The sequence below is a fragment of the Mycolicibacterium sediminis genome (assembly GCF_010731735.1).
GTDB classification, from domain to species: Bacteria; Actinomycetota; Actinomycetes; order Mycobacteriales; family Mycobacteriaceae; genus Mycobacterium; species Mycobacterium sediminis.
In genome coordinates this window covers 2,733,259-2,963,944 of the sequence record NZ_AP022588.1, presented here as the reverse complement: position 1 = coordinate 2,963,944, position 230,686 = coordinate 2,733,259, and the positions used below count along the sequence as shown (strand labels likewise).

Sequence of the window (230,686 nt, the reverse complement as noted above, 5' to 3'; positions counted from 1 at the left end):
AGAGGCTCGCCCGTTCATCTCGTAGGCCAGAAGCGTCAGGGGGTGCTGCATGCGACCGATGTCGTGCGCGTCGTAGTACGGACCGCCCTCGGCGCCCTCGGCGAAGGAGTAGAAGATGACCCATTTCGCCTGCGACAGTGGTCGAACCAACTCAACGATCTGCCGCATGGGCACACCGTCACCGTCGCGCGGCCTCCGCCGGGACGACCGACACGATCTGGTGTTTCATCAACGGCTGATCACTCTGGCTACTTATATCGCCGATCCCGCACAACACGTTCAACTCGGGCATGTAGCCGCTCACGTTGCCGACCGGAATGTCGTACTCGACGACCCGATAGCCCCAGACCGTGCGGGTGCTGCCGTCCCGGGCGAAGCTGGTGATGTCGATGAGGTCGAATGGCTCGAGCCCCCGCTCCGCCATGTCGTCCACGTTCATGAACAGCAGGGTGCGGAGGTTCTTCACCCCGCGGTAGCGGTCGTCGTCGGAATATATGGTCGTGTTCCACTGATCGTGCGATCGCACCGTCGACAGCATCAGCTTCCCCGCCGGCGGCACCACGTCGGGCAGCGGCGACGCCCAGAACTCCGCCCGCCCCGATTCGGTGAGAAAGACCCGCTCCCTGGCGGGTTGACGGATGCGGAACCCCAACGGCATCCGAACCCGTCTGTTGAAGTCCTCGAACCCGTCCAGGACCGCCGACATTGTGTCGCGGATCCTGTCGTAGTCCTCGATGTAGGACTCCCACGGTGTTGCCGACTCCGGCAGCGTCGCGCGACCCATGCCCGCGAGGATGGCGCACTCCGACAACAGTTGCGGCGACGCGGGTTTACGCATCCCGTAGGACAGATGAACCATGCTCATCGAGTCCTCGACACTCACACCCTGCTCTCCCCCGCCACGGACGTCCTTCTCGGTCCGGCCCAGACACGGCAGTATCAACGCTGCCCGACCGTGCACGAGATGGCTCCGGTTGAGCTTCGTGCTCACCTGCACCGTCAGGTCCGTGTTGCGCAACGCCTCGAAGGTGGCCTCGGTGTCCGGCGCCGCCATGGCGAAGTTGCCGCCCAGGCTGACGAACACCTTCACCTCACCGGCGCGCATGGCCGCGATGGTCGCCACCGTGTCGAGGCCGTGCTCACGCGGAGAATCGATGCCGCACACCTCGTCGAGTCGATCGAGGAAGGCCGGCGTGGGATGGTTGTCGATACCGCAGGTGCGGTTTCCCTGAACGTTGCTGTGACCCCGGATCGGTGACGGCCCAGCGCCCTCGCGGCCGATGTTGCCGCGCAGCAGAAGCAGATTGACGATCTCACGCACGGTGTCGACACCGTGCTCCTGCTGAGTCAAACCCAGACACCAGCTGATCACCGTCCGGCTCGCCGCCAGATACCGGTCGGCCAAATCACGTATCTCGTGCTCGGGCACCGCGGACTGCTCGACGAGCTGATCCCACGGTGTCGCCGCCACGTGCTCGCGGTATGAATCGAAGTCTGCCGTGTGGTTCCTGATGAACTGGTGATCGATCGCATCGGGGTCGGTCGCCGCGCGCTCCAGCACCGCCTTGGCGACCCCACGTAGCAACGCCAGATCCCCGCCGATACGGGGTTGCACGTTCATCGTTCCGGTCTTGGTCGCGTGAAACGTTGCCATGGTGCCGATTTCGTGCGGAACGATGGTGCGTCGCGACGCTGCCTCGATCAGCGGGTTGACGTGCACGATCTGCGCGCCGCGCCGGTTGGCCTCCGCCAGCGCCGTCAGCATCCGCGGCGCGTTCGAGGCGGCGTTGACCGCCATCACGATGAGCAGGTCGGCCCGCTCCCAATCGTCGATGTCGCAGGTGCCCTTGCCGGTGCCGATCGCCGCCTGCAACGCTCGGCCAGACGCCTCGTGACACATGTTCGAGCAGTCGGGCAGGTTGTTCGTGCCGAACTCACGCACCCACAGCTGATACAGGAACGTCGCCTCGTTGGACAGTCGTCCCGACGTATAGAACGACGCCCGGTGCGGGCTGTCCAGCCCGCGCAGCGTCGACCCGACGAGAGCGAACGCGTCACTCCACGTGATGGGTACGTAGGTGTCGGTGGCGGGGTCGTAACTCATCGGCTCGGTCAGTCGGCCCTGATCCTCCAGTGCGAAGTCGCTCCACCCGGAGAGTTCGGTGACGGTGTGGGAGGCGAAGAACGCACGATCCACTCGTTTGCGCGTCATCTCCCAGGTGACGTGTTTGATGCCGTTCTCGCAGATGTCGAGGTGGAGGCCGTTGCGGTCATCGGGCCAGGCACAGCCCGGACAATCGAAACCACCGTTCTCGTGGTTCATCTTGAGGACGGCGTGCGGGCCCTTGATGGGGGCCCGCCCCGCCGCGAGCACGCGACCGACACTGCGCGCTGCACCCCATCCTGCGGAGGGGGCGTGATCATCGCTCTGTGAGAACGGACCACCGCGATTGGGTCCCCGTCCCACCGCGGGACTTCCCGGCGCTCCGCGCCCCACATCGTCACCGGGCGAAAGCGGTTGTCGTGACATCGTTCGTCTCCAGACTTCGTTGAGATGTGAGTGCTTGACGTTCTCGCGGGCGCGGCGAGTCAGCTCGCAGATTGGTCCCGCATCAGAAGCCGACGGAGGACTGCCGCCTCACTGAGATCCGGATCCTTGGTGGCAGTGAGCAAGGTCAGTGGGCGTCGGGTGGTGAGTTCGCTCAGGTGCGCCAGCGCGGCAGCGGGCATGGGAGTGCGGGCCTTGCTCACACCACGGGGCCACGACCGTCCACCAACACGCGCGTGCCGTCGTCGGGCATGGGAGCGTCGTTGATCCGGCGGCACCTCTACTCGACCCTCAATGGTCACGACTCCTCGCTGACTCACGTCCGATCCGCCTCGCAACTCCACCCCGCGTCACGAGCTGCCTGCCATCATCGCGGCGCGGCATCGAGGGATCCGCCATCGGACAGTGCATTCGGCCAGTCATCCGTTCCTGGGTCAGCTCAACGGTCCCGTCAGCATCACACGATCGAGCTGGCTGCGCGAGGTGACACCGAGTTCGTGAACACCTTGCTCAGGTGGTGTCGCACGGTACGGGCGCTGATGAACCGGCGCGCACCGACCTCGAATTTCGACGATCGACGCCCAGTCGGTGCCGCACCGATCGGCGCCCACACATTGAAGATCGAGATCACGACGTCTGGTTCCCACGACCCTGGCGATCACGATGATGATCACGTCCGTGACCGGCAGACATGAGAAACGGCCCCCGGAGATTCTCCGAGGGCCGTTCCACCTAGTAGCGGGGACAGGATTCGAACCTGCGACCTCTGGGTTATGAGCCAGCCGGTGAGGATTCGGGGGTTCCAACGACGTCGCGAACGTGCAGGTCGCGAGCGATCTAATGTCTCGCATGTCACGCCTTATCGAAGCAGTCGCCCCTGTCGCGCACGGTTTCGTTCACAATTCCGTTCACATCCACCTCGCTGCCCCAGACGCTGCGACCGCTTGACCCCCAGGGAGGCCGTTGGGGTGAACGGGTGTCTTACTACTTCTCATTCATGCACGTCGAGCAGCTTTTGGTGTCTCGCCTATCCACGTCCGTCCCGCCTGTTCAGAAGCATCTTGGGACACTGGGTGGAGAGCAACCCCGCATCGAACTGGCTCAGCCCATCGGCATTATTCGACCATCAAAGGGTTCCAGTGGCTCACGTCCAAAAAGCGATCGCTGCCCCGAGGTGTTTCCGGCGGTTTTCATCAGTAGGTTTCGGCTGCCGGGAATCGGTTTTACGTCCCGCTTGATCTCGTCCCGGTACTTGGGGATGTGAGCCGAAATGTGTTGCGCAGCAGGTGAATGATGCAGGCCTGCACGATCGCTTGGAGCCAGACGTTGCCGACCACCTCGGGCAGTCCCTTGAGTCCGTCTCAGACGACGAAGAACGTGTCCTTCACGCCGCGGTTGCGCAGATCGGTGAGCACGCTCATCCAGAACTTGGTGCCCTCTCCACCGGCGCCGGCCCACAGGCCGAGGATGTCGCGTTCCCCGCCCAGCGTCACTTCGATGGCGGCGTAGAAGGGGCGGTTGGCGACCTGGCCGTCGCGGACCATCACCGGAGATCGCATCGATGAAGATCGCGGCGTAGGTTTGATCGAGTGGCCGTACCGTCCACTCGTTCCTCTCCTCGATCACCTTGTCGGCGATCCGGCTGATCGTCTCCTTGGACACGAAGCACCGTAGATCTCGGCGAAGTGTGCTTAAATCTCGACTTTCATAAAACCTTTGGCGTACAACGACAGCACGACCTCATCAACCCCGGAGAGCCTACGCTGGCTTTTCCTGACGATCTGCGGCTCGAACGTCGTGCCCCGATCCCGTGGCCGTCGATCTCCACCGGGACGGTGGTGTCGGTCAACACGGTCTTGGATCGGGTGCCGTTGCGGACGTTGCCGGTGCCCGCTTTCTGGCGGATCGTGTTTCTCATAGCCGAGGTGTTCGTGCGGCTTCTTGAGCAGCCCATCGGGCCCCGTCATGGACAGGCCCCGTTCCTGGGCCAGCCGGACCAGCTCGACGGCAGCCTTCTGCTCCGCGGACCGTTCCACCTGCTTCTTCTCGGCCACATCATCCAGTGTCGTCATCACGGCACCTTTCTCGCCGAGCATCGCTCAGCGTGTCAGGCCGATAACACCGTTATTTCCACAGTCCCTCTCCATCACCAATTCTGATCGCCGGCATGGTGGCTCCTACGCCGACGCCCCTCGGAGGAATGTTCGCAGGATCGTTGTCACGGCGGTGTGAGCGGGGAGCTCCCCGGTGCTCACGTCTTCGCACCCTTGCAATACGAGTGCAAGGAGCGCGTGCTGAATCCACACTGCACTCAGGTCGGACGTCAGGTTGCCCTCGACCTGACCTCGCCGGATGAGGTCCATGACGAAGTCGTCGTCGGGTTGCTCATCTGGAGGAACGTTTTGCAACACCGCCGGGTCCTTGAAGAGAAATACGATCCGGTCACTTTCGGAGAAGTAGGCCGCGAGCAGGCGATGCAATGCGTCGACCGCGGTGCCGTGGGTGGTGTCGGCCCGCACGCCAAGCTGACGAACCACTGCAATGGAATCGACGGCTACTTCTCGGATGAGGTGATCGCGGTCGGGGAAGTACCGGTGCACGGTCGTCCGGCCCACACCGGCGGCCTCGGCGATCACCGGCAACGACGCGGTCCGATTGGCAGCGAGCACTGAGACTGTCGCTTCGATGATTGCCGAGCGCGTGCGCGCCTGAGCGTGGGACAGGGCTTGCGGCGCGGACTTCATCACATACAGCCTAGATGTACGCCGCACTTCCCCAAAGGAACGTTGACGTTCCATTTTGGAACTGTTACGTTCTCTCGACTCGCGCGGAACCCCATCGCACCGTGGCGGTCGGGATGCGCCGGGTAGGCGAGTCACCCCAAGGGGCCTTCAACATCGGGGCAAACGAGAGTAGTTGCAGGTGAGTCGCGCAATCCGCATGCTTGGTCGTTCCTGGATGTCGGTAGTACTGGCGGTCGTCGTGGCGTTGTCGGCAGTCGCCGTCTACCGGTTGCACGGCATCTTCGGCTCAGACACCGAGATCACGCGAACCGGTTCTGCCGCGCTGGAGAACACCGATTACAACCCCAAGACAGTTCTGTTCGAGGTGTTCGGCTCGCCCGGGTCCGTCGCGACCATCAACTACTTGGACGTCCATGCCCAGCCCCAGCGCGTAGCCGACGCTCCGCTGCCCTGGTCGCAGACGCTGACCACTGACGACCCGACGCTCTACGCCGACCTGCGGGCCCAAGGCGACGGCGACACCATCAGGTGCCGCATCACCGTCAACGGGACCGTCAAAGACGAAAGGTCTTCCGACAACGTGAACGGATACATCGCATGCTTGGACAAGACGGCATGAGTCGGCACCAGGTCGACACCAACGTCAAGGCCCCACTGCCGGCCCGGCTCATCCGCACCTTGTCGGTGCCGATCATGCTCCTGTGGATTGCCATCGCAGCGTTGTCCAACACCCTCGTGCCCCAACTCGAGGTCGTCGGCGCCGAGCGCTCGATCGGTCTGAACGCCGCGGACGCGCCCAGCATTCTCGCCATGCGGCATATCGGCCAGGTTTTCGGTGAATTCGACTCCGACAGCGCAGCAATGGTCGTGATCGAGGGCGACCAGCCCCTGGGCCAGCAGGCGCACGAGTTCTACGACAGCCTGGTGGCGAAGCTCAAGAAAGACCCCGAACACATCGAGCACGTCCAGGATTTTTGGGGCGACCCACTCACCGCGGGCGGCTCGCAAAGCAAGGACGGCAAGGCCGCCCTGACCCAGATCTATCTACGCGGGAACCAGGGCGAAGCCCAGTCAAACGAATCCGTAGACGCCGTGCGCAAGATCGTCGCCGACACGCCTCCCCCTCCCGGCATCAAGGCCTACGTGACCGGCGCGGCACCGCTTCAGACCGACAACTTCGAGGTGGGCAGCGCGGGTACCAACGAGGTCACCGCGATCACCTTCTTGGTCATCGCGATCATGCTGCTGTTCGTCTACCGCTCCCTGATCACCATGCTCATCGTCTTGGTCACGGTCGCCATCGAACTCGCCGCCGCCCGTGGCGTCGTCGCAATGCTCGCCCACTCCGGGCTCATCGGCCTGTCCACCTATGCGACCAACATTCTGACGTTGCTTGCCATCGCCGCGGGGACCGACTACGCCATCTTCGTCGTCGGCCGGTACCAGGAGGCTCGCAGCAACGGGCTGGAAAGGATCCCGGCCTACTACGACATGTGGCGCGGCACCGTCCACGTCATGGTCGGTTCAGGGCTGACCATCGCCGGCGCGGTCGCGTGCATGGCGTTCACCCGGCTGCCCTACTTCCAGACCCTAGGCATCCCCGCCGCCATCGGTGTCGTCGTCACTTTAGCGGCCGCGCTGACGCTGAGCCCAGCAGTGTTGTTGACCGCCAGCCGCTTTGGGCTGATGGAACCCAAGGGCAAGCTGCGCGCCAGGGGCTGGCGCCGGATCGGCACCGCCATCGTGCGCTGGCCCGGACCGATCCTGGTGCTGACGTGTGGGATCGCATTAATCGGTGCGCTCGCCCTGCCCGGCTACCAGACCAGCTTCGACAACCGGCCGTACATGCCGGGGGACGCACCCGGTGTCGTCGGGATGCAGGCCGCCGAAAGGCATTTCAGCCAGGCTCGAATCAACCCCGAACTGCTGATGATCGAAACCGATCACGACATGCGCAATCCGGCAGACATGCTGATTCTGGAGCGCGCCGCCAAAGCGGTGCTGCACACACCAGGTGTTGCTCTGGTGCAGTCGATTACGCGACCACTCGGCACACCGATCACGCACACTTCCATTCCGTTCCAAATCAGTGCGACAAGCGCGAGCCAAATCATGAATCTCGGCTACCAGAAGGACCGCGCCGACGACATGCTCACACAGGCCCAGGAGATCGACAACACGATCAACGTGCTCAACCAGCAACTAGCGCTGCAGCAGCAGAGCGCCCAGGCCACCCACGAGCAGACCGAGGCCTTCCACGACACCGTCGCCACGGTGAACAGTCTGCGCGACAAGCTGGCCGACTTCGACGACGCCTTCCGCCCGCTGCGCAACTACTTCTACTGGGAGCCGCACTGTTTCGACATCCCAATGTGCCAGGCTTTTCGGTCGGTGTTCGACTCAGTGGACGGAATCTCCGAGCTGTCCGACAAGTTCACCAACATCACCGCAAGCCTTGACAAGCTCGACGCATTGCAACCGCAACTGGTTGCCCTGTTGCCACCACAGATCGCCATTCAGGAACGCAACCGCGATCTCACCCTGACGAACCATGCGACCACCGGCGGCATCAATGCCCAGAGCGAAGAGGCGCTCAAGAACGCCACCGCCATGGGTCAGGCATTTGACGAGGCCAAGAACGACGACTCGTTCTACCTCCCCCCGGAAGCCTTCGACAACGCCGACTTCAAGCGCGGACTCAAGTTGTTCCTTTCCCCCGATGGCAAGGCCGCCAGGTTCATCGTGACCCACCAGGGCAATCCGGCAGACCCCCAGGCGATCCCGCATATCGACGCCATGAAGGACGCGGTCTTCGATGCACTCAAGGCCACCCCGATGTCCGACGCCAAGATCTACGTCGCCGGACTCGGCTCCACCAACAAGGACCTCCAGGAGGGGATGAAGTACGACCTGCTGATCTCCGCGCTGGCCGCAATAGCTCTGATCCTGCTGATCATGATGTTTGCGACCCGCAGCATCGTCGCCGCCCTCGTCATCGTCGGCACCGTCGCACTGTCCCTGGGGGCGTCGGTCGGACTGGCTGTCCTGGTGTGGCAATACGTCTTCGGGATCCGCCTGTTCTGGGTCGTGATACCGCTGGCCGTCGTCCTACTGCTGGCCGTGGGTGCGGACTACAACCTGCTACTGGTCTCACGGTTCAAGGAGGAGATCCACGCAGGCCTCAACACCGGCATCATCCGGTCGATGGCGGGTACCGGCCGCATTGTCACCGCCGCCGGACTGGTGTTCGCGGCCACGATGGGGGCGTTCATCTTCAGCGACCTGGTGATCCTCGGGCAAATCGGCACGACCATCGCTCTTGGTCTGTTGTTCGACACACTGATCGTGCGGTCGTTCATCACGCCGTCGATCGCCGCACTGCTGGGCAAGTGGTTCTGGTGGCCGGTACCGGTGCGTCAACGTCCGGTGCCCTCTCCCTAGCCGGCCCCAAACCACGAGAAGCCTGAGGAGTCGCTGTCATGAAGTACACCGTCGCCGCCCTGATCATCGGTGCCGCAGTCGGTTTGGCCGCGCCCGCGGCTGCCGACCCCGACACCGACTTCTCCCAGGAATTGCACACCTACGGCATCTACGGGCAAAAGGACTACAACGCCTGGATTGGCAAACTGGTCTGCAAACGGCTGAACGACAACGTCGACCACGACGCGTTCGACTCGGCCAAGTTCCTCGGCAACACCCTCGACAGCAACAACGCCACCGAACAGAACTGGCAATTCCTCAGCGCCGCCCTGAACCACTACTGCCCAGACAACAGCCCGATCCTCGCCCACGCCGCCATGGCGGGGTCCTGAGCCGAACAGGATGACGACAAAGTCATGACCCACAAGGCAATCCGATTCGGTGTCGCCGCGGCGACCTTGACCAGCGCCCTGTCCACGTCCGGGATCGCCTCAGCCGATGCCAGCGACGACTTTCCCATCCCACACCGGATGATCATCACCACGTGCGACACCGAGCAGTACATGGCGGCCGCGCGCGACACCAGCCCGGTGTACTTCGAGTGGTATGTGATCGACCGGAGCAACCGCCCCGCCGACGTCCAGCAGCAGGACTTCGACCGCATCCACTGGTTCTTCTCCCTCGATCCCGTCGCCCGCCGCCAGTACACCGAGGACACCGCCACCAACGTCTACTACGAGAACGTGGCGACGCACTGGGGCAACTGGGCCAAGCTGTTCTTCAACAACAAGGGCGTCGTCGCCAAGGCCACCGACGTCTGCATGAACTACCCCAAGGGCGACATGTCCATCTGGAACTGGCACGTGTGATGGCAGCAACCAGTTCGGCGCGGTCACTTCACCGTGTCGAAACCTGGTCCAGGCCAGGCGCCAGCGCAAGCCGATGCGTGGCCGGCCCCTGGTCAGAACTCATTCGATGCACTTGATCACTCGGCACGAGAATCGCTCTTAGGACCACGACAGAGCAAGATCAACAGCATTTTTCCGAAGACACGGCACTTCTCCGACTTAACTGCCGCTGGCCCAAGACCCCCTCCCGCCCTCCGCATTGCAACGGCAAGCGTCTCTAAAACGCTGTTCACGACATCCTGCTTTCATCTGCGAGGATCACGACGTGTTCCCTGCGCGACGGCGAGTTCCATCGCGGGCCGTTCGGCATCATCGCGGCCCGTAGCGACCGCCGGACGGACATGAACGGCGGGAGGGCTTAGCCCACCGACGAGCCTGGTAGCGGGTCGCGGGTGAGCCGGTGGTGTCCCATGCGATTCTGCTTCGTGCGCAACTAGTGAATGTTCTCTGCAGTCGGCCGCATTAACAAAGGGACGTATTCGTCGATGACGAGTCCGTGAGCTTCGATCGCTTGACGCTTGGCGGGATTGTTGGTCAGTAGTCTCATCGCGCCCACCCCGATGTCCGACAATATTTGCACGCCAACGCGATAGTCGCGCGCGTCAGCGGGATGGCCGAGCTGAAGATTGGCGTCCACCGTATCCAGACCGCCGTCCTGTAGGCGATAGGCCCGTATCTTCTCCACCAGGCCGATGCCCCGTCCCTCGTGGCCGCGCAGGTAGACCACCACCCCTCGTCCTTCGGCGGCGATCATCTCTAGCGCCAGATCCAGCTGGGCACCGCAGTCGCAGCGCTTGGAGGCAAAGACGTCGCCGGTCAAGCATTCGGAGTGGACTCTCACATTTTTGGCACCGAACCGCCTTGAAGCCTCACGATGTCACTATCGCCTGCGACCGACCCCACACGGAAGCGAGCCAGATGGCCCGCACTGCAGACATCGATCGCTCGGTCTGTTCCGGCGGGCACTTCGCGAGCCGGTCTTGGTACAGCATGTGCATCGTCATCTCGAGCAGGGCAGCCACGAGTCCTGGTACGTCGGGTGAGGCGGGGGCCGCCAGGCCTTGCTCCCGGTCCTTGAGAACCTGGGCCGTCAGGACGTCGGCCAGGTGCTGATTGCGAGCGCGCATCATGGTGGCCAGCTGCTCGTCTTCGGGGATGGCCTGGACTGAGGCGATCAGGACCGCCGAGTGGGTGCGCCATTCTTCGGCTGTCGCCGCCTGCACGCGGTCGAGGTACTGTTCGACGGTCTCAGTGTCAAAACGGACGAAGGACCTAGCGCGTTCCTCGAACTCCGACCAGATGTCGGCCGCCAATACCGCGAGCGGGGCGAACTTGGAATCGAAGTAGAAGTAATAGCCCGACCGGAGAACAGCTGCTGCCGAGGCTATTTCGTTGACGGTGAGTTCGCCGATGGGGCGTGTCTCGAGTAACTCGGCCAACGTGGTCAAAATGACCTGACGTTGCCGCTCGCCCTTGCTTGGGGCGCGGCGGTCACCGGCGACCGCCGCGGCCCCTTTAGCGGCCCGGCTCGGCTTACTCGACATGGCGCAAATTCTAGCCGGTGGGCGATCCCCTCTACGGGACCTGGCTGATCTGACGGTCGGTGAGTACCAAACCCTCGAATGTCTTCTCTTGCCACCAGTTTTCGATCATGTCCCAGAAGTCGATCTCGCTGCCCGTGTAGACGTCGTTGAAGAAGGCCTTTCCGATGTCACCCTGGCCGTTGTAGTAGCCCGGCGTGCAGCCCGCGAGGTAGAACTGCCGCGCCAAGCCGGAGTTGCGAGTGGCTTCGACCCACTCGTCCTGAGCGGCTTGGGTGGGCTCTACGACGCCCACGTCGTGCCGGGCGGCGTGGGCGATCATCCGTGCGGCGTGGCGGGCCTTTCGATCGAGCATGTAGGTGAAGTTCACGACGTAGGCGTTCTGGCTGAGTCCCACTTCAACGAAGTTGGGGAATCCGCGGGTGAAGAAGCCGTGGAGGGTCTTGGCCCCGTCGGCGAAGTGCTCGCGCAGCGACAGTCCGTCGCGTCCCACGATGTCGTAACCGTATCGATCCGAGGACACGCTTCCGGTTTCGAATCCAGTGGCGAAGACGATGCAGTCGAGCTCGTAGTGCGTGCCGTTGGCGATCAGCCCGGTCGGGGTAATGGCATCGACGCCGCCGGGTGCCGACACCAGCGTCACCGACGGATTGTTGAACGCTTCGAGGTAGCCGTCGTTGCAACATGGCCTCTTGCAGACGAATCCGTACCAGGGTTTGAGGGCCTCGGCGGTGGCTGGGTCGGACACGACCGAGTCGATGCGTCGGTGGATCTCCTGCATCATCGTCATGTCGGCGGCCTCGGTGAGCACGATCTGGTCGTGAAGTTCCAGCGTGTCCACCGGTGCCTCGACGAGGTGTTGACCGGGCATGTCGACGAACACCCGGGTCCAAACATCGTCGACGAGATTCTGCTCGGCGCGTTCTCCGTTGCAGTGCGCCAAGAAGTTGCGGTGGCGTTCCCCTTGCCAGCCGGGCTTCAGACTCGACGCCCACTCGGGGTCGGTCGGCCTGTTACCGCGCACGCCGACGTTGCTGGGAGTCCGCTGAATCACGAAGAGCTGCTCGGCATCTGCAGCGACGAACGGGACGGCCTGGACCGCGGTGGCGCCTGTACCCACGATGGCAACCCGCTTGTCCCGGAGCCCTTCGAGGTTTCCGTCCGGACCACCACCGGTGTAGTCGTAGTCCCACCGGCTAGTGTGGAAGATGGTTCCCTGAAAGTCCTTGATTCCGTTGACCTTTGGCAGCTGCGGCTTGTTCAACGGCCCATTGGCGCGGACGACGAAGCGGGCGCTCAGGGTGTCGCCGCGGTCGGTTCGCACCTCCCACCGCTCGAGATCCTGCCGCCAGTTGACGGCGGTGACCGCAGTGTGGAACAGCGCTGCGCGGTACAGGTCGAAGTGCCTGCCGATGCGTTGGGCGTGCTCGAAGATCTCGGCCCCGTCTGCATAACGCTTGGTGGGGATGTATCCCGTCTCCTCCAGAAGCGGCATGTAGATGTACGACTCGACGTCGCACTGCACCCCGGGATAGCGATTCCAGTACCAGGTTCCGCCGAAGTCACCGCCCTGTTCGACGATGCGGAAGTCGGTGACGCCCTCCCGAGTCAGGTACGCCCCGGCCAGCAGACCGCCGAAACCGCCGCCGAGGACCGCCACCTCGACGTCCACGGCCAGCGGCTCACGAGCCGTGACGTCGGTGTACGGGTCGGCGGAACCGTCGAGTTCACGGACGTCGGACAATCCTTGGAATTGGGCCGGGGACTCCTCGCGCATCCGCTTGGCACGTTCCTCCGCGTAGCGCTCACGAATCTGCGCGGGGTCGAAGTCGACGTCAACGGGTATTCCGGACACGGGCAAGGTAAAGGTCATGGGTGTTCTTTCATCCAGGGACAGTGTGTGATTGAGGCGGGTAGTGGTCAGCGGTGCGGGTTGGCAACCAACCGGCCGGCGACTTCCCCGCGGTGCAGCCGGTCCAGCGCGTCGGGGACGTCGTCGAAGGCGACCTCCTCGATCGCAGGATCCAGGTCTCCGGAGGAGATGAGGTCGTAGACCTCGACGAGGTCTTGCTTGCTGGCCCCCAGGGAGCCATGCAGTTGGACCGACATCAACACCATGTGCGTGAGTTTGATCTCGGCGGTCCCTGCCTCTAGGCCGATCACGACCACGCGTCCACCGGCCCGGACCGCCTCGACGGCAGCTGCGGTGGTGGAGCCGGCGCCTGCGAAGTCGATGATGACGTCGGGCTGAAGAGCCTGCAGATCGGCGATCGAGGAAAAGCATTCCTTCGCCCCCATCTGTCTTGCGGTGGGGAATGTCGAGGGGTTGACGTCTACTCCGTATACCGTGGCACCTTGAAGATGGGCGACTCGAACACCGTTCAGGCCAAGTCCGCCCAACCCGATGATGCCCACCGTCTGGCCCCTCTGCACGCCCGCACTGGTGCGGACGGCGTGATAGGAGGTCGCGACGGAGTCGGTGGCGATGGCGGCTTGGGCGAAGGACACGTTGTCGGGAATTGGGACGAGTGTCGAGGCGTGGGCGAGCGTCTGCTCGGCGTACCCGCCGTCGACGGCGAGGCCCGGCGCGTAGGCCAGTCCCGCTTCGAGCGGATGGGCGATGCAGGCGATTCCGACGCGATCGCCGATCTCGAAACCGGTGACGTCCTCGCCGATTTCGGTGACCGTGCCGGCGACTTCGTGCCCGAGTACGATCGGCTTCTTCGCTACCCAATCCGCCCCGGGGCCATGCAGGATGTGCAGGTCCGAATGACACAAACCGGCGGCGTGCACGTCGACGACGACCCAGCCCGGGCCTGGGGTTGGCTCCGGGAGGTCGACCGGAGTCAGTGGTGTGCCGGATCCAATGAACTGCAGTGCCTTCATGTCGTGGTGTTTCCCTTCGTGGCAGCCGAGGCGGCGGGCGGACGGATCAGTGGGTTTGTATTCATTCAGACGTACTCTTGGACAATATGATTCGTGACTGTTCGCGTATGTCCACCTTGCGAATCTTCCCGGTGACGGTCATGGGAAACTCCTCGACGATTCGGACGTAGCGCGGGATCTTGTAGTGGGCGAGCGCTCCGGTGCAGTACGTGCGTATGTCGTGCTCCGACAGCGCTGCGACTCCGGCACGGAGCCAAATCCAGGCCATGAGTTCCTCGCCGTAGCGCTCGTCGGGAACTCCGATCACCTGGGCATCGAGGATGTCGGGGTGGGTGTAGAGGAATTCCTCGATCTCACGCGGGTACACGTTCTCCCCACCTCGAATCACCATGTCCTTGATGCGGCCGGTGATCGCCACGTACCCGTCGGCGTCCATCACACCGATGTCTCCGGTGTGTATCCAGCCGTCGGGGTCGATGACCTCGGCGGTCTCATCGGGCTGGTTCCAGTAGCCGAGCATCACGGAATAGCCACGCGTGCACAGCTCCCCGTTGACACCGCGGGGCACCATCGCCCCCGTATCGGGATCGACGACCTTGATCTCGAGGTGGGGGCCGACCGGTCCGACGGTGGTTGTGCGCTGGCTCAGCGAATCGTCGGCGCGGGTTTGGGTGGACACCGGCGAGGTCTCGGTCATGCCGTAGCAGATCGCGATCTCGCCCATGTGCATCCGATCGATCACCTGGCGCATGACCTCTGCGGGACAGGGAGATCCGGCCATGATGCCGGTGCGAAGGCTGCTCAGATCGACCTCGTCGAAGGTGGCTGCGGCGAGTTCGGCGATGAACATCGTGGGCACTCCGTAAAGCGAAGTGCAACGTTGCTCAGCAACGGCATTGAGTACTGCGGCCGGTTCGAATCCGGGGCTGGGAATGACCATCGTCGCGCCATGACTCGTTGCCGCGAGATTGCCCATCACCATGCCGAAGCAGTGATAGAACGGCACCGGTATGCAGATTCGATCTGCATTGGTGTAGCCGAGAAGTTCACCGACCAGGTAACCGTTGTTGAGTATGTTTCGGTGAGTCAGCGTGGCGCCCTTGGGCGCTCCCGTCGTTCCCGAGGTGTACTGGATGTTGATCGGGTCGGTGTTCGACAGCCCTGCTGCGGCAGCGTCCAGGTCCACGTCGTCGATCGTGCTGGCGGCGAGAACGTTCCATCGTGCTCCACCGATCACGACGACCTCTTCGAGGTGTTCACATCGAGGTCGCACCTCGTCGAGCATGGCGGCGTAATCCGAGGTCTTGAAGGATGCCGCGCTGATCACCATGCGCACACTGGCCTGATTGAGAACGTGTTCGAGTTCATGGACCCGGTAGGCCGGGTTGATGGTGACCAGGATGGCGCCGATCTCGGCGGTCGCGTACTGCGTCATCGTCCATTCGGGAACGTTGGGCGCCCAGATGCCGACTCGATCGCCAGTGCGGATCCCCGCCGCTAGCAGACCGGCGGCAAGCCTCCGAACCGACGTGCGGAACTCGGTGTAGGTCCAACGCCGACCGGAGGCGACGTCGACCAACGCGTAGTTTCCACCGCACGCAGACGTAGTGGCAGCGAGATCGGCTCCGATCGTCGATTCCAACAGGGGCGGTGACTGTGCGCCGCGCTCGTATGACGGCAACGGCTCGGCGGTTGCCGAGCGCGGCGGAGGCTGGTCGGTCACTAGTGATTCGCTTCCTGACGAGTTAGACCTGTGGACGATCCGTTCGGGCGGGCCGCAATGGTCAGCGCGTCCGTAATCAAGCTCATATTTTACGAAGTGTGCTCAGTTTTTGACATGTTGTCAACAATGAATTTGGAACTGCCGAGATTTCAGGCAATGAACGACTGACAAACTTCCGCACGGGACCATGGGCCACCAGCGCGCCTTGGTGTCTGACGAATTCCGGCCAGACTGCAGTCACCTAGACTGCTCGACGGCTCGGCGATCGATGACAGCAACTTAGACCTGGATTGCACTGTGGCGAAGGGGGATTCGGTCCCGGTCAACGGATCGGACTCGTTCCCTCGTGGGTGTCCGTGCCACTCCGATGCAGACAGTTCCTCGACGCCGCTTCGCCAATCGGCATGGACGGTCGTAGGTGTCGATGACGGCGGTTGCGAGTGGCCCGCCTGCTGACCAGTGCTGCGTTGGAGGACACAAGGGTCGTCGGGTGCGGTCCGCCCCTGTTCCCATTCGATTCGCGGTCGACGCACTCACGGCGCGGCGGGGCTGCCGTTCCTCGACTAGCAACAGATCTGCCGGACGGCTGCGAAATCGGAATCTGCGACGGCGACGGCGACGGCGGCGACACAAGGATGGTTGCCACACTGCTCCAGCGGCAATCGCAGCCCGGCTGTACCAGAACTGCGCCGCCGCGCATCAGGATGGCCGCTGGGACATTCCAGAAGGCGACGCAGACTACTGGTCCGCCGGCGACCGCGACGGCGACGGGATTGCGCACCTCCGACAGCAACTGCGGCAATCGCGGCGCCGGCCACCGATAAACAAACGAACACTTGCCCTTTGAGATTTGAGGTGCGGATTCCCCGAACCCAGGCGGCAGCGTAAAGCCGATCCAGCCGAGGTTGCATATAGCGACAGCAAACTTATCGCCGCCGTAGTTCGCGCTGACCGCGATGCTCACTACTACTCGTCGCGGTAGCGACGCGGTTGTGCCACTAAGGCGACCGCGACGCCAACGGGACGAAGCAATAGAAAGGTGCCTTGGCTCTGCTTACCTGGACAGCGTAGGTCGTCGAATCCCGCCGCGGACGGCGTTCACGAGACGTGACGTTCACAAATCCGTTCACAAGTGCCATGAAAACGGCTCCCGGAGAGATCTCCGGGAGCCGTTTTATCTAGTAGCGGGGACAGGATTCGAACCTGCGACCTCTGGGTTATGAGCCGGCCGGTTGCGGTCGCGCGGTTCCCGTTACGTCGCGAACATGCAGGTCGAGGGCAATTTGGTGTCTCGCGTGTTACGCCGTGTCGATGCGGTCGCCCGCGTTGCGCACGGTTTCGTTCACAAATCCGTTCACATCCACTGGCCCTTAACCTCATCAACCTCGACGGCGAGTCCTACCGCCTCCGCGACCACCACGCAGCCACAACCATAAGGCGAACCACCACCTAACACTGTCACCGACCTGCGCACAGGTAAGGAATTTCAGCGATGACAACTGTGGATTTCCAATGAGCGCGATCACGCTGCCTCCAGTGCGGTCGCTGTGCAGGTCGCCCGCAAGGACGCGGGTCGGGGGCGACCCTGGCCCATCTGGGTTCGGCGCATACCGATGCTAGCTGGGCAATCTGCTCGAGCAGGCCGCGACCATGATCATCTGTGGGACGCCGCTAGGGGCGGGCTGCTCAGCCGCCACCAGAGGGGAGTTCGAGACCTAGCTTCATCTGTGCCGTCCCAAGGAGGAGTCGGCCAAGGCCGTTGTTGATGAGTTCAATTGGGTTCCGCCAGCGAGTGATCCGTGGACTTGCGCTGTCGACATCCGTCACGCGGTAGATGTAGTAACGGCTGCCGTGAAAACCTGCCGCTACCAGTTCAGCGTCGGAAATGTAGAAAGGTTCGGTTGGGTCGGAGACGACCGTTGACTTAACCTCGATATAAATGATCTCGCCCTGTTCGTCGACACTCAGAATGTCGACGGGGGCGAGTTCGTCCTCTCGCGATTGCCACACGACGATATCGGGGTTCGACCCGCGCGCCTCCACCCGGTCGCGCTCCATGCGGAAGACGATGCCCTCCCCCCGCCGTCCCACACGGCGTTTCTCGGATTCAGTCGCAACCGATGGCGCAGACGACGTGGCTCCGAGAACTATGGACGGCATCCGGTTGTTGTGCCCGTCGTGGGGAGCCGCAACAATCGATGGAATCGCGTCGGAGACCGTGACGGAGGCGAAATCGACGTCGGGAGGTTGACCGGCGCCCTCGGCCGCTGGCGAAGGGGAATCCGCCGATGCGTCACGGGGCGCCGCATCGCCTGCGACGGGCAACGCGTCGGACTGCATCGCCGGTGACGGCACCGTTGCGTATGACTCCCGGGTCAAGTCGTGCTGTGGTCGTGCCAGGTACCCATCGAGGATGCTGGCCGAGGGCCGTTCGTCATCGGCCGGCATATCTAGACGTTTACGCGCTCGTTCCAAAGCCTCGACCGTAATGTTCCGGTTCGCCATCATCCGGTCTCGATCATCAGCATCTAGCTTCAACAACATCGTCACCGCGTCAGCATGGCCACCCACGCCGAGATGCTGAGCGAGCTGACTGCCCAGTGCGAACCAATCGGGTTGTGCGGCATCGCGATCGACTTCAATGTACGCAGTGCCGGTCGACTGGCGATGCTCTGATTCTGATGTCGCAATGAAGCAGGTGGCATCGGTTCGCTCCACGACCTTGCCGCTGTGTCGGTACTGGAGTACGAGGTGCTCACACACGATCACTTGGAGGTGGCGTAGCGCCTGCGCCGCGCTCGGCTGCATTCGTGAGTTCTCGGAGCCGATGACCGCCACGATGTACGGCTTAGCGTCGTCGATGCGTCGAACGACCCCAGCTAGGAGTTGGTCGCGCCGGATGTTGAGCGGCGACGGGAAAACTTCGACCTCACTGTCAAGCCTAGTCAGGCCGAGGAATCTTTTCAGGCGTCCACTGTCGTTGTCGGCAAGCAGAATTGGCTCGATCCGCTGCCAGGTGTCTCGCAAGAGCGTGTCGTCGGCGTACGGCGGCTGGCTTGCGAAAACCGTAATATTGTTGTAGATCGCCAACACTCGCACGTCATTCGGGCACGGGTGTGGATCGGTGTCTGCTCCGAGCATGTCATCGATCCCGCGTTGTATCCACCTCGCCGCAGCCTCGACCGCCTGATTCGTCGCACCGATGTCATCGGCTTCTGCGGCGACGCCCTCCAGAAGGTGCAGGAGATCATCGACGGTGGGTCGGCTCGTGTCGATAAGGCCCAGTTCATTCACTAGCGCGGGGCCGCCCCGCATATCGTGCATCTGCCGACTGATGAGCGGTATTCGCGAACGGATCCTCGCTGGCGGTGGTGAGGTCTCGTACCATGCTTCGTGCGGAAGCGCCACGTGCGCGCTGTTGTCGATGGCCACGGGCACCCATGGGCGAGACTGCAAGGTGTAGGCGAAAAGCGACTCGGTGGACCGAACGCGATCGCCGCTGTGGAATCGGTGATCGCATCGAAGCTGAGCGACCATCGCGTCCTCGTATATCTTGCTCCAGTTGCGCGCCAATTGGTTCCAGAGCACGAGGTTGATGTGGGGGTCTTGGGCAGCGACGATCGCTTCCAACCTGTCCACGTGAAAGTTGAGAGTGAGTCGCTGGTGTGTACTGTCGTGGTCCTGCTGACAGCCTCTGGCACCGACTGCCTGCAGCCATTCGTTGTAGAGGGCGACGCTCGTCCTGCGGTGTGGGTTGTTTCCCGCATCGAGACGTAGCGAAGCGCTACCGGACGAAATGAGTCGCGGATGGTCGACGACCCCAAGCATTCGGTAGAAGTCTCGTTCTTTATCTCGCGTGGTCGGATCGGCCGGCGCGGCAACCGCAAGAAACTCCGACTGGCCGAAACTTCCATAGATGCGCTCGAGGTCGTCCGTGCGCGTCCAGTCTCGGCCGAAGTACACCCGGTCCGCCCGCCGAAGCGCAGTGCGGGCACCGTCGACGCTCGTCGCTAGGATTAGCACACGCCCCAGGTTGGCGGGGCCCACCTCCTCGGGGTCGCGGCGGGCCGCCTGGTAGGCGCGTAACCCTCCCATTGCCCTTGCTCGCTCGTTCTCGGGCGCGTCGGGGTCAGCGAGGATCTTAATTAGGTAATCGCGAATGAGGTCGCGCCACTCGAAGCTCCGTACGTCGAGGTCCCTCAGCAGACGGTCCACGCCAGTCAAATCTGTCAGCGCGGCAATCGGCACCGGAATGTCGTCTGGCACCGACTCATCGTGGCGCGGAAAAAAGATCGAATGCTCTGCAGGAGCGAGGAATTGACCGCCCGTGGTGAGGACGCATGGCACGGCCTTGAGCTTGTCGACCAAGAAGTAGTTCGCGCTTCGCCAGTTGATCAGGAACGAGTAGAAGTCGGGCGCTGCGGCAGCGTTCAACTCTCCGAGGTGAGAGAGAAGATCCTCGTCCGTCATCGTGTCGACATCGGCTGACGTCAACAGGAAATGCCTGATTTGTTGGTCGCTTTCGACGTCTGCCCGCAGCGTATGCTCGGCAGGCAACGCGAAGTATCGCTGGGCCTCCTCGTAATCGGGAATGGAGTCGGGCAGCAAGACGACCTCGGCCGGCGTGCACAGCGACTCGTCGTCGGCGAGCGGGAGGAACGCCACCGAGGCTAGATACCTGCGCCAATGCTCACCAAGGGTTTTGGCTGCACCGTCTACGTCGGTGACCTGCCCCGGCACCAACGGCCGAATACTTTCGAGCGAGCGATCGCAGCGATTCACCAGGTCGACGGATACCGTCGAGGCGGCGAACTCAGCGACCGCCTCCATGAGTTGCTCGTTGAACAGGGTGGCCTCCGGCGTCGACGAGATGCGCCGCCGGTCCATGGTCAGCACCCATTCGGCATGCACGGCGACGTGCAGGCCAGGCAGTTCCTCTGTTGGGAAGTAGACGTGCAGAGGAAACGTCTCGTCTGTGCGCGGAAGTGCACGCGCCTCGTTAGGGTCGAGGGGCACGGCGACCGCGAACCTAGCCTCAGTGAGTTCGGCCCATTCGTCACCCAACGCCTTTAGCGCTGACGGGTCGGGCGTGGTTGACCCTCGATAGACGAGCCACTCCTCCGAACCGTCGCCGGTCATCATGAGCACGCGATCGACATCGTCGCCGGGCTCGCGAGCGACGTCCGCCCAGAAGTCACGGTCGGTGCCACGCACCTCCAAGTGGTCGATGAACGGCAGGAACAGCAAGAGTCGAGGATTCAGGTTGGCGAGTAGATTATCGGCGACGTCCTCGCGAGTGACGCTGTCCTGGAAGGGAAGTCGGATGATGGTGGTGTATCCGTCTTCCTGCAACGCGGACACCGCAGCAGCATCATCGCCAAGGTCGTCGGGCTCAATCGGATAGGGAAACGCGTAAACCGGAAGCCGCTGCTTAGGAGAAAGGGCTCCAAATTCTGCTTCCAAGTCATTTCGAAGTCGGTCGGCATCGAACTGGAACTTGGTGTGTGGCGACACGATCTGTGGGCGTGTGGTGACTTCGCCGACGGACTTGAAGCCAAGTCCCTTGTGACCGATCGACTTGCCCGGCCCCTTGGACGAGCGCCCGAGCGAGCAGATCGCGGCCACCTGCTCGTCGCCGAAGCCGGTTCCGTTGTCGGCGACGAGCAGGGCAGTCTGGGTAAGGACGAACCGGGCCCTTCCGCGCTTGCCACTATCACGCGCTGCGTCATCTGCGTTCTGGAGGAGCTCGAACGGGTAGCGGTGGGTGTACTGCTGGCGCACGAGCTCTTGCGCTGCGCCCCGTTCGTCAAGCTGCTTTAGGGCCTGCTTGTGCAAGCCGTCGCGGATGTGCAGCCGAATCGACCGCAGTTCGCCAGCACGCTGGCTTTCGGCGAAGTCCGTGTCACCACCCCCGACCTCACTTTGATCGCGGGTCTTCCCGTCACTTTCACAGAGCATTTAGCGTGCGCCGTCCTGTCTACGGCGTGATGGCGCCACGGCCCTCCGAAACTGCGGTCGGCCGTTCTCGGGCAGGGGTACGCGGATGATGCTGCCGTCCTCGGGCCCCACCAAACGGTCGAAGAACTGCCCAGCCTCCTGCAGTTGATACCAGGGTGGCGAGAACGGGCCCAGGCGTTGCAGAGCGCACAGACGGACGTTCTCGTCGCGGGCGAGTTTGGCGGCTTCCCATCCCGTGAGATAGCCAGTGTCCTCTGCGACTTCGAGCCGGTCGTCGGTGAAGGGGGCGCTCAGAATGGCGACGTCACTGTTCTGGAGTGCTGCGCGCAGCTCTTGGGTCGGACGGCCCCGTCCCGCGATGACCACACGGCGTCCGGGGCGGGGCGGTCCAATGACGTCCTTCGGCCGCACACCGCGCACCGACTCGCCCCTTACCAGGGCCGAGAAGTCCGCCCCCTTGATGCCGAGCCGGGCAGCCTTCTCCGCATCTACCCGTCCCACCTTCGGCGTCTCGAAGAGCATGTAGGCATATGCGATCTCGTTGGTGTTGACCGCGACGGGGACCGCTTCGAGGTATTGCTGGTGGTGTTCGTGTAGGACTGTGTTGGGCTCTGCCTCGGTGACGTCGAACATCTCGGCCGTCGAGAAGTGAGAGAGAACCGCCAAGCTTTCCAGCGCTGCCAATAGTCCCGGTGGTCCAACGATGGGCAGCGGTCGGCGCGTGGATCGCCGACTCGTCTCGCCGAGGGTGAGCACGCCGCCCATCTCGGAACTGCCGATCTCGGTGATGACGACGAGATCGATGTTGACTTTGTCGATTTGCCGAAGTCGTGACACAGTCCCGTCCCCACAGTCGACCAGGTACGCGAAGTTGGACGTAGTGATCAGCGTCGAGGGAAAGGCCCGGTGCGGCGCACCGAAGAGTGATCCCGTCCCGACGAACGTGATCGTCCAGTCAAGGGTTGCCATCGCTGGCCGCCTTCTCGATCTCTGAGGCCCGGTCCTCCTGCGCGGAGGCGTGTTTGGCGCCCATCGCCAACACGTCGGTCTCCTCGAGGTCGGTGACGAAGTGCAGCGTGGTCCGGCCGCGAGAGGTGGCGATGTAGATCTCTCGCGGTAGCCAGCGCATCAATTCGTCCACATCCGCGTCCTGGCGGTGCCGGTACGCAACCACCGCGACGTCGGCCTCCAATCCTTGCACGTCATCGGCGTTACCCCACGCAACCCGAAGATCTTTGGGAGTCAGCGGAAAGCGATGGACTTGATCAATTGCGACCACGGAGATGCCAGCCTTCTTGGCAGCCTGCTCGACGTCGCGACGCTCCGCGTCGATCGGCACGACCAGTAACTGGTTGGCCTGGAATCCGTCGCGCTCCAGCAGGCGCTTCACTAGCTGGAATGTCTCCGCGAGCACCCGTGTCCCCTCCACTGTGTGGAAGGTGGGAGCTGGGCCATCGACGATCGGCGTGGGGGTGGTGTCGGGATAAAACCGCGCTGCTACCTCGGCTATCTGGCTGCTGTTTCGGCAATTCGTCGTTAGCATCACCGGCGATGCCCCGATAGGTGGCATCCACTGATACGTGACGTTCTTGTTCCGCCGGTCCGTGGTACTGGTGGTGAAGATTCCGCTGTGCTGGAAGGGATCTGCGAAGATGTAGAGCGGACTGCGGTCGGGATCCTTGAGCAGCCACGACAGTGCCTCGATCTGGTCGTGCGTAAACTCTTGGCCTTCGTCGATGACCAACGCGTCGAAGGGCTCCGCAAGGCTGTCTCGGTACTCCAGAAGCCAGTCGGCGAGATTGGATGATGCTGCGCTGATCGACGACCCGCCAAGTCGGGCCGCAACGCCGTTCACCAGCCGGGACCATGCGCTGACGTGCAGGGCCTGGTCGGAGTCGCCATCGAAGGCGCGTTGCGGAGACCGCTGACCAAGAAGGTTCGAAAGAAAGGCGTGCACGCCTGCGCGGTGGCACAGCAGCAAAGTTCGGCTGCCGGTGGAGCTCAGTTGGCGTGCAAGCTTCGCCGCGATGACCGTCTTGCCCGTTCCCGCGCCGCCGAGCACAACAACACGATCCGAGGAAAGCAGCGCCTTGTAAGCGCGGACTTGGCTTTCCACCATCTCGGTCTGGCGCCGCGTCTCGCGCTCGATGCCCTCGGCCGCTTCCGCGGCAGACGCTGCCGCGACGACGGTCATGGTGAAGGACGGCCTCAACTTCGCAACGATCGCCTCGACGGCGCCGGCCGACAACGCCGGACATTCTCCCCAGTGCTCGCGTACGCGGCGGAGTGCCGCAGCTGGATGACGAAGATCGGTGACGTCGAGGATCAGTTCCCGTGGCGCATCTGGGCCCAGCGAGCCGTCGACCTTGGTGGCGGGAAGAGCGACTGCATGGGCGAAGGAGCGCCTGTCGATGTGCAGGTGGTTGGTAAGGTATCGCTGGAGCGTGTAGCGCTGGTCGGCCGCCTGCTTGAACGGAGACTGTTGGAGCTTCTTCCATTTCGTCGAACCGCGAGGCTGGGTGAACCACTCCCCCTCCTCTGCCTTGACGGCGCCACCCTTTACCTCCACGATCAGCACTCCGAGGTGGTCGTTGAGGAGAAGGAAATCGATTTGTCTGAGGCCGGCCTTCGGTCGTCCGAACTGTCCGACGGGCACATCCCACATGACGGTCCAAGTCTCCCCCAGCTGGCTGAAAGCCTCGAAGACGAGCCGTTCGGACATGTCGGCGGTTGTCGGGAGCGCCTCAGGGATTAGGTGAGCCACAGCTGTCATCCCTTTCTAAGCATGGTTCCGAGGCGCGCGTCAGCGCGAGGCCCTGCGCCTCAGATCTCCTTGATTGTCGCCGTGATGCCCAGTTCGGCCAGTATCGGCTTGATCTGGTCGACGACCGAGGAGTCGGCGACGAGTTGCAGCGTGCCCTGTAGATAGCTGATCTGGCGCTCGTCGAGCGCCATGTAGAACGCTCGGAAGAGGGCGGCGAATCCGTCGGACGTTTCGGCGCCCGCCAGCAGGTTACTGGTGAACGAGAACGCCACCTGTCGATCGGCGGAAGCCGCCGGAGTGGCCTGACCACCGCCGCCTACGGCCGCACCGGCACTCGACCCGGTGCCGGCTGCCGTAGCCGCCGCACCACCGCGAGTCGTGCCGGTCGCTGCTGTTGTCGTTCCTAAGCCTCTAGTGTCGGCCTCCCCCTGGCCGCCATGGGCAGGGACGCCGTCGCCTTCGGAGGCGGGTGTAGGACTGGGTGCGGCGATTCTTAGCGCTGTACTCGTCAGGTTCACCTGACCAGGTGTGGTCACTTCGACCGCGGTGCTGGCCGCATCAACGATCCGCAACAGCCCCTGGCTCACCGCGTCGTATATGGCCTGCTGGAGGTCACGGTCGCTCTCGTAGAGCAGCGGCAGACGCGGAGCGCTGTAAAACGCGGCGCGGATGTCGGACAGCGTCTTGCCGTAGTCCTGCTCGCGCAGGTTGTGCATCAGGGCGTGGGAGCCGAACTGGCCGGCGTCGAACACCTTGTCCCGATCTGCGAGTCCCTTCCACACGATGGTGCCGTTGAGAGCGGTGAGGGTGTCGTCATCGAAAGTGAGTTGGTCAAGGTACCGCTCGCCGTCGGGGTCTGGTTGGGCGACGTATGCGACGTGCTGATAAGCCCGTTTCAATGCCTTCTCAAGTTGTTCCTTCGCCGCGGCAAGTTCCTTGGTGCCAGTCGCTTTCAACTCGTCGTCGGCCTGTACCTCGGGGGCTGCTAGCGCCTTGCTTCGAGCCAGGTACTCGGCGGCCACACTGCGCGCGAGGCCGCGTCGCTGAGTGTTTACCACGGCGAACACCGCGCTGCTAGCCCACTGCACCGGCAACTGCTCTGGCCCCTGGCCTAACCCGGTGGCCGCGTGCAACGCCCCCAAGGTGGCGGCCTCGGCGCCATTGCGGAGACTAAACTGGGCTGGATCCAGCACAACCAGGCGCGTGGTGAAGGCGGTGTCCAGGCCAGCAGTGGACAGCACTTCGGCTGGGGTGCGTGTGGCGTCGGCGGCGACGAATCTGAGTTCACGGAACGGGCCGGTACTGGCGAGCCGCTGTGCGAAATCGACGAGTACGGCGTCACGCTCAGACTCGGTGATGGTGCGGCGAATGTTGTTGACCAGCATCCGATGCGTGAGCCGGGTCGAGAGGAAGTAGCGCGCCGGCTTGTTGTTGCCTTGGCCGGGGATGATGTCGAGTGCGCTGAGTCCGCGGTCGACGTCGACGAGTTCTGCGACCACCGCGTCGGCGTCGGTGATCGTGTAGGCAACGTTCGGAATGTTGGTGGCCGCTTTGACTTCCGGTGCGCTGGCGCCTCGGCCCCTGCCTGGTCGAAGGGTTCCGACGATGCTGGCCATGAAGATGAAGGTGGCGGCGCGCTCAGCGGCGCGCGGGTTCGCTTCACTCCACAACAGCTCCTCGCGATTGAGGTCCTGGCGCCGGGCGGTGCCGCTGTCGCCGGCATGGTTGACGACCTCGATTTCGGCGAGGCTGCGATAGTTGGCGATCGTGCGTTCATCCTCGACAAGCCCGCTCCCCAGGATCGCCTCGCGCACTGCGGAATCGGCCAGTGGGAAGTCACCGGGACCAATGAGGGTGGGCACCCATTCGCCGGCCTTGCCGCGCTCCTGCTGCGCGTAGACGGTCGCGGCGAAGATCCGGATCGTCGATCGCACGCGCTGGAAGCCGGTGACCTTGCTCCACTCGTCTTTGGCTAGCGACATCAGCATCGGATGAAATGGGTAGCAGGCGGCGACTTCCTCGGTCCAGCGGTCGCGCCAGGTGGCCCCGATGGTGTCCCAGACGTTCTTGCTCCACCCCTTGTCGGCGAACACAGCTTCGTACTGCGCTGCGGTGGCTGCCACCACCTCAGCGGCTGGCTCCGAGTCGAACAGGCGCCGCCTCAGGATGTCGGCGAAGTCGCCCACCTCGGTGACCGTTGCGGGGAAGCCGTTGCGTTCCAATAGACGGTTGAGGTCGTCGCGACGTTCCTGGGCGGCCTTCGACAGGGCGGTCTGGTCGGCGTCGGAGGCGATCATCACCATCAGCATCGCCACGTTGGGAACGTCGTTGACGACATCGAGGAGCGCCCGCAGGAACGCGATGTCCTGCGCAGCGAGGTCAGGTTTGTTGGCGCCGTCCAGCCCGTTGCCGATGTAGTCGAGCACCTCGTCCACGATGATCAGAACCGGCCGGTTCACCGCCCGGATCGCTTCGGCGATCTTGTGTTTGTCACTCCAAAACGGTTGATACCGCTCGAAAAGCGAGTAATCCTTCGAGAACAGCCGCCACAGAAACCGTTCGTAGAGGTTGACCGCCGGCCCGTCGTACTCCTGGACCGAGGCCCCCGGCGTCATGTTGTCGCACGGCAGCACCACGACGTGCGGACCGCGCAGATCCTGGGCCAGCGGTCGACCGGTCTTGGCCTTCGCCCGCGCGGCCACTTGCTTGCCCAACTCCGTGCCCAGTAGGGCGTCAGGGTGCGCGGCCAGATGGAACGCCCCGATGCACGCGTGGGACTTGCCACCGCCCATGCCCTGATCGAGACGGGTGACCGCGCGGGCCTTCAAGTAGTCGTCGCCGCCGCCGATGCGGATGGCGATCTCGGTGAGGAGATCCACCAAACGCTCAGTGGGGTGGGTGATGTCGCCGTAATAGCCGGCGTCTGCGTAAGGCGGCCGCGTGGCGCCTGCACCGTGGACTGCGGCGAACAATGACATCTGAACGTCGTCGATTTGTCCCGATGTCGACAGGATCTCCTGACGGATCTTGAGCGCCTTCCACCATGGAGTCACCGGGGTCGTCATCGTGGGTCCTCCTGGCTTGGCGTTGACAGTTCGGCGGGGCATCTAGCCGCTGGCGTGGGCATCACATCAACTTCAGCTGAGCGTCTTGAAGGCTTTGCGTCACAGAGGCTTCGGTCTTTGTTGCTGCGGCCGCGCTCGCAGCGTCCCCGATGGCGTTGCGGGTGCGGAGCACGCGATGGAACGCGATCGAATCGACGTCGTTGTCGGGTAGGCGATCGGCCAGGAATTGCACCGCCGCCCAGAGCTGAACATCGTCGGCGCCACGTCCGGCATCCAACAGCACCTGGCCCATCGCATCGAGCCCATCCTCCGAGACGTACGCCAAAGTCAGTGCAACGTCGATCGAGGCGGCCTCATGGTCGATCCGCGCGGAGTGATCCTTGGCGAAGACGAACCGAACTCCCCCACTCTCTTCCCCCACGAGGTCGCGAACCTGTGTGATGTCCATGCCGGAGGCAAGAGTCTGCCATCGAAGCTCGGACTTAGCCTGAATTTGGCGGCCGTAGAGGCGGATCCACCACAACGCGAATCGGGTGCGCGCGTCAAACGCGTCGAGCGGTTGATGGTTAATTTCCACTGCCATTGCGTCCTGCACCGCCGCGCGGGCCAGCGGTAGGAACGTGTAGATGTCGACCGCGTTTCCACGGGCGTCGAGTACCTGGCTGAACCGTCCGACGACCTCCATCGCAGGCCCTGCTGCGGCCATGAGCATGTCGGCGGGCGCCAGGCCCCAGCGCTCCCAGTCGACGTAGCGCCGTTTGATTTCAGCCTTGATCTCTGCTTCGACGGTGCCCTTACGGCCGTTCGGTCGCTGAGGTGGAGCAGGCCGGCAGGCCATTGTGAGGGTGGTTTCAATGTTGGCTTTGCCCTGTTGGCCGCCGGACTCGGTGTTCGCCGGCCAGGAACCCGTCATGACGAGACCAGCCCGCTCGATTGAGCCCAGGAGTCGCTGCCAGACCTCGGGTTCTCCGTGACCGAAGACAATCGTCACCACACCGTCGTCGCGCACGACGCGGCGCATCTCCGCGAATGCTTGGCTGATTAGAGCGTCGTAGTGCTCGCGCGTCCGGTGTTCGTCGGGAGCCTCGCCGCGTACCCGCTTAACGATGATCTCGTTGCTCTTCTCCTGGCAACCGTAATCATCGGTGGTGACCGCTAATTCGGGCCACGTCGCGTGCAGGCAGCGTTTGAGCCAGGTGTAGAACAGGTCCGACGCGTCGGCGTAGGCGATCATCTGGTCGTACGGAGGGTCGGTCACAACAGCGCTGAACTCTTTCGGTCCGTCCGGTAGCGCGGTTGCGCTGCCGCGCTGCACCGTCGTCGGGACCCCGCGCATGTCAGCAAACAGGTTGCGGCAGGCGGCCAGCACGTTGTCCGAGATCGACGCCCAGGTCCCGGGGCCGTCGCCGATGCCAGCCTCGAAGAAGTCGTGCGAGAACGTGATTGAGCCCTCGTTGACGAACAGGTCCCCGACGCGGGCTCCCCCGCTGGTCTGAAATCGCGCGCCGCGGGTCGATCGCCGGAGTTTCTTGACCACAACCGCGGTGGCGTAGCCGGTGATGGTCTTGACGTACTGGTGGGACAGGCCTGTCGCGTGCAGCTCGGCGCCGAGGTCGTTGATCAGACGGGCGAGCTTCACGTACGAGAGGGTTTGGCGGTCCACCATGAAGTCGCCGTAGGTCTTGGCGCCGTAGATGCTCGGCCCGATGATGTTGTTGTTCCCCGGCGCTATTCCCTCGTTGGGCACGGCCGGTAGGAACGGGCTGAAGGCCGGTTCGCTGGCTAGCGCCTCGGATGCGTGGCGTGCTGCTTCGATCTCCTCAGTGGTGGGTCGGCGGAAGGTCTTCTGCCCGCGATGGTCGATGTCGGCGGCCAGAACAAGAGCATCAACACCTTGCTTCTCCTGAAGCAGCCGGCGGTGCACCGCGAGAGGGTGCGGGTGTCCGCAGAAGACACAGATGGCGCTCTTGCCAGCGACCTTGCGGCCGTTGACGATGGCGTTGGACAGCGTTGGTGTTCGAGTGGGCTTGCCTTCGGAGACGACGGCCTCCCAGTGGCCCGATGAACGCTCGGCGGCGATGTGGAACGACGCGGCCGGTCGGTCCCCTCGGGCGGCTATCAGCTCGTAGGACCCAATCAACGGGAAACGGCGCCCGCATTCCTGACACGGGATGGTGACCGCCCACAGATAGCCCCACGGCAACGCGTCCTCATAGCGCGGGTACCACGGGCTCATCGCTTCGGCATGGCGCAAACCAAGCTCATTGAAAACTGTTTGCAGATCGCTCAACAGTCGGTCCGCCGGTGAGGTGGGCAACTCGCCGCTTTCCTCACCGAACGGTAGCGGCGGTTCGGCGGTCCAGTCGGTGAACGGTGCACACGTGAGGAGGTAGCTGGCTAAAACCGCGACGGGGCTGTAGTCGATGGCGTGCGCCGTTACTCCGAGGCGGGCGGATTCCAGTGGAATCATGCCGCGCCCGGAGAAGGGGTCGAGGGTGCTCGCGCCGTTTGGATTGGATGCCGCGATCTCCTGCCGCAGCTCGCTCCACTCGGCGTACCGGCCCTTCATCGCTCTGCACACCAGGTCTTGCAGGCGTTTTTGCTCGTCGGGGTCGTCTGGCCATTTCAACAGTGAGCAGATGGTGGCGGCCTTGGCCTGTGCCGTTGGGCGCTTGGCGAACCACATGAACAGCGATATTTCGCTGTTGCCTGATCCCCAGCCGCGATCGCTGTTGGCCGAGACCTCGGCGCTCGGAAACCAGCGCTCAATCATGCGGGTCATAGATTGCTTCCCGGTGCGTTCTTCAGGCTGCTGCCCGGTACGCGGAAGATCGCGTCCCCAGTCATGTCGGTGGAGAACAAGGTGGCGGGGTCCTCGTAGGCGCCGAAGAACCGGCCTACCCCGTCGGCGCACTGATCGACGACGTAGAGCCAGTAGTTGCGGCGATGCTGGGTGGCGATGAGCACTTCGTTGCCCGTCATCCGAATTCCATTGCTGGCCGCGCTGTCCAGCACTCCCTTGACCTCGACGTGCCGGATCTGGCTGTTGCGACGAGCTTCCAGGTCGTAGCCGCGTCCTTCGGTGTGCACGTCCTCGACTACCCAGCCGTCATCGACGAGCAGTTGACGCACGTGACTCATCGACACCATCTCCGCGTCGATTTCCGCCTGCGTACTGGCGTCGGCGGCCGCCACCACCCGGATCCGGCCCACCAACTTCGGGTCGGTCAACTGCACGTCGGTGAGGCGCTCCAAGTCCGCGATCCGCGCCGATGTCTGCACCTGGAACTGCCGACGAAGAGCCACCCGAGTGTCACGGTCCTCAATGCCCTCGGTCAGATTCAACGGGAGATTGTTCAGGTCCCGCCGTGCCTGCCCGAACCAGTCGGTCCGCACCTTCCGGTGTTCGGTCACCGTAGTGTCGGCCACCGCCCTCGCCACCTCCTGAGCGCGCCCCTCGCGCGCGGGATGGGCTGCCGTGCCGGCAGTCTCGGTCGGTACCAGATTGGCCAAAGTTTCCCACCGCACCGCGCGGGCGTTGCCGCTGTCATCGACCTTGACCAGCGTCGCCCACACACTGGCTCGCTTGCCGTCGCTCTCGGTCATGGTCGCCTCGTAGGCGTAGAGGTCATACGGTGTCAGGCTGCTTGGGTCGGCGGCCGCACCCGACTGGTAGAGGTCTTCGGCCAGGGCGTGGTCGGCCAGAGCGATCAGATCCGTGAACGCCGGCTCTCCCGGTCCCAGGGTGACGGTGTCCCCCACGTCGATGCTGCCTTCAGCGGCGCGCACAGCGTCCCCGCTGGTGGCGATGTGTGCGTCGGTGCCACCCCCCAGCGATGGCGGCAGAGATTGTCCGGCCAACGACAGTCGACGAAATCCCGGACCCGCCGCGGTGGGCGCGGCCTGCAGCACCCCGGCCGCCGACAGCCGATCCAGGTATGCCTCCACGATCGCGGGGTTGATGCGCGCGAACAGATCTCGTTGCAACAGTGTCAGCGCCGCCACGGCATCGACCTGGCTGGCCAGCCGGCGCTCGTTGTCGCGCACCTGGCGGGCCACACGGGTCAGCTCCTGCGCCTGTACCGCCCGAGCGGCGTCGATCGCGGTCTGCTTCTTTGCCTCGTCGTTGCCGTACAGGTCAGTCAGCCAGCGGTCGTAATCCACGCCGGTGATCTCGGCGACCGCTGAGAGGCTGTCGAACATCTGCCCGTGCAACTCATTGGCCGCGGTGACGAAGTTGTCGAGTAGACGCAGCAGCGTCTCCCCTTCGCGGGTGTCGGTGGCCACCAGGTTGTACAGGTAGACCTCGCGGAGCTGTCCCACCCGGTGGATGCGACCCATCCGCTGCTCCAACCGCACGAGCGACCAAGGGATGTCGTAGTTCACCAGGACGTGCGCAGCCTGTAGGTCGATACCCTCATTGCCGGCATCGGTGGTGACGATCACCTGAAAGTCTCCACGCATGAACGCTTTTCGGACCTCATCGCGGTCGGGCTTGCTCTGCCGACCCGAATACATCTTCGCCGTGTAACCGTCGGCGTTAAGCCGGTCGGAGATCCACTGCGCCGAATCGGCGTACTCGGTGAACACCACGGCCTGCTCACCGTTGCCCGGAAGGATCGAGTGCTTGGACAAGCAGTCCTCCGTCAGGCGCCGCCACTTCGATGGCAGCCATGCGGAATCAGAGAGGGTGGCGTCGATCCGGTCGGCCAAGGCCTTGATCGCCGTGCGCTCCGCACGCGTAGACGTTGAGGCAGTGTGTACCACCTTGGCCTCGTCGATTGCAGACTCATCGCTATCGGTGCTGAGCTCGGCCATCAAGGCAGCCTCGACCTCGCTCATTTCGCCCATGTGAGCCGAACGTCGCCGTAACGTCTCGGCCAATGCATACAGGCTCGACGCGGCCCGCTTTCCGTACACCATCCGAGCCAGCGGTTGCGCGGTCTGCGGGAAGAACTGCTCCACCATGTCCAGCGCGGCTTGGTAGTAGGCGTACTCGACCTGGCTGAGGGCGACGCTGTGATTTGCGGCGGACCGCCCCTTGAACAGCCGCGTCTTACCGTCGTAGTCGACCAGATCTTCCTTCATCCGGCGAAGGAAGTGGATGGGGCCGGGCCGAAGCGCCGACAGGGCGACGTTCGGATCGCTGCCGGGGTCGGGGTAGATACCTGGGTCGACCAAGTGCAGGAGGTGCCGGAACAGCCATTCCTTGCCGCGGTGCGGGGTGGCGGTCATCAGCAGCGCTCGCGGGGTGTTCTTCGCCAGCAGCCGACCCACTTGATGGAATCCAGCCGCGGTGGGAGTCAACCGGTGCGCCTCGTCGAACACCACCAGATCCCAGCCGGCCTTGTCGGGGCGCAGTGCGTCCTGAACGGCCGGATTGACCGCCGCCAGTTCCAGCGAGACAACCCACAAATCGTTGGAGTTCAGTGCGTCCTCACGCACCGTCGCGGACGTGATCTGGCGCAGGCCACCGCCGAGCAGACGGGAGAAGTCGTCGACCCACTTTGAGGCCAAGTTGGCGGGGCAGACGATCAACGCGCGCTTCACCAAGCCGAGGCGCTGCATCTCGCGCAGATACAGCCCGGCCATGATCGTCTTACCCGTGCCGGGTTCGTCGGCGAGCAGAAACCTCAGCTGCGGCTGCGGCAGCATCGCCCCATACACCGCGGTGGTCTGATGAGCGTAGGGCTTGAGGGGCATCGACGCCATCGCGCTCGACTCCGCGTTAGTCGCCGCGGCGTCCATCCACTGCGTCCACATGGCTGCCAGCACTCGCGCCGAATCCCCGTGTCCATCGCTGACGAGTGTGCGCACGGTGGTGGTGTCGTTGGCGGCGAGGTTGATCTCATGCCGGCGGTCCTCGTCGTCGACCAGGATCAAATCCCACGAACCATCAGGCTCGCCTGGAATGGCGAAACGGATCGTCGCGAACTCGGGAACACCGGCCGCCTGAACACGGACCCGTTGACCGCGGTCAAACGTCACAGCCAACCCCCTCGGATGCCGCCTCCCTCGCTGGAGAACCCTCTTGAACCATAGTTGCTGACCACCTCGGCCATGGAGTGCACGCGCCAACCAACTCACCGGAAGGGTTGGCAATGCCGATCTGCACCTCGCCGCCGGCAGCGCATGAGCCGCCGTGCTGCGACGGTCAATGCCACCGACGACATGTCGGCCACCGGCGACCTCGCTGCCATCGACGGTGGAACTATGAACGCATGTCCGAGCCCGTCGACCTGAGCGGTTTCACCGGCTTCGTGCCGTTCGCCGCCCTGCCCACCGCGGACGTGCCCGCTAGTCCCGGCGTCTACGTGGTGGTACGGCCAACCGACGATCCCCCGGTTTTCCTCGATGCTTCCCCTGCTGGCCACTTCAAGGGCAAGGACCCCACGGTGCCCCTCGCCGAGCTGCAGACGTTGTGGGTGCCTGGGACCCGCATCGTGTACATCGGCAAGGCCAACGCTGGCGTCAGCGGCCGCCGGGGCCTGCGCAAGCGACTCGACGAATTCCGCCGCCACGGTGCCGGCGAACCGGTCGGACACACCGGCGGACGTCGCATCTGGCAGCTTGTCGACCACGCCGACCTGCTGGTGGGCTGGCGCACCACCGACGAGGCCGCCTCCGCCGCGATCGAAACTGAGATGATCGCGCAGTTCCGCGCGCACCACGGGCGGCTTCCGTTTGCCAACATGCGCAACTAGTTCAGCAGGTTGGCCGCCGCGCCAACGCGTCCGCACGCGGGCGTCTTGAACCGCGAGCACCACCGGCACTATCGGTCGCCGGTTGTGGTCGACTGCCCATCGTCGGCGCGCCCCGAACCCTGTCGAGTGGCCACGATGGGTTCGACGGGCCAACGCTTGATCAGCGCGACGATTGCGCCGATGAAGCTGTGCACGGCCGCAGCAACGGCGACCAGACCATCAGTACTTCCCGTGCGCAGAACAACCACTGCCAGCAGCAGCAGGTACGCGCCGAAGCAGCAGGCCAACACGACTGCGATCTGGGTGAAAGCGTTCACGGCTCGCATTCCTTTCCAACGGACATGCGACCTAGTCAAGAAGCAGGCAGGTCGTTCTATCGAGACCTAGAACGATCGGCGCGCAGGCGGGCCAGTTTGCGCTCACCGGCCTCGACGGCTCCCGGCACCGCCATGTCCGGTGGCGGTGATCCTTCGACGACGACGACGATCATCCCGATGCCGTAGTTGAGATCAGGAAAAGAGTGAACGCCGTTGCTGTCGGCTATCTTCCAGCGCGGCTCGCAGTGCGAGGTTTCCACGGTGGGTGCTCGGACTGTGACCGAGATGTCGACGGTGTGATCGGGCTCAGTGTCGGCTATCGACACCCACGGTCGCGACCGCACCAGACCGTAGCTCGTCGCCGGTCCGAGGCGCACCAGTCGTCGCCCGATCCAGGGCACCGACCCCGCGTTGTAGAGGCGCCACGACTTGGTGAACTCGAGGTTGGGTGGAACCTCCACGCCGTCGGGCACGGTCAGATCGGCGAGCCAAGCGACGTCGTCGCCCGGTGTCCGGTCCGGTCGCGGCGGACGCGAAGGCTGCGACCTAGGCGGATCAGCCAACCGGACCTGCTCCCACAGCTCCGTCAAAAAGAGTTGGCCGCTATTGAACATCTCGTCGTAGAACCGCACCAATTCACGACCCTGCGACGGGGACCGGCCCTCGGCGAGGTCTTCGGCTTGATACATAGCCTGCAACGACCAGTAAGTCCGCTGCGCACCGCTGTCGATCAAGCGCTGCAGCGCGCCAGCAACTACTGGATCACAGTCCTTGTGGCCGTTCTCGCGGAATTGACGCACCTCGACCCAGAGACCTTTCACGGTCCAAGTTTCCTTGCGATTGTGGTCGCGCAGCTGCCGTCGCGTTGAGCGCATGTGCGCAGCCAAATCCCACCTCGACGGAATCGCCACGTGTGCCCCCTTACCGGCCGCCGGCACCGCTTACGACGCGCCAGCTACACCCTTGGCCCAGAAGTTACTGGTCGACGCGCCACCGTGTGGGCTTAGCCGCTCCACGTGTCTGGCCCCCTGCGGTGGGCCGCGCTATCGGCGGGATTTTCCACTATGACCGCATTTACCACTACGACCGCATTGCCGAACCCGGCGACCTGTCCCCGCACCAGGTCATGAAGTACGTCAACGGCCACGGTCACCGCGAACCGGTCGGCCAGCATCGCATCTGCTGGCGCCCGCACCGCCAGCGTCAGCGTCCTGCCCGTGCGGTTCGACTTAACTACTCTGTCGCCGCCTCGCTAAGCCGCGCTCCTGCAGCGCGGCTGAGCGCACCGGTGGCGCGCTCACCGGGTCCGGTCAGAGCGGCCGTGCGACAGCACCCGCCACGGTCGGTACGACTCTGCACACCGCGCCTTCACCGGCACCTCAATCAGGCATGGCCAGCGTGACGCTGCGCTCACCACAGCATGGGCTGGTCGCCAAGCATCGCCGCCTGCACCGCCGCGGCGCCCCACCATGGCGCACCGCCTCACGTGCGCCACCGACCGATCGCGCCGCACACCATGGCTGTCGCGGCGCCGTACGGCATGGCATCCACTACCGCGACTCATCCGCGCCATTCGCTCCCATGGTGTCGCCGTGGGAACCCACCACGACATGCTGCTGCGGGTGAGTCGGCTGCGATCTTCACGCACACCGGGTCGTCGCATTCATGCAGACTCAGTCCCCCGGCAGCCACGCTGCCGCCGGCAATTGGCTAGCGCGTAGCGGTGCGGCCGAACGCAGAACCCCACCCCGTCGCGCGTGAGGTAGAACCGGCCGTAGACATCGGCGCCGATCGCGCCTGTCCAAATGTTGCAGTCCGAAGCCGTTGGCCCGCACACGACGTGGCCGTCGAACCGAGCGATCTCAGCGGCGTGCAACCGCCGGTCAACGGTCAGCTGGCCCTCGCTTCGCATGAACTTCGACCCTACGGCCGAGCACTGACACACTGCGCGGCCTCCGCGGCCAGCAACACCGCGGTGGCCAATCGTGCACCCGCGGCATCGAGCTGACCGCGGTCACCCGTCGCCGCGGCTCGGACACCGGCACGCTCGGCACGCCACCGCGCAACAGCGGGCTGGCGCCCCCACCCCGCCCAGGTGGCCACGTCCCCTGTGCACCCGGTCCCGCGCCCCGTCACGGCCTGGCTCACCGTCCTGACGCCGAGGCCGCCTCGGGAAAGTCGGGATCTCCGCCGCCCTGGCCCGCCGGCGGAGAGGTCGCCTCACCGCCGCCACCTAATGCAAACGAACCACTGCGGGCGAGAGCTGTTCGGTCTTTGGGGCGTGTCGCAACATGGTCCGCACGATCCCGATCCCCATGTCGGTGCGCGCGGCGATGGTCGTCAACGTCTCACCGCGGTCATGCATCCGTGCGACTGCCGCGCCGGCCTCGGCTCGATGAGTGGCCACCTTCGTGGCTGCTTCGGCGTCGACCTGCTCGCGCAGCTGGGCCAGTCGCTCCTTCTTCCACGCCTCGACTTCGGCGATCTTGGCGACCTCGTGAATGAAGGTGGTGGCGTCTTTGATGTTCGCCTTGTCTCGCGCAGCGCGCGCTGCGTTGGCGCGCCGGTTCGCTTCCACGGCCCGTCGCCGGGCTTCCAACTTGGACGCTCCTGCTGCTGTCATGACCGGGACACTAAAGCCGTCCGGGCCGGGCGTGCCACCACCACAGCCACATTCGGCCACCACCAGTTTGTTTCGTCGCCACTTCTTCCGCAGCACCGCACTCCGCTCACCCTCCGTCCAGCCCGTTCCCTCACCACCACCGCTGCGCCCCTTCAGCTCACCGCCTCCCACCCCCGTGCCACGGCCCACCGACCGACCACACACCTCTTGCATGAAGGTCACGGTTTGGTAACGGCGGTTGGAATGTTGCTTCTGGTGGTGGTTTATTCTGCGGCTGGCTCCGTACTTTCGGGCTCATGCGGGCCAGGGGGTGCATGCGGCGTTGATGTCGATGCACAAGCTGACCGCCGGGGACGGCTACCTGTACCTGGTGCGGCAGGTCGCTGCCGCCGACAGCACCGAGCGGGGCCGCTCCAGCCTGGCTGACTATTACTCGGCCAAGGGCGAATCGCCGGGCCGCTGGATGGGCCGCGGCCTGGCCGCGTTGGCCGACACAGGAGCCCGTGAGGTTAGCGGCGAAGTGCGCCAACAGGTGTGGGCCGTCGAAGGCGGGTCGGTGGTCACCGAGGAGCAAATGAAGGCCTTGTTTGGGCTGGGTTGGCACCCCAACGCCGACAAGATTTTTGCCCATCTGTCCCCGCGATTGCGCGTTCAACCCGCGACGGCGGCCGCGCAGTTAGGCCGTAAATACCCTGTGCGGGAGGAGCCCTCGTCGGAGTTCACCCGTCGTGTCGGGAAAGCGTTCCGCGCTCACAACATCGGGGCCGGTCTGGCGGGCAACGCCACTATCGACGATGACGTGCGGGCAGGCATCCGTACACAGGTGGCTCGGGAGATGTTCGCTGAGCAGTTTGGCCGTGACCCGGCCGATGAACGGGAGCTGTCAGGGTTCGTCGCGCGGGCCACCAGGGCACGCACTACAGCGGTGGCCGGCTATGACTTGACGTTCTCTCCGGTAAAGTCGATTTCCGCGCTGTGGGCGATTGCCCCGCGAGAGATTGCCGAGCAGATCGAGGCCGCTCACGAAGCCGCGGTGGCCGACGTGTTGGAGTGGCTGCAAGACAACGCCGCCTTCACCCGTACCGGCACCAACGGTGTCGCACAAGTCGACACCGAAGGGCTCATCGCCGCGGTGTTCACCCATCGCGATTCACGTGCCGGGGACCCCGATCTACACACCCATGTCGCGATCGCCAACAAGGTGTCTTACCTCGACCAAAATGGGGTGCGCCGTTGGCTCGCTCTGGATGGTCAACCGCTGCACCGGCTCATCGTGGCGGCTTCGGAGATGTACAACACCCGCATGGAAGTTCACACCATCGACCGGCTCGGTGTGGACTTCGCCGAGGCGTCCCGTGGACGGGGTAAACGACCCGTGCGCGAGATCGTTGGAATGTCAGCGGAATTGATGATGCGTTGGTCGAGTCGTGGCATCGCGATCAAGGCCCGCACCGCCGAGCTGGCCAAGCAGTTCCAGCACAATCACGGCCGCGAACCCACCACCATCGAATCCCTCGCATTGGCTCAACAAGCGACGCTGGAATCGCGCGAAGCCAAGCACGAACCGCGCTCTTTCGCAGAGCAGCGCGCCACCTGGCGCAACCAAGCTATCGAGGTCCTCGGCCACGATGGATTGGAACGCATGCTGGCCACAGTTTTGGGCCCCCGGCGCGTCCAGAAGGCACCGGAAATCACCGCGGATTGGGTGGCGTCGCGTGCTGTCGCAATCATCGCCACCGTGTCCGAATCGCGCGCGACCTGGCAGGCCCACCACGTGCGCGCCGAAGCCCTTCGGGTCGTGCGGAACGAGGGTGTCGCACACGTGTCGCAGCTTGTCGAACGGCTCACCGACACCGCACTTTCTGAGGCGTTCTCGGTGCCTCACGCCCGTGTCGAGGACGGCGAGTTGGGTGAGCCTGTCGCATTGCGTCGCCGCGACGGTTCAAGCGTCTACAGCCGCCACGGCGTGGCGATCTACACCAGCCGCGAAGTTCTCGCCGCAGAGCAGCGCATCCTGGCCGCTGTCGCACGCTGCGACGGCCGCGTCGCCACTACCTCCGAGGTCGATATCGCGCTGGCCGATTCGGCCGCCCGCGGCAAGCCACTTAACCCCGGTCAGGCCGCGCTCGTCGAGCAGATGGCCACCAGCGGAGGCCGCGTCGCATTGGCGCTGGCGCCCGCCGGGGCGGGCAAGACCACGGCCATGGCCGCGCTGGCGCATGCGTGGCGCAGCTCGGGTGGACATGTCCTCGGATTGGCCCCGACCGCGGCAGCGGCGATCGTGCTCGGGGAGGATTTGGGCGCGACCACCGACACCCTCGACAAGTACGTCCACTGCGCTGATCCGGACAACGCTGCGACGTTCGGAACACCGCAGTGGTTCAACGACATCGGACCGGAGACGTTGATCATCGTTGATGAGGCCGGCATGGCGTCGACCGCGGGTCTGGACGCGATGATCGCTGACGCGCAGCGCAAGGGCGCGAGTGTGCGGTTGGTTGCTGATGACTGCCAGTTGGCGTCGATCTCGGCTGGCGGGGTGTTGCGCGACATCGCCACCGAGACCGGGGCGCTGACGCTGTCGGAAGTCGTGCGGTTTCACTCCCGCGCCGAGGCCGCGGCGTCTCTGGCGCTGCGCGGCGGCGATCCGGCCGGGATCGGCTTCTACATCGACTTTGGGCGCATTCACGTCGGCACCGAACAATCCGCGGCGGATACCGCGTTTTCGGCGTGGCTGGCCGACCGCAACGCCGGGCGCGACAGCCTGCTGTTGGGACCCACCAACGCGATCGTCGACGACCTCAACGCCCGCGCCCGCACTGCACGTCTGGCCGCCCTCATCGAGGCTGACCCGACCTGGCGGCCAGGTCGTGAGATTCTGCTCGCCGATCAACTCCGTGCCAGCGTCGGCGACGTCATCCGCACTCGCCGAAACGCCCGCTGGCTGCCCCTGTCGGTCACCGATTACGTTCGCAACGGCTACACCTTCGAGATCCTCGATGTCGCCCGCGACGGGGCGCTACGGGTTCGCCATCGAGGCACCGGGCGTGAGATCACCCTGCCGGCGGACTACGTCACCGAACACGTCACCCTCGGCTATGCCGCCACCATCAACGGCGCCCAGGGCTCCACCTCCGGGCACAGCTGCCACGTGGTGGGTGCTGAGCACCTGACCCGCCAACAGCTCTACGTCGCTCTCACGCGCGGCCGCGGCGAAAACCACCTGTACCTCTCGACCGCCGAAACTGACCCGCACCGCATCCTGGCCCCCAAGGCCACCCACCCTGACACCGCCGTGGACGTCCTGTCCCGGATCGTGGCCCGCGACGGCGGCCAGGTCTCGGCCACCACGGCCGCCCGCCAGGCCGCCGACCCGACCCGCAGACTGGCCGCGGCCGCCGACATGTTCACCGACGCCCTCGGCGCTGCGGCCGAGCACCAGCTCGGCGCGGGTGCCCGCGCCCGTCTTGACGCCCTCGCTGAATCAGTGCATACCGATCTCAGTACCTGCGCAGCGTGGCCGGTGCTGCGTCGTCGCCTCGCCATCCGGGCGCTCTCCGGTGCCGATCCCGGCGAACTGTTGGCTGCCGCCCACGCTCGAGGCGGCCTCGACGATGCCGCTGACGCGGCCGCGGTGCTGGATTACCGCATCGACCCCACCGGTTCTGCCGGCCGCGACTGCGGGCCGCTGCGCTGGCTGCCCGCCATCCCCGACCCTCTGGCCGGCGACCAGCAATGGAGCGACTACCTGCGCCGCCGCGAGAGCCTTGTCGAGGAGCTGGCGGCGCAGATCCGCGAACGAGCCCGCGCCTGGACCCCCGACACCGCGCCGAGCTGGGCGCAGCCCCTGGTTACGGCCAGCCCTGCTCTGGCCGCAGAAGTCGCCGTGTTCCGGGCCGCCACCGGGGTCGACGACGCCGACACCCGCCTCACCGGCCCGCCCCAATACCCGGTGGCCACCCGCGCAATCCAAGACCTGCTGCAACGCCACGGCACCGACGCGATCGAGCGCGACAGCGCCGACCCCACCCGCTTCAACGACCTTCTCGACGAGATTGACCCCCGCATCCGCGCCGACGCCTACTGGCCCACACTGGCCGCCCACCTCACCAATGCCGCCCGCGGCAACGACATTCGCGCTGCGATCACCGCGGCGGCCCAGCGAGGACCGCTGCCCGATGAGATGCCCGCCGCGGCGCTGTGGTGGCGGCTGGCCGACGCACTGTCCCCCAACACGGCTCTCCCCGATCGGCACGTCGTCGACCACGCCACCACCCAGGACAAAGGCGTGCACGCAAGCATGCATGCCGCCGAGCGTGCGCTCGTCGAAGTCCTGGCCGCCGCCTGGCGCAACGCCGACCCGCTCACCCTCCCGCGGCCACGCACCGACCCCGCCGCGGTCGCGCTGTCGGTGCCCTACGTCGTGGCCACCGTGGCGGCCGAGCGCTACACCCCCGACCTCGCCGAAGCGATCCACACAGCGGCCAACGACTCCAACCGCCACCACGTCCGCGTCACCGCGACCCCACAGCCCGACCGGCTCAGCCTCAACCACCTCGCCGAGCAGATCACCATCCACGAACCAACTCGGCGCGGACCGGTCATCGTCGTTGAGGACGCCGCGGCCGCCGACCCCGACGCCCTTGCGGCGGTGGCCACCGCCCTGGTCCCCGCACACGGCCGCCTCCTGCTGATCGACAACGGACAGCCCGGCAGCGCCCGCCGACTCCTCGACGGACTCACCCTCCCCTGGGCGGAAAACACCCGTCCCGCAGCGGGCATCGACAATCCCAGGCTCGCCGCCGCCGCCGATGAACACCTCGCCATCGCTGCCCGCAGCTGGCGAACCCTCACCACCGGACCCACACGCGATCGGGGCAGGAATCGCGACCGCGGACACGGCCTCGACATCGACTGACGGACACGCCATCACCGCCGCATAACCCCAGCGGTCAGGCTGTTTCCGGGTACCACCATTCGTGGGCCGCGCGGCAGTGCGCCACGGCCTGTGGGTCGAACACCTCGATACCGCGGAGCACGGCCTCGCACTCCTCGGCTGAACAGCCGAACTGCGTAAGCTCTGTCATCCACATCATCAGCGGACGGGCACTGTCCCCCGTAGTGGGCCACGTGGCCCATATCCGGCCGAAGGTGGCGGCCACGCTGTCACGGAAAGCCGCACGCACCGTGTCATGGGCTATGTCGAACAGCCCTTGAGCCTGCTCCGCGTAGGTAGCGAGCTGCGGTATCCCGAACTCGCGTTCCAGCACCGACGGAGCGGCGAACCCTAATGCAGTGCGCCAAGACTGTTGTGCAGTAACGATATCGGGATTAGGGCCGCTGGGCCGGATGTAGAGGAGATATTGGCCGCCCTCGGTGTAGCCGGCCTCTCGCCAATCGGGGTCGCGCCCAGGTATCCGGATCCTCGGCGGCGCTTTCAGCGTGGTGCGATCCCAACTCAAGACTGGCGGGTCGAGAGAGGCGTTCGCGCACAACATCTTCAGCGTCGCACCGATCTGTTCCAGCCGGTGGGCGTACCCGAGCAGTGGATAGCTCGGCGGTGCCGAGGTATCGCCCCAGCGGCCGTCCCCGGTGGACACATGAAACTCCCGTGCCCACAGAGATGCTCGGTCGATGGTATTGGCCAGCTCGGCATGCCAGCGCTCCAGCTCGACTCTCCAGCCCGCGCCGTCCGCACCCTCTGGAGTCGTCATCGAGGAGCCTCGTATTGGAGGTCCTCTTCAACGCTGACAAGGGCCTTGACGATCATGTCGCGCAGGTCAGGATCGCCGGTAGCGGCTGCGGCGTAGCACATGTCGGGTAGCGGCAGCGGGCGCCTGGACCACCCGCCGATGTGCTCGGCGGTACGCGCAACCATCCAGTGCGCCCGGTAGCCGGCCAGCTCTTCGGTGGTGTCGCTGGGATCGGCGACCGCGCCGGTACTGGTGGCGAAAGCCGGTCGGCGCATCGCGGTCATGACGTTGAGGGCCTTGGCCGCCTTATCGTAGTCCGCCCACTGCTGCAGGGATGGCTCGCGGTCACCGCCGCGGATCGCCCAGACCAGGCGTAACGCTTCGTCAATACCGCCATCGATGACTTGGGCCTGGGTTGTTGCTGCGTTGATCATCGCCGCGGTCACCGCCGAGACGATCCGGTCTTGAAAAATTGGGTCGGCGTCCATGATGCGTAGCAGCCGCGGATACACCTCGGGCCACAGCACCGCCAGCCGGTGCACATGCATGTCGTCGAGCACGGGGGCGGGCATCTCGACGCCTTGTTGTAGCAGCGGGTTGGTGTCTCCCGAGCACGACGGCGGATGCTCCACCCCGGCATCACGCAAGACGCTGACCCCCGCCGTGGTGGCTGCGGCGACCAGCTTCCAGCCCCACTGGGCGCGCATCTGGGCGTACTCGACGAGGACCCGTGCGGGATCGCCCCAGCCGAACCAACGCTGCCGAAATTCATAGTCCAGCAACGGATCTGTGGAAAGTACCCGTACCGAGCGCGGAACGAACACGCCAGCCGGGATGTAGCTGGACCCGTCATTGGAGGTGATGACCGTCTCGGTGCCGCTCGGGGAGCGGAACACCCCGACAGCCCACCCTGCCGCGGGATTGCGCGCCATGTAGGCGGCATGCTGCAGTTTCCAGACCAGCTCTTTTGCCGCCGCTGCGTCTGCGGACTCGCGGCGCTCCCGTGCGGCTGCAGTCTGGCCCGCAGCGACCACGCCGGCCGGAATCAGAGTCGGGCCCGCAGCCGCACTCGCTGCGGACGGGGCGGGCGCTGGCGGGGCATTGGTTGAGCTAAGGGAGCCCGCCGGCCCGGTCGGTGCCGGAGGCGGCGCACCTGCTGGGGGTCCCATCGAACCCGGCGGCAGCATCATTGGCGCACCACCGCCGCCGGTCCCCGCGCCGGTAAGTGCGGCAGCCGGGGCGGCGGGCGACACCATGCCTGGCTGCACCGCGGCCGGCGAGACGCCCCCGCCGGGGGCCGCCGACACCGGGGCTGCCGCCTGCCCACCACCGGCCGATAGGGCCGGTGACGGACTCGCTGGGGCTGAAGGTGGTGCAGACGGTATTTCGCCGCCCATCCCCGCCGTTGTCGTCGCCATTCCGTGGATGAATGCCGACGACAACGGCGACGCGCTGCCCGCACCTGACACGGCTCCTGAGTTCGGCACACCACTTGCTGCGCCGGGCATCTGACCGACACCGCCACTCAGCGGGTTAGACCCCATCCCCGGCATGCCGCCACTTCCCAGACCGCCGGGCATCTTCGGAACCCCACCGGAACCCATCCCGCCGCCACCCATGCCGCCCATCGACGGCATACCGCCACCGCCGAGCGCTAAGGCCGCCGGTGAAGAAGTCACGCCAGGCGTCGGCTGCGTCGCCGGTCCGGTCGCGGCCTTGATCCCCTCGTCACCTGCGGCCGACTTGCTGCCGGGACCAACTCCAGGCTGAGTGGTTGACGTACCTGCCGGATCTGTCGGCGCGTCGGCCACAGGCTCGGGTGCGTCGGCCCCGGCTTCCCGCTTTTCGGTGTCGCTGTAGGGGCTTTCGTCCTGTTCAATGCCGGGCGACGTATGGTCGACGGGCTGGACTGGTGGAGCGGTGGAAACATCGCCCCACTTCGTTAAAAGATCTAGTGCCCTTGTGTTTTCGGTGCTTGCCTTGAAGGCGGTGTGGGAGGCCACTGCGGCGGTTACTCCCGCCTCGGTTTGGTATCGGGCTATGCCCTGGTAATGGGTCACCAGGGCCTGGGCTTCGCCTGGAAGCTTCGCGCTCGCGATTTTGGCGTCCGCTTCGCGGACGAGCTGCTCCTGTCCTGAGCGCGTATCGCGTAGCACCGTGGCGATATCGGCGCACTTGTTGGCGCACTTCTCGTGCCATTCGGCGATCGTCTTGGCTTCCTCGGCCAACACCGCGCCCGCCCGGTGCGCCTCGTCGAAGCCCTGCGAATCCGCGGCATCGCGAAACTCCGCGTTGTCAGTCACGATTTTCTGGTGGATTCCGTCCCACGCCGCGGCACCAGCCCGGTAGGTCTGCTCCTGGGTGTCCCAGTGCGTCGCGTCCGGTGGCTCCATATCTGGCGTAACGATCAGCCGTCCATACGATCCCGCAGACCCTCCGACAGCCGGCATCAGCGCAACCCGCACTCGGACGTGATGACATCGATCAGTTCATTACTGCGTTCTTGTTCGTGATCGGCCTCGTCCCAGTGCCGCAAATTTAGCGCGTGAAGCATGTCGATTCTCGTTGTCATCCAGGCACGCAGAGGCTTCGCCGTTGAAGCTGGTGTGGCGTCAGACAGTTGCGTACGCAGGTACGAAACCGCGGCCATACCGGTACGTTTCTCCGTGGCCAGCGCGGCGAGGCTCTCCGGGCTTGTCCAGCTCTGCTCCAGCGCCTCGGCGCTGGACCTGCTCGCCAACGCCGTCGACCGTGCCGCCCGATCCCACTCCGAGCAGGCCGCCGCCTTCGCGGCCGCGGTGTCGCTGCTGCTGTAGGTGGGTGGCGGCGAGGGAACCACGTTCACCGTGTGCTGGCTCGGTTCGACCGGATGAGTGAGGGCCAGGCCGCTGGTCACCACTGCACCTATTGCGACCACGAACGCCGCCCTCGCGGCGGTGATCCCGGTGCGGTGACGCCACCGGCCCCTCATGGTCATGACACGACGGTATCGCGAGCGAGTGACACCGGGCCACCGCCGAGGGCACATTCGAAAGAGCAAATTTCCGCAGTTCTGTTGCCTATAGGTAACACTCGACAAATCAGCGCTGGTGGAGGGTGTGCCTGAAGTGGTCGAGATTCGAGCAGAGAAACCTCGCGAGTGGAATCGAAGTTCGACGACAACGAGGCGAAAGCCAGAAGCGAGCGCCTGAGTGCGTCGCCCACCACGATGAGCCCGTCCGTTCCCGCGCCGGATGTCCCAACTTCCCTATCCTGGAGGGATGACAAGCGAGGACGGTGACGCTGGATCAGAGCTTCCTCTGCCCCCAACTCCCCCGCGCCGCTTCGGTCAACTGCCCGACCTCGCTATCCCAGATGACTTCGACGAGCCGCTACCCCCTACCGAAGCCGCGGTGTGGGAAGAGCCTGACCCGGCCGACGAGGACATAAGCGCTGCACTCGACGTCGATGACTGGCCCATCAATGAGGCAGACCTGTGAGGATCGCTGCAGGAGTCAGAAGCAGACAGCACGCTCAGCGAGGAGGAGATCCGCGCTCGCTACGGCCCACCGCGGTCAGACACTAACGGACGAAATTCCCACTGCCTACGACTCGCAGGGGACAAACGACGGACTGACCCGCCGAGGTCGTCGACTGCGGCGAGCTCGCCGCGCACCTACGAGGGAGCCAGGCCGCCGAGTCTGCGAGGAATGCCTTCACTCGTCGAGAACTACGGGTGGTTCAAATGTTCTGCTGCCGTTGTAATCACGTTCGAGCTGGTCACATAGATCAGCCATTGCCTTGCGGATGAACTGTTGTTGAGTACTGATGCCGGTATGGGGCCGCGTCCACGCGATGGTGTTGACCATGCGCTCTTTCAATTCTTCAGGCACCGAGAGCAAAATATCGACAGACTTTCGACCAGGGACGCTCCGACCAACTCCGATGTCCTTACCTGCAGCGCACACAACACCATCCTTGATATCTGAAATCAAAAAACGGAACTCGGACATCGAACTCCGTATTAGGAATGCCCGCCAGAATCAGGACGCTCATTCTTCTTGCAGCCAAGCACTCTTGCTATTGAGGCAACAGGACACCGCCTCCGGCGATGCAACTTTTAGGTCGCGCAGTTCCACGACGCACTCCTCGTAGCTGAACCCTCCGTCAGCCAGTGCCTTCATCCATGCCATGAGTACCCGTCCCTCATTGGCCTGGGAAGCACGAGCCCAAATCCGCCCATAGGTGACCGCCACCGAGTGTGCGTAGGCTTCACGAACCACTGTCGAAGCGTCGTCGAAGAGCGCTTGTGAGATCGAGGCATACCGCTCCAGCCCGTCAGTGCGAATACCGCAAACACTGAGATACATTGCTGCGTTTGTCACTTCATTTCGCCAAAGATCCTGCAAAGTCGAGCGATGCGCGCTTCTTGATTGAAGGACGTGTACGAAGTCTGCGCCGATCACGTATGTCGGTGACTGGATCGCAGCCCCGTAACTGGGTGGCGTTACTGACACATCCTGGGCGCTCATGCGGCCTTCGAAAGAGGAGGCCAGGTTGACGCACGCGCCCCCAAGAAGCCTCCAAAGCTCCATGAGGTAGTCAGCATGCTGCGTGAGCGGGTATGTCATAAACACCGACCCATCAGGTAGGACCTCGGCGGTTGAAACCCCGAAAGATCTTGCCCAGAGTGCTGCTTGTCCAATGACATCCGCAAGTGCGGCATGTCTCCTGCCGAGCTCGAATCCGCGGTTATTTGCCTGACTCAGTTCATCGTTCACAACATGCCTCCGTGACTTCGGAGAAGCCAATCGGACCCATTGTCACCGTGGCCACAACGACGAGGCGCGCGCGTTCGACGGGGCTCAACTGCCATCGCCCAAAGCCTGCAGCCGACGTGGTGCGGTACACACCCCCAGGCTACCGGTACAGCGCGGTGATTGACCACCAATCCAAAGGTATTACCTAACAACAGCACTGGTCGCCCCCGGCCGACTGTCAGAGACGCATACGTTCATGGACTAATGAATGCTTCACCAGTGCACAACGAGTCGCCAACTAGGGGTCAACTAGCACTCAACTAGTGATCAACCATGCTGCTGCAAAACTAGTTTCGGGTTGCCAGGCTCGCACGGATAGACCACAGAGGACGCATACCCGCGGTCCCTGCGTGGATGTTTCTGATGCCCCCTTGCGCAGACGACATGGCCGGTCGCGGCGTAGCGCCCCGCACCGTTCCAGATCGCCTTTTGTCCGGGCGGGATGACGACAGGCATTGAAATCTGACTAAGTTGCCCAACGTAGTGGACGCCGTTTCATCCGTTCAACTACGTTCCGGTTAACCGAGATTGCTACAGCTCGTGACAGCCGGAGCGAGCGTGCACGACGTCCGTCCGAGCGTTCGCCTTTAGCCGTTCGAGAGAGTGTGGAAACCGAATGATCGACGCAATGATGTTGGTAAGTAGGGGCGATAGATGAGTTGGAAAGCACTCAACTGGTCAATAAGTATCGAGGTCGAGACTCCTATCGAGCGTCTTATCCTCATGCTGCTAGCGAACCGCGCAGACCAGAGCCTCTCCTGCTACCCGTCCCTAGGTACGCTCGTGTCGGAATCTTGTGCTGCGCGAAGCACGGTCCTAAAGGCGCTCAGCAAGCTGGAAGAGGCCGGGCTCGTTGTGCGAGTTGCTCAGTACCACAAATCCGGAGCCAGACGCCCAAGTCACTACCTCCTCAAAGTTCCCGATGCGACGCACTCGCGCCCCAGTCTTGATGTCGGACTCCCTCAGTCCGCCAACGCGACCGGGACCGTCCAATCTCCAGACCGAGACGGTTCACCTCCCGGACCGCCGGAGGTCCAATTCGCGGACCCCTTGAACCCTTCAATAGAACCACCACCCGAACCATCATCGGCCTCCGTGCTGGAGTCTCTTCCCACGCCGTGGCGAATTAGCAGGAGAGACGCGAGAAGACTGTCACCGGCAATCGAGGAGGCTTTCGCGGCGGGCTGGACATCGCAAACGTTGTTGGCCCACCTTTCATCCCGGCCTGAGGGAGTCCGTAATCCCGCTGCCGTTCTCGCGTCGCGGCTATCAGAGCTGCCAACCCCACCGACCTTCTCCGTCCGGCGAAAGAGGCCGTGGTGCGGCGAGTGCGAAGACCCCTTGTCGCGCACGATCACAGTCACACAGGCGGACGGCACAGAAGCAGCGGAGTTCTGCCCGCGGTGCAGCCCTCAGAAGCTGTCAGTGTCTAGAGACAATTCAACGACGGCTGAGGGGAGGTGAAATCAAATGGAGTCAAACGTATTTGATCATCTTCCGCTGCTCCTCGCGGTCCCCCGCGCGGCCAGCATTCTGGGAATTAGCCGCGCTGCTGCTTACCGACTCGCTGCATCTGGCGAGCTTCCTGTGCGCAGGCTGGGAGGACGCGTCTACATCGTCACTGCAGAACTGCGTGAGTTGATCGCCTCGTGAAGGGAGCCGTCTATCAGCGTGGGCGGACATGGACATACCGTTTCCGAGCGCCTGAAAGAGATGCTTCCACCGGCGAATATCCCACGATCTCGAAGGGCGGATTTCCGACTGAGAAGGAGGCATGGAAAGCGTGTCGCGATGCAATGCGGGAAGCGGATCAGGGTCGCGTGGTGCGACCCTCTACCCGCACGGTTGCTCAATTCTTCGCGGAATGGTTCGTCGCCGTTGAGGCATCAATGGATGCCACAACGTGGCAGAACTGGAAGGACTACGCGAGGAGCTACGTTGTGCCGCACATCGGGGCAGAGAAGCTCCAGCAGCTCGATGAGCCACAACTGCTGAAGCTGTACGCCAAACTCCTTACCGAAGGCCGGATCAAGCAAGACCGAAACTACGAGATGTATCGCTATTGGCTGAGCCATGTGGTCGACGGAGAGTCGCCGGCACCCCGTGAAGTCGCCGAGGCCTGTGGCACAACGATTCACGCCGCCCGTGCCGCTGTCCGTCGGTACAAAGCAGGAATCGTACCGAGAAGGGTGGATCCCGGGCTAGCACCAAAGACTGTTCGAAACATTCACGCCATGATCCACCGAGCGTTGGTCGATGCCGTCGCCTGGAAGTACAAGGCTCACAACCCAGCAGCGAACGTGAGGCCGCCTAAGCGTTCCCGGGCTCGGCGCACTGTGTGGAACCCGGAGCAGATACAGAAGTTTCTTCGGGCGGTCAGCCACGATCGATTCGCCGCGCTCTTTCTTCTAGAACTCACCACCGGAATCCGTCGCGGGCAGATCTGTGGCCTCAGATGGCATGACGTCGACCTGGACGCTCGCGAGATCACAGTGCACGACAACCGAGTGGTCGTTGGCGGGCACGCGCGAGATAAGGCCGGCGGAAAGACGCGCAACGCAGATCAAACTATCGCGATTGACCGAACTACCGCTGCGGCACTGGAGCAGTGGCGTGAGCTCCAAGATGAAGAGCGGGCATTCTTCGGGACGGACTATCACCCCGGGAACTACGTCTTCACGTTCCAAGACGGCCGACCGCCGCACCCCGATTCCATCCGTCAGAGGTTCGACCGCTTGGCGGCTGCCGCCGGGCTCGAACGAATCACCTTCCACGATCTTCGGCACTCGTACGCGACCGCCGCTCTGAAGGCTGGCGTCAGTCCCAAGATCGTGAGCGAACGCATCGGGCACGCAGACGTCGGATTCTTCCTGCAGACCTATGCGCATGTGCTCAAGAACGATGATCGAGACGCTGCGGAGCAGGTCGCGGCGTTTTTGATTGAAGGGTGACTAGGGCAATAACCGCGATCTGAATGACGACGGGATCGCCGAGCGCGGACGTAGACGCCAGTCGGTACCGAACTACATGCGCACCCCGGGTTCATGGGCGAAAGCTTTCTGCGGTGGCAGATCAGCGTTCTATGAGCTTGTCGGCTTGGCGGAGATCACGTGTGGCGGCCGAGCTTAGGAGCCGGCCCCATGAGTCACACTGGTCCTGAGTTCGGAGCTGTTGCGCGATGTGTTGAACCGATCGGGCGCACGCAGGGCCGGTGCCCCTCACCCCAGCCCACACACCATGGCCTCGATGCCCGCCCGCCGACGTCGTGATGTAACAGTTCAAGGCCCAGCGGTAGAGCAGCAAGATAACGTACTCGCAAGACCGCACTAACCGGGGGGCAAGCGAACGTGTTGCAACGGGGAAAATAGCGATGGCCACTGCGAGTCATGGCGTCGCCGGCCAGGCGCTGGGCTATGTGCATCAATGCTTATGGGCGCTGGTCGAACTGGCAGTGCGCGCCGCCGAAGATCCGGCATTCGAACTGCGACTCGAAGGCCTTGACGACATTCAGTTCGACTTGGAAGGGTCCCCGGTCGACCTTCTTCAGCTCAAGCATCACGTCGGCACACCTGCAGTCCTGTCTATCAATAGCGTGGATCTGTGGCGATCGCTAAATGTATGGATGGACGTGCCGAGCGATTTGAACGTGGTACTCCGACTTGTAACAACGGCGCAGGTCGGTGACAACTCGGACCTCGCCGGTCTTCGCCCAGGCACTGGACGAGACGTCGACAACACAATCGCCGCTCTGCTCGCCGCTGCGAAGGCGTCGGACAATAAGACAACGGCATCTTGGCGGCAACGGTTTATTGATCTCGACGAATCAGAGCGTGAGAATCTCGTCGACCGCATCGTTATTGAGGACGCGTCGCCGCGCGCGCCTCAATTGAACGATGCATTAACTAAGGCTTTCCGCTATTCCGCGCCGCGAAACACTGAGGTGTTCATTGAGCTGCTCAAAGGGTGGTGGACCGGCGTAGCTATCGATTTGTTGGCGGGATCGCTCGAAGCCGTCACCGGCCACGATTTGCTGAACGCAGTGGCTGATTGCGTCGATCAACTGAAATCAGATACGTTGCCGGTCGACCCTGCAATTCTGCTTATCGGCCGACCAGACACCGAAGGCTACGAAACTCGTTGCTTCGTTAGACAGCTGCTATGGATTGCGCTTGATGAGACGCGACTTTGGAAAGCTATCCGTGACTACCATCGCTCATACACGCAGCGATCATTTTGGTTGCGCTATCAGCTGGTTTCTGAATTAGAGATTGATAGATTTGCGTTCCGGTTACACGACGAGTGGGAGCAAGTCTTTGATCGCCGAAAGGCGGCCATGATCAGAGAGGGCAGGCTTGATAAAGACGTCGTGGGCCAGGAAATACTCGATGATTTGGCACGAGAGTCGAGAGCGCGACTCCGTGAGCGTTTTGAAGAGTCATGGTTCAATCGTGGGATGTTCCATGCGTTAGCGGACGGCGAACTCAGCGTGCAGATTGGTTGGCACCCGGAGTTCCAGCAGAAATTAGAGGAAATGCTAGTCGATGCCACAAGCTGAATACAGTTCCACGGCTTCGCCGCGGCGCCTCCCAGAAGCCATCGCCCTTTTCAACTCAGCGTTTGCGACCGAATTGCTTGTAAATGCTTGCTGGTTCAAGAGTCAGCATGGCAGCGAAGGCCTTCCTTGGCCCGCCGCCTTCTTGATCCTGCCCCTCACGTTGCATCCCCCGACTCGCCAGGAGTTGCCGCGAGATTCCCGCTTGACTCTAGCTGCGTGGGCAGTGGCCCATCCGCAACTGACTGCTGACATGGATCACCGGGTCGCCGTCATGGCTGAGCCGACGAAACGCGCTATTCGGCGGGGCCTCCGCGTAGGTCGCCTCGGCCTCGTCGGCACCAACCTCGTCGCTCTCGCCAAACCACGCAATCCGACTGCGGCCTGGCCGGAAGAGTTGGCTACTTCAACAAGAGCCGCACGGATATGCGGGCGCTGGTTCAACGGAATCCAGACAGCCTTCGCTCTCGAATTACTCGGAATAGGCAAATAACGTGCAAATAATTTCACTCGGCGTGTTCAGTCATGACGGCGAGAGGCGAGACGTATTTTTCAAGCCTGGAAAGCTGAACATTTTAACGGGGAAGTCGAAGACTGGAAAGTCAGCCCTACTAGACATAGTGGAGTTCTGCTTAGGCCGAAACTCAAATACAATACCTGTCGGCATTAGCACCTACGTTTCTTGGTACTATCTTCTCGTTGAAAGAAGTGACGAAAGAATATTACTCTGCCGTCCGAATCCAGAATCCGCGAGCACAAATCGCGCAATGATCACGGTGGGTGACGCATCCCTCGGCCCGCCCAATTTTAACGATCTGATGGTCAATGCGGACACTGACGTTCTGCGTGATAGTTTGTCCGAAAGACTTGGCATAGAACATTTTACAATCGAACATGGCGATGGTTCCTTGCGATCATCTTTCGATGTTTCCATTCGCCAGGCTTTGTTTTATTGTTTTCAGAAACAAAGTGAGATAGCCAGTCAGGATATTCTGTTTCATCGGCAGGTCGATGATGACCTACGTGTGACGATCCGCGAGACGTTGCCCTACTTCGTGGGATCGTCCAGCCCAGAGCAAGCTGCGCTTTATAGGCAACTCGTTGCAGCTAGAAGAAATTTGCAACGACTACAAGGAGCGCTGCGGCGAGCCAACGAGGACGTGCACGAGCGCGATAGAAGAGTGTCTGCCCTCGTGCGTTCCGCAGTAAGTCTGCGCGTCCTCCGCGACGATCAAGTAATCACGCCTGATCAGACGGCCGACGTCTTGAACCAGATCCTCCAGTTCAGGCCTGACGACACCGACGCCGAAGGCGAGCCACTCTCGGATCGCCAGATCGAAATCCATGAGGAGAATCGCCTCACTCGCGTCCGTCTGCGCGAGTTAGACGATCAGATCGAGGTGCTGACGAGGCTTCAGACTGAGCAGTCAAGCTCAGGAGTCGAAGCGGGAATTCAGCTAGACCGACTCCGCGCGCTCGATTTGATGCTGCCGAAGGGCTCCGGCAAGGACGAGCAGGCTGTGTCATGTCCCCTATGCGATCAGACACTCGTTGAGCCGGATGAGACGATCACCGACCTCCGGCTCCTATTCGAAGAGCTGCAGCGTCGTTTGAATGACTCGCGGGGATCGCAGACTCGGCGAGGCTCTGTAATTGAGCAATTACGCGCAGCAAGAAACCCGATGCTCACGGCTTTGCGTGAAAATGCGGTCGAGTTAGAGGCGATAGCTCAGCAAGAAGCTGCAGTTGCAGCCGGCAGAGAGCTACGAGAACGGGTCGCTTTCCTGCAAGGACGGGTTACCCAGGAACTTGATCGCGGAGTCGAAATCGACCAAAGCATAGGCGAATTACGAAGTTCTGAAAGGAGAGCCCGAGGGCAATTAGCTCGGTTGGAAGAACTCTACGACCAAGACAACCCTGAGGCTGCATTGCGGTCAACTATGGATGCCATCTCGGCGGTAATGACCGAATATGCAAGATTCCTGGAGCTGGAGGGGTCTCGGTATTTCGTACGCCTCGATCCAGTTCAACTGACAGTGGCCGTGCAGGAACCAAACAGGCGAGTGCCGTTGCAGCGCATGGGAAGCGCCGAGAACTGGGTTGGCTATCATTTGGTGGCACACTTGGCGTTACATCGCTGGTTCGTTACTCAGAGTCGACCCGTACCGCGTTTCTTGATGTTTGATCAACCCACGCAAGCCTTTTTCCCCGAAGAAGTCGTAGACGCCGCCAACGACGAGAACGCGGATTGGGAGGCCGTGCGGCGTCAGTTCACCCTGATGCGAGACGTGGTGGGTGAGCTTGGCGGTGAGTTGCAAATTATAGTCTGCGACCATGCCAACCTGGCAGATGATTGGTTCCAGGATGCCGTCATTGACAACTGGCGGAATGGCGAAGCACTGATACCCGAAGCGTGGATAGACGACTAGTTCTCTCACCTCCCGGCGACATCGTCGACCCACCGTTGTCCTCCGGCGGGCGCGGTTCCCGGCGACCTCACGAACGAGGCGCCAGCGCCTACTAGAGGTCTTATGGCGATACGGCGGAACCGCTCTACTCCGAGAGAAAAGCGTCGCAGCTTGATCATGAGCCGCAGCTGTGTGGTGCCGCGCTACACCGACGACAGCTAGGGCGACCTCCGGCTGCGCAATTAGCCAAGCTAACGTTCACAAATGCGTTCACAAACCTAATGAAAACGGCCCCCGGAGTGATCTCCGGGGGCCGTTCTACCTGGTAGCGGGGACAGGATTCGAACCTGCGACCTCTGGGTTATGAGCCCAGCGAGCTACCGAGCTGCTCCACCCCGCGTCGGGTGAACGCAAGGTTACCTAAGCCGTTGGGCTAAAACCAAATCGGCTGCTCAGGCCAGTACACCGGCGGGATCGTGCCGAGCCGCGAGCGCCAGCAGCCGGTGCAGGGTGTCCTGGTCGTAGCTCCGGGAGAGCCGCTCCGGGGCGCGCGATTGCGCGAAATTGGGCATCTGACCACCCGTGCACCAGGAACCGAGCGCTGACACGAGAGCCGCGGCGTGCGGGGACACCGCCTCGGCGACCGGAGGGGCCAGCACGCCGATCGTCGACAGCGAATAGGCCGCATTCCGGTGGCAGAATGCGCTGCGGTGACGAGGATCACGTGCCAGCGCCCCACCGATCAGGCGCAGCTCCACGATCGTCTGTGGCGACCCGGACCCCGGACCCGCGGCGGCCAGGATCGCGTCGACGGCCTCGGCCGGTAGATCGGCCAGCAGCGCGTGGTCCTCACCGACCGGCATCGGGTCCACCGGATCGGCGTGCACCATGCCGATGGCCGCATGCGGATGCACGCCGACGGAGTCGAGGATCGGCGTGGCCGCCGCACGGATCGGTGCCAGCAGCCGCTCGGCGGCCTCGGCGTCTACGCGAGCGCCGCGGTTCGCAGCCTGGCCGACCGCGACGTAACGCACCGCCACCGTCATGCGGCCCGCGAGCGGCGCTGGCACGCCGGGCAGTGGCGGCAACTGCTGGATCGCGATCGACGTGTTGACGGTCTCGGGCAGGGCCGCACTCCAGGACCGCCAGGCGTGCAGCACGGCCGCGGCATCGACACCATCGAAGTACATTGCGCCACCGTAGAATTCGTCGATCAGCAGCAGGTCGAACTCGATCGAGGTGACGACACCGAGCAGTGACTTCCCACCCCTCACGCCCCAGAACAACTCGGGGTGCTCGTCGGGCGTCACCCGCAGCACCTCGCCGCCGCCGGTGACCAGTTCGACGGCCCGGACGTGGTCCGACGAGAGCCCCACCGTGCGCACCAGCGGGCCGATGCCACCCCCGGTGAGGTAGCCGACCACCCCCACCCCGGGAGCGGACCCGCACGGCGGCGCCAGACCCTGCGACGCGGCGGCGTCGATCACCTGCTGCCACGTGGCGCCCGCGCCCACCCGCGCGGTGCGTTCCACGACGTCGATCACGCATCCCGACAGCCCCTTCGTCAGGATCAGGACGGTGTCGTCGCCGACGGCCGTCGCACCGTGTCCGGTGGCCTGCACGGCCACCCGGAGGCCGCGGGCGGCGGCGAACCGCATCACGGTCGCCACGTCCGCCGCCGACGTCGCGAACACCACGGCTGCCGGACGCACCGGCACCGCGACGTTCCACGGCGTCGCGCGGTCGTAGACCCGTTCGCCCGGCAGTGCGACCGGTGCGGGAACGGCGTCCCGCAGCTCGTCCAGGGTGTCGACGTCGCGGGTCATGGTCATCGGTGGTCCTTTCAGCAGTGCCGTCGGGCGAAAGGATCATCGACGTCACTTGGCGTCCGCTTGGCACGGCGGGCCCCGACAGCACGATGTCCCCCGATCCAGGGATCGGGGGACATCGCGTCAGTCAGGCGTCAGCCCGCGTCGCGGTACCTCGCCATCGCATCGTCGAGGCGCTGGAGCGCCTCGCCGTACTGCGCGAAGTTGCCGCTCTGCTGAGCCGTCTGGATGGAGTCCAGCGCGCTGTTGACCTCCTGCAGCGCCGCGGCCTTCGCCTGTGACAGCTGCACCGGTCCACCTGGCGGCACCGCGGCAGGCGTCGGAACCTCCGGCGCCCTGCCCTGACCCGGCGGCGGCGAGGCAGGCGGCGTGACACTGCCCTGCTGCGGCTGCGCAGCCGGCGGCGTCCCGTTGCCCGGCTGACCGACGGTCGGCGCAGGCCCGGTGGCGGTGGCGCCCGCACCCGGCCCGAACAGCTCGTCGAGGGCGTCACGCACCGTCGGCCCGTAGCCGACCCGGTCGTTGTAGAGCATCGCGACACGGATCAGACGCGGGTAGGACGACGCCGCGTCACTCGCGCCCGGCGAGGCGTACACCGGCGCGACGTAGAGCAGACCGCCGTTGCTCACCGGCAGGGTCAGCAGATTGCCCCACCTGATCCGGTTCTGGTTGTCCCTGCCGATCACACCGAGGTCCTGGCTGACCGCGGTGTCGGTACTGATCGCGTTGAACGCCAGTTTCGGCCCGTTGACCTGACCCGGGATCGTGAGCACGGTGATCTTGCCGTACGTGGCGGGATCCGAACTCGCGCTGATGTACGCGGCGAGGAAGTCACGCCGGAATCTGTTCATCGCGCTCGTCAGCTGGAACGACGCAGAGTTGTCGTTCTGCGCGATGTCCTTGGCCACGATGTAGTACGGCGGCTGGTAGCTGCTGGCCGTCGGGTTCGGGTCCAGCGGAACGTCCCAGAAGTCCGACGTCGAGAAGAACGTCACCGGGTCGTTCACGTGGTACTTGGCCAGCAGCGCGCGCTGCACCTTGAACAGGTCCTCCGGGTAGCGCAGGTGCTCCTGCAGCTCCGGGGTGATCTCGGACTTGGGCTTGACGGTGTCCGGGAAGACGGCCATCCAGGCCTTCAGCACCGGATCGTTCTCGTCCTGCTGGTACAGCGAGACCGTGCCGTCGTACGCGTCGACGGTGGCCTTCACCGAGTTGCGGATGTAGGACACCTGCTTGTCGGGTGCGAGCCGGTTCAGCGCCACCTCGTTGGAGTCGGCGGTGGCCGACGACAGCGAGGTCAGCTCGGAGTACGGGTAGTTGTCGAGCGTGGTGTAGCCGTCGACGATCCACACGATGCGCTTGTTGACGATCGCCGGGTAGGCCCCGTTGTCGGTCGTCAGCCAGGGCGCGACCGCGTTCACGCGCTGGGCGGGGTCGCGGTTGAACAGGATCTTGCTGTTCTCGCCGATCACGTTCGAGAACAGGAAGTTCCGCTCGGCGTACTTCGCGGCGAAGACGCTACGGGACAGCCAGTCGCCCACCGGGACGCCGCCGGTGCCGCCGTAGGTGTAGTTCTTCGTCTCGGTGTTGGTCTCGACGTCGTACTCGCGGTCGTCGCCGTTGCGGCCGACGATCGCGTAGTCCTCGGCCGTGTTGGCGATGACCGGGCCGTAGTAGATCCGCGGCTGGTCCAGCGGCGCGGGCCCGGGCGAGACGACCTCGCCGTTGGCACCGACCACGCTGGCCAGGAACTCGGGGTAGCCACCGTTCTGGTTCGGGTCGTTGGCCACGCCGCGCACCGTGTTGGCCGGCGAGGCGATGAAGCCGTTGCCGTGGGTGTAGACGGTGTGACGGTTGATCCAGTCCCGCTGGTTGTCGATCAGGCGGTCCGGGTTCAGCTCGCGCGCCGCGACGACGTAGTCGCGCAGGTTTCCGTCGGGGCCCTGGTAGCGGTCGATGGACAGCTGATCGGGGAAGAAGTAGAAGTTCTTGCCCTGCTGGAACTGCGTGAAGGCGGGGCCGACGATCGTCGGGTCCAGCAGCCGGATGTTCGACGTGGTGGCCCGGTCGGCCGCCACCTGCTGGGCCGTCGCCTGGGAGTTGCCGCTGTAGTCGCGGTAGGTCACCGTCTGGTCGGTCAAGCCGTACGCCTGGCGGGTGGCGGTGATGCTCCGGCTGATGTACTCCGATTCCTTCTGCGCGGCATTGGGTTTGACGCTGAACTGCTCGACGATCAGCGGCCAGCCGGCGCCGATGATGAGCGACGACAGCAGGAGCAGGACGACGCCGATCGCGGGAATGCGGAGATCCCGCAGGAAGATCGCGGAGAACACCGCGGCAGCGCAGATGACGGCGATCGCCAGCAAGATGAGCTTGGCGGGCAGCACCGCGTTGATGTCGGTGTACCCGGCGCCGGTGAACGGCTTGCCACCGCGGGTGTTGCTCAGCAGCTCGTAGCGGTCGAGCCAGTAGGCGAACGCCTTGAGCAGGATCAGCGTGCCGCCCAGCGAGATGAGCTGGATGCGCGCCGCCTTGCTCAGCGCACCCGTCCGGCCGGCCAGCCGGATACCGCCGAAGAGGTAGTGGCCCAGCAGGTTCGCGATGAACGCGAGGAACACCGCGACGAAGAGGTAGCTCAGCACCAGCCGGTAGAACGGGAGGTCGAACGCGTAGAAGCCGAGGTCCATGCCGAACTGCGGGTCGGCCACGCCGAATTCACCGCCGTGCAGGAACATCTGGACGCGCACCCAGTACGTCTGCGCGACGATGCCCGACAGCAGGCCGATGAAGGCCGGGACGCCGATGGTGAACAGCTTCATCCGCGTCATCACCGCGGTGCGGTAGCGGGCCACCGGATCGTTCGGGCCCACCGACGGCACGAACACCGGGCGGGTCCGGTACGCGAGCGTCAACGCCCCGAACACGATGGCGCCGATCGCGAGGGCGGCGACCAGGAAGACCACTATGCGGGTCACCAGGACGGTGGTGAACACCGAGCGGTAACCGAGCTCGCCGAACCACAGCCAGTCGACGTACGTGTCGACGAATCGGGGGCCGATCAACAACAGCAGCACGATGGCGAGCGCAAGGCCCACCAGGATCCGGTTACGTCGCGTCAGCTTCGGCATTCTTGCCGCGGGCCGCATCCCCACTCGTCTACTCCACTCTCGGGTGCCAGTCACTGGCAGATCGGTCGCGGGCCCCCCGACAGCGAGGGACCACGCGGCGTGGCCCCAACCTTACGCAAAGGTCGCGAAGGGAGTTCTCAGCAAGTGGGAGCTTCGCCGTCGGCGGAATACGACTTCAACGACTCGACGGCGTCGGTCAGAGTGTTCACCTTGATCATGGTGAGCCCGTCCTCGTGCGCGGTCTTCGCCTCGGCGCAGTTCTCGGCCGGGACCATGAAGACCGTCGCTCCGGCCTCGTGCGCCGCCAACATCTTGTGGGTGATGCCGCCGATCGGGCCGACCTTGCCGTCGGCGGTGATCGTGCCGGTGCCCGCCACGAACTTCCCGCCGTTGAGGTCTCCGGTGGTCAGCTTGTCGATCACGGCGAGGCTGAACATCAGGCCGGCCGACGGCCCGCCGATGTTGGCCAGGTTGAAGTCGATCGTGAAGTCGGCCCACGGCGCATCACGCACGCCGGTGCCCAGGAACCCGTAGTCGCGGTCGGGGTTGTCGCCCAGGGTGACCGTCGTGGTGCCCAGGTCACCGCCCTTGCGGCGGTAGTCGATGACGATCTGGTCGCCCGGCTTCGTCGCCTTCAGCAGCGCGGTGAACTCCTCGAGGTTGGCGACGGGCTTGTCGTTCACCATGTCGATGGCGTCACCGGTCTTCAGCTTCCCCGCCGACGGACCGGGGTCGGTCACCGACTCCACGGTGACCGCCGCCGGGTACTTGAGGAACGACAGCGCGGCGTACTCGGCGTTGTCCTCCGAACTCTGGAAGTCCTTCGTGTTGCCCTCGTCGATCTCGTCCTTGGACTTGTCGGGCGGGTAGACCAGCGCGCGCGGCACCAGCTGGTCGCGTCCGGACAGCCACAGCACCATCGCCTGACCCAGCGAGATCCCGTCGCTCTGCGAGACGGTCGTCATGTTCAGGTGCCCCGACGTCTTCTGCACCTCGGTGCCCTCGATGTCGACGACCTGCTTGCCCTCCACCTCGCCGAGGGTGTCGAACGTCGGGCCGGGGCCGAGCGCGACGAACGGCACGGGGACCGCCGACAGCAGCAACCCGAACGCCACGATGGGCACCAACGCCACCAGCACGGTCAGAAGCCGCCTGTTCAACCCGCCAATCACGCTGCCCACACTAGGGCTCGCCGGGCCCGAACCTCCCCCAGCGCCTCGCCGGCCGAGGTCGACGGTGCACGAGTTCACTCGTGGCGTGACCCGCAGCCCCACGCGGGCCGGCCCCGGTGGGTACCGTTGAGCTATGTCTGACCTGCCCTTCGGCTTCTCCTCCCATGACCGCGGAGACGACGACAACGACCCCGACAAGCGCAAGAAGGATCGCGACCCGAACAGCCCGCAGGATCCGTTCGGCTTCGGTGGCGCGGGATTCGACATGGGCGACCTCGGCCAGATCTTCTCCAAGCTGGGCGAGATGTTCAGCGGCGCAGGCAACGTCATGGGTGGCGGCGCGCAGTCCGGCCCGGTGAACTACGACCTGGCCCGCCAGCTGGCGTCGAACTCGATCGGGTTCGTCAAGCCCATCCCGGAGCAGACCAGCACCGCGATCTCCGACGCCGTCCGGCTCGCCGAGACGTGGCTCGACGGAGTCACCCCGCTGCCCGCGGGCACCACGCAGTCGGTCGCGTGGACGCCGAGCGACTGGATCGACAACACCCTCGGCACGTGGAAGCGGCTGTGCGACCCCGTGGCCGAACAGATCTCCGCGGTCTGGACCCAGACGCTGCCCGAGGAGGCACGGGCCATGGCCGGGCCACTGCTGGCGATGATGTCGCAGATGGGCGGGATGGCGTTCGGCTCCCAACTCGGTCAGGCCCTCGGCACGCTGTCCAAGGAGGTGCTGACCTCCACCGACATCGGGTTGCCGCTGGGACCCAAGGGCGTCGCCGCCCTGATGCCCGACGCGATCGAGGCGCTCGCGGAGGGACTCGAACAGCCGCGCAGCGAGATCATGACGTTCCTGGCCGCGCGCGAAGCCGCCCACCACCGGCTGTTCAGCCACGTGCCGTGGCTGTCGAGCCAATTGCTCAGCGCCGTCGAGGCGTTCGCCAAGGGCATGAAGGTCGACACCAGCGGCATCGAGGACCTCGCGCGCGGCATCGACCCGTCCGCCCTCACCGACCCCTCGAAGATGGAGGAACTGCTCAGTCAGGGCATGTTCGAGCCGAAGGCCTCCCCCGAACAGGTCGTAGCCCTCGAGCGCCTCGAGACACTGCTGGCGCTGGTCGAGGGGTGGGTTCAGACGGTGGTGACCGCGGCGCTGGGCGACCGGATCCCCGGCACCTCCGCGCTCAGCGAGACCCTGCGTCGGCGACGCGCCACCGGCGGTCCCGCCGAGCAGACCTTCGCCACGCTGGTCGGACTCGAACTGCGGCCCCGCAAACTTCGCGAGGCCGCCGCCCTGTGGGAGAAGCTCACCGAGGCCGTGGGCGCCGACGCCCGTGACGGCGTGTGGCAGCACCCCGACCTGCTCCCCGGTGCCGACGACCTCGACGAGCCCGCCGGGTTCATCGACCGCGTCCTCGGCGGCGACACCAGCGGGATCGATCAGGCGATCGCCGACCTCGAGAAGGAGCTGGGCGGTCCAGAGGACCCCCCTGTGGATAAGTAGAGCGCGCCTCGCGCCGACCGTGATTGAGTCGGCGGGTGCTGCGCTACACGCTCGACCCGGCGATGCCCGTCCTGATGCGGCCCGACCACACCGTGCAGGTGGGGTGGGACCCGCGCCGGGCCATCCTGGTCCGCCCGCCCGCCGGACTGTCCGCGTCCGCACTGGCCGACGTCCTCCGCCGGATGCAGTCCGGCATCACGTCGTCCGACCTCGTGGCACTGGCCCTGAACCGGGGCGCCGAGGACGCCGGCGACGTCGACGATCTCCTCGCGTCGCTCACCCGGCACGAGCTGGTGCGCACCACCGCCCCGCACGTCCGGTCCGCGTCGGTCCGCATCCACGGCCGCGGCCCGCTGTCCGACCTGCTCGCCGGAGCGCTGCGCTGCTCGGGAACCCGGGTGCGGCACAGCAGCTTCAGCCACGCCGGGGTCAAGTCCGAGAACACCGACCTCGTCGTCCTGACCGACTTCCTGGTCACCGACCCCCAGGTGGTCCGCGACCTCCACGACGCCAGGGTCCCGCACCTCGCCGTGCGGGTGCGGGACGGCACCGGGCTGATCGGCCCCCTCGTCCTGCCCGGTAGGACGAGTTGTCTGCAGTGCGCCGATCTGCACCGCAGCGACCGCGACGAGGCGTGGCCGGCGGTGGCCGCCCAACTGCGCCACGCCGTCGGCACCGCCGACCGGGCGACGGTGCTGGCAACCGCCGCGCTCGCCCTGCACCAGGTGGACCGCGTGATCACCGCGGTGCGCGCGACGGGCGAGGTGGGCGCTCAGGCGGCGCCACCGCCGACGCTGGACACCACGTGGGAGTTCGACGTGGCAACCGGATCGACGACCAGTCGGCGGTGGTCGCGGCATCCGCGCTGCGACTGCTGAGAGCCGGTGTTCCAGACGTCACAGAGGCGTTGACAGGCTCGTCGTGGACAATGGGGACGTGGCAGACATCAAGCGTGGCCGTGCCGCGCGCAACGTCAAGCTCGCGTCACTTCCCGCAGGCATCGCGGGACGTGCCGCGCTGGGTCTCGGCAAACGACTCACCGGCTCGTCGAGGGACGAGGTGAACGCCGAACTGATGGAGAAGGCTGCCCAGCAGCTGTTCACCGTCCTCGGTGAACTCAAGGGCGGCGCGATGAAGGTCGGCCAGGCGCTGTCGGTCATGGAGGCCGCCGTCCCCGAACAGTTCGGCGAGCCCTACCGCGAGGCCCTGACCAAGCTGCAGAAGGACGCGCCGCCGCTGCCCGCCGACAAGGTGCACCGCGTACTCGCCGCACAGCTGGGCACCAAGTGGCGCAGCCGGTTCTCGTCGTTCGACGACGAGCCCGTGGCGTCGGCGAGCATCGGCCAGGTGCACAAGGCCGTGTGGTCCGACGGCCGCGAGGTCGCGGTCAAGATCCAGTACCCCGGCGCCGACGAAGCGCTGCGCGCCGACCTCAAGACGATGAAGCGCATGGTGTCGGTGTTCCGGCAGCTCTCCCCCGGCGCCGACGTCCAGGGCGTGGTCGACGAACTCATCGAGCGCACCGAGATGGAACTCGACTATCGCCTCGAAGCCGACAACCAGCGTGCCTTCGCCAAGGCCTACCGCGACCACCCGCACTTCGTGGTGCCCGCAATCGTCGCGAGCGCTCCCAAGGTCGTGATCGCCGAGTGGATGGAGGGCATCCCGCTGGCGAAGATCATCCGCGAAGGCACCGTCGAGCAGCGCGACCTGATGGGCACCCGCCTCTTCGAACTGACCTACGACGCACCGCGCCGGCTCGAGATGATGCACGGCGACGCGCACCCCGGGAACTTCATGCTGCTGCCCGAGGGGAAGATGGGCGTCCTCGACTTCGGCGCCGTGGCACCGCTTCCCGGCGGCATCCCCGTCGAACTGGGCCACGTCGTCCGGTACGCGATGGAGAAGGACTACGACAAGCTCCTCCCCGCGATGGAGCAGGTCGGGTTCATCCAGCGCGGCGAGAAGGTCTCCGGACGGGAAGTCGACGACATGCTGCGCCAGTACGTCGAGCCCCTCGAGGTCGACGTCTTCCACTACTCACGCAAGTGGTTGCAGAAGATGGCCGCCCGCAACATGGACCTCTCGGTCGATCAGATCAAGGCCGCGCGGCAGATGGACATCCCGGCGCGGCTCGCCATCCCGATGCGCGTCATCGCCTCCAACGTGGCGATCTCGTGTCAGCTCGACGCGCACATCCCCACCAAAGCGCTTGCCACCGAACTGATTCCAGGTTTCGCACCCGGAACCTGACGCACGACGTGCCGCCTGACGTCTCGTCAGGCGGCACGTTGCGTCATGCTGCCGCAGGGCTTGCCTGCGGGTTCTTCCTCGGGCGGCCACGGGGACGCTTGCGCGCGACCACGGTGCCACGATCGAGGATCTCGCCGCCCCACACTCCCCAGGGCTCTTGACGTTCCAGCGCCGACGACAGGCACTCCCGCCTGATCGGGCAGTCCGTGCACAGCGCCTTTGCCTGCTCCAGTTCACTGGGGTTCTCGGCGAACCACAGGTCCGGCTCTCCGTCGTGACAGGGCACCGTCAGCCTCTCGCGGCATGTCCGGTCCGACATGACTCTCCTGCTTCCTGGTCGTAGTTCTCGGGTCATCTGTCGTAGATGGATCCTTCGACCAGTCGTCTTCGGTCTCGTCCGAAAACTATGGCCACGGATCCGGTCTCGGGTCCGTGGCCATCAGGCATGTCGTGGGCTTCCTAGCTGGAGCCCCGATTCACGGACGCGAGAGTCGCCGTAGCGGCCCGGCGCTTGCGCATGGATGCGGGCGCGGCGACGGCGAAGGCCGCGGCGGCGGCATGGGCGTGAACGTGGGGTGCCCACGACACGCCGAGGACGCCGGCGGGGATGACTACGCCGTTGAACGGATTGCTGATCATCTCGCGACCTCCTCTCGTGTGTGCCGGATACAGTGTGCCCCTGCGGACGTGTACGAGGCTAGACGCTAACACGAAATCGCCACAAGCTATTTTCTGACCTGCGGGTTTGGCGCGATCTCGACCAGAGTTGGCAGCTTTGGCCCGGTGCCTACGAGCGGCCTCGGACGAGTTCGAGGACGTCGGGCCCGAACTGCTCCAGCTTGCGGGCACCGATGCCGGGGATCGCGACGAGCGCGGCGTCGTCGGTCGGCAGCGTCTCGGCGATGGCGATCAGGGTGTTGTCGGTGAAGACGACGTAGGCGGGCACGCTCATCTCCTTCGCGATGCGCAGGCGCCACTCCTTGAGACCCGCGAGCAAGTCCTCGTCGAGGTCCGACGGACAAGTTTCGCAGCGGCGCAACATGATCGACGCCGGCGTGGTCAGTGGGCCGTTGCAGACGCGGCACCGCGGCGCCGGCCCGCGCTGCTTGCGCGCCCTACCCGGGCCGGCGTCGGCGGGCGACTGCGGGGCGACGCCGTTCAGGAACCGCGACGGTCGACGCCCCTGCCTGCCTCCCGGCGCCCGTGCCAGCGCCCAGCTCAGGCTCAAATGCATTCGCGCACGGGTGATCCCGACGTAGAACAGTCGGCGCTCCTCCTCGACGGCCTCACTCTCGGCACCCTTGGACAGGGCGTGCGAGATCGGCAGCGTGCCGTCGGCGAGACCGACCAGGAAGACCGCGTCCCACTCCAGGCCCTTCGCCGCGTGCAGCGAGGCGAGGGTGACGCCCTGCACCACCGGTGGGTGCCGGGAGTCGGCCCGCTGACGCAGTTCGGCCACCAGCGTGCGCAGGTCGAGGTCAGGACGCTGCGCGACGTCCTCGTCGACGAGTTCCGCGAGCGCGGTCAGCGCCTCCCAGCGCTCCCGCGCCTTGGTGCCCGTCGGCGCCTCTACCGTCAGGCCCAGCGGTTCGAGGAGGTCGCGGACCCCGGACGCCAGCTCGGCACCGGTGACCTCGGCGCCGCGTTCGGCGGCACGCTGCAGTGCCAGCAGCGCCTGCCTGACCTCCTGCCTGCTGAAGAACCCCTCGCCGCCGCGCACCTGGAAGGCCACGCCGGCCTCGGTGAGCGCCTCCTCGTAGACCTCGGACTGCGCGTTGATGCGGTAGAGCACGGCGATCTCCGACGGCGCGGTGCCGCCCTGGATCAGCTTCTTGATGCTCTTGGCCACCGCGGTGGCCTCGGCCACCTCGTCGGTGTGCTCGGCGAACGACGGCTCGGGACCCGGCGGACGCTGACCGACCAGGTGCAGCCGGCTGCCCGCCATGCGCCCCCGCGCAGCACCGATGACCCGGTTCGCGAGCGACACCACCTGCGGGGTCGACCGGTAGTCGCGCTCGAGCCGCACCACGGTCGCGTCGGGGAACCGCCGCGAGAAGTCCAGCAGGTGATTGGGCGTGGCCCCGGTGAACGAGTAGATGGTCTGGTTCGCGTCACCCACCACCGTCAGGTCGTCGCGCTCCCCCAGCCACGCGTCGAGCACGCGCTGCTGCAGCGGCGTGACGTCCTGGTACTCGTCGACGACGAAGCAGCGGTAGCGGTCGCGGAATTCCTGGGCGACGGCCGCGTCGTTCTCGATGGCCGCGGCGGTGTGCAGCAGCAGGTCGTCGAAGTCGAGCAGCGTGGTGCCCTCGCGACGCGCCTTGAGCGTCTCGTATCCCGCATAGACCGCGGCGACCTTCGCCGCGTCGAGCGGGATGTCCCGTCCCACCCGAGCGACCTCGGCGGGGTACGCCTCCGGGCTGATGAGCGAGGCCTTCGCCCACTCGATCTCACCGGCGAGATCGCGGACGTCGTCGGTGCTGGCCTTGACCGACTGTCGGTTGGCGGCCTGCGCGACCACGGCGAACTTGCTGTCGAGCAGTTCCCACCCCGTGTCACCCACCAGACGCGGCCAGAAGTACTGCAGCTGGCGCCGTGCGGCGGCGTGGAACGTCATGGCCTGGACGATGCCCGTCCCCACCCCGCCGGCCTGCTGGTCGAGCGAGCGCAGCCGGACGCGCATCTCTCCCGCCGCGCGCGAGGTGAACGTGACCGCGAGGACCTGGCTCGGCGCGACGTGCCCGGCCGCCACGAGGTGGGCGATGCGGCGCGTGATCGTGCGGGTCTTGCCGGTGCCGGCGCCCGCGAGGACGCAGACCGGGCCGCGCGGAGCCTGGACGGCCTCCCGCTGTTCGGAGTCGAGGTCCTCGAGGAGCGCACCCGCGGGCGCCCCGGAACCCTGGCTTGCCATGGCGTCCATCTTGTCAGTGCCTCGTGACAATCGCACCGGAGCCTGGCGGCAGTGCGACCGGAGCCTGGCGGCAGTCGGCGACCGCGCGGCATCATTCGGGCGTCCGCTACGTTGAACTCCTCATGAGCGCTTCCACTGGTCTGACCATGTACACGACGTCCTGGTGCGGGTTCTGCTCGCGCCTGAAGATGGCACTGAAGTCCGAGGGCATCACCTGGACCGAGGTGGACATCGAAGCCGACCCGGCCGCCGCCGAATTCGTCGGATCGGTCAACAACGGCAACCACGTGGTGCCGACGGTCAAGTTCGCCGACGGGTCGACACTGACCAACCCCAGCGCGAAGCAGGTCAAGGCGAAGCTCGGCGCCTAGGCCGGCCCGCCGCTCCCCCGGATCAGTCCAGGGCCGCCCAGGACTCGATGATCTCCCGGGCGATCGAGATGGATCCCGGCAGCAGCAGCCGCGACGGTGAGTCGCTGCTCCAGTCACCATGCTCGAGCGCCTCGCGGACCTCGGCCCGGGTGAACCACGCCGCCTCGGCGATCTCGCCGTCGTTGAACGAGAACGGCTGCTCCGGATCGGCGACCGCGTGGAACCCGACCATCAGCGACCGAGGGAACGGCCACGGCTGGCTGCCCAGGTAGCGCACGTCGCTGACCGCGAGCCCCACCTCCTCGGCGATCTCACGCACCACGCAGGCCTCGAACGACTCGCCCGCCTCGACGAAGCCGGCGAGGAGCGAGAACAGCCGCTCCGGCCACACCGTCTGGCGGGCCAGCACCGCGCGGTCGTGGCCGTCGTGCACCAGGCAGATGACGGCCGGGTCGATGCGCGGGTACTCCTCCTGGCCGTTGCCCGGGTTGATGCGCGCCCACCCGCTCTTGATCGCCTTGGTGGGCGATCCGTCGCCGGGGCTGAAGCGCGCGTGGTCGTGCCAGTTCAACAGCGCGGTCGCGGTGGACACCAGCTGCGCGCTGACGTCGTCGAACACCTCGCCGGCGCGACGCAGGTCGAGCACCTCGGTCTCGGCGGTCGGGTCCTCCGGCGCCTCGAGTGCGGCACGGACCCCCCAGACGTGTCTGCCGTCCTCGAGGCGACCCAGGAACACCGAGTTCTCGTCGGGCCCGTCGGCGTACTTCGCCGCCGAGGACAGCACGACGCGGCCACCGGAGATCAGGACCTGGTTGCGTCGGTCCACCCGGAGCAGCAGCGCCTCGGGCCAGGCGGCGACGGCCGCGTCGACGTCGGTGCGGAGGAGGTCGGCGCGGTCGGCGCCCACGCGGGACAGCAGCGGGACGTTGCGCAGGGCGAAGTCGGTCATCGCGGGGTCAGTCCTCCGAGTCCGCTGCGGTCTTGACGATCAGGAGTTTGTCGCCGAGTTCGACGGCGTCGGCGGCCGGCTTGTCGATGCGCAGCAGTTCGCCGTTGCGGACCACGCCCAGCACGATGTCCTTCATGTGCCGCGGCGACGAGCCGACCTCCTTGGCCGTGACGGACCGCTCGGCGATGGCGTAGCCCGCATCCGGCGTCAGCAGGTCCTCCATGACCTCGACGACGCTCGGGGTCCGCTTCGCGACGCCCAGCAGTCGGCCCGCCGTCTCCGACGTCACGACCGTGGTGTTCGCGCCGGACTGCGTCAGCAGGTGCTTGTTCTCGGACTCCCGGACGGCGGCGATGATCTTGGCGTTCGGCGCGAGTTCGCGGGCGGTCAGCGTCACCAGCACGGCGTCGGAGTCCTTATTGGCCGCGACGATGATGGTCTCCGCGTGCTGCACGCTCGCCAGGCGCAGCGCGTCGCCCTTGGTCCCGTCGCCTCGCACCGTCACCAGACCCGCGGACTTCGCGCGCTCCAGTGCCAGGTCGTCCTGTTCGACGACGACGATGCTGCCGGGTGCCACCCCGTCGCTGACCATCGCGGTGACCGCGGTCCTGCCCTTCGTGCCGTAGCCGACCACGATGGTGTGATTGCGCACGCTCTTCCTCCAACGCTGAATCTTCAACGCCTGCCGTGACTGCGTGGTCAGCGTCTCGACCGTCGTGCCGATGAGCACGATCAGGAACGCGACCCGCAGTGGTGTGATGACCAGGACGTTGACGAGCCGGGCCGATTCCGTGACCGGGGTGATGTCGCCGTAGCCGGTAGTCGACAGTGACACCGTGGCGTAGTAGAGGCAGTCCAGGAACGACAAGGGGTTGTTCTGGTCGGGGGTGGCCTCGATGTCGCGATAACCGTGCCGGTCGAAGTAGACGATCATGACCGCGGCGAACAGCGCCCCCAGCGCCCAGACCACGCGCATCGCGATCCGGCGCGCGGGACTGATGAAGTCCTCGGGGATCGTGATGACCTCGCCGAGCGCAGCGTCGTGGCGCGCGGTCAGATTCTCCTGCTCGAGCCTCTGCAGGCGGCGACGCAATTTACCCCTGGCCACGAGGGCCAATCATTCGCGGAAGGGGCGGCACAGCACAATGTAACCATGACCTCCTTCTCGCCATCCGTCGGCGACTCCTCCAGCCAGGCCACCGCGCAGCGCATGGGCGCGATGTTGATCGGCATGGGTGCGCTGCACTTCGTGGCGCCCAAGCCTTTCGACACCATCGTTCCGGCCGAACTGCCCGGCGACGCGCGGTTCTACACGCACGCCTCCGGTGTCGCGGAGGTCGCGACCGGCGCCCTGCTGCTCGTCCCGCGCACCCGTCGCCTCGGCGCGCTGGCCGCGATCGCGCTGTACGTGGCCGTCTTCCCGGCGAACATCAACTCCGTGCGGGTGCTGTGGAACAAGGGGTGGCCCGCACGCATCGGCGCGATCGCGCGCCTGCCGTTGCAGGTGCCGATGATCACGCGTGCGCTGAAGGTCTACCGCACCGCGCCGCGCTGACGCTCAGCGGTCGACGACGTCCATCTCCGCGGGGGTGGCGCCGCCGATCGGCTGTGAGATCAGGCTCAGTGTGGTCAGCGGGCCGCCGAACTGCTGGAGCAGACCGCCCGCGTCGCTACGGCCCAGATCGATGGCCGCGAACCCGAGCGCTTCGATGAGCGAAGCCACCTCCGCGTTGGCGTCCTGGTGGTCACCGGAGACGAACAGCACCCGCCGTCCGCCGCCGACCTCGGGGTCGCGGGCGAGGACCCTGGCCCAGGTGGACCCGAACGACTTGACCACCCGTGCGTTGACGGCCCAGTCCGCGACGAGATCGGACGACGGGCGGCCGCCCAGGTCCGCCGGCGAGAAGGTCTGATAGTCAATCGCATTGGTGGCGTCGACGACGATGCGCCCACCCCAGTCCGGCACCTGATCGACGACGCCGCGGACGGCCTCGAACGGCACCGCCAGGATGACGATGTCGGCGGCGAGGGCGTCGTGCACCTCCGCCGCCGTGACGAGCGGACCCAGTTCCTCGGCCAGCGGCGCGACCGCCGCCGGGCCGCGACCCGCCGCGACGGCGACCGGAAGGCCTGCGGCGACGAACCTGCGGGCGACGGCGGATCCGATGTTGCCGGCACCGATGATGGCGTGTGTCACGGTTCCTCCTCCTCGCCGACGCGGCGGCGGTTGGTTTTGTTACGGTCGTTATGAAACTCTTCGCGCAGCGTAACAGGACGTTTGGCGACCTGCACCGACCGTAGGATGGGGCATGGCCAGACCCCGGGAGTTCGACCGAGCGACCGCGCTGCACGACGCGATGAACCTCTTCTGGCAGCGCGGCGGATACGACCGCACATCGGTCAGCCAGCTCACGGCGGCCATGGGCATCTCCTCCCCCAGCCTCTACGGAACCTTCGGCGGGAAGCGCGAACTCTTCGACGAGGCCGTCACGCAGTACGCGCAGCGGCCGAATGCACCCGTGGCCCAGGCGATCTCGGCTCCGACCGCGCGCGAGGTCGTCGCGCGGATGCTCGAGGGCGCGGTAGCCGAGTACACCGACCCCGACCATCCGCTCGGCTGCCTCATCAACGCCGACCCCTCGCTGGGCGATCGGAGGGACGAGGGGCGTGCCCTGATCGCGGACCGGCTCGACCGGGCCGCCCGGGACGGCGACCTGCCGGCCGACGTCGATCCCGACGCCCTCGCCGAGTTCCTCGTCGTCCTGCTCAACGGATTGGCCGGCCGAGCGCGCGACGGCGTTCCACGCGAGCGCCTGCTCGCCGTCACCGACATCGCTCGGCGCGCGGTGACCGGCGCCGCGCCGGCGTAGCGCCGCCCGGCGCCCCGCTCACGGCACGTACAGCAGCGACGCGAGGTCGTCGGCGCCCGGCAGGTCGGAGGGCGTGACGGTCTCACCACTGCGCACGAAGTGGAACGCCGCCCGGACCGACGACGGCTCCACCCCCTGCGTCGCCGCCCACGCCAATCGGTACACCGCGAGCTGAACGGCGTTGTGCCGCAGATCTTCCTCAGCGCCCGGGGGGTCACCGGTCTTCCAGTCGACCACGGTGAACCCACCGTCGTCGTCGGCGAACACCGCATCGATGCGGCCACGCACCACGGTCCCGCCGAGCACCATGTCGAACGGCACCTCGACGTCGACGGGGGTGCGCGATGCCCACGTCGACACCGCGAACGCGGCCTGCAGTTCCGCCAGTTTCTCCGCCTCGGCCAGGCCCAGTTCGCCGTCGACTGCGCCCGGCAGGTCCTCGAGGTCGAACAGCCGCTCCGCGTGGAAGAACCGCTGCACCCAGTCGTGGAACGCGGTACCCAGCAGCGCGTGCGGATCCGGGCGGGACGGCAACCGGCGCTGCAGCCGCCGGGCCGCGCCAGCGGGGTCGCGCCCGACGTCGACCAGCGCGCTGACCGACAGGTGCGAGGGCAGCGCGAGTGGCGGGCGGTGCGCCGACTTCTCCCGTTCCGCGAGCAGCGCGTCGACCTCCACCTCCCACCCCGCGACGTCCTCGGCGAATTCCCCGTCGGGAACGGGCTCGCCGGCCGGGGCCACGTCGCCCGCGAGCGCGCGGGCCACCAGCTCGGCTCCCAGGTCGATCGCGGCGGCGCCGACCCGTGCCACCGGCCACTGTCGTGCGACGACCTCGTCGCGCAACGGGTTCGGATCCCCGTCCGCGGGCTCGGGGGCCCACGGTCCGACGGCGCCGCACGGCCGGCCGTCGGCCTCCGCCCGGTCGATCACGTCCTTGATCTCGAGCAGGAATTCCGAGGGCCCGCGCGACTTGGACTCCGTGGCACCCCAGTGGTGGCCGGACAGCAGCAGGGTGTCCTCGGCACGGGTGAGCGCCACGTAGAGCAGCCGCCGCTCCTCGTCCCTGCGGCGCTGATCCAGCGTCCGCTTGTGCTGATCGATCTTGTCCGACAGCGCCTTTCGGTCGTTGACGTCGGAGGTGTCCAGTACCGGCACGCCGTGCTCGGACAGCGTTGCCCGGTCACCGCGCAGCAGCGGTGGCAGGTCACCCGCGTCGCTCAGCCACGTGCGCGCCATCGCGGTCGACGGGAACACGCGACCGGACAGGTGCGGCACCGCGACGACCTGCCACTCGAGACCCTTGGCGGCGTGCACGGTGAGGATCTGCACGCGGTCGCGGGACACCACGACGTCGGCGGGCGCGAGACCGTTCTCCCGGTCCTCGGCCGCGTCCAGGTAGGCCAGCAGGGCGCCGACGGTACCGGCGGGGCGCACCGCGAAGTCGGCGACCACGTCGGCGAACGCGTCGAGGTGCTCCGCTCCGGTCCATCCCGCCGAGACGGGTTGCGCCGCACGAACCTCCGCGTCGACGCCCATCGTCCGGCGGACCTCGGCGATCAGCTCGGGCAGGGGATGGTGCAACTGTGCGCGCAGCGCGGTCAGCTCGCGGCTGAGCGCGGCGATGCGACGCGCGCCCTCGGCGGAGTACCGAGCGGGAGGGCCGGGGTCGGAGATGGCGTCGGCGAGGCAGGCGGCATCCGCGTCGGGAGCCGCCGATGCCGCGATCGCCCGCAGGGAGCCGCGGTCGCCGCCGCGGTCCTGCCCGTCGAGATCGCGGGCCCGCCGCCACAGCGCGGTGAGGTCGGCCGCCCCCAGTCGCCAGCGCGGGCCGGTCAGCACGCGCACCGCCGCCGCACCCGAGGCCGGATCGGCGGCCAACCGCAGCATCGCGACCACGTCGGCCACCTCGGGAATGGCCAGCAGACCGGCCAGTCCGACGACCTCCACCGGCACGCCGCGACCGGTCAGCGCGTCGGCCATCGGCACCGCGTCGGCGTTGCGCCGCACCAGCACCGCCGCCGTGGGGATCTCGTCGCCCGCCGCTCGCGCGGCGTGATACCGCTGCGCCACCTGGTCGGCCACCCACTCGCGTTCGACGGTGACGTCCGGGTGCAGCGCGCAACGGATGGTCCCGGGCGCGGCGTCGGGCCTGGGCAGCAGTTCGCGCACCTCGACCGACCGTCGGCGCGCCTCCGCCGAGACCGCGTTGGCGAGGTGCAGGGCGCTCGGTGGATTGCGCCAACTGGTCCGCAACTCGAGGGTGGGTGCGGGTGTGCCGTCGGCGTACGGGAAGTCCGTGGTGAACCGCGGCAGGTTCGTGGCCGACGCACCGCGCCAGCCGTAGATCGACTGGATGGGATCGCCGACGGCGGTCAGTGCCAGCCCGTCGTCGACGCCACCGCCGAACAGCGCGGACAGCGCGACGCGCTGGGCGTGGCCGGTGTCCTGGTACTCGTCGAGCAGCACGACGCGGTAGCGAGACCTCAACTCCGCGCCCACCTTCGGGAAGGCCGCGGCGAGCCGGGCCGCCGCCGACATCTGCATCCCGAAGTCCATGACGTTCTCCGCACGCATCCGAGCGTGCAGCGCGTCGATCAGCGGGATGAGGTCGGCACGTTCGGCCTGCGACGCGATCATCTTGCGCAGCGACTGGTTGGGCCCGGTGTCGCGCTGCCGTGGGCCGGGCGGCAGCGTCAGCACCAGCCGCTCCAGCTCGAGGTGGGTGTCGCGGAGCTGATCGGTGTCGACGAGGTGCTCGGCGAGCTGACCCGACAGCCGCAGGACCATGTCCGTGATCGCTGCAGGCGTCCTCTCCGTCTCGAGCGGACCCGGATGGTCGCACACCACCTGGAAGGCCAGCTGCCACAGCTCGGTCTCGCTGATCAGCCGGGTGGTGGGCTCGACCGGCAGGAGCAGGCCGTGCTCGCGCAGCAGCGTTCCCGCGAAGGCGTGATAGGTGCCGATGGTGGCGTTCTCGTCGCCCCCGGGGCCCAGGCCGACCCCGGCCAGCCGGGCCAACCTGGTCCGGACGCGGCGCAGCAGCTGACCGGCGGCCTTGCGCGTGAACGTCAGGCCCAGCACCTGCCCGGGCGTCGCATAACCGTTGGCGACCAGCCACACCACCCGCGCGGCCATGGTCTCGGTCTTGCCCGCACCCGCACCCGCGATGACGACGAGTGGACCCGGTGGCGCCGCGATGACCGCGGCCTGCTCGTCGGTGGGGGCGAATACGCCCAGCGCCTCGGCCAGCTCGGCGGGGCTGAAGCGCGGCGGCGTCGTCACCGGCGTCCCTCCACGGCGGCCCGGGCGGGGCACATCGCACTCACCGGGCAGTGCGCACAGCCGTCGTTGACCCGGGCGACGAACTCCGGACCCCGGGTCGCCGCGGCCGCGTCCCGGACCGACTCCTGCCACGTCACCCGGCCATCCTCGGTCATCGGCCCCTGCTCGCGTTCCGTCGGGCCTGCCGTGCCGATCTTGCCGAGGTAGACCAGCCGGCCACCACCGGCCTGATCACCCTGTGGCAGAACGCCTTCGGAGACGGCCAGCTGATACGCCGCGAGCTGGGCGTGGCGCTGCGCGTCGTCCTTGGTCACCGGGCTCTTGCCGGTCTTGACGTCGACCACGACCAGCCGGTCCTCCGCGTCGCGCTCCAGCCGGTCGACGCGACCACGGATCCGCACGCCGGGGCCGGCCTCGTCGGCGGCGGCCACCACGCCGTCGACGTCGATCTCGGTGCTGACCTCGGTGAGTTCGCCGCGCGTCCGGTCGCGCCACTGGGCGAACGCCGACAGCATCGACTGGTGCCGGACCAGCTCGTTCGCCGAGTACCACTCGGCGTCGAACGGCAGCGAGGACCAGAGCGTGTCGAGTTCGCGCAGCATCTGCTCCTCGGACGTGTTCGAGTCCGACACCAGGGCGTGCACGACCGTCCCGAGCGCCGACCGTACGTCGCGGCCGTCCTGACCGCCGTGCCGTTCCAGCAGCCAGCGCAGCGGGCAGTCCGTCAGTGTCTGCAGGGTCGACGGTGACAGCGTGACGACGTGTCCGTCGGCGTCCCACAGCGGCGCCGCCGTCGACGTCTCAGTGGTCGCGTGCCACTGGGCCGGGTCCGCACCGGGCACCCCCGCCGCAGCCAGTCTGGCCAGCTGCGTGGCGGCCCGGGCGCGAGAGTCCGGATCGACGGCCTCGGCCGGCGCACACACCACGGCACGCAGGCGACCGACGAGAGCGGACGGCGCCAGGACGCGCGGCGCCCGCACCGGCTCGGCGTCGGCGTCCGGGTGCGCGGTGGCCAGCGCCGCGAGTTCCTCGCAGAACGTCGACGGCAGCATCGCCTCGTCGCCCTCGTCGCTGTCGACCGCGGTGACCAGGACGTGGCTGCGCGCCCTCCCCAGCGCGGCGACCAGCAGCCGGCGTTCCTCGGCGAGCAGGGGCGCCGCGGTCGAGACCGGAGCGTCCGGCCCGTCGATCACGCCGTCGAGGACGTCGACGAGCCGCTGCGTGCCCAGGACGCCACCACGTGGAACGGTGTTGGGCCACAACCCTTCCTGCAGTCCGGCGATCACCACGAACTCCCACTCCCGGCCGAGCGCGGCGTGTGCACTGAGCACGCTGACCGTCTCGGTCCGGCCGACGTCGCCGCGCGTCGGGGCGGGCAGCGTGATGGCGCGTACGTGGTCGACCAGGCCGCCGACCGAGGCGCCAGTGGTCCGCGTGACGTACTGCTCGGCGACGTCGAACAGGGCGGTGACGGCGTCCAGGTCGCGACCCGCCTGCGTGCCACCCGCACCGCCGCGCTCGACGGCGGCCGTCCAGCGTCGCTGCAGCCCGCACTTGTGCCAGGCCTGCCACAGCACGAACCGCGGATCCTGACCGCCACGGTGGCTGCGCCGCGCCGCGGCGAGCACGTTGCGGACCCGACGCACGGGGCGCCCCAGGGTGTCCGGCAGGTCGGGGCCCCGGCCGTCGAGGGCGTCGAGCAGCAGGTCCGTGAACTCGCGTGGCGGGGTGCTGCCGTCGGCGCGTCGCAGCGCGCGACGCAGCTGCCGCAGCGTCACCGGGTCCACCCCGCCGATCGGTCCGGTGAGGAGGGCGACGGCCGTGTCGCCGTCGAGGGCGTCGGCGACCGCACCGAGCACCCCGAGCAGGCCCGCCACCGTCGGATGCTCCGCAGGCGGTGCCGAGAACGGTGGTTGATCCACCGGGACGCCTGCCGCCGTCAGGGTCCGTGCCAGTGCCGTGCCGGCGCGGGGCACCGATCGCACGATGACCGCCATCTGCGACCACGGGACCCCGTCGACGAGGTGCGCGCGGCGCAGGGCGTCGGCGATGACGTTCGACTCGGCGTGCGACGTCGCGGCGATGCGCACGGTGACGGAACCGTCCCGTTCGTCGGCGGCCGTCAGGGCCCTGCCGACGTCGGCGCCCGGCAACCGACCGGCGATGCCCGCGACCGCACGGGCGACCGCCGGTGCGCAGCGATGGGACTCGGTGAGCACGACGGCCGGGTCCGAGCCGATCTCGAGCAGTGCCGGGTCCGCCCCGCGGTATCCGAACACCGACTGATTGGGGTCACCGGCGATGACGGTGAGGTCGGCGCCCGCGGCGAGGACGCGGACGAGCAGGGCCGCCTGCGGATCGAGGTGCTGCGCGTCGTCGACCAGCAGCAGCCGGATGCGACTGCGCTCGGCGGCGAGCAGGTCGGGATCGGCGGCGAAGGCGTCGAGCGCGGCGCCGACCAGCTCTGCGGCACCGAGCGCGGGAACGGTCGCCTGCGGCGCCGCCATGCCGACCGCGGAACGGAGCAGCATGATCTGCTCGTAGGACTGGGCGAACTGCCCGGCCGCGAGCCACTCCGGACGACCCACGCGGCGACCGAGTCGTTGTAGTGCCGCGGGATCGATCCCGCGCTCGGTGCAGCGGGCCAGCAGGTCGCGCAGTTCGGTGGCGAACCCGACGGTACCGAGGGCGGGCCGCAGCGACGGTGGCCAGTCGACCGACGCCGCCGCCCCGTCCTCGACGTCGCCGGCGAGCATCTCGCGGATGATGCCGTCCTGCTCGGCGCTCGTCACCAGTCGGGGCGGCGGGTCGCCGTTGCGCTGCGCGGCGAGGCGCAGCACGGCGAACGCGTAGGAGTGGACCGTGCGGACCAGCGGTTCGCGCACCGCGGTCGGCCCGGCGCCGCCGAGCAGGGCCGCCGTCACCGCGGCACGGGCGCGGCCGCCGAGCGTGGCGGAACCCGTCAGCAGCAGAACGGATTCCGGCTCGGTGCCCGCCGTGACGTGCGCGACCGCGGTCTCCACCAGGAGCGAACTCTTGCCGACCCCGGGACCCCCCAGGACGCGCACGGTGCCACGCAGACCGGGATCGGTCAGCGACTCGGGCGACATCGCGGTGTGGGAGCTGGGCACCACACGATGACACCACGGGGGTCCGACAGGTTCGTCGGACGAGGGGCTGGCAGCATCGAGGGGTGACCTCGCCGCTGCACGTCCACCGGTACGGCCCGGACGGACCCGCCCGCATCCTGCTCGTCCACGGCCTCACCGGGCACGGCCGCCGGTGGGCGTCGCTCGCCGACGACCACCTCGCCGAGTTCCCGATCGTCGCGCCCGACCTGCTGGGGCACGGACGATCCTCGTGGGACGCGCCGTGGACGATCGAGGCGAACGTCGCCGCACTCGCCGGACTCCTCGACGCCGAGGGCGGAGCCCCGGTCGTGGTGGTCGGGCACTCGTTCGGCGGTGCGGTGGCGCTCAATCTCGCTGCGGCGCGGCCGGATCTGATCGACGGCCTGGTGCTGCTCGACCCTGCGGTGGGCCTGGACGGCGGCTGGATGCGCGAGATCGCCGACGACATGTACGGCTCGCCCGACTACACCGACCGCGAGGAGGCCCGCCAGGAGAAGGTCAACGGATCCTGGGCAGAGGTGGACGCGGGCGAGGTGGAACGCGAACTCGACGAACACCTGGTCGAGCTACCGAACGGCAGAGTCGGCTGGCGCCTGGAGATCCCGGCCATGCTGTCCTACTGGAGTGAACTCACCCGGCCGGTCCCGGTGCCGCGCGACGGCACCCGCACCACGCTGGTGCGCGCGACCCGCACGTCACCGCCGTACGCGTCCGACGAACTGATCGAGTCGCTGCGCGCCGGCCTGGGATCGGACTTCGCCCTGCTGGAATGGGATTGCGACCACATGGTGCCGCTGGCCAAGCCCGCCGAGACCGCCGCGCTGATCCGCGACCACGCGTCCTGACCGTGGCGCCCATCACCGACGAGCAGGTCGAGGCGGTGCGCGCCCTGGTCGCCACGATCCCCGCGGGACGGGTCGCGACGTACGGCGACATCGCCGCCGCCGCAGGCCTATCGAGCCCGCGCATCGTCGGATGGATCATGCGCACCGACTCCTCGGACCTGCCGTGGCACCGGGTCATCACCGCGTCGGGCAAGCCCGCACCGCACCTGGCCACCCGACAGCTCGAGCGGTTGCGCGCCGAAGGAGTGCTGGCGACGGACGGTCGGGTGCCGCTGGCCGACGTGCGGCACGCGTTCTGACCTAGAGGACGAGACGCACCAGCGCCGCGGTGCGGGCCAGTCCGGGGAAGACCGCCGCCGTCGACCGCGGGTGGAGCGCATGCACGGCGAGGCGGAACATCAACGCGCGCAACAGCATTTGCGGCCACTCCGGGAGCGACGACCAGCGCTCGACCAGACCGTCGTCGGCGTCACCCCATGCCAGCGCGTCGACCACCACCACCCCCGCCGCCCACGTCGCGGGCCGCCAGTAGGGCGTGATGTCGGTGATGCCGGGTGCGGCCGTGCCCGCGAACAGCACCGTGCCGTAGAGGTCGCCGTTGACGAGTTGGCTGGGTGCACGGGTCGGCTTGCGTAGCCCCGCAAGCTGGTTGACGAGGTCGATGGACCGCTGACCGTCGGCCGAACCGGGCGCCACGCGCGCTTCGGGCGGCAGCGAGTGCAGCGGCCGGTCCTCCCACGCCGCCCGGTCGGCGGCGACGAAGACGTCGACCTCGGTCCACGGCACGGCGGGCGGCTGGGTCAGGAAGCGCGGCCGTTCTAGTTTCGCGGTCGCCTCGTGCAGGCGCACCGCCGCCGAGACCACCTCGTCGTGGCGCGGTTCCGGCGATCCGGCGACGAACGTGTCGGCCCGCCATCCCGCGACGACGTACCGTCCGTCGGTGGAGCGCACCGGGCGGGCCAGGCGCACGCCGTCGACGAACAGCGTCTCGCGCACCTTGGCCGACCAGGCCGCGCGGGCGGGGTCGGCGACGACGGACAGCACGACCTCACCGCAGCGCCAGCCACCGTCGGCGCCCCAACCGAGTTCCACCGGTCGAAGCCCCGTGAGGCCGAACGCCGCCAGGACGTGATCAGGCGGGCCGTCGACAGTCACGGCCACAGCCTAAGCCGTGGACCGGCCATCGAGCGGTCAGTACATCACCATGTCGGGTTCGAGTTGTCGAGCCCATGCCACGATTCCGCCCTGCAGGTGCATCGCATCGGAGAAGCCGGCCTTCTTCACCGCGGCCAGCGCTTCGGCGGATCGAACACCCGTCTTGCAGTAGAGCACTGGGACGCGATCCTGCGGCAGCCGTGCCAGGCCGTCGCCGGCCTCCAACGTCGACTTCGGAATCAGCTCCGCGCCGTCGATGTGGTTGATCTCCCACTCGACGGGTTCGCGGACGTCGATCAGGGCGACCTTCCGGCCCGAGTCGATCATGTCGCGCAGCTCGCGCGGCGTCACCGTCGCGTCGACGGCGGCCTCCGCGGCGGCCTCGGAGACCACCCCGCAGAACGCCTCGTAGTCGATCAGTTCGGTGATCTTCGGCGTCTCCGGATCCTTGCGGATCTTGATGGTCCGGTAGGTCATGTCCAGCGCGTCGTACACCATGAGACGGCCCAGCAGCGGATCGCCGATGCCCGTCAGCAGCTTGATCGCCTCGGTGCCCATCACCGAAGCGATGGACGCGCACAGGATGCCGAGCACGCCGCCCTCGGCGCACGACGGCACCATCCCCGGCGGCGGGGGCTCCGGGTAGAGGTCGCGGTAGTTGAGGCCAAGACCGTCGGGGGCGTCCTCCCAGAACACCGACACTTGGCCCTCGAAGCGGTAGATCGAGCCCCAGACGTAGGGCTTGCCCGCCAGCACGGCGGCGTCGTTCACCAGGTAGCGGGTCGCGAAGTTGTCGGTGCCGTCCAGGATCAGGTCGTACTGCTCGAAGATCTCGACGGCGTTCTCCGGCTCCAGGCGCACCTCGTGCAGGATCACCTCGACGAGCGGGTTGACCTCCTTGACCGAGTCCCGCGCGCTCTGCGCCTTGGACCGGCCGATGTCGGACTGACCGTGGATGATCTGGCGCTGCAGGTTGGACTCGTCGACGACGTCGAACTCGACGATGCCGATGGTCCCCACGCCTGCGGCGGCGAGGTACAGCAGGGTGGGCGACCCGAGGCCGCCGGCGCCGATGACCAGCACCCGCGCGTTCTTGAGCCGCTTCTGCCCGTCCACCCCGAGGTCCGGGATGATCAGGTGGCGGCTGTAGCGCGCGACCTCGTCACGCGTCAGGCTCGTGGCTGGTTCCACCAGCGGGGGTAACGGCGACACCGGCACGCTCCTCGACTCGACGGCTGGGCGACTGAATCGGGCTGCTCAGTCACACCGGGCACTCATTCAACGGTAATCCCGGCGGGAAGCTTCCCGCGGGCAGGTGTGAGGTGCCCGTGGCTGGCGCGACAGTGCGCGAACTCCGGATCGGGCTCGGCGTGTCGCCCGCAGACTCGCACGCTCGCCGGAGAAGGGAACCCCGGGATTAGGCGATCGGGTAGGGCCAGGGGTTGAAGCGGCAGGTCTTGCCGTCGGCCTGCACGGACTCCGGGTCGAACCTCGCGTCGTCGTCGTTGTTGGTCGAGAACGTCTGCTGCATCATGATCGGCGCGAGCGCGCCGTTCTCGGCGCACGGCTCGTGGCGCTGGTAGCCGATGGCATGGCCGACCTCGTGGTTGACGAGGTACTGCCGGTACGAGCCGATGTCACCCTGGAACGGCACCGCCCCGCGCACCCAGCGGGCCTCGTTGACGAAGACGCGGGCCTGGTCGGTCGAGTAGGCCGGGTTGTAACAGGACGCCTCGAGGGGGATGTCGTAGCCACACCCCTCCCGCACGGTGAGCGGCGACGTCAGCGACACCCGGAAGTCCGGCGTGACGGCCGGGTCGTCGGTTCGCTGAAACGCGAACTGCGGATTATGGGTCCAACTCTTGGGGTTGGCGAGGGTCTCGCTCACCATGCGGGCGAACGCCTCGTCACCCCCGATCGACGCGGTGTCGACGCCGTCCTCCACCTCGACGGTGTATGTGAACGTCTTGGTGGTGCCCGCGCCCACCTTCGGCGACGTGCCGGGGACGACGTGCCAGGTCTTGGCGCCCGCCTCGGTGAACGGACCACCGTCGGGCAGGATCCCGGTCGGCAGGTTCGCGTCGAACTGGGTCAGGCCCTTGGGCGGCGCGCCGATGATCGCGGTGCTCGCCGCGTTGAAGGTCGGCGGCCCCTGGACGGGACCCGCGTCGGCGTCGTCGGCCGGGATCGGTGCGGTGACGGTCTGGACCACGACGACCACGGTCAGCACGGCGAGGATCGGGATGGCGTAGGCGCGCCAGCCATAGGTCGAGACGAACCGGCCCAGCCACGTCTGCTTGCGGAGGCGCTGGTGCTCGTCGCGGTTGGAGCGCGGCCGTCCCGAATCGCCTGCCACGGGGTCGCGTTGGGCGCGCAGCGGCTCACGCCACTCGTTGCGCAGCACGGGGACGCGACCGCCACCGCGGTGACCGCCGTCGCCGGGGTCGCCTCCGTGCCATTCCCCGTCGCTGCGCTCGCCTCGGTTCCATCCCCCGTCGCTGCGCTCGCCCGCGCGCCGCCCCGGGTCGTAGGTCACCGAACCAGGATGGCACAGTGCGGCGCCGGGGCGATCCCGGCGCGCCACCCGCGCGGCACCCGGTCGCAGATCGCGCCCCCTCTCCGGAGGGGGTAGTAGTGTCGTTTCGATGACCAACTGGGCGAAAGTCCAGCCCTACTGCGATCACCAGGCACGTCTCCGGCGAGCCAGATTGAGGACTTGATGAGCGATCTCGCCGCCGGGAGGAGAGGCGCACAACCGGGCAGCGGTGGCGGCGCCTCCGCGCGGCCGGCGGGCGGAAATCGGCGCGGCAACCGTCTGCCCCGCGACGAACGTCGTGGCCAGCTGCTCATCGCGGCCAGTGAGATCTTCGTCGACCGCGGCTACCACGCCGCTGGCATGGACGAGATCGCCGAGCGCGCAGGCGTCAGCAAACCGGTTCTCTATCAACACTTCTCGTCGAAGCTCGAGCTGTACCTGGCTGTGCTGCAACGGCACGTCGACAACCTGGTGTCCGGTGTCCGTCAAGCGCTGCGCACCACGACCGACAACCGCCTACGCCTGCACGCCGCCGTCGGCGCATTCTTCGACTTCATCGAGCACGACGGCCAGGGCTACCGGCTCATCTTCGAGAACGACTACGTCAGCGAACCGCAGGTCGCCTCGCAGGTGCGCCTGGCCACCGAGTCGTGCACCGACGCGGTGTTCGAGCTGATCAGCAGCGACTCCGGACTGGAGGCGCACCGCGCCCGGATGATCGCCGTCGGCCTGGTCGCCGTCAGCGTGGACAGCGCCCGCTACTGGCTCAACGCCGAGCGGCCGATCTCCAAGGAAGCGGCGGTCGCAGGCACCGTGCAGTTCGCCTGGGGCGGCTTGTCACACGTGCCGCTTACGCGTTCTTGACCGCCTCGGCGCCGACGGTGCCGACTCCGAAACCGACCCGGCGCGAGTCCGAGGCACCGATCTCGACGTAGGTGATCCGCGAGGACTGGACGAGGAAGCGCCGGCCCTTCTCATCGGTCAGGGCCAGCACCTTCGACTCCTGGCTCAGCGCGTCGGACACTGCCTGCTCCACCTCACTGGGCACCTGCGCGCTACTGAACACCAACTCGCGCGGGCTGTCGGCAACACCGATCTTGACCTCCACCGCTGAACCCCTTCGTCGAAACGCCTGTTGTCTTCTGAAGGCTAGTGGACGCGTAGTCCTCCCGACGCGCCGGTCGCTACGCGCAGCGCGAACACCAGGCGGCCGAGGGCGGCCCGGAACCCCGTCGACGGGCCGCAGCCGCGGTGACACCCGACCGAGTCCCGACCGTGACCTCGGGCCCTGCGCGTCAGCCTCAGGCGTCACATCCGTCTCGATAGCATCAGGCGAACACAGAGTTCACCGACCACGGGAAGCGACATGAGCAGGGATTACCGTCCGTATTCGTCCACGTCGTCACGTCCGCAGCGCGCGGAGTCGTGGCAGCCCGACCGGCCCTACGGCGGGGGTCGCGGCGACCGTGGCGGCGACTACGGCGACCTGGGCGACTACGGCGATCACCGCGGCGGGAGTGAGCACGACACGTCACGGGCGCGGCGGTACGCGGGGTCCTACGCCGCGGGCAGGTCCGGCCACCAGGTGCTCGACGACGAACCGCGCTACCCCTATCGCCACGCCACCGCCGACCGGGACCGCTACGACGCGCGCGACGCCACACGCGACGACGCCGTGGACTACCCGATGGCCGACGACGAGGGCGACGACGAGATCTACGAGTACTACGAGCCGATCGACCGCCGGTGGGTGTGGGTCGCCGGCGTGGCAGCCGCCATCCTGCTCGTCGCGGTGCTGTGCACCGTGGTCATCCTCGGCGGTGGCGACAGCGGATCGGTGTCCGCCACCGTGAACCCGCCGCTGACGAGCGAGCCCTCCGCGACCAGGACCGCGCCGCCGACCGTCAGGTCCACACCCGCGCCGCCCGTCGCCTCGCTACCCCCGGAGACGGTCACGACCGTCGCGCCGACCCCGTCGGCGTCGGTCGCCCCGCCACCGGTCGCCGCCGTGCCCGTGCCACCGGCGGCCGCCGCCAACACGGTGACCTACACGGTCTCGGGCACCCGCGCACTGATCGACCTGGTGACCGTGATCTACACCGACGCCCAGGGCGCCCTGCAGACCGACCTCAACGTCGCGCTGCCGTGGCGCAAGACGGTGGTCCTCGACCCGGGCGTCACGCTCAGCTCCGTGACCGCGACCAGCGTCACGGGTCAGCTGAACTGCTCGATCACCGACGCCGCGGGGGTCGCGCTGGCCGCCCAGAACGGCAACTCGATCATCACGACCTGCACCCGCTAGGGCTCGGCTCGGCCTCAGCCGAGGCCGAGTTCGGCGACCCGCCGCGCGTGCGTGCGCTGCAGACGGTCGAAGAACTCGGTGAGCTGGCCGATGCCCTCGCCGCTCGACATCACCAGGTCGACCAGTTCGTCGTGATCGGCGAGTACGAACTGCGCTTGGGTGATGGCCTCGCCGAGGAGACGTCGCGACCAGAGGGCCAGCCGGTGGCGTTGCTTGTCGCTGGCCGTGACGGCGGCCTTGACCTCGGCGACCACGAACTGCGAATGGCCGGTCTCCGACAGCACGGCGCGCACCACGTCGGCGGCGTCGGCCGGTAGCGCACCGGCGATCTCGAGGTAGAAGTCCGCGGCGAGGGCATCGCCGATGTAGGTCTTGACCAGCGCCTCGAGCCAGGTGCTCGGCGTGGTGAGCCGGTGATAGTTCTCCAGCGCCGGGGCGTAGCGGCTCATCGCGCGCACCACGTCGACGCCGCGGCGTTCGAGCGCCTCGCGCAGGACGTCGTAGTGGTTCATCTCGGCCGCGGCCATGCTCGCCATGTTGATCCGGCCCGCGAGGTTGGGCGCCATCCGTGCCTCGTCGGTCAGCCGGTAGAAGGCCGCCACCTCGCCGTAGGCGAGCAGTGCGAATAGTTCGTGAACCCCGGGGTGGACCGTCGACACCCCCTGGGCTGCCGGGTCTGCGGCCTGCTGCGGGGTGGCCGCCGGCTGGGTCGGAGTCATGGGTCGACTCTAGTCTTCGCGCCACGGCTTGACCGGTGGCGAACCGGACCGGGGTACCATGGGTGCTGGTCGGCCTGTCTCATCGTTCACGAGGCAGCCGCGACCAGAGACAATGTGCGTGCACGTAGTCGGCCTGCCTTACCTATGAGGCCTGGGCCCCGGTGCTTCTTCGTCGAAACTCGTGCGCGCGTGAACATCCGCGATGACCACGAGGATCGACCCCGAAAGGCACCCGACCGCGCATGACCGAATCCCACGAGAACACCGACACCACCACCGATCCGACCACCGAGATCACCGAGATCACCGAGATCACGGCGATCGTCGAGCCGGAACCCGCGAAGATCTCCTTCGCCGACCTGGGCGTCCGCGACGAGATCGTCCGGGCCCTCGCCGAGGACGGCAAGGAACACCCCTTCGCCATCCAGGAACTCACCATGCCGATGGCACTGGCGGGCGACGACCTCATCGGTCAGGCCCGTACCGGCATGGGCAAGACGCTCGCCTTCGGCGTGCCGATGCTGCAGCGCATCACCACCGACGCCGACCGCGAACTGAGCGGCATCCCGCGCGCGCTGGTCGTCGTCCCCACCCGCGAACTGTGCCTGCAGGTCTACGAGGACATCGCCGGCGCCGCGAAGTACCTGCGCGCGGGCGACCGCAAGCTCTCCGTCACCTCCATCTACGGCGGCCGCCCCTACGAGGCGCAGATCGAGGCCCTGCAGAAGGGCGTCGACGTCGTCATCGGCACCCCCGGCCGGCTGCTCGACCTCGCCCAGCAGGGCCACCTGCAGCTCGGCGGCCTGTCCATGCTGGTGCTCGACGAGGCCGACGAGATGCTCGACCTGGGCTTCCTGCCCGACATCGAGCGCATCCTGCGCCAGATCCCCGACGTCCGTCAGGCGATGCTGTTCTCGGCCACCATGCCGGACCCGATCATCACCCTGGCCCGCACGTTCATGACGCAGCCGACGCACATCCGCGCGGAGTCCGCGGCGTCGTCGCAGACCCACGACACCACCGAGCAGTTCGCCTACCGCGCCCACGCGCTGGACAAGGTCGAGATGGTCAGCCGGATCCTGCAGGCCGAGGGCCGCGGCGCCACGATGATCTTCACCCGCACCAAGCGCACCGCCCAGAAGGTCGCCGACGAACTCGCCGAGCGCGGCTTCAAGGTCGGCGCCGTGCACGGCGACCTCGGCCAGGGCGCACGCGAGAAGGCACTCAAGTCCTTCCGCAACGGTGACGTCGACGTGCTGGTCGCCACCGACGTCGCCGCCCGCGGCATCGACATCGACGACATCACCCACGTGATCAACTACCAGATCCCCGAGGACGAGCAGGCCTACGTGCACCGCATCGGCCGCACCGGTCGCGCGGGCAAGACCGGCATCGCCGTCACGCTGGTCGACTGGGACGAGCTGCCCCGCTGGACGATGATCGACAAGGCGCTCGGGCTCGACAACCCCGACCCCGTCGAGACGTACTCCAGCTCAGCGCACCTCTACGAGGAGATGAAGATCCCCGCCGAGGCCACCGGCTCCGTGGGCAAGGCGACCCGCACCACCGACAAGCCGAAGCGCGAGCCCCGCGACCGTGCCCCGCGTCGCGCCGACGCCAACGGAGAGCGTCCGGCCCGAAACCGCGACCGCACCCGGCAGCGCACCCGCGGCGGCGGCCAGGGCGGCGGCGGCCACGTCGAGTCGACCGACGCACCGACGCAGGACGCGGCCACCACGGAGACCTCCCCGGACGGCGAGTCGGCCGGCCGGTCGGGTGCCCGCCGGCGCCGTCGCCGTCGCAGCAACGCCACGGCACCGACCACCTCCGGCTAGACCGGCCGACGCGGCTCGATGATCCAGCCCGAGCGCCGCACCCGCGGCGACGTGATGGTCGCCGTCGCGATCGCGGTCACCATCGCCGTGACCGCGGCGTTGATCTGGTGGACCAGTGACGCCCGCGCGACGATCAGCCGCCCCGCCGCCACTCCGGTTCCGACCCTCAAGGCGGCGACCGCGGTGCCCGACACGCTGCGCCAGCTCTGGGCGGCGGGCAGCCCCGCGACCCGACGCCCGGTTCTCGCCGGCGGCAGCGTGGTCACCGGCGACGGCACCGTCGTCGACGGGCGCGATCCGGTGACGGGCAACGTGCTGTGGAGCTACTCACGCGACGTCGAGCTGTGTGGCGTCACGTCGGTGTACCAGAACGCCGTCGCGGTCTACCCGGACGCGCGCGGATGCGGGCAGGTCACGACGATCGACGGCAAGACCGGCCGGCGTGATGCGACGCGCAGCGCCTACGCCGACCCCGCCGTGCGGTTGTCGGGCGACGGCGCCACCGTGCTGTCGGTCGGCGAGAACCGGCTGGAACTCTGGCGCTCCGACATGATCCGGATGATCAGCTACGGGAGGCTGGACGCGCGCATCAAACCTGGCGTTCCCGCACAACCCCTGTGCCGGTTCACCTCCGCTGCCTCCAGCACGGCGATGGTGGCGGTCATGGAGGCGTGTCCCGACGAGCCGGACCTGCGCCTGACACTGCTCAAGCCGTCCGACGAGGAAGACCAGCCCGAGACGAAGTTCGTCGACCTGCCCGGGGTGGCCGCGACGTCCGATGCCCGGGTCATCGCGGTGTCCGACACGACCGTCGCGGTGTACCTGCCCACGCCGAAGCCGACGGTGAACGTCGTCGACGACACCGGGACCACCATCTCCAGCACCCCGCTGACGACCGGGCCGGCACCGGATGCGACCGCGTCGGCGTCCGGTGACCTCGTCACCTGGTGGACCGGGGACGGCGTGATGGTGTTCGACGCCAACGAGTTGCGCTACCGGTTCACGGTCAACGCCGCCGAGGGCAAGTCCCCGGTCGGGCCGGGCGTCGTCATGGCGGGCAAGCTGCTGGTTCCGGTCACCGGTGGCTACGACGTCTTCGACACCCGCACCGGCGTCGGCGACCGCCACATCGCACTGAGCCGCTCCCCCGGCCAGGTGCCCGTGGTTCCCGCGGTCGCGGGCTCGACGGTGATCGAGCAGCGCGGCGACTCCCTGGTGGCGCTGGGCCCGTAGACCCCGGCGTCAGACCTCGGGAGTGAACGTGGGCAACGCCTTGCCCGACTTCCAGTGCTTGAGCAACCCCTCGGCCAGTTCGCGATAAGCGTTGGCACCCTTGTTCTTCCGCCCCGCCAACACCGACGATCCGGACGCGCTCGCCTCGGCGAACCGGACCGTACGGGGAATCGGCGGGGCCAGCACCGGCAGCTGGTAGCGGTCGGCGACGTCGAAGACGACGTCGCGACTGTGGGTGGTGCGCGAGTCGTAGAGCGTGGGCAGCGCGCCGAGGAGGACGAGGTCGGCGTTCGTGATCTGCTGGACGTCGGTGACCGTGCGGAGGAACTGACCCACGCCGCGGTGCGCGAGCGTCTCGCACTGCAACGGCACGATCACCTCGTCGGCCGCGGTCAGACCGTTGAGCGTCAGCACGCCGAGCGACGGCGGGCAGTCGATGACCACGACGTCGAAGTCCGAGGAGATCTTGGCCAGCGCACGCTTGAGGGCGTACTCGCGGCCGGCGCGCATGAGGAGCATGGCCTCGGCGCCCGCCAGGTCGATGTTGGCGGGAAGCAGCGTCATGCCCTCGGGCGTCGTCACCAGCGCCGCGTCGGGCTCCACGTCGCCCAGCAGCACCTCGTGGATCGACACGGCGAGCTGGTCGGGGTCGTGCCCCAGTGAGAACGTGAGCGAGCCCTGCGGGTCGAGGTCGACGAGCAGCACCCGCCGACCCTGCTCCGTCATCGCCGCGCCCAACGACGCCACCGTCGTCGTCTTGGCCACGCCGCCCTTTTGATTGGCGACTGCGAGTACCCGCGTCACGCCACCATCCAAGCACGCGGGCCCCGGAAGCGGGCGTGCGGCACAATCGCGGTGTGACTGTCGAACGGCACCGCCTGTTGCTCCTACGGCACGGGGAGACCGAATGGTCGCGCACGGGGCGGCACACCGGACGCACCGACGTCGAACTGACCGACGTCGGACGCGAGCAGGCCGCGCTGGCCGCCGAAGCCGTTGCCGAACTGCAGCTCAGTGACCCGTTGGTCATCAGCAGCCCGCGGCACCGCGCGCTGGCGACGGCCGAGCTGGCGGGACTTCGCGTCGACGAGGTGACCCCGCTGCTCGCCGAGTGGGACTACGGGGACTACGAGGGGTTGACGACGCCCGAGATCCGCGAGCGGGTGCCCGACTGGCTGGTGTGGACCCACGGCTGTCCGGGCGGCGAGGACGTCGACGCCGTGGGCATCCGGGCGGACCGCGCCGTGGAGACGGCGCTGTCGCACATGGCGTCGCGCGACGTCGTGTTCGTCGGCCACGGCCACTTCTCGCGGGCCATGCTCGCCAGGTGGGTGCAACTGCCCGTGCCCGAGGGCATCCGGGTGTCGATGGCGGCCGCCTCGATCGCCGTCTGCGGCTTCGAACACGGCATCCGTCAGATCACCGCACTCGGGCTGACCGGCCACTCGAATCCCTGCCTGCCCGCCGGATGAGCGAGCGGTCGTTCGTCCTCGCCGGGCCCGACGGGTCCGTCGTCGCGGACGGCGTCCACACCGCCTACCCGTCGCTGACCGATGCGCGCGCCGCGCTCGCCGCCGGCACCACGCCGATCGTGGTGGGCGCGTTGCCCTTCGACCTCACCAGACCGGCCGCACTCCTGCGGCCACACGAGGTGCGCTTCGTCGATGGGCCGCCCCCGACCGCTGGGCGAACCCTGCCCCGCGTGCGGGTGGACCGGGAGATCCCGTCGCCCGAGGTGCACCGCACGCGGATCTGCGAGGCGCTGCGCGTGCTCAACGACCCGCACTCCGGGCTGCGCAAGGTGGTGCTGGCCCGCGCGCTGCGCCTCATCGCCGACGAACCCCTCGACGTCGACACCGTCCTTCACCGGCTCGCCGAAGACCGTTCCGCGACAACGTACTTCGTCGACCTGAGCCCGGCCGGTGGTGCGCACGCCGGTACGGCCCTGATCGGCGCGAGTCCGGAACTCCTGGTGGCGCGTCGCGGCGAGGTGGTGACCTGCCGCCCCTTCGCCGGATCGGCCCCCCGCTCCGCGGACCCGGCCGTCGACGAGGCCAACGGCCGGGCCCTCGCCGCGTCGGCGAAGAACCGCCACGAACACCAACTGGTGGTGGACCAGATGCGCGACGCGCTGGGTCCACTCTGCACCGACCTGCGGATCGCCGCCGAACCGGAACTGAGCAGCACCGCCGCGGTGTGGCACCTGAGCACCACGATCAGCGGACTCATCCGTGACACCTCGGTCACCGCACTGGATCTCGCCACGTCACTGCACCCCACCCCGGCGGTGGGCGGAGTGCCCGCGGCGGCCGCCGCCGACCTCATCACCGCACTCGAGGGGGACCGCGGGTTCTATGCGGGCGCCGTCGGGTGGTGCGACTCCCGCGGCGACGGGAGGTGGGTCGTGTCGATCCGCTGCGCCGAGCTGTCCGCGGACCGGCGCACGGCCGACGCCCGCGCGGGAGGCGGCATCGTCGCGGAGTCCGACGCCGACGACGAGGTCGCCGAGACCAGCACGAAGTTCACCACCATCGAGAAGGCACTGGGGGTTGCACGATGACCACGACGATCAGGCCGGCACGGCCCGGCGACGAGGCAGAACTCGTCGCGATGATCCGCGAGCTGGCGGCGTTCGAGAAGGCCTCCGAGCACTGTCACGTGACCGAATCACAGTTGACGACAGCGCTGTTCGGCGGTGAGCCGGTCGCGTGGGCGCACGTCGCCGAGGTCGACGGCCTGCCGGCGGGTTGTGCGCTGTGGTACCGCACGTTCTCGACGTGGGAGGGCGTGGCCGGCGTGTACCTCGAGGACCTCTTCGTGCGCCCGGAGTACCGACGGCACGGAGTGGCGCGTGGACTTCTGGCGACCCTGGCGCGCGAGTGCACCGCCGCCGGATACACGCGTCTGGAGTGGGCGGTGCTCGACTGGAACGTCGACGCCATCGCGCTCTACGACGCGGTCGGCGGCAAGCAGCAGTCCGAGTGGATCACCTATCGCGTCTCGGGACCGGAGTTGTCGGCACTCGCCGGGTCGTAGGACAGCCACTCCAGCGCCGACCGGCTGAACAGCAGCACCAGCGTCGCCGCCGCCACGACGGCGACGGGGATGCCGAGCGACCACTGCCCCGACCCGACGGCCATGTAGTACGCCACGGGCAGCAGGAGCAGCTGCGCGAACACCGCGAGGCCGCGGCCCCACCGGCGGCCCGTCCACAGCGCCCACGCCGCGGCGAGCACGGCCGATCCCATCACCGCGAACCACAGCGCCGTGCCCAGGCCGTTGAACCCCGCGATCGACCCCGACCCGCGGAAGTACAGGACGACCTCCGCCACGGCCATGCCCACCAGCGCGACGCCCTCGAGCGCGACCAGGCCGCCGGCCTGCCGCACGGTCGCCGGAGACGGAACGATCACGAGGTCACCACGACGGCCAGCGTAGTCAGCCCGCCGGGCCGATTAGGCTCGAGACCCGTGCGTGCCGTGCTGATCGTCAATCCGAATGCCACTTCGACGACGGCGGCCGGGCGTGACCTGCTCGCGCACGCGCTGGAGAGCCGGGTCACCCTCACCGTCGCGCACACCGATCATCGTGGCCACGCCATCGAGATCGCCCGCGACGCCACCCGGGACCGCTTCGACATGGTGATCGTGCACGGCGGCGACGGGACCGTGAACGAGGTCGTCAACGGCATCCTCGGCGAGTCCGGGCCGAACCGGGCAGAACCCGACCGCAACGCACCCGCCGTCGGCATCGTGCCGGGCGGGGCGGCCAACGTGTTCGCCCGCGCCCTGGGCATCAGCCCGGATCCGATCGACGCCACCAACCAGCTCATCGACCTGGTGAGCGCGAGGCGTGGCGGGGCGCCGTGGCGGCGCATCGGACTGATGGACTGCGGCGAGCGCTGGGCGGTGTTCACCGCGGGCATGGGCGTCGACGGTGCGGTCGTCGCCGCCGTGGAGGAGCAGCGCGAACGCGGCCGCAAGGTGACGGCCAGCCGCTACATCCGTGTCGCCGTGCGGGAGATGCTCGCGAGCGCGCGCCGGGAGCCCACCCTCGAACTGCACATGCCGGACCGCGACCCCGTGCCCGACGTGCACTTCGCCTTCGTATCGAACGCCAGTCCCTGGACGTACGCCAACACGCGGCCGATCTGGACCAACCCGGACACGACGTTCGACTCCGGTCTCGGGGTCTTCGCCATCACCAGCATGAACGTCTGGGCCAATCTGGGTCTGGTGCGACGGATGTGGTCACGCAAGCCGAAGATCGAGGCCGACCACCTGGTGCGCGACGACGACCTCAGCTGGATCCGGGTGACCGCGAGCACGCCGGTGGCCTGCCAGATCGACGGGGATTACGTCGGACTGCGCGAGACGATGACGTTCACGTCGGTGCCGGATGCCCTGCGAGTCGTGGCACCCCCGGCAAAGCTGCCTGAGCTGTGACTTTGCTATCAAAGCCCCAGAATGAGGGCGCACGTGAGCTGAGTGTAGTACAAACGGTTGAGGGGTCCGGTAACCCGGTCCGCCAGTGACATTGCACACGTGTTAACGAAGTTCTATTGACATCTGTTCAGCCTGTGGAAGCATCGTTGGCAACAGTGCGGAAACATTCGTGTGCACGCGTTAACAGCCGAAGAAAAGCTAGTGCGTCTTTGTGGCGCACGTTGCAAATGACCTGACTAGGAGTTGGAAGCCATGGATTGGCGGCACAAGGCGATCTGTCGTGACGAGGATCCGGAACTGTTCTTCCCGGTAGGAAACAGCGGTCCGGCGCTCGCCCAGATCGCCGACGCGAAGCTCGTCTGCAACCGCTGCCCGGTAACCACCGAGTGCCTCACGTGGGCACTGGATTCCGGCCAGGACGCCGGCGTGTGGGGCGGCATGAGCGAGGACGAACGGCGCGCACTCAAGCGTCGCAACGCGCGGACGAAGGCTCGTACGGGCGTATAACCCACGACGACACGTCAATACGGCCCCGGTATCACACCGGGGCCGTATTCGTGTGTGCAGCAAGGTGTTAGCGGCGTCACTGTGCCAGTCGGCGGCGGCCGATCGGGACTCGCAGCACCACTTCCGTTCCGCCCCCGGCACCGTCGTGCATGCCCAGTGACCCGTCGAGTTCGGCGCCCACCAGCGTCCGCACGATCTGCAATCCCAGCCGGTCTGACTTCTCCAGGCTGAAACCCGGTGGCAGACCGTGGCCGTCGTCCTGGATCACGACGTCGAGCCAGCGGGCGGACCGTTCGGCGCGAATCGTCACGCACCCCTGCCCACTGGCGCCGTCGAAGGCGTGCTCGATCGCGTTCTGCACGAGTTCGGTGATGACCATCACCAGCGCGGTGGCGCGGTCGGCGTCGAGCACCCCGAGGTCGCCGTCGCGGACGATGCGGATGGGTGTGTCGACGGAGGCGACGTCGTTCATGATCGGCACGATCCGGTCGACCACGGCGTCGAGGTTGACCTCTTCGTCGACGGACATCGACAGCGCGTCGTGCACCAGCGCGATGGACGAGACGCGTCGCACGGATTCGATCAGCGCCTCGCGGCCCTCGGCGTTGTTGGTCCGGCGCGCCTGCAGGCGCAGCAGCGCCGCAACGGTCTGCAGGTTGTTCTTCACCCGGTGGTGGATCTCGCGGATGGTCGCGTCCTTGGACAGCAGGGCCCGGTCGCGGCGCTTCACCTCGGTGACGTCGCGGATCAGGACGGCAGCACCCGCCGCGGCCCCATGCACGATGAGCGGCAACGTCCGCAGCAAGACCGCCGCACCACCGGCGTCGACCTCCATCCGCATGCTGGATCCACCGTCGAGCGAGTCCCGCACGTGCGTGGTGAGTTCCTGCGCCTCGAACGGGTCGGAGATCAACGGGCGGGTGACGCTGACCAGGTTGTGGCCCTCCAGTTCGGCGGCCAGCCCCATGCGGTGGTACGCCGAGATCGCGTTCGGGCTGGCGAAGGCCACGACGCCCTCGCCGTCGAGGCGGATGAACCCGTCGCCCACCCGCGGGCTGGACCGGGACATCGCGACGTCCCCGACGTTGGGGAACGTGCCCTCGGAGAGCATGTGCAGCAGGTTGCGCGCGCAGTCCAGGTACGCCCGCTCCAGCGGACTGGCCTTGCGCTGATCGGCCAGCGCCGTCTGGTGGGTCAGCACGGCGACGACCCGATTGCCCTCGCGGACCGGTACCGCCTCCACGTTCAGCCAGCTGCCCTCGTTCGCCGGAGGGGTCGAGGCGTCGCTCTCCCGACCGATGTGGCCCGAGAGGAACGCCCCGGTGACGACGGGCATCTCGTCGGCTTCGTTCGTGGTGCCGACGGCGTCCGCCAGCAGGACCGTCGGAGCGGTATTCGGCCGCACCTGCGCGACGCACACCAACCCGGCGTCCTCGCGGCGCACCCACATCAGGTAGTCGGCGAAGGACAGGTCGGCCAGCAACTGCCACTCGCCGACCACGGCGTGGAGGTGGTCGACGGCGCTGCCGGGCAGCATCGTGTGCTCGGCGAGCAGGTCACCGAGTGTCGACACGACGAAACTCCTGGGCCGGGGGCCTAGCTGATGACGGCGATGAGATCGCCGGCCTGGATGACGTCGCCGACGGACACGTTGACCGACGAGACGGTGCCGGCGACCTCGGCGATCACCGGGATCTCCATCTTCATCGACTCGAGCAGGACGAGGGTGTCGCCCTCGCCGATCTGATCGCCCTCGCTCACCACGACCTCGAGCACACTGGCCACGATCTCGGCGCGAACGTCCTCGGCCATCTTCACTCCGCTCGTCACAACGCTTGTCACTGTCGGTCCATCGAACCACACGGCCCGCATCCCAACGCATTGGAACTCGCCGGTGTGATCATGAGACACTGAGGTGAGCAACCGATTCACACGACGTCTATGGAGGACCCTAATGGCCAAGCGTGGCCGCAAGAAGCGTGACCGCAAGCACTCGAAGGCCAATCACGGCAAGCGACCCAACGCCTGATCTTCGCGTGACCCCGACGGCGGCCCGATGGGCCGCCGTCTTCGTGTCTAGCCCCGGATGATCGTCGTGCGGCTGATCTCGATGCGCAGCCGCTGACGCAGCGACTCGGGCACCTTCTCGCCGCTGCACTTGGTGGCGACGAGCCGCTTCACCCGCTCCTCGACGCCGTACTGGCGGAGGCAGGTGGGGCATTCCTCGAGGTGGTGACGCAGCTTGTCGCGCGTCTCCACCGTGCATTCACCATCGAGCAGCGTCCACACCTCGGCGATGACCGAGGCGCACTCCGGGTGCTCGGGGTCGACCGGCCCCAGCGGGGGCTCGAAGTCGTGGCCCTCGGGCCGTTCGAACTGATTGCTCATGACGTGACTCCCTCCGGCATGTCGAGCTTGTTGTTGCCACGAGTGAAACCACGCTCACGGGCGACGTCGGCGAGGAGTTCGCGCAATTGCTTGCGCCCTCGGTGCAGTCGCGACATGACCGTGCCGATCGGGGTTTCCATGATCTCTGCGATCTCCTTGTACGGGAAGCCCTCGACGTCGGCGTAGTAGACCGCCATCCGGAACTCCTCGGGCAGCGCCTGCAACGCGGCCTTGATCTCGGTGTCGGGCAGCGACTCCAGCGCCTCGACCTCCGCCGACCGCAGACCGGTCGACGTGTGCTCCGCGTTGGCGGCGAGCTGCCAGTCGGTGATCTCCTCGGTGGGATACTCAGCCGGCTGACGCTGCTTCTTGCGGTAGCTGTTGATGTAGGTGTTGGTCAGGATCCGGTACAGCCACGCCTTGAGGTTGGTGCCCTCGCGGAACGACCGGAAGCCTGCGTACGCCTTGACCATCGTCTCCTGCAGGAGGTCCTCGGCGTCCGCGGGATTGCGGGTCATGCGCAGGGCTCCGCCGTACAGCTGGTCGAGCAGCGGGATCGCGTCGCGCTCGAAACGGGCCGTCAATTCGGCGTCCGTCTCGTCGGATCTGGCTGGTGTGGGCGCTTCCGCCGCTGACACGCTCGAGTCGGTCATCTCGGTGGACACCGTCCCTTCTATCGCGGCGCCGAACGGATCCGGCACGTCGACCGGACGTTCCAAGCAGACCGTCGGCACCAGGGTCCCCTTTCACTCGATCCTAGTTGCTGCACCCGACACGGGGGCATGGGTGCCAGCACCCATCTCTCTGTGTCCGGCGTCGCACCCAACAACAGCGCCTCCGCGGACTCTGTTCCCGCGGCGGCTAGGGTCGGCCACGTGCCACGCGCAGCCACACCGGCCATCGCCGCGCTGGTCGCCGCGGGCGTTCCCCACGAGGTGCTGCACTACCGCCACGACCCCCGCGCGGAGTCCTTCGGCGCCGAGGCCGTCGCCCAACTCGCGTCGACGGTCGGCGTGGTGGCCGAGCAGATCCTCAAGACGCTGGTGATCGCACTGCCCTCGGGACTCGGCGTGGCCGTGCTCCCGGTGCCGTCCCGCCTGTCGCTCAAGGCGGCCGCGGCCGCGCTGGGGACGCCCAGGGCGGAGATGGCCGACCCGGCTGCCGCCCAACGCTCGACGGGGTACGTCGTCGGCGGCATCTCGCCGCTGGGCCAGCGTCGGCGCCTGCCCACCGTCGTCGACGCGTCCGCGATGGGGTGGGACCGCGTGCTGTGCAGTGCGGGCAAGCGGGGCCTCGACGTCGCGCTCGCCCCCGCCGACCTCGTCGCGATGACGGATGCGGTGATCGCCGACGTCCTCTCCGCGCCCGCGTCCTAGGGTGTCGGCATGGCACCTTCCTCCCTGTCCGGCAAGACCATGTTCATCTCCGGCGCGAGCCGCGGCATCGGGTTGGCCATCGCCAAGCGTGCCGCCGCCGACGGCGCCAACGTCGCGCTGGTCGCCAAGACCGCCGAACCGCACCCCAAACTCGAGGGCACCATCTACACCGCCGCCAAGGAGATCGAGGACGCCGGCGGCCACGCCCTCCCGATCGTCGGGGACATCCGCGACGAGAACTCGGTCACCGACGCCGTCGCCAAGGCCGTGGAGGCGTTCGGCGGCATCGACGTCTGCGTGAACAACGCCTCGGCGATCAACCTCGGGTCCATCGAGGAGGTCCCCCTCAAGCGCTTCGACCTGATGAACGGCATCCAGGTCCGCGGCACCTACACCGTCTCGCAGGCCTGCATCCCGCACATGAAGGGCCGCGAGAACCCGCACGTGCTGACGCTGTCCCCGCCGATCCGGCTGGAGTCGGAGTGGCTCAAGCCCACGGCCTACATGATGGCGAAGTTTGGAATGACGTTGTGCGCGTTGGGTATCGCCGAGGAACTCCGCGAGGCCGGTATCGCGTCGAACACCCTGTGGCCGCGCACCCTGGTCGCCACCGCCGCGGTGCAGAACCTGCTCGGCGGCGACGAGGCGATGGGACGCGCGCGCAAGCCCTCGGTGTACTCCGACGCGGCGTACGCCATCCTCACCAAGCCGTCGTCCTACACCGGGCACAGCCTGCTCTGCGAGGACGTGCTGCTCGAATCGGGCGTCACCGATCTGTCCGTGTACGACTGCGTCCCCGGCTCCGAACTCGGCGTCGACCTGTGGGTCGACACCCCCAACCCGCCCGGATACCAGGGCTGATCCGGTGCCCGACCCGACGGTGTGGGCCGGTGGCCGTTACGAGTCGGTGGCGCAACGCATCTCGGGCATCGCAGTAGAGACGGTCGAGCGCGCCGGACGCCGCGTCCCCCTCGACGGCGCGTCGGTCGTCGACCTGGCGTGCGGCACGGGTAGTGCCGCGCTGGCGGCGGCCGCGCGCGGCGCGCGGGTCACCGGCGTCGACCTGACGCCCGAACTCCTCGCCCAGGGACGGGACGCGGCCGAGGCCGCGCAGCTGTCCGTGACGTGGGTGACCGCGGACGCCGCCGACACCGGCCTGCCCGAGGCGGCGTTCGACGTCGCGGTGTCCAACATGGGCATCATCTTCGTCGAACCCGAACGCCTGCTCGCCGAGACGGTCCGGGTCCTCGCGCCGGGCGCGACGTTCGCCTTCTCGGCGTGGGTACGCAACGACGAGAATCCGTTGTTCGACCCCATAGTCGCGGTCCTCGGCGCACCGCCACCGCGCGACTTCACCCCCGACCAGTGGGGTGACCGGGCGACGGCGTCCCGGCGACTCGCGGCGCACTTCGACGACGTCGAGGTCGAGGACGGTTCGCTCGCGTGGCGCTTCGACTCGATGGACGACGCCCTGCGGTTCCTCACCGACGAGTCACCGATGCACGTCGACGTCTTCCGGCGCCTGGAGGACGCCCGCCGCGACGAACTGATCGACGCGTTCCGCGTGGCCCTGCTCCCCCATTCCGTGGGCGGCGCCGTCTCGTTCGATGCGCCCTACGTGGTCGTGTCGGCGACGCTGCGGGAGTGAATCACCGCGCCTCGTAGAGGATCCCGCGTCCGATCGCCTCGCGTACCACCGGGATCGCCGCGGTGGCGAGTGCCGAGGCGTCGACGTCGTGGAAGGTCGCCAACAGGTCGATCAGCGTGCCCAGCGGTACCTCGCCCCGACATCCGGCGAGCAGCGCGCGGGACACCTCGTCGACGCCGATGACCGCGGCGGGCCCGCCGGGGCGACGTACCGCGGCGCCGATGGTCTGCCAGCCGTCGGGACCGGGGAGGAACTGCTCCTCGAGGAACACCGGCGCCGTGGACAGCCGCGTCGCCAGCAGCCGGTCGTCGTCGGTGTCGTGCAGGTATTCGCGGCGGGCGAAGAAGGCCGCCACCTCGGGGCCGGTGAGCGCCTCGCCCGCACCGGTGATCTCCTCGAACACCTGGTCGGCGGGTCGGCTCTCCCCGACGCCTGGGGCGCGGACGGTGATCATGCCCATGCCGATGCCCGCGATTCCCTCGGCGTCGAACCAGTCCAGCCACTGCCCGCCGCGGCGTGCGGCCTCCGCCGGTGGCTCCCCCGCATCCGACGTCCACAGCGACACGTAGCTGATGGGATCGGCGAACTCGCGCTGCACCACCCAGGCGTGCAACCCGCTGTCCGCCAGCCACTCCCGTACCCGTAGCCGCCAGTCGTGGCCGTCGTGCACGATCCAGTTGGCCATCACCTGCGCGGTGCCGCCCGGCTCCAGGTGGTCCGCGACCTGCTCGACGATGGTGCGGCACAACGCATCCCCCGCCATGCCCGAGTCCCGGTACTGGTAGTCCAGCGCGCCGACGCCCACCACGAACGGCGGGTTGGACACGATGAGGTCGAAGCGCTCGCCGGCAACCGGCTCGAACAGACTGCCCTGGCGCAGGTCCCATGACATGCCGTTGAGCCGCGCGGTCGCGGCGGCGACGCGCAGCGCCCGCTCGTTGGTGTCGGTGCCGACGATCTCCTCGCAGTGACCGTCGAGGTGCAGGGCCTGGATGCCGCAGCCGGTGCCGAGGTCCAGCGCCCGGCCCACCGGTGAGCGGATCACGGCGTGGGCCAGCGACACCGACGCGCCGCCGATGCCGAGGACGTGGTCGTGGCGGACCGCACCCGGGCGCACGGCGGCGTCCAGGTCGGACACGACCAGGAAGTCACGCGCCCCGCCGTGCGGCCGGACGTCGAGCGCGGCCCGCAGGGTGGCCGGACCGCCGGCCTCGACCACGCCACCGGCGAGCAGGGCGTCGATGCCTGCCGTCGGCATGGCGCGTTCCACGCGGTCGGTCGGGACGTCGGCACCGAGCAGGAACAGGCGGACCAGCGTGGCGAGCCGCTGCCGGTCCGGTGCGGCGGCCTCGGTGGCGCGCAGCGCCGACCACCACAGGCCGCGGCTGAACGCCGCGTTGGCGTCGGCGCCGAGCAGCCCGGCGACGCCGTCGGTGGTGTAGTCGGCGCTCCGCAGATCGGCGGCCATGGCGTCGACGACGGCGGCCGAGTCGAGCGGACCCGGCGCCGTCACAGCAGGGTGCCCTGCTCGGGCTGGGGCTCGGCGGGCGCGATCAGTTCGGGACCGTTGTTGCGCACGCTGTTGACCAACCGCGACACCTCGCGGATCTCGATGCGGTCGAGGTCGCCGTGCCCACGCAGCAGCCCCTCGTCGACCGGCGCGTCCGGATCGAGCCAGCGGTCCCAGTCGGCCGCGCTGATGGTCAGTGGCATCCGGTCGTGGATGGGCGTCAGCGGACCTGCGGAGTCGGTGGTGATGATGGTGGCGCTCAGCAGCGGCGGGCTGTCCCTGGGTGCGTCCTTGGGGCGCCACGTCGACCACAAGCCGGCCATGAAGAGCGGCTCGCCGTCGGAGGCGTGCATGAAGAACGGCGTCTTGGCGGCCTTCTTCCCGTCGGGCGTGTCGGCGTTCGGCTGCCACTCGTACCAGCCGTCCATGGGCACCAGGCACCGCTTGGCCTTGGCCGAGGACCGGAACGCGGGCGACGTGGTGATCTTCTCCGACCGGGCGTTGATGAGCAGCGGCCCCTTGGTGTCCGGTGTGCCGTCGGCGGTGGCCTTGGCCCACGGCGGGACCAGGCCCCACCGCATCGGCCGGATACGGCGCGTCGCCTCGTCGTCGGGGTCGGTGTGCCGGGCGACCACGGTGCTGATGGTGGTGGTCGGTGCGACGTTGTAGTTGGGTCCGGTCAGGTCCTTGGCCGTAGACGCCCCGGTGGTCTCGTCGATCGCCTTGATCTTCTCCGCGAGAAGCGCCGGATCGGTGGTCACCGCGAATCGCCCGCACATGTACTCCATGGTGGCAGAGAACCCGGACAGGGCAGGATGGTGACCGTGACGACCTGGCCCGCACCGACGGCGACCACCCCCGTTTCGGCGACCGTCACCGTCCCTGGATCCAAGTCCCAGACCAACCGGGCACTGGTCCTCGCCGCACTCGCCACCGCCCAGGGCACCTCGACCGTGTCGGGCGCCCTGCGCAGCCGCGACACCGACCTCATGATCGGCGCGCTCGCGACCCTCGGCGTCACCGTCGACGGTGCGGGCACCGAGCTGACCGTCAGCGGCGGGATCGACCCCGCGCCGGGCGCCACCGTCGACTGCGGCCTGGCCGGCACGGTGCTGCGCTTCGTGCCACCCCTGGCCGCGCTCGGTGGGCAGTCGGTGACGTTCGACGGTGACGAGCAGGCCCGGTCCCGTCCCATCGCGCCGCTGCTGGACGCACTGCGCGGGATCGGCGTGGCCGTCGTCGGCGACGTCCTGCCCTTCGAGGTCCGCGGCGGCGGTTGGGTCGCGGGCGGCGCGGTGGAGATCGACGCGTCGGCGTCGTCGCAGTTCGTGTCGGGACTCCTGTTGTCCGGGGCCACGTTCCGAGACGGCCTGACCGTGGTGCACACCGGCGAGGCGGTCCCGTCGGCGCCGCACGTCGCGATGACCGTGTCGATGCTGCGCACGGCGGGCGTCGACGTCGACGACGAGCGCGGCAACCGCTGGCACGTCTCTCCCGGACCCATCGCGGCCCGGCACTGGGCCATCGAGCCCGACGTCTCCAACTCGGTGCCGTTCCTGGCGGCCGCGCTGGTGACCGGCGGCCGCGTGCGCATCACCGGCTGGCCCGTCGACAGCGTGCAACCGGTCGACGCCGTGATCGGGCTGCTCGAGACGATCGGCGCGACCGTCACCCGCCACGACGACCACCTCGAGGTGTCCGGACCGGACGGCTTCGACGGCTTCGACGCCGACCTGCGGGAGATCGGAGAGCTGGCTCCGACGGTCGCCGCGATCGCCGCGCTGGCCGCACCGGGCGCCACCTCCCGGCTGCGGGGCATCGCCCACCTGCGCGGCCACGAGACCGACCGGCTGGCCGCGCTGACAGCCGAGATCAACCGCCTCGGCGGGCGCTGCGAGGAGACCGCGGACGGACTGTCGATCGTCGCGGGGCCGCTGCACGGTGGCGAGTGGCTGTCCTATGCCGATCACCGGATGGCCACGGCCGGCGCCATCGTCGGCCTGCGGACGCCCGGCGTCGAGGTCCGCGACATCGGCACCACGGCGAAGACACTGCCCGACTTCCCCGGCATGTGGGCCGACATGCTGGGCGAGAGGTGATCGAAACACCTTGAGCGGACGGGAGTTGGACGAGTCGGACGTCCGGGTGCGCTCGGGCCGGGGGTCGCGGCCGCGCACCAAGACCCGACCGCGGCACGCCGACGCCGAGCAGGCGATGGTGGTCACCGTCGACCGCGGCCGATGGGGGTGCGCGCTGGGTGGCGACCCGAACCGCGTGGTCACCACGATGCGCGCCCGCGAACTGGGCCGCACCCCGATCGTCGTCGGCGACGAGGTCGACATCGTCGGTGACCTGTCCGGCAAGCCCGACACCTTGGCCCGCATCGTGCGGCGGGGCGAACGGCGAACGGTGTTGCGGCGCACCGCCGACGACACCGACCCGACCGAGCGGGTGGTCGTCGCCAACGCCGACCAACTGCTCGTCGTGGTGGCACTGGCCGATCCACCGCCGCGGACCGGCTTCGTCGAGCGGGCCCTGATCGCCGCCTACGCCGGCGGACTGACGCCGATCCTCTGCCTGACCAAGACCGACCTCGCGCCGCCCGAACCCTTCGCCGAGCAATTCGCCGGTCTCGACCTGACGGTCGTCGCGACCGGCCACGGTGGCGCGCTCGACGCCGTCGCCGCCGTCCTGGCGGGACGGGTCACGGTGCTGCTCGGGCACTCCGGCGTCGGCAAGTCGACACTGGTGAACCGCCTGCTGCCGGACCAGCACCGGGCGGTCGGGGTGGTGTCGGGCGTGGGCAAGGGCAAGCACACGTCGACCCAGTCGGTGGCACTGCCACTGGCGGGATCCGGGTGGGTGGTCGATACGCCGGGCGTCCGCTCGTTCGGCCTCGCCCACATCGCGCCCGACGACGTCATGCTCGCGTTCTCCGACCTCGCCGAGACCATCCAGGACTGCCCTCGCGGCTGCGGCCACCTCGGACCGCCGGCCGACCCGGAGTGCGCGCTGGACTCGCTGACCGGTGCCGCGGCGGACCGGGTGCTCGCGACCCGCCGACTGCTGGCGGCGATGCGGGCGGGCTGAGCGGACTTCGTCCTGGCCAGGCGGGTCGGGACCGTCACCGGCTGATCCGTTTGCACCGGCCTCGCACCGGGCACGCTCCCGCGGTGAGCACAGTACCGAGCATCAACCTCAACGATGGCGCCTCGATCCCGCAGCTGGGACTTGGCGTCTACCAAATCGACCCCGACGAGACCGCCGGAGCGGTGAAGGCCGCCCTCGACATCGGCTACCGGCACATCGACACCGCGCAGATGTACGGCAACGAGGCCGGCGTCGGACAGGGCATCCGCGATGCGGGTGTCGACCGCGCCGACGTCTTCATCACCAGCAAGCTGAACAACGGCTTCCACGAGCCGGACAAGGCGCGCGCGGCGTTCGACGAGACGCTGTCGAAGCTGGGCTACGACTACGTCGACCTGTTCCTGATCCACTGGCCGCTGCCCACCAAGTACGACGGCGACTTCGTGTCGACGTGGAAGGCGCTGGAGGGGTTCAAGGCCGACGGCCGGGCCCGCAGCATCGGCGTGTCCAACTTCCAGGTACCCCACCTCGAGCGGCTGGCCGCCGAGACCGACACGGTGCCCGCGGTGAACCAGATCGAGGTGCACCCGTACTTCGTCAACGCCGACGTCCGCGCCTACGGTGCCTCGCACGACATCGTGACCGAGGCGTGGTCGCCGATCGCCCAGGGCAAGGTGCTCGACGACCAGGTGGTCGAGGGCATCGCGAAGGCGACCGGCAAGTCGCCGGCACAGGTCGTGCTGCGCTGGCACATTCAGCGCGGTGACGTCATCTTCCCGAAGTCGGTGACGCCCAAGCGCATTCAGGAGAACTTCGACATCTTCGACTTCGAGCTGAGCCCCGACGACGTCGACGCGCTCACCGAACTCGACAAGGGCGAGGACGGCCGCACTGGTCCCAACCCCGACACGTTCGACATGATCCCCGACTGACCGACACCGCCTCCAACGCCGAAACTGCGGGGAGATCGACGATTCGATTCGAATCGCGATCTCCCCGCAGTTTCGCGTTGAGCTATGGAGTCGTCGAGCTGGTCAGGCGGCGCGCAGGGTGCGAGCCACCGCACGCTTGTCGCGACGGCGGGCACGCACCGCGGCGATCGAGGACTTGAGTCCGCGACGCTCGCTGGGGTCCAGTTCGTCGAACATCCGCTCGCTGCGCGTCTCGGGCGCATCGTCGCGGGTGTCGGTCAGGAACCGGTCCGGCAGCGACAGCTTGGCGATCGTGCGCCACGTCTTGCCGTACTGCACCAGGAAGTTTCCGGTGGTGTAGGGCAGGTCGTACTTGTCGCAGATCTCCCGTACGCGGATCGAGATCTCGTGCAGCCGGTTGCTGGGCAGGTCCGGGTACAGGTGATGCTCGATCTGGTTGCTCAGGTTGCCGCTCATGAAGCGCAGAGCCGGTCCGCCATCGAAGTTGGCGCTACCGAGCATCTGACGCAGGTACCACTGACCCTTGGACTCGCCCACCATGTCGGTCTTGGTGAACTTCTCCGCGCCGTCCGGGAAGTGGCCGCAGAAGATCACGGCGTTGGCCCACACGTTGCGGATGACGTTGGCGATCGCGTTGGCGCGGACGGTCGACCAGAACCTGGCGCCGGGCGACAGCGACGTCAGCGCCGGGAACAGCACGTAGTCCTTGGCGAGCTGATGGCCGGCCTTGACACCGAACTCCTTGATGCGGTCCATCGTCGCCTTGCGGTCGTCGCGGCCCTTGGAGATCTTGCCCAGTTCCAGGTGCTGCAGTCCCACGCCCCACTCGAAGCCGATGGCCAGCAGGGTGTTGAAGAGCAGGTTGCCGTACAGGTTGAACGGCTTCCACTTGGCGTCGCGGGTCACGCGGATGACGCCGTAGCCCACGTCGTCGTCCATGCCGAGGATGTTCGTGTACTTGTGATGCATGAAGTTGTGGGTGAAGCGCCAGTGCTTCGACGCCCCGCTCATGTCCCACTCCCACGTCGACGAGTGGATCTCCGGATCGTTCATCCAGTCCCACTGGCCGTGCATGACGTTGTGGCCGATCTCCATGTTCTCGATGATCTTGGCCACGCCCAGGGTGGCGGTGCCCGCCCACCAGGCGGAGCGGCGCGAGCCGGCGGTCAGCATCAGGCGGCCCGCCACCTCCAGCGCGCGCTGAGCGGCGATCGTGCGGCGGATGTAGCGCGCGTCGCGCTCTCCGCGGGAGTCCTCGATGTCCTGTCGGATGGCATCGAGCTCGCGTCCGAGGTTCTCGATGTCCGTGTCGGTCAAGTGTGTGAATTCCGGTACGTCCGTAATAGCCATCGTTGGGCCTCCTTCCTCTACCTACGCTAGCGTAACCTACGACGCCGTAGGTTACCAGTCAGTAAACCTTAAACGTCGAGCGTGCAGTCCCCGGACGCCGCCGAGATGCACGTCTGAATCCGGCTCCCGGGCTCGTGTTCGACGCCCGTCCGCAGATCGCGCACGTGACCCTCGACGAGGCTGACGACGCAGGACTGGCAGATGCCCATCCGGCAGCCGAACGGCATCCGGATGCCGACGCTCTCACCGGCGTCCATCAGCGACGTGGCGGCGTCCACGCCGACCGTCTTGCCCGCACGTTCGAAGGTCACCGTGCCACCGGTACCGTGCGCGGCCGCCTTGGACACCGCGAAGCGCTCGAGGTGCAGCCGGTCGGCGACGCCGGCGGCCCGCCAGACCCGTTCCGCGTCGTCGAGCATGGCCTCGGGTCCGCACGCCCACGTCTGGCGCTCCCGCCAGTCGGGCACGACGTCGGCCAGCCGGGAGAGGTCGAGGCGCCCGTCGGTCCGCGTCGCGCGCAGGGTCGGGCGGTATCCCTCGTGGGCGTCGGACAGTGCGGCGAGTTCGCGGCCGAACATCGCGTCGGCGACCGTCGGTGCGGAGTGCACGTGGACGACGTCGCCGATCTGATCGCGCCGGGCGAGCGTCCGCAGCATCGACATCACCGGGGTGATGCCCGAACCGGCCGTCAGGAACAGCACGGAGGCGGGTGCGGGGTCGGGCATCGTGAAGTTGCCCTGCGGCGCCGCCAGCCGGACGACGGTGCCGGGCGCGACGCCTCCGACGAGGTGGGTCGAGAGGAACCCCTCGGGCATTGCCTTGACGGTGATCGTGATGGTGCGCGAGCCGCGACCGGCCTTCGTGGCGCCCACCACGGGCGTTGACGTCAGAGAGTAGGACCGCCAGCGCCACCGGCCGTCGACGAGCACGCCGATGCCGACGTACTGGCCCGGCTCGTAGTCGAAGGAGAAGCCCCAGCCGGGCTTGATGACGAGCGTCGCGGAGTCCACGGTCTCGCGCCGGACCTCGACGACGCGACCGCGCAGCTCGCGGGCCGACCACAGCGGGTTGGCGAGCTTGAGGTAGTCGTCGGGGAGCAGTGGCGTGGTGATCTTGCCGGCGATCGTGCGCAGCGCGTGCCAGCCCGGACGCTCCCGGGCGCCGGCGATCTCCGGCTTGACGGTGTCGGCTACGTTGGCCGAGATCTTGATGGTGTTCTTGGCCACGACAGGCTCCCGCTCGACTGTGGGGGTGGTCCGGCATCGGTACCACGCAGTGAACCTACGGTACCGTAACCTACGGTTGCGTAGCCAGCGTTGAGCGCCGGCTCACAGCTCACAGCAGGTCGATCAGGAATGGTAGTTCCTGCGTCGCGTACCAGGCCAGGTCGTGGTCCTGCGCGTCCCCCACCGTCAGCTCGGCGTCCTCGTCGCCCAGGTCGGCGTCGTCGATGACCTCCATCGCCGCCGCGACCGCGGCCTCGGCGTCGGCGTTGTCCACGTAGGCCGCGACCACGTCGGACATCGCCACCGGCCCGGTCAGCCGCACCACCGCGTCGTCGAGGTCGGGGCGCAGCGTGACGCCGTCCACGTCGGCGACGAGGACCGCCCGCCGGGTGGGCAGCGACGGATCGGGTCCCTCCACGGCGAGCAGACGGATCGACGCCATCGCGGCCTCCCGCAGCGCCACCTCGGCCAGCTCGTCGTCGTCACCCTCGGCGTAGGACTCCCGCAGCGTCGGCGTCACGGCGAAGGCGGTACCGCTGCGCGCGTGCATCGTCTGATCGGAGACCAACGCCGCGAGCATGGCCAGAGTCACCGGGATGTAGACGCGCACATCGCGAGGGTAACGGGCGTGATTCCCAATCCGCCTCCGCGACCGGTGGATCGGCCTAGGGTTCACCACGTCAAGCTCCGGTCGCGGCAGCCCCGCCACCTGGAGAGGAACTCGTGACGGGACGGTCGGGTGCGTCACTCCGACCGCGTGCAGGGCCACACGTCGTCGGAGGGAACCACATGAGCGTCACACCCGAACTGCAGAAGGCGCTCTCACAGCGCCAACTCACCATGATCGCCATCGGCGGCGTCATCGGCGCCGGCCTGTTCGTCGGCTCCGGCGTCGTCATCGGCGACACCGGACCGGGCGCCTTCATCACCTACGCGCTGGCCGGCGTGCTGATCATCATGGTCATGCGCATGCTCGCCGAGATGGCGGTGGCCAACCCGTCGACCGGCTCGTTCGCCGACTACGCCCGCACCGCGCTGGGCAATTGGGCCGGCTTCTCCGTCGGCTGGCTCTACTGGTACTTCTGGGTCATCGTCGTCGGATTCGAGGCAATCGCCGGAGCGAAGATCATCCAGTACTGGATCGACGTACCACTGTGGCTGTCCGCGCTGATCCTCATGGTCCTGATGACCGCGACGAACCTGTTCTCGGTGTCGTCGTTCGGCGAGTTCGAGTTCTGGTTCGCCGGCATCAAGGTGGCCGCCATCATCGCCTTCATCGGGCTCGGCGCCTGCTTCGTGCTCGGACTCTGGCCCGACAAGGCGATGGACTTCTCCAACCTGACCGACAACGGCGGGTTCTTCCCATTCGGCGCCATGGCGATAACCGTCGGCGTCGTGACGGTCATCTTCTCGATGGTCGGCGCCGAGATCGCCACCATCGCCGCCGCCGAGTCGTCGGACCCGGAGCGGGCGGTCGCCAAGGCCGCGAACTCGGTCATCGTCCGCATCGCGATCTTCTTCGTCGGCTCGGCGTTCCTGCTGGTGACGATCCTGCCCTGGAACGACGACGCCGTGGCGGCGTCGCCGTTCGTGGCGGCGTTCACCGAGATGGGCATCCCCTACGCCGACGACATCATGAACGCCGTCGTGCTCACCGCCGTGCTGAGTTGCCTCAACTCCGGCATGTACACGGCGTCGCGCATGCTGTTCGTGCTCGCCGCCCGCCGGGAGGCTCCCGCGCGGCTGGTCGAGGTCACCCGGCGCGGCGTCCCCGCCGCCGCGATCCTGACGTCGTCGATCATCGGCTTCCTGTGCGTGATCGCCGCGGCCGTCTCGCCGGACACCATCTTCGCGTTCCTGCTGAACTCCAGCGGCGCGATCATCCTGTTCGTCTACCTGCTCATCGCCATCTCGCAGATCGTGCTCCGCTACCGCGCGAACGACGGCGACCTGAAGGTCAAGATGTGGCTCTTCCCGGTGCTGTCGATCATCACCGCCGTCGCGATCGTGGCGATCCTGGTGCAGATGGGCATCCAGGCCGACGTGCGGTCCCAGCTGCTGCTGAGCCTGCTGTCTTGGGCCGTCGTGGTGCTGGTCTACCTCGCGAATCGGTGGTTCATCAACCGCAAGCCCGAGGTCGCCGGCGCCACCGCCACGGATCCCCCGCACCGCGTACTGGTGCTGGCGAACCAGACGGTCGAGTCCCGGGAGCTGCTGGACGAACTGCGGCGCATCGACGCCGACAACTCGGCCACCTACCACGTGGTCGTGCCGGCCAGCCCCATCGAGGCAGGCACCGCGGCTCGGGGCCCACTGGACCTGCGCGAGACGACCCGCAAGGTCGCGCAGGACCGGCTCGACAGCACCTTGAGGACGCTGCGCTCGGAGGACTTCGAGGCGAACGGGGAGATCGGCGACGCCCGGCCGCTGCGCGCGCTGGCCGCCGCCGTCGCGGAGTTCCACCCGGACCAGATCGTCATCTCGACGCTCCCCGCGGAGGAATCGGTGTGGCAGCGCTTCGACGTCGTCGACCGCGCACGCGCCGAGTACGACGTGCCGGTCACCCACGTCGTCGCCACGCCGGCCCGCACCTGAAGGCGGACACATGACGATCATCGCGGGATTCAGCTCGAGCCGCCAGGGCAGCGCGCCGCTGAACCTCGCCGCGCAGATCGCCCGGACGACGGGCGAGAAGGTCATCGCCACCGCGATCATCGAGCGGTCGCCGGCACGCCAGGACGACCCGATCGAGGCCGAGTACCTGCGCTACGTGTCGGCGCAGGCGAAGGCCTCGCTCGACGCCGTCGTCCACCAGTTCCCCGCGGGCCTCGACATCCCCGTCGTCGTCCACCACTCGACCTCGATCCCGGTGGGCCTCACCGAACTCGTCGAGGCGCACGACGCCGACCTGGTGGTCGTCGGATCGTCGTCGTCCGGTCTGCTCGGCCGGGTGGGACTGGGTAGCGTCACCGAGCGTCTCGTCCATACCGCATCGGTGCCCGTCGCCATCGCCCCCCGCGGCTACGCGCCGGGGTCGGACCCGATTCGCAGGCTCACCGCCGCCTACGGCGACGAGGCCGACGTCAACGGACTCATCCCCGCTGCGGCGGAACTGGCCGGACGGTGGTCGGCCTCGCTGCGGATCGCCTCGTTCACCGTGCGGCCGGTCCGGATGTTCGCCGGAGCGATCGAGCAGTCCGCCGAGGACCTCGTCGTCCGGCAGTGGACGCGCCGCACGTTCGACGACATCTCCAGGCAACTCGAGGACGTCCGCGAGCGGATCGCGCTACCCGACGTCGACGTGTCGGTCGGCAGCGGCCACGACTGGCGGGAGGCCGTCGAGTCGGTCACCTGGCAGGAGGGGGACGTGCTGCTACTGGGGTCGGGCGCCGCAGGCCCGGTGGCGCGGGTCTTCCTCGGCTCGGCGGCCTCGAAGATCCTCAGACACGCCCCCGTGCCGGTGATGATCGTCCCGAGGCACCGCTCAGCGGGCTGAGTCCAGCAGTTCGTCGAGCGATTCGCGCAGTAGGCCGGGCAGCACGTCGACGTCGCTCATCGCGTCGCGGTCGGCGTTGATGCCGAAGTAGAGCATCCCGTTGTACGACGTCACCCCGATCGCCATGGTCTGGTTGTGCAGCAGCGGCGGCACGGCGTACGTCTCGAGGAGCTTGGTGCCCGCCACGAACATCTGCTTCTGCGCGCCCGGGACGTTGGTGATCAGCAGGTTGAACAGTCGCGCCGAGAAACTCGTCGCCACGCGAATCCCCATGGCGTGCAACGTCGGCGGCGCGAAGCCCGACAGCGTGACGATCGTCCTCGCGTCGACCAGGCTCGCGGCGGTCGACGCGGACTCGGTGGCGTGCGCGATCTGGGACAGCCGGACGACGGCGTTGCCCTCCCCCACCGGCAGGTCGACTAGGAATGGCGAGACCTCGCTGATGGCCTGACCCGGTCCGGTCACGTCCAGCTCGCCGTCGGGGTACACCGACATCGGCGCCATCGCACGGACCGTCGACGTCGTGGTCACCGGCTCGCCACGCGACATCAGCCAGTAGCGCAGCGCACCCGCGACCACCGCGAGCACCACGTCGTTGACGTCGCAGTCGTACCGGGCGCGCAGCGTGCGGTAGTCGTCGAGGTCGTGGCCCGCCACCGTGATCCGGCGGTTGCGCGACACCGTGGCGTTGAGCGGACTGCTGGGCGCCGTTCCCCGGGCCACCGTGCGGGCCACGTCGGCCATCCGCCGCGCCACGTCGACGAGCTGACCGGTGTTGGTGACCGCGTCGGTCAGCGTCGACCGGACCGCCGCCAGCTGCGCGGTGGGCCTGGTCACCCACTCGCCGAGCGCGCCCAGCAGCAGCTGCGCGTCACCGGGCTCCCGGCCGGGGATCCAGATGTCCTCGCCGAACTCCGGCGGTTTCTGCGTCCGGTCGGCGATGACGTGCCCGATCTCCAGCGCCGTCATGCCGTTGACGAGGGCCTGATGGGACTTGGTGTAGATCGCGATGCGGTTCTTGGTCAGCCCCTCGACGAGGTACATCTCCCAGAGCGGGCGTGACTTGTCCAGCGGACGCGAGCCGAGGCGGGCGACCAGGTCGTGCAGTTGCGCGTCGCTGCCCGGGGACGGAAGTGCCGACCGCCGGATGTGATACGTGATGTCGAACTCGCGGTCGTCGACCCACACCGGCCGGGCCAGCCCGAACGAGACCTCGCGAACCTTCTGGCGGTACCGCGGAATCTGCGGCAGCCGCTGCTCGACGGCGGCCAACAGCGTCTCGTAACTCAGACCGCTGCGCGGCCTGCGCAGGATCGACAGCGTCCCCACGTACATCGGGGTCGACGAGTTCTCCAGGTGATAGAAGGACGCGTCGGCCGCCGACAACCTGGTCACCATGACGTCGCCACCTCTCCTCGATCGACGTCACGCAGACGACCTCTGACGGAGGGCCCGCACGACGCCGGGACCCTTCCACTGATCCCGTCACGGTAACCGCCGAAGCTAGGAGACCGCATGACGGGTGCTCGGAGACGTCGTCCCGTCGTGGGATCATGGATCATCTGCACCTCTCCAGCAGACGGCTCACCCCTACCCACCGCTGGAGACTGCCCATGGCCCGGACCGCCACCACCCGTCCGTCCCTCATCTCGCCCGTCGTCGACTACGAACCGCCGCCCGTCGGCGCGTCGACGCCGCCGTGTCCGTCACCCTCGCCTGCCGCGCTGCACCGGCACACGCCGCGACCCCTGGCGCCGGCGGACCGTCCGCTGCGCGAGCCACCCGCGCCGCGTGCTGCCGCCGTCTTCGCCGACACGGCGCTGCGCTGCGTGCTCGAAGTGGTCGACCGGCGCAGACCGATCGCTCAACTGCGGAACTCGTTGCGGCCCAGCCTGATCGACACCGTCGCCGTGCTGTCGCGCAATCCGGCGGCCGACGGCGCGGCCGTGCTGCGACGCGTTCGGCTGCGCACGCTGGACGCCGGGCCGGAGGAGCCGGCGGCGGCCGAGGTGTTCGCCACCTACACCCGGGGCACCCGGGTCCGCGCGATCGCCGCACGAGTGGAGGTCGTCAACGGCCGGTGGCAGCTGGTCGCACTCCAGATCGGCTGACCAGCCGCTTCCGCCTGATTCGCGGCTCAGCCGCGTCGCGCCTTCGGGCCGCCACGGTTCTGCTTGCGCGCCGCGTCCCGTCGCTCCTTGCGGGTACCGCCGCCCGGCACCGCGGCGTGCCGTCCGCCGCCCTGGCGCTGAACCTCCGCCGAACCGTCCTCGTTGGGACCGACGTAGGTCATCGGCCGGGAATCGTCCTCGTCGATGCCCTTGACCCGCAGCGCGGGTGCTTCCTGCGGCGGCTCCTCGGTCGCGACGGCGCCACCCTGCCCCGACTGCTGGGCCTGGGCTGCGGCGTTCGCAGCGAACTGCGCCAGACCGGCAGGCGCCGAAACCGGGGCAACCCGGCTGGCCGGATCCTGCGCAGCCTGGACCTGCGCGTTGAACAGCAGGCCGACCGACTCCTCCTTCAGACCGTCGAGCATGGCCATGAACATGTCGTAGCCCTCGCGCTGGTACTCGACGAGCGGATCGCGCTGGGCCATGGCCCGCAGCCCGATGCCCTCCTTGAGGTAGTCCATCTCGTAGAGGTGCTCGCGCCACTTCCGGTCGATCGTGGACAGCAGCACGCTGCGCTCGAGGTAGCGCATCGCGGTCTCGCCGCCGATCTCCTGGAGCGACTTCTCGCGCTCGGCGTACGCCCGCTTCGCGTCATCGAGCAGCGCGTCGCGCAGCTCCTCGCGGGTCAGCTCGCCCGGCTCCCCCACGGCACCCGAGTCGATCAGGTCGTGGTGGTCGATGCCGACCGGGTAGAGCACCTTGAGGCCCTCCCACAGCTTCTCGAGGTCCCAGTCCTCGGAGTAGCCCTCGGCGGTCGCGCCGTCGACGTAGGCGTTGATGACGTCGACGAGCATCTTCTGTGCCTGCTCCTGGACGTTCTCGCCCTCGAGGAGCAGACGGCGCTCGGCGTAGACCACCTTGCGCTGCTGGTTCATCACCTCGTCGTACTTGAGCACCTGCTTGCGGATCTCGAAGTTCTGCTGCTCGACCTGCGTCTGCGCGCTCTTGATGGCGCGGGACACCATCTTGGCCTCGATCGGCACGTCGTCCGGCAGGTTCAGCCGGTTGAGCAGCGACTCCAGCGTCTCGCCGTTGAACCGGCGCATCAGCTCGTCACCGAGCGAGAGGTAGAAGCGGGATTCGCCGGGATCGCCCTGGCGGCCCGAGCGACCGCGCAGCTGGTTGTCGATGCGACGCGACTCGTGGCGCTCGGTGCCGAGGACGTACAGCCCGCCCGCCTCGATCACCTGCTCGGCTTCCCTGCTCGACTCCTCCTTGACCTGCGCGACGATGTCGTCCCAGGCCGCCTCGTACTCCTCGGGCGTCTCGATGGGGTCGAGGCCGCGGTCGCGCAGCCGCCGGTCGGCGAGGAAGTCGACGTTGCCGCCGAGGACGATGTCGGTACCGCGGCCGGCCATGTTGGTGGCGACGGTGATCGCCGAGCGGCGGCCCGCCTCGGCGATGATGTTCGCCTCCTGCTCGTGGAACTTGGCGTTCAGCACGTTGTGCGGGATGCGGCGCTTGGTGAACTGCTTCGACAGGTACTCCGACCGCTCCACGCTGGTGGTGCCGATCAGGACCGGCTGACCCTTCTCGTAGCGCTCGCTGACGTCGTCGACGACGGCGATGTACTTGGCTTCCTCGGTCTTGTAGATCAGGTCGGACTGGTCGGTGCGGATCATCGGCTTGTTGGTGGGGATGCTCACCACGCCGAGGCCGTAGATCTCGTGCAACTCGGCGGCTTCGGTCTGCGCGGTGCCGGTCATGCCCGACAGCCGGTCGTAGAGCCGGAAGTAGTTCTGCAGCGTGATGGTGGCGAGCGTCTGGTTCTCGGCCTTGATCTCGACGTGCTCCTTGGCCTCGATGGCCTGGTGCATGCCCTCGTTGTACCGGCGTCCCAGCAGGACGCGGCCGGTGAACTCGTCGACGATGAGCACGTCGCCGTCGCGCACGATGTAGTCCTTGTCGCGCTGGAACAGTTCCTTGGCCTTGATGGCGTTGTTGAGGTAGCTGACCAGCGGCGAGTTGGCGGCTTCGTAGAGGTTGTCGATGCCGAGCTGGTCCTCGACCAGTTCGACGCCCGCCTCGTGCACGCCGATGGTGCGCTTGCGGATGTCGACCTCGTAGTGCTCGTCCTTCTTCAGCAGCGGCGCGAGCCGGGCGAACTCGAGGTACCAGTTCGAGGCGCCGTCGGCCGGGCCGGAGATGATGAGCGGCGTGCGGGCCTCGTCGATGAGGATCGAGTCGACCTCGTCGACGACGGCGAAGTTGTGGCCGCGCTGCACCATGTCCTCGGTGGAGTGCGCCATGTTGTCGCGCAGGTAGTCGAAGCCGAACTCGTTGTTCGTGCCGTAGGTGATGTCGGCGGCGTACGCGACGCGGCGCTCGTCCGGCGTCATCTGCGACAGGATCACGCCGACGTCCAGGCCGAGGAACCGGTGCACGCGGCCCATGGACTCCCGGTCGCGTCGCGCGAGGTAGTCGTTGACGGTGACGATGTGCACGCCCTTGCCGCTGAGCGCATTGAGGTAGGCGGGCAGGACGCTGGTCAGGGTCTTGCCCTCACCGGTCTTCATCTCCGCGACGTTGCCGAAGTGCAGGGCCGCGCCACCCATGATCTGCACGTCGAAGGGGCGCTGGCCGAGCACCCGCCACGCCGCCTCACGGGCCACCGCGAACGCCTCCGGCATCAGATCGTCGAGTTCTGCGCCGTCGGCGAGGCGCTTCTTGAACTCGTCGGTCTTCGCCCGCAGTTCCTCGTCGGACAGCTTCTCGATGTCGGCGCCCAACGAGTTGACGTATTCGGCGACCTTCTTGAGACGCTTGACCATGCGGCCTTCGCCGATTCGGAGCAACTTCGTCAGCACAGAACTATCCCCTGCGGGTTGATGGACCTTCAAGCGTCATCCATCGTAGGCGACTCGCCGCGCGGTCCGGTCCCAGCGCACCAGCGCTGTTGCTACGAAAGCCCCCCATCCCGCGGGGATGGGGGGCCCTTCGTGGCAGGTCCTCGGGTCAGGACAGCCGGATGATCCCGTAGTCGTAGGCGTGCCGCCGGTACACGACGGTCGGCTTGTCGCTGTCGGAGTCGTGGAAGAGGAAGAAGTCGTGCCCGACGAGTTCCATCTCGTAGAGGGCGTCGTCGACGCTCATGGGGTTGGCCGGGTGCTCCTTGGTCCGGACGATGTGGCCGGGTTCGTGCTCCTGGTCCGACCCGTCACCGTCGAGGACCCGAGGTTCGGACGGCTGCGGCGGGAGGAAGGCGTCGGGGTCGACGGTCTTGGTGGCCTCGGCCACCGACACGGGCGTCTTCTCGCCGTAGTGGATCTTGCGCCGATCCTTGCTGCGACGGAGTCTGTTCTCGAGCTTGGAGACGGCGGCCTCCAGGGCGGCGTAGAAGCTCTCCGCGCACGCCTCACCGCGGACGACGGGCCCGCGGCCCCGGGCGGTGATCTCGACGTGCTGACAGTTCTTACGCTGGCGTCGGTTCCGTTCGTGGTCGAGTTCGACGTCGAAGAGGTAGATGGTGCGGTCGAAGCGCTCGAGACGTGCGAGCTTCTCCGACACGTGGGTGCGGAAGTGATCGGGGACTTCGACGTTGCGGCCCTTGACGACGACCTCGGCGTGGGGAGTGGGTGCGGTCTGGTCGTCGTCGACGACCATGGTCGAGGATGAAGCTTGTACGGAATTGACTGACATACTTGGCATCTCGTTTCTCTTCGCATCGCACGCCTGCGCGTGCCGGCTGGTCGAAAAACGCGCCGACGGTCGATCTGGAAATCTCCGCCCACCGGCGCAAGGTGTCGAGAACTCACCTCCTACCGCGGTCAGGCGATGTGGCGTCGGTCTAGAGCGGCGCCGCCGTGAGGCACTCACGGGTGGTTGACCCGACGGTAGTCCGAGTTCACCTGCCAGTGCCACACATTTCGCGAACGTGTTTCGAGATCTTCATCTGACGCGCACCGGTGGCGTGTAGTCACGCGTGCGCGATCACCAGGATCGCGGTGACGTGGGCGCCGGCGGCATGCAGGACGTCCACCGACTCGCAGGCTGTGGCGCCGGTGGTCACGACGTCGTCGATCAGCACCACCTCGCCGCGGACGGACCTGCGCAACCGGACCCGGCCCGCGACGTTGCGCTGTCGGGCGTCGGCCGAGAGCCCCACCGAGTCGCGCGTGAACGCACGCATGCGCAGCGCCTCGACGACGTCCACTCCGGGGCGCTCGGCCACCCGCGCGATCCTCGCCACCGGGTCACCACCGCGACGTCGTGCCGCGGTCGCGCGCGTCGGCGCAGGCACCAGCGTCAGCGGGGCCGTCACCACGCCCCAGGCGAGCAGCCGGGTCAGCCCGGCCCGGAGCGCGGCACCGAGCGGGACGACGAGGTCGGCCCGGCCACGTTCCTTGACCCCGACGATGGCCTGTCTGCGGGCACCGGCGTAGCGGCCCAGCGAGAACACCGGCACGCCCGGATCCAGCCGCGGGGTGACCAGGACCGGCTCGTCCGCGCGGGTGCCGACCGACTGTGCGCAGGCGTCACACCAGCGGGTCCCGGGCACGCCACAGCCCCCGCACTCCAGCGGCAGGACGAGGTCGGCGAGCACGCCCCCGAGTCTGTCGGAGGGGTCCGACATGTCCGCCGGTCCGCCGTGGAACGGAGCGCTACAGGCCGAGGTCGCGTCCGATCAGTTCCTTCATGATCTCGTTGGAACCGGCCCAGATCTTCGTGACGCGCGCGTCCTTCCACGCTCGCGCGACCCGGTACTCGTTCATGTAGCCGTAGCCGCCGTGCAGCTGCACGCAGTGGTCGAGGATCTCGTTCTGCACCTGCGAACTCCACCACTTGGCCTTCGCCGCATCGATGGCCGAGAGTTCCCCGAGGGTGTGCGCCGCCACGCAGTTGTCGATGAACGCCTGTGCCACATCGAGTTTGGTGACCAACTCGGCCAGCAGGAACTTGTTCCACTGCAGGGAGCCGATCTGCTGCCCGAACGCCTTGCGCTCCTGGGCGTACTGCAGCGTGTCGTCCAGCGAGCGCCGGGCATGAGCCAGGTTCTGCACCGCACCGCTGATCCGCTCCTGGGGCAGCAGCGTCATCATGTGGATGAACCCACCGTCGAGTTCGCCGATCATCCGCGCCGCCGGCACCCGGACGTCCTCGAAGAACAGTTCGGCGGTGTCGGCCTCGGGCTGCCCGACCTTGTCCAGCTTGCGTCCGCGGGAGAAGCCTTCGTCGTCTGCCTCGACGGCGAACAGCGTGATGCCCCTGGCCTTCTTCTCCGGCGACGTGCGGGTGGCGACGACGATGAGGTCGGCCTGGGTTCCGTTGGTGATGAACGTCTTCGAGCCGTTGATGACGTAGTCGTCGCCGTCCTTGACCGCGGTCGTCTTGAGCGCCGCGAGGTCCGACCCGCCCGACGGCTCCGTCATCGCGATCGCGGTGATCAACTCACCCGAGCAGAACCTCGGCAGCCACTCCTGGCGCTGCTCCTCTGTGGTCAGCTTCACCAGGTAGGGCGCGACGATGTCGAACTGGATGCTGAACGCCGACGCGACGGCCGCGCTGGACCGCGCGAGTTCCTCGTTGAGGATGGCGTTGAAGCGGTAGTCGTCGGCGCCACTGCCGCCGTACTCCTCGGGCACCTCGAGGCCGAGGTAGCCGTTGCGTCCCGCCTCCAGCCAGCTGTCCCGATCGACGTAGCGCTGCTCGATCATCTTCTCCTCGGCCGGCTCGATGGTGCGGGTGACGAACCCGCGCACCGACTCACGGAAGGCGTCGTGATCCTCGTCGAACAGCGTGCGCTTCATGGCCTGACTCCTTGCCGACGTGTGCTTCTGGACTCCCAATCTACCGACGGCCCGGGACGCGATCACCGGTCGACCGTCCGTGTGGCACCCTGACGGACGTGCCCGATGCCCCCCTTTCGCTGGAGCGTTCCGACGACGGCTCCGGCGTCGCGGTCCTGACCTTCGACCACGGCCCCCTGAACCTGTTCGACCAGTCGATGTTCGACGCGTTGATCGCCCACGTCGCCGAACTGGCCGCCGATCCGCCACGGGCGCTGCTGCTGCGCGCGGAGGGCAAGGTGAACTCCGCGGGCGTCGACGTCCACGTCTTCCAGGGCCTCTCCGCAGCCCAGGGCGCCGACCTGTGGCGCCGGCTGTTCGCCGGCATCATCGATCCGCTCGAGGCGCTGCCGTGTCCGGTGGTGTTCGCCGCCCACGGACTCACGCTGACCGCGGCGTTCGAGATCGCGCTGGCCTGCGACATCATCCTCGCCGCTCCGCGCGCGAAGTTCGGTTTGGTGGAGACGGTCGTCGGGCTCACCCCGTCGATGGGTGGACCGCAGCGCCTCGCCGAGCGCGCCGGCTCGGGACGGGCACGCGAACTGGTGATGACCGGCGACACGTACGACGCGGCGACGCTCGCCGACTGGGGCGTCGTCAACGCCGTCCACGACGACGTCGACGCCGCGGCCCGTGCGCTGGTGGCCCGGCTGGCGGCCGGGCCCACGAAGGCGCACGCGGCGACCAAGGAGATCATCGCCGCCTGGCGCTCGGGCGGCGTGCGGCACGCCGACACCGTCACCCCCGACGTGTCCGGCGCCCTGTTCGAGACCGACGACCTGCGCCGAGCCGTGGTCAGCTTCCTCGAGGTGGGACCCGGCAAGGCCACCTACACCGGCACCTGACCGAAATACGAGCCCATCACCAGGAGGCACCGTGACAGACCCTCGCACCGCACTCGTCATCGGCGGCGCCTCGGGAATCGGATGGGCGTCGGCGAAGGCACTGGCCGCCGACGGCTACCGGATCGTCCTCGCCGACGTCAACGCCGACGGTGTCGCCGCCCGGGCGGCGGAACTCGGCGAGCCCCATGGGTCGGCCACCGTCGACGTCACCGACGAGGACTCGGTGGCCGCGCTGTTCGACGGCGCAGGCGACCTCGACGTGGTCGTCACCACCGCGGGGTTCTCCAACATGAGCCTGATCGTCGACATGCCGGTGGACCAGTTCCGCGCCGTGCTCGACGTATGCCTCACCGGCTCGCTGATCGTGGCGAAGTACGCGGGTAGGCACCTGCGGGACGGCGGTGCGCTGCTGTGGATCTCGTCGCTCAACGGCCGCCAGCCCGCGGCGGGCATGAGCGCCTACTGCTCGGCCAAGGCCGGCCTGTCGATGCTGACGCAGGTGGCCGCGATGGAGCTGGCCGCCCGTGGCATCCGGGTCAACGCCATCGCGCCCGGCTTCGTCCACACCCCGCTCACCGAGGGTGCGGCGATGGTGCCCGGCGTGGTCGACGACTACATCGGCAACACCGTGCTGGGCCGGGCGGGCACCCCCGAGGACGTCGCCGACGCGGTGACCTTCCTGGCGTCGGACAGGGCATCCTGGATCACCGGCGAGGTGCTCGACATCAACGGTGGCGCGCACATGTTGCGCTACCCCGACCTGATCGGCCACGTGAACCGGTTGATGGGGTCCTGAGTCTCGGAGGCGTGCTCACCGCGAGTGAGCACTCGTGCAACGCTTTTCGCGCAGAACCGTGACGGTGACCAACGTTCGGCGGTGGGCGCCTTAGCCCGGCAGCACCGGGATGGCGCCCGCGACCATCAGCGGCCGCACCTCGGCCCACACCGGGTCGCCCTCGGCGGCGGCGCCGGACAGCTGCAGCACGCCGCGCTGGTCGGCGACGTAGACCGTCGACGGGTTCGCCGCCACCGTCGACACCGGTGCCAGCAGGTTGCGGCTCGGCCCGTCGGAGTTCACGCCGTCGAGGTTGACGTAGGAGACCGGGTGCGCGGAGTCCGTGCGGGACACCACGATGTCGTCACCGGTGCGCCAGGCCAGGGAGATCGCGGTGTCGCCGAGGCCGAAGCCCAGCCGCCGCGGGTAGGTCAGCGCGAACTGCCCGCCCTGGGTCTGGTCGACGCTGGCGAGGATGACCTTCCCCTCGACGACCATCGCGGCGCGGGTGCCGTCGCGGGACAGTTGCATGTCGGCTATCGGTCCCGGGAAGCGCGCAGCCACGGCGGCGGCGTCGACCGGGATCCGCGCGGGCTGCCCCGACGCCGCCTCCTGGATGACCCGCACCACGTTGTTGCCGTCGACCGCCACCCAGATCGCGTCGTCGAGCGACCAGCTGGGCCGGGTGAGCGTGCGACCGTCGATGGCCTGCGACGCCTCGGCCCCGAGCGGACCCACCCACAGCGAGGACGCCATGTCCGGCGCCCCGGGCCGCAGCGTGACGATCGAGGCGACCTCCTGTCCGCTACGTGACAGCGCCGCCGACGTCTGACCGGGCAGCTGCCCGAACGCCCCGGCGACCCGCGGGGCGCGCTGCCCGTCGAGTGACACCAGCGAGCCGCCCAGCAGAGCGTGCAGGCCCGCGGCGGCACCGGGATCCGCGCCCGGGTCGGTGGCCGCGACGTCGGACGTGCTCCACCCGTCGGCGAAGCGGTCGTCGAGCGCCGCGCCGTCGGCGTTGATGACGTACGGCCCGTTGACCCCCGCCCGCGACAGGGTCCAGATCACCTGCGCCGCAAGCAGTGTGCGGCTGTGCGGATCGGTGGTCGACAGATTCTCCAGGTCGACGCGCGCACCGCCGTAACCGCGGCCCACGCCGGTCTTGCCGCCGTCGGCCCGGGTCACGGGGTTGCGCAGCCGCAGGGGCGGGCCCAGCAGGTTGCGGACGGTGTTCGCCATCTCCGGACGCGGGCCCGACACCAGCTTGGTGACCAGTTCGGTGGCGAGCAGGTCGGGGTCGGACACCGCGACGTAGCGCGGATCGGGCACCACGGTCTTGCCGGTCGGGTCGACGAAGTAGAGGGTGTTGCGCTTGTAGGTGGCCTGGAACTGCTGCCAGTCCAGGAAGACGCCGTTGGGCAGCTTGTCGATGCGCCACCCGCCGGGAGTCTTGACCAGTTCGATGGGACCCGGGTCGGGCAGCGCGCCCTCACCGGTCTCGAACACGCCCATGTCGGACAGCGAGCCGAGGATGTCGGCCTTCATCGTCACCGTCACCCGGTCGGGCCCGCGGGTCTCGACGAACACGACGCGGTCGATCAGCAGCGCGCTGCCCGCGTCGTCCCACGCCCCGGACGCCGACTCGGTGAGGAACTGCCGGGCGGCCAGGTGGCGGTTCGCGGGATCGGCCGTGGCCTTGAGGAATTCGCGCAGCAGGATGTCGGGGTCCATGCCCGGCGTCGGCGTCGGCAAGCTCGGCGGGGCGGGCCGGTCGACCGTGCCGATCGCCTGCGGGGCCGACGAACTCGGCACCCCGGCGCATCCGGCGAGGCTCGTGGCGAGCAGTAGCGACGCGATGAGGGCGACGACGCGCCTCACGTCCGCTCCCCCGCCGACTGCGGTTCGCGGGCCGGCAGACGCGGCGGCCGGTCCTGGCCGCTGGGCTTGAGCGGCAGCGGGCTGGCGGTCACCTTGTGCCCGCGCACCAGCGGCAGGGTCAGGCGGAAGCACGCCCCCTTGCCCGGCTCACCCCAGGCCTCGAGCCGGCCCTGGTGCAGACGGGCGTCCTCGATGCTGATCGCCAGTCCCAGACCGGTGCCGCCGGAGCGGCGCACGCGGGAGGGGTCGGAGCGCCAGAAGCGGCTGAACACCAGCTTCTCCTCGCCGGGGCGCAGCCCGACGCCGTAGTCGCGCACGGTGACCGCGACGGTGTCGTCGTCGGCGGCCATCCGGATGCGCACGGGCTTGTGCTCGGCGTGGTCGATGGCGTTCGCGATGAGGTTGCGCAGGATGCGCTCGACGCGCCGCGGATCGACCTCGCCGATCACCTGCTCACCGGGGAGGTCGACGATGAGGTCGACGTCGGCGTCCTTGGTGAGGTGGCCGACGTCCTCGAGCGCGCTCTCGACCGTCGACCGCAGGTCCACCGACTCGACGGACAGCTCGGCGACGCCCGCGTCGTGACGGGAGATCTCCAGCAGGTCGCTCAGCAGGGACTCGAAGCGGTCGAGTTCGCTGACCATGAGTTCGGTGGAGCGGCGCAGCGCGGGTTCGAGGTCGTCGCTGTGGTCGTAGATGAGGTCGGCCGCCATCCGCACGGTCGTCAGCGGCGTGCGCAGTTCGTGGCTGACGTCGGAGGTGAAGCGGCGCTGCAGGTTGCCGAACTCCTCGAGCTGGGTGATCTGGCGGGACAGGCTCTCGGCCATGTCGTTGAACGACACCGCGAGCCGCGCCATGTCGTCCTCGCCGCGCACGGGCATGCGTTCGGTGAGGTGTCCCTCGGCGAAGCGCTCGGCGATCCGCGACGCCGAGCGCACGGGAAGGACGATCTGCCGCGCGACGAGCAGCGCGATGGCGGCGAGCAGGCCGAGCAGCACGATGCCTCCGGTGGCCATCGTGCCGCGCACCAGCGCGATCGTGCTCTCCTCGTTGTTCAGCGGAAAGATGAGGTACAGCTCGAGATTGGTGACCGACGACGACGTCGGACTGCCGACCACCAGCGCCGGCCCGTTGAAGCCGTCGGCGCGCACGGTGGCGTACTGGTAGCTGACCTGACCGGCCTTGACGAAGTCGCGCAGGGTGTCGGGGACCTGGCCGACGGGCCCGGCGGCCGTCGCCGCGCGGGGACCGTCACCGGGGACGACGAGGACCGCGTCGAATGCGCCCGCCAGCCCCGCGCCGGAGTCGGCCTTGCGGTCGATCAGGGTGTTGCGGGCCAGTTGCAGGCTGCTGTCGAGCGAGCGGGTCTCCTCACCGCCGACGATGCCGCTCACCGTGGTGCGGGCCCGGTCGATCTCCTCGGTCGCCGCGTGGACCTTGACGTCGAGGATGCGGTCGGTGATCTGGCTGGTGAGCACGAAGCCGAGCACCATGATGACAGCCAGCGACAGGCCGAGCGTCAGCGTCACCACCCGCAGCTGCAGGGAGCGACGCCACGCGAAACCGATCGTGCGGCTAAGCACCCCGAGACCGCGGAGCAGTGGTCCCTGGCCCCAGCCGCCGCGAATGCGCTTGGAGCCGAACATCAGGGCGCTCGCCGTGCCGCGGGGGTCACGGAGGTCCGGCCTTGTATCCCACTCCTCGAACGGTGAGCACCACCTGCGGGTTCTCCGGATCCTGCTCGACCTTGGCGCGCAGCCTCTGCACGTGGACGTTCACCAGCCGGGTGTCAGCGGGGTGCCGGTAGCCCCAGACCTGCTCGAGGAGCACATCCCGAGTAAACACCTGGCGCGGTTTGCGCGCCAACGCCACCAGCAGGTCGAACTCGAGCGGGGTGAGCGAGATCTGCTCGCCGGCGCGGGTGACCTTGTGCGCGGGCACGTCGATCTCGATGTCGGCGATCGACAGCATCTCCGCGGGGCCGTCGTCGTTGCGACGCAGTCGGGCCCGTACGCGCGCGACGAGTTCCTTCTGCTTGAACGGCTTCATGACGTAGTCGTCGGCGCCGGACTCCAGGCCGAGCACCACGTCGACCGTGTCGGTCTTGGCGGTCAGCATCACGATGGGGACGCCGGAGTCGGCACGCAGCACACGGCACACGTCGATGCCGTTCATGCCGGGCAGCATGAGGTCCAGGAGCACCAGATCCGGGCGCAGTTCGCGCACCGCGGTGAGCGCCTGGCTGCCGTCACCGATCACCGCGGTGTCGAATCCCTCGCCCCGCAGGACGATGGTCAGCATCTCGGCCAGCGATGGATCGTCGTCGACGACCAGAATCCTTTGCCTCATGGTGACCATGGTGACACCAGGAGGCGACAATCCCCGGTTACCACACCGGAGTTTTGCCGGACTGTCAGTTCATGATCACGGCGGCGAGATCGGCCGCGACGACGTCCGGACCCACTCGGAGCCACCGCCCGGACCAGTCCCGTTCGGCGAGAGCGGCGTACGCGGCGCTGGTGCGGCGCTGCAGACCGTCGTCCCGCTCGTAGGCGTCGCGGGCGCGGTCGGCGTCCATCTCGGCGCGGCGGGTCGCACGCTCGGCGGCCAGCTCGGTCGGCACGGCGAGCAGCACCTGCCAGTCGGGAGCGGGCATCGCGAAGCGGTCGAACTCCAGCGCCCGCACCCACTCGACGACCTCGCCGTCCACCTCCTGGTGCAGGCGCGCCGCGCTGTAGGCGGCGTTCGAGGCGACGTAGCGGTCGAGGATGACGACGTCGTGGTCCGTGCCGAGCCGGGCGATCTCGTCGCGTGCGTCGGCCCGGTCGAGCGCGAACAGCATCGCCATCGCGTACACCGAGTCGGCGAGGTCGCCGTGGCCGCCGTGCAGCGCCTCGGCGGCGACGTCGGCGTGGACCGACCGGTGATAGCGCGGGAACGCCAGCGTGGTGACGCTCTTGCCGCCGGCCTCCAGCGACGAGCGGAGTCCGTCGGTCAGCGTGCGCTTGCCCGCGCCGTCGACGCCTTCGATCGCGATGAGCACGCCGTCGACAGTAACTGGCGCGACCACCGCCGATCGGGCGGCCGTAACCTGCTACCCAGGCATCTAGGAGGACCCGTGAAGACCCTGCTGGCGTTCCTGTACGACGAGCTGGAGTTCCTCTACCTGAACCCTCGGTACACGATCACCGACTCCAGCACCGATGGAAACGCCACGGTGCGGATCACGGGGCCGGCGGTCAGTTTCTGGTTGGGCAACGACCGCGGCCAGATCTCGTACGCGGTCGGCCGGTCCTGCGGGCAGATGTCCGCCCTGGAGGGCGCATCGGCCGACAGGCGCTTCCGGTGACGCCGGACGACGTCGACGTCAGCGAGGCCGTCGTGCTCTACCTCGAGCACTATCCGGGACGCAACGACACGGTGTTCGACGCCCACTTCGCCGAGAACGCCGCTGCCGCCAGGCACGTCGTGCGCCGCATGCTCGAGGAGGTGATGGCGCTCCATCCCGACTGGTCGGAGATGTCGCTTCAGGACGCCGGTGACCACGTCGAGGCCGAAATGCATGCGCGTCACCCGGAACTGAGTCCCCCCGCACTGACGTGCCTGGGCAACTACTTCACGTTCCTGATGCGGTAGCGGGGCCGGTGAGACGCATGGCGAGTCGGGCGTGGGACTACACGCTGTACGAGTCGACGGACGGCTCGAAGATTCTCAAGGTGATGTTCAGTGAAGGCCCCTACAAGATCGACGTGAGCCGCTACTTCGTCGTCGATGCGCTGGTGCTCGGGCCAGCCGACGAGTCCGCTCTCGGCGCCCTGGCCGAACTGGTCCGGCGGGACTACCCGGACACCGGATTGCCCGAGATCGACCGGTGCGATGTGAGCGGAACCGGTGAAGCAACATGAAAGACACTCACAGGCAATCATTTTCGTGCGAGGACGGAGTTCGACGTGGACGAAAACGACCTGAGTGACGCCGTCGTCGAGGCGATGACTCATACCGCCGTGCCGCACGTCGACTCCGCCAGATTGATCGCCGTCCATGGCGGCGTAGAGGGCAGGAAGCTGGCCGCCGCCGTCCTCCACCTCGTGCAGGAGGCCAACGCAATGCCGATCGAGTGGGGTGACAAGACATTGGTGCAGGGCGTGAACGACGTCATGTCGCGGTATCGGGCAATGCACCCCGGCTTATCGGCCGACGCACTGCGCGAGATAGGGCGATGCGTGGCGTGGAATTGGCGGTAGCAGTCTGCCGACTGACCACCCGCACGGTGACGTCACCCACTGATTCACTGCCCGAGGTTTCGTGCAGTAATGCGACCGACAATCGAACGACGGCGCCCACCTTCTTACCCGACGCTCCCCAGGTGGAACGACGCAAGCAAGGGATCTGCCTTATCGGTACGGCCGAGCCGCCACCAAGATCGATGCGACCGAGACCCCAAAGCGCGGGATGTTCGTCCACGTCACCTTCGTCGGGCGCCCTCCGTACATCACTTGAAGTAGTAGTACCAATTGCTTGCATAGTTGCGGTCGAAGTTCTCCTTGCTGTCGACGGCAATTGTGATCTCGCTTCGGCCTAGGTAGCCAAACTCGTCGTGCGACGTGACCAGCGAGAAGTACTCATCCGCCCAACGCTCGGGCACAGCCGACGCCTGCAACGCGACGGCCTGAGTTGCGGTGTGTACGAATACAACCGGTGGACCCCAGAGACTTCGGATGCACCACAACTGGTCACCCAGGCCGAGAGAGGCAGTGAAGTGTTCGAGTTCGGCAGGGGTGAGGGACGAGTGTGTCTCGATCTTTGCGAGCCTCTCGAAGTCCGAGAAGTGAACGAAGATCTCACCGGCGAAGTCTTCGGAACCGACGTACTTCCCTGGCATCCCGAATACCGACAGCAGGTCCACCCCCACGAGAGCCCCGACGAACATCTGCGCAATCAACCGCTGCTTGGTGGGGTCGTACCCACGCCCGGCTTCGAGGAAGGAGCGGTACTGCTCGGTTCTCTCCAGGACGACACCGAGTCGTGGTGCCGATGCGCGCTTGACAGAAGGCTTCAGAGCATCGGTCGTCAGCGATAGTGGCGCGAAGCCGAACCGCCTCTCGAAGCGGTCCACGAAATCATCGAAGATTGGTTCGAGTCGTCCCACGCCCTGCCGGATCCGCTTGACCCGGTGGTACGCGTCGTCGTTGGGCAGAAGCGAACTCACCTCACACTCACCATCGCCATGTCATCGTTCCCCGTGCGTCTTGCCGCCCCCATGGAGGTCGACCCTATGCGAAGCGGAAGCAAGCGCGGGCCCGTACAGGGTCAGCGAACCACCGCTCACGCGACGTCGGCCACCATCCCCCGGTGCATGACCCGATCTCCCACGACGCCCGAGTGGTCCGCCTGGTGCATGACGCACCGGTTGTCCCACATGACGACATCCCCTGGCGCCCAGGCGTGCCGGGTCACGTTGTCCTCGCGGGTCGAGTGCTCGAACAGCCAGCGCACCAACTCCTCGGCCTGCTCCGAGGACATCCCACTCACCGACGCACACCGCTTCGGCGTCGTCAGGAACAGCGCGGTGCGCCCGGTGACGGGATGGACGCGGAACAGCGGGTGCACGGCCGACGTCTCGTCGTCGTCGCCGAGATCCAGTCCGGTGACGACGTGCTCGACGGTGCGGTCGGCGAGGTCGAGGCGCATATCCTCCGGGAGCGTGTCATAGGCCCGGTACTGATTCGAGAACAGCGTCTGACCGCCGCTCTCGGGCACCTCGACCGCGCGTAATGCCGTGTAGGCGGGCGGGATTCGGACGTAGCTCGTGTCGACGTGGAACGTCGACCTCGGTGGCGTGGTCCGACCGACGTTGCTGATCACGTTGAGGTCGTCGAAACCCGGCACCGGCGTCTCACCGGTGGTGAACATCAATTCGCCGAAGCTCCGCAGGAACCGCAGGAAGCGGGTGTCGTCGGCGTATTGCTCGCGCATGATCACCACACCGTGCTCACCGAGCGCCTGCTGCAGCAGATGCACGGTGGGTCCGTCGAGTTCGTCGACGCGGACGTCGTCGACGAGGGCGCCGACGGGCGTCAGGGCGGTCACGTTCATGGCTGAGTCCCCTCGAGGTGTAGTTCCGCGACGGCGTCGGCGAACAGGTCGGTGACGGGCACCCCTGCGGCGGCGGCCATCACGGCGATCACGCTGGTGGGCGCGAAGGAGCAGTACGGTCCGGCCTCCAGGAACCAGGGCATGCCGTCGGGGTCGATCCGGAAGTCGAACAGGCTGTAGTGCCGGCAGCCCAGAGCCTCGTGGCTGCGACGGGCCGCCGCCCAGACGCGCTCGGTCATCGGGTCGTCGGTGGGCACGATCCATGCGCGCGTGGTCTCCTTGGCCACCAGGTAGAGGTCGCCGTCCCCGGTGCGAGCAAGCTTGTCGTCCCGGCCGCGGATCGGCTTCGACTCGGCGTCGACGGCGTACTCCTCCAGCGGCAGGCACACCAGCTCGCCATCACGGACGACGATGCCGCAGCGCACTTCCCGGCCGAGTTCGACGTAGGACTCCACCAGCGCCGCCCCGCCGTGCTCGAGTGCCGCCCGCACCGCATCGCCGTACTCGGCGGCGTAGCGCACGAGCGAGACGCCGACGGAGTTGTCCGATCCGACGGGCTTCACCACCACGGGCAGCGACACCTCGACCGGTGCGTCGTCGTACACCACCCGGCCCTCGGGCACGGCGACCCCGGCGGCCGCGACGATGGCTCGCGTCTTTGCCTTGTCGGCAGCGGTGGCCATGACCTCGGCGGGGTTCCCTACATACGGGATGCCGAGGACGTCGAACAGCGACCGGTAGGCGGTCATCCCCGGCAGACAGAACATCTGGGGCACTATCACGTCCACTCCCAGCGATGCGACGTGGGCGATGGCGTCGGCAGGCGACGTCTCGGGCGCCGCGGCCACGGCGGCCTCGGTGAGTTCGACCGGGAACCGCCAGCCTCCGCCCGGCGCGACGTAGGCCACGTGCGACTCGTAGCCGGTCAGCGCATCGAGGCACCCGGCGGCGTACAGCCGGGACAGTTCGGCGTGGAAGTCGTCGACGGGCGATCCGACGAGGTGCAGGAGGGTCAGCGCCACGTCAGTCGCCTCCCGGTTCGACGAGCTTGCCGATGTTGAAGTCGATCCGCGTCCACGTACCGCCGCGGCGGAGGTTCTTCCACAGCAGCGACGGAATCTGCAGATGGTGGACGGCGAAGAACGGCACCGGATCCCACCGGGTGAAGATGGCGTCCGTTCCCGTGGCGATCGTCGCGAGGCGGTGCCGACGGTTCGGCTGTTTGACCAGGCGCCACAGTTCGTGGTAGAGCCAGTAGGTCGGCCGGGACGACGGAGTCGGCACGATCATGGGGTGGCCGTCGTCGAGGTAGGCCGCCGCCACGTCCGGGTGGTCGTAGAACATCGTGATCGCCGAGTGCGTGCGCGGGTTGCACTCGATGGCGTAGGCGTGACCGTCCGCCGCCTCGATGAAGTCGAACGACGCCTGACCGGTGATGTCGAGCCCCTCGACGAAACGCCGGACCCACTCCTCGATCTCGGGCTTGTCGACGTTCGCGTAGTTGATCTGGAAGGCCGACGACTCGCAGCACGCGTACACCTGGAGCTTGCCGCCGCGGACGGTGCCGTGCGTGCAGTACTCCTGCCCCTCGACGAACTCCTGCAGGATCCAGGGGTCGGCCTCGGTGATGTGCAGCCCACGGGCGAAGGCGAGATTGCGCTCCGGGGTCTCGCGCGTGAGCGGCGTCAGGTCCATCCTGCCGACGGGGTTGTAGGCGACGCGCTTGAGGATGTACTTGCGGCCCTCGGGGAAGTCGAACTCCTCGATCTGCCGGACGTCGGTGATGCGCCGGGAGTCGGGCACGCGCAAGCCGAGTTCCTCTGCTGCACGGGAGAACTCCGTCTTGTCGTCGAGGGTCCGCACCATGTCCGGACCGACGTGAATGGTCTCGCAGACGCCGTCGAGGAGGGTGCGCGCCTCCGCCTCGGGCACGCTCGAAGCGGGACTCGACACGGGAACGAAGACGTCCACCGACTCGCGCCGAACGACCTCGAGCAGTGCCTCCGCGTATCCCGGTGCCGTCGGTTCGGGCACCACGTGGAAGGCGTCGACCGCCCGGGAGAACCGGTGTCCGGTGAGTCGGTACTTCGCCGATTCGACCAGGACCACTCGGTGCCCCGCGGTGTGGAACGACCGTGCGAGTTGCAGCGCCTTGGTCATCTTGCCGCCGCTGATCAGAATCGTCCGCGGCGACTCGGCGGCGTCCGCGTGCGCCGGCTTTCGCGGACCGGTGGCAAGGGTGACCACGACGACCGCGAGGTTCAGCGGCGCCGTGACGGCCAACCCCGCCAGGGCGGCCAGCGTCCTCGTGTTCACGCCACGACGCGCCGGATCAGCGTGAGGCCGTCGCGCAGTGGCAGCATCACCTGCTCGACGCGGGCGTCGGCGGCGACGGCGTCGTTGAAGGAGGCGATCGCCGCCCCGTTCGTCGTCACTCCGACTCCGGTGTAGGGCTGGCCCTGCATCAACGTGTTGTCCACGGCGATGACCGCACCGTCGCTCAGCAGTGGACCGTCCAGCAGCTGGTCGAGGTAGCCCAGGTAGCCGGCCTTGTCCGCGTCGACGAAGACGAAGTCGAACGGGTCCGCACCGTCGGCGGCCAAGCGGCGCAGGGTGTCCGTCGCCGGGCCGACCTCGATCGTGATCCGGTCCCCCGCCGGAGAATCGTCGAAGCACGTCCTGGCGAAGTCCGCCACGCCGCGATCGACCTCACACGCCACCACCGTGCCGCCGTCGGGCAGCGCCTCCGCCATCGCCAGGGCGGAGTAGCCGGTGAACATGCCCACCTCGAGCACCCGCCGGGCTCCCGACATGCGGATCAGGAAGTCCAGCACCCGTCCTTCGACGTGGCCGGACAGCATCTCCTGCTCCAACGTCCCGGATGACGCCTTGGCCCAATCGGTCTCACGCGTCCGCTGGGCCAGTCGCGCCAGGGCCGGCGACTCGCCGGTGGTGCAGCGCTCGACGTAGGGGTCGAGACCACCGGCGAGGTCACGCGCTCGCCGCATCCTGTCCAACACGCCGTGCGGCGCACCGCCCCACGCCTCGAGTTCGGCGCAGGCGTCGGTCAACTCGGCGGCCAGGATGGTCGTCGGGGTGACGGCGCGCGGCAGAGCGGGCAGGGTCCGCTGGGGAATGTCGTCAGTCATGGGCGGCGACGGGTGTGAACATGTCGACTCCCTCGCCGCCCCGCTCGAACTCGAGACACAACTTCTTGTGCAGCGTCAGGGTGTCCGCGAGTTCGTCGACGGTGACGTCGTTGAGGAAGCGGCACGAGCCGATCGGATCCGGGACCGCTGCCCGCAGCATGCCGTCGCGGGTCTTGAGGATCGAGTCGGTGGCGCTGGCCAGCAGATCGGCAGTCAGGTAGTCGCTGTCGAGCGCCAGACCCAGCGCGCTCATCACGCCGAGGACCCGGTCGCGATCGGACGCCGACAGCAGTCCGCGCTGCTCGGCCAATGTGGTCGACAACGCCATGTCGATGTTGATGGCATGACCGTGGAAGAACGGCGCCGGCGGCGTGAGTTCCAATGTGGGACTCCACGTGTGACCGAATGCGATCACCCGGTCGAGGTCGATCTCGTGCAGGTTGGGCGCCTCGAGGTCGAGCATGGTCGCGATGGCCGCGTACGTGAGCCGGTGCGCGACCTGGCGCAACTCGTCCGAGCCGTCGAGGTGACCGAACCGGGTGCGCAGCAGATCCGGTCCGTGCGACTCGAGGAGGTTGAAGATCTCCTCGTTGCCGACGACCGAGATCTTGATGAGTTCGGCCATGCCGTTGCGGACCTGGTCCTCGGGCAGCGTGCCGAGGAACGAGAAGTCCAGGAACACCTTCTGCGACGCGTGGTAGGCACCCAGGCGGTTCTTGTGCTTGCCGTAGTTCACGGCCACCTTGATCGACACACTGGCGTCGATCAGGCCGATCAGCGTGGTCGGGATGCGGATGTACGGGGTGTTCCTCCGGTAGCTGGCGCAGGCGAATCCTGCGACGTCGGTGGTCAATCCGCCACCGACGACCAGTACCGGCTCCGTCCGCACCAGACCGTAGGCGTCGAACTCGCCCACGATGCGCTCGAACGTCTCCAGCGACTTGGCGGTTTCCCGGATCTGCACGGGGACCACCGTCAGCGTGATGCCGTGATGGTCGAAGTACGCATGGATCTTCTCGCCGTAGATCTCGTAGACGCTCTCGTCGACGACCATCAGCGCGCGCCCGTACGGGCGGTAGCTGTCCGCGAGTTCGGTCTGGGTCGGCTCGAAGATGCCGTCGACGTAGATCAGGTCGTACTCGATCTTCTCGTAGCCCTCGACGTGGAACGCACGGTCCTCACTGGTGACCTGGGCCTGCATGTTGCTCATCGTGTCTCCTGGTTGGTGGGGTCGGCCGCGATCAGGCGCGGGTCAGCTCGGCGACGCGGTCGGCGTCGAGGGCGTCGACGGTCTCGGCGGCCGCGCTGAAGTCGCCGCCGGTCGTGTTCTGGTTGGGGAACGCGATGCACGTGACGCCGGCGTCGACGGCCGCCTTCACTCCGCCGACGTTGTCCTCGATCGCCACGGCGCCCGAGGCGTCCTCACCGAGCTGTTCCAGCGCGTAGAGGTAGGAGGCCGGCGAGGGCTTGGACTCCTGCACCGTCGAGAGGTCGACGACGATGTCGAACGCGTCGACGTTCATCTGACGCTGCAGGGCGGCGAGCAGCGACGAGACGTTGGTGGGCAGGGTCGTCGTGACGAGCCCGAGCTTGTGCCCGTCCTGCTTGGCCCGCTCCATGGTCTGAACGACGCCGGGGCGCGGGGTCAGTTCCTCGTCCGCGCAGATCTTCTGGAAGATCTCGGACTTCGTGGCGTGCACGGCCTTGGCGTCGACGTCCTCGCCGCGGCTCTCTGCGAAGTCCGCGACGCGCTGGGCGCCGCCGTTGGATCCGAGCATCGAGACGTAGTCGTCGCGGGACCACTCCCAGTCCAGCCCGTGCGCGGCGAATGCCTCGTTGAACGCGCGGCGTTGCAGCTCAGAGGTGTCGGCGAGGGTGCTGATCGAGCCGAAGAGTACTGCGGACATTGGTGTGGCCTTCCGGTGATTCCGACGGGTTTCGACGCGGGCCGGAACGGCATGGCCCCCATCTCGCCGCCTGATTCCCCCGTCCAATACCGGGCCAAACGTTCATTTCTGAACTTTTCTGTCATAATTGAACGACGCGTTCATTAGATAACTTCTTCTGCGCTTGGTGCACGACGGCGAGGGGGTGATCTCGTGACACCTCCCGACCGGTCCGAACCTGCGGAGACCGTGCAGGACGCTCGCGTCGCACGGACCCGGGCCGACGTCTCCCGCGCGGCACTGCAGGTGCTGACCTCCGAGGGTGCGGACGCGCTGACGCACGCCCACGTCGCGGAGATCGCCGGCTACTCGAAGACCACGCTGTACACGCACTGGCCCGCGCGGGTGGAGCTGATCGCGCTGGCCCTCGACGCGATCGGCGACTTCCCCCACCAGGAGCCCACGGGCGACCTGCGCACAGACCTCGTCGGCGAACTGCGCATCTTCCGCCAGGCGGTGATCGACTTCCGGCTCGACCAGATCCTGTCCGTGATGGCCCAGTGGGCGTCGGTCGAGGAGATGGCCCAGATCCGGGACCGCATCAACGGCGGCGGTCAGCGTCCCATCCGCGAGATGCTGGGGCGGGTCTTCGAGGGACCGGGACTCGAAGCGGCCATCTCGATGCTCTCCGGGGTCGTCGCGTGCCCGACGATGATGTTCGGCGCACTGCCCGACGACGACGTCATCGACGCAGCCGTCGACCTGATCCTGCGGAGCGCGCCCGCCTAGAACTCGCCGCAGTTGGGCGTCGTCGGCAGGCCGTTGAACCGGTCGGCGATCCACTGCATGGCGCGCTCGCCGTCCACCAGCATCGGCAGCGCGTGGTTGACCGCCGCCTTGTTCAGGAACGGCGGCTGCTCGTTGGTCCAGAACTGGACGTCGGCACCCTGGGCGCACCAGTCCCGCCCCAGCTGGTTGGCCGCGGTCCACGGCACCAGTGAGTCGAACCGGTTGCTCAGGATGAGGGACGGCGCCGAGGGCCTGAACCTGCCGAGCTTCTGCACGTCGAACAGTGACTTGAAGGGTTCTTCCTCGACGGTCGCCTGGATGTCGACGTTGAAGTACGGCTGAAGGTGCCGGAACGTGAACTTGGCCAGGGTCTCCGCAATGCACTGATCCTGAACCTTGTTCAGCATGTCGAGGCCGCGCGGGGTCATCTTCGACCGGATCACGTCGGCGAACTCGGGATAGCTGGTCATGACCGAGTTGAGTGCGTAACCGACGACCCCCACCAGCGCGCTGCCGTCGGCGTAGGGGAACAGTTCCTTGAGGTCGGCGGGTGGCGCACCGGCGTACGTGCCCACGACGTGCAGATCCGGCGCGTAGGACGGCGCCAGTTCCGCGGCCGAGGCCGCAGCTCCTCCACCCTGCGAGTAACCCCAGAAGGCCACGGGCCCCTGCGGATCCAACGACGTGTCGGGCAGGCGCATCGCCGCCCGGCCCGCATCGATCATGGCGTTGCCCTGCGCCACCCGGTTGACGTAGGTGTGCAGGCCCGGCGTGCCGAGCCCCTGGTAGTCGGTCATCACGATGGCGAACCCGCGCGCCACCATCGTCGCGACGAACAACTCCTCGTAGTTGAACGCGATGTCGAGATACGGCGAGAAGTGGATGCCCTGGTTGAACTGCCGCGACGGCGCACACTGGTCGCCCTGGCCCTGCGTTCCGGGGCCGTAGACGATCAGTGGCCGTGGGCCCTGACCCGGCCAGTCGTTGTCCGGTTCGAAGTAGGTTCCGGTGACCGCCATGGGTTTTCCGCGAGCGTCGATGCTGCGGTACATGATTCGGGTTCCCGTGGCCACGATCGCGCCCAGCTGACCGGACGGTTCCAGCACCAGGCGCGACGGCTCCGTGCGGATGAGGTCACCTGGCACGCCCGGCGGCAGCGGCTCCGGCGGCGTGTAGAAGGCGAGATACTCGTCCTCGTTGTACTTGGGGTCGCGCACGTCGTTCGTCGGATCGGGTTCGGCGTACGCCGCGGGCGCGACGCCGAGGCCTCCGACGAGCAGCGCTGCCAGCAAGAACGCCATTACCCGAATCATGATGCGGACCATAACATTGGGTACGGAATCCGTACGCGCTAAGCACCTCGCTCGTCGGCTTGACCGTGAAAGTGCTTGTCCAAGAGACGCGTAGCGGCAAATTTGCCGCTACGAATTCCGTCGTCGAAGTCGCATCAGGCGCCAGACGCCAACGACCCCCGGCACGCGAAGCGCACCGGGGGTCGTCGTGGTCGGTCGATCAGTAGCGGTAGTGCTCGGGCTTGTACGGGCCGTCGACGTCGACGCCGATGTACTCGGCCTGCTCCTTGGTGAGCTTGGTCAGCGATCCGCCGAGTGCCTCGACGTGGATCTTGGCGACCTTCTCGTCGAGGTGCTTGGCGAGGCGGTAGACCTCGTTGTCGTACTCGTCGTTCTTGGTCCACAGCTCGATCTGGGCGATGACCTGATTCGAGAAGCTGTTGCTCATCACGAACGAGGGGTGGCCGGTCGCGTTGCCCAGGTTCAGCAGACGACCCTCGCTCAGCACGATGATCGAGTGGCCATCGGGGAAGATGAACTCGTCGACCTGCGGCTTGATGTTGATCCGACGGATGTCCTTGTCGCGCTCCAGGCGGGCCATCTCGATCTCGTCGTCGAAGTGTCCGATGTTGCCGAGGATCGCCTGGTGCTTCATCTTCCGCATGTGGTCGAGGGTGATGATGCCCTGGTTGCCGGTGGCGGTGATGACGATGTCGGCCCAGCCGATGGCCTCTTCGACGGTCTTGACCTCGAAGCCGTCCATGAGCGCCTGCAGCGCGTTGATCGGGTCGATCTCGGTGACCGCGACGCGGGCACCCTGCGCCTTGAGCGCCTCGGCGCAGCCCTTGCCGACGTCGCCGTAGCCACACACCAGCGCGGCCTTGCCGCCGATGAGGACGTCGGTGCCACGGTTGATGCCGTCGATCAGCGAGTGGCGGGTGCCGTACTTGTTGTCGAACTTGCTCTTGGTGACCGAGTCGTTGACGTTGATGGCCGGGAACGCGAGCTCGCCTGCGGCGGCGAACTGGTACAGGCGCAGGACACCGGTGGTGGTCTCCTCGGTGACGCCCTTGACCGACGCCGCGACCTTGGTCCACTTGGTGTCGTCGGCTTCGATCGAGCGGCGCAGCAGGTTCAGGAACACCTTGTACTCGTCGGAGTGCTCGTCGTCCTCGGGCGGCACGACGCCGGCCTTCTCGAACTCGGCGCCGCGCAGCACCAGCATGGTGGCGTCGCCACCGTCGTCGAGGATCATGTTGGCGGGCTCATTCGGCCACGTCAGCATCTGGTCGGCGCACCACCAGTAGTCCTCGAGGCTCTCGCCCTTCCACGCGAACACCGGGACGCCCTTGGGCTCCTCGGGGGTGCCGTGCGGGCCGACGACGGTCGCGGCGGCGGCGTGGTCCTGGGTCGAGAAGATGTTGCAGGACGCCCAGCGCACCTCGGCGCCGAGGCTCACCAAAGTCTCGATCAGCACGGCCGTCTGCACGGTCATGTGCAGCGAGCCCGACACCCGGGCGCCCTTCAGGGGTGCGACGTCGGCGTATTCGCGACGCAGCGCCATCAGGCCGGGCATCTCGTGCTCGGCCAGGCGGATCTCCTTGCGGCCGAACTCGGCGAGCGAGAGGTCGGCGACCTTGTAGTCGATGCCGTTGCGGACGTCGACGGTCAGTTCTGGTGCAGTCATGTATTGGTTCCCTTGCAGTCGTGAGTGGTGATACTCGTGAGTCGTGCCGTGGGCGCGCGGAAGCGTGCAACGGCGACAGCCGGCAGACAACCTCGGCCTGCGGGCTCGCGGGACAGGCGGCTCAAAGCGCTCTGCCGGCTAAGGGATGTCCATGACACCGTAGCGCTCGGCGAAGGGCGTCATCAATCTGGCCAGGTCACGGGCCACGTCGTGATCGGCTTCCGGGGGCATCGAGACGTAGCTCATCGCCAGTCGCACGATCGCCCGGGCGAGTACGCCGGAGTCCTCGTCGCTGGCGCGCACCCAGCTCTGGGTGAAGGTCGTCGTCAGCCGCTGCGAGCACCTGCTGATGATCGGCGCGCTGTCGGTGGTGATGATCTGGAGCAGGTCGGGCTTGGCGGCGCCGGTCAGCAGCGAGATGACCAGCGGGTCGGACGCGGACTCGAGGAAGAAGGCCCGGAAGCCCTCGAGGAACGCGGCGTGGATGTTGCCGACGTTCCCGTCGATCGCCCTGTCCACCGCGTCCACCAGGCGATCCGACAGCCGCAGGGCATACCCCTCGGCGAGGCCCTGCCGCGATCCGAACTCGTTGTAGATGGTCTGCCTGCTGATGCCCGCGGACTTCGCGACGTCCGACAGCGTGATCGACGACCAGTCGCGGGTCATCAGCAGATCGCGCATGCCGTCCAGGATCGAGTCGCGCAGCAGCACCCGGGACGCCTCGGCGTACGAGACGCGCTTGGCGTCCGCACGGGGCTCTCGAGGCTGGCTCACAGGCGCGACCCTATCGAGTTCCCGCCGCCACGGGCGGACCAGGCCGTGGTCCGGTCCCGTGGCCAACGTCACGGCCGCGCGACCTCGACCATCTCGAAGTCCGACTTGGCCGCACCGCAGTCGGGGCAACTCCAGTCGTCGGGGATGTCGTCCCACCGCGTGCCCGGGGCGATGCCGTCCTCGGGCCAGCCCTTCTCCTCGTCGTATTCGAATCCGCACTGCACGCACACGAACAGCTTCCAGTCGCTCATGCCGACACTCCCGTCTCTTCGAAGTCGATCTTCTCCCGGACCGCACAGTCCGGGCAGCACCAGTCGTCGGGCACCTCGCCCCACGGCGTTCCGGCCGGAAAGCCCTCGCGCGGTTCGCCTTTGGCCTCGTCGTACACGTAGTCGCAGCCGGGGCAGCGGTAGGCGGTCACGGTCAGGCCCCCTGTCCGTACTTGGCCAGCACCTTGTCCCGCACCCGCGGGTGCACGTTGACGCGGCTGATGTCGCCGTCGTAGTGCGCCAGCACGCGGTGGTCCATCACCCTGCGCCACAGCGGCGGGAAGTAGGTGAGGCCGATCATCGAGGCGTAGCCACTGGGCAGGTTCGGCGCACCGTCCATGCTCCGCAGCGTCTGGTAGCGACGCGTCGGGTTGGCGTGGTGATCGCTGTGCCGCTGCAGGTGGTAGAGGAACAGGTTGGTCACGAGGTGGTCGGAGTTCCAGCTGTGCTGCGGTGCGCACCGCTCGTAGCGACCGCTCGCCGTCTTCTGCCGCAGCAGGCCGTAGTGCTCGAGGTAGTTGACGGTCTCGAGCAACGCGAAGCCGAACACCGCCGAGATCACGACGTACGGGATCAGCGCGAGGCCGAAGACCGCGATCAGGGTGCCGTAGAGCACCACCGACATCGCCCAGGCGTTCAGCACGTCGTTGGACGGGTGCCACGGACTCCGGTCCAACCGCCGCATCCGCTGCGCCTCGAGTTCCCAGGACGACTTCAGGCTGCCCCACACGCTGCGCGGCAGGAACTCCCAGAACGTCTCCCCGAAGCGGGCAGACGCCGGATCCTCCGGGGTGGCGACGCGGACGTGATGTCCGCGGTTGTGCTCGATGAAGAAGTGTCCGTAACAGGTCTGGGCGAGCGTGATCTTGCTCAGCCAGCGTTCGAGCGAGTCCTTCTTGTGGCCGAGTTCGTGGGCAGTGTTGATGCCGACGCCGCCCATCATGCCCACCGACAGTGCCAGCCCGATCTTGGCCGGCCACGCCAGCGAGCCGTCGAAGCCGAGCCAGCCGAGGTCCGACGCCGTGAACAGGTAGGCGCCCAGCACGACCGTCAGGTACTGGAACGGGATGAAGCTGTAGGTGCAGTAGCGGTAGTAGCGGTCGTTCTCCAGACGCGCGACGACCTCGTCGGGCGGGTTCTCGCCGTCGGGTCCGAACTTCCGGTCCAGCAGCGGCAGCACGACGTAGACGAGGATCGGGCCGATCCAGAACGGCACCTGCGCCGCCGCGTGCCAGCCGAGCTGGTTGAGCGCCCACACGATCGGGAGCATCACCAGTACCGCGGTCGGGACGATCAGCCCCATCAGCCACAGGTAGCGCTTCTTGTCGCGCCACTGATCGACCGGAGTCGATGCCTCGGATTGCGTGGTCATGACCAGTTCACCTCCATGTGAGTGCCGTCACTGCCTGCGGTTGACTATACGGGCTGAAATGTCCGCTGTCTAGACAGCAGAGCATCTTTTGTAAACCAACACCAGTCACAACGGCGCCGAGACTGCTGTGAGGTCGCCATCCGGTCGTGGAAGGCAACCTCCCAGCAGTCTCGGCGTGGAGGGTGTGGCGGGGAGGCGCTAGGTCGTGGTCTCGGCGGCCTCGCGCCGGGCGAGCATCGAGTGCCTACGCCCGTACAGCAGATAGATGGCGACGCCGACCAGCATCCAGACGCCGAACCGGATCCACGTGAGGCCGGTGAGGTTCAGCATCAACCAGACGCACGCGATGATCGAGAGGATCGGCAGCAGCGGAACCAGCGGTGCCCGGAAGCCGCGCTCCAGGTCGGGTCGGGTCCGGCGCAGGACGATGACGCCGGCGGAGACCAGCACGAAGGCGAAGAGCGTCCCGACGTTGACCATCTCCTCGAGACGGTCGATCGGGAACACCGACGCGGCGAGCGCGACCACGATGCCGACGACGACGGTGATGCGCACCGGCGTTCCCCGCTCGCTGGTCTTCGCGAGCCGGCGTGGCATCAGACCGTCACGGGACATCGCGAACAGCACGCGGATCTGTCCCAGCAGCAGCACCATCACGACGGTGGTGAGACCGGCCAGCGCACCGATCGAGATCAGCGTGGCCGCCCAGTCGACGCCGTTGGCGGAGAACGCCGACGCGAGGTTGGCCTGCCCGTCGGGGCCGGTCTTCAGCTCGGTGTAGGACACCATGCCCGAGAGCACAACCGTCACCGCGACGTACAGCACGGTCACGATGCCCAGCGAGTAGAGGATGCCGCGGGGCACGTCGCGCTGCGGGTTCTTGGTCTCCTCGGCGGTGGTGGCCACGATGTCGAAGCCGATGAACGCGAAGAACACGATCGACGCGCCCGCGAGCAGGCCGTACCAGCCGTAGGTGCTGCCCTCGGCGCCGGTGAGCAGCGAGAAGACGGACTGTTCGACGCCGGAGCCAGTGGACTCCCCCGCCTCGGCGGGTGGGATGAACGGCGAGTAGTTCGCCGCCTTCACGTAGAACGTCCCCACGACGATGACGAGGAGCACCACGGTCACCTTGATGGCGGTGATCACGGCGCTGAAGTTCGACGACAACTTCGTCCCGCGGGCCAACAGCAGACTCAGCACCGCAATGATCAGCAGCGCGCCCCAGTCGAGGTCGATGGGGCCCAATTCCACTGTTCCGCCGGAGAAACCGAAGACGGTGCCCAGATACGACGACCAGCCCTTGGCGACGACGGCGGCGGCCACCGCGAATTCGAGGATCAGGTCCCATCCGATGATCCAGGCGGTGAACTCCCCGAACGTCGCATACGAGAACGTGTAGGCGCTTCCCGCCACGGGCACGGTGGAGGCGAACTCGGCGTAGCAGATGGCCGCCAGGCCGCAGGTGATGGCAGCGATCACGAACGAGATGGAGATCGCCGGACCGGTCAGGTTCCCCGCCGTCGAGGCGGTGATCGTGAAGATGCCGGCGCCGATCACGACCGATACGCCGAAGACCGTCAGGTCACGCCACGTGAGGTCCTTGCGAAGGCGCGTGTCCGGTTCGTCGGTGTCGGCGATCGACTGTTCCACCGACTTGATTCGCCATCGATCCGTCATATCTGGGGGCCTCCGAGGGTTCGTGTCTGCGGGACCATACCTAGTAGTTTCGAGCGATGCGGAACAACCACACCATGGGCCAACACGCGATAGTCATCGGAGCGAGCCTGGCAGGCCTGTGCGCCGCCCGGGTGCTGTCGGACCACTTCGACCGTGTGACCGTCTACGAGCGCGACGAGTTGCCCGACGGTCCGGCCAATCGCACGGCCGTCCCGCAGGGCAGGCACGTGCACCTCCTGATGGCACGCGGTGCGGCCGAGTTCGAGGGACTGTTCCCCGGTCTGCTCGACGACATGGTGGCCGCGGGCGTGCCCAAGCTGGCGAACCGCCCCGACTGCATCCACTTCGGCGCTGCCGGCCACGTACTCGGCACCAAGACGACGTTGAAGCGCGAGTTCACCGCCTACGTGCCGTCTCGCCCGCATCTCGAGTGGCAGATCCGCAAGCGCGCGCTGACCATCCCCAACGTCGAGCTGGTCCGCACCAGCGTCGCCGAGCCCGTCTTCGACGCGGCGCGGGAACGCGTGACCGGCGTGCTGCTGGAAGCCGGTGACCCGTCCAGCGCCGTCGACGCGGACCTCGTCGTCGACGCGACCGGCCGCGGCACCCGGCTGCCGGTGTGGCTGGAACAGTGGGGCTACGGCCGCCCCACCGAGGACACCGTCGACGTCGGCATCGACTACGCCACCCATCAGGTGCACATCCCCGAGGGCATCATCAAGGAGAAGGTCGTCGTCGCCGGGGCATCGCACGACCATCCCGTCGGCCTCGGCATGCTGCTCTACGAAGACGGCAACTGGAGCGTCACGACGTTCGGGACCGGCAAGGTCACACCGCCGCAGAACCTCGACGAGATCCATCGTCTCGCCGACGAACTCCTGCCCGAGCACCTGAGCGCTGCGCTGCGCAGTGGGACGCCGGTCGGCGAGATGGCCTTCCACAAGTACCCCACCAGCCGGTGGCGACGGTACGACCAGATGACCCGGTTCCCCTCGGGCATCATCCCCTTCGGTGACGCCGTGGTGAGCTTCAATCCCACCTACGGCCAGGGCATGACGATGACGTCGATCCAAGCGGGAAATCTCCGTGCCGTGCTCGAGTCGGGACACTCCGACATCGCGGGCCAGCTGTCGCGCGCGACCAAGAAGACGACGTGGCCGGTGTGGACGATGAACGCGGTCGGCGATCTGGCGCTGCACAACGCCACCGCGGACAAGGTGCCGTGGTGGTACGTCAAGGTGGGCAACCTCTTCGATCAGTTCCTCGGTGCGGCGGAGACCGAGGCCGATCTGGCCGAGTGGTTCCTGCGCCGCTTCAGCCTGCTCGACAGCCTGTACATGGTTCCCGACGCCCGCACGCTCGGACGGACCATCAAGCACAACATGGGCCTGCTCATCGCCGAGAAGCGGCGGGCCCGACGCTCCGCCCCGGACCGCGAGCGGGTATCGCTCTAGACCCCGACGGTGGCGCGGAACAACCTGCTCGGTCGCTCCGCCACCAGCCGGATCGGACCGTCGTCGGCCGCCACCCACGCCGCGGCACCGCGCTCGAGGTTGAGCACGGCGGACTTCGCGTGCACCTGCACCGAACCCTCGGTGCACAGCAGCACCTGCGGGCCGTCGTAGCGGGCGGGGGCATCGACCTGATGACCGAGGTGCTCGCCGTCGAGGCTCAGCACCGAGACCGCGAATTCCGGTGTGGGCGTGTCGTATACGAGTTCGAGGCCATCGCCGACCGTGCGCGGCGCGATCGTCGCGTCGGCCGTCGGGGTGAAGTCGAGCACCCGCAGGAGTTCGGGCACGTCGACGTGCTTGGGCGTGAGGCCGCCGCGAAGCACGTTGTCGGAGTTCGCCATCACCTCGAAGCCCATGCCGTGCAGGTAGGAGTGCAGGTTGCCCGCGGGTAGGTAGATGGCCTCCCCCGGGGCGAGACTGATCCGGTTCAATAGCATCGCCGCCAGCACGCCGGCGTCGCCCGGATACAGCTCACCGAGTTCGAGCAGCGTCTTGGACTCCGCGGCGAACGTCTTCTCCCCCGAGCGGATGTAGGCGATCGCACCGTCGAGGACGGCGGGCACCAGCACGTCCAGATCCGGCTGCGGCGCGGTGATCCACGTGGTGAACAACGCGCGCAGACCGTCGGCGTCGGCCGTCCCGGACAGCAGGCCGATGAACTGCTCGAGTGCGGGCACGGCCAGCGCGCGCATGAACTCGACGCTGCGGGCAGCGGGTTGGAAACCTGCCAGCGCCTCGAACTGGCCGAGCGCCACGATCAGCTCCGGCTTGTGGCTGCGGTCGCGATAGTTGCGCGTATGCGCGCTGACGGGGATCCCGAGGCGGTCCTCGCGGGCGAAGCCCTCCGCCGCCTGGCTCGCGCTCGGATGTGCCTGCAGCGACAGGGGTTCGTCGGCGGCGAGCACCTTGGCCAGGAAGGGCAGGGCGTCACCGAACCGCTGCCGCGCGCCGGTGCCGAGTTGCCCCTCCGGATCGTCGGCGATCTCGTCGAGCAGTGAACGACCGTCGCCGGCGAGGTGCGCGGGATCACCGGGATGCGCTCCCAGCCACAGCTCGGCCTCGGGATGCGCGGTCGGACTGGGCCTTCCGGTGAACTCGGCGATCGCGGTGCGCGATCCCCATGCGTACGTGCGCACGGCGCCCTGGAGGAGGTCCACGTCCTACCCTCGAACCAGTCGCAGGTAGACGGCCGCCATCTCCAACCGAACCGCCAGCATCGCCAGCTGCTGCTCCAGACGGCCACCGGGTGTCGGCACGGTCACCTCGCCGACGTCACCGGCGCTGACCGTGGTGACGTCGTCATAGCCGCTCAGCCGGCCGAGCACGGCCGGACGCTCCTCGTCGGTGGTGAGCACGATAGTTCGGACCCGCGCCGGCAGGGGACCGTCGAACTCCTCGTCGTGGAAGATGGACGATCCGAGATCATCCGGCACGCGGGTCAATCCGCGCCGCAGCGCCACCATGGTGTCGGCCAGCGTCACCGCCGCAGCCGGTTTCTGCGCCACGCGCAACAGCACCGACGCGGCGTGGCGGGCCATCGCCGACGTCGACGCGTCGTGACCGGCGAGGACCACCGAGGGAGCCGAGAACCGGTCGGCGAGCACCTTCGCCGGATTGGTGAACAGGTCTCGGGACGCGCTGTTGCGCAGCGTCTCGGCGTCGAGTTCGTCGGCCAGTGCGGCGAGGTCGACGACCATCCCGGGATCGACGACGTGCAGGATGAGGAGGCCTGCGGAGAGGTAGCGGGTCAGGCCGAAGTCGTCGGGCACCCGCAGACGCGGCGGCAGGGTCACCGCACGGCCGGCGGCGGCGTCGCGCAACGGCCCCTCCTCGGGCGCCACGACCAGCACCCGCGCACCGCGCCGGACGCCGGACGCGACGGCGGACACTAGGGCGGGGTCGGCCGCGTCGTCGCCCGCGACGACGATGACGTCGAGGGCCCCGATCCAGGGCGGCACCTCGGACGCGGTGACGATCGGTGCCACGGTCGAACTCCCGAGGGCTGCGACGAGAAGTGCGCCAGCGGCCTCGGCGGTACCGTTCCCGGCCACCCACACCACGGTGCGCGGCGGCTGGCCGGATCGCAGCGGCTCGAACACGCCCTCGTCGAAAGCGGCTGCGGTGGAACGCATCTGAGCACCGGCCATCGAGGCCCCGCGCAGCAGGCCCTCGCGGTCGGCGTCCAGCAGACCGTCGGCGTCGTCCAGGTCGACGGTCGCCGCGCCCGTTCGTGGATCGAGGCTCATGGGACGGGCTCACCCGCTCCCTCGGGTGCCGATATCCGGGCACCGACGTGCTCGACGATCGTCGCGACCTCGGCAGCCGTACGGGCCTCGACGTTCAGCCGGAGCAGTGGCTCGGTGTTCGACGTGCGGAGGTTGAACCAGGCGCCCTCGCCGAGGTCGACGGTCACGCCGTCGAGGTGGTCGATCGACTGGATCTTCCCGTCGAAGGACGCGAGCACGGCGTCGACGCACGCGGCGGCGTCGGACACGGTGAAGTTGATCTCGCCGGACTCCTCGTAGCGCTGATAGTCCGCCATCACCGCCGACAGGGGCCGGCCCTGCTCGCCGAGCGCCGCGAGCACGTGCAGCGCGGCCAGCATGCCCGAATCGGCACCCCAGAAGTCGCGGAAGTAGTAGTGGGCGGAGTGCTCGCCGCCGAAGATCGCGCCCGTCTCGGCCATCAGGGCCTTGATGTAGGAGTGGCCGACGCGCGACCGGAGCGCGGTGCCACCACGCTCGACGATGAGTTCGGGGACGGCCCGCGAGGTGATGAGGTTGTGGATCACCGTCGCCCCGATCTCACGGCCGAGTTCGCGGCCGGCCACCAGGGCCGTCACGGCCGACGGCGTGACCGGCTTGCCCTGCTCGTCGACGACGAAGCAGCGGTCGGCGTCCCCGTCGAAGGCGAGGCCGACGTCGGCGCCGGTGGCCAGCACGTACGCCTGCAGGTCGACGAGGTTGGCCGGGTCCAGCGGGTTGGCCTCGTGATTCGGGAAGGTGCCGTCGAGTTCGAAGAACAGCGGCAGCAGCGTGATGCCGGGGATCGCGCCCAGGACGGCCGGGGAGGTGTGGCCGCCCATCCCGTTGCCCGCGTCCACGGCGACCCGCAGGGGGCGTGACGCCCCGAGGTCGACCAGCGATCGCAGGAAGTCGCCGTACTCGCTCAGCACGTCTCGGTCGGTGATCGTGCCCGGGGTGCCGTCGAAGGTGGGAACGCCCGCGATCACCTCGTCGCTGATGGCGGTCAGACCGGTGTCCTTGCCGACGGGCTTGGCGCCCGCCCGGCACAGCTTGATGCCGTTGTAGGCGGCCGGGTTGTGGCTCGCGGTGAACATCGCACCGGGACAGTCGAGCACGCCGGATGCGAAGTACAGCTGGTCGGTCGAGGCGAGACCGATGCGGACCACGTCGAGGCCCTGGGCGACGACACCGTCGGCGAACGCCGAGGCGAGAGAGGGCGAACTCTCCCTCATGTCGTATCCGATGACCACCTGGCTCGGGCCGGGGCTGGTCTCGTCGCGGACGAGGCGGGCGAAGGCACCGCCGACGTCGCGGACGAACGCCTCGTCGATCTGCTCTCCGACGAGCCCCCGCACGTCATAGGCCTTGATCACCCGGTGGACGGCCGCTGCGGTCCGAGACATGGAGACTCCTCGCTTCGCGTGACGGCCGGGCACCCCCACCCGGGAATGCTGTTATCCCCAGCCTATCGGCTCGCCAATCCTGGTGGTGCCGGTCGACTCGTTCGACCGCCCGAAACCCGGGCCTCCTAATCGGACGGGTCGGGCAGGACGCGCAGGTGGCCGCGTCGACGGCCGTTCTGGTCGGGCCGGGTAGCGGGCGGCGCCATCAGCGCCGCACCCTGGACTCCGGTGCCGGGGTCGGAGAAGCCCGCGGTCATGGCGGCCGCCGGCCGTATCCCGTCGCGGGCCTCACGGACGGCGTCGGCGAGCGCCACCAGATCGTCGTCGTCGGTGTGCGACGGCAGCGGACCGGCGTGCCGGACCAACTCCCACCCGCGGGGCGCGGTGATGCGGCCCGCGTGCAGCACGCACAGGTCCCACGAGTGGGGCTCGGACACGGTGGCCAGCGGACCCACGACCGCGGTGGAGTCCGAGTAGACGAAGGTCAGCGTCGCCACGGCGTAGTGCGGGCACCCAGGCCTGCAGCAGCGTCGGGGAGCGTTCACGGACGGAAGGTTATCGCGCACCGACCCCGCGTGCGGCCGACACGCGCAGCAGGTGGTCCGCCGATCCCCAACCGTTACGATCCAACGATGCCCGAGCAGCGTCCGTGGGGGTCACGTCGAGGCCGGGGCATGCGTGGACCGCTGCTCCCGCCGACCGTGCCGGGGTGGCGCAGCAGGGCGGAGCGCTTCGACATGGCGGTGCTCGAGGCCTACGAGCCGATCGAGCGGCGGTGGCAGGACCGCTTGTCGACGCTGGACGTCGCGGTCGACGAGATCCCCCGGATATCGCCGAAGGATCCCGACAGCGTGCAGTGGCCGCCCGAGGTGGTGGCCGACGGCCCCATCGCGCTGGCGAGGTTGATCCCGGCTGGGGTGGACGTTCGTGGCAATTCCACTCGGGCGCGAATCGTGTTGTTCCGCAAGCCACTCGAGCGGCGGGCCAAGGACGTCGACGACCTGGCCGATCTGTTGCACGAGGTTCTGGTGGCTCAGGTGGCGACGTTCCTGGGCGTCGAGCCTTCCGTCATCGACCCGACGATCGACGACGACTGAGCGCGGCGGCGCGAGGCCGCCGAGGGGTCAGATGATCCCGCGCTTGAGGCGGCGGCGCTCCCGCTCCGACAGCCCGCCCCAGATGCCGAAGCGCTCGTCGTTGGCCAGCGCGTACTCGAGGCAGCGATCGCGGACCTCGCAGCCCTGGCAGATGCGCTTGGCCTCGCGGGTCGAGCCGCCCTTCTCGGGGAAGAACGCCTCCGGATCGGTCTGAGCGCACAGACCGCGCTCCTGCCACTGGTCCTCCTCGTCGAAGGACCCGTCGAGGGCACTGCGCTCCGGCACCAAACTCAACTGGGGACGTCCCGGCGTGACGAGCTGGGCCGGCCCCGTGTTGGTGTGCGGTGTGCTGCCGACTGAGCCGAGCATCCGTCCGTCGAACGGTGCGACGCTGCCGAAATCGGCACTCTCATAAGACATATCCGCCTCCTCACCTGGTCTCGTAATAGATCACGGAGGCCCCACCCCTGATCGTGCGGCCGATTCAATTCGAACAAGTGATCGAATCTCGGTCTGCGACACCGGAACCGGCCGGCCAACCGCGAAATGACACTGATGTGATTAGACACGGGTTAGCTGCACCGGTCAAGCGCTAGGGCCAGATTTCATATCACCTCGTTACCGAAATACGGCGCGTCGGTTATCCGGCGTGTCGGTCACACACCCCGACTCGGGGCCCACCGCCGCAGCACGACGGCCTAGTGTCGGTGAACGTGAAGGTGACAGTTCTGGTCGGCGGAGTGGGCGGAGCCCGCTTTCTGCTCGGGGTTCAACGGTTGCTGGGGCTCGGTCAGTTCAGCGGAGCCGCCTCGGGCCGTTTGCCAGGCGACCACGACGTGACCGCGGTGGTCAACGTCGGCGACGACGCCTGGATGCACGGGGTGCGCATCTGTCCGGACCTCGACACGTGTATGTACACCCTAGGCGGTGGCATCGACCCGGAACGCGGCTGGGGGCACCGGGACGAGACGTGGAACGCGAAGGCCGAACTCGAGGCCTATGGCGTGCAACCCGACTGGTTCGGTCTCGGCGACAAGGACCTGGCGACCCACCTGGTCCGCAGCCAGATGTTGCGCGCCGGCTACCCGCTCTCCGCGGTCACCGAGGCGCTGTGTGCGCGCTGGCAGCCCGGCGCACGATTGATCCCCGCCAGCGACGACCGCAGCGAAACCCACGTCGTGGTAACCGTTCCCGACGAGGGCGGTGACGACGACCGCCGGGCGATCCACTTCCAGGAGTGGTGGGTGCGCTACCGCGCCAAGATCCCGACCCACGGCTTCGCGTTCGTGGGCGCGGAGAAGGCGTCCGCCGCACCCGGTGTGGCCGAGGCGATCGCCGAGGCCGACGTGGTGCTGCTCGCCCCCTCCAACCCCGTGGTGAGCATCGGCGCCATCCTCGCCGTGCCCGGCGTCCGCGCGGCGCTGCGATCGACCACGGCACCCGTGGTCGGCTACTCCCCCATCGTCGCCGGCCGTGCGCTGCGCGGCATGGCCGACGAATGCCTGTCGGTGATCGGCGTCGAGACCAGCTCGCAGGCCGTCGGCGCGCACTACGGCGCGCGCAGCGGCGTCGGCATCCTGGACGCCTGGCTGATCGACGAGGGTGACGAGGCCGTCGTCGACGGGGTGACCGTGCGGGCGGTACCGCTCCTGATGTCGGATCCCGAGGCCACCGCGGAGATGGTGCGCGCGGGCCTCGACGTGGCGGGCCTGCCGACGTGAACGTCGAACACGGCTCGGCCGGCTCGATCGAGATCCTGCCCGTCCCCGGCCTTCCTGAGTTTCGTCCGGGCGACGACGTCGCCGCGGCGCTCGCCGGGGCGGCCCCCTGGCTGCGCGACGGCGACGTCGTCGTGGTCACCAGCAAGGTGCTCTCCAAGAGCGAGGGCCGCATCGTCACCGCGCCGACCGATCCCGACGAGCGGGACACGCTGCGCCGCAAGTTGATCGACGACGAGGCGGTGCGGGTGCTGGCGCGCAAGGGCCGGACCCTCATCACCGAGAACGCCATCGGCCTCGTGCAGGCGGCCGCCGGCGTCGACGGCTCCAACGTCGACTCCGGCGAACTCGCACTGCTCCCCGTCGATCCAGACGGCAGCGCCGCCGCGCTGCGCGTCCGGTTGCGCGAACTTCTCGGCGTCACCGTGGCGATCGTCGTCACCGACACCATGGGGCGTGCCTGGCGCAACGGGCAGACGGACGTGGCCATCGGGGCGGCCGGACTGGCCGTGCTGCACGGCTATGCGGGGGCCCACGACGTCCACGGGAACGAACTCGTCGTGACCGAGGTCGCCGTCGCCGACGAGATCGCCGCCGCCGCCGATCTCGTCAAGGGCAAGCTCACCGCGATCCCGGTCGCGGTCGTCCGCGGCCTGAGCCCCGTCGACGACGGATCAAACGGTCATTCCCTCGTCCGCACGGGCGAGGACGACCTCTTCTGGCTCGGTGCGGCCGAGGCCATCGCGCTGGGCCGCTCGCAGGCCCAGCTGCTCCGACGGTCCGTGCGGCGATTCACCCCCAACCCCGTCGACCCCGCCGTCGTCGAGGCGGCGGTCGGCGAGGCACTGACCGCACCGGCGCCGCATCACACCCGGCCCGTGCGGTTCGTGTGGGTGCGCGACCACGAACGCCGACGGCGTCTGCTCGACGCGATGCAGCAGAAGTGGCGAGCCGACCTCCTCGCCGACGGCCGGTCCGAGGAGTCCGTCGACCGACGCGTCGCACGGGGCCAGATCCTCTACGACGCGCCCGAACTCGTCGTCCCGATCATGGTGCCCGACGGCGCGCACGCCTATCCCGACGCGGAGCGGACCGCCGCCGAACACACGATGTTCACCGTCGCGGCGGGCGCTGCGGTACAGGCGATGCTGGTCGCCCTCGCCGTCCGGGACGTGGGCAGCTGCTGGATCGGATCCACGATCTTCGCCCCCGACCTGGTGCGCGCCGAACTCGACCTGCCCGAGGATTGGGAACCCCTGGGCGCCATTGCCATCGGCCACCCCGAGGATCCCGCGGGGCCGCGGCCGCCGGTGCCCACCGACGACCTGCTCGTGATCCGGTGACGCTGCACGACTCCGTCGTCGACGCGCTGCGCGGCTGGACCGCACCGGACCCCGCGCAGGATTCACTGCGCTACGCGCTGCTCGCGTTCGTGTTGGCCCGCCCCGATGCGTGTCGCAGGTCCTGCGCCCCTGGGCACGTGACCGCGTCGGCGCTCGTGCTGGACCACGGCGGAACCCGCACGCTGCTCACCCTGCACCCACGCGTCGGCCGGTGGGTACAGCTGGGCGGCCATTGCGAGGACACAGATCCCGACATCGTCGCCGCCGCGCTGCGCGAAGCCACCGAGGAGTCCGGCATCGCCGGACTGGCCATCGATCCCGTGCCCGCGGCGCTCCACGTCCACGCCCTCACCTGCTCCGGCGGCACGCCCACGCACCACCTGGACGTCCAGTTCGTCGTCCGCGCACCCGAGGACGCCGACATCGCCCGCAGCGACGAATCTCTGGACCTGCGCTGGTGGCCGCTCGACGCACTGCCCGACGACGCGGACTTCGGGTTGCGGCAACTGGCCCGTGCGGCTCGGAGTCGATCGGAATCGCCTGCGGTGCAGACTCAGACGTCGGTGGAGTAGCGGATCCCGCCGTCGGGGATGGTGACGCCCGGCCACACCCGCGCGCCGCGCAGGAGTTCGCATCGCGCACCGATGTTGGCGCCGTCGCCGATGACGCCGTCGCGGATCAGTGCCCGCGGGCCGATGCGCGCGCCGAACCCGATGATGGACCGCTCGATGACGGCACCCGCCTCGATCCGTGCGCCGTCGAAGATCACCGCACCGTCGAGCCGGGCACCGGGCCCGATCTCGGCTCCGCGTCCGACCACCGTGCCGCCGATGAGCAGCGCACCGGGCGCCACCGACGCGCCCTCGTGGACCAGTTCCTCGCCGCGGTGCCCCTTGAGCGCCGGCGACGGTGCGATGCCGCGGACGAGGTCCGCCGAGCCGCGGACGAAGTCGTCCGGCGTACCCATGTCGCGCCAGTAGGTGGCGTCGACGTACCCGCACACCTTCAGACCGTCGGCCAGCAGTGCGGGGAACACCTCGCGCTCGACCGACACCGCGCGTCCCGTCGGGATCCTGTCGATCACGGCGCGGTTGAAGACGTAACACCCGGCGTTGATCTGATCCGTCGGCGGGTCCTGGGTCTTCTCGAGGAACGCCGTCACGCCGCCGTCGGGATCGGTGGGAACGCACCCGAAGGCGCGCGGATCGCCGACGCGCACCAGGTGCAGGGTCAGGTCGGCCTCGCGTTCGTGGTGACTGGCCAGCAGCGCACCGAGGTCGGCGCCGGAGAGCACGTCGCCGTTGAACACCAGCGCGGTGTCGTACCGCAGCTTGGGCGCCACGTTCGCGATGCCGCCGCCGGTGCCGCGCGCCTCCTCCTCGAAGACGTACTCGATGTCGAGTCCGAGTGCGGAGCCGTCGCCGAACTCGTCCTCGAAGACGCCTGCCTTGTAGGAGGTGCCCAGGACGACGTGGGTGATGCCCGCGTCGGCGATGCGGCTCAGCAGGTGCGTCAGGAACGGCAGACCGGCCGTCGGCAGCATCGGCTTGGGGGCCGACAGCGTCAGGGGGCGTAGGCGCGTGCCCTGCCCACCGACCAGGATCACCGCATCCGTCCGTGCCGGGTCCACTGCGTGTGCCATGGTCAGCGCCGTCCTTTCGCCTGCTTGCGTCGAGAGCTGCCCACCACCAGGCCGGCGCGCACGGCCAGTGCCGACCTGATGCTCCACCTCAGCGGCGCGTGCCACCAGCGAGGATGCCGATCGGCGAGGAAAGTGTAGGTGCTGACGTGATGGGCGGCCAAGTTGCGGGCGGGATCGCGTCCCGTCGCGTGTCCCTTGTCGTGCAGGATCTCGGCGGACGGCACGTAGACGTTCAGCCAACCCGCCCGACCCAGACGATCTCCCAGGTCCACGTCTTCCATGTACATGAAGTACCGGTCGTCGAAACCGTTCACCTCGTCGAACGCGGAGCGCCGCAGCAGCAGGCACGACCCGGACAGCCAGCCGACGGGACGTTCGCTGGGCTCGAGGCGGTCCTGCCGGTAGGCCGCGGTCCACGGATTGTTCTTCCAGAACGGACCGACGACGGCGTGCATGCCACCGCGGACCAGACTCGGCTGGTGGCGCGCCGACGGGTACACCGACCCGTCGGGATCGCGGATCAGGGGGCCGAGTGCGCCCGCCCGTGGCCACCGACGTGCGGCCTCGAGCATCGCGTCGATGCTGTTCGGTCCCCACTGCACGTCGGGGTTGGCGACGATGAAGTATTCGGCGTCCCCGGAGTACGACGGATCGTGCAGGTAGTGGGCGACGGCCCGGTTCACGGCACCGCCGTAGCCGAGGTTGGCACCGGTGCGCAGCAGGTGGACGTTGGGATGGGTCTCGGCAGCCGCCTCGGGTGATCCGTCGGTGGATCCGTTGTCGGCCATCACGACGGTGACGGGCCGCTCCGTGGCGTGCGGCAGCGTCGCCAGGAACCGGTCGAGGTGCGTGCCCGGCGAGTAGGTCACCGTGACGACCACCAACTCGTCGCTCACGCGATCGGGATCGTCGCTCACGGCGTAGAGGGTAGCGATCCGGCGCCCGGTGTCGCGCCACCGGCGTTCACCGCTGCCGCGAGCGCGTCCCGCCATGGCCGCAGGGGGGTCAGACCCGCCTCGGCCGAACGCCGTGCCGACAGCGCCGAGTACGGGGGGCGCGGCGCGGGCCTCGGATGCCGATCGGTGCCGACGGGACGGACGAGCTCCGGGTCGGCGCCGACGAGTTCGTATACGGTGCGGGCCTGTTCGAAGCGGCTGGCGGTACCGCCGTTCGGAGCGTGCAGGATCGGGGCGGCGATCCCGGTGTCGGCCACCTGCAGCAGCGCGGTCACCAGGTCCTCGACCCACGTCGGCGAGCCGATCTGATCGGCCACCACGTCGACCGTCGCACCCTCGGCGGCCTTGCGCCGCATCACCGACACGAAGTCCGAGCCGTCCCCGCCGGTGAAGATCCAGGAGGTGCGGACCACCGTGGCGGTGGGCAGTTCGGACAGCACCGCGGTCTCACCCGCGAGCTTGGTGCGGCCGTACACCGACAGCGGCCTCGTCTCGTCGTCGATCTCGTACGGCCTGGGCTCCGCGCCGCGGAAGTCACCGTCGAACACGTAGTCGGTCGACACGTGGATCAGGCGCGCACCGACGCCGGCGCACGCCCGCGCGACGTTGCGTGGACCCGTCTCGTTCACCGCACGGGCGCGATCGGGTTCGCGTTCGGCATCGTCGACCCGGGTGTAGGCCGCGCAGTTCACCACGACGTCCCCGGACGAAATGTGACGTTCCGGGGCGTCGGCGTCGGTGATGTCGCACTCGGCCGACCCCAGTGCCACCACCTCGCGGCCTCCGGAAGCGGCCTGAGCAGCCAGAACGGTTCCGAGTAGGCCCCCGGCCCCCAGGATCACCATGCGGTCGGACATCTGTCGAGTCTGGCACGCCGACGCGCGCTACCCGGGCGGAGGGCATCTCGCCAGTAACCTGGGCGGATGCCCGCTCGTCTCACCCGGTCCGTCGCCGTCATCGCGGCGCTGCTGGTCGTCGTCGGCACCGGGGTCGCGTGGGGAAAGATCCGGTCGTTCGAATCCGGCATCAACCACATCAGCGCCGAGTCGCTGGGCGGTGGCGGCGAGGACGGTGCCATCGACGTCCTGCTGGTCGGCATGGACAGCCGCACCGACGCACACGGCAACCCGCTGTCGGCCGAGGAGTTGGCGACGTTGCGCGCGGGCGACGACGTCGCGACCAACACCGACACCATCATCCTGGTGCGCATCCCCAACAACGGGAAGTCCGCGACGGCGATCTCCATCCCGCGCGACTCGTACGTGCAAGCACCGGGTTTCGGCAAGACCAAGATCAACGGCGTGTTCGGCGCGGTCAAGCTCGAGGAGATGAAGCAGCTCGTCGAGGTCGAGGGCGAGGACCCGGCCGTCGCCGAACCCAAGGCCGTCGAGAGGGGCCGTGAGGCGCTGATCGAGACGGTCGCCGACCTCACCGGCGTCACCGTCGACCATTACGCCGAGATCGGCCTGCTGGGGTTCTCCCTCATCACCGATGCACTGGGCGGCGTCGACGTGTGCCTCAAGGAGCCCGTCTACGAACCGCTGTCGGGTGCGGACTTCCCCGCCGGCTGGCAGAAGCTGGACGGGCCGCAGGCCCTGAGCTTCGTCCGGCAGCGCCACGACCTCCCCCGCGGCGACCTCGACCGCGTCGTCCGCCAGCAGTCCGTGATGGCGTCGCTTGCTCACCAGGTGATCTCGAGCAAGACGCTGTCGAGCCCCGCGACGCTGAACCGGTTGCAGGACGCGGTGCAGCGGTCGGTGGTGCTCTCCGACGGCTGGGACATCATGGACTTCATCAACCAGCTGCAGAACCTCGCGGCGGGCAACGTCGCGTTCGCGACGATCCCCGTGCTGCAGGAGGACGGCTGGAGCGACGACGGGATGCAGAGCGTCGTGCGCGTCGATCCCACGCAGGTGCAGGAGTGGGTGGCCGGGCTGCTCCAGGACCAGGACGAGGGCAAGACCGAGCAGTTGGCGTACTCGCCGGACAAGACCACCGCCGACGTCGTGAACGACACCGACATCAACGGCCTCGCCGCCTCGGTGTCGGAGGTGTTGACCGGCAAGGGATTCGCCGCGGGCAACATCGGCAACAGCGATGCGACACACGTGGACGAGAGCCAGGTCCAGGCCGCCACGGTCGACGACCTCGGTGCGCAGGCGATCGCCAAGGAACTCGGCAGCCTGCCGGTCGTCGCGGAGGCCTCGCTGGCGCCGGGGACCGTGCGCGTGGTCCTGGGAGCGGACTACACCGGCCCCGGATCCGGCCTCGGTAGCGAGGATCCGTCGACGATCGGCCTGAACACCGACGTCGCCTCGGGTGACGCCGTCGCTCCGGCGGCCACCGAGGACGGCACCACCGCACCGCTGCTGTCGCCGATCATCACCGCAGGATCGAACGACCCCGCATGCGTGAACTGAGCACCGTCAGTGGGGCTCTCCTCGAGCCCCGGCTGAGGACGAGCCCTACCGCACCCGCGATCACCTACTACGACGACGCCACCGGCGAACGGATCGAACTGTCCGCGGTGACGCTGGCGAACTGGGCCGCCAAGACCGGCAACCTGCTGCGCGACGAGCTGGGAGCGGGACCCGGCAGCCGTGTCGCCGTGCTGCTGCCCGCGCACTGGCAGACCGCGGGCGTCCTCCTGGGCATCTGGTACATCGGCGCGGAAGCGGTTGTCGGTCACTCGGATTGGCGGACAGACTGCGACGTCGCCTGCACCACGATGGCGCGCCTCGACGAGGCCGACACCGCGGTGGTCCCGATGGGTGAGGTGGTGGCGCTGTCCCTCGACCCGTTCGGCAAGCCGGTTCCCGACCTCCCGGTGGGCATCACCGACTACGCCACCTCGGTGCGGGTGCACGGCGATCAGATCGCCGCCGAGCCGAACCCGGGTCCCGCCCTGGCCGGCCGCAGCGTCGCCGACACCCTGGCGGCAGCCGAATCCGCCGCTGGGGCGCGGGGTCTGACGGCAGGCGACCGAGTGCTGTCGACGACGGACTGGGACAGCGCCGACGCCGTCGTCGATCACCTGCTCGCGGTGTTCGCCTCCGGCGGATCGCTGGTCCAGGTGGCCAATCCCGATCCCGCCGCCCAGGATCGGCGCAGGCAGACCGAGAAGATCAGCGCCGAGATCTGAGCCCTACTCCGGCCCCTCGGCGGCAGGCGCGGTCTCGCGGAGGTGCCGCATCCGCCGGAACTCGACCGCGGCGAGTGCCACGGCCGCCACCGACAGCAGGTCCGAGACGGTGATCCCGTGGTCGGCGCTGAGCGTCCACAGCACCGGCCCCTCCAGCGGACCGTTCGTCAGCGGCCAGACCACCGCAGACGTCAGCAGCACCCCCAGCGACAAAGGGCGAGGCGCGATCGCGCACCACGCCGCCGACGCGGCGAGTGCGATGAGCGCGACGAGTCCGTAGAGGAGTCCCGCGGGCGTGTTCGCGACGTCCGCGAAGTAGGTCAGCACCGCGGGACTCCGATGGCGCCTACTTCAGCAGCGAGCGCGACATGACGACGCGCTGAATCTGATTGGTGCCTTCGTAGATCTGGGTGATCTTCGCGTCCCGCATGAAGCGCTCGACCGGGAAGTCGACGGTGTATCCGTAGCCACCGAACAGCTGCACCGCGTTGGTCGTGACCTCCATCGCGACGTCGGAGGCAAAGCACTTCGACGCCGAGGAGATGAAGCCGAGGTCGGGCTCACCGCGCTCGGCACGCGCCGCGGCGCTGTAGACCATCAGCCGGGCGGCCTCGATCTTCATCGCCATGTCGGCGAGCATGAACTGGGTGTTCTGGAAGTCGCTGATGGACTTGCCGAACTGCTTGCGTTCCTTGGTGTAGGTGATCGCCGCATCCAGTGCGCCCTGCGCGATGCCGACGGCCTGCGCGCCGATGGTCGGGCGGGTGTGGTCCAGCGTGGCCAAGGCGGTCTTGAAGCCGGTGCCGGGCTCGCCGATGATCCGGTCGCCCGGGATGCGGCAGTCCTCGAAGTAGAGGTCGGTGGTGGGTGAGCCCTTGATGCCCATCTTGCGTTCCTTGGGCCCGACGCTGAACCCGGGGTCGTCGGCGTGCACCACGAACGCGGAGATGCCGTTGGCACCCTTGTCGGGATCGGTCACCGCCATCACCGTGTACCAGGTCGACTTGCCGCCGTTCGAGATCCAGCACTTGGAGCCGTTGAGCACCCAGTCGTCGCCGTCTGCCTTCGCACGGGTGCGCATCGCCGCCGCATCGCTACCGGCCTCCCGCTCGGAGAGGGCGTACGAGGCGGTGGCCTCGCCGGCGCCGATCGACGGAAGGACCTGCTTCTTGATCTCCTCGGAGCCGCGCAGGAGCATGCCCATCGTGCCGAGCTTGTTGCAGATCGGGATCAGCGACGACGACGCACACACCCGCGCCACCTCCTCGATCACGATGCAGGCCGTGATCGAGTCGCCGCCTTGGCCGCCGTACTCCTCGGGGATGTGGATGGCGGAGAAGCCCGACGAGTTGAGCGCCTTCAGCGCCTCGTCGGTGTACCGCGCCTTCTCATCGACATCGGCCGCGTACGGCGCGATCTCCTTCTCGCACAGATCACGAAGCACCGAACGCAGTTCGTGGTGCTCGTCGGACAACTTGAAGACGTCAAAGGACGGGTTACCGATCGACATGGTGAGACTCCTCGCTACTCACCGGTAACTTTACCCGGGTTCGCGACGTCGCCGAGCAACCGGTCGCGCAGCGCCGCATCCTTCCGGAGGACCGTCGCCTCGAGGTCGCCCTGGAACCGTTCCATCCGTTCCCGGAGTTCGACGTCCGCGGACCCCAGGATCCGCACGGCCAGCAGGCCGGCGTTGCGCGCCCCGCCGATCGACACGGTCGCCACGGGAACACCCGCGGGCATCTGCACGATCGACAGCAGCGAGTCGAGCCCGTCGAGCCGCGCGAGCGGCACCGGCACGCCGATCACCGGCAGAGGGGTCGCCGAAGCGACCATGCCGGGGAGGTGCGCCGCGCCGCCGGCCCCCGCGATGACGACCTCGATGCCCCGGCCTGCGGCGGTGCGCGCGTAGTCCAACATGCGACCGGGCGTCCGGTGTGCGGACACGACGCCCACCTCGAACGGCACCTCGAACTCGACGAGGGCGGTGACCGCGTCCTCCATCACCGACCAGTCACTGTCGCTGCCCATGATCACGCCGACGCGTGGGCGCGCGGTCCGTTCGTCGTCACTCATGTCCCGACCATCCATCCGTCCATTCCGCAGTGGCCAACCAGTGTGCCGCCCGCACGGCACGCTCCCGGACGTCCGCCACGTAAGTGGCGTCGTCGAGCGACCCGCCCGGCGCCCCGAGCACGTTGACGTGCCCGATCTTGCGGCCCGGGCGCTCCCCCTTGCCGTAGAGGTGCACACGCGCCTCGGGCAGGCGGCCGAAGAGGTGGTGCAGCCGCTCGTCCATGCTCATCTCCGGCGTTCGGGAACCGCCCAGCACGTTGGCCATCACCGTCACCGGCGCGATCTGACCCGTCGTCCCGAGCGGGTAGTCCAGCACCGCCCGCAGGTGCTGCTCGAACTGGCTGGTGCCGGCGCCGTCCATGGTCCAGTGGCCGGAGTTGTGGGGGCGCATCGCCAGCTCGTTGACCAGCAGCTCGCCGGTCGCAGTCTCGAAAAGTTCGACGGCCAGCACGCCCACCACCCCCAGTTCCTGCGCGAGCCGCAGCCCCAGCCGCTCCGCAGCGACGCCCAGGTCCCGACTCAGGCCGGGAGCCGGCGCGAGCACTTCGACGCAGATCCCGTCGCGCTGCACCGTCTCCACCACCGGCCACGCCGCACCCTGACCGAACGGCGAGCGTGCGACCAGTGCCGACAACTCGCGAACCATGTGCACGCGCTCCTCGATCAGCACGGGGGCACCGTCGGCGAGGTAGCGCTCGGCGACCGCCCGCGCCTCGGCCACGTCCTTGGCGAGCGTCACCCCGCGTCCGTCGTAGCCGCCGCGCGCGGCCTTGACGACGACGGGCCCGCCGACCTCGGCGGCGAACTCGTCGACGTCCGACGGACGGGTCACCTCGACGAACCGCGGGATGGGTGCGCCCAGCGCCTGCAACCGGCGGCGCATCACCAGCTTGTCCTGCGCGTGCACCAGGGCCCCGGGCGGCGGCGCGACGTTGACGCCCTCGCGGACCAGCTCGTCGAGCAGCGCGGTCGGCACGTGCTCGTGGTCGAAGGTGAGCGCCGAGGCGCCCTCGGCGGCGCGGCGCAGCGCGTCGATGTCGGTATGGGCACCGACGATGACGTCGGGGGTGACCTGAGCCGCGGGATCCCCTGCCGAGGCGGCCAGCACGCGCAGGGTCTGACCGAGTTCGATCGCCGCCTGATGCGTCATCCTGGCCAGCTGTCCACCGCCTACCATCGCCACCACCGGAGGCCGGAACCCGTCGCCGCTCATGCCGTCATGGTGTCACGCCCGCAGCACCCGTCCGCACCGGCTGCGACCTGCACGGGTACGCGTCAGGGGCCCTATTTCCGTAGACTCGGCTCTCGTGTCCTTCGCTGATGCCACCATTGCGCGGCTTCCCCGCGCGGTTCGGCCCTTCGCTGAGCGGCATCACGAACTGATCAAGTTCGCGATAGTCGGCGCCTCCACGTTCGTGATCGACTCGTCGATCTTCTTCACGCTCAAGCTGACGATCCTCGAGCCCAAGCCCGTCACGGCGAAGATCATCGCCGGCATCGTGGCGGTCATCGCGTCGTACATCCTGAATCGCGAATGGAGCTTCCGCGATCGCGGCGGCCGCGAGCGGCACCACGAAGCGCTGCTGTTCTTCGGCGTCAGCGGCGTGGGAGTGCTGCTCAGCATGGCCCCGCTGTGGGTGTCCAGCTACGTGCTGGGTCTGCGCGTGCCCGAGGTGTCGCTCACGATGGAGAACATCGCCGACTTCATCTCGGCGTACATCATCGGCAACCTGCTGCAGATGGCGTTCCGGTTCTGGGCGTTCCGGCGCTGGGTGTTCCCCGACGAGTTCGGCCGCAACCCGGATAAGGCCGTCGAGGCCACCATGACCGCGGGTGGCATCGCCGAGGCACTCGAAGACGACTACGAGAGCCACCACGGCGTCGGTCGCAGCGCGGGTCAGGGCATCACGCCCACCCCCGATCCGGCCGCCCCGGACGCCGGGACGATCACCCCGATCGGCTCACGCCGTCGCGCCGCTCAGCTCGGCGACTCCTCGGAACCGAGGGTGTCGAAGACTTCGTGATAGAGCAGGGAGTGCACCTGCTCGACGCGCGGGATGTCGTGAAACTCCAGTGGGTCCTGCGCCGCTGACTCGATGATCAGCGTGCCGGTGCGCAGCATTCGGTCGAGCAGACCGTGCCGGAACTCGACGCTGTTGATCCGCGCCAGCGGGATGTCGATGCCCTGCCGGGTCAGCAATCCGTGGCGGAACATCACCCGACGGTCGGTGATGACGAAATGCGTTGTCCGCCAGTTCAGAAATGGCCATAGGACCAGCCACCCCACGATGATCGCCCACACCACGCCGATGACGATCATCACGATGTTGGTGGCGGTGGGCTCCCAGTCCGTCTGATTGACGACGGCCGCGCCGAAGGCGGCCGCCGCGGTGACGAGCAGCAACACCAGGATCGGGCCGATCAGGCGCTTCCAGTGCGGGTGCCGGTGCAGCACCACGCGCTCGTCGGCGGCCAAGACGTTGTCCGGGTAGGGCATGACGCGACTGTAGAGCGTGGCAGGCACCCGCACGAGGACACCGGCAGAAGTGATTCCTCGCCCGGCTAGACCCTCGGTGCCGCCGCCGCGATGTCCACCGACTCGGCGCGAGCGCGCGCCTGCCACGGCGCGATGATCGCAAGCCCGACTGTGCCCCCGAGGATCGTGCCGACCGCCAGTCCCACGGCGACCCCGGTCGCGCTGGGGAAGAGCACGGCGGCGCCCAGGGAGACGACGAGCGTGGCCACCATCGTGCCGATCTTGAACACGATCGCGTCGGTACTCCGGTTGAACGTCTTGAGGAAGATTCCCAGCCCGAGCGACAGCATGACCGCGCCGTACTCCACCACCACGATGGGCAGCACCTGCTGCGCCGGTGCGAACGACTCGCCGAGCAGGTAGGCGCCGAGGTGCACCGGCAGCGACCAGAGCAGCAGGCCCGCCACGACGTTGACGTAGACCATCACCAGGGCGAAACGCACGATGCCCTGCCACACGACCCTTGGCTGGGACGAACTCCGCGTGCTCTCCGAGATGACGATCAGCTGGAACGCCGACGCGAGGATCGCCAGCGGGGCCAGCAACACCGTTGCGCCGCGCAACGCCGCGGTGGCGGCAGAACCCAGCATCGCCGCGACGATCGTCAGGACGAGGAACACGGTGACCTGTTCGATGCCGGCGTCGATTCCGTATCTGACCCTATGCTGCCACCCGGCTGCGGCCCACGTCACGATGCCGCGGACCCGTGGGACGACCCGGAGACTCACCGCCATCCCGACGAAGGCGGCGAGGGCGAGCCCACCCCATCCCCCGAGGACGTACGGGACCGTCACGACGTCCAACCAGGTTGCGACGAGCAATCCGACCGTCCCGAGACACCAGATGCCGTCCCACAGGGCCGCGACGTGTGGCCGCCCCTCGGCGATCGCGACGTATCGCAGCATGTCCTGACACAGGACGAACGGCGCCGAGACGGCGAGCAGGACGGCCGGCAGGCCGACCGTCCGACCATAGGTCAGCATGAACAGCGCCAGGATCAGGCCGACGACGACCCCGGCGACCAACGCGAACGAGCCCTCCCGCCTGATCTGGGCGCTGGTCTGATCCGCCTTCAGTAGCAGGGGCGTCCCGATCGCGCCCCGCATGGTGCCCATCACCGCGACGAGCGCCATCATCATCAGCGCGATGTCGCCGAAGGTCTGCGGCGTCGACACGACCGCGATCGCGAAGGTGATGAGGCCGTTGCTCGCGCTGGAGAAGATCTGGTCGAGGGTGCCCGACACCACCCGGACCCGGCGACTCAGCGGCTGGTCACCCATGTGGGTCGCTCGACACGAGGTGTCCGGCGGCCGCGGACTGCACGCGTGGGTCCGTGGGATCCTTCCCGTGCAGGAAGACGAAGTACAGCGCGAGGGCCGCGAGCACCGTCACGGCGATCGCGGCGAGCACTCGCAGCGTCGACTGCACCATCGTCATTCCCACTTCGTCGTCGACTTGCATTGCCGGGCGGGTCCGCGAATTTCGGTCAGGACCGATGGTCAGGCTACGCCGTGGTGGCGGTGGCCGTCATCGGACGAGGACACCGCTCCTCACAACCCCACGCTCAGAACGTCTTTCGAAGCCCCAGATTGGTCGACGGTCTCGTCGTCGGCGCGTTCCAGGCCGACGCTGGACGCCGAGAACGGCGAAAATGCAAGGCGGCGACTCGTTGCTGCTGGGTCGGTGAGTCCCGCCCGTGCGACCATGACCAGACCATGACGTCTCGCAATTCACGGCTGCCGATCAGACCGACCGTGCTGACTCCGCACCGGCTGCTGGCAGCGCTGTCCCTGCTCCTCGTCATTGCGGTGGCTGTTGGCTGCAACCGGCAGAGCGTGGCGGAACCACCTCTGATCGGCGAAGCGCGGCTGAGCATGGCGGGCCTCGCGGACGGCCCGCCCCCGCCGACGTTCGGGCCCGGTCCGGCGACACTCGCGGCAGACCCGCCGAGCGATCCAGGAGCCCAGCTCAGGATTGCGGGGGGACGGCTGACCAACGACCCGTCGGGCCCCGGCCGTGCCGCCGGTTATTACACCTCCGCCGACCTGGGTGGACCGATCACCAGGATCGGCGCCCGGTGGACGTTCGCGCCTCGGGGCGGATCACAGGGTGCGATGGCGCTGGTGGTCTCCAGAAACGGTCTGAATCTGCCCTTCTCGGTACACCTGAACATCACTCCCAAATTCTGGAGCTTCGGGGTGTGGCCCGCCGGCGGCGGACCGGGGACCGGCCTCCAGACGCTGGGCTACGAGCAGTTCGACGTCCCGCTCGCGCAGGACGGCACGACGGAACACGAGACCCAGGTCGTCATCGAGGGCGAACGCGTGGACGTCACCCTGCCCGACGGCGAACACAGAGTCATCAGGGATCCCCGGATCGCCGAGTGGGCCGGCTCGTTCGCGACCTTCGAGGTGTACGCGGACAACGCCATGACGGATTCGCGGGCCGGCTTCACCGACGTCTGGGCCGAGAGCCGCGACGTCGGGTGACCACCTACCTCGAAAGAACCCGCGCGGCGACCTTCGGCTGCCAGTCGTTGGTCAGCAGCGCGCCGTAGTTGCCCTCCGGGTCGGCTGCCATGCCGTCGCCGTCGCGGATGGTGAAGATGAAGGCGGGTCCGCTGTACCCGGTGGCAGCAGCAGCGGCAAGGACGTCGGTGATCTGCTTCGCCTGCTCGTCCTGGGTCACCCCGTCCGGCGCGGGCATGGTCGGTGCGCCGAGTTCGGTCATCCAGATCTGTTTGGCGCCGTCCCCTTCGGCGGCCATGACCCCGTGCATCTGCCCGACCGCGGACCATCCGCCATACGAGTCCGCGTCCAACCCTCCCGGTGACACGTAGGGGTGCATCGCCGTCGCATCGAAGTATCCCTTCGCGCCGCTGGCGTACATCTGCGACAGGAACGTCGCGGGTGGGATTTCGCCGGTACGGCTCATCCCGGCCGAAACGATCGTCGCGCCGGGCTGAACCTTCTTGATCGCGGTGTAGGCGGCCTTGAGCAGGTCGGTGTACTTCGCCGCGGCGTCACCGGTGGAACCGAAGTAATCGGAGGAGTTCGGCTCGTTCCAGATCTCCCAGCTGGAGACTCGAGTGCCGTACCGGCCGACCGCCGCCGTTGCGAAGTCGCCGAAGTCGGCCGCGTTCTGCGGCGGCGCGCTCCACGACGTGCCGGGCGCCCGCGCCCAGTCCGGGGCGAAGGCGACCATCATCAACACCTTCAGACCGTGGGCGCGAGCCGAATTCACGACGCCGTCGATGTAGCTCCAGTCGTAGAGACCTTCCACCGGCTCGACACGAAACCAGTCCACGACCACCCTCAGCCAGGTCGCATTGGTCTTGGCCACGGCGTCGAGTTCGCGGTCGAGGGTCTGCTGACTGAGCCTGACGTCGCCGCCGTACTGGCTGAATCCGTATCCGGCGCTCGGCGCCTCGAGCGCTGCGGAAGTCGGCGCCTGCACGGCGAGGCCGATCGACAACACGGCAACGGCGGCCACCGCAACCCCGATCGACCATCTACGCATGTCGCAAACCTACCTTGGAGCGTTCACCCGACGCGTTGCCCGCGAACGCATGCCCGACGGCGCGCCAATGGCCCTTACGGCTGATCGAGGGTGCGCTAGGGTTTGGCGGTCAACCCATCTGGCTCGGGACGGTCTCTCTTGACGAATCACCATCTGCCCAACGTCCGGCCGAACAAGTGGCTGTCGCTGTTGCTGTGGATGCTCCCCAACAGCGACATCAAGACCTGGGCTCTGCGGCGCCTCGGCAACCAGATCGGGCGCGACGTGTCGCTCGGACCGAGCATCGTCATCGGTTGCGGACGATTCACCATCGGCGACGAATCGGCCATCGCGACGTTCAACGTCTTCCGGAATCTGTCTACCGTCGACGTCGGAGCCAAGGCGTTCATTGGCAACTTCAACCAGTTCACCGCGGCAGCCGACTACCAGTTGTTCAGCCCGCTGGTCGGCAAATTCATCATGGGTGACCTGAGCACCGTCACCAACCGGCACTACTTCGACTGCTCCGGCCAGGTGATCCTGCGCGCACGCGCGGGCATCGGCGGGATCAGGAGCATCTTCCAGAGTCACGAGATCGACCTGATGGAGAACCGCACGAAGGTCGGCCGGATCGTCCTCGGCGAGAACGCGATGACGGGTACCGGCTGCACGCTGCTGATGGACTCGGAGCTGCCCCCGCGGTCGGTATTGGCTGCCCGGTCCCTGCTGACCAAGGCCAAACGACGCGAGGACCTGCCCGAGTCCGGCCTCTACGCCGGGGTGCCCGCGCGGTTCATTCGCGAGGTCACCGACTTCGAATGGTGGGATCGCGACTCCTACAACACCCCGGTGATGGAGTTCGACGACGCGAAGTTCCAACTCGACTAGAGCCGGGCCCCGAGCGAGACCCGAGACCGGCTCTGCGCGCGGGCGCACCGCCGGCCCACCTCGTCACCGACCACGCGTGGCAACGGTCGGGCGGTCGGGAAACGCCGTTGGGACGGCATGCTCCGTAAGATGGTTTATAGTTGCCCCGCAAACACATCATCGCTGGTTGCGCTGAATCGTTTGCCGAGGTCCATCGCCGAGAGATCGTCGGCGGCGGGTCCGCGACCGTCCGACACCTCAAGCCCCGAGCGAAGGACCTCCGCACGTGACCGAACCGGCAGGCAAGCGCGCACTCATCACCGGGATCACAGGGCAGGACGGCTCCTATCTGGCCGAACTGCTGTTGTCCAAGGGCTACGAGGTCCATGGTCTGGTTCGCCGGTCGTCCAGCTTCAACACCTCGCGAATCGATCATCTCTACGTCGATCCGCACGAACCCGACGCCCGGCTGTTCCTGCACTACGGCGACCTGACCGACGGCGCACGGCTCGTGACCTTGCTGACCACGATCAAGCCGGCCGAGGTGTACAACCTGGCGGCGCAGTCCCACGTCCGGGTGAGCTTCGACGAGCCGGTGCACACCGGCGACACCACGGGCATGGGTTCCATGCGACTGCTCGAGGCCGTGCGGCTCTCGGGACTCGACTGCCGGTTCTATCAGGCCTCCTCGTCGGAGATGTTCGGTGCGTCGCCGCCGCCGCAGGACGAGGACACGCCCTTCTACCCCAGGTCGCCCTACGGCGCCGCAAAGGTGTACTCGTACTGGGCAACCCGGAACTACCGCGAAGCGTATGGCATGTTCGCCGTGAACGGCATCCTGTTCAACCACGAATCACCGCGCCGAGGCGAGACTTTCGTGACCCGAAAGATCACCCGAGCGGTCGCGCGCATCAAGGCCGGGGTGCAGGACAAGCTCTACCTCGGCAACCTCGACGCGGTCCGCGACTGGGGTTACGCGCCCGAGTACGTCGAGGGCATGTGGATGATGCTGCAGAGCGACGTCGCCGACGACTACGTCCTCGCGACCGGGCGCGGCTTCACCGTGCGCGAATTCGTGGAGGCATCCTTCTCACACGTCGGCCTCGATTGGGAAGACCACGTGGTGTTCGACGAACGTTACCTTCGCCCAACGGAAGTCGACGCGCTGATCGGGGACGCCGGCAAGGCGGAGCGGGCCCTGGGCTGGCAGGCGAAGACCCACAGCGCCGATCTCGCGCGTCTGATGGTGGCGGCCGACGTCACCGCCCAGGAATGCGAGGGCCGACCGTGGATCGACCAGCCGCTGGTCGCGGGCTGGCCGTCGGCGTGAGCGCATGAACCCCCCGCCCTACGCACTGGACCGCGCTGCGCCCACCTTCGTCGCCGGACACGGCGGCCTGGTGGGCTCGGCGCTGGTCCGGGCCCTCGAGGCAGCCGGATTCGACGACCTGGTCGTACGGTCGCGCAGTGAACTCGACCTCGCGCACCGGGACGCGGTCTTCGAGTTCATGCGCGACGTCCGCCCGAGCGCCGTCGTCGTCGCGGCGGCCAAGGTCGGTGGGATCGGGGCGAACGACACCTACCCGGCCGACTTCCTCTCGGAGAACCTGCAGATCCAGGTCAATCTCATGGATGCTGCTGCCGAGGTTCGGGTTCCACGTCTGCTCTTCCTCGGCTCGTCCTGCATCTACCCGAAGTTCGCTCCGCAACCCATCACCGAGGACGCGCTGCTGACCGGCCCACTCGAGTCGACCAACGACGCGTACGCCATCGCGAAGATCGCGGGCATCCTCCAGGTACAGGCAGTCCGCAGACAGCATGGGCTGCACTGGATCTCGGCGATGCCCACCAACCTCTACGGACCCGGGGACAACTTCACCTACGAACAGTCACATCTGCTGCCCGCCCTCATCCGTCGGTACTCGGAGGCGGTCGATGCGGATCTCGACGTGGTGACCAACTGGGGCACCGGGAGTCCGCGACGGGAACTGCTGCACGTCGACGACTGCGCATCCGCCTGCCTGCACCTCCTCGAGCACTACGACGCCGCCGGGCACGTGAACGTCGGCACCGGTAGGGATCACACGATCGCCGAGATCGCCGAGATGGTGGCCGACGCCACCGGATTCCGGGGACGGACGGAATGGGACCGCACCAAGCCCGACGGAACACCGCGCAAGGTGCTCGACACGTCACTGCTCACCGACACGGGCTGGACGTCGACCGTCCCACTGCGGGATGGCATCACGTCTACGGTGGCATGGTTCCGCGACAACGTCGCCGTCATCAGACGATGACACCTCCGGTGAGCGTGCCGGAGGGTCGCATGCGAATCTGCGTCTGCAGCGTCAACTACTTCCCCGAGCACACCGGGATAGCGCCGTACACGACGGCCCTCGCGGAAGGTCTGGTGGCGAACGGGCACGAGGTCACCGTCCTCACCGCCCCGCCGCACTACCCGCACCGACACGTCGCCGAGGAGCATCGTCATCTCGTCGGGACCACCCGCAGCGAGAACGGGGTCACGGTGCGACGCCTGCCGTCCTACGTTCCGAGCAATCCGAGTCTCAAGCATCGCCTGGCCTTCGAATCCGCCTTCGGCGGCAAGGCGGTGGCGGCGCGCTGGGGCCGGCCCGACGTCGTCCTGACGATGAGCCCGTCACTCATCGCGAGCGGCATGGTGGTGGCGAGGGCGCGCGCCTCCGGCACCCCGGTCGGGGTCATCGTGCAGGACCTGTACGGCCGCGGCGTGGTCGAGACCGGCGCGATGAGTGGCGGAATGGCCGACGCTGCAACGAAGTTCGAAGCATCCATTCTGCGAGCCGCAACCGGGGTCTCGGTCATCCACGACAGGTTCGCCGCCGCCACAACCGACATGGGCGTTCCTCGTGATCGGGTCCGGGTCATCAGGAACTGGACCCACGTCGAAGCGCGTGACCCGTCGACCGACGTAGCGGCACTCCGGTCACGGCTCGGCTGGTCACCAGACGACTGCATCGTCCTGCACAGCGGCAACATGGGCGTCAAGCAGGGTCTGGAGAACGTCGTCGACGCCGCCAAGGTCGCCGACACCCGCGAACTCCGCGTCCGGTTCATCATGCTCGGCGACGGCAACCAGCGCCCCGCGCTGGTCGAGAGGGCGACGGAGGTCGCCCGCATCGAGTTCATGGAGTCGGTGGACGAGGACGTCTACCGCGACGTCCTCGCCGCCGCCGACGTACTCCTGCTCAACGAGCGACCCGGCGTCGGAGAGATGGCCGTGCCCAGCAAGTTGACGTCCTACTTCGCCGCCGGGCGTCCGGTCCTCGCGTCGACCGATCCCGGTGGCGTCACCGCACAGGAGGTCGACAGAGCCGGTGCCGGTGTCGTGGTTCCGGCCGGCGACCCCGCCGCCCTGATCGACGCACTCCTGCGACTGGTCGACGACCCGCCGGCCTGCCGTGCGATGGGGTCGGCCGGCCAGGACTACGCACACCGCGTGCTGGGCGCCGACCACGCCATCGCGCAATACGACCAGTGGTGTCGCGACCTGGTTCGGGGAGCCGGGCGGCGCCGACCACCGGACGGGTCGGCGTGATCGACGGGCCCAGGGCGACACTGCGTCTCCTCCAGGTGACGGGCACGCTCGATCCGGAATACGGCGGGCCTCCGGTCGTCGTGAACCAACTGACCTCGGCGCTCGGCGCCAACGGCTTCGACGTCGACGTGGTGACCTTGGACGAACCCAGCTCTCCATGGCTGGCCGACGTCCCCGGCAATCCGGTGGCCCTCGGCTTCCGCATGGCGGGTTACCGGTACAACCACGGTTTGGTCGACTGGCTCCGAACGCACGTCGACGACTACGACGCCGTCATCGTCCACGGCATCTGGCAGTACCAGAGTGTGGCAGTGCGGTCGGTGTGCCGGCGGCAGGGTGTGCCGTACTTCGTCTTCGTCCACGGCGCCCTCGACCCGTGGTTCGCCGAACGATACCCGCGCAAGCATGCGAAGAAGTCGCTGTACTGGAAGCTGATCGAGCGCAGGGTGCTGCGCGACGCCCGGGCGGTGCTGTACACGTGCGACGAGGAGCGACGCCTTGCGGCAACCGCGTTCACGCCGTATCGGGCCACCGAGGCCATCGTGAATCTCGGCATCGCCGAACCGCCCGGTGACGCGGACCGGCAGGTCGCCGCGTTCTACGCCGCGCATCCCCATCTCCGCGGACGCCGGATCACGTTGTTCCTCAGCCGGTTGCACCCCAAGAAGGGCTGTGACCTCCTCATCCGGGCGTTCGCGGAATCGAGTCGATCCGAGCCGCACGCGCACCTGGTGCTCGCCGGCCCGGACTCCGACGGCACGATGGCGACACTCGTCGAACTCGTCGACGCGCTGGGCATCGCGGAGCGCGTGACGTGGGCGGGGATGATCACCGGCGACGTGAAGTGGGGGGCCTACCGGGCCGCCGACGTATTCGCACTCACCTCGCACTCGGAGAACTTCGGGATCGTGCTCGCGGAAGCACTTGCGTGCGCGCTGCCCGTCCTGATCACCGACAAGGTGAACATCTGGCGCGAGATCGTCGGTGCAGGGGCGGGTTTCGTCGCGCCCGACACCGAAGCGGGTGCGCGGGAACTGCTGGACGGCTGGGCGGCATTGTCGGACGCCCAGCGCAACGACGTTCGGGAGCGAGCGCGCTCCTGCTTCGTCGACAACTTCGAGGCGCGACACGCCGGCCTGGTGTGCGCGAGGACGATCGCCGCGGCGATCGGGAAGGCGGACCACGCGTGAAGCGCATCGTCAAGCTGGCGGCAATCCTTCGGGTGCCGACGTTCCGTTCGGCGCTCTTGCGTCACCGCGTCGCAGCGGCGGTCGAGCACACCAGGGTCCTGGGTGATCTCGACCTTCGTACCGTGATCGACGTCGGAGCGAACCGGGGACAGTTCTCGTTGTTCGCGCTACAGCACTTCCCCGGGGCCTCGATCATCGCCATCGAACCGCTGGCCGGGCCTGCGGAACGATTCCGACGCACCTTCGCGGGCCACGACCGGGTGACCCTGCATCAGACGGCCCTCGGGCCGGTGGGCGGGGAAGCCACGATGCACGTGTCGGGACAGGACGATTCGTCGTCCCTGCTGCCCATCACGTCGACCCAGTCCGACATGTTCAAGGGCACCGCCGAGGTACGGACCGAGGAGGTGCGGGTCAGCACACTGCCCGACCTGATCGACCGGGCGTCGATCCAGTCACCGGCCATGCTCAAGCTCGACGTCCAGGGCTTCGAACTCGAGGCACTGCGGGGCTGCGCGGAGTTCCTCCCCGACTTCGCCTACGTGTGCGCCGAGGGCTCGTTCGTCGAACTGTACGAGGGTCAGGCCAAGGCGGACGACGTCATCGTGTGGCTGCGAGAGCACGGCTTTCACCTGATCTGCGTCTACGGCACGGTGAGCGACGACCAGGGCCGAGCCGTTCAGGCCGACATGCTGTTCGGGCGGACACATCCGGCGGAGTAGCCGCCGCGTCAGAGCGCGGGTGTGTCGCGCGTGGCAGCGTACGGCGATGCGGCGTGCTTGACCGGCGTCGTTGCCGGCCCATCCGACTGCGGAGCGGCCGGGGTGGCGTCCCGCCGGTCGGTGGCGTGACCCTCGTTCAACACCACGCCGATCACGTCGACGTTGATGTTCTCCAAGTGGTCCATGCAGTCGTGGAGATCCGAGATCTTCGAGCGCTTCGGCCGGGCCACCAGCAGGACGCCGTCCACCCAACGCGCCGCAGCCTCGGCGTCCGGGCCCTCGAGCAGAGACGCGGCGTCGACGATGACGTAGTCGAACGACTGCCTCAGTTCCTGAAAGAGTGTGCCGCACGCCGGTGACGACAGCAGGTCGGCAGGATTGCTTCGGCCCAGCTTCCCGGCGGTCAGGACGTTCAAGCCGTCGAACTGAGCCACCTGGAGGATCGCCGAGAGTGGCGCCCGGCCGGTGATCGCGCTCGTCAGTCCCCGCGCGTCGCTCGTCGCGGTGCGGACTCCGACGCCCGGCTGCCGCAGGTTCGCATCGACCAGGACGACCGAGTTGCCGCCCTCGGCGAACGCCGCCGCCAAATTGACTGCGACCGTGGACTTCCCGTCACCCTTGCGGGGACTCGTCACCAAGATCGTGGAGAGGGCGCGCTCCGAGTGAGCGACGGACAGCCCCGTGCGAAGGTGCCGGAACGCCGCTGCGGCAGGACTTGCCGCCGCACCGAAGTCCAGCGTGGATGTCTCCCCGAAGAGCCGATCATGCGGCAGCTTGGCGAGGGTGCGGGTGCCCGCCTGCCGCTCGACGTCCGCGTCGTCGCGTACGGAATTGTTCAGTCGCTCGCGGCCCAGGGCGAGGACGATTCCCGCGAAGAGGCCGATGACGGTCGCCAGCACGGTGTTGATCAACAACAGCGGCGAGACCGGGTCGTCGGCCACGGTGGCAGGGCTCAGCGCCGTCAGGCGCGCCGAGGGTTGGCCTCCCCCGCTTGGGGTCTCGAGAGCCGACACCCTGTCGGCCATCGAGTCGGCGACCGCGTTGGCGAGCCGCCGAGCCACCTCGGGGCTCGCGTCGCGCGCCGTGATCGTCAGCAGGACCGTGTCGGGGACCGTCTCGGCGCCCACGACGTCGCGGGCCTGATCGACCGGCATGTCGAGTCCCGCCGCCTTGACGGCGGGTTCGAGCACGGAGTCGGAGAACACCAGCTTGGCGTACGAGTTCACACGGTTCTGCGAGCCCATCACGTCCTCGTAGGGCGTGACGCGGTTCTCGATGCTGCCGGCCGTGACGTACATCGTCGTACTGGCCTCGTAGACGGGCTTCTGGATCAGCGACACGACCAGGGCGATCAGGCCGAACACGAGCGCGGTCCCGAGGATGATCCACCAGCCGCGCGACAAAACGGTGATCGCGTCCCGGGTGGACATTCGCTGCATGGTCGGCATGGTGCCTTCCTTCGATCGTGTTCCCCGTGTTGGCCGATGCGCTTCGCTGACGTGCCGTAAGCTGACTTAGCCTGCAGGTTACATGGTAGCTGGCGGATCACGCGCCACAACGGTGCGGAGGTCACCGACGTGGCGGGAGTTGATGACCGAACCATGACATCGGAGCCTCTGACGACGCTACGGCCGTTGCCCGGCGACGTCGTCGGTGCGGTCCGGCTGCCCGCTTGGGTGCCCAAGGCGGCGATCGCGTCGTTCCTGGTGGCGTCATTCACTGCCACGTGGGGCGGTTTCATGATTGCCGGCCTGCAGCTGGCCGACATGTTCCTCGTGATGTCGCTGGGCGTCATCGGGGTGCTGGTGGTTTTCGGGGACTTGCGTTTCCGCATTCCGTGGTGGCTGTTCGCTCCGGTCGTCGCTTTGTTGGCGTGCTTGCTCGCGCTGTCCGTCGTCCCCATTCCGGACGCCGTCTTCGGTGCGCGGTACCAGCCGCCCTTCATCACGCCGGACAGCCTCGTCAAGGCCCTCTACTGGATCATCGCCCTCGTGGCGGTGCCGCTGGCCGCCGTGGCGTGCTCGGCGCTCGACGCCCGGGTGGTGACGTGGATACTCGCGTGCTTCCTGGCGGGAGTCTGCGTCTCGGCGATGGTGGCACTCACCGATCTCACCGCCTTGACCCACATCGCACAATCCATCGGCTACGACAGCAACAACCGCCGTCAACCTGGCCTGACGGTGCACCCGAACTCCCTGGGCATCACGTGCGTCATCGCGGCGCCCTTCGCCGTCCACTTCATGAACCAGGCCCGACATCACTGGCTGCCGACCATCGCCCTGGTCATCCTCTTCGGCGGTGCACTGGCCACCGGGTCCCGGGGTACGCAGGCCGTCCTGCCATTGGCCGTCCTCGCCGCGATCCTGGTGTCCCCGCACAAGAAGCGGGTCCTGGGGTTGTTGGCCGGAATCGCGGTTGCGGGGATACTCGGCGGATTCTTCATACTTCAACAACTCGTCCTCGGCTTCCTCGGCGAACTGCTGCGATTCGGTGGAACCAACGTGAATACCGGCGGCGACACCGAACGCAGAATGGTCACCCTCCAAGCACTTGAGGACATCTCGCGATATCCATTCTTCGGAATCGGAATAGAACACATCGTGGAGGCTCACAACATCTATCTGCAGATCCTGTCGGCCGGTGGGTTGGTGTTGGCCGCAGGGATGTTCACCTACTGGTTCTGCGCCCTGTTCTCCTGCTGGCGCGCGGGTCGCCACGGCGTGGCGGTCGCGCCGTTCCTGGTGATCTCGATCGTCGCCTGGCTCGCGATCGGAGCCATCGAGAACCAGCTCACCGACCGTTTGCTGTACTACACCGTCGGTTGTGCCGCGGCGCTTGCCGCCGCGCACGTGTCCGAAAGGGTCAAGCGTCCCCGGATCAGAGCCTCGCGGACGGGCCCCACCAGGTAGCCAACGGTCGTCCTACCGCGACGACCCACGGCGCCGGATGAGCACGAACAATCCCACCGCCACGGCCAGCAGCACGAGCGCACCGGCGGCGATGAGCCCCTCGACCCGCCAGCTGCCGCCGTCCACCGCAGCCTCCGCCGCAGGATCGTCGACGTCACTCATCGACTGGGTGTCAGCGCCGACTGTGAGATTCACCGTCTCGCCCGCCCCGCCGGTCGCCACGACGTCGCCGGTCAGCGATGCCCACCGCCCGGTGAGCCCACGGATGAAGTCGAAGCTGCGATCCACCAGTGCCCAGTCGCCGGTACCGGTCACCGCCAGGATGGTGCGCCGGTTCTCCGAGAACGTCTGGACGACTCCGAGCGGGCCCGCTCCGTCCACGCCGGTCACCGGTGTGCCGTCGGTGGTGAACGAGTCGTTCTGGCCTGGCAGCAGCGGCGGGGTCAGGTTGACCCGCCGAAGTTCGTCACCACCGGCCACCACGAGGAGTCCGGTGTCCCCATCGGATACGGCCTGATCGAGGGTCGTCACATGCGGTCGGAGAATCGCACCGGTCTGTTGCGCCAGGAGGTTGACGGCCTGGGCGGCGAAGCGAAGGTGATCGGGGCTGTCCACGGAGACGTCGAAGTCCGGTAGGAACGACATGGGGAGGACGGGGAACCCGGCTTGGTCGTTGCTTCCCGCCGTGACCGACACCGTCGACTGAGGATTCAGCGCGAAGGTGATCCGGTCGAACACCGGCGCACAGCCCTCGCGTGGCGTGTAGCGGACCTCCATCGCCAACGCGACGGTGGAACTGATCGCCTCGGAGGGGACGTCCATGTTCAGGTCGAGTCTGCCCGAGTCGTCCAGCGCCTTGGCGCCGATGACCGTCGATCCGGCCCGGACCAGCACCGAGCCCTCTCCTCCGGTGATCGGCGAGTAGTCGGCCAGCAGGTGGATCCGCGCACGGCCCACCTTCCCGACCCCGAACGAGCCGGGATCGAAGCCGGTGAACAGCGTCGTGGCACCGAGGACGGACACCTGACCGGTCATGCCCAGTTGGCCGAACGTCCTGGTGTCGGTCGACTTGGGCTGCGCGTCGGTCGACGACGCCACCGAGACGGACGTCGTCTGCGCCAGCTCGAAGCGGCGATCGGCGAACAGCGCCACCTGTCGCTTCAAGTCGTCACCACTGCCCGTGATGGCGAGGACGGCCTCGGGGGTGTCCGGATTCTCCACGGTCATCCCGGGCGCACCGTCGCCGCGGACGTCGATCACCCGCCGGGACTCGGCCGGCGGCACCGCGTCCGGAGATGTGTCGACGTCGATCCGCACCGGCATCGGGCGGTAGAGCTTGGTGAGCTGTGCCACGAGGTCCAACGCGGCCTGCTGCTGATCCTCGTTCGGCGTCGGGCCGACGCGGATGACGATCTGGTCGAGGTAGCCCGGTAGGAAGTCGGCGACGGTGCGCGGGTTGGGGGTCGGGCCCGAGAACGCCGTGGAGAGTTCACTGAGGGTGACGGCCGGCGGGGGAACGCACGCGGTCGTCGGGGAACTGTCCACACGTAGAAGGAAGCTCAGTCCGGCGATCCCACCGACCACCTGTGCGGCGGCGATGTCGACGGCGAAGGGCGCCGTGACCGGCCCCACGGGGAGCGGAATGCTGCCGAGGAAGGTGCCACGGACGTCGAGGACGTCCACCCGGCCGCCCGGACCGACGTCCACCACCGAGCCGACCTGGCCCGTCAGCACAGTCGGCAGCACACCCTGCGGCACGGGAACCGCGATGTCGGTCGGCAGGTTGTAGCCGAGCATCTGGATGCGGTCGGCGAGGCCCAGTTGCCGCCAGGCGATCGCAGGAGTGGTGCCGGCCGCCGGCGCCTCGACGACAGGCTCCGGCGCGGGCTCGGACCATGCCACGGGAAGGGCCGACGACGACGCCATGGCGACGCACAGGACGAGCGATCCCAGAAGACGGAACGCCGCAGTCACAGCCGCTGTCATAGCGCTCCTTCGATTCTGGCTCAGCGCGAGTCGTCGTAATGTAAGCCAAGTTATCGCCTTAGCTGAGTAGAACCGCCGACATCCACGGCCGCGTCCGGCAAATGTTGCCGAAGGAGCGGTGAGGCGGCGCCTCGCGTCTCCGTCGGACGGCTTGCGCACGGGTTGAGCCACCCGGGTCCGCCGTCGGGGACGCGCTGCTCGCCGCACCGTTCGAGCGCCGCGCCGGGCCAGAGCGACCGGCGCTCAGACTGGCCGCAGATGAACCACGTCACCTGCGGATATGGTGATCACCCCCGTTTCGGTGTCGACGTGCAGTCGACCCTGTGGGTCGATGCCGGTGGCCATGCCGACGACCGTGCGATCGCCGGGGAGGGTCACTCGCACGCGGGCCGAGACGGTAAGGCTGCGCGACGCGTACTCAGCCACCAGGTCGGCGTCGGCACCCCCGGCCGACCGCAGCCCGTCCACGCGGCGGACGAGTTCGCCGAGCAACTCGACGATCAGGCCGGCCCGGTCGACGTCGGCCGCTCCTTGGAGCGTCAAGGAGGTGGCATTGGGATCGGGCAGTTCGTCGGCGTCGTAGGAGACGTTGAGGCCGACGCCGACCACGATGGTCGACGGCGACGGTGCGACCTCGGCGAGGATTCCGGCCAGCTTGCGCCCGTCGGATGCCGCGAGCACGTCGTTGGGCCACTTGAGGCCGGCCTCGACGCCGGTGACCTCGCGCACCGCGTCGACGACCGCCAGTCCCGTCACCAGCGGCACCCACCCCCACGAGCCGACGGGCACGTCGGCGGCATCGACGGCGATGGACACGATCACCTGCGCGCCCGGCACCGACGACCACACCCGCCCGTTCCGGCCCCGGCCGGCCGTCTGGTTCTCCGCGATCAACACGGCGCCGACGACGTCCTCCCCCCGGGCGGCGCGGCCCATCAGATCGGCGTTCGTCGAGCCGGTTTCGGCGACCACGTCGATCCGACTCGCGGGGACCGAGGCGAGGATCCGCTCCCGTAGCTCAGTGACGTCGAGGGGGGTCCGACCGGCTGTGGGCACGGGTGGTCTCCTGTCGGGATCGAAGGATCGTCGGCGGCGCGTACGGCCCGCACCACCGGGGAGATGTGGGAACCCTGCGGCGCGCCGATACTATCCATGACCATGACGAGCGTTACGGAACCGACCGCTGGAGCCGAGACCGACATCCACACCACCGCGGGCAAGCTCACCGACCTCCGCAATCGCACGGAGCAGGCGCTGCACCCGGTCGGTGAGGCCGCCGTCGAGAAGGTGCACGCCAAGGGCAAGCTGACCGCCCGGGAGCGCATCCAGGCCCTCCTCGACGAGGGCTCCTTCGTCGAACTCGACGCGTTGGCGAGACACCGCAGCACGAACTTCGGGATGGAGCAGAACCGACCGGTCGGCGACGGCGTGGTCACGGGCTACGGCACCATCGACGGGCGCGACGTCTGCATCTTCAGCCAGGACGCGACCGTGTTCGGCGGCAGCCTCGGCGAGGTCTACGGCGAGAAGATCGTCAAGGTCCAGGAACTCGCGATCAAGACGGGCCGACCTCTCGTCGGGATCAACGACGGAGCGGGCGCCCGGATCCAGGAGGGTGTCGTCTCACTTGGCCTGTACAGCAAGATCTTCCGCAACAACATCCTCGCGTCGGGCGTCATCCCACAGATCTCGCTGATCATGGGTGCCGCCGCGGGTGGCCACGTGTACTCCCCCGCCCTCACCGACTTCGTCGTGATGGTCGACAAGACCAGCCAGATGTTCATCACCGGACCCGACGTCATCAAGACGGTCACGGGAGAAGACGTGACCATGGAGGAGTTGGGCGGCGCGCACACCCACATGGCCAAGTCGGGTACCGCGCACTACGTGGCCTCGGGCGAGCAGGACGCGTTCGACTACGTGCGCGACCTCCTCAGCTTCCTGCCGCCGAACAACTACGCCGAGCCGCCACGTCTGGTCTCCCCGCCGCACCCTGGCGCCATCGAGGACAGCCTGACCGACGAGGACATCGAACTCGACACCCTCATCCCCGACTCGCCGAACCAGCCGTACGACATGCACCAGGTCATCACGCGGATCCTCGACGACGACGAATTCCTCGAGGTGCAGGCCGACTATGCGGGCAACATCCTGGTCGGCTTCGGCCGCATCGACGGACGATCGGTCGGCATCGTCGCCAACCAGCCCACGCAGTTCGCAGGATGCCTCGACATCAACGCCTCGGAGAAGGCCGCGCGGTTCATCCGGACCTGCGACTGCTTCAACATCCCCATCGTGCTGCTCGTCGACGTCCCGGGTTTCCTGCCGGGCACCGACCAGGAATACAACGGGATCATCCGGCGCGGCGCGAAGCTGCTCTACGCCTACGGCGAGGCCACCGTCGCGAAGGTCACCGTGATCACCCGCAAGGCGTACGGCGGCGCCTACTGCGTGATGGGGTCCAAGGACATGGGCGCCGACGTCGTGGTGGCGTGGCCGACGGCGCAGATCGCGGTCATGGGCGCCTCGGGCGCGGTCGGCTTCGTCTACCGGCAGCAGCTGAAGCAGGCTGCCGCCGACGGCGAGGACGTCGACGCGCTGCGGTTGCAGCTGCAGCAGGACTACGAGGACACGCTGGTGAACCCGTACATCGCAGCCGAGCGCGGCTACGTCGACGCGGTGATTCCGCCGTCGCACACCCGCGGGTACATCGCAACCTCGCTTCGGCTGCTGCAGCGCAAGGTGATTCAGATGCCGCCGAAGAAGCACGGCAACATCCCGCTGTAACCCCGCCGCCGATCACGCTCGAAGGACCCACCGGGAGGACGGACACGTGTCCCAGGACATCGACATCACCGAACTGAGCGACCCGCGCGACATGACGATCGACGCGCCGGTCGACGACTCGGTCGCGGTGTTCCGCGTCGAGAAGGGCAATCCGACGGTCGAGGAATTGGCCGCGCTGGTGACGGTGCTCGGCGGCGCCCGCGGCGGACCCGCCGAACCGGGCCCGCAGGAACTGAACCCCTGGGGCCACCCGGTCGACAAGTTGCGGTACACGGTGTTCAGCTGGCAGTTGGTCACACTGCTGGAACGGACGCACATGCGGCGATGACCCGCCTCGTCCTGGGATCCGCGTCGGCGGGCCGGCTCGGCGTCCTGCGTCGCGCGGGCGTCGAACCCCTGGTGGTCGTCTCGAACGTCGACGAGGACGCGGTCGCCGCCGGCCTCCCCGACGGCGTGAGTCCGGCGGAATTGGTGTGTGCGCTCGCCGTGGCGAAGGCCGAGGCGGTGACCGGGTCACTGCCGGTCGGTCTGACGGAGGACTGCATCGTCGTCGGCTGCGATTCCATGCTCTCGCTCGACGGACGCATGCACGGCAAGCCGGGTACCGCGGACGTCGCCCGTCGGCAGTGGACGTCGATGGCGGGCCGCGACGGTGTCCTGCACACCGGGCATGCCGTGCTCCGGATCGTGGGCGGCGTCGTCGCGGACCGGGCGATCGAGTGCGGCGACACCACCATTCACTTCGGCAGGCCCACGGATGCGGAACTCGACGCCTACGTCGCGAGCGGCGAGCCGCTGGGCGTGGCGGGTGCCTTCACTCTCGACGGCAGGAGCGGCTGGTTCATCGACGGCATCGTCGGCGACCCGTCGAACGTCATCGGCCTCAGCCTCCCGCTACTGCGCCGATTGCTGCACCGGGTGGGGTCGTCACTCGCGGACGTGGTTGACGACCCGACGTGAGGTCGGCTGCGCCACGCCGATCCGCACCGCGACGGTAGGCTCGCGACATGCCGTTGCCCGCAGATCCCAGCCCCGCCCTGGCCGAGTACGCCCACCCCGAGCGCCTCGTCACCGCCGACTGGCTGGCGAGCAATCTCGGCCGCAAGGGACTCGCGATCGTCGAGTCCGACGAGGACGTCCTGCTCTACGACACCGGGCACATCCCGGGCGCAGTCAAGATCGACTGGCACGTCGACCTCAACGACCCGAACGTGCGCGACTACATCGACGGCGCTCAGTTCGCGGCGCTGATGGATCGCAAGGGCATCAGCCGCGACGACACGGTCGTCATCTACGGAGACAAGAGCAACTGGTGGGCCGCCTACGCCCTGTGGGTGTTCACGTTGTTCGGCCACCCCGACGTCCGACTGCTCGACGGTGGTCGCAACCTGTGGGTGACCGACGGCCGCGACACCACGCTCGACGTGCCGTCGACGGCCACCTCGGGCTACCCGGTCGTCGAGCGCGAGGACTCCGCGATCCGCGCCTACAAGGACGACGTCCTCGGTGCGCTGGGTCGCCAGCCTCTGATCGACGTCCGCTCGCCCATGGAGTACACCGGTGAGCGCACCCACATGCCCGACTACCCCGAGGAGGGCGCGCTGCGCGGTGGCCACATCCCCACCGCCCGGTCCATCCCGTGGGCCAAGGCCGCGAACGACGACGGCAGGTTCCGCCCACGCGCCGAACTCGACGAGCTGTACGGCTTCCTCACCCCCGAGGACGAGACGGTGGTGTACTGCCGCATCGGTGAGCGCTCGAGCCATACGTGGTTCGTGCTGACCCACCTGCTCGGCCTGCCCGGCGTCCGCAACTACGACGGCTCGTGGACCGAGTGGGGCAACGCGGTTCGCGTTCCTGTCGCGGTCGGTGACGAACCCGGCGAGGCGCCGTGACCGCGCCCTCTCCCATGCCCCCGGCCCTGGCCGAGGTCGTCTCCGAGTTCGCCGAGATGCAGGGTCAGGACAAGCTGACGCTGCTGCTCGAGTTCGCGAACGAATTGCCGCCACTCCCAGACGATCTCGAAGAGGCGGCGATGGAGCCGGTGCCGGAGTGCCAGTCGCCGCTGTTCCTGCACGTCGACGCGGACGACCGCGACCACGTCCGGCTGTACTTCAGCGCCCCTGCCGAAGCGCCCACCACCCGCGGATTCGCCTCGATCCTGGCCACCGGCCTCGACGAGAGGTCTGCCGACGAGATCCTCGCCGTGCCCGACGACTTCTACTCGGAACTCGGACTGGGTGCCCTCATCAGTCCACTGCGGCTGCGGGGCATGTCGGCGATGCTGACCCGGATCAAGCGCCGCCTGGCTCAGTAGGCACCGTCGCCGCTGATCATGGCGCGCACCGTCTTCGCGGAGATGATGAGGTCGTCGACGAAGGACCAGTTCTCGACGTAGAACAGATCCAGTCGAACCGTGTCCTCCCAGGACAGATCTGACCGGCCGCTGACCTGCCACAGACCGGTGATTCCCGGCCGCACCAGCAGACGCCTCTTGACGTAGTCGTCGTACGTCGTGACCTCGCTGGCCAACGGGGGCCGTGGCCCGACGACGCTCATGTCGTTCTTGAGCACGTTGATGAACTGCGGGATCTCGTCGATGCTGTACTTCCGCAGGATCCGTCCCACCGGGGTGACGCGTGGATCACTCCGGATCTTGAACAGGACGCCGCCGTCGCTCTCGTTCTGCGCGGCCAGCGCGTCCCTCAACTCGTCGGCGTCCGGCACCATCGTCCGGAACTTGATCATCTGGAAGGGCTCGCCGTCCATGCCGATCCGCTCCGAGCGGTAGAACACGGGACCCTTGCTCGTCATCTTGATCGCCGCGGCGACCAGCAGCAGTATCGGCGAGAGACAGAACAGCACGGCACTGGCGAAGACGACGTCGAAGAGACGTTTCTCGAAGCGCTTCGCGCCGTCGTACTGAGGCTTCTCCACGTGGATCAGCGGCAGTCCCGCCACGGCACGCATGGTGAGCCGCGGGCCGGCGACGTCCACCACGCCCGGAGCGACCATGAGGTCGACGTCGAGTTTCTCGAGTTGCCACGAGATGTCGCGGATCGCCCGGCCGTCGAGTCGCTCGGTCGCCGTCAGCGCGACGGCGTGACTGTTGGTGGCCTCGATCGCCAGCAGGATGTCCGACTCGTCGCCGCAGATGGGGACCGAGCGGACGCCGGGGATGTCGATCGCGCGTTGCGAGAAGCCGCCGGGAACGCACGCACCGACCACCTCGTACTCGCAGTTGTTGTCCCGTGCGAGGGATCGGGCGAGGTCTCCGATGACGCGTGGGTTGCCGACGACGAGCACCCGGGTGATGCACTTTCCGTACCTGGCCCGTGCGGACGCCACGATCTGCCGGGCGATCCAGCGGCCCGCGAGGAGCGTGATGGCTCCCACGGGCAGGGCGATGATCAGGTACCCCCGTGCGATGTCGTGCTTGGAGACCATCGCCACGATCGCGATGGCACCGAACGCGGAGATGGTCGCCAGCCAGACGCGCCGATACTCCTCGAGCCCTTCGCCGATGATCCGGGGCGAGCGGGTTCGGAAGATCGACATCGCGGTCAACCAGCAGACGGCGACGATGATCGACACGGCCGTGTAGTCGGCGGTCTGATAGTTGCCGTCGGTTTCCGGCAGGAACCCGAATCGCACCCACTGCGCGATCGCCACGGCGACGACGACGGCCGCCGCGTCGACGACGATGAGCCGGCGGGCGTACTTGCGGTGCCAGACACGGGGGGTCCGCTCGGACGGCACGGCGTTTGCCGCAACGTTGAAGGCGTGCTCGACTACGCTCACCTCGAAGCCTCACTCACTCTTCGGTTCCGCTCGGGCCGACTGGGAACTCCCCGACGTTAGCAAATTCTTCAGCAGAATATACCGAGTGTGCGCGTGACAACGGGTGTACTTCCGACATAACAACCGATAATTGCCATTTAGGCAGTGAGATGCGTCTCAAAACTGCTCATGCCTGCCGTTCAGACCCCCTAAGACCTCCGTATGTCCACTTATGTGCTGGTTGCTGACCCTCGGCCAAAAATTGTATTTGGCGTCAATAAGGGGATGACCAGTCGTCAACCGTGGCAAATCCCCGACTGACGCCGTCAGCACGGCTGCGACAAAGGTCGAGTCCATCCGTCTGCGCAATGCCACGACGTCGGTGACCCACGTCTCCCGAGGCCGTATCCACCCGCCCCTCCAGTCACGAGGCGCCGTCTCCTAAACTGCCGAGAGCGCATCCGCGAGGATGCGCGGAATTCGACCCGCCGTCAGGAGGCGCAGTGGTGAGTCACGCGAACTCGAAGATCAGCAAGGTGCTCGTCGCCAACCGTGGAGAGATCGCAGTTCGCGTCATCCGGGCCGCTCGCGACGCGGGTCTCGAGAGTGTGGCGGTCTACGCCGACCCCGACGCCGACGCGCCGCACGTCCGCCTCGCCGACGAGGCCTTCGCCCTGGGCGGCCAGACCTCGGCCGAGTCCTATCTGGTGTTCGAGAAGTTGCTCGAGGCCGCGGAGAAGTCCGGCGCCAACGCCGTTCACCCCGGGTACGGCTTCCTCAGCGAGAACGCCGACTTCGCGCAGGCCGTGATCGACGCGGGTCTCATCTGGATCGGACCTAGCCCGCAGTCCATCCGAGACCTCGGCGACAAGGTCACGGCTCGCCACATCGCCGCGCGCGCGGAAGCCCCACTGGTACCCGGCACGTCGGATCCGGTGAAGGACGCCGACGAGATCCTGGCCTTCGCCAAGGAATACGGCCTGCCGATCGCCATCAAGGCCGCCTTCGGCGGTGGCGGGCGCGGCATGAAGGTGGCCCGCACCCTCGAGGAGATCCCCGAGCTGTTCGACTCGGCCACCCGTGAGGCCGTCTCGGCCTTCGGCCGCGGCGAGTGCTTCGTCGAGCGCTACCTGGACAAGCCGCGTCACGTCGAGGCCCAGGTGATCGCCGACACGCACGGCAACGTCATCGTCGCGGGTACCCGCGACTGCTCGCTGCAGCGCCGCTTCCAGAAGCTGGTCGAGGAGGCACCCGCGCCGTTCCTGACCGACGCGCAGCGCAAGGAGATCCACGAGTCCGCCAAGCGGATCTGCAAGGAGGCCGGCTACTACGGCGCAGGCACCGTCGAGTACCTCGTCGGCCAGGACGGCCTCATCTCGTTCCTCGAGGTGAACACCCGCCTGCAGGTGGAACATCCGGTCACCGAGGAGACCGCGGGCATCGACCTCGTGCTGCAGCAGTTCAAGATCGCCAACGGCGAGGCCCTCGACATCACCGAGGACCCGACACCGCGCGGCCACTCGTTCGAGTTCCGCATCAACGGCGAGGACGCCGGCCGCGGGTTCCTGCCCGCTCCCGGCCCGGTCACCAACTTCGTGCCGCCCACCGGCCCCGGCGTCCGCCTGGACTCCGGTGTCGAGACGGGCTCCGTCATCGGCGGCCAGTTCGACTCGATGCTGGCCAAGCTGATCGTCAGCGGCGCCACCCGCGAGGAGGCACTCGCCCGGTCGCGTCGCGCGCTCGACGAGTTCACCGTCGAGGGCCTGGCCACGGTCATCCCGTTCCACCGCGCGGTGGTGTCCGACCCCGCCTTCATCGGCGACGAGAACGGCTTCACCGTCCACACCCGCTGGATCGAGACCGAGTGGGACAACAAGGTCGAGCCCTTCGCGGGCGGCACTCCGCTCGAGGAGGAAGACACCATCCCGCGCCAGACCGTCGTCGTCGAGGTCGGTGGGCGTCGCCTCGAGGTGTCGCTTCCCGGTGACCTGGCACTGGGCGGTGGCGGCGGCGCCGCACCCGGCGCGATCCGCAAGAAGCCCAAGCCGCGCAAGCGCGGCGCGAAGGGTGGTGCCGCGGCGTCCGGCGACTCCGTCACCGCGCCCATGCAGGGCACCGTGGTCAAGGTCGCCGTCGAGGAGGGCCAGCAGGTCGCCGCGGGTGACCTCGTCGTCGTCCTCGAGGCCATGAAGATGGAGAACCCGGTCACCGCCCACAAGGACGGGGTCATCACCGGACTCGCGGTCGAAGCCGGCGCCGCCGTCACGCAGGGCACCGTCATCGCCGAGATCAAGGGCGACGCCGCCGCCGAGTAGGCGGTTACACCATCGTCGTCGTCGCGAGCGGCTGATAGCGGAACCAGTCCACGACCATGTCGGCCGGGAACTGGGTCGTCGCGTCGGGCTGACCGAAGGGCGATCCGACGGCGACGTTGAGAATCACGTACATCGAACGGTCGTTGAAGGTCCACGGCGCGCCCGGAGGCAGTGAGTCGGGGGTGAACGTCGCCAGCGTCGTTCCGTCGATGCCGGTGGTGATCTTGTTCGGCTCCCAGCGCATCCAGTACTCGTGGAAGTCGCCGGCCAACTGCTGGGTCGTCCCCACCGAGTAACTTCCCGCGGCGCTGTGGATCGACGATCCCGACATGCCGGGCGTGACCTCCATGATGTCGAGTTCCCCACCCGTCGGCCAACCCACCGACTGGATGTCGGATCCGAGCATCCAGAACGCCGGAAGGACGCCCTGCTGCGCGGGGAACTTGATGCGCGCCGAGACCGTGCCGTAGGTGAACTCCAACTTGTCCTGAGTGGTCAGGTAGGCGCTGCTGTAGTCGAACGTGCCGTAGCCCGGGACGACGACCGGTTCCTTGATCGCGCGGATCACGAGATTCCCCTGCCCGTCGAGCGAGGCGTTGGCCGGGGAGTTCGTGTAGACGTGCTGCTCGCCCGTCGCGCCTCCGGCGCCGAGCTGGTAGCTGAAGACCGACGGGTCGGCGAGGGTGCCCGCGGGTCCGCTGAAGTCGAGGAAGACCGGCCCGGCTGCCGTGCCCGGATTCGCCGGCGGTAGCGCCGCGACGGGGACGTACGACGCCGTCCTCACGGTCGCGCCACCCGAGAAGGTGGTGTACAGCGTCTTTCCGTCCGAGCTGACGGCGACCATGCTGCCGGTCGCCGTCTCGGTGCGCAGGGTTCCCACGACCTTCGTGTTCGTCGCGGTGTCGATCACCGAGACGGACGAGTCGCTGTTGGCGACGTAGGCGAGTGTGCCGTCCTTGCTGAGAGCGATGCCGAAGGGTTGGTCGCGGACGGCGATCGTGGCCAGCGTCGCGCCGCTGCCGGCATCCAGGACCGTGACGTCGTCGCTCCCGCTGTTGGTCACGTACAACCGAGTCCCGGCGGCGTTGACAGCGATGGCCTGCGGCATCGAGCCCACCGCGTACGTCCCGACGACGGAGTTGGTCGTGGTGTTCAGCACTGACACCGTGTTCTGGCCGCGGTTCGCGACGTAGACCCGGGATCCGTCCGGACTGGCGGTGACGCCGACGGGAGCCGTTCCCACGTTCACCGTCGCCACCGTCTGACCGGACGTCGGATTCAGGACGGTGACCGTGTTGACGGCGGTGTTGCTGACGTAGAGCCGGCCCGCGGGGGTGATCGCGATGCCCTGCGGCGTGTAGCCGGCCGCCATGGTGGACAGGATGGCGCCGTTCGTGGTGTTCATCGCCGTGACGGTGTTGTCACCGCTGTTGGTGACGTACAACACGTCGCCCGCCGCGCTGACCGCCAGGGCCGTCGGCGCCCTTCCGACCGGAATCGTCGCGAGTGCGGCACCGGAGGCGCCGTCGATTGCGGTGATGGAATTGCCCGCCGTGTTGGCCGTGTAGATGCGGTTGCCGTGGACGACGATGCCGGTGGGTCCGGCGCCGACGGGGATCGTCCCGCCGGACCTCAGTTGCCCGGGAAGGACGGTGGCGGTGGCGGTGGTCGCCGCCGCGGCGACGTTCGCGGTGCCCGACGTCGGCGGCGCTCCGGTGGACGTGGACGTCGTCGTCGACACCAATTGTGCGGACTGACGCGAGCCGACGGGCGCAGTGGCGGCAGTCAACACCGCGAGCGCATTCGTCGGAGCAGTGGGGGCGGTGGGCGGTGGCACCGGCTTGGTCGCCGTCAACGCAGTGGTGACCGGCGCAGCGGTCGGACGGGTTGGTGACGTCCTGGCGACAGGTGTCACCGCCGGCTTGGCGACGGGGTCGACGGCGGCCGATCGCGCGATCGGGGCGTAGTTGGCCGAAGGCGTCGCCGTTGTGGCCACCCGGGACTGGGTCTGCGGAGTGAGGCCCGTTTGGCTCATCGGTCCGGCTTCGCTCGCTGGTGGGCGCGGTGTCGAACGCAGGGTGTTCTTGGGCCGCACGGCCGAGTCCGTCGTCGTGCGAGCCGCAGTTCGGGAGCTCGGCGAGTTGCTGCGGCCACTCGCCGACCCGGCAGACGGAACAGGTCCACGGTCGGCGCCCCCAGAAGTCGCTGCTGCAGCCGTCCCCGACGGAGAGCGGGTGTCGAGGCCGGCACCACCGGCGGATGGAGTCGTATCTGCGCCGTGGGTGCCGTGCGGTCCTCCGAGCCCGGCGGCCGGCTTGCTGGCTGAGCCGGCACCCGACGAACCCGGCGAACTGGGACTCGATTCGCCCGACGATGGACCCGTGCCTCCGCTACCGGTCTCGGCGTGCGCCGTGCCGGTCAAACCAGCGATGGCAGCACCCGCGGCCATCATCAACGCGAGCGTGCCGATACGACGACCCGACGAACCACGAAGTTCTCGCGAACCGGGCAGCCCCGCGTGCGCAGGGCCGTGTGAACAAGACACCATCGGCCTCCGATCAGCCCCCGCATTTGCTAGCTGTCCCTGTTACCTGACACCCAAAAGGACGCGCATGTCAATAACGAAGAATTTGCGAACGGAATGTTTAGATTCGCTTAGCTGACGAGCGGCATCCAGCGTCGGACAACTGCTGTCAGCGGCACTTATTCGCCAACGACGCATGGCCCTGCGTCGAGCCAACGTTGCTGACCATGTCGAGTGCCGAGGCCTGCGTTGATGCGCCAACGTCCGCATTGGTGGCAAACTATTCGCAAGATCAATTTGCTGAACTGAAATCGCCTTCCCACCGATCATTACGAGGACTTTCCGGACGCTCGACGCGCGTAACTGCCGCCGGCGTGAGACGTGCACCGCGCGCCGGCAGGACGCAGCCCGGCCGTCGCCACCGGCCACATGGGACACTCGGAACGTGCAACCCGTCGAGATCAACAACGGCACGTGGTACCTGCGGGGGCTGCGCTACGACGACCGGGTCGACGACAGGCCCGCGCTCGCCGACCTCGGCGAGACGGACCTCGACTACGTGCACGACGCCGAGGACGGCTGGGCCGACGACACCATGTACACGTGGGCCGTCTGCGAGCCGAGCACCGGCGAACTGCTCGCCGAGGTGACCCTCGACCCCCGAACGTCGCGGATGCAGAGCCGCTCCCGGCCCGGCCACGAGGACGCCGCCGCGATGAGCGAGGACACCGTCCGTCGCTACGCCTCCGAGGTGCTCAACCTGCGGGTGTGGACGTGAGTTCCGCCCGCCCGAATCTCATCCCACCGAGTTCCACCCGCCCGAATGTCGTCACCGTCACCGGCGCCGCCGGCCAGATCGGTTACGCCGCCCTGTTCCGCATCGGTGCGGGCGCGCTGCTGGGCCGCGGCGTCCCGGTGACGCTGCGGCTGCTGGAGCTGCCGTCGGCGGTGCGCGCCGCCGAAGGCGTGGTGATGGAACTCGTCGACAGCGCCTTCGACCTGCTCGCCGACGTCGAGATCCACGACGATCCGGTACGTGCGTTCGACGGCGTCGACGTCGCGCTGCTCGTCGGCGCGAAGCCGCGCGGCAAGGGCATGGAGCGCGCCGACCTCCTCGCCGCGAACGCCGCGATCTTCGCCGAGGCAGGCAGGGCACTCAACGCCGGCGCGGGCGACGACGTCCGCGTCGTCGTCGTCGGGAACCCCGCCAACACGAACGCCCTCGTCGCGTCGGCGAACGCCCCCGACATCCCTGCCGAGCGGTTCACCGCGCTCACGCGCCTGGACCACAACCGCGCGGTCGCCGCGCTGGCGGCGCACGCCGGCGTCCACGTCACCGACGTCTCGCGGCTGACGGTGTGGGGCAACCACTCCCCCACGATGTATCCCGACGTCTTCCACGCCATCGTGGCCGGCCGGCCCGGAGCCGAGTTCGCCGCCGACACCGATTGGCTGACGGGCGATTTCATCCCGACGGTGGCCAGACGCGGGACCGCCATCATCGAGGCGCGGGGCACCTCGTCGGCGGCGTCGGCCGCCAACGCCGCCATCGATCACGTCCGGGACTGGGTCGACGGCACCGACGCCGACGACTGGACCTCGGTGGCACTGCCCTCACCCGGGGTCTACGGCATCCCCGAGGGCGTGGTCACCTCGCTGCCGGTGCGCGCCGTCGACGGTCGGTGGCAGGTGGTCGAGGGCCTCGAGATCAACGACTTCTCCCGCGCCCGCATCGACGTGTCGGTGGCCGAACTCCTCGACGAGCGTGCGGCCGTGGAGGCCCTCGGAGTGCTCTAGCGCTCGCGCACCCGACACCCCTCGCGTTAGCGCTCGTCGACGTCCTCGCCGGTCGCCAGATCCCCGCACTCGACGGCGATCACGTCCGCGCGTCCGGACAGGAACGCGCGGGCACCCTCGTCGCCGTGCAGCGTCGCGGTCAAGGCCTGCCAGTGCTCGGCCGAGACGACGACGGGATGTCCGGGGCGTCCGCCGTACGTCGCCCGGGCCAAACCCGTCTCGGTCGCCGACGCGAGGACGCGTGCCACGACGTCGGCGCCGACGTCCGGGGTGTCGACGGTGTGCAGTACCGCCACCGACGCACCTGCGGCGGCGTTCAAGCCGGCGCGCACCGACGCGCTCGTGCCGTCGGCCCAGTCGGTCGCCACCACGGCGCGAGCGATGAACGGTACGGAGACCACTGCGGCGCCGAGGACGACCACGACGTCGTCACATCCACCATCGACGAGAGCGTTCACCGCCCAACGAAGCCAATTCCCGTCGTCGGCGAGCACTTTCGGCTGACCGTAGCGCGTGCCAGCGCCCGCGGCGAGCACGATGCCGACGGCGGAGCGGGTCACTCCATCTGGTCGCGCAGCTGCGCCAGCGACTTCGCGAGCAGTCGCGAGACGTGCATCTGCGAGATGCCGACGCGCTCGGCGATCTGTGTCTGTGTCAGAGACTCGAAGAACCTGAGCACCAGCACGGTGCGTTCCCGCTCCGGGAGCGATTCGAGCAACGGCCGCAGGGCTTCCCGGTTCTCGATCCGGTCGAGGTTGGCGTCGGCGTCGCCCAGGGTGTCGGCGATGGCCGGGGCCTCCTCGGACCCGCTGCCGCCGCCGTCGATCGACATGGTGTTGTAGGAGCTGCCGGCGATCAGACCCTCGACGATCTCCTCGCGGTCCATCTCGAGTTCGGCGGCCAGTTCGCTGGGAGTCGGTGCCCTGCCGAGGGTTTGGGACAGCTCGGCGGTCGCGGCCCCGAGCCGCAGGTGCAGCTCCTTGAGCCGGCGCGGGACCTTGACCGACCAGCTGTTGTCACGAAAGTGGCGCCGTACCTCGCCCATGATGGTGGGCACCGCGAAGGAGACGAAGTCGGAGCCGGCGTCGACGTTGAACCGGATGACGGCGTTGACGAGTCCGACGCGCGCGACCTGGACGAGGTCGTCACGCGGTTCGCCGCGGCCATCGAAGCGGCGGGCGATGTGGTCGGCCAACGGGAGACAGCGTTCGACGATGCGGTCGCGTTGCCTGACGAACGCCCGTTCCCCCTCGGGGAGCGTGGCCAATTCGCGGAACATGTCGATGACGTCCGCGTACTCAGAGTTCGACCGTGCCGGTGAACCCTGGGAAGGGGGCGTCGTCACCGCAGAGAACTCACACGTCTCGTCGACATCGAAATGCCGACGACCTGTCCGTCGCCGGTCCCCTGACCGTCCTGGTAGGTCTTCACCTCGTCGGTCAACGAGCTGAGGACGTGCCAGCTGAAGCTACCGGGTTCCATGATCTCGGCCGTCGTACACGAGGTGGAGGCGTCGATGACGACCTCGTCGAGCAGCGGGCGCACGATCACCGTCAGGCTGGCACCGGGCACCGCGGAACGGATGAGTCGGGTGCACGCCTCGTCGACGGCGAGGCGAAGGTCCGCGACGGTGTCGGAGTCCAGGTCCTCGAAGGTGCCCACGGCCGAGACGAGGGTGCGAACCACGGCCAGGTTCTCCAACTTGGCGGCCACCTTGAATTCGACCTGGTCATCCACGTCCGTCACGCGCCCTCCTGCTGATCTCCAGGCGAGACTACCCCCGGCGGAACTCCAGCTAACCATCAGTTCACCCATTGGCCGCTGACCACCCGGTGTGATGACTCCGGCCCGTGAACCGCGGGAACCGCGCTTCGCCGACGGGCACCGGCGTCATCTGTCTTCGGCCACATTCGGATCCGTATGCCCAGTGCACCGGGCGCCAAACCCGCCGGCGCCGCCGCGTGTCGAACGTCACGCCGGGGTCACTCAGACGTCTCAGCGATCTGCTTGATCATCGACAGTCGCTGATCCCACTGTCGCCCAAGGGATTCGAGATCGCGCGCGAGGGCGCTGAGCCGCGCCCCCAGTGCCCGGAAGCGCACCTCCCGTCCCGACCGGACGGATTCGACGAGCCCCGCCTCGGACAGCACGGCGAGGTGTTTGGCGATGGCCTGCCTGCTCACCGGCAGCCGGTCGGCCAACGCGCTCGCGGAGAGGTCGGCTCGCCCGACCTCGGTGAGGATCCGCCACCGGGTCTCGTCGGCAAGGGCCGCCAGGGCGGTGGGCAGCTCGCCGGCGTGGGCGCCGCTCATCGGGACTCGACGAACGCCACCAACTCGGCGAGTTCGGCGTCCCACCCGCCGGTGTTGTCGGCGAGCTTTCCCGCGGGATCGGAGAGTTCCTCGAAGCCCGTCTCGAGCAGCGTCAGCCTGGTGCCCGTTGCAGTCTCGGCGAGGTCGAAGCGGACGACGGTGGAGTTGCCCGGCGCGGGCTCGGCCCCTGGCACGTGCGCCCACCGGTAGACGAGGGTCTTGGGGCGGTCGACGTGCTCGACGACGACCCGACTCTCGGCACCGTGTTCGGTCCAGCCGAACACGCCGGTCCCGCCGGGCGTGGCGTCGAATTCGCAGCGGTCGCCGAACCACTGCGCGATGAGCGCCGGCTCGGTCAGCGTGGCCCAGACCTTCTCGACGGATGCGTCGATGTCGATGGTCTTGGTGATCTCGAGTGTCCCCACGGTGGTCTCCTTCGTCGAAGTGAGGTGCAACTCTATGGTTGCACACGACCTGAGCGTCGCGCAACCCCGGGGTTGCACTGTCCGACCGTCGGCCTACGATGCGTCCGTGACACGATCCGCGCGGCTGAAGTGCTATGCCGCAACGGGAGTCGTCGCCGCGATCGCCGCCTGGTGCTACGGACTCGGCGTCGGTTGGATCGCCGCGGCGGCGCTGCTCGCGCCGGCGTTGCCCGCCTTCCTTCGCGGACTGCTGCGCGGCGTGGCGACCCCGAGCCCGCGGGAGCACCCCGCCGCCGACAAGGCCGAGATGAGTGGCACGGACTTCGAGGACCACGTCGCCCGGATAGCGCGCACCTGCGGCGTGCCGGTGATCATGACGCCGCTGTCGGGCGACTGGGGCGTGGACCTGATCGTCGGGACGCGGCCGCACCGGCTGGCCATCCAGTGCAAGCGCCAGGGCCGTCCCGTCGGCGCAGGCGCGGTGCAGGAGGTGGTCGCCGGCGCCCCGATGCAGGACTGCACGCGGACGATGGTCGTCACCAACCACGGATTCACGCCCGCCGCGCGCCGCCTCGCCGAGCTGCACGGGTGCGTGCTCGTCGGCGGCGACGACCTCCCCCGGCTGGCGTCCACCATCCGGGGGCTGACCGTCGGGGATCAGCGCATCTGAGCCAGCACGTCGCGGACCGCGTCGACGGCGGCGTCGAGGTCGCCCCGGCCGACGGTCAGCGCAGGCCGGAAGCGGACGCTGTCGGTGCCACTGGCCAGCATGATGACGCGCGCATCCCACAGCTCGGCCACCAGCTCGTCGCGTTGCGCGGCCGTCGGCATGCTGAACGCGCACATGAGGCCGCGGCCACGTGGCGCGAGCACCAGCTCGGGGAACTCGGCCGCGAGCTGCTCGAGACGACGCAGCAGGTGACTCCCGGCCTGCGCCGCGTGGGCCAGCAGTCCGTCGGCCTCGATCACCTCGAGGATGCGGCGGGCTCGCACCATGTCGGTGAGGTTTCCGCCCCACGTCGAGTTGATCCGCGAGCTGACGGCGAACACGTTGTCCGCCACCTCGTCGACGCGACCGCCGGCCATCACACCGCACACCTGGGTCTTCTTGCCGAAGGCCACGATGTCGGGACGTGCGCCCAATTGCTGGTAGGCCCAGGGCGTTCCGGTCATGCCGCAGCCCGTCTGCACCTCGTCGAGGATCAGGAGGGCGTCGAACTCGTCGCACAGGTCGCGCATCGCGGCGAAGAACTCGGGCCGGAAGTGCCGGTCGCCGCCCTCGCCCTGGATGGGCTCGGCGAGGAAGCAGGCGACGTCGTGCGGGTGCGCCTCGAAGGCCGCCCGCGCCTGACGGAGCGACTCGGCCTCCAGTGCCGCCATGCCCTCGTCGTCCAGACCGGGCCGCAGGTACGGCGCGTCGATGCGGGGCCAGTCGAACTTCGGGAACCGCGCCACCTTGTTGGGGTCGGTGTTGGTCAGCGAGAGCGTGTATCCGCTGCGGCCATGGAACGCGCCGCGCAGGTGTAGCACCTTCGTGCCGAGTTCGCCACTGCGGCCCGCGGACTCGTTGAGCCGGCTCTTCCAGTCGAAGGCGACCTTGAGCGCGTTCTCCACGGCGAGCGCCCCGCCGTCGACGAAGAAGAGGTGCGGCAGGGCCGGGTCGCCAAGGACCCGGCGGAAGGCGTCGACGAAGCGGGCCATCGGCACGCTGTACACGTCGGAGTTGCTGGGCTTGTTGACCGCTGCCGCGGCGAGTTCGGCGCGGAAGTCGGCGTCGTCGGCCAGCGCGGGGTGATTCATGCCCAGTGCCGACGACGCGAAGAACGTGAACATGTCGAGGAAGCGCTCGCCGGTGCGGGCGTCGACGAGGTAGGACCCGGCGGACTGCTCGACGTCGAGGACGAAGTCCAGGCCGTCGGCCAGGATGCTGCGGCGCAGCACGTCGTGCACCTGGTCGGGGCGCACGTCGTCGCCGGCCGAGTGGACACGGGAGGGAAGGACAGCGGTCATGGCGCCATCCTAACGCAAAATTTACGGCTTACCACCCTGCGGACAGGAATTCCTACGGTACGAAGTCGCGTCCGTCGTAAAAAGTTTGTAGGATGATCGTGCTCCGGGTGCGGACGTTCGCCGCCGTGCGGATCTGCTGCAGCAGATCCTCCAGCGCGCGTGCGGTCGGGACGCGTACCAGCAGGACGTAGCTCTCGTCCCCCGCCACGGAGTGGCACGACTCGATCGCATCGATGTGTTCGAGGCGTGCCGGCGCGTCATCGGGTTGCGACGGATCGAGAGGGGTGATGGCGACGAACGCCGACAGCATGTTGCCGACCGCCTCGGGATCGATCCGCGCGCGGTACCCGGTCACCACTCCACGGGCCTCGAGTCTGCGCACGCGGGACTGCACCGCCGACACCGACAGCCCTGCACACGCCGCCAGCTGCGCCAGCGTGGCCCGGCCGTCCGCCACCAGCGCGCGCGCCAGGATCCGGTCGATCTCGTCGAGGTCGTCGGCCGCATCCGTCATGGCCGGAGACTATCGCGGCCACCGATCCTCGTGAGACCTGAAGACCCGACGGACCCGAACGACCCCACTGCCCACGACACCACCCAGAAGGCGACACCATGACGAGCATGCACACGAGCACCCTTCCCACCGCCGACGACCTGCGGGACCGAGTCCGCGCGGCTCTACAGGCGATCGGCGCGCACACCGCGCTGGGCGAGCCGGGCGGACCGGGCCTCCCCGCAAGCACCCCCGTCACCGGCGACGTCCTGTTCGCCGTTCCCGAGTCGACGCGCGAGGACGCCGACGCGGCGATCACGGATGCGGCACGCGCCTTTCAGACCTGGCGGGTGACCCCCGCACCCGTCCGGGGTGCGCTGGTGTCCCGGCTCGGTGAACTGCTGGTGGAGCACAAGGCCGATCTGGCCACCATCGTCACCGCCGAGGCGGGCAAGATCACCTCGGAGGCGCTCGGCGAGGTGCAGGAGATGATCGACATCTGCCAGTTCGCCGTCGGCCTGTCGCGCCAGCTGTACGGCAAGACCATCGCCTCCGAGCGGCCCGGCCACCGCCTCATGGAGACGTGGCACCCGCTCGGGGTCGTCGGCGTAATCACGGCGTTCAACTTCCCGGTCGCGGTGTGGGCGTGGAACACCGCGGTCGCGCTGGTGTGCGGCAACACCGTCGTGTGGAAGCCCTCGGAGCTGACGCCGTTGACCGCGGTCGCCTGCCAAGCGCTCATCGAGCGGGCCGCCGACGACGTCGGCGCACCCCGCGACGTCAGCCGGCTGGTGCAGGGTGCCCGAGAGATCGGCGAGCTGCTCGTCGACGACCCGCGGGTCGCGCTCGTGAGCGCGACCGGATCGGTGCGGATGGGCCGGCAGGTCGGCCCGCGCGTCGCGGCACGGTTCGGCAAGGCGCTGCTCGAGCTCGGCGGCAACAACGCCGCGATCGTGACGCCGTCGGCCGACCTGGATCTCGCCGTGCGCGGCATCGTGTTCTCCGCCGCGGGAACAGCGGGGCAGCGCTGCACGACGATGCGACGGGTGATCGCGCACCGCTCGGTGGTCGACACCGTGATCGAGCGGGTCGCGAGCGCGTACCGCAGCCTGCCGGTCGGCGATCCCTCGGCCGACGGCACGCTGGTGGGTCCGCTGATCCACGAGCGGTCCCACCGCGACATGGTGGCGGCTCTCGACCGTGCCCGTGCCGACGGCGGCGAGGTGACGGGCGGTGAGCGGGTCGACCTCGGCGAGGGCGCCTACTACGTCCGGCCCGCCGTCGTCCGGATGCCGGGTCAGACCGCCGTGGTCCACGACGAGACCTTCGCCCCGATCCTGTACGTGCTCACCTACGACGACCTCGACGAGGCGATCGCGCTCAACAATGCGGTGCCGCAGGGTCTCTCGTCGGCGATCTTCACCACCGACATGCGCGAGGCGGAGCGCTTCATGGCCGCCGACGGCTCGGACTGCGGCATCGCGAACGTCAACATCGGCACCTCGGGCGCCGAGATCGGCGGAGCGTTCGGCGGCGAGAAGCAGACCGGCGGCGGTCGCGAGTCGGGGTCGGACTCGTGGAAGGCCTACATGCGACGCGCCACCAACACCGTCAACTACTCCTCCGAGCTACCGCTCGCACAGGGCGTGACGTTCGGCTGAGCGACGCGAAGGATTATCATCGGCGCCGTGAGCGAGCAGGTCGAAACACGCGAATTCCAGGCCGAGGCCCGTCAGCTGCTGCAGCTGATGATCCATTCCATCTACTCCAACAAGGACTCGTTCCTACGGGAGTTGATCTCGAATGCCTCCGACGCCCTGGACAAGCTTCGCCTCGAGGCGTTCCGCGACAAGGACCTCGACGTCGACACGTCGGATCTGCACGTCGAGATCGCCATCGATGCCGAAGCCCGCACGCTGACCGTCCGGGACAACGGCATCGGCATGAGCCGCGACGAGGTGGTCGACCTGATCGGCACCCTCGCCAAGTCGGGCACCGCGGAGCTACGCCAGAAGCTGGCCGCGCAGCCCGGCGATGCCGAACAGTTGATCGGTCAGTTCGGCATCGGCTTCTACTCGACGTTCATGGTCGCCGACGCCGTCGAACTCCTGACCCGCAAGGCGGGCGAGACCTCGGGCACGCGTTGGGAATCCAGCGGTGACGGCAGCTACACCATCGCCGAGGTCGACGACGCACCGCAGGGCACGTCGGTGACGCTGCACCTCAAGCCCGCGGACGCCGACGACGAACTGCACGACTACACCTCGCAGTGGAAGATCCGCGAGCTGGTCAAGAAGTACTCGGACTTCATCTCCTGGCCGATCCGGATGGACGTCGAGAAGACGGTCCCGGCGGAGGAGGAGGGTGGCGAACCGACCGTCACGTCGGAGACCGAGACCATCAACTCGCGTACGGCGCTGTGGGCCAAGCCGAAGAGCGAGGTCTCCGACGAGGAGTACGCGCAGTTCTACAAGCACGTCGCGCACGCCTGGGACGAGCCGCTCGAGGTCATCGCGATGCGCGCCGAGGGCACGTTCGAGTACCAGGCGCTGCTGTTCATCCCGTCGCAGGCGCCGTTCGACCTGTTCAACCGGGACGGCCGCGCCGGCGTTCAGCTCTACGTCAAGCGCGTGTTCATCATGGGCGACTGCGACGAGCTGGTGCCCGACTACCTGCGGTTCGTCAAGGGCGTCGTGGACGCACAGGACATGTCGCTCAACGTGTCCCGCGAGATCCTCCAGCAGGACCGCCAGATCAAGGTGATCCGCCGCAGCCTCACCAAGAAGGTGCTGTCCACGCTGAAGGACCTGCAGGCGAACCGTGCGGACGACTACACCACGTTCTGGACCCAGTTCGGCCGGGTGTTCAAGGAGGGCCTGATCTCCGACGGCGACAACCGCGACGCCGTGCTGCGGCTGTCCTCGTTCGCGTCGACCGCCAGCGAGACCGAGTCCACCACGCTGGCCGACTACGTCACGCGGATGAAGGACGGCCAGGAGCAGATCTTCTATGCGACAGGCGAGTCACGTCAGCTGCTCGAACGCTCACCGCACCTGGAGGCGTTCAAGGCCAAGGGGTACGAGGTGCTCCTGCTGACCGATCCGGTCGACGAGGTGTGGGTCGAGTCGGTCCCGGAGTTCGACGGTCATGCGCTGCAGTCGGTGGCCAAGGGTGAGGTCGATCTCGGTACCACCGAGGAGGACACCGCCGACCAGGGCGACTTCGCCGACCTGCTGACGTGGCTGAAGGAGACGCTCGACGAGCACGTCAAGGAGGTGCGGCTGTCGACCCGGTTGACCTCGTCACCGGCGTGCCTGATCACCGACACCTTCGGCATCACCCCGCAGCTGGCGCGGATGTACCGCGCGTCCGGGCAGGAGGTGCCGGTCGGCAAGCGCATCCTCGAACTCAACCCCGACCATCCGCTCGTCACGGGTCTGCGACAGGCACTGACCGACTCCGAGGACAAGGACGGACTCTCCGAGACCGCCGAGTTGCTCTACGGCACGGCACTTCTCGCCGAGGGCGGCTCGCTGGACGATCCGGCTCGGTTCGCCGCGCTGCTGGCCGACCGGTTGGCGCGGACCGTCTAGGGGGTCACGGCCCGGCGGCGGGCCGGCCCTCGGGCGGGGCGTCCCGGACGTTCCCGACCACGGTGCCGCGCTGCCGCTCACTCAGCGCCTCGACCTCGGCGAGCACCTCGGCGGTGTCCGCACCGAGTTCGGGTGCGGGCCCGGCCACGTGGCCCGGCGTACGCGAGAACCAGGTCGGCACACCGGGAAAGCGGATCGGACCGTAGGGACTATCGACGGTCTCGAACAGGCCGACCGCCTCTAGGTGGGGGTCGTCGAAGAGTTCGTCGGGCGTCTGGATGGGGGCGGCGGGGATCTCCAGCTCGCGGAACAGTTCGAGCCATTCGGCGGTGGTGCGCTGCAGCAGCGTCTCGGCGATCAGGGCGTACATCACGTCGATCTGCTTGGCCCGCTGCTCGAGGGTCGCGAAGGCCTCGCCGTACTGGGCGATCCACGGCGGTCTGACGCGGTCGACGAACGCCTTCCAATGTTTGTCGTTGTAGATCAGCACCGCGACGTGACCGTCCTTGGTGGGGTACGGCTTCCGGTTGCGCGCGACCGTCCGCGGGTAGACCGCGGGGCCGAGCGGGGGCGTGAACATGGCGCCGTTGGCGTGTTCGACGAGCATGAACGACGCCATCGTCTCGTACATGCTCACCTCCACCTCCTGCCCCTCACCGGTGCGCTCGCGGTGGAACAGCGCCATCATCGTCGCGTACAGCGCGGTCAGCCCCGCGACCTTGTCCGCCACGATGGTGCCCATGTACGTCGTCTCGCCGGTCAGCATCTGCTGGACGGCGGCGACGCCGGACTGCGCCTGGATCACGTCGTCGTAGGCGGGACGGTCGGCTTCGGGGCCACGTCGGCTGTATCCGTAGCAGTTGGTGTAGACGACGTTCGGGTTGATGGCGGCGACGTCGTCGTAGCCGAAGCCGAGCTTGGCGATCGCCCGGGCGCGCATCGAGTGGATGAAGACGTCGGCCTCGGCGACGAGCCCGCGCAGCGCGGCCCGACCCTCGTCGGTGACGAGATCGAGGACGACGCTGCGCTTCCCACGGTTGACGTTGACGAACACCCCGCTCATGCCGGGTGCCGGTCCCACCGAGATGTAGCGGGCGTTGTCGCCGTCGGGCGGCTCGACCTTGACGACGTCGGCACCCATGTCGGCCATGATCTGCGTGCAGTACGGGCCCATCACCACGGCGGTGAGGTCGACGACGCGGATGCCCGCCAGCGGCCCGGTCACGGCGCGCTCGTCTGCGAGGCGCCGAAGCTGTACCGGATGTGATCGGTGTGCCCGTCCGGAACGGGGGCGAACACCAGCGGCACCGTGTCGTCGCGGATCGCGTCGGCGGCCTCGGCGACGTCCTCGATCGACCACGACGGCCGGTAGACGCCGGGCGTCTCCGCGACGAAGGCGCGCGCCACCCGGCCCGCGATGGCCACGTAGATCTCGCCCGAGACGGCACACGACTCGTGGGCCAGCCACCCGACGGTCGGTGCGACGAGTGCGGGGTCCATCGGTGGGTACGTCGACGTGTCCAGTCCCGCAGCCATTCTCGTCACGGCCCCGGGCACGATCGCGTTGCAGGTGACGCCCTCGGCCGCGCCTTCGAGCGCCACCACGTTCGTGAGCCCGATGATCCCGGCCTTGGCGGCGGCGTAGTTGGCGACGCCGTGGTTGCCGTAGAGTCCCCCGATCGACGACGTCAGCACCACCCGACCGTAGCCCGCCGCGCACATCACCGGGAACGCAGGACGCACGACGTGGAATGCGCCGCGCAGGTGCACGTCGAGTACGGCGTCGAAGTCGGCGTACGACATGTCCTTCAGCGAACCGCGGCGGACGTTTCCCGCGTTGTGGATCAGGACGTCGATGCGGCCGTAGCGGTCGAGCGCGGTGCCGACGACGGCCTCTCCCCCGTCGGCCGTGGCGACCGAGTCGGTCGAGGCGACGGCGGCGCCTCCGGCGGCGAGGATTTCGTCGACCACCTGCTGGGCGGGGCCGTCGTCGACCCCCTCACCCGTGAGGCTGCCCCCGACGTCGTTGACGACGACCATGGCTCCGCGGGACGCCAGCAGCAGCGCGTACTCGCGGCCCAATCCGCGGCCGCCGCCGGTGACGACGGCGACGCGGCCGTCGAATCTGAGGTCGGCCATGTCAGGCGGACGGTTCCTCACCGGCCAGCTCCAGCCCCTCCAGGTCGCCCGTGTCGCGCCAGGCCTGCAGCAGCTCGTCGAACGCGTAGAAGCCCGGCGAGTAGAAGTCACCGAGGAACGACCCGTTGCCCTCGGCGCCGCCACGGCCCTCGTTGTTGTAATAACCGGGGGTGCAGGACAGTTCGAATGCCGAGTTGTCGATCGACAGCTCGCGCACGGTCGACACCCACGCCGCCTGGCCGTCCTGGCTGGGCTCCACCGTGGTGACGCCGCGGCTCTGCGCCTCGGCGACGACGTAGGCGATGTGCTTGGCCTGCTGTTCGAACATCGCCGTCGTGTTCGCCGACACCCCGCCCTGAATGAAGCCCATGTGGAACTGGTTGGGGAAGCCGCGGCTGGTCATCCCGTGCAGGGTCTTGTAGTCGTCCTTCCAGTGGTCGAAGAGCGACAGGCCATCTCGGCCCGTGATCGAGTCGATGGCGTACCTGCGGCTGATCTCGGTGGAGATCTCGAACCCGCTCGCGAAGATGACGCAGTCGACCTCGTACTCGACGCCGTCGGCGACGATGCCCTTCTCCGTCAGCCGCTCCACGCCCTTGGTCGCCGACACGTCGACGAGCGTCACGTTGGGGCGGTTGAACGAGGCCAGGTACTGCTCGCTGGACGTCGGCCGCTTGCACATGAAGCGGTAGTAGGGCTTCAGCGCCTCGGCGGTCTCGGGGTCGGTGACGATCTCGGCGACGCGGCGCCGGAGCCGCTCCATGATCTTGTAGTCCTCCTCCTCCCGGAACGCCATGATCTGCTCGATCGTCACCGTGGAGGGATCGTCGAGTCCGGCGATCCGATTGGTGAGGTTGCGGCCGAGTTCGGTCCAGAAGTCACACACCAGGTCCGGCTCACCGAACACCACGCCGACGAACGGGGACCAGTTGTGGAAGTTCCGCTTGCGCTCCTCCTGCCAGCCCGGCTTGAGCGACGCGGCCCAATCGCGATCGGTGGGCGGGTTGGTGCGCTGATCCACCGACGACGGTGTCCGCTGGAACACCAAGAGCTGTTGGGCATCCCGGGCGAGGTGCGGCACCAGCTGGATACCGGTGGCGCCGGTGCCGACGAGCGCCACCCGCTTGTCGGCCAGCTCGACCAGTCCGCCGTCCGCGTCACCACCGGTGTAGTCGTAGTCCCATCGTGCGGAGTGGAAGACGTGGCCCGTGAAGTCCTTGATCCCGGGGATGCCGGGTAGCTTGGGGCGGTTGTAGGAGCCCTGCGCCATGACCACGAAGCGGGCCCGGATCTCGTCGCCGCGGTCGGTGCTGATCTGCCAGCGCTCTCCTCCGTCCTCCCACCGTAGCTCGCGCACCTGGGTGGAGAACAGTGCGCCGTCGTACAGCCCGAAGTGCTTGCCGATGTTGCGGCAGTGCTGGAGGATCTCGGCACCGTCGGCGAACTTCTTCGACGGCATGAAGTCGAGTTCCTCGAGCAGCGGGACGTAGCAGTAGGCGTCGTTGTCACACTGCACTCCGGGGAAGCGGTTCCAGTACCAGACGCCGCCGAAGTCGCCGGCCATCTCGATGACGCGGATCCCCTCCACGCCGGCCTTCTTCAGGTAGGCGCCGGCGAGCAGCCCGGCGAAGCCGCCACCGAGGACGACGACGTCGGCGTCCTCGACGATCGGGTCGCGCTCGGTCACCGTCGTATACGGATCGACCTCGTAGAAGTCGGCGAAGTCGCCCTCGAGTTCCAGGTACTGCGAGGCACCCTCGGGCCGCACCCGCTTGGCCCGCTCTGCGGCGTACTTCTCACGCAGGGCGGTGATGTCGACGTCGGTCGGGACGTCGGTCGGCCCACAGGTCGTCACGCTTCTCCCAATTCTCGGGGGGCTCCGGTGCCCATGTATTTCGACAGCTGGGTGTGCAAATTCACGGTGCTGCGCTCCCGGTACGGGTTGGGCATCGTGCCGGGGAAGCCGGCCGACTTCATGCCCTGCTGCACCGCGGCCATGTTGGAGAAGTCCTGCGGCAGCACCGACAGCCAGTTCGGCGAGTCCTTCGGCGTGTACTGCCATTCCGTCTGCGGCTCTTCACCCTTCGGGTACAGCTCGTAGACGGCGACCTCGAAGATGCACTTGTCGGGGTCGTAGCTGGGGTCGGGACGCGCGCTGTAACACAGCGCGCTGGTGAGACCCTGACCGATCTGCAGGTTCGGGAACAGCTGCCATGCGGTGCCGCTCTGGCCGAGGATGTCCGGCGGGATCGTCGGCCAGATGACGCCGCGCTCCTCGTCGTCGCGGCGCGCCGAGGCCAGCCAGTGCTGCAGCACCTTGTCCGCGGGCGTGCCCTCGGGCAGCTCGTCGACGAGCCGCTTCGCGGCGTTCACCAGCGTGGTGGTGGTCGTCGCGTTGGTCTGCTCCCAGGTGTACATCTGCATCTCGGCGGTGGAGACGCGCGGGTCGTCGCCGGTGCCGAGGCGGATCTTGGACTTGGTCTCCTCCATGCCCTTCGGCGCGTCGTAGCCGATGTTGCTGTGTCGCCCCTGCGCCTTCGCCCACCCCTTGAACTCGCCGAACCGGTTGAACTCCGGGTGCGTCGTGAACACGTGGTAGGTCTCGTTGAAGGCCTCCATCGCGACTTTCCAGTTGCAGTCGAAGTAGAGCCACTTGCGCCACTTGTAGCGCATGTTCTCCAACCCGAACGGGTCGAGGATCTTGGCGGCGGGCATCAGGTAGTCCGCCAGCGATTCGCAGTCGGGGTCCATGTTCACGAACAGCCAACCGCCCCAGGTGTCGACCTGGACGGGGGCCAGATGCGTGTTGCGCGCCGACAGCGTGCCCTTCCAGTCGTCTTGTTCGCGGATGTGGGTGCAGGCGCCGTCGAGGCCGTAGGTCCAGCCGTGGAATCCGCACACGAAGGACTTTCGCGCCCGGCCGACGGCGTTCTTGCCACCGTCGGGGGTGTCGACGAGCTTGCGGCCGCGGTGCATGCACACGTTGTGATGCGCAGAGAACTCGTTCGGTCCCGTCCGCACCACGATGATCGAGTCGTCGAGGACGTCGTAGGTGAGGTAACTGCCCACCTCGGGGATCTCCTCGACGCGGCCGACCTGTTGCCACACCTTGCGCCACAGCTTGTCTCGCTCCGCGCGGGCATAGTCCGGCGAGACGTAGGCCTCCACGGGGATGGTCATGGGATCCGACAGGTCCTCGGCGATCTCGCCCGTGGAGCCGTCGGATTCTGCCTCGACCTCGATCGTCGCGTCGAGATCGGCTTCGGTGTGGGTCACGTGATCTTCCTTTCAGGGCCGGCTGATCGCGTCGCGGAAGGACTGATCCTTGAGGAACAGCGAGGTGTTGTCGGCGCCGAGATGGGTCCACTTGAGGTTCAGGCCGCCGTCGACGAGCAGGGTCTGCCCCGTCACGTATCCGGACAGGTCCGACAGCAGGAACAGGATGGCGCCGGCCTGCTCCTCCGGGGTGCCACGGCGACCCATGGCGATCGCGGTGCGGTCGCGGTCCGGGTCGGCGTCGACGTAGGTGGCCGACGCGGCGGTCTCGGTCACGCCGGGAGCCACCGCGTTGACCCGGATGCCGGACGTCGCGAGTTCGACGGCCATGGTCCTGGTCATCGCGACGATGGCGGCCTTCGCGGTGCCGTACGCAATGTGGAACGGTGCGGTGTTCATCCCGCTGATCGAGGAGACGGACACGATGGAACCCGGTGCGCCACCGGCGATCAGCTCCGCCGCGACCGCACGGCTGAAGAAGAAGGTTGTTTCGAGGTTGGCGGCGAACAGCGCCCGCCAGTCCTCGCGGGTCACGCGGGTCGACGGCATCCAGGTGTCGGGTCCGGCGCCACCGGCGACGTTCACCAGTCCGTACAGCCGACCGTCGGTCCTGCGGACCCGGTCGAGCACCGTCGCGATGCCGTCGTCCGTCGATGCGTCGGCGGCGACGGGAATGACGGCCAGCCCCTGCTCGACGAGCGGTCCGATGTGCTCGTCGAGGTTGTCCTGGCGCCTGCTCACGGCGATGACGGTGGCGCCCGCGCGCGCGGCCATCGCCGTCACCGCGGTGCCGATGCCACCGCCACCCGCACCGGAGACGACGACGATGCGGCCGCCGAGGTCGATCAGATCGGGCACCGTCACCCGGCCGGCGTCATGATGGACTTGGTCTCCAGGTATTCGTGGAAGCCGATGTCACCCCATTCGCGGCCGTTGCCGCTCTGCTTGTAGCCGCCGAAGGCGGAACGGAAGTCGAAGCCGCCGTTGATGGCAACCCACCCGGCGCGGATGCGTCCCGCCACGGAGCGCGCCGTGTCGATGTCCTCTCCCGACACGTAGCCGGCCAGACCGTAGTCGGTGTCGTTGGCGATCGCGATCGCATGGTCGAGGTCGTCGTAGCCGAGGATCACCAGGACCGGCCCGAAGATCTCCTCGCGGGCGATGGTCATGTCGGGGGTCACGTCCGCGAACACCGTGGGCTTGACGTAGTGGCCGGTCTCGAGTCCGTCGGGCCGCCCGGTCCCGCCGGCGACCAGGGTGGCGCCCTCCTCGATGCCCTTGCGGATCAGCGACTGGATCTTCTCGAACTGCGTGCCCGAGACGACGGGTCCGAGGTCGAAGCCACCGTGGGGGTCGCCGACGGTGATGCCGGCGGCGGCTGCCGCGGCGACCTCCTTGGCCTCGGCCATCCGGGCGTTGGGCACCAGCATCCGCGACGGTGCACTACAGGTCTGCCCCGAGTTGCCCATCATCGTGACCACGCCCGAGGTGACGCCGTCGGTGAACGCGTCGTCGTCGAGCACGACGTTCGGGCTCTTGCCGCCGAGTTCCTGCGCCACCCGCTTGACCGTCGGCGCCGCGTGACGCGCGACCTCGATGCCCGCCCGGGTGGACCCGGTGAACGAGACCATGTCGATGCCCGGATGACTGGACAGTGGGATGCCGACGCCCGGTCCGTCACCCTGGATCATGTTGAAGACACCGGCGGGGACGCCTGCGGCGTGCAGGATCTCCGCGAACACCTGCGCCGAGAAGGGTGCGACCTCCGACGGCTTGAGGATCGCCGTGCACCCGGTGGCCAGAGCCGGGAACACCTTGACCGAGATCTGGTTGAGCGGCCAGTTCCAGGGCGTGATGAGGCCGCAGACGCCGATGGGCTCCTTGACGATCGTCAGGCCACCGCGGTCCTCCGTGAACGGGAACGTCGTCAGCGAGTCGATCGCCGTGGTCAGGTGTCCGAGACCCAGGCCGACCTGCGGACCGGCGGCCAACCCGGCCGGGGCGCCCATCTCCTCGGTGACGGCCTCGGCGAGATCGTCTGCGCGCGCCTGGTACTCGGCGAGGATGGCGTTGAGCACCTCGAGGCGTTCCTCGCGGGCGGTGACCGACCACGTGCCGAACGCGCGGCGGGCGGCGATGACGGCCCGGTCGACGTCGGCGGCGGAACCGAGCGAGATGCGGCCGGCCACCTCCTCGGTCGCGGGGTTCTCGACGTCGACGGTCTGACGGTCCACCGGATCGACCCACTGGCCATCGACGTAGAACTGCAGATACTCGCGCATGTCTATTGCGTCCCTTCCGCGTACCAGGTCCGGAACTCGTCGTAGCTCGGCATCTCCTCCGAGTTGACCTTCGGGTCGATCGGTACGTGGATCACCGTGACCTTGCCGCTCGCGAACGCGCGCTCGATCGCAGGCCCGAGATCCTCGGCCCTGTCGACGTACTCGCCGCGGCAGCCGAAGCCCTCGGCGATCTTGTCGAACCGCACGTCCTTGCTCCAGTGCACGCCGGTCTCGAGCGACCCCTGGCCGAACGTCCGCTTGTAGACGCCGACCTCGAGGCCCCACTGGTGGTCCACACCGACCACGCATACCAGTGGGAGGTCCAGCCGCGCGGCGGTTTCCAATTCGGCGATCGCGAACATGAAGGACGAGTCGCTGGTGAGCAGCATGACCGGGCGCTTGCGTCCGTCGGCCACCGAGGCGCCCACCGCGTAGGGCAGGCCGGTGCCGATGTGGCCGAAGTTCTGATTCCACACCACGTCGTGCGGCTTGGCCTGGGAGTAGGTCCACTGGAAGATCACCGTGGCACCGCCGTCGCGGACCATGATGCCGTCCTCGGGGAACGCCTTGGTCGCCTCGACGACGAACCGGGCGGTGTGCAACGGCGTTCCGCCGGGGGCACTCTCGGCGAGGTCGGCGATGCGGGCGGCGTCGTCGGCGATCCAGCCGGCCAGTTCCGCCGAGGGCTGCCGCGGCGAGTCCTTCAGTGCGTCGACGAGCTGCGGGACGATCGCGCGCAGGTCGCCGACCAGCGGGACGTCGATGCGACGGTTGACGCCGATGGCGGTCGGGTCGAGTTCGACGCTGATCCACTTGCGGTTGGCCTCGTTGTCCAGCCAATGCCTGCCGCGGCCGTAGTGGACGGGCTCGCCGAGTTCGGTGCCGATGGCGATCACGAGGTCGGACTTCACGACGGCGTCCACGGCGGACGGCGAGAAGCCGTAGGGGAAGGTGCGGTCCTCGAGGCCCCGGATGAAGGACGTGCCGCCGGAGGTCTGGATCACCGGGCAGTTCATGAGCTTCGCCAGCGCCTCGACGGACTCGCCGGCCCGCGACGTGTGCACGGCGTGGCCGACGAGGAGGATCGGCTGGCGGGCCTTGCGGACGAGTTCGACGGCCTTCTCGATGGACTGCGCGCTGGCGCCCTGGTTGACCAACCGGTAGGCGTCGGGCGGCAGCGGCGCGGGGACGTCGAGTTCTTCGAGGATGACGTGTGAGGGGTATTCGATGTACGCCGGTCCGGGGGTCCCGGTCTGCGAGACGCGCAGGGCGTGCCGGACGATCTCGTCGGTCTGGTCCGCGTACTCGATGCTCGCGGAGTACTTCACCGACGGCGCGAGGAGCGGTGCCTGCGAGACGAACTGGATGCGCCCGCGGCGGACGCGCTGCTCGGTGATGCGGGCGCGCTGGCCACCCAGGAAGATCACCGGCGAGTTCTCGACCTTCGCGCACATGATGGCGCCGGAGAGGTTCGCCAGTCCCGGGCCGAGCGTGCCGATGGCGAGGCCGGGCCGGCCCGTCATCCGCGACACCGCCTCGGCCATGAACCCGGCGTTCTCCTCGTGGTGCGGCGCGACGACCGTCCAGCCGCGTTCCTCGGCGGCGTGGAACATGTGCACGAAGTTCGGGTCGGGGATGCCGAAGAGGGTGTTGATCCCCTCGGCCTCGAACAACTGCAGGATTCGCTCGTACACCTTCACGGCCACGGTCGGCTTTCTCCCATTCCTCGGTTGCGGCGATCCGGAGCCCCGGCCGCCCGCTCGGTGCCCAATTGTCCGGACATTGCAGTCCTGTGCACCATTTGGAGAGCATGATTCTCCTATGTTGAGCCGCACGTCAAGGGCCGTGCCACATCGTGTCGGTCTTATTGTCTGGACCAGTCGGGCTTGCTATGGTCCGTTCGATGACGACCACCGGCTCCCCCTCCGTCCAGCGGGATTCCCCGAGTCGCCACTGGTCGGCGACCCCGCCCGAGGTGGCGACGGGGTGGCGGCTGGACCGGTTGACCGCCCCCAGCCGCCTTTTCGGCGCGAATGGCCTACGTACCGGACCCGACGGCCGCGTGTACGTCGCGCAGGTGACGGGCAGCCAGATCAGTGCGCTCGACGTCTCGACGGGCGCGGTGGAGACCATCAGCGCGAAGGGCGGCGACATCGTGGCGCCCGACGACGTCGCCTTCGACTCCCGCGGCAACCTCGTCGCCACCGAGGTGATGGACGGCAGGGTCAGCCTGCGCGACACCTCCGGGACCACCCGAGTCCTGCGCGACGACGTGCCCTCGGCCAACGGCATCACCTTCCACCGGGATCGGCTGTTCATCGGCGAGTGCCGCGAGGGTGGCCGCCTGATGGAGTTCGACCTCGCCGGCGGTCCACCGCGGGTGCTACTGGAGGACGTCCCGTCACCCAACGCCATGGAGGTCGGGCCGGACGGACTGCTGTACTTCCCCGTCATGGGCGCCAATGAGATCTGGCGCATCGATCCGTTCGCCGACGACGCCCGGCCGCAGACGGTGGCGAGCGGGCTGGGGGTTCCCGACTCGGTCAAGTTCGACGCCGACGGGTTCATCGTCTCGACACAGGTCGCGAGCGGGCAGGTGCTGCGGATCGATCCGCGTACCGGCGATCAGACCCTGCTGGCGCAACTCTCCCCCGGCCTGGACAACTGCACCCTGGTCGACGGCCGGTTGTTCGTCTCGAACTTCACCGGCGAGATCACCGAGATCCTCGGTGGCGGTGACACCCGCACGACACTGCCCGGCGGACTGAACTGGCCGCTCGACCTCGCCGTTGGCGGTGACGGCCGGGTGTACGTGGCCGACGGCACCTACTTCTACGCGGTCGAACCTGACGGTTCGCTGCAGACGGTGGGCATGCTGTTCTCCCCGGGTTACCCCGGCTTCCTGCGCGGCCTGGTGCCGTCGGGTCCCGGCGAGTTCGTCGTCACCACCTCCGGCGGTCAGATCGCGCGATACCGGCCGGGGAGTGGCGAAACCGATTATCTCGCAGACGGCTTCGATCAGCTGTACGGTGTCGCCGTCCGCGGCGACGACGTCGTGGCGGTCGAGCAGGGCACGGGCCGGGTGCTGTCGGTGAATCGGGCGGGCACCGTCGGCGTGCTCGCGTCGGGCCTGTCCGAGCCCGTCGGCGTCGTCGTCACCGCGGCGGGCGACCTGCTGGTCGGCGAGACCGGCCGCGTCGTGCGGGTCACCGCGTCGGGCACCGAGACCGTCGTCGACGGGCTCGTCCGCCCCCACGGCCTGCTCGTCGTGGCCGGCACTCTGTACGTCGTCGACGCCGGCCAGAAGGCGGTCATCGCCGTCGATCTCGAGACCGGCGGCCGGACGACCATCGCCGCCGGCCTGCCGATCGGTGCGCCGCCCGGCGTCGACCCCAAGCCGCTGCGGGGCATGCCGCCGTTCTCCGGCCCGCAGGGTCCGTTCGCAGGCATCGCCGCGGGACCCGATGGCACGCTGTACGTCTCGGCCGACGGGGAGGGCAGCGTGCTGACGCTGCGGCGCACGTGACGAGCACCGACGTCGGCACGGCTGCCGACCACCGCTACCTGCAGGTGGCGCGCGCCCTGCGCAAGGACATCGTCGACGGCGTGTATCCCGTCGGCACCCAGTTGCCCACGGAGCACGAACTGTGCGAGCGGTTCGAGGTCAGCCGGTACACCGTGCGCGAAGCGCTGCGCCGGCTACGCGACGACAACCTGGTGTCGTCGCGGCCCCGCGCGGGCACGATGGTGGTTGCGCGTGCGGCATCGAACTCCTATGCGCAAGAGGTCATGTCGATCGACGACCTGCTGGCGTTCGCAGCGGGTGCCCGCTTCGACATCGAGTCGAACGCGATGGTGACGGTCGACGTGGACCTCGCCGCCCACACCGGCCTGCCCGTCGGCACGCAGTGGCTCGCGGTACGCGGCACGCGCCGCGCCGAGGACGGGGAGGTGCCCATCTGTCGCACCGAATACTATGTGCACCGCTCGTTCGCCGCGGTGGGCAGACTGCTGCAGCGCCACACGGGCCCCATCTTCCCGCTGATCGAGGATCTGTTCGGGGTCAGCGTGGTCGAGGTGCATCAGGAGATCGCCGCGGTGACGGCGTCCCCTCGGCTGGCCGAACAGCTGCAGGTCGACGAGTGCACCGCCGCGCTCGAGATGCGGCGCACGTACACGACCTCGGACGGTCAGATCGCCCAGGTCACCGTCAACACACACCCGTCGTCGCGGTTCCGCTACTCGATGACCATGCGTCGCGTGAAGGGCTGAGGACGACCATGGGCAGTACTCGCAGAACCGTTGCCGGACGGTCGATCCGATGGGACGAGACGCGCGCCGATGAGGCCCGGTCCGCCGGTCTCTGGGTGACGGACACGCTCGGGAACACCCTGCGCCACGCGGCCCGCGAGACGCCGGATCGAGTGGTGCTGATCGATGGCGCCGTGCACCTCACCTGTCGCGAGCTGTACGGCCGCGCAGGCGCGTTGGCCGCGGCCCTGCTCGACAGGATGCCGACCGGCAGCGTGGTGTCGTTCATGCTGCCCAACTGGTGCGAGGCCGCCGTGGTCTACCTCGCGGCCACCCTGGCAGGCATGGTCGTCAATCCGATCCTGCCGTCGCTGCGAGACCACGAACTGCGCTTCATCCTGAGCGACGCGGACAGCCGGATGATCTTCGTGCCGGAGACGTTCCGTGGGCACGACTACGCGGGGATGCTGACCCGCGTCGTCGACGAGATCGAGCCGCCGCCGGTGGTCGTGGTGGTGCGCGGCGATGCCGGGCCACACGTCCGCTACGACGACCTCGTGGCCGCGGGTGCCGCCGATCCCGAGGTCCCGGTCGATCCCGACGCCGTGCGCATGATCATGTACACCTCCGGGACCACGGGACGTCCGAAGGGCGTTCTGCACACGCACAATTCGATCCACGCGCTCATCTCGCAGATCCGCGAGCACTGGCTCGTCGACCCGGGCGACAGGTTCCTGGTGCCGTCGCCCATCGCCCACGTCGGCGGGTCGATCTACGCGTTCGAGTGCCCGCTGCTGCTGGGCTCCACCGCGGTCCTGATGCAGCAGTGGGATCCGGATGCCGCGATCGCGCTGATGGGCGAGCACCGGTGCACCCACATGGCCGGCGCCACGCCCTTCCTCGAGCAGCTGCTCGCCGCGGCCGAACGCGCCGACACCCGACTCCCGGACCTGAAGGTGTTCATCTGCGGCGGGGCCTCGGTGCCGCCGTCGCTGATCCGCCGGGCCACCGCCTACTTCGACCGGGCCCGGGTATCGCGCGTCTACGGTTCCACCGAGGTGCCGGTGACCACCGTCGGGGCGCTGGCCGATCCCGCCGCCGCCGCCGACACCGACGGCCGGCCGGGCATCGCCGACGTGTGGCTGGTGGCCCGGGACCCCGGCGGGATGGGCGGCCAGACCGGCGAGATCCGCGTGCGCGGCGCCCAGATGCTCGCGGGTTACCTGCATTCCGAGGACGAGGCCGACGCGTTCGACGCCGACGGCTACTTCTGCACCGGCGACATCGGCCGATGGGCGGACGACGCGCTCGTCGTCACCGGCCGCGCGAAGGACCTCATCATCCGCAACGGCGAGAACATCTCCCCCAAGGAGGTCGAGGACATCCTCATCGGCCACCTCGGCATCGCCGAGGTGGCGGTCGTCGGCATGCCCGACGCCCGGACCGGCGAACGGGCCTGCGCGGTGATCGTGCCCGTCGGCAGCGCACGACCCTGCGTGGACGACCTCAGCGACTTCCTGCTGGGGCAGGGCGTTGCGAGGTTCAAGGTGCCCGAGCGCGTGGCGATCTGGGAGTCGCTGCCGAAGAACGACGCGGGCAAGGTCCTCAAGCACCGGATACGGACGGCCTTGGACGAAGCGCACACGAGTGGGGAGATCGACGTCCAGTGAGTGACACACGGGTTGCCATCGTGACCGGGGCCAGCAGCGGGATCGGCTTCGGGACCGCCGTGAAGCTCGCCGAGTCGGGCATGGCGGTGCTGGGCACCGGCCGTGACGAGGCCAGGCTCGCGGAGTGGTCGACGGCCGCTCGCGAGGCGGGCGCCGACCCGGACCTGGTCGCCACGGTGGCCGTCGACCTCACCGCCGACGACGGTCCCGCACGCGTCGTCGACGCCGCCGTCGGACACTGGGGGCGGATCGACTTCCTGGTCAACAACGCGGGCGTCGGCAGCCCGAAACCGTTGCACGAGACCGACGACGAGTCCCTCGACCAGTTCCTGGGCATCATGCTCCGTGCACCGTTCCGGCTGGCGCGCGACGTCATCCCGCACATGCGCGACGGGTCCGGCATCGTCAACGTGACGTCGACGTTCGCGGTCGTGGGCGGTCTGCGCGGTGGCGCCTACTCGGCCGCCAAGGGTGGGCTGACCGCGCTCACGTCGCACATCGCCTGCCAGTACGGGCCGCTCGGAATCCGATGCAACGCCGTCGCACCCGGGGTCACCATCACGCCGATGGTGGAGCACCGCCTCACCGACGAGCGGTTCCGCAAGATCAACACCGAGATGACGCCGTTCCCCCGGCTCGGCCGCATCGAGGACGTCGCGAGCACCATCGCCTTCCTCTGTTCTCCGGGAGCCGGTTTCATCAACGGCCAGACGATCGTCGTGGACGGTGGCTGGAGTTCGACGAAGTACCTGTCCGACTTCGCACTGTCGTCCGAATGGGTCGCTCGTTGAACCTGTTCGGCGTCCTCGATCAGACCGCCGCGCGGCACGGCGACCGCGGCGCGGTGTTCGTCGGAACCCGCCAGGTGCACACGTGGTCCGAGTTGCGCGACCGTGCACTACGTCTCGCGGCGTCGCTACGTTCCGATCTGCCCTCGGGCTCGCGGATCGCAGTGGCCAGCGAGAACCGCCCGGAGATCGTGGAGCTGATGTTCGCGGCGTGGGCCGCCGAGTGCGTCGTCGTCCCGATCAACTTCAAGCTGCACGCGCTGGAGATGGCCGAGATCCTCGACGACGCCGGCGCGTCGATCGTGTTCGCGTCGCCGAAGATCGCCGCGTCCCTCGCGCCGGCCACCGGGGTCACCGTGGAGGCGGTCGACGCTGCGGCGTACCGCGGACGGTTGGCCGTGGAACCGCTGGCGCCACCGCGGCACACCGACCCCGCCGAGCTGGCCTGGCTGTTCTACACCAGCGGCACCACCGGGCGCTCCAAGGGTGCGATGCTCTCGCACCGCAACCTGATGGCGATGACGGTGTCGCACCTCGCCGACTTCGACGACCCCGACGCGGACTGCAGCCTCGTCCACGGCGCCCCGATGTCACACGGCTCGGGTCTCTACATCGCGCCCTACGTCCTGCGCGGCGCACGACAGGTAGTTCCCGAGTCGGCCGCCTTCGAGGCCGACGAGTTCCTCGACCTGTGCGAGCAGCATCCCGGCTGCAGCAGCTTCCTCGCCCCGACCATGGTGGCCCGGTTGGTCGCCACGGGACGGTCGTGTCCGGCGAATCTGCGGACCATCGTCTACGGCGGCGGCCCGATGTACGTCGACGGCCTGAAGAAGGCGATGGCCGCGTTCGGTCAGGTGTTCGTGCAGCTGTACGGCCAGGGCGAGGCACCGATGACCATCACGGGCCTGCGGCGCGCCGACCACCTCGACGCCGACGACGCGGCGCTCGGCTCGGTCGGGTACGCCCGGTCCGGGGTGGACGTCGCGGTGGTCGACGACGACGGCTCGCCCACCGAGCTCGGCGTGATCGGCGAGATCGTCTGTCGCGGTGACGTCGTCATGTCCGGCTATTGGAACAACCCCGATGCGACGGCTGCGACGCTGCGCGGCGGGTGGCTACGGACCGGCGACATGGGCTCGTTCGACGAGCACGGCCGTCTGACGCTGCGGGACCGGTCGAAGGACGTGGTGATCAGCGGCGGCAGCAACATCTACCCCCGCGAGGTCGAAGAGGTGCTCATCACCCACCCCGACGTCGCGGAGGCCTGCGTCGTGGGGGCCCCGGACGAGGAGTGGGGGGAGGTCGTGGTGGCGTTCATCGTGGGCGACGTCGAGGCCGCGGACCTCGACGAACACCTGCTGGCGCGGATCGCCCGGTTCAAGCGGCCCAAGCGCTACGAGTTCGTCGACGAGCTGCCGAAGAACAGCTACGGGAAGATTCTCAAGCGGGCCCTGCGGGAGCAACTGGCCGGTCGGTGACAATGACCTCATGCAGATCGAGGGCACTGTCACCGTCATCACCGGCGCGGGATCCGGCATCGGCCGGACGCTGGCCCGCGAGTTCGCCGCAGCGGGTTCCTCGGTGGTGGTCGGCGACCTCTCGGCCGACGGCGCCGCCGCCACCGTCGAGGCCATCACCACCGACGGCGGCGCGGCCGTGGCGGTGGTCGGGGACGCCGCCTCCACCGACGGCATCACCCGACTGCTCGACGCGGCGCGCGACGCGTTCGGACCGGTCGACGTCTACGTCGCCAATGCCGGCATCATCGGCGCGTCCGGTCTCGGCGACGACGAGGCCGACTGGGACCTGATCCTCGACGTCAACCTGCGTGCGCACGTCCGGGCCGCCAAGGCGCTCGTCCCGGAGTGGGAAGCCCGGGGCAGCGGGTACTTCGTCGGCGTCGCGTCCGCGGCCGGACTGCTCACCCAGGTAGGCGCGGCCGGGTACTCGGTGACCAAGCACGCCGCCGTCGGGTTCGCGGAGTGGCTCTCGATCACTTACGGCGACAAGGGTATCGGCGTGTCGTGCGTCTGCCCGATGGGCGTCGAGACGCCGCTGCTGTCGGGCATCACCGACTCCGCCGATCCCCAGGCCCGCATGGCCGCCGCGGCGGTGCGCAACGCCGGCGAGGTGATGGGTCCCGAGCGCGTCGCGGAACTCACCGTGGCGGCGGTCCGCGACGGCACGTTCCTCGTGCTGCCGCATCCGGCGGTGCTCGACATGTACCGCCAGAAGGGCGCCGACTACGACCGCTGGCTGTCCGGCATGCGGCGCTACCAGGCGGGCCTCGGGGGCTGACCTCCGGCGTCGAGTGTGGGGGTTCTGAATGCATCCGCCGAGAACGCCGTCGCACGACCCACACACTCGGCGCGCACGGGTCGAGGACGTCGGGGATCAGCCCGGCATGCCGGTCTGGGCGCTGTTGCGGGGCGGACCGTCGATGTCGCCGAACAGAGCCCGCTTGAGACCGTCGGAGTTGAGCAGCACGCCCTGGTTGCCGTAGCTCCACGGGTTGGCGCCGACGTCGGCGACCAGGAACGGCGGGCGCTTGTTGTTGGGCACGAGCGGCAGCATCTGGTCCTTGCAGGACGGTCCGCTCTTCGCGGCCACCTTCGGGAGATCCTGCGGGTAGCGGTAACGCTCGATGCCGAGGGTGAAGCCGGCCGTAATGTCGACACCGGGCTTCGCTGCCGGGACGGTCCTGGAGAACGGCGCCAGGCCCTGGATGCCACAGCGGAGGTTCTCCTGGTACTGGCTGGCGGTCGACAGCGTCGGCACCAGCATGCGCAGCAGGTCGGTCAGCGGTTGGCGGCTCTCCCCCACGACGTCGTTGCCGACGTCGGCCAAACCGATTGCGCTGACCAGGAATCCGTCGAGGTTCTGCTCCTGGTCGACCAGGGTGTCGCCGACCTTCGTGGTGCTGTCGAGCACGTTGAGCAGTTCGGGGGCGGTGTCGGCGTAGCCGCTGATGGCGACCGGCACGACCTCGAGGTCACGATTGATGTTGCCCAGGCTGGGATTCAGCTTGTCGAGCAGCGCCGAGAAGTCGGTGACCGTCTGGCCCAGCTTCTCGCCGCGGCCCTTGAGCGCACCCGAGAGTGCACCGAGGGTCTCGTTGAGCTTCACCGGGTCGACGGCCTTGAGCACCGAGGTGAGCTGCTGGAACAGGGTGTTCGTCTCGACGGTGACGCGTTGCACGCCGAGTTGCTGACCGCTCGCCAGGGGGACCGACGAGGGATCGGGCGGCGCCACCAGTTCGACGGACTTGGCGCCGAACACGGTCGACGACGCGATGTCGACCGTCACGTTGCCCGGGATGTCCTTGAGCTGTGCGGGATCCATGGCCAGTTTGAGGACCGCCGTGCCGTCCGGCCGGTTCTCGATCGACTCGACCTGGCCGACCTGGACCCCCCGCATCTTGACCTTCGCCGCGGGGTTCATCACGAGGCCTGCACGGTCGGAGATCACAGTCACCGGGACCGTCGTTCCGAAGCCACCTTGGAACAATCCGATCGCGATCACCACCACGGTCACCAGCGCCAGCACCGTTGCCAGACCGGCGAGCGGCCGAATCACGCAGCCGCCCAGTAGAAGCCGAGAAGGAGGGCGAAGATCGCGACGGTCCAGGTGCCCGTGCACGCCTTCAACCATCGCGGCGCCGTTCGCACGTCCATGAAGTGCCAGATCACCAGATGCGCCTTGACCGCGGCGATTGCGACTACGACGACGGTGACGACGGGGTTGACGACGTGCTCGGACCCGCCCCCTCGAGCGGTCAGCCACGATGCGGCGGTGATCACTAGGAGCACCGCCCACACGATCGTCAACCGACGTCGGGTGTAGGTGGACACCGGCATCACCTCATCACGTAGAGGAGCGCGAACAGGATGAGCCACAGGACGTCGACCATGTGCCAGTAGGTCGCGGCCGTCTCGACGAACGACGTCTTGGGCGTGGACGACGTCCGCAGGCTGCGGACGACGAAGGAGAGGATAACGAGGCCCAGCAGCACGTGGCACAGGTGCAGACCCGTCATCACGAAGTAGAACGTGAAGAACAGGTTCGTCCCCGGGGTCATCCCTCTGACGATCTCCGGGACGTATTCGAACGCCTTGAGCACCGGGAAGGCGGCACCGCAGACCAGCGCAGCGGTGATGAGCCGCAACGCATCTGCCGTCCTCCCGGTGCGAACGGCCGTCACGCCGAGAGCGACCAGGAGCGAGCTGGTGAGCAGCACGAGCGTGTTGACCACACCGATGTCCAGGTTCAGCCGTGCCTGACTCCGAAGGAAGAGGTCGGTGTCCTGTCCGCGGTAGTACACATAGGCCACGAAGTACACGCCGAAGATGATCAGGTCGCCGATGACGAAGAACCACATGCTGGATTCACCGGGGACGTGATCGCCGGCGCCGGCACGTCGATCCGCCCGAACGTCCCCGCTGGCAGCGTCCGCAGCGAGCCCGGTCACGGCCGCACCACCGATCCTTCGACGGGCCAGCGGTTCTCGAGTTCGTCGTCGGGCTGGTTCCTGATGGACCGGAAGATGCAGACGTAGACGATGACCTGCCACGATCCATAGAGCACGATCGCGAACCAGAAGGTCAGCAGCCCGTTCCAGGCGAACGGGCCGGTCTTGGAGATCCAGACGGGTGCGGCCATGAGTTCGGTGACGTACTGCCAGACGGTGTAGTAGCCCAGCCATTTGGGCAGGACGCCGTTGTCGTCGAGGATGATGGCGAGCCCGAAGGCCATCCACATCACGCAGAAGCACCCGAGCGAGCCGATGAACGCCAGGTACCCGAAGTCGTAGAGCATCGCGAGCGTCGAGGCACTGTATCCGGGCCGGAATGCGCCGAGACCGAAACAGAACATCGGGAACAACATGCCCACGATCGCGCCGGTCATGGCGCCGACCATGATCGAGTACCGCAGAACGGGGCTCACCGACATCCGTTTCACGTGAATGAGATAGACGGCGTTCGACAACGGCGCCAAGCCGAAGGTGAGCACGAGGAGTGCGCACGCGATCAGGAGGTCGCGCGAGTGCATGAAGTCGAGGATCTGCCCGGAGGGTGCGTTCGGCGACGACGGCGGCATCATCCCACTCAGGGGAATGAACACGATTGCGAACACGGTGAAGAAGAACGGAACGGTCCAGAAGGCGATCCACTGATCGAGTTTGCGGTTCCTACGTGTCGGCTCGGGACCTGCGGCCGCCGGCGCCGTGACGGTGCCGTCGCTCACGCCAGGTCCGCCTGCTCGTCGCCCTGACGATCGACCGCGCGCAGGAGCACCAGGAACGTCACCACCAGGTAGCTCGCCAGCACGACCATCCGCAGGGTGAAGGACACGCTGCCGTCCCACGCGAGCGGCCCGGAAGTGACCAGGATCGAGAAGGCGCTGGGAATGAGCAGGACGGCGGTGACCACGTTGAAGTGCGCATACCAGCGCGGAAAGATGGGATCCGGCCGCTCGTCGAGGTAGGTGCTGACGGCGAGGCACAGGTTCTGCACGACGATGGTGCCGACCGGGGCGACGAAGAAGAACCACGCCATGTCGTTGAGCAGGCTGATGAGTTCCGGATCTCGATCGGGCCTGAACGCGGCGACGCCCCAGCAGTAGTCGGCGAGGATGAAGGCGGTGGTGCCCACTCCGACGCACATGACGTAGGCGTAGGTGAAGACGCTGCTCGACGTGCGGATGCGGGACATCTGTACCGCCGCGACGGCGAACAACGGGACCAGCGACCCGGCCAGCAGGTTGGCCAGGATGACCACGCCGAGGATTCCCGTGTTGTGCTCCGCGAAGAACGCTGCGACCTCCGCCGGAGTCATCGTCGGGGAAAGGGGCGGCACGAAGATGGGGAACGTCAGAAAGCCGAGGGCGAACAGCGCCATGGCTGGCGGCGCAGTCCACAGCAGGATTCGTTGCCCCTTCGTCGCCATCGACCCCCGCCGGTCCTGCTGGATTACCGCCACTCGCAGATCCCTTCCACGTCGTCGTCACGGGGCCTCGTCGATGATGCCGACTAGGTCTAACACGTTCACTGACAAATGACAATGAATTGACGTCCTAACGATTCGTCGCGGCCCTGGATCCTCGGCAGAACGCCATCATCAGAGTCCTATTCGCCGAAGTCCACCCCGCTGATGCCCACGCGAAGACGACTCATCTCGGTGACACACGTCAGTGTCCGCCAGGCAAGAGGCACAATGATGACGTGCGCGACAGATCCCAGGGGCGTGAGGCTCAGCGGCTTCGTACCCGTGCGCGCGTTCTCGACGCCGCAGTGGTGGAGTTCCAGCGGACCGGCACCCACTCGGCTGACATCAACGCAATCGTCGAGGCAGCAGGAGTGTCCCGAAGTACCTTCTACTTCCACTTCCCGACCAAGGAGCACGTGCTCCTCGAACTCCTGCGAATCGACGAGGCCCGGCTCGCGGCTGAACTCAGCAGGTTCCTCGATGGCCCGCACGATCTGCCCGCAGTGCTGCACGAGACCGTCCGGCTCGTCCTCGAACTGGAAAGCCGCTGGGGCGCAAAACTGTTTCGCGATGTCGTCGGGCTCTACTTCTCTCCCACCCGCCCCGAGGAAGAGCAGTGGGCCCAGCACCAGACGTTCGTGCTCCTCGCCGCCGAGATCGAACGCTCGCGACATCGCGGCGAACTCTACGACGACACCGACTGCTACGACGGCGCTGCATTCTTCCTCGTCGGTCTTTACGCCCTGCTCACCTCGTACCGGGACATCGGCCCCGAGCGAGAGTCCGTCCTGCGGAGGTTCGTCAAGAGCACGGTCCGCAGCCTCCAACCGCAAGGCTGACCGACGAGGCCTGCCAGCTCACTCTGGCCGCCGAGTGTGCGGGTCGTGAATGCATCCGCCGAGAACGCCGTCACACGACCCACACACTCGGCGCGCACAGCCGGGCCCGCGAGGCGATCAGTCGAGTGTGACCACGACCTTGCCTGCTTTGGCCTTGCCGCTCTCGGCGAACGCGATCGCCTCCAGGGTCTGGTCAAAGGCGAAGGTCGTGTCGATCACGGGCCGCAGCACGCCTGCGTCGTACAGCGCCGCGAGGTCGCGCAACTGGGCGCCACTGGCGTGCATGAAGAAGAACTCGTAGCGCACGCCGAGCTTCTTGGCCGCTCTGCGGACCTTGCGGCTCAGGAACGACAGCACGAACTCGAACGGTGCAGGCGCGCCGACTTGTCTGGCGAACCCGGCATCGGGTGGACCGGTGACACCGAGCGCCAACCCTCCCGGCTTGAGCACCGCGAGCGATCGGAGCAGGGTCTCACCGCCCCGGGAGTCCACGACGAGGTCGTATCCCGACAACCGCTCGCCGAAGTCCTCGGTGCGATAGTCGATGACGACGTCGGCTCCGAGATCGCGGGCGAGGTGCGCCTTGCTCCCACTCGCGGTCGTGGCGACGCGAGCCCCGAGGTGCTTGGCGAGCTGAATGACCGTGGACCCCAGCCCACCGGTTCCGCCGTGCACGAGCACCTTCTGCCCCGGCTGAATGTCGGCTCGCTCGACCAGCATCTGCCAGGCCGCCAGGGCGACCAGCGGGACGGCGGCCGCCTCCTGCACCGACATGGTGGACGGCTTGAGTGCGACGTCGTCTTCGTCGATGGCGATGTACTCGGCGAAGGTTCCGATGCGCAGGTCGCGCGGCCGCGCGAACACGGCGTCACCGATCGCGAAGCCACGGACGTCGGCGCCGACGTGGGTCACCACACCCGCCACGTCGTGTCCGAGCACGAACGGCGGCTCGTACTTGAGGAGTTGTTTGAACTCGCCGTCGCGAACCATGCTGTCGAGCGGGTTGACGCTGACAGCACCGACTTTGACGATCACGTCCCCGCTCCCGGCCGTCGGCGGCGCGACGTCGGCGGCACGGACCCCGTCCTTGCCGTAGCGGGTGACGACGAATGCCTTCACGTGATGGTCCCTTCGGTGGTGATCGCGGCGTCGAGAAGGAGTTGGGCGTTCGAGATGCCGGCACCGAGCACGACGTCGGAGAACTCGCGGTCCGAGACGGCACGGGCGAGTTGCATGGTGCCGACGAGGATCGTGAAGAGCCCCAGCGCGGTGCGTCGCGCATCGGAGGGGTGCTCAGGCGAGAGGTGCGTGGCGATCACCTCGACGATGGACGTCGTTCCTGCGGTGTAGGACTCGCGGACTCCGTCGCCGCACCGACCGATCTCGTCGAGGAGCGCGGCGCTGGGGCACCCGCCGGCGGGGTCGTCGCGATGGCCCGGGGACAGGTACTCGCGGATGAACGTCTGCAGCGCCGCCCTGCCCTCCGGTAGCGACGCGAGGGCGGCGCGTTGAGCGTCGAGTTGGTCGGCGACCACGTGAGCGACGAGGTCGTCCTTGGACTCGAAGTGCGCGTAGAACGCCCCGTTCGTCAGTCCCGCGTCGGCCATCAGTGCGGCGACCCCGGAACCGTCGATGCCGTCCTGTTTGACTCGTCGCCCCGCGGTCTCGATGATTCGCCGGCGAGTGTGGGCCTTGTGCTCCGCGTCGTATCTCGCCACCTTCGGCACCCTTCCGTCGTGATCTCTCGAGCCGTTGTTGACTCAGCGTATCGCATTAGCTTACGGTCATAATATTACGTTCATACGCCAACGTGGGGAGCATCCGATGACACGGCAGTCCTACGACGTCGGCGGGAAGGTCGTCCTCATCACCGGCGGCACGGGCGGCATCGCCCGAGAACTCCTACGCCGGGGCGCCAAGGTGGCCATCGTCGACATCGGTCCCGAGACCCCGACCATCGCCGCCCGCATGTCGCCGCAGTCGGCCTTCGGTGTGGTTGCCGACGTCCGGGTGCGATCGACGCTCGATCTCGCCGTCGCCGAGGTCGTCGATCGTTTCGGACGGGTGGACGTGGCGATCGCCAACGCCGGCATCCTGTCCCGCGCCGCCACGCTACGCACCACACCGGCCTCGTCACTGGAATCCGTTCTCGCGGTCAACGTCACCGGCGTCGTCAACACCGTGCAGGCGACCATGGAACAGGTCATCGCCCACGGCGGGCAGTTCGTCCTGATCAGTTCGGTGTTCGCGTTCCTCAACGGCATGGGCACCATCCCCTATGCGATGAGCAAGGCTGCCGTCGAGCAACTCGGCCGCGGGCTGCGCGTCGAACTCGCCGCGCACGGCGTCTCGACGACGGTCGCCTACTTCTCCCTCATCGACACCGACATGATCAAGCACGGCGTCGACGACGATCCCCTCGTCGACGACCTCCTCGCGGCCCTGCCGAGGCCGCTGCTCAAACGTCTACCGCCCGCGTCCGCGGCGACGGCACTCGCCGACGGTCTCGCACGTCGCGCCCCGCGCGTCATGGCGCCTCGACGATGGCAGCCGGTCTCCGCCCTGCGCGGGATCGTCTCGGCGGCACTGGATCCCCGCCTGGTACGCGACCCACGCACTCAGGCCGCACTCGCCGAACTCGACAGGCGGGCGACCGCCGCGACACCTCCGATACCCCAACCGAAGGGCACGACATGACCACCTGGCGCGACGCACCGACCTCGACCATCGACGTCGGCGGCGTCGACTTCGCGTACCGCTAACTCGGCACCGGAACCGGAACCGACGTTCCCGTGGTCTTCCTGCACCACCTGACCGCGGTACTCGACGACTGGGATCCGCGCGTCGTCGACGGCATCGCGGCCCGGCACCGCGTCATCGCGTTCGACAACCGCGGTGTCGGTGGCACCGGCGGATCGGTGCCGGCCACGGTCGAGCAGATGGGCACCGACGCGATCGCCTTCATCCGTGCCCTGGGTCTCCGACGGGTGGACCTGTTCGGCTTCTCCCTCGGCGGCGGCGTAGCCCAGATGGTCGCGCTCCAGGCTCCGGAACTGGTTCGCCGAATGATATTGGCGGGCACCGGTCCTCGCGGGGGTGGCGGCATCGACAAGATGGCCACCATCGTGGGTGGCGCTTACGCGAAGGCCGCCCTCACGCGTAGCGATCCCAGGAACTTCCTCTTCTTCCCGCGCACACCCGACGGCAAGCGAGCCGCATCGGAGTACCTCGGGCGACTCGCGGAACGACGTCACGACCGCGACGAGGCGATCTCGAACCAAGCCAGAATCGCCCAGATCCGGGCCATCCGGCACGCAGGTCGGTGTCGGCCCGACGACCTCTCGGTCATCACGCAACCGGTCTTCGTCGCCAACGGCGACCACGACCTCATGGTCGACAGCGCCCACTCCGCCGACATGGCACGCCGGCTTCCCAACGCCCAGTTGACCATCTATCCGCACTCCGGTCACGGCGGCGTGTTCCAGCATCACGAGACCTTCGTCGCCGATGCACTGCGGTTCCTCGCCGACTGACCTCGGCCTCGAGGCCCCCTGACCACGACGACGCGAAGGAGACACCGCATGCCGCCCCCGGCCGACTACCTCACCATCGACGTGTACGACCACCCACCGCGAGGCCCGTGGGCATGGAGCAGGAGCGTCAAATCCGTTCTGCGGCAGCCCATCGCCGGCTTGCGGTCGGTGACGGTCAATCACTCCAACCATGCCACTCACTCGCTCAGCCCACGATCCGTCGTCCAGCCCGGGCGTGCCCTGATCGCCGCCTGGGATTCCCCGGAGTCGGCGCTGGCTGCGTTCCGGGGACCGCTCGCGATGGCCGTGCAGGCGCCAGGGCGGTTCAGTCTCGACGGCGAGGTGGCCCGCGTACGCCTGGAGCAACCACATCATGACTGGCACGGTTGGAACCCGTCAGCCGAGGGCAGTGATCCGATGTCGTCGGACGAGCCACTGGTGGTGGTCGTCCATGCCATCGTCAAGCCCAAGCACCTCGCGGGGTTCGTGCGGAACAACGTGCATGCCGCTTCGCGGGCGGCCTTCCATCCGGGTCATCGCGGAAGCGTGGACATCTCGTCCCAGCTTCCCTTCGAGCACACCTCGCTGAGCCTGTGGCAGACCGTCAAGCTGGCCCGCGACTACGCCTACGCACCGGGAGGCCATGCACACGCCATGCAACACGCCCGCGCCGCCGAGACCCACCGGATCGGATGCTTCCTCCAGGTGCGACCGCTGACCTGCTCCGGCACGCTGGGCCTGGACACCGACGCCTTCCCCGACCTGCCGCCCGCCGTGCGCGCGTGACGGTCCGCTGATCCTGCTCGGCCGACGCCCCGCACGGGAGCGCGTTCGTCGATGAGGTAGCGAGCCGGTTGAATGGTGATCATGGCGGCACATCCAGCGGTCCTCGTGACGGGGATGTCCGGTGTGGGCAAGTCGACCGTGCTGACCGAATTGTCCCGTCGGGGTTGTGCGACCGTCGATACCGACGACGACGGCTGGATCGACGTCGTCGATGGTGAGCCCATGTGGCGCGAGCCTGCGATCGACGAACTGTTGGCCCGACCGCGTGGTCTCCCGCTCATCGTCGGGGGCACGGTGGTGAACCAGGGCCGCTTCTACGGCCAGTTCGACGCAGTCGTTCTCCTGAGTGCGCCCATCGACGTCGTGCTGTCGCGGATCGACCGACGAACGAACAACCCCTTCGGCAAGTCCGTCCTCGAGCGCGCTCGCGTACTTGCCGACATCGCCGACGTGGAGCCGTTGTTGAGGCAGGCGGCCACCCACGAGGTCGAGACCGACCGCCCACTAATCGACGTCGTCGACGCCGTGGCCGGCATCGTCGACGCACTACCTCGGTGAAGCGCTCGCATACGCCGCACCACCTCCGCTCAGCCGCCCGTGCCGGTGATGCGATCCTGCTCCGCCACGACGAGTTCGACACCGTCACCGACGTCCACCATCACGACGTCCTCGCGTGGTCGATCGAAGAACGGGAGTCCGAGCAGCCCGTGGAAGTCGTTGGTGTCGACGAACGTGTGGGCGCGGGCGAACAGCGGCTGCACGTCGAAGACGCGCACGCGGAGCTTCTCTCGGCTCAACCTGCCGAGTTCCCTACCCGATTCGGGGTCGGTGATCACCGGTCCTGAACCGGAACGCACGGCGAAGATCATGCCCGGGACGACCCCGGATTCCGTGCCCCGGTTGACGACGAGCGTGTAGTCGTCCTCCACCAGCGCCACCTGCCCCGTCACCACCTGCCCGGTCACGAAGCCGCCAGCGAACCGTGCTGCGAGAGCGATGAATTCGGGCCCGGTTGAATGCGCGGGCGCAGCCGGTGGGCGTCGACGTGAACGGGCGCGTCGTCGCGCGTCTCGGCGTCCTGCTCGGTGCCCAGGGCGAGTTCGACGGCGGTCTTCGCCTGGAACAGGGCGATGACGGCCTGCTGGTGTCGATCGGAACCCAGCGAGTTGAGCGCGACGGTCAGCTTCTTGTCGACGTAGGTGACCGACCGCTCGAGATCGGCGGTCTCGCGAGCAGTGGTCTGCGGCGCCGTGGCCGACGATGCCGCGAGACCGTGGCCGGACAACCAGCGGTGCCCGAGTGCTCCGAGGACCACGGAGCAGGTCGGCACCACCACGATGGCGCAGATCAATCCGGGGGCGCCGGCCAGCGCGACCGACCCGGCGACGCCGACCAGCACGAGGCCGGCCGCCACGGCGAGTGTCCGCACGGCGGCAGGCACGCCCTCGATCGCCCGCCACGCCCGCGCGACCGTGCGGGCACCGAAGCGCAGGAGTCCGGCGACCGCCCGGGCGATGGAGGTCCCGACGGTGATCAGCCCTCCCCCGATCTTGCGACCGAAGTCGTCCACCTGTTTGCGGTCGACGGGCGCCTTCGGCATGGACCACGACCGCCCCGGGGCCGCGGCGGCCGCAGTCTCCGGAGCCTGCTTGCCGGCGGTCGACGTGTCGGGCTGTTCATCCGGCGTCTCGACCTGAGTCGGCCCTTCGGTCACATTCGCATCAGCAGTCACTTCCGTATCATCCCCCGATTCGAGGTCGATCCCTTCTTGACGCGCCGGGGCGGCACGGCGATGCCCGCGTGCCGAAGCGCCATGGCCCCAGTCCTGCCCGATGCCATCGCCATCCGCCCCGCCATCTACGACGCGCTCCTGGCCAGGGATTCCCTGACGCCGTGACACCCACCGCGTCCACGGCGGCTCCCCGACCTGCGGTGACGAGCACCGTGCCACCGTCACGGCCGACCCGTGCCGGCATCGATGGCACCCACCGAGGCCACGTCACCCCCGTACTGCGTGGTTGAGGCCTTTAAGCTGGGGTAACCGGTGATGGCACCGGAATCCCGTGGTCACGATCTGCTCGGAGGAGACACATGAGTCGGCGGCTGCCGGAACGGGCGAAGACGAGAATGGCGGTCGTCTGCGCGGCGGCACTGCTCACCTGCGGCTGCGAGGCGCAGGTCTGGGGCACTCCACCGGCTGCGGACACCGCGCCGCAGGCCCCGATCGTCCCAGCACCTGCCTCGCTTGCGCCGCCGCCACCTGCAGCCCCTGCCATACCGACTACCTCGTTCGAAGGGCTCGACGCCCGCGTCCGGCAGGCGACCGCCGACGCGGCCGCTTCCGGCGACGACCTCGAGATCGCCATCCTCGACCGCGATACCGGCCAGCTCGTCACCAACGGCTCCAACAAGCCGTTCCCCATCGCGTCCGTCGTCAAGCTGTTCATCGCCGACGACCTGCTGCTGCAGGAGTCGGAGGGAAAGACGACCCTGTCACCGGCCGATCGCAAGTCGCTCGACGTCATGCTGCGGTCCTCCGACGACAGTGCGGCGCAGAACTTCTGGGACCGCAGCGGTGGCAACGCCGTCATTGCACGGGTCAAGGCCCGCTATGGATTGGGCGGCACGACGGCGCCCTCGAATGGACACTGGGACGTCACCACCAGCACTGCGAGTGATCTCGTCCGCTACTACGACATGCTGCTCGACGGCACCGGCGGACTGCCCCCCGCACAGGCCAACGTCATCATCGGCAACCTCGCACAGTCCACGCCCAACGGCAACGACGGCTACCCACAGCGATTCGGCATCCCCGATGGCCTCTACGCCGAACAGGTCGCGGTCAAGCAGGGCTGGTTCTGCTGCTGGAACGGCGGCAACCAGTTGCACGTGACCACCGGCGTGATCGGACCCGACCGCCGCTACGTCATGGTGATCGGCTCGCAGGACCCCACCGGCGCGGCAGCGGCTCGAGAGAACATGACGCAGGCCGTCAAAACCATCTTCCCCGGCGGCAAGATCTGAGCGCTCGCTTCCTCACACGACGCACCGCCCGATCGCAGGTATTGGACTTCCTCGTCCAACGAGGGGGCTACAGTTGACGCATGCCGCATCCATCAGATGACATGACGCGGCCGAAGCTGACCTCGCGGGGCATGGCCACGCGGAACCGGATAGTCATGGCTGCAGCCGAATTGATGCATGTGCGAGGTGTGGCGGCGACCACGATCGACGAGGTGCTCGCCTCCAGCGCGACGAGCAAATCGCAGTTCTACCAACACTTTCAGGACAAGACGGAGTTGGTCTACGACGTCATCTCCGTGCGCGCCGACGAGATCCTGTCGTGGCAGCGTCTGCGACTGGAGAAGGTCGATTCCTTCAGGGGGCTGCAGCAGTGGCGTGACGCCATGGTTCAGCGTTGCACGCTGCGCCGCGGTCTGTGGGGATGCGAACTCGGCTCGCTCGCCGCGGAACTGTCGGATGGTGACGATAAGGCGCGAATGTCGTTGGCCGCGCACTTCGCCGAATGGCGGGAACTGCTCGCGACGGCACTGGAGCGCATGAGGGACAACGGAGTCTTGGCAGCCGAGATCGACGGACCGACCTTGGCCACCGGCCTGCTGGCGGCAGTCGAGGGCGGTTACCTGCTGTCTCAAACAGCCCACGACCCGCGGCTCATGCAGACCGCGATCGACTCCGCGATCGCCCACATCGCCTCGTTCCGTCCCGCCGAAGTCGACCAGGCGTACTGACCTCCCCCAGAACGCCAAAGAGGCGGGCCAGTCGACATGACGGGCCCGCCTCTTTGACGCGAAAGGTAGTGCTATCCGGTGTGATTGGTGCCGGGAACGCCACCGGGCGCCGGCGGCGCCTTCACGCCAGGAGTGAAGAGGTTGCCACCGGTGGGGTTGACGCTCTTCTCGGTGGGCGTGACCGACGGCGCGCTGGTCGTCGTCGGTGTCGTGCTGGACGGGCTGGGCGATTCGCTCTCACCGCAAGCGGTCAGCGCGCCCATCGAGATGAAGGCTGCGACGCCGAGACCGGCGGCAACGCGACGAGTGGTTCGACTGTGCATGAAGTCGTCCTATTCCGTGATGAGGTGAGATCGACGATCAGTCGTGAGTGCCGGGAATGGCGGTGGGCGCCGGCGGCGCCTTGACGCCCGGGGTGAAGAGGTTGCCACCGGTGGGGTTGATGCTCTTCTCGGTGGGCGTGACCGCCGGCGCGCTGGTCGTCGTCGGTGTCGTGCTGGACGGGCTGGGCGTTTCGCTCTCACCGCAGGCGGTCAGCGCGCCCATCGAGATGAAGGCGGCGACACCGAGGCCCGCAGCAACGCGACGAGTTGTTCGACTTTGCATGAACGAGTCCTATCCAGGGCGTCAGAGGTGCATGAAGATTCGCGAACTGAACCGTATCGTCCAGAATCACTTTCTGTCAAGAGAAGATGGTGTGCCTCATCCGGCGGGCCGTGCGGACGAAACAGGCGCGTCATATCGCAGTCCGAAGATCAACAGCGGCGGCGGCGGAGGGCGCGCTCGAAGTGTTCCGGCCCACCGCTCGGACCTCGTGGTCCAGAACGCGGGAGATCCTCGCTAACCGGTGGCGGACGCGGCGATGTCGGCGGCGCTGATACCGGACAGATCGGGCACGTTCTGCATGAGTTCGATGCGGGTGCCGTCGGGGTCGGTCAGGTAGACGAACCGGCCCGACGCCGGGTCCTCGACGTCGCCCAGGACGGTGCGCGTCGACTCCAGGAACGATCCGCCCGCCGCGAGAATGGCATCGGTCAGGCCGTCCACGTCCTCGACGCGGAACGACAGATGGGTGAAGCCGAGTTCGGTCATGGGCTTGCGCTCCCCCGACCCGGTCGTCGGGACGTCGACCCACTGCAGCAGCTCGATCCGGATGTCGTCGCGGATCAGCATCGCCGAGCGGAACGTGCCGCTCTGCTCCATGGTCGCCGCGACCTCGTCGTTCTCGAAGTCGAGCTGGTACAGCTTCGCGAAGCCGAACACCTCGGTGTAGAAGCCGATCGAACGGTCGAGGTCGGTCACGCAGATGCCGATGTGTGAGAAGCCCTGAATCATGGCGCCAGTGTGCCGCAGATGGGTCGACGGCATGGGCGGGATCAGGACAGAACGGGTGCCGACTCGGGCAGCGGCCTCGCGCCGTCGGGCCGTAGCCCGTCGAAGATAAGGCCGAGATACCGGCGCCACAGATCCGGTGGCGGATCCGGCAGGCTCTCGACCGCATGGATCGGCGCGCACATCAGCAGAAAGACGTCGGCCTCGGTGATGTCGGGCCGAATGGCGCCCGCCGCCTGCGCCTTCCGAACGAGAACGGCGAGATGCCGCCACAGTTCGTCGCGGACGTCGGCCACCCGCGTGTCGTCCCCGGTCACCGACTGCAGGAACGTCAGGTCGTGCCGCCGACGTTGGTCGGCGGCCACGGTCAGGAATTCCAGGAGAGCCGCCCCGGGATCCACGGCGTCGACTAGGTCGCGCGCTGCCGCGGCGAGCGCGGCGATGTGGCCGACGACGATCGACGCGATCAAGTCTTCCTTGGTGGCGAAGTGACGGAACACCGTCGCCTTCGCAACGCCCGCCCGGCGCGCGATGTCGGCGATGGAGGCGGAGTGACCGCGTTCGGCGAACTCCTCCTCGGCCGCGGCGAGGAGTGACTCGTAGTTGCGCGTCGCGTCCGCCCGACGGGGCTGCTGGGAAGACGACACGTCTCACCCTACCAAGTTGACCGATCGGTCACGTCGTGCCACGCTGGGAATCGAACGTGACCGCACGGTCACTTTGAGGCCACGCACTGGAGGACGAATGAAACTCGACGGCTCGACGGCGCTCGTCACCGGCACCAATCGCGGTATGGGCCACCACTTCGCGACGCAACTGATCGAACGCGGGGCGACGGTCTACGCCACCGCGCGGCGGCCCGAACTCGTCGACGTGCCCGGGGCGAAGGTCCTGCGCCTCGACATCACCGACCAGGCGTCGGTCGACGAGGTGGCGCGGTCCGCCGGCGACGTCGACGTCCTGATCAACAACGCCGCGTTCACCGCGGGCAGCAACCTCGTCACCGGTGACATGGACGCGATCCGGGCGGTGATGGACTCCAACTACTACGGCGCCCTGGCGATGATCCGGGCCTTCGCCCCCATCCTCGCCCGCAACGGCGGCGGCGCGATCCTGAACGTCCTGTCGGTCGCGGCGTGGAACACCGTCGCCGGCAACAGCGCCTACGCCGCCGCGAAGTCCGCCGAATGGGGCCTGACCAACGGGGTGCGCGTCGAATTGGCCGACCAGGGAACGCTCGTGGCTGCGTTGGTGCCAGGACTGGTGGGGACCGAGACGCTCCTCGACTACGCCGAGCGCACGGGCGCGACATTTCCCGACGGGGCCGTGCTGGACCCGGCAGACGTGGTGCGCCTGGCCCTCGACGGTCTCGAAGCCGGCGACGTCGAGATCCTGGACGACATGGCCGTGACCGCGAAGGCGGGCCTCTCGGGCCCTCCTCGCGCCTTCACCTGGTAGCCGTGAGAACGAGCGGCCGGCGCTCGCGGGCACACTGGTGGCGTGCCGACACCGCGTAGCCCCGGTCCCTCACTGCGCATCGGCGTGGTGGTGGCGATGACACTCGCCGGGTGCTCGACCGACGGTGTGGACCTGGATCGCCAACGGACGGAACGGTCGGTCACGCAGGGATTTGCCGACGTTCTCGAGCCGACCGTGTTCGACTGTCCGGCGGTACCGGATGCACGGAACGCGCCGGTGGGGCAGATCGCCTCGAGCGACGGGCGGACGTGGACTACCCCCGCGGACGTGCGGTTCGGTGACGGGCCCCGTCTCGACGACCTCTACAACGAATGCACGGGCGTGCGGCCGGCTGGCCCATCGGACGTCGACGTGGCGGCGTTGCCGATCACGGAGGTCGACGCGGACGGTGACGTGATTACCGGATACCTGTTTGGCGACAACTACTTCGAGCTGTTCGTCAACGGCACGCTGGTCGGCGTCGACCCCGTGCCGTACACGCCCTTCAACTCCACCATCGTCCGCTTCCGCGCCAAGCGACCGATCAGTTATGCCGTCAAGCTGGTCGACTGGGAGGAGAACGCCGGGCTGGGGACCGAGCGGCTGGGCGCGGATCCGTGGCATGCGGGGGATGCGGGTTTCGTCGCGAGCTTCAGCGACGGAACCGTCACCAACGACAGCTGGCGCGCGCAGACGTTCTCGATCGCACCGCTGTCCGATCCGGCGGACGTCGTCGAGCGCGGGAACGTGCACGACAGCTCTGCCGCGGGCCCGTCGGGATGCGCCGATCGTTGCTTCGCACTGCACTATCCGGTCCCCACCGGCTGGGACGCTGCCGCATTCGACGACTCGGACTGGCCCACCGCCAGGCTCTACAGCGAGGCCCAGGTGGGAGTGTCCTATTCCGCGTACCAGAACTTCCGTGGACAGTTCGTCGGTGCCGGAGCGCAATTCATCTGGACCTCGAACTTGGTGAAGGACAACGTGGTCCTGGCGCGCACGACTAGTCCCTGACCACTGCGCCACGCCGTAGGTTCCGTCAGCGACCCAGC

General features: G+C 67.9%; 209 protein-coding genes, 1 tRNA gene and 4 pseudogenes (1 of these 214 cut by a window edge). 90 read left to right on the top strand and 124 right to left on the bottom strand.

All coding sequences use genetic code 11. The annotated features are described in order from the left end of the window. Nucleotides 1-72 precede the first annotated feature (72 nt). The 5 genes and pseudogenes from G6N64_RS30630 to G6N64_RS14135 all read right to left on the bottom strand — a co-directional run. Nucleotides 73-168 (bottom strand): annotated as a pseudogene (locus G6N64_RS30630) (hypothetical protein); the annotation flags it as partial. A gap of 10 nt (nt 169-178) precedes the next feature. Further along, the gene (locus G6N64_RS14150) at nt 179-2,530 is read right to left on the bottom strand and encodes an FdhF/YdeP family oxidoreductase (RefSeq protein WP_163797630.1); all 2,352 of its coding nucleotides are present in this window, start codon (nt 2,528-2,530) and stop codon (nt 179-181) included. Nucleotides 2,531-2,982: 452 nt separating this feature from the next. Further along, nucleotides 2,983-3,222: a hypothetical protein gene (locus G6N64_RS14145; protein ID WP_163797629.1), complete on the bottom strand. Its 240-nt coding sequence runs from the start codon at nt 3,220-3,222 to the stop codon at nt 2,983-2,985. 541 nt (nt 3,223-3,763) lie between these two features. Further along, nucleotides 3,764-4,623 (bottom strand): annotated as a pseudogene (locus tag G6N64_RS14140) (IS256 family transposase); the annotation flags it as partial. A 102-nt stretch (nt 4,624-4,725) separates the two neighbouring features. Further along, a complete protein-coding gene (locus tag G6N64_RS14135; RefSeq protein WP_163797628.1) occupies nt 4,726-5,292 on the bottom strand; it encodes a TetR/AcrR family transcriptional regulator in 567 nt (188 codons plus the stop codon). Nucleotides 5,293-5,488: 196 nt separating this feature from the next. Between G6N64_RS14135 and G6N64_RS14130 the strand changes: the two genes are divergently transcribed. The 4 genes from G6N64_RS14130 to G6N64_RS14115 are packed head-to-tail and all read left to right on the top strand — an operon-like array spanning nt 5,489 to nt 9,581. Next, nucleotides 5,489-5,911, top strand: a complete 423-nt coding sequence (locus G6N64_RS14130) for an MmpS family transport accessory protein (protein WP_174266956.1) — start codon at nt 5,489-5,491, stop codon at nt 5,909-5,911. Then, on the top strand, nt 5,908-8,733 hold the full coding sequence (locus G6N64_RS14125) for an MMPL/RND family transporter (RefSeq protein ID WP_163797626.1): 2,826 nt from the start codon (nt 5,908-5,910) through the stop codon (nt 8,731-8,733). The genes G6N64_RS14130 and G6N64_RS14125 overlap by 4 nt, the downstream gene beginning before the upstream one ends. 38 nt (nt 8,734-8,771) lie before the next feature. Beyond that, entirely contained in the window at nt 8,772-9,104 is a 333-nt protein-coding gene (locus G6N64_RS14120) for a DUF732 domain-containing protein (protein ID WP_163797625.1), read from the top strand. 24 nt (nt 9,105-9,128) lie between these two features. Then, the gene (locus G6N64_RS14115; RefSeq protein WP_163797624.1) at nt 9,129-9,581 is read left to right on the top strand and encodes a DUF5078 domain-containing protein; all 453 of its coding nucleotides are present in this window, start codon (nt 9,129-9,131) and stop codon (nt 9,579-9,581) included. 475 nt (nt 9,582-10,056) lie between these two features. Here G6N64_RS14115 and G6N64_RS14110 read toward each other — a convergent pair. The 5 genes and pseudogenes from G6N64_RS14110 to G6N64_RS14090 form a co-directional block, all read right to left on the bottom strand. After that, nucleotides 10,057-10,461: pseudogene (locus tag G6N64_RS14110) on the bottom strand (GTP cyclohydrolase II); the annotation flags it as partial. 28 nt (nt 10,462-10,489) lie between these two features. Next, nucleotides 10,490-11,164, bottom strand: coding sequence for a TetR/AcrR family transcriptional regulator (locus tag G6N64_RS14105; protein WP_163797622.1), 675 nt, complete (start codon nt 11,162-11,164; stop codon nt 10,490-10,492). Between the two features lie 31 nt (nt 11,165-11,195). Beyond that, nucleotides 11,196-13,034, bottom strand: coding sequence for a flavin-containing monooxygenase (locus G6N64_RS14100; protein WP_163797621.1), 1,839 nt, complete (start codon nt 13,032-13,034; stop codon nt 11,196-11,198). A 47-nt stretch (nt 13,035-13,081) separates the two neighbouring features. Next, nucleotides 13,082-14,047 carry a zinc-binding dehydrogenase gene (locus G6N64_RS14095; RefSeq protein WP_163797620.1) on the bottom strand — a complete coding sequence of 322 codons (966 nt, stop codon included), beginning with the start codon at nt 14,045-14,047 and terminating at the stop codon, nt 13,082-13,084. Nucleotides 14,048-14,108: 61 nt separating this feature from the next. After that, nucleotides 14,109-15,770, bottom strand: coding sequence for an AMP-binding protein (locus tag G6N64_RS14090; protein ID WP_163797619.1), 1,662 nt, complete (start codon nt 15,768-15,770; stop codon nt 14,109-14,111). Between the two features lie 424 nt (nt 15,771-16,194). Between G6N64_RS14090 and G6N64_RS30625 the strand changes: the two genes are divergently transcribed. Then, on the top strand, nt 16,195-16,617 hold the full coding sequence (locus tag G6N64_RS30625; RefSeq protein WP_163801774.1) for an excalibur calcium-binding domain-containing protein: 423 nt from the start codon (nt 16,195-16,197) through the stop codon (nt 16,615-16,617). An 839-nt stretch (nt 16,618-17,456) separates the two neighbouring features. Here the strand turns inward: G6N64_RS30625 and G6N64_RS14075 are convergent. The 6 genes from G6N64_RS14075 to G6N64_RS14050 all read right to left on the bottom strand — a co-directional run bounded on the left by G6N64_RS14075 (nt 17,457) and on the right by G6N64_RS14050 (nt 33,545). Then, a complete protein-coding gene (locus G6N64_RS14075) occupies nt 17,457-21,728 on the bottom strand; it encodes a sacsin N-terminal ATP-binding-like domain-containing protein (RefSeq protein ID WP_163797618.1) in 4,272 nt (1,423 codons plus the stop codon). After that, a complete protein-coding gene (locus tag G6N64_RS14070; RefSeq protein WP_163797617.1) occupies nt 21,729-22,697 on the bottom strand; it encodes an MBL fold metallo-hydrolase in 969 nt (322 codons plus the stop codon). Continuing rightward, entirely contained in the window at nt 22,684-24,450 is a 1,767-nt protein-coding gene (locus G6N64_RS14065) for a nuclease-related domain-containing DEAD/DEAH box helicase (protein ID WP_163797616.1), read from the bottom strand. The genes G6N64_RS14070 and G6N64_RS14065 overlap by 14 nt, the downstream gene beginning before the upstream one ends. A 101-nt stretch (nt 24,451-24,551) precedes the next feature. After that, entirely contained in the window at nt 24,552-27,557 is a 3,006-nt protein-coding gene (locus G6N64_RS14060) for a DUF499 family protein (protein WP_163797615.1), read from the bottom strand. A 61-nt stretch (nt 27,558-27,618) separates the two neighbouring features. Then, nucleotides 27,619-30,339, bottom strand: a complete 2,721-nt coding sequence (locus tag G6N64_RS14055; RefSeq protein ID WP_163797614.1) for a DUF1156 domain-containing protein — start codon at nt 30,337-30,339, stop codon at nt 27,619-27,621. Further along, entirely contained in the window at nt 30,336-33,545 is a 3,210-nt protein-coding gene (locus G6N64_RS14050; RefSeq protein ID WP_163797613.1) for a helicase-related protein, read from the bottom strand. The genes G6N64_RS14055 and G6N64_RS14050 overlap by 4 nt, the downstream gene beginning before the upstream one ends. Nucleotides 33,546-33,778: 233 nt before the next feature. On the opposite strand from G6N64_RS14050, the gene G6N64_RS14045 reads away from it, so the two are divergent. Beyond that, the gene (locus tag G6N64_RS14045) at nt 33,779-34,261 is read left to right on the top strand and encodes a hypothetical protein (protein ID WP_163797612.1); all 483 of its coding nucleotides are present in this window, start codon (nt 33,779-33,781) and stop codon (nt 34,259-34,261) included. 68 nt (nt 34,262-34,329) lie between these two features. On the opposite strand, the gene G6N64_RS14040 is transcribed toward G6N64_RS14045, so the two are convergent. From G6N64_RS14040 to G6N64_RS14025, 3 genes are all read right to left on the bottom strand, one after another. Continuing rightward, on the bottom strand, nt 34,330-34,578 hold the full coding sequence (locus tag G6N64_RS14040) for a hypothetical protein (protein ID WP_197748355.1): 249 nt from the start codon (nt 34,576-34,578) through the stop codon (nt 34,330-34,332). A gap of 56 nt (nt 34,579-34,634) precedes the next feature. Further along, on the bottom strand, nt 34,635-35,489 hold the full coding sequence (locus G6N64_RS14035) for an NBR1-Ig-like domain-containing protein (RefSeq protein WP_246231154.1): 855 nt from the start codon (nt 35,487-35,489) through the stop codon (nt 34,635-34,637). 1,322 nt (nt 35,490-36,811) lie between these two features. Next, nucleotides 36,812-37,297, bottom strand: coding sequence for a hypothetical protein (locus G6N64_RS14025; protein ID WP_246231153.1), 486 nt, complete (start codon nt 37,295-37,297; stop codon nt 36,812-36,814). Between the two features lie 229 nt (nt 37,298-37,526). On the opposite strand from G6N64_RS14025, the gene mobF reads away from it, so the two are divergent. After that, nucleotides 37,527-42,119, top strand: a complete 4,593-nt coding sequence (gene mobF / locus G6N64_RS14020) for a MobF family relaxase (protein WP_174266808.1) — start codon at nt 37,527-37,529, stop codon at nt 42,117-42,119. A gap of 34 nt (nt 42,120-42,153) precedes the next feature. Here mobF and G6N64_RS14015 read toward each other — a convergent pair whose 3' ends face one another. From G6N64_RS14015 to G6N64_RS14005, 3 genes are read right to left on the bottom strand one after another with little or no spacing between them, the layout of a single operon-like run. Then, on the bottom strand, nt 42,154-42,915 hold the full coding sequence (locus tag G6N64_RS14015) for a hypothetical protein (RefSeq protein WP_163797610.1): 762 nt from the start codon (nt 42,913-42,915) through the stop codon (nt 42,154-42,156). Beyond that, entirely contained in the window at nt 42,912-45,344 is a 2,433-nt protein-coding gene (locus G6N64_RS14010) for an EspK C-terminal domain-containing protein (protein ID WP_163797609.1), read from the bottom strand. The genes G6N64_RS14015 and G6N64_RS14010 overlap by 4 nt, the downstream gene beginning before the upstream one ends. After that, nucleotides 45,344-45,871 (bottom strand): hypothetical protein, encoded by a 528-nt coding sequence (locus tag G6N64_RS14005; protein ID WP_163797608.1) that lies wholly within the window; start codon nt 45,869-45,871, stop codon nt 45,344-45,346. Before G6N64_RS14005 ends, G6N64_RS14010 begins: the two co-directional genes overlap by 1 nt. Nucleotides 45,872-46,154: 283 nt before the next feature. Between G6N64_RS14005 and G6N64_RS14000 the strand changes: the two genes are divergently transcribed. Continuing rightward, on the top strand, nt 46,155-46,373 hold the full coding sequence (locus G6N64_RS14000; RefSeq protein ID WP_246231152.1) for a hypothetical protein: 219 nt from the start codon (nt 46,155-46,157) through the stop codon (nt 46,371-46,373). Nucleotides 46,374-46,589: 216 nt separating this feature from the next. Here G6N64_RS14000 and G6N64_RS13995 read toward each other — a convergent pair whose 3' ends face one another. Together G6N64_RS13995 and G6N64_RS13990 are read right to left on the bottom strand one after the other, a co-directional pair. After that, nucleotides 46,590-46,886 (bottom strand): hypothetical protein, encoded by a 297-nt coding sequence (locus tag G6N64_RS13995; protein WP_246231150.1) that lies wholly within the window; start codon nt 46,884-46,886, stop codon nt 46,590-46,592. A gap of 39 nt (nt 46,887-46,925) precedes the next feature. After that, nucleotides 46,926-47,654, bottom strand: a complete 729-nt coding sequence (locus G6N64_RS13990; RefSeq protein WP_163797606.1) for a hypothetical protein — start codon at nt 47,652-47,654, stop codon at nt 46,926-46,928. A 693-nt stretch (nt 47,655-48,347) separates the two neighbouring features. On the opposite strand from G6N64_RS13990, the gene G6N64_RS13985 reads away from it, so the two are divergent. From G6N64_RS13985 to G6N64_RS13965, 6 genes are all read left to right on the top strand, one after another. Further along, nucleotides 48,348-49,157 (top strand): helix-turn-helix domain-containing protein, encoded by an 810-nt coding sequence (locus tag G6N64_RS13985; protein WP_163797605.1) that lies wholly within the window; start codon nt 48,348-48,350, stop codon nt 49,155-49,157. Between the two features lie 6 nt (nt 49,158-49,163). Next, nucleotides 49,164-49,346: a helix-turn-helix domain-containing protein gene (locus tag G6N64_RS13980; protein WP_081650107.1), complete on the top strand. Its 183-nt coding sequence runs from the start codon at nt 49,164-49,166 to the stop codon at nt 49,344-49,346. Further along, nucleotides 49,343-50,644: a site-specific integrase gene (locus tag G6N64_RS13975; RefSeq protein ID WP_163797604.1), complete on the top strand. Its 1,302-nt coding sequence runs from the start codon at nt 49,343-49,345 to the stop codon at nt 50,642-50,644. Before G6N64_RS13980 ends, G6N64_RS13975 begins: the two co-directional genes overlap by 4 nt. 419 nt (nt 50,645-51,063) lie before the next feature. Further along, nucleotides 51,064-52,248 carry an ABC-three component system protein gene (locus G6N64_RS13970; protein ID WP_163797603.1) on the top strand — a complete coding sequence of 395 codons (1,185 nt, stop codon included), beginning with the start codon at nt 51,064-51,066 and terminating at the stop codon, nt 52,246-52,248. Beyond that, a complete protein-coding gene (locus G6N64_RS30700) occupies nt 52,235-52,738 on the top strand; it encodes a three component ABC system middle component (RefSeq protein ID WP_220100566.1) in 504 nt (167 codons plus the stop codon). Before G6N64_RS13970 ends, G6N64_RS30700 begins: the two co-directional genes overlap by 14 nt. 283 nt (nt 52,739-53,021) lie before the next feature. After that, nucleotides 53,022-54,674 carry a DUF3732 domain-containing protein gene (locus G6N64_RS13965; RefSeq protein WP_163797602.1) on the top strand — a complete coding sequence of 551 codons (1,653 nt, stop codon included), beginning with the start codon at nt 53,022-53,024 and terminating at the stop codon, nt 54,672-54,674. A 302-nt stretch (nt 54,675-54,976) separates the two neighbouring features. Here the strand turns inward: G6N64_RS13965 and G6N64_RS13960 are convergent. The 4 genes from G6N64_RS13960 to G6N64_RS13945 form a co-directional block, all read right to left on the bottom strand. Continuing rightward, nucleotides 54,977-55,053: transfer RNA gene (locus G6N64_RS13960), tRNA-Met, on the bottom strand. Nucleotides 55,054-55,105: 52 nt separating this feature from the next. Then, a complete protein-coding gene (locus tag G6N64_RS13955; protein ID WP_163797601.1) occupies nt 55,106-56,485 on the bottom strand; it encodes an FAD-binding oxidoreductase in 1,380 nt (459 codons plus the stop codon). 131 nt (nt 56,486-56,616) lie between these two features. Further along, nucleotides 56,617-59,634 (bottom strand): UPF0182 family protein, encoded by a 3,018-nt coding sequence (locus tag G6N64_RS13950; RefSeq protein WP_163797600.1) that lies wholly within the window; start codon nt 59,632-59,634, stop codon nt 56,617-56,619. A gap of 113 nt (nt 59,635-59,747) precedes the next feature. Continuing rightward, the gene (locus tag G6N64_RS13945) at nt 59,748-60,770 is read right to left on the bottom strand and encodes a YlbL family protein (protein WP_163801768.1); all 1,023 of its coding nucleotides are present in this window, start codon (nt 60,768-60,770) and stop codon (nt 59,748-59,750) included. A 145-nt stretch (nt 60,771-60,915) separates the two neighbouring features. Between G6N64_RS13945 and G6N64_RS13940 the strand changes: the two genes are divergently transcribed. From G6N64_RS13940 to G6N64_RS13930, 3 genes are read left to right on the top strand one after another with little or no spacing between them, the layout of a single operon-like run. Next, the gene (locus G6N64_RS13940; protein WP_163797599.1) at nt 60,916-62,283 is read left to right on the top strand and encodes a zinc-dependent metalloprotease; all 1,368 of its coding nucleotides are present in this window, start codon (nt 60,916-60,918) and stop codon (nt 62,281-62,283) included. 35 nt (nt 62,284-62,318) lie between these two features. Next, nucleotides 62,319-63,161, top strand: coding sequence for a TOMM precursor leader peptide-binding protein (locus G6N64_RS13935; RefSeq protein ID WP_163797598.1), 843 nt, complete (start codon nt 62,319-62,321; stop codon nt 63,159-63,161). Nucleotides 63,162-63,204: 43 nt separating this feature from the next. Continuing rightward, on the top strand, nt 63,205-64,536 hold the full coding sequence (locus tag G6N64_RS13930; protein ID WP_163797597.1) for a macrolide-binding ATPase MABP-1: 1,332 nt from the start codon (nt 63,205-63,207) through the stop codon (nt 64,534-64,536). A gap of 43 nt (nt 64,537-64,579) precedes the next feature. Here G6N64_RS13930 and G6N64_RS13925 read toward each other — a convergent pair whose 3' ends face one another. From G6N64_RS13925 to G6N64_RS13915, 3 genes are all read right to left on the bottom strand, one after another. Beyond that, the gene (locus G6N64_RS13925; protein WP_163797596.1) at nt 64,580-64,855 is read right to left on the bottom strand and encodes a WhiB family transcriptional regulator; all 276 of its coding nucleotides are present in this window, start codon (nt 64,853-64,855) and stop codon (nt 64,580-64,582) included. A 140-nt stretch (nt 64,856-64,995) separates the two neighbouring features. Then, nucleotides 64,996-65,175, bottom strand: a complete 180-nt coding sequence (locus G6N64_RS13920) for a hypothetical protein (protein ID WP_163797595.1) — start codon at nt 65,173-65,175, stop codon at nt 64,996-64,998. A gap of 148 nt (nt 65,176-65,323) precedes the next feature. Beyond that, nucleotides 65,324-67,447 carry an ATP-dependent DNA helicase UvrD2 gene (locus G6N64_RS13915; RefSeq protein WP_246231148.1) on the bottom strand — a complete coding sequence of 708 codons (2,124 nt, stop codon included), beginning with the start codon at nt 67,445-67,447 and terminating at the stop codon, nt 65,324-65,326. A 122-nt stretch (nt 67,448-67,569) separates the two neighbouring features. On the opposite strand from G6N64_RS13915, the gene mrx1 reads away from it, so the two are divergent. Beyond that, nucleotides 67,570-67,818: a mycoredoxin Mrx1 gene (gene mrx1, locus G6N64_RS13910; RefSeq protein WP_174266807.1), complete on the top strand. Its 249-nt coding sequence runs from the start codon at nt 67,570-67,572 to the stop codon at nt 67,816-67,818. A 22-nt stretch (nt 67,819-67,840) separates the two neighbouring features. On the opposite strand, the gene nudC is transcribed toward mrx1, so the two are convergent. Both nudC and G6N64_RS13900 read right to left on the bottom strand, forming a co-directional pair. Next, nucleotides 67,841-68,767 carry an NAD(+) diphosphatase gene (gene nudC / locus G6N64_RS13905; protein ID WP_163797593.1) on the bottom strand — a complete coding sequence of 309 codons (927 nt, stop codon included), beginning with the start codon at nt 68,765-68,767 and terminating at the stop codon, nt 67,841-67,843. A 7-nt stretch (nt 68,768-68,774) separates the two neighbouring features. Continuing rightward, nucleotides 68,775-69,875 carry a potassium channel family protein gene (locus G6N64_RS13900; protein WP_163797592.1) on the bottom strand — a complete coding sequence of 367 codons (1,101 nt, stop codon included), beginning with the start codon at nt 69,873-69,875 and terminating at the stop codon, nt 68,775-68,777. 45 nt (nt 69,876-69,920) lie between these two features. On the opposite strand from G6N64_RS13900, the gene G6N64_RS13895 reads away from it, so the two are divergent. After that, the gene (locus G6N64_RS13895; protein WP_163797591.1) at nt 69,921-70,322 is read left to right on the top strand and encodes a DoxX family protein; all 402 of its coding nucleotides are present in this window, start codon (nt 69,921-69,923) and stop codon (nt 70,320-70,322) included. A gap of 3 nt (nt 70,323-70,325) precedes the next feature. Here the strand turns inward: G6N64_RS13895 and G6N64_RS13890 are convergent, their stop codons facing one another. Next, nucleotides 70,326-70,964, bottom strand: a complete 639-nt coding sequence (locus G6N64_RS13890) for an NADPH-dependent F420 reductase (protein ID WP_163797590.1) — start codon at nt 70,962-70,964, stop codon at nt 70,326-70,328. Between the two features lie 112 nt (nt 70,965-71,076). On the opposite strand from G6N64_RS13890, the gene G6N64_RS13885 reads away from it, so the two are divergent. Next, nucleotides 71,077-71,637, top strand: coding sequence for a TetR/AcrR family transcriptional regulator (locus G6N64_RS13885; RefSeq protein ID WP_163797589.1), 561 nt, complete (start codon nt 71,077-71,079; stop codon nt 71,635-71,637). A gap of 18 nt (nt 71,638-71,655) precedes the next feature. Here the strand turns inward: G6N64_RS13885 and G6N64_RS13880 are convergent, their stop codons facing one another. Both G6N64_RS13880 and G6N64_RS13875 read right to left on the bottom strand, forming a co-directional pair. After that, nucleotides 71,656-74,916 (bottom strand): ATP-dependent helicase, encoded by a 3,261-nt coding sequence (locus G6N64_RS13880; RefSeq protein ID WP_246231147.1) that lies wholly within the window; start codon nt 74,914-74,916, stop codon nt 71,656-71,658. Beyond that, nucleotides 74,913-78,026 carry an ATP-dependent helicase gene (locus G6N64_RS13875; RefSeq protein ID WP_163801762.1) on the bottom strand — a complete coding sequence of 1,038 codons (3,114 nt, stop codon included), beginning with the start codon at nt 78,024-78,026 and terminating at the stop codon, nt 74,913-74,915. The genes G6N64_RS13880 and G6N64_RS13875 overlap by 4 nt, the downstream gene beginning before the upstream one ends. An 83-nt stretch (nt 78,027-78,109) precedes the next feature. On the opposite strand from G6N64_RS13875, the gene G6N64_RS13870 reads away from it, so the two are divergent. Then, a complete protein-coding gene (locus tag G6N64_RS13870; RefSeq protein ID WP_163797588.1) occupies nt 78,110-78,892 on the top strand; it encodes an alpha/beta fold hydrolase in 783 nt (260 codons plus the stop codon). 2 nt (nt 78,893-78,894) lie between these two features. Beyond that, on the top strand, nt 78,895-79,191 hold the full coding sequence (locus G6N64_RS13865) for an MGMT family protein (RefSeq protein WP_163797587.1): 297 nt from the start codon (nt 78,895-78,897) through the stop codon (nt 79,189-79,191). Between the two features lies 1 nt (nt 79,192). On the opposite strand, the gene G6N64_RS13860 is transcribed toward G6N64_RS13865, so the two are convergent. From G6N64_RS13860 to G6N64_RS13850, 3 genes are all read right to left on the bottom strand, one after another. Further along, entirely contained in the window at nt 79,193-80,047 is an 855-nt protein-coding gene (locus G6N64_RS13860; protein WP_163797586.1) for a TIGR02569 family protein, read from the bottom strand. Between the two features lie 36 nt (nt 80,048-80,083). Continuing rightward, nucleotides 80,084-81,259, bottom strand: coding sequence for an adenylyltransferase/sulfurtransferase MoeZ (gene moeZ / locus G6N64_RS13855; protein WP_163797585.1), 1,176 nt, complete (start codon nt 81,257-81,259; stop codon nt 80,084-80,086). Nucleotides 81,260-81,464: 205 nt separating this feature from the next. After that, on the bottom strand, nt 81,465-82,451 hold the full coding sequence (locus G6N64_RS13850) for a DUF3152 domain-containing protein (protein ID WP_163801760.1): 987 nt from the start codon (nt 82,449-82,451) through the stop codon (nt 81,465-81,467). Nucleotides 82,452-82,766: 315 nt separating this feature from the next. Here G6N64_RS13850 and fasR point away from each other — a divergent pair, with 315 nt between their 5' ends. After that, nucleotides 82,767-83,447: an HTH-type transcriptional activator FasR gene (gene fasR, locus G6N64_RS13845; protein ID WP_163797584.1), complete on the top strand. Its 681-nt coding sequence runs from the start codon at nt 82,767-82,769 to the stop codon at nt 83,445-83,447. Here fasR and G6N64_RS13840 read toward each other — a convergent pair. After that, nucleotides 83,434-83,691 carry a DUF3107 domain-containing protein gene (locus tag G6N64_RS13840; RefSeq protein ID WP_163797583.1) on the bottom strand — a complete coding sequence of 86 codons (258 nt, stop codon included), beginning with the start codon at nt 83,689-83,691 and terminating at the stop codon, nt 83,434-83,436. The two genes, fasR and G6N64_RS13840, sit on opposite strands and share 14 nt — an antisense overlap. Nucleotides 83,692-83,949: 258 nt before the next feature. Between G6N64_RS13840 and G6N64_RS30260 the strand changes: the two genes are divergently transcribed. After that, complete coding sequence (locus G6N64_RS30260) at nt 83,950-84,885, top strand: hypothetical protein (RefSeq protein WP_246231146.1); 936 nt, start codon at nt 83,950-83,952, stop codon at nt 84,883-84,885. A 14-nt stretch (nt 84,886-84,899) separates the two neighbouring features. Here G6N64_RS30260 and G6N64_RS13830 read toward each other — a convergent pair whose 3' ends face one another. Then, nucleotides 84,900-85,604 carry a ferritin-like fold-containing protein gene (locus tag G6N64_RS13830; RefSeq protein ID WP_163797582.1) on the bottom strand — a complete coding sequence of 235 codons (705 nt, stop codon included), beginning with the start codon at nt 85,602-85,604 and terminating at the stop codon, nt 84,900-84,902. 242 nt (nt 85,605-85,846) lie between these two features. Between G6N64_RS13830 and G6N64_RS13825 the strand changes: the two genes are divergently transcribed. Further along, nucleotides 85,847-87,439: a DEAD/DEAH box helicase gene (locus tag G6N64_RS13825; RefSeq protein WP_163797581.1), complete on the top strand. Its 1,593-nt coding sequence runs from the start codon at nt 85,847-85,849 to the stop codon at nt 87,437-87,439. Between the two features lie 18 nt (nt 87,440-87,457). Beyond that, the gene (locus tag G6N64_RS13820) at nt 87,458-88,672 is read left to right on the top strand and encodes an Rv3212 family protein (protein WP_163797580.1); all 1,215 of its coding nucleotides are present in this window, start codon (nt 87,458-87,460) and stop codon (nt 88,670-88,672) included. 9 nt (nt 88,673-88,681) lie between these two features. On the opposite strand, the gene G6N64_RS13815 is transcribed toward G6N64_RS13820, so the two are convergent. Then, a complete protein-coding gene (locus G6N64_RS13815; RefSeq protein WP_163797579.1) occupies nt 88,682-89,476 on the bottom strand; it encodes a ParA family protein in 795 nt (264 codons plus the stop codon). Between the two features lie 53 nt (nt 89,477-89,529). On the opposite strand from G6N64_RS13815, the gene G6N64_RS13810 reads away from it, so the two are divergent. Genes G6N64_RS13810 through G6N64_RS13800 form a run of 3 tightly spaced genes read left to right on the top strand, consistent with a single transcriptional unit; the run spans nt 89,530 to nt 91,708 of the window. Next, complete coding sequence (locus G6N64_RS13810; RefSeq protein WP_163797578.1) at nt 89,530-90,144, top strand: acid phosphatase; 615 nt, start codon at nt 89,530-89,532, stop codon at nt 90,142-90,144. Further along, nucleotides 90,141-91,232 (top strand): isochorismate synthase, encoded by a 1,092-nt coding sequence (locus G6N64_RS13805; protein WP_163797577.1) that lies wholly within the window; start codon nt 90,141-90,143, stop codon nt 91,230-91,232. The genes G6N64_RS13810 and G6N64_RS13805 overlap by 4 nt, the downstream gene beginning before the upstream one ends. Beyond that, nucleotides 91,229-91,708, top strand: coding sequence for a GNAT family N-acetyltransferase (locus G6N64_RS13800; RefSeq protein WP_163797576.1), 480 nt, complete (start codon nt 91,229-91,231; stop codon nt 91,706-91,708). Before G6N64_RS13805 ends, G6N64_RS13800 begins: the two co-directional genes overlap by 4 nt. Here G6N64_RS13800 and G6N64_RS13795 read toward each other — a convergent pair. Further along, a complete protein-coding gene (locus tag G6N64_RS13795) occupies nt 91,663-92,085 on the bottom strand; it encodes a hypothetical protein (RefSeq protein ID WP_163797575.1) in 423 nt (140 codons plus the stop codon). The genes G6N64_RS13800 and G6N64_RS13795 overlap by 46 nt on opposite strands. Before the next feature lie 57 nt (nt 92,086-92,142). Here G6N64_RS13795 and G6N64_RS13790 point away from each other — a divergent pair, with 57 nt between their 5' ends. Together G6N64_RS13790 and whiB1 are read left to right on the top strand one after the other, a co-directional pair. Continuing rightward, on the top strand, nt 92,143-93,117 hold the full coding sequence (locus tag G6N64_RS13790) for a diacylglycerol/lipid kinase family protein (protein ID WP_163797574.1): 975 nt from the start codon (nt 92,143-92,145) through the stop codon (nt 93,115-93,117). A 252-nt stretch (nt 93,118-93,369) separates the two neighbouring features. Continuing rightward, nucleotides 93,370-93,624: a transcriptional regulator WhiB1 gene (gene whiB1, locus G6N64_RS13785; protein ID WP_163797573.1), complete on the top strand. Its 255-nt coding sequence runs from the start codon at nt 93,370-93,372 to the stop codon at nt 93,622-93,624. 76 nt (nt 93,625-93,700) lie between these two features. Here the strand turns inward: whiB1 and G6N64_RS13780 are convergent, their stop codons facing one another. Both G6N64_RS13780 and G6N64_RS13775 read right to left on the bottom strand, forming a co-directional pair. Further along, nucleotides 93,701-95,197 (bottom strand): two-component system sensor histidine kinase PdtaS, encoded by a 1,497-nt coding sequence (locus G6N64_RS13780; protein WP_163797572.1) that lies wholly within the window; start codon nt 95,195-95,197, stop codon nt 93,701-93,703. Nucleotides 95,198-95,220: 23 nt separating this feature from the next. Then, nucleotides 95,221-95,436 carry a biotin/lipoyl-binding carrier protein gene (locus tag G6N64_RS13775; protein WP_163797571.1) on the bottom strand — a complete coding sequence of 72 codons (216 nt, stop codon included), beginning with the start codon at nt 95,434-95,436 and terminating at the stop codon, nt 95,221-95,223. A 142-nt stretch (nt 95,437-95,578) separates the two neighbouring features. Between G6N64_RS13775 and G6N64_RS30695 the strand changes: the two genes are divergently transcribed. Then, complete coding sequence (locus tag G6N64_RS30695) at nt 95,579-95,653, top strand: 50S ribosomal protein bL37 (protein ID WP_011728008.1); 75 nt, start codon at nt 95,579-95,581, stop codon at nt 95,651-95,653. A 47-nt stretch (nt 95,654-95,700) separates the two neighbouring features. Here the strand turns inward: G6N64_RS30695 and rsrA are convergent, their stop codons facing one another. Together rsrA and G6N64_RS13765 are read right to left on the bottom strand one after the other, a co-directional pair. Then, the gene (gene rsrA / locus G6N64_RS13770) at nt 95,701-96,012 is read right to left on the bottom strand and encodes a mycothiol system anti-sigma-R factor (RefSeq protein WP_163797570.1); all 312 of its coding nucleotides are present in this window, start codon (nt 96,010-96,012) and stop codon (nt 95,701-95,703) included. Then, nucleotides 96,009-96,665, bottom strand: coding sequence for a sigma-70 family RNA polymerase sigma factor (locus tag G6N64_RS13765; RefSeq protein ID WP_174266954.1), 657 nt, complete (start codon nt 96,663-96,665; stop codon nt 96,009-96,011). Before G6N64_RS13765 ends, rsrA begins: the two co-directional genes overlap by 4 nt. Nucleotides 96,666-96,887: 222 nt before the next feature. On the opposite strand from G6N64_RS13765, the gene G6N64_RS13760 reads away from it, so the two are divergent. The 3 genes from G6N64_RS13760 to G6N64_RS13750 are packed head-to-tail and all read left to right on the top strand — an operon-like array spanning nt 96,888 to nt 99,036. Continuing rightward, nucleotides 96,888-97,388: an aminoacyl-tRNA deacylase gene (locus tag G6N64_RS13760; RefSeq protein ID WP_246231145.1), complete on the top strand. Its 501-nt coding sequence runs from the start codon at nt 96,888-96,890 to the stop codon at nt 97,386-97,388. A gap of 9 nt (nt 97,389-97,397) precedes the next feature. Then, nucleotides 97,398-98,249 (top strand): SDR family oxidoreductase, encoded by an 852-nt coding sequence (locus tag G6N64_RS13755; RefSeq protein WP_163797567.1) that lies wholly within the window; start codon nt 97,398-97,400, stop codon nt 98,247-98,249. Between the two features lie 4 nt (nt 98,250-98,253). Next, nucleotides 98,254-99,036: a class I SAM-dependent methyltransferase gene (locus G6N64_RS13750; RefSeq protein WP_163797566.1), complete on the top strand. Its 783-nt coding sequence runs from the start codon at nt 98,254-98,256 to the stop codon at nt 99,034-99,036. Nucleotide 99,037: 1 nt separating this feature from the next. On the opposite strand, the gene G6N64_RS13745 is transcribed toward G6N64_RS13750, so the two are convergent. Both G6N64_RS13745 and G6N64_RS13740 read right to left on the bottom strand, forming a co-directional pair. Next, the gene (locus tag G6N64_RS13745) at nt 99,038-100,504 is read right to left on the bottom strand and encodes a DUF7782 domain-containing protein (RefSeq protein ID WP_163801758.1); all 1,467 of its coding nucleotides are present in this window, start codon (nt 100,502-100,504) and stop codon (nt 99,038-99,040) included. A gap of 41 nt (nt 100,505-100,545) precedes the next feature. Beyond that, complete coding sequence (locus G6N64_RS13740) at nt 100,546-101,325, bottom strand: SOS response-associated peptidase (RefSeq protein WP_163797565.1); 780 nt, start codon at nt 101,323-101,325, stop codon at nt 100,546-100,548. 36 nt (nt 101,326-101,361) lie between these two features. On the opposite strand from G6N64_RS13740, the gene aroA reads away from it, so the two are divergent. The 3 genes from aroA to G6N64_RS13725 all read left to right on the top strand — a co-directional run bounded on the left by aroA (nt 101,362) and on the right by G6N64_RS13725 (nt 104,568). Continuing rightward, nucleotides 101,362-102,645 carry a 3-phosphoshikimate 1-carboxyvinyltransferase gene (gene aroA, locus G6N64_RS13735; protein ID WP_163797564.1) on the top strand — a complete coding sequence of 428 codons (1,284 nt, stop codon included), beginning with the start codon at nt 101,362-101,364 and terminating at the stop codon, nt 102,643-102,645. Nucleotides 102,646-102,655: 10 nt separating this feature from the next. Then, entirely contained in the window at nt 102,656-103,636 is a 981-nt protein-coding gene (gene rsgA / locus G6N64_RS13730) for a ribosome small subunit-dependent GTPase A (RefSeq protein WP_163797563.1), read from the top strand. An 83-nt stretch (nt 103,637-103,719) separates the two neighbouring features. Continuing rightward, on the top strand, nt 103,720-104,568 hold the full coding sequence (locus tag G6N64_RS13725; RefSeq protein WP_163797562.1) for an aldo/keto reductase: 849 nt from the start codon (nt 103,720-103,722) through the stop codon (nt 104,566-104,568). 102 nt (nt 104,569-104,670) lie between these two features. On the opposite strand, the gene G6N64_RS13720 is transcribed toward G6N64_RS13725, so the two are convergent. The 3 genes from G6N64_RS13720 to G6N64_RS13710 form a co-directional block, all read right to left on the bottom strand. Continuing rightward, on the bottom strand, nt 104,671-105,918 hold the full coding sequence (locus G6N64_RS13720) for a fatty acid desaturase family protein (RefSeq protein WP_163797561.1): 1,248 nt from the start codon (nt 105,916-105,918) through the stop codon (nt 104,671-104,673). A 68-nt stretch (nt 105,919-105,986) separates the two neighbouring features. Continuing rightward, nucleotides 105,987-107,144, bottom strand: coding sequence for a ferredoxin reductase (locus G6N64_RS13715; protein WP_163797560.1), 1,158 nt, complete (start codon nt 107,142-107,144; stop codon nt 105,987-105,989). A gap of 109 nt (nt 107,145-107,253) precedes the next feature. After that, on the bottom strand, nt 107,254-107,754 hold the full coding sequence (locus G6N64_RS13710; RefSeq protein WP_163797559.1) for a DUF6912 family protein: 501 nt from the start codon (nt 107,752-107,754) through the stop codon (nt 107,254-107,256). 179 nt (nt 107,755-107,933) lie between these two features. On the opposite strand from G6N64_RS13710, the gene G6N64_RS13705 reads away from it, so the two are divergent. Both G6N64_RS13705 and G6N64_RS13700 read left to right on the top strand, forming a co-directional pair. Next, entirely contained in the window at nt 107,934-109,739 is a 1,806-nt protein-coding gene (locus tag G6N64_RS13705) for an amino acid permease (protein WP_163797558.1), read from the top strand. Nucleotides 109,740-109,749: 10 nt separating this feature from the next. Continuing rightward, nucleotides 109,750-110,640 (top strand): universal stress protein, encoded by an 891-nt coding sequence (locus G6N64_RS13700; protein ID WP_163797557.1) that lies wholly within the window; start codon nt 109,750-109,752, stop codon nt 110,638-110,640. Here G6N64_RS13700 and G6N64_RS13695 read toward each other — a convergent pair. Then, complete coding sequence (locus G6N64_RS13695; RefSeq protein WP_163797556.1) at nt 110,629-112,038, bottom strand: WS/DGAT/MGAT family O-acyltransferase; 1,410 nt, start codon at nt 112,036-112,038, stop codon at nt 110,629-110,631. The genes G6N64_RS13700 and G6N64_RS13695 overlap by 12 nt on opposite strands. Before the next feature lie 215 nt (nt 112,039-112,253). On the opposite strand from G6N64_RS13695, the gene G6N64_RS13690 reads away from it, so the two are divergent. Then, nucleotides 112,254-112,751: an Rv3235 family protein gene (locus G6N64_RS13690; RefSeq protein WP_163797555.1), complete on the top strand. Its 498-nt coding sequence runs from the start codon at nt 112,254-112,256 to the stop codon at nt 112,749-112,751. Nucleotides 112,752-112,777: 26 nt separating this feature from the next. On the opposite strand, the gene secA is transcribed toward G6N64_RS13690, so the two are convergent. The 4 genes from secA to G6N64_RS13670 form a co-directional block, all read right to left on the bottom strand. Next, nucleotides 112,778-115,618 carry a preprotein translocase subunit SecA gene (gene secA, locus G6N64_RS13685; protein WP_163797554.1) on the bottom strand — a complete coding sequence of 947 codons (2,841 nt, stop codon included), beginning with the start codon at nt 115,616-115,618 and terminating at the stop codon, nt 112,778-112,780. Nucleotides 115,619-115,766: 148 nt separating this feature from the next. After that, a complete protein-coding gene (gene hpf, locus G6N64_RS13680) occupies nt 115,767-116,450 on the bottom strand; it encodes a ribosome hibernation-promoting factor, HPF/YfiA family (protein ID WP_163797553.1) in 684 nt (227 codons plus the stop codon). Between the two features lie 277 nt (nt 116,451-116,727). Continuing rightward, nucleotides 116,728-117,384: a ComF family protein gene (locus tag G6N64_RS13675; RefSeq protein WP_163797552.1), complete on the bottom strand. Its 657-nt coding sequence runs from the start codon at nt 117,382-117,384 to the stop codon at nt 116,728-116,730. Between the two features lie 28 nt (nt 117,385-117,412). Further along, entirely contained in the window at nt 117,413-118,558 is a 1,146-nt protein-coding gene (locus G6N64_RS13670; protein WP_163797551.1) for an acyl-CoA dehydrogenase family protein, read from the bottom strand. A gap of 98 nt (nt 118,559-118,656) precedes the next feature. Here G6N64_RS13670 and G6N64_RS13665 point away from each other — a divergent pair, with 98 nt between their 5' ends. Continuing rightward, nucleotides 118,657-119,442, top strand: a complete 786-nt coding sequence (locus tag G6N64_RS13665) for an enoyl-CoA hydratase/isomerase family protein (protein ID WP_163797550.1) — start codon at nt 118,657-118,659, stop codon at nt 119,440-119,442. A 31-nt stretch (nt 119,443-119,473) separates the two neighbouring features. Beyond that, nucleotides 119,474-120,238 (top strand): SDR family NAD(P)-dependent oxidoreductase, encoded by a 765-nt coding sequence (locus tag G6N64_RS13660; protein ID WP_163797549.1) that lies wholly within the window; start codon nt 119,474-119,476, stop codon nt 120,236-120,238. Nucleotides 120,239-120,328: 90 nt separating this feature from the next. Here the strand turns inward: G6N64_RS13660 and lpqB are convergent, their stop codons facing one another. The 4 genes from lpqB to G6N64_RS13640 are packed head-to-tail and all read right to left on the bottom strand — an operon-like array spanning nt 120,329 to nt 125,138. Next, entirely contained in the window at nt 120,329-122,095 is a 1,767-nt protein-coding gene (gene lpqB / locus G6N64_RS13655) for an MtrAB system accessory lipoprotein LpqB (RefSeq protein WP_163797548.1), read from the bottom strand. Continuing rightward, complete coding sequence (gene mtrB, locus G6N64_RS13650) at nt 122,092-123,744, bottom strand: MtrAB system histidine kinase MtrB (protein WP_163801755.1); 1,653 nt, start codon at nt 123,742-123,744, stop codon at nt 122,092-122,094. Before mtrB ends, lpqB begins: the two co-directional genes overlap by 4 nt. Before the next feature lie 22 nt (nt 123,745-123,766). Continuing rightward, nucleotides 123,767-124,453 carry a two-component system response regulator MtrA gene (gene mtrA, locus G6N64_RS13645; RefSeq protein WP_163797547.1) on the bottom strand — a complete coding sequence of 229 codons (687 nt, stop codon included), beginning with the start codon at nt 124,451-124,453 and terminating at the stop codon, nt 123,767-123,769. 55 nt (nt 124,454-124,508) lie between these two features. Next, the gene (locus tag G6N64_RS13640) at nt 124,509-125,138 is read right to left on the bottom strand and encodes a dTMP kinase (RefSeq protein WP_163797546.1); all 630 of its coding nucleotides are present in this window, start codon (nt 125,136-125,138) and stop codon (nt 124,509-124,511) included. Between the two features lie 75 nt (nt 125,139-125,213). Between G6N64_RS13640 and G6N64_RS13635 the strand changes: the two genes are divergently transcribed. Genes G6N64_RS13635 through G6N64_RS13620 form a run of 4 tightly spaced genes read left to right on the top strand, consistent with a single transcriptional unit; the run spans nt 125,214 to nt 126,339 of the window. Then, nucleotides 125,214-125,444, top strand: coding sequence for a hypothetical protein (locus G6N64_RS13635; protein ID WP_163797545.1), 231 nt, complete (start codon nt 125,214-125,216; stop codon nt 125,442-125,444). Continuing rightward, complete coding sequence (locus G6N64_RS13630) at nt 125,441-125,731, top strand: hypothetical protein (protein WP_163797544.1); 291 nt, start codon at nt 125,441-125,443, stop codon at nt 125,729-125,731. The genes G6N64_RS13635 and G6N64_RS13630 overlap by 4 nt, the downstream gene beginning before the upstream one ends. 17 nt (nt 125,732-125,748) lie before the next feature. After that, nucleotides 125,749-126,000, top strand: coding sequence for a hypothetical protein (locus tag G6N64_RS13625; protein WP_163797543.1), 252 nt, complete (start codon nt 125,749-125,751; stop codon nt 125,998-126,000). 45 nt (nt 126,001-126,045) lie between these two features. After that, entirely contained in the window at nt 126,046-126,339 is a 294-nt protein-coding gene (locus G6N64_RS13620; RefSeq protein WP_163797542.1) for a hypothetical protein, read from the top strand. Nucleotides 126,340-126,587: 248 nt separating this feature from the next. Here G6N64_RS13620 and G6N64_RS13615 read toward each other — a convergent pair whose 3' ends face one another. The 7 genes from G6N64_RS13615 to G6N64_RS13585 all read right to left on the bottom strand — a co-directional run bounded on the left by G6N64_RS13615 (nt 126,588) and on the right by G6N64_RS13585 (nt 133,247). Further along, nucleotides 126,588-127,304, bottom strand: coding sequence for a hypothetical protein (locus tag G6N64_RS13615; RefSeq protein ID WP_163797541.1), 717 nt, complete (start codon nt 127,302-127,304; stop codon nt 126,588-126,590). A gap of 116 nt (nt 127,305-127,420) precedes the next feature. Continuing rightward, nucleotides 127,421-128,191 (bottom strand): TauD/TfdA dioxygenase family protein, encoded by a 771-nt coding sequence (locus tag G6N64_RS13610; RefSeq protein ID WP_163797540.1) that lies wholly within the window; start codon nt 128,189-128,191, stop codon nt 127,421-127,423. Then, on the bottom strand, nt 128,188-129,213 hold the full coding sequence (locus G6N64_RS13605) for a D-alanine--D-alanine ligase family protein (RefSeq protein WP_163797539.1): 1,026 nt from the start codon (nt 129,211-129,213) through the stop codon (nt 128,188-128,190). The genes G6N64_RS13610 and G6N64_RS13605 overlap by 4 nt, the downstream gene beginning before the upstream one ends. A gap of 1 nt (nt 129,214) precedes the next feature. Further along, entirely contained in the window at nt 129,215-130,507 is a 1,293-nt protein-coding gene (locus G6N64_RS13600; RefSeq protein ID WP_163797538.1) for an ATP-grasp domain-containing protein, read from the bottom strand. Then, the gene (locus G6N64_RS13595; protein ID WP_163797537.1) at nt 130,504-131,340 is read right to left on the bottom strand and encodes an O-methyltransferase; all 837 of its coding nucleotides are present in this window, start codon (nt 131,338-131,340) and stop codon (nt 130,504-130,506) included. Before G6N64_RS13595 ends, G6N64_RS13600 begins: the two co-directional genes overlap by 4 nt. Further along, complete coding sequence (locus G6N64_RS13590; RefSeq protein WP_163797536.1) at nt 131,333-132,550, bottom strand: sedoheptulose 7-phosphate cyclase; 1,218 nt, start codon at nt 132,548-132,550, stop codon at nt 131,333-131,335. The genes G6N64_RS13595 and G6N64_RS13590 overlap by 8 nt, the downstream gene beginning before the upstream one ends. 31 nt (nt 132,551-132,581) lie before the next feature. Next, nucleotides 132,582-133,247: an HAD family hydrolase gene (locus G6N64_RS13585; RefSeq protein WP_163797535.1), complete on the bottom strand. Its 666-nt coding sequence runs from the start codon at nt 133,245-133,247 to the stop codon at nt 132,582-132,584. A 192-nt stretch (nt 133,248-133,439) separates the two neighbouring features. Between G6N64_RS13585 and G6N64_RS13580 the strand changes: the two genes are divergently transcribed. Continuing rightward, a complete protein-coding gene (locus tag G6N64_RS13580) occupies nt 133,440-134,015 on the top strand; it encodes a TetR/AcrR family transcriptional regulator (RefSeq protein ID WP_163797534.1) in 576 nt (191 codons plus the stop codon). Here G6N64_RS13580 and G6N64_RS13575 read toward each other — a convergent pair. The 7 genes from G6N64_RS13575 to G6N64_RS13545 all read right to left on the bottom strand — a co-directional run bounded on the left by G6N64_RS13575 (nt 134,012) and on the right by G6N64_RS13545 (nt 141,086). After that, nucleotides 134,012-135,328, bottom strand: coding sequence for a lipase family protein (locus G6N64_RS13575; RefSeq protein WP_409370706.1), 1,317 nt, complete (start codon nt 135,326-135,328; stop codon nt 134,012-134,014). The two genes, G6N64_RS13580 and G6N64_RS13575, sit on opposite strands and share 4 nt — an antisense overlap. A gap of 199 nt (nt 135,329-135,527) precedes the next feature. Continuing rightward, a complete protein-coding gene (gene ahcY, locus G6N64_RS13570) occupies nt 135,528-136,994 on the bottom strand; it encodes an adenosylhomocysteinase (RefSeq protein ID WP_163797532.1) in 1,467 nt (488 codons plus the stop codon). 138 nt (nt 136,995-137,132) lie between these two features. After that, complete coding sequence (locus tag G6N64_RS13565; RefSeq protein ID WP_409370709.1) at nt 137,133-137,675, bottom strand: TetR/AcrR family transcriptional regulator; 543 nt, start codon at nt 137,673-137,675, stop codon at nt 137,133-137,135. Nucleotides 137,676-137,836: 161 nt separating this feature from the next. After that, the gene (locus tag G6N64_RS13560) at nt 137,837-138,019 is read right to left on the bottom strand and encodes a rubredoxin (RefSeq protein WP_163797530.1); all 183 of its coding nucleotides are present in this window, start codon (nt 138,017-138,019) and stop codon (nt 137,837-137,839) included. Next, entirely contained in the window at nt 138,016-138,189 is a 174-nt protein-coding gene (locus G6N64_RS13555; RefSeq protein ID WP_163797529.1) for a rubredoxin, read from the bottom strand. The genes G6N64_RS13560 and G6N64_RS13555 overlap by 4 nt, the downstream gene beginning before the upstream one ends. Before the next feature lie 2 nt (nt 138,190-138,191). Further along, a complete protein-coding gene (locus G6N64_RS13550) occupies nt 138,192-139,409 on the bottom strand; it encodes an alkane 1-monooxygenase (protein WP_163797528.1) in 1,218 nt (405 codons plus the stop codon). A 198-nt stretch (nt 139,410-139,607) separates the two neighbouring features. Further along, nucleotides 139,608-141,086: an APC family permease gene (locus G6N64_RS13545; protein ID WP_163797527.1), complete on the bottom strand. Its 1,479-nt coding sequence runs from the start codon at nt 141,084-141,086 to the stop codon at nt 139,608-139,610. Between the two features lie 56 nt (nt 141,087-141,142). Here G6N64_RS13545 and G6N64_RS13540 point away from each other — a divergent pair, with 56 nt between their 5' ends. Beyond that, nucleotides 141,143-142,540, top strand: coding sequence for an FAD-dependent oxidoreductase (locus G6N64_RS13540; protein ID WP_409370705.1), 1,398 nt, complete (start codon nt 141,143-141,145; stop codon nt 142,538-142,540). On the opposite strand, the gene manA is transcribed toward G6N64_RS13540, so the two are convergent. The 4 genes from manA to G6N64_RS13520 form a co-directional block, all read right to left on the bottom strand. Further along, complete coding sequence (gene manA / locus G6N64_RS13535; RefSeq protein ID WP_163797526.1) at nt 142,537-143,757, bottom strand: mannose-6-phosphate isomerase, class I; 1,221 nt, start codon at nt 143,755-143,757, stop codon at nt 142,537-142,539. The two genes, G6N64_RS13540 and manA, sit on opposite strands and share 4 nt — an antisense overlap. A gap of 3 nt (nt 143,758-143,760) precedes the next feature. After that, nucleotides 143,761-144,846: a TobH protein gene (locus G6N64_RS13530; RefSeq protein WP_163797525.1), complete on the bottom strand. Its 1,086-nt coding sequence runs from the start codon at nt 144,844-144,846 to the stop codon at nt 143,761-143,763. Further along, entirely contained in the window at nt 144,843-146,249 is a 1,407-nt protein-coding gene (locus tag G6N64_RS13525) for a phosphomannomutase/phosphoglucomutase (RefSeq protein WP_163797524.1), read from the bottom strand. Before G6N64_RS13525 ends, G6N64_RS13530 begins: the two co-directional genes overlap by 4 nt. Nucleotides 146,250-146,374: 125 nt before the next feature. Then, nucleotides 146,375-146,794, bottom strand: coding sequence for a DUF3499 domain-containing protein (locus tag G6N64_RS13520; protein ID WP_163797523.1), 420 nt, complete (start codon nt 146,792-146,794; stop codon nt 146,375-146,377). 129 nt (nt 146,795-146,923) lie between these two features. Between G6N64_RS13520 and G6N64_RS13515 the strand changes: the two genes are divergently transcribed. Continuing rightward, entirely contained in the window at nt 146,924-147,346 is a 423-nt protein-coding gene (locus tag G6N64_RS13515; RefSeq protein WP_163801750.1) for a metallopeptidase family protein, read from the top strand. Between the two features lie 27 nt (nt 147,347-147,373). Here G6N64_RS13515 and G6N64_RS13510 read toward each other — a convergent pair whose 3' ends face one another. After that, nucleotides 147,374-147,640: a WhiB family transcriptional regulator gene (locus G6N64_RS13510; protein ID WP_174266953.1), complete on the bottom strand. Its 267-nt coding sequence runs from the start codon at nt 147,638-147,640 to the stop codon at nt 147,374-147,376. Between the two features lie 419 nt (nt 147,641-148,059). Between G6N64_RS13510 and cofD the strand changes: the two genes are divergently transcribed. From cofD to G6N64_RS13495, 3 genes are read left to right on the top strand one after another with little or no spacing between them, the layout of a single operon-like run. After that, nucleotides 148,060-149,067 (top strand): 2-phospho-L-lactate transferase, encoded by a 1,008-nt coding sequence (gene cofD / locus G6N64_RS13505; RefSeq protein WP_163797521.1) that lies wholly within the window; start codon nt 148,060-148,062, stop codon nt 149,065-149,067. Beyond that, nucleotides 149,064-150,407, top strand: a complete 1,344-nt coding sequence (locus tag G6N64_RS13500; protein ID WP_163797520.1) for a coenzyme F420-0:L-glutamate ligase — start codon at nt 149,064-149,066, stop codon at nt 150,405-150,407. The genes cofD and G6N64_RS13500 overlap by 4 nt, the downstream gene beginning before the upstream one ends. After that, nucleotides 150,404-150,979, top strand: a complete 576-nt coding sequence (locus tag G6N64_RS13495; protein ID WP_163797519.1) for an NUDIX hydrolase — start codon at nt 150,404-150,406, stop codon at nt 150,977-150,979. Before G6N64_RS13500 ends, G6N64_RS13495 begins: the two co-directional genes overlap by 4 nt. Here G6N64_RS13495 and manB read toward each other — a convergent pair. Genes manB through rfbD form a run of 3 tightly spaced genes read right to left on the bottom strand, consistent with a single transcriptional unit; the run spans nt 150,961 to nt 153,862 of the window. Continuing rightward, a complete protein-coding gene (gene manB, locus G6N64_RS13490) occupies nt 150,961-152,049 on the bottom strand; it encodes a mannose-1-phosphate guanylyltransferase ManB (protein WP_163797518.1) in 1,089 nt (362 codons plus the stop codon). The two genes, G6N64_RS13495 and manB, sit on opposite strands and share 19 nt — an antisense overlap. Before the next feature lie 2 nt (nt 152,050-152,051). Next, a complete protein-coding gene (locus tag G6N64_RS13485) occupies nt 152,052-152,945 on the bottom strand; it encodes a glycosyltransferase family 2 protein (RefSeq protein ID WP_163801748.1) in 894 nt (297 codons plus the stop codon). Nucleotides 152,946-152,962: 17 nt separating this feature from the next. Next, complete coding sequence (rfbD, locus tag G6N64_RS13480; RefSeq protein ID WP_163797517.1) at nt 152,963-153,862, bottom strand: dTDP-4-dehydrorhamnose reductase; 900 nt, start codon at nt 153,860-153,862, stop codon at nt 152,963-152,965. A 66-nt stretch (nt 153,863-153,928) separates the two neighbouring features. Here rfbD and G6N64_RS13475 point away from each other — a divergent pair, with 66 nt between their 5' ends. Beyond that, a complete protein-coding gene (locus G6N64_RS13475; RefSeq protein WP_163797516.1) occupies nt 153,929-155,425 on the top strand; it encodes an LCP family protein in 1,497 nt (498 codons plus the stop codon). Continuing rightward, nucleotides 155,413-156,147 (top strand): TIGR03089 family protein, encoded by a 735-nt coding sequence (locus G6N64_RS13470; protein WP_163797515.1) that lies wholly within the window; start codon nt 155,413-155,415, stop codon nt 156,145-156,147. The genes G6N64_RS13475 and G6N64_RS13470 overlap by 13 nt, the downstream gene beginning before the upstream one ends. 3 nt (nt 156,148-156,150) lie before the next feature. Here G6N64_RS13470 and G6N64_RS13465 read toward each other — a convergent pair whose 3' ends face one another. Genes G6N64_RS13465 through G6N64_RS13450 form a run of 4 tightly spaced genes read right to left on the bottom strand, consistent with a single transcriptional unit; the run spans nt 156,151 to nt 159,436 of the window. Beyond that, complete coding sequence (locus G6N64_RS13465; protein ID WP_246231144.1) at nt 156,151-156,474, bottom strand: hypothetical protein; 324 nt, start codon at nt 156,472-156,474, stop codon at nt 156,151-156,153. Nucleotides 156,475-156,493: 19 nt separating this feature from the next. Beyond that, entirely contained in the window at nt 156,494-157,657 is a 1,164-nt protein-coding gene (locus G6N64_RS13460; protein ID WP_163797514.1) for an acyl-CoA dehydrogenase, read from the bottom strand. Between the two features lie 14 nt (nt 157,658-157,671). After that, on the bottom strand, nt 157,672-158,223 hold the full coding sequence (gene purE / locus G6N64_RS13455) for a 5-(carboxyamino)imidazole ribonucleotide mutase (RefSeq protein WP_163797513.1): 552 nt from the start codon (nt 158,221-158,223) through the stop codon (nt 157,672-157,674). After that, entirely contained in the window at nt 158,216-159,436 is a 1,221-nt protein-coding gene (locus tag G6N64_RS13450; RefSeq protein ID WP_163797512.1) for a 5-(carboxyamino)imidazole ribonucleotide synthase, read from the bottom strand. The genes purE and G6N64_RS13450 overlap by 8 nt, the downstream gene beginning before the upstream one ends. Nucleotides 159,437-159,530: 94 nt before the next feature. Here G6N64_RS13450 and G6N64_RS13445 point away from each other — a divergent pair, with 94 nt between their 5' ends. Further along, complete coding sequence (locus tag G6N64_RS13445) at nt 159,531-160,247, top strand: GtrA family protein (RefSeq protein WP_163797511.1); 717 nt, start codon at nt 159,531-159,533, stop codon at nt 160,245-160,247. Here the strand turns inward: G6N64_RS13445 and G6N64_RS13440 are convergent. The 3 genes from G6N64_RS13440 to G6N64_RS13430 form a co-directional block, all read right to left on the bottom strand. Next, entirely contained in the window at nt 160,202-160,720 is a 519-nt protein-coding gene (locus G6N64_RS13440) for a PH domain-containing protein (RefSeq protein ID WP_163797510.1), read from the bottom strand. The genes G6N64_RS13445 and G6N64_RS13440 overlap by 46 nt on opposite strands. A gap of 65 nt (nt 160,721-160,785) precedes the next feature. Continuing rightward, a complete protein-coding gene (locus G6N64_RS13435) occupies nt 160,786-162,039 on the bottom strand; it encodes an MATE family efflux transporter (protein WP_163797509.1) in 1,254 nt (417 codons plus the stop codon). Then, a complete protein-coding gene (locus G6N64_RS13430) occupies nt 162,032-162,196 on the bottom strand; it encodes a hypothetical protein (RefSeq protein WP_163797508.1) in 165 nt (54 codons plus the stop codon). The genes G6N64_RS13435 and G6N64_RS13430 overlap by 8 nt, the downstream gene beginning before the upstream one ends. Before the next feature lie 278 nt (nt 162,197-162,474). Between G6N64_RS13430 and G6N64_RS13425 the strand changes: the two genes are divergently transcribed. Continuing rightward, complete coding sequence (locus tag G6N64_RS13425) at nt 162,475-163,248, top strand: hypothetical protein (RefSeq protein WP_163797507.1); 774 nt, start codon at nt 162,475-162,477, stop codon at nt 163,246-163,248. A 4-nt stretch (nt 163,249-163,252) separates the two neighbouring features. On the opposite strand, the gene G6N64_RS13420 is transcribed toward G6N64_RS13425, so the two are convergent. After that, nucleotides 163,253-164,278 (bottom strand): GH39 family glycosyl hydrolase, encoded by a 1,026-nt coding sequence (locus G6N64_RS13420; protein WP_163797506.1) that lies wholly within the window; start codon nt 164,276-164,278, stop codon nt 163,253-163,255. 138 nt (nt 164,279-164,416) lie between these two features. Here G6N64_RS13420 and G6N64_RS13415 point away from each other — a divergent pair, with 138 nt between their 5' ends. The 6 genes from G6N64_RS13415 to G6N64_RS13390 all read left to right on the top strand — a co-directional run bounded on the left by G6N64_RS13415 (nt 164,417) and on the right by G6N64_RS13390 (nt 170,613). Continuing rightward, the gene (locus tag G6N64_RS13415) at nt 164,417-165,145 is read left to right on the top strand and encodes an acyltransferase (protein ID WP_246231143.1); all 729 of its coding nucleotides are present in this window, start codon (nt 164,417-164,419) and stop codon (nt 165,143-165,145) included. Between the two features lie 265 nt (nt 165,146-165,410). Then, the gene (gene gmd / locus G6N64_RS13410) at nt 165,411-166,454 is read left to right on the top strand and encodes a GDP-mannose 4,6-dehydratase (RefSeq protein WP_163797505.1); all 1,044 of its coding nucleotides are present in this window, start codon (nt 165,411-165,413) and stop codon (nt 166,452-166,454) included. Between the two features lie 4 nt (nt 166,455-166,458). Beyond that, nucleotides 166,459-167,421: a GDP-L-fucose synthase family protein gene (locus G6N64_RS13405; RefSeq protein ID WP_163797504.1), complete on the top strand. Its 963-nt coding sequence runs from the start codon at nt 166,459-166,461 to the stop codon at nt 167,419-167,421. Then, entirely contained in the window at nt 167,418-168,701 is a 1,284-nt protein-coding gene (locus G6N64_RS13400) for a WcaI family glycosyltransferase (protein WP_163797503.1), read from the top strand. Before G6N64_RS13405 ends, G6N64_RS13400 begins: the two co-directional genes overlap by 4 nt. Continuing rightward, entirely contained in the window at nt 168,698-169,891 is a 1,194-nt protein-coding gene (locus G6N64_RS13395) for a glycosyltransferase (protein WP_163797502.1), read from the top strand. The genes G6N64_RS13400 and G6N64_RS13395 overlap by 4 nt, the downstream gene beginning before the upstream one ends. Next, nucleotides 169,888-170,613, top strand: a complete 726-nt coding sequence (locus tag G6N64_RS13390; protein WP_197748353.1) for an FkbM family methyltransferase — start codon at nt 169,888-169,890, stop codon at nt 170,611-170,613. The genes G6N64_RS13395 and G6N64_RS13390 overlap by 4 nt, the downstream gene beginning before the upstream one ends. Nucleotides 170,614-170,621: 8 nt before the next feature. Here G6N64_RS13390 and G6N64_RS13385 read toward each other — a convergent pair whose 3' ends face one another. Then, complete coding sequence (locus G6N64_RS13385; protein WP_163797501.1) at nt 170,622-172,061, bottom strand: tyrosine-protein kinase domain-containing protein; 1,440 nt, start codon at nt 172,059-172,061, stop codon at nt 170,622-170,624. Nucleotides 172,062-172,214: 153 nt separating this feature from the next. On the opposite strand from G6N64_RS13385, the gene G6N64_RS13380 reads away from it, so the two are divergent. Continuing rightward, nucleotides 172,215-173,522, top strand: coding sequence for an O-antigen ligase family protein (locus G6N64_RS13380; protein WP_163797500.1), 1,308 nt, complete (start codon nt 172,215-172,217; stop codon nt 173,520-173,522). Nucleotides 173,523-173,534: 12 nt separating this feature from the next. On the opposite strand, the gene G6N64_RS13375 is transcribed toward G6N64_RS13380, so the two are convergent. Both G6N64_RS13375 and G6N64_RS13370 read right to left on the bottom strand, forming a co-directional pair. Further along, entirely contained in the window at nt 173,535-175,508 is a 1,974-nt protein-coding gene (locus tag G6N64_RS13375) for a hypothetical protein (protein WP_163797499.1), read from the bottom strand. A 243-nt stretch (nt 175,509-175,751) separates the two neighbouring features. Continuing rightward, the gene (locus tag G6N64_RS13370; protein WP_163797498.1) at nt 175,752-176,564 is read right to left on the bottom strand and encodes a biotin--[acetyl-CoA-carboxylase] ligase; all 813 of its coding nucleotides are present in this window, start codon (nt 176,562-176,564) and stop codon (nt 175,752-175,754) included. A gap of 102 nt (nt 176,565-176,666) precedes the next feature. Between G6N64_RS13370 and G6N64_RS13365 the strand changes: the two genes are divergently transcribed. From G6N64_RS13365 to G6N64_RS13345, 5 genes are read left to right on the top strand one after another with little or no spacing between them, the layout of a single operon-like run. Then, nucleotides 176,667-178,295, top strand: coding sequence for an acyl-CoA carboxylase subunit beta (locus tag G6N64_RS13365; protein ID WP_163797497.1), 1,629 nt, complete (start codon nt 176,667-176,669; stop codon nt 178,293-178,295). Nucleotides 178,296-178,341: 46 nt separating this feature from the next. Beyond that, nucleotides 178,342-178,623 (top strand): acyl-CoA carboxylase subunit epsilon, encoded by a 282-nt coding sequence (locus tag G6N64_RS13360; RefSeq protein ID WP_163797496.1) that lies wholly within the window; start codon nt 178,342-178,344, stop codon nt 178,621-178,623. Further along, entirely contained in the window at nt 178,620-179,255 is a 636-nt protein-coding gene (locus tag G6N64_RS13355; RefSeq protein WP_163797495.1) for a Maf family protein, read from the top strand. Before G6N64_RS13360 ends, G6N64_RS13355 begins: the two co-directional genes overlap by 4 nt. Before the next feature lie 47 nt (nt 179,256-179,302). After that, entirely contained in the window at nt 179,303-180,190 is an 888-nt protein-coding gene (locus tag G6N64_RS13350) for a sulfurtransferase (RefSeq protein WP_163797494.1), read from the top strand. A gap of 14 nt (nt 180,191-180,204) precedes the next feature. Beyond that, nucleotides 180,205-180,612 carry a SufE family protein gene (locus G6N64_RS13345; protein WP_163801741.1) on the top strand — a complete coding sequence of 136 codons (408 nt, stop codon included), beginning with the start codon at nt 180,205-180,207 and terminating at the stop codon, nt 180,610-180,612. Here G6N64_RS13345 and G6N64_RS13340 read toward each other — a convergent pair. Next, on the bottom strand, nt 180,606-182,096 hold the full coding sequence (locus tag G6N64_RS13340) for a sugar transferase (protein ID WP_163797493.1): 1,491 nt from the start codon (nt 182,094-182,096) through the stop codon (nt 180,606-180,608). The two genes, G6N64_RS13345 and G6N64_RS13340, sit on opposite strands and share 7 nt — an antisense overlap. Nucleotides 182,097-182,578: 482 nt before the next feature. Between G6N64_RS13340 and G6N64_RS13335 the strand changes: the two genes are divergently transcribed. Further along, on the top strand, nt 182,579-184,390 hold the full coding sequence (locus G6N64_RS13335; RefSeq protein WP_163797492.1) for an acetyl/propionyl/methylcrotonyl-CoA carboxylase subunit alpha: 1,812 nt from the start codon (nt 182,579-182,581) through the stop codon (nt 184,388-184,390). Between the two features lie 4 nt (nt 184,391-184,394). On the opposite strand, the gene G6N64_RS13330 is transcribed toward G6N64_RS13335, so the two are convergent. Further along, a complete protein-coding gene (locus tag G6N64_RS13330) occupies nt 184,395-186,425 on the bottom strand; it encodes a family 16 glycosylhydrolase (protein WP_163797491.1) in 2,031 nt (676 codons plus the stop codon). 934 nt (nt 186,426-187,359) lie between these two features. On the opposite strand from G6N64_RS13330, the gene G6N64_RS13325 reads away from it, so the two are divergent. Further along, nucleotides 187,360-187,692, top strand: coding sequence for a hypothetical protein (locus G6N64_RS13325; RefSeq protein WP_163797490.1), 333 nt, complete (start codon nt 187,360-187,362; stop codon nt 187,690-187,692). After that, a complete protein-coding gene (locus G6N64_RS13320; RefSeq protein ID WP_246231142.1) occupies nt 187,683-188,711 on the top strand; it encodes a malate dehydrogenase in 1,029 nt (342 codons plus the stop codon). Before G6N64_RS13325 ends, G6N64_RS13320 begins: the two co-directional genes overlap by 10 nt. Nucleotides 188,712-188,737: 26 nt before the next feature. Here the strand turns inward: G6N64_RS13320 and G6N64_RS13315 are convergent, their stop codons facing one another. The 5 genes from G6N64_RS13315 to G6N64_RS13295 form a co-directional block, all read right to left on the bottom strand. Continuing rightward, nucleotides 188,738-189,271: a nucleotidyltransferase family protein gene (locus tag G6N64_RS13315; protein WP_163797489.1), complete on the bottom strand. Its 534-nt coding sequence runs from the start codon at nt 189,269-189,271 to the stop codon at nt 188,738-188,740. After that, on the bottom strand, nt 189,268-190,056 hold the full coding sequence (locus G6N64_RS13310; protein WP_163797488.1) for an RNA polymerase sigma factor SigF: 789 nt from the start codon (nt 190,054-190,056) through the stop codon (nt 189,268-189,270). The genes G6N64_RS13315 and G6N64_RS13310 overlap by 4 nt, the downstream gene beginning before the upstream one ends. Continuing rightward, complete coding sequence (locus G6N64_RS13305) at nt 190,053-190,457, bottom strand: ATP-binding protein (protein WP_246231140.1); 405 nt, start codon at nt 190,455-190,457, stop codon at nt 190,053-190,055. The genes G6N64_RS13310 and G6N64_RS13305 overlap by 4 nt, the downstream gene beginning before the upstream one ends. A 236-nt stretch (nt 190,458-190,693) precedes the next feature. Beyond that, a complete protein-coding gene (locus G6N64_RS13300) occupies nt 190,694-191,023 on the bottom strand; it encodes an ArsR/SmtB family transcription factor (RefSeq protein WP_163797486.1) in 330 nt (109 codons plus the stop codon). Continuing rightward, nucleotides 191,020-191,448 carry an SRPBCC domain-containing protein gene (locus tag G6N64_RS13295; RefSeq protein WP_163797485.1) on the bottom strand — a complete coding sequence of 143 codons (429 nt, stop codon included), beginning with the start codon at nt 191,446-191,448 and terminating at the stop codon, nt 191,020-191,022. Before G6N64_RS13295 ends, G6N64_RS13300 begins: the two co-directional genes overlap by 4 nt. Nucleotides 191,449-191,554: 106 nt before the next feature. On the opposite strand from G6N64_RS13295, the gene G6N64_RS13290 reads away from it, so the two are divergent. Beyond that, on the top strand, nt 191,555-192,118 hold the full coding sequence (locus G6N64_RS13290) for a restriction endonuclease (RefSeq protein ID WP_246231138.1): 564 nt from the start codon (nt 191,555-191,557) through the stop codon (nt 192,116-192,118). Here the strand turns inward: G6N64_RS13290 and lat are convergent. Together lat and G6N64_RS13280 are read right to left on the bottom strand one after the other, a co-directional pair. After that, nucleotides 192,106-193,458 (bottom strand): L-lysine 6-transaminase, encoded by a 1,353-nt coding sequence (gene lat, locus G6N64_RS13285; protein ID WP_163797483.1) that lies wholly within the window; start codon nt 193,456-193,458, stop codon nt 192,106-192,108. The two genes, G6N64_RS13290 and lat, sit on opposite strands and share 13 nt — an antisense overlap. A gap of 52 nt (nt 193,459-193,510) precedes the next feature. Next, nucleotides 193,511-193,972: an Lrp/AsnC family transcriptional regulator gene (locus G6N64_RS13280; protein WP_163797482.1), complete on the bottom strand. Its 462-nt coding sequence runs from the start codon at nt 193,970-193,972 to the stop codon at nt 193,511-193,513. Nucleotides 193,973-194,070: 98 nt separating this feature from the next. Between G6N64_RS13280 and amaB the strand changes: the two genes are divergently transcribed. Beyond that, the gene (amaB, locus tag G6N64_RS13275; RefSeq protein WP_163797481.1) at nt 194,071-195,612 is read left to right on the top strand and encodes an L-piperidine-6-carboxylate dehydrogenase; all 1,542 of its coding nucleotides are present in this window, start codon (nt 194,071-194,073) and stop codon (nt 195,610-195,612) included. An 87-nt stretch (nt 195,613-195,699) separates the two neighbouring features. Then, entirely contained in the window at nt 195,700-197,544 is a 1,845-nt protein-coding gene (htpG, locus tag G6N64_RS13270; RefSeq protein ID WP_276017483.1) for a molecular chaperone HtpG, read from the top strand. 4 nt (nt 197,545-197,548) lie between these two features. On the opposite strand, the gene G6N64_RS13265 is transcribed toward htpG, so the two are convergent. From G6N64_RS13265 to G6N64_RS13235, 7 genes are read right to left on the bottom strand one after another with little or no spacing between them, the layout of a single operon-like run. Next, nucleotides 197,549-198,769: a CaiB/BaiF CoA transferase family protein gene (locus G6N64_RS13265; protein WP_163797479.1), complete on the bottom strand. Its 1,221-nt coding sequence runs from the start codon at nt 198,767-198,769 to the stop codon at nt 197,549-197,551. After that, nucleotides 198,766-199,683, bottom strand: a complete 918-nt coding sequence (locus G6N64_RS13260; protein WP_163797478.1) for an SDR family NAD(P)-dependent oxidoreductase — start codon at nt 199,681-199,683, stop codon at nt 198,766-198,768. The genes G6N64_RS13265 and G6N64_RS13260 overlap by 4 nt, the downstream gene beginning before the upstream one ends. A 1-nt stretch (nt 199,684) precedes the next feature. After that, nucleotides 199,685-201,538 (bottom strand): flavin-containing monooxygenase, encoded by a 1,854-nt coding sequence (locus G6N64_RS13255; protein WP_163797477.1) that lies wholly within the window; start codon nt 201,536-201,538, stop codon nt 199,685-199,687. Next, on the bottom strand, nt 201,535-202,959 hold the full coding sequence (locus tag G6N64_RS13250) for an aromatic ring-hydroxylating oxygenase subunit alpha (protein WP_163797476.1): 1,425 nt from the start codon (nt 202,957-202,959) through the stop codon (nt 201,535-201,537). The genes G6N64_RS13255 and G6N64_RS13250 overlap by 4 nt, the downstream gene beginning before the upstream one ends. Nucleotides 202,960-202,971: 12 nt before the next feature. Further along, the gene (locus tag G6N64_RS13245) at nt 202,972-203,817 is read right to left on the bottom strand and encodes an SDR family NAD(P)-dependent oxidoreductase (RefSeq protein WP_163801737.1); all 846 of its coding nucleotides are present in this window, start codon (nt 203,815-203,817) and stop codon (nt 202,972-202,974) included. A gap of 2 nt (nt 203,818-203,819) precedes the next feature. Beyond that, nucleotides 203,820-205,241, bottom strand: a complete 1,422-nt coding sequence (locus G6N64_RS13240) for an aldehyde dehydrogenase family protein (RefSeq protein WP_163797475.1) — start codon at nt 205,239-205,241, stop codon at nt 203,820-203,822. A 2-nt stretch (nt 205,242-205,243) separates the two neighbouring features. Next, a complete protein-coding gene (locus tag G6N64_RS13235) occupies nt 205,244-206,947 on the bottom strand; it encodes a thiamine pyrophosphate-binding protein (RefSeq protein WP_163797474.1) in 1,704 nt (567 codons plus the stop codon). A 197-nt stretch (nt 206,948-207,144) separates the two neighbouring features. Here G6N64_RS13235 and G6N64_RS13230 point away from each other — a divergent pair, with 197 nt between their 5' ends. From G6N64_RS13230 to G6N64_RS13205, 6 genes are read left to right on the top strand one after another with little or no spacing between them, the layout of a single operon-like run. Then, a complete protein-coding gene (locus G6N64_RS13230; protein ID WP_163797473.1) occupies nt 207,145-208,767 on the top strand; it encodes an SMP-30/gluconolactonase/LRE family protein in 1,623 nt (540 codons plus the stop codon). Beyond that, nucleotides 208,764-209,513, top strand: a complete 750-nt coding sequence (locus G6N64_RS13225) for a GntR family transcriptional regulator (RefSeq protein ID WP_163797472.1) — start codon at nt 208,764-208,766, stop codon at nt 209,511-209,513. Before G6N64_RS13230 ends, G6N64_RS13225 begins: the two co-directional genes overlap by 4 nt. A gap of 8 nt (nt 209,514-209,521) precedes the next feature. Beyond that, nucleotides 209,522-211,162: an AMP-binding protein gene (locus G6N64_RS13220; RefSeq protein ID WP_163797471.1), complete on the top strand. Its 1,641-nt coding sequence runs from the start codon at nt 209,522-209,524 to the stop codon at nt 211,160-211,162. Next, complete coding sequence (locus G6N64_RS13215) at nt 211,159-211,953, top strand: SDR family NAD(P)-dependent oxidoreductase (RefSeq protein WP_163797470.1); 795 nt, start codon at nt 211,159-211,161, stop codon at nt 211,951-211,953. Before G6N64_RS13220 ends, G6N64_RS13215 begins: the two co-directional genes overlap by 4 nt. After that, complete coding sequence (locus G6N64_RS13210; protein ID WP_163801735.1) at nt 211,950-213,428, top strand: AMP-binding protein; 1,479 nt, start codon at nt 211,950-211,952, stop codon at nt 213,426-213,428. Before G6N64_RS13215 ends, G6N64_RS13210 begins: the two co-directional genes overlap by 4 nt. 10 nt (nt 213,429-213,438) lie before the next feature. After that, complete coding sequence (locus G6N64_RS13205) at nt 213,439-214,248, top strand: SDR family oxidoreductase (RefSeq protein WP_163797469.1); 810 nt, start codon at nt 213,439-213,441, stop codon at nt 214,246-214,248. Between the two features lie 96 nt (nt 214,249-214,344). Here G6N64_RS13205 and G6N64_RS13200 read toward each other — a convergent pair whose 3' ends face one another. Genes G6N64_RS13200 through G6N64_RS13180 form a run of 5 tightly spaced genes read right to left on the bottom strand, consistent with a single transcriptional unit; the run spans nt 214,345 to nt 217,895 of the window. Beyond that, nucleotides 214,345-215,538, bottom strand: coding sequence for an MCE family protein (locus G6N64_RS13200; RefSeq protein ID WP_163801733.1), 1,194 nt, complete (start codon nt 215,536-215,538; stop codon nt 214,345-214,347). After that, on the bottom strand, nt 215,523-215,801 hold the full coding sequence (locus G6N64_RS13195) for a cytochrome C oxidase subunit IV family protein (RefSeq protein ID WP_163797468.1): 279 nt from the start codon (nt 215,799-215,801) through the stop codon (nt 215,523-215,525). Before G6N64_RS13195 ends, G6N64_RS13200 begins: the two co-directional genes overlap by 16 nt. 5 nt (nt 215,802-215,806) lie before the next feature. Next, nucleotides 215,807-216,418, bottom strand: a complete 612-nt coding sequence (locus tag G6N64_RS13190; protein WP_409370703.1) for a cytochrome c oxidase subunit 3 — start codon at nt 216,416-216,418, stop codon at nt 215,807-215,809. Beyond that, nucleotides 216,415-217,194: a hypothetical protein gene (locus G6N64_RS13185; RefSeq protein ID WP_163797467.1), complete on the bottom strand. Its 780-nt coding sequence runs from the start codon at nt 217,192-217,194 to the stop codon at nt 216,415-216,417. Before G6N64_RS13185 ends, G6N64_RS13190 begins: the two co-directional genes overlap by 4 nt. Continuing rightward, entirely contained in the window at nt 217,191-217,895 is a 705-nt protein-coding gene (locus G6N64_RS13180; protein WP_163801729.1) for a hypothetical protein, read from the bottom strand. The genes G6N64_RS13185 and G6N64_RS13180 overlap by 4 nt, the downstream gene beginning before the upstream one ends. Nucleotides 217,896-218,170: 275 nt before the next feature. Between G6N64_RS13180 and G6N64_RS13175 the strand changes: the two genes are divergently transcribed. Continuing rightward, nucleotides 218,171-218,773, top strand: a complete 603-nt coding sequence (locus G6N64_RS13175; RefSeq protein WP_163797466.1) for a TetR/AcrR family transcriptional regulator — start codon at nt 218,171-218,173, stop codon at nt 218,771-218,773. A 117-nt stretch (nt 218,774-218,890) separates the two neighbouring features. Here the strand turns inward: G6N64_RS13175 and G6N64_RS13170 are convergent, their stop codons facing one another. Together G6N64_RS13170 and G6N64_RS13165 are read right to left on the bottom strand one after the other, a co-directional pair. Then, on the bottom strand, nt 218,891-219,892 hold the full coding sequence (locus tag G6N64_RS13170) for an NADP-dependent oxidoreductase (protein ID WP_163797465.1): 1,002 nt from the start codon (nt 219,890-219,892) through the stop codon (nt 218,891-218,893). Next, nucleotides 219,889-220,491, bottom strand: a complete 603-nt coding sequence (locus G6N64_RS13165; protein WP_163797464.1) for a TetR/AcrR family transcriptional regulator — start codon at nt 220,489-220,491, stop codon at nt 219,889-219,891. The genes G6N64_RS13170 and G6N64_RS13165 overlap by 4 nt, the downstream gene beginning before the upstream one ends. A 106-nt stretch (nt 220,492-220,597) precedes the next feature. Here G6N64_RS13165 and G6N64_RS13160 point away from each other — a divergent pair, with 106 nt between their 5' ends. From G6N64_RS13160 to G6N64_RS13145, 4 genes and pseudogenes are all read left to right on the top strand, one after another. Then, a complete protein-coding gene (locus G6N64_RS13160) occupies nt 220,598-221,470 on the top strand; it encodes an SDR family NAD(P)-dependent oxidoreductase (RefSeq protein ID WP_163797463.1) in 873 nt (290 codons plus the stop codon). Then, nucleotides 221,467-222,306 (top strand): annotated as a pseudogene (locus tag G6N64_RS13155) (alpha/beta fold hydrolase). Before G6N64_RS13160 ends, G6N64_RS13155 begins: the two are co-directional and overlap by 4 nt. 48 nt (nt 222,307-222,354) lie before the next feature. Continuing rightward, nucleotides 222,355-223,092, top strand: coding sequence for a hypothetical protein (locus G6N64_RS13150; protein ID WP_163797462.1), 738 nt, complete (start codon nt 222,355-222,357; stop codon nt 223,090-223,092). An 81-nt stretch (nt 223,093-223,173) separates the two neighbouring features. Beyond that, nucleotides 223,174-223,650 (top strand): shikimate kinase, encoded by a 477-nt coding sequence (locus G6N64_RS13145; protein ID WP_246231137.1) that lies wholly within the window; start codon nt 223,174-223,176, stop codon nt 223,648-223,650. Between the two features lie 29 nt (nt 223,651-223,679). Here G6N64_RS13145 and G6N64_RS13140 read toward each other — a convergent pair whose 3' ends face one another. After that, nucleotides 223,680-224,057: a hypothetical protein gene (locus G6N64_RS13140; protein WP_174266805.1), complete on the bottom strand. Its 378-nt coding sequence runs from the start codon at nt 224,055-224,057 to the stop codon at nt 223,680-223,682. Beyond that, nucleotides 224,054-224,824, bottom strand: a complete 771-nt coding sequence (locus tag G6N64_RS13135; RefSeq protein WP_246231135.1) for a hypothetical protein — start codon at nt 224,822-224,824, stop codon at nt 224,054-224,056. The genes G6N64_RS13140 and G6N64_RS13135 overlap by 4 nt, the downstream gene beginning before the upstream one ends. Nucleotides 224,825-225,183: 359 nt before the next feature. Between G6N64_RS13135 and G6N64_RS13130 the strand changes: the two genes are divergently transcribed. After that, nucleotides 225,184-226,116, top strand: coding sequence for a serine hydrolase (locus G6N64_RS13130; protein WP_163797461.1), 933 nt, complete (start codon nt 225,184-225,186; stop codon nt 226,114-226,116). 80 nt (nt 226,117-226,196) lie between these two features. Continuing rightward, complete coding sequence (locus tag G6N64_RS13125) at nt 226,197-226,844, top strand: TetR/AcrR family transcriptional regulator (protein ID WP_163797460.1); 648 nt, start codon at nt 226,197-226,199, stop codon at nt 226,842-226,844. Nucleotides 226,845-226,915: 71 nt separating this feature from the next. On the opposite strand, the gene G6N64_RS13120 is transcribed toward G6N64_RS13125, so the two are convergent. From G6N64_RS13120 to G6N64_RS13105, 4 genes are all read right to left on the bottom strand, one after another. Further along, nucleotides 226,916-227,167, bottom strand: coding sequence for a hypothetical protein (locus G6N64_RS13120; RefSeq protein ID WP_163797459.1), 252 nt, complete (start codon nt 227,165-227,167; stop codon nt 226,916-226,918). Between the two features lie 37 nt (nt 227,168-227,204). Beyond that, a complete protein-coding gene (locus tag G6N64_RS13115) occupies nt 227,205-227,450 on the bottom strand; it encodes a hypothetical protein (protein ID WP_163797458.1) in 246 nt (81 codons plus the stop codon). A 234-nt stretch (nt 227,451-227,684) separates the two neighbouring features. Beyond that, nucleotides 227,685-228,179 carry a VOC family protein gene (locus tag G6N64_RS13110; protein ID WP_163797457.1) on the bottom strand — a complete coding sequence of 165 codons (495 nt, stop codon included), beginning with the start codon at nt 228,177-228,179 and terminating at the stop codon, nt 227,685-227,687. A 41-nt stretch (nt 228,180-228,220) separates the two neighbouring features. Further along, nucleotides 228,221-228,823, bottom strand: a complete 603-nt coding sequence (locus G6N64_RS13105) for a TetR/AcrR family transcriptional regulator (protein ID WP_163797456.1) — start codon at nt 228,821-228,823, stop codon at nt 228,221-228,223. 97 nt (nt 228,824-228,920) lie between these two features. Here G6N64_RS13105 and G6N64_RS13100 point away from each other — a divergent pair, with 97 nt between their 5' ends. Together G6N64_RS13100 and G6N64_RS13095 are read left to right on the top strand one after the other, a co-directional pair. After that, the gene (locus G6N64_RS13100) at nt 228,921-229,634 is read left to right on the top strand and encodes an SDR family NAD(P)-dependent oxidoreductase (protein ID WP_163797455.1); all 714 of its coding nucleotides are present in this window, start codon (nt 228,921-228,923) and stop codon (nt 229,632-229,634) included. Between the two features lie 42 nt (nt 229,635-229,676). Beyond that, nucleotides 229,677-230,648 (top strand): hypothetical protein, encoded by a 972-nt coding sequence (locus G6N64_RS13095; protein WP_163797454.1) that lies wholly within the window; start codon nt 229,677-229,679, stop codon nt 230,646-230,648. 25 nt (nt 230,649-230,673) lie between these two features. On the opposite strand, the gene G6N64_RS13090 is transcribed toward G6N64_RS13095, so the two are convergent. Further along, on the bottom strand, nt 230,674-230,686 hold the end of the coding sequence (locus tag G6N64_RS13090) for a DAK2 domain-containing protein (RefSeq protein WP_163797453.1). Its footprint extends 632 nt past the window's final position; 13 of the gene's 645 nt are visible here — the last part of the coding sequence; its start codon lies beyond the right edge, outside the window; the stop codon is at nt 230,674-230,676.

Bases quoted from the DNA above. Each gene is read 5' to 3' on its own strand.
- G6N64_RS13460 (WP_163797514.1), bottom strand. From the start codon at position 157,657: ATGTCGATCGGTAACCCGTCCTTTGACGTCTTCAAGTTGTCCGACGAG.
- G6N64_RS14015 (WP_163797610.1), bottom strand. From the start codon at position 42,915: ATGACGACTCCAGAGGGTGCGGACGGCGCGGGCTGGAGAGTCGAGCTG.
- G6N64_RS13690 (WP_163797555.1), top strand. From the start codon at position 112,254: ATGGCCCGGACCGCCACCACCCGTCCGTCCCTCATCTCGCCCGTCGTC.
- G6N64_RS13530 (WP_163797525.1), bottom strand. From the start codon at position 144,846: ATGAGCCTCGATCCACGAACGGGCGCGGCGACCGTCGACCTGGACGAC.
- rsrA (WP_163797570.1), bottom strand. From the start codon at position 96,012: ATGAGCAATCAGTTCGAACGGCCCGAGGGCCACGACTTCGAGCCCCCG.
- G6N64_RS13230 (WP_163797473.1), top strand. From the start codon at position 207,145: ATGACGACCACCGGCTCCCCCTCCGTCCAGCGGGATTCCCCGAGTCGC.
- G6N64_RS13220 (WP_163797471.1), top strand. From the start codon at position 209,522: ATGGGCAGTACTCGCAGAACCGTTGCCGGACGGTCGATCCGATGGGAC.
- G6N64_RS13695 (WP_163797556.1), bottom strand. From the start codon at position 112,038: ATGGTGACCAGGTTGTCGGCGGCCGACGCGTCCTTCTATCACCTGGAG.
- manB (WP_163797518.1), bottom strand. From the start codon at position 152,049: ATGGCACACGCAGTGGACCCGGCACGGACGGATGCGGTGATCCTGGTC.
- G6N64_RS14150 (WP_163797630.1), bottom strand. From the start codon at position 2,530: ATGTCACGACAACCGCTTTCGCCCGGTGACGATGTGGGGCGCGGAGCG.
- G6N64_RS13345 (WP_163801741.1), top strand. From the start codon at position 180,205: ATGCCCCCGGCCCTGGCCGAGGTCGTCTCCGAGTTCGCCGAGATGCAG.
- G6N64_RS13405 (WP_163797504.1), top strand. From the start codon at position 166,459: ATGAACCCCCCGCCCTACGCACTGGACCGCGCTGCGCCCACCTTCGTC.
- G6N64_RS13355 (WP_163797495.1), top strand. From the start codon at position 178,620: ATGACCCGCCTCGTCCTGGGATCCGCGTCGGCGGGCCGGCTCGGCGTC.
- G6N64_RS13115 (WP_163797458.1), bottom strand. From the start codon at position 227,450: ATGCAAAGTCGAACAACTCGTCGCGTTGCTGCGGGCCTCGGTGTCGCC.
- fasR (WP_163797584.1), top strand. From the start codon at position 82,767: ATGAGCGATCTCGCCGCCGGGAGGAGAGGCGCACAACCGGGCAGCGGT.
- G6N64_RS13380 (WP_163797500.1), top strand. From the start codon at position 172,215: ATGACATCGGAGCCTCTGACGACGCTACGGCCGTTGCCCGGCGACGTC.
- G6N64_RS13755 (WP_163797567.1), top strand. From the start codon at position 97,398: ATGGCACCTTCCTCCCTGTCCGGCAAGACCATGTTCATCTCCGGCGCG.
- rfbD (WP_163797517.1), bottom strand. From the start codon at position 153,862: ATGTCCGACCGCATGGTGATCCTGGGGGCCGGGGGCCTACTCGGAACC.
- G6N64_RS13745 (WP_163801758.1), bottom strand. From the start codon at position 100,504: ATGGCCGCCGATCTGCGGAGCGCCGACTACACCACCGACGGCGTCGCC.
- G6N64_RS13470 (WP_163797515.1), top strand. From the start codon at position 155,413: ATGCGTGAACTGAGCACCGTCAGTGGGGCTCTCCTCGAGCCCCGGCTG.
- G6N64_RS30625 (WP_163801774.1), top strand. From the start codon at position 16,195: ATGACGGCGGTTGCGAGTGGCCCGCCTGCTGACCAGTGCTGCGTTGGA.
- G6N64_RS13955 (WP_163797601.1), bottom strand. From the start codon at position 56,485: ATGACCATGACCCGCGACGTCGACACCCTGGACGAGCTGCGGGACGCC.
- G6N64_RS13375 (WP_163797499.1), bottom strand. From the start codon at position 175,508: ATGACAGCGGCTGTGACTGCGGCGTTCCGTCTTCTGGGATCGCTCGTC.
- G6N64_RS13970 (WP_163797603.1), top strand. From the start codon at position 51,064: ATGGCCACTGCGAGTCATGGCGTCGCCGGCCAGGCGCTGGGCTATGTG.
- G6N64_RS13740 (WP_163797565.1), bottom strand. From the start codon at position 101,325: ATGTGCGGGCGATTCGCGGTGACCACCGATCCGGCGCTTCTCGCGGAG.
- G6N64_RS13545 (WP_163797527.1), bottom strand. From the start codon at position 141,086: ATGACGGATCGATGGCGAATCAAGTCGGTGGAACAGTCGATCGCCGAC.
- G6N64_RS13765 (WP_174266954.1), bottom strand. From the start codon at position 96,665: ATGACCGACTCGAGCGTGTCAGCGGCGGAAGCGCCCACACCAGCCAGA.
- G6N64_RS13820 (WP_163797580.1), top strand. From the start codon at position 87,458: ATGATCCAGCCCGAGCGCCGCACCCGCGGCGACGTGATGGTCGCCGTC.
- G6N64_RS13915 (WP_246231148.1), bottom strand. From the start codon at position 67,447: ATGGCAAGCCAGGGTTCCGGGGCGCCCGCGGGTGCGCTCCTCGAGGAC.
- G6N64_RS30700 (WP_220100566.1), top strand. From the start codon at position 52,235: ATGCCACAAGCTGAATACAGTTCCACGGCTTCGCCGCGGCGCCTCCCA.
- G6N64_RS14000 (WP_246231152.1), top strand. From the start codon at position 46,155: ATGACAAGCGAGGACGGTGACGCTGGATCAGAGCTTCCTCTGCCCCCA.
- G6N64_RS14100 (WP_163797621.1), bottom strand. From the start codon at position 13,034: ATGACCTTTACCTTGCCCGTGTCCGGAATACCCGTTGACGTCGACTTC.
- G6N64_RS14070 (WP_163797617.1), bottom strand. From the start codon at position 22,697: ATGGCAACCCTTGACTGGACGATCACGTTCGTCGGGACGGGATCACTC.
- whiB1 (WP_163797573.1), top strand. From the start codon at position 93,370: ATGGATTGGCGGCACAAGGCGATCTGTCGTGACGAGGATCCGGAACTG.
- nudC (WP_163797593.1), bottom strand. From the start codon at position 68,767: ATGACCGACTTCGCCCTGCGCAACGTCCCGCTGCTGTCCCGCGTGGGC.
- G6N64_RS13120 (WP_163797459.1), bottom strand. From the start codon at position 227,167: ATGCACAGTCGAACCACTCGTCGCGTTGCCGCCGGTCTCGGCGTCGCA.
- G6N64_RS13800 (WP_163797576.1), top strand. From the start codon at position 91,229: ATGACCACGACGATCAGGCCGGCACGGCCCGGCGACGAGGCAGAACTC.
- G6N64_RS14075 (WP_163797618.1), bottom strand. From the start codon at position 21,728: ATGCTCTGTGAAAGTGACGGGAAGACCCGCGATCAAAGTGAGGTCGGG.
- G6N64_RS13550 (WP_163797528.1), bottom strand. From the start codon at position 139,409: ATGACCACGCAATCCGAGGCATCGACTCCGGTCGATCAGTGGCGCGAC.
- G6N64_RS13825 (WP_163797581.1), top strand. From the start codon at position 85,847: ATGACCGAATCCCACGAGAACACCGACACCACCACCGATCCGACCACC.
- G6N64_RS13440 (WP_163797510.1), bottom strand. From the start codon at position 160,720: ATGCCCTACCCGGACAACGTCTTGGCCGCCGACGAGCGCGTGGTGCTG.
- G6N64_RS13985 (WP_163797605.1), top strand. From the start codon at position 48,348: ATGAGTTGGAAAGCACTCAACTGGTCAATAAGTATCGAGGTCGAGACT.
- G6N64_RS13670 (WP_163797551.1), bottom strand. From the start codon at position 118,558: ATGAAGCGCACGCTGTTCGACGAGGATCACGACGCCTTCCGTGAGTCG.
- G6N64_RS13525 (WP_163797524.1), bottom strand. From the start codon at position 146,249: ATGTCTCGGACCGCAGCGGCCGTCCACCGGGTGATCAAGGCCTATGAC.
- G6N64_RS13925 (WP_163797596.1), bottom strand. From the start codon at position 64,855: ATGTCGGACCGGACATGCCGCGAGAGGCTGACGGTGCCCTGTCACGAC.
- lat (WP_163797483.1), bottom strand. From the start codon at position 193,458: ATGACCGCTGTCCTTCCCTCCCGTGTCCACTCGGCCGGCGACGACGTG.
- htpG (WP_276017483.1), top strand. From the start codon at position 195,700: ATGATCCATTCCATCTACTCCAACAAGGACTCGTTCCTACGGGAGTTG.
- G6N64_RS14095 (WP_163797620.1), bottom strand. From the start codon at position 14,047: ATGAAGGCACTGCAGTTCATTGGATCCGGCACACCACTGACTCCGGTC.
- aroA (WP_163797564.1), top strand. From the start codon at position 101,362: ATGGTGACCGTGACGACCTGGCCCGCACCGACGGCGACCACCCCCGTT.
- G6N64_RS14135 (WP_163797628.1), bottom strand. From the start codon at position 5,292: ATGAAGTCCGCGCCGCAAGCCCTGTCCCACGCTCAGGCGCGCACGCGC.
- G6N64_RS13150 (WP_163797462.1), top strand. From the start codon at position 222,355: ATGCCGCCCCCGGCCGACTACCTCACCATCGACGTGTACGACCACCCA.
- G6N64_RS13145 (WP_246231137.1), top strand. From the start codon at position 223,174: ATGGCGGCACATCCAGCGGTCCTCGTGACGGGGATGTCCGGTGTGGGC.
- G6N64_RS13385 (WP_163797501.1), bottom strand. From the start codon at position 172,061: ATGCCGACCATGCAGCGAATGTCCACCCGGGACGCGATCACCGTTTTG.
- mtrA (WP_163797547.1), bottom strand. From the start codon at position 124,453: ATGGTCACCATGAGGCAAAGGATTCTGGTCGTCGACGACGATCCATCG.
- G6N64_RS13625 (WP_163797543.1), top strand. From the start codon at position 125,749: ATGGCGAGTCGGGCGTGGGACTACACGCTGTACGAGTCGACGGACGGC.
- G6N64_RS13420 (WP_163797506.1), bottom strand. From the start codon at position 164,278: ATGCGTAGATGGTCGATCGGGGTTGCGGTGGCCGCCGTTGCCGTGTTG.
- G6N64_RS13585 (WP_163797535.1), bottom strand. From the start codon at position 133,247: ATGTCCGCAGTACTCTTCGGCTCGATCAGCACCCTCGCCGACACCTCT.
- G6N64_RS13705 (WP_163797558.1), top strand. From the start codon at position 107,934: ATGAGCGTCACACCCGAACTGCAGAAGGCGCTCTCACAGCGCCAACTC.
- G6N64_RS13560 (WP_163797530.1), bottom strand. From the start codon at position 138,019: ATGAGCGACTGGAAGCTGTTCGTGTGCGTGCAGTGCGGATTCGAATAC.
- G6N64_RS14060 (WP_163797615.1), bottom strand. From the start codon at position 27,557: ATGACGACCCCGGTGACTCCATGGTGGAAGGCGCTCAAGATCCGTCAG.
- G6N64_RS13995 (WP_246231150.1), bottom strand. From the start codon at position 46,886: ATGTCCGAGTTCCGTTTTTTGATTTCAGATATCAAGGATGGTGTTGTG.
- G6N64_RS13885 (WP_163797589.1), top strand. From the start codon at position 71,077: ATGGCCAGACCCCGGGAGTTCGACCGAGCGACCGCGCTGCACGACGCG.
- G6N64_RS13260 (WP_163797478.1), bottom strand. From the start codon at position 199,683: ATGGCCGACCTCAGATTCGACGGCCGCGTCGCCGTCGTCACCGGCGGC.
- G6N64_RS13160 (WP_163797463.1), top strand. From the start codon at position 220,598: ATGACACGGCAGTCCTACGACGTCGGCGGGAAGGTCGTCCTCATCACC.
- G6N64_RS13425 (WP_163797507.1), top strand. From the start codon at position 162,475: ATGACGTCTCGCAATTCACGGCTGCCGATCAGACCGACCGTGCTGACT.
- mrx1 (WP_174266807.1), top strand. From the start codon at position 67,570: ATGAGCGCTTCCACTGGTCTGACCATGTACACGACGTCCTGGTGCGGG.
- G6N64_RS13700 (WP_163797557.1), top strand. From the start codon at position 109,750: ATGACGATCATCGCGGGATTCAGCTCGAGCCGCCAGGGCAGCGCGCCG.
- G6N64_RS13180 (WP_163801729.1), bottom strand. From the start codon at position 217,895: ATGGCGACGAAGGGGCAACGAATCCTGCTGTGGACTGCGCCGCCAGCC.
- G6N64_RS14105 (WP_163797622.1), bottom strand. From the start codon at position 11,164: ATGTCGAGTAAGCCGAGCCGGGCCGCTAAAGGGGCCGCGGCGGTCGCC.
- mobF (WP_174266808.1), top strand. From the start codon at position 37,527: ATGTCGATGCACAAGCTGACCGCCGGGGACGGCTACCTGTACCTGGTG.
- G6N64_RS13515 (WP_163801750.1), top strand. From the start codon at position 146,924: ATGCGTGGACCGCTGCTCCCGCCGACCGTGCCGGGGTGGCGCAGCAGG.
- G6N64_RS13720 (WP_163797561.1), bottom strand. From the start codon at position 105,918: ATGGCTATTACGGACGTACCGGAATTCACACACTTGACCGACACGGAC.
- purE (WP_163797513.1), bottom strand. From the start codon at position 158,223: ATGAGTGACGACGAACGGACCGCGCGCCCACGCGTCGGCGTGATCATG.
- G6N64_RS13125 (WP_163797460.1), top strand. From the start codon at position 226,197: ATGCCGCATCCATCAGATGACATGACGCGGCCGAAGCTGACCTCGCGG.
- G6N64_RS13920 (WP_163797595.1), bottom strand. From the start codon at position 65,175: ATGATCAGCAATCCGTTCAACGGCGTAGTCATCCCCGCCGGCGTCCTC.
- G6N64_RS13775 (WP_163797571.1), bottom strand. From the start codon at position 95,436: ATGGCCGAGGACGTTCGCGCCGAGATCGTGGCCAGTGTGCTCGAGGTC.
- G6N64_RS13595 (WP_163797537.1), bottom strand. From the start codon at position 131,340: ATGACTGACGACATTCCCCAGCGGACCCTGCCCGCTCTGCCGCGCGCC.
- G6N64_RS13875 (WP_163801762.1), bottom strand. From the start codon at position 78,026: ATGTCGCCCGAGTCGCTGACCGATCCCGGTCTGCGTGGCACCGTGCGC.
- G6N64_RS14005 (WP_163797608.1), bottom strand. From the start codon at position 45,871: ATGACCATGAGGGGCCGGTGGCGTCACCGCACCGGGATCACCGCCGCG.
- G6N64_RS14010 (WP_163797609.1), bottom strand. From the start codon at position 45,344: ATGCCGGCTGTCGGAGGGTCTGCGGGATCGTATGGACGGCTGATCGTT.
- G6N64_RS13895 (WP_163797591.1), top strand. From the start codon at position 69,921: ATGACCTCCTTCTCGCCATCCGTCGGCGACTCCTCCAGCCAGGCCACC.
- G6N64_RS13130 (WP_163797461.1), top strand. From the start codon at position 225,184: ATGAGTCGGCGGCTGCCGGAACGGGCGAAGACGAGAATGGCGGTCGTC.
- G6N64_RS13450 (WP_163797512.1), bottom strand. From the start codon at position 159,436: ATGAGCGGCGACGGGTTCCGGCCTCCGGTGGTGGCGATGGTAGGCGGT.
- G6N64_RS14130 (WP_174266956.1), top strand. From the start codon at position 5,489: ATGCTTGGTCGTTCCTGGATGTCGGTAGTACTGGCGGTCGTCGTGGCG.
- G6N64_RS13110 (WP_163797457.1), bottom strand. From the start codon at position 228,179: ATGATTCAGGGCTTCTCACACATCGGCATCTGCGTGACCGACCTCGAC.
- G6N64_RS13330 (WP_163797491.1), bottom strand. From the start codon at position 186,425: ATGAGCCAAACGGGCCTCACTCCGCAGACCCAGTCCCGGGTGGCCACA.
- G6N64_RS13940 (WP_163797599.1), top strand. From the start codon at position 60,916: ATGTCTGACCTGCCCTTCGGCTTCTCCTCCCATGACCGCGGAGACGAC.
- G6N64_RS13100 (WP_163797455.1), top strand. From the start codon at position 228,921: ATGAAACTCGACGGCTCGACGGCGCTCGTCACCGGCACCAATCGCGGT.
- G6N64_RS13280 (WP_163797482.1), bottom strand. From the start codon at position 193,972: ATGACGGATGCGGCCGACGACCTCGACGAGATCGACCGGATCCTGGCG.
- G6N64_RS14065 (WP_163797616.1), bottom strand. From the start codon at position 24,450: ATGTCCGAACGGCTCGTCTTCGAGGCTTTCAGCCAGCTGGGGGAGACT.
- G6N64_RS30260 (WP_246231146.1), top strand. From the start codon at position 83,950: ATGAGCAGGGATTACCGTCCGTATTCGTCCACGTCGTCACGTCCGCAG.
- ahcY (WP_163797532.1), bottom strand. From the start codon at position 136,994: ATGACTGCACCAGAACTGACCGTCGACGTCCGCAACGGCATCGACTAC.
- G6N64_RS13540 (WP_409370705.1), top strand. From the start codon at position 141,143: ATGCGGAACAACCACACCATGGGCCAACACGCGATAGTCATCGGAGCG.
- G6N64_RS13575 (WP_409370706.1), bottom strand. From the start codon at position 135,328: ATGATTCGGGTAATGGCGTTCTTGCTGGCAGCGCTGCTCGTCGGAGGC.
- G6N64_RS13430 (WP_163797508.1), bottom strand. From the start codon at position 162,196: ATGACGATGGTGCAGTCGACGCTGCGAGTGCTCGCCGCGATCGCCGTG.
- G6N64_RS14045 (WP_163797612.1), top strand. From the start codon at position 33,779: ATGTCCGAGCCCGTCGACCTGAGCGGTTTCACCGGCTTCGTGCCGTTC.
- G6N64_RS13300 (WP_163797486.1), bottom strand. From the start codon at position 191,023: ATGAGCGGCGCCCACGCCGGCGAGCTGCCCACCGCCCTGGCGGCCCTT.
- G6N64_RS13475 (WP_163797516.1), top strand. From the start codon at position 153,929: ATGCCCGCTCGTCTCACCCGGTCCGTCGCCGTCATCGCGGCGCTGCTG.
- G6N64_RS13435 (WP_163797509.1), bottom strand. From the start codon at position 162,039: ATGGGTGACCAGCCGCTGAGTCGCCGGGTCCGGGTGGTGTCGGGCACC.
- G6N64_RS14125 (WP_163797626.1), top strand. From the start codon at position 5,908: ATGAGTCGGCACCAGGTCGACACCAACGTCAAGGCCCCACTGCCGGCC.
- G6N64_RS13365 (WP_163797497.1), top strand. From the start codon at position 176,667: ATGACGAGCGTTACGGAACCGACCGCTGGAGCCGAGACCGACATCCAC.
- G6N64_RS13205 (WP_163797469.1), top strand. From the start codon at position 213,439: ATGCAGATCGAGGGCACTGTCACCGTCATCACCGGCGCGGGATCCGGC.
- hpf (WP_163797553.1), bottom strand. From the start codon at position 116,450: ATGTCAGTCAATTCCGTACAAGCTTCATCCTCGACCATGGTCGTCGAC.
- G6N64_RS13675 (WP_163797552.1), bottom strand. From the start codon at position 117,384: ATGTCGGACCCCTCCGACAGACTCGGGGGCGTGCTCGCCGACCTCGTC.
- G6N64_RS13805 (WP_163797577.1), top strand. From the start codon at position 90,141: ATGAGCGAGCGGTCGTTCGTCCTCGCCGGGCCCGACGGGTCCGTCGTC.
- amaB (WP_163797481.1), top strand. From the start codon at position 194,071: ATGACGAGCATGCACACGAGCACCCTTCCCACCGCCGACGACCTGCGG.
- G6N64_RS13610 (WP_163797540.1), bottom strand. From the start codon at position 128,191: ATGAACGTGACCGCCCTGACGCCCGTCGGCGCCCTCGTCGACGACGTC.
- G6N64_RS14055 (WP_163797614.1), bottom strand. From the start codon at position 30,339: ATGACCCGCATGATTGAGCGCTGGTTTCCGAGCGCCGAGGTCTCGGCC.
- G6N64_RS13400 (WP_163797503.1), top strand. From the start codon at position 167,418: ATGACACCTCCGGTGAGCGTGCCGGAGGGTCGCATGCGAATCTGCGTC.
- G6N64_RS13980 (WP_081650107.1), top strand. From the start codon at position 49,164: ATGGAGTCAAACGTATTTGATCATCTTCCGCTGCTCCTCGCGGTCCCC.
- G6N64_RS13830 (WP_163797582.1), bottom strand. From the start codon at position 85,604: ATGACTCCGACCCAGCCGGCGGCCACCCCGCAGCAGGCCGCAGACCCG.
- G6N64_RS14115 (WP_163797624.1), top strand. From the start codon at position 9,129: ATGACCCACAAGGCAATCCGATTCGGTGTCGCCGCGGCGACCTTGACC.
- G6N64_RS13590 (WP_163797536.1), bottom strand. From the start codon at position 132,550: ATGAGCAACATGCAGGCCCAGGTCACCAGTGAGGACCGTGCGTTCCAC.
- G6N64_RS13240 (WP_163797475.1), bottom strand. From the start codon at position 205,241: ATGCGCGAGTATCTGCAGTTCTACGTCGATGGCCAGTGGGTCGATCCG.
- G6N64_RS13565 (WP_409370709.1), bottom strand. From the start codon at position 137,675: ATGCGCGATCTGCTGATGACCCGCGACTGGTCGTCGATCACGCTGTCG.
- G6N64_RS14120 (WP_163797625.1), top strand. From the start codon at position 8,772: ATGAAGTACACCGTCGCCGCCCTGATCATCGGTGCCGCAGTCGGTTTG.
- G6N64_RS13350 (WP_163797494.1), top strand. From the start codon at position 179,303: ATGCCGTTGCCCGCAGATCCCAGCCCCGCCCTGGCCGAGTACGCCCAC.